Origin of the sequence: Paenibacillus sp. V4I7 (assembly GCF_030817275.1) — a bacterium.
Taxonomy (GTDB): Bacteria; Bacillota; Bacilli; order Paenibacillales; family NBRC-103111; genus Paenibacillus_E.
The window spans coordinates 5,706,592-5,937,277 of the sequence record NZ_JAUSZD010000002.1 but is presented as its reverse complement, the minus strand read 5'-3'; the positions used below and the strand labels follow the sequence as shown (position 1 = coordinate 5,937,277).

Here is a 230,686-nt window from a genome sequence, read left to right as displayed (position 1 = left end):
TATTCAATCATAAGTTAAAATAGAAAAAAAGTCATCTGATCACATGATCAATCGTGTTGAAATAAATGATTTGTCCCATGGGAGGTAGTTATGCTTGACAGCCGAGTAAGACAAAAACTGCAGGATATTGTAGGCGAGGCATTTTTCAAAGATGATATGGAATCTCTTGTTACGCATTCTTACGATGGAACACCTATGCTCCAAGCACTGCCTGAAGGTGTGATCTATCCCAAAGATACGGCGCAGGTATCTGCGATTATGAAGGTGTTAAATGAGCATCGCATTCCGCTGGTCAGCAGAGGTTCAGGCACAAATCTTTGCGGCGGAACGGTCCCCGTTCAAGGGGGCATCGTGATGGTCATGCATCGCATGAATGCGATACTCGACATTGATTTGCAAAACTTAACGGCAACGGTTCAGCCGGGTATCATTACGAAGCAATTCATAGAGCATATTGAAAATCTTGGCTTATTTTATCCACCAGATCCAAGCAGTATGTCGATCTCGACGATAGGTGGAAATATAGCAGAATGCTCCGGAGGTCTTCGCGGCTTAAAATACGGTACCACCAAAGATTATGTGATCGGATTAGAATGTGTCCTAGCCTCAGGCGAAATTATGCGTACTGGCGGGAAATTGATGAAGGACGTGGCCGGCTATGATTTAACGAAGCTGCTCATTGGCTCTGAGGGTACATTAGCCGTCATTACCGAAGCAACGCTTAAGCTAATACCGCCTCCCAAATATAAGAAAACGATGCTTGCCATGTACAAAGACTTATATGGAGCAGCTCGTACGGTATCCAAAATCATAGAAAATCGCATCATTCCGGCTACCTTAGAATTCATGGATAACCCAACGATTCGCGTAGTAGACGATTTCGCCAAATTGGGACTTCCGCTCGATATGGCAGCTATTTTGTTAATCGAACAGGATGGAGATATGGAAACCGTTGAGCGGGATATCGAACGGATCTCGGAAATTTGCCGCGAGGAGCTGGCGGATGAAGTCAGCATTGCGAGCAATCAAGAGGAAGCCCTTAGGCTGTTAACAGCAAGGAGAAGCGCCTTTACCGCACTCGCTCGTTTACGCCCAACAACGATATTAGAGGATGCGACGGTTCCACGCTCTAAGATTGCTGATATGGTCCTAGAAATCAATCGCATAGCCGAGAAGCATCGCGTCCAAATTTGTACCTTTGGACATGCAGGAGATGGCAACCTTCATCCAACCGCGACGACAGATGCTAGGGATCACGAAGAAATACATCGTGTTGAACTCGCTTTCGAAGAAATATTTGAAGCGGCCATCGGGATGGGAGGGACGATTACTGGTGAGCATGGCGTTGGTTTAGTGAAAGCACCTTTCTTGGAATGGAAGGTAGGAAGTGCCGGAATCGCCATGATGAAAGGGATTAAGGAAGTCTTCGATCCTCACCATCTTTTAAATCCAGGTAAAATGTTTGCTAAAGAGTCCAGACGCAGGGTGGTGATTGATCGTGGCTAAGCTTCCAGCAGCAACACTTCAAGAAACACTGATACAGAAGCTGGACTATGAACAGTTAACCAATTGTATGCGCTGTGGTTTTTGTCTGCCTGCTTGTCCCACATTCAAGGAGACCGGCGTGGAAGCCGAATCCCCTCGTGGACGAATTTCACTTATGAAAGCGGCCGTGGATGGCATTATGGAGCCAGGTATCAGTTTCGAAGACCAAATGAACCATTGCCTGGGATGCCGCGCTTGTGAACCAGCCTGTCCAGCAGATGTGAAATATGGACAGTTAATTGAGCAGGCACGTGATGCGATTGAGACGCACACGAAGCAGCACAGATGGTGGGTAAGCGGTGTACGCAAGATCGTATTCAAAGAGCTATTCCCTCATCAAAAAAGGATGAGTTTGTTGGGATCAGGCCTTCATTTCTATAAGAAATCAGGGTTGCAAACGATCGTTAGGAAAACGGGCGCTGTAAAGGCATTTTCCAAGCACTTGTCCGATATGGAAAAGATACTCCCTGACGCCTCCAGCAAAGGGATCGTAGAGCAATTGGGTACCTACATTCCGGCAAAAGGGGAAAAGATTGCTACGGCTGGCATGTTCCGCGGCTGTTTAATGGATGTTTTGTTTACCGAAACGAATATCAAAACGGTAAAACTGCTTTCCGAAGCGGGATTTGACGTTGTCATTCCAGAGACACAGAATTGCTGCGGGGCCCTTCATGCACACAGCGGTGAGAGTGATCAAGCCAAAGCTATGGCCAAGAATAACATTCGCGCTTTCCAAGAGGCCGGTGTCGATTATATCGTGTCCAATGCGGGTGGCTGCGGTGCCATTCTAGTGGAGTATGATCATTTGCTTCATGAAGAGCCGGAGTGGAAGGAATCCTCATCTTGGTTCGCTGCGAGAGTGAAGGACATCAGCACGATTCTTGTAGAGCAAGGACGTCCACTTCAGTTCGCAGAAACTATTGATGATGGAGCTTCCACTCGCATTACGTATCAGGACTCTTGTCATCTACGCAATGTCATGAAAGGCAGCAATCCTTCCAGACAGCTTCTGAAAGAGGTAGGCAACGTTGCCTTTATTGAAATGAAAGATGCAGGCTCCTGCTGTGGTTCAGCCGGTATCTATAATGTCACTCAGCCCGTTATGGCGAATCAAATTCTTGAACATAAAATGGAAAATGTGAACGCTACTGCCGCTCAGTATCTGGTTACAAGCAACCCTGGCTGCTTGCTGCAAATGAAGCTGGGTATTGAAAAGCACGGGCAAAAAGACCGCATGGAGGCCGTCCATATTGCCGACTTTTTATATGATAGAGTCGTGAAGAAGTAAGTGCAAGTTAAACACAAATTGAGCCATTAACTTGAGCTAGTTCATCTAGTTCGAAATAATGGCTCTTTTTATTTGTTATTGTTTCATTCTAACTACACGGAGGAGATCTATAATATAATAAAACTCAAGTCGAGTGATCTATCTTGCAGCTTTTTTACGTTATCATGATGGGGGCGTGCGCTTATGAATATTTTAGTTACTGGGGGAGCGGGTTTTATTGCTTCACATATTGTCGATCAACTGATCATTTCGGGGCATCACGTACATATTTTTGATAATTTATCTACAGGTCGTAAAGAGAATTTGAATCCCCTTGCTGTCTTCCATCAGGGAGATTTGTTAGATAACGGATTAACAGAGGCATTCACCGCTGCACGCCCAGAAGTCGTGATTCATCATGCTGCACAAATCGATGTTCAGACCTCGCTTTCTAATCCATTACTAGACGCTAAGATCAACATTCTCGGAACCCTTGCCGTCTTGGAACAATGCAGGGAGCATGGTGTTCGAAAGCTGATTTACGCTTCATCCGCAGCTGTATATGGAACCCCACAATATTTAGGTGTTGATGAGAATCATCCGATCAAGCCGCTATCCTTCTATGGCATTTCTAAACATACACCAGAACACTATATAGAGAGCTTTTCTTCTCTTTACGAGCTGGATTATACGATTTTGCGTTATGCGAACGTATATGGGATTAGACAGGATCCAAAAGGTGAGGGAGGCGTAGTCTCCATTTTCGTAGATAAGCTTCTAGCGGGTAAACAACCATTGATTTTTGGTGATGGGGAGCAAACCAGAGATTTTATTTATGTGAAAGATATCGTTCACGCAAATATGGCCGCACTGAGTAAGGGCAGCAGAGGGATATACAATATCAGTTGGAACGAGCAGACGAGTGTTAACGCCCTTCTTAAGGAAATGTGTGACATCAGCGGGATGAGCTTCAATCCCACCTACGCACCTTCTCGAGCAGGAGATATCGTTCACAGCCGATTGGATAATCGCGCTGCGCTTGCCGGTTTGGATTGGAGTCCGGTATATACATTAAGAAGTGGCTTGCAAGAGACCTTTGACTATTACAAAGAACAAAATTCGTTATAACTAGTTGACTATTTCCGTATAACCATTAGGTGCGTCTATATGTAAAAACTTTAGTTTACGGGCTTCTCTACCAGGGGAGCTCTCTTTATTTAAATGGATGGAAAATACGGTCAAGCCCTTCTTTTGTTCCTTTCGAAGACTGTCCACTCTTGTTTTCATCCACAAATCCTCTTTCCAATTCGCCCTCCAGTCCTCCCATAACAAACCATCAATATAAGGCAGCGCATAGTCGAGTGAATCAAAGCCGCGATTCTGAATCATGGAAAGCTCGGGGTATTGGTCGCTCACGTCTTGAAGGAAAGAACGGTAAGCTTCTCTTGTTAGGGTTTGAGTATTTGCATCTTGAATCCAGTCATCGATATCCCCAACTGTATCCAGGAACATTCCGTCCAAACCTTTGTCTGAGATAGAAGTTTTGATTTCTGACAATAGCAGTTGGCGGTAATGAGATTGCCGCAAGTCCATCAAATAAGAGTCCCATTGCTTGAAATAGATACGTTCGCCATGCTTCAATAAATAGTCCGAGGACAGAAGCTCTTTCACACGAAGCTTGTTCCAGGCAGGGGTTTCCATAACGCTTATATAACCTATAACGATAGTGCCCTTGGATTGAATGTCTTGTATCTGCACCTTTGAGAACAATTGAGGTTCAATAATAATAAGATCCTTGGTCTTTAAATGAATGATTGCTTGTTCAGTAGGTGCACCATAGTAGAGGGAGTAGTCTTTCACATTTTGAAAAGGACCAGAAGCTTGGACTTGCTTCTTGAATGGGAAAGAAAAAAAGACCATGGAGACGATAATGGCAGCTGTTACCTGAGATGTCTTCATCGCTTTTCACGGACCTTCCTGAAATTTGGATTAGCTTCATTATATGATAAAATACAACCTATAAACATTCAAACTTATCGTTTAACATACGTAGATTTATGAAAATCTGTAGCTAGATAAATGTAAGGAGTTGACAGCCATGAATCGCCTAGCTATCGTGGACGACGATAATGTCCTACTACACATTTTACAGGATTTATTCGAAGTGAGAGGTCTTCAGGTATCTGCCTTCAATGACCCTATTGCTGCTTTAAAATCGATAAAGGAATTAAAACCGGATGCTGTTCTGTCTGATGTTCTTATGCCGAATTTAACTGGATTTGAACTATGTCGAGAGCTTCGCTCGGACAAATCATTTGCAAAAACCCCCATCTTTCTAATGAGTGCGAAGCATTCCATCGGTGAATTATCGAAGTCAATGATGGCTGGAGCCGATGAGTATATTATTAAGCCTTTTCAAATAGATGATATCTATGAGCATTTGAAACAATTTTATAGGAAGAAAAATAACCCCATCATTATCAAACCTTTGGATAGTTAAAGTTTGGAGGATACGTATTGATTTTTCGACAAAAACCGAAGCTGGTTAGCCTGGTGTGAACTGGCTTTTTTTCTGGCCGTTCTATGTATTATCCATATGGTATACAACGTTGATTGGTTGAATTGGTCACCCAATCCATTTTTATTTGTTATTCTTTACTTTTCGCTCCGCTATGGAACACGCATAGGTGCAGCCTCGGCGGTTGGAGCAAGCTTGCTGCATATCTTAACGTACCACCAGATTAACGGTGATTTATATGGTCTGTTTGACCGATGGGATCAGGCGAAATGGTTCGTGTGTTATTGGGGAATCGCTTTATTCGTAGGTCACGTTTCCTCCGATTTACGTTTTCGATATGCCATTCTGGCGGATGAATTTGAGGACAATAAGCAGCAGCTAGCGAAAATGGATAGCAGTTATCATGATCTTCTCTTTGTTAAGAAAGCCTTGGAAACGAAGGTAGTCGGTGCTCAAGAAAGCATGTATACCCTCTATAAAATTGCCAAGGCATTAGATTCCGAAGATTCGGAAATTATTTTCACGGATGCTGTGCGCTTATGCAAAGATTTAATTCAGGCGGGATCCATCGTCATCTATCGAATGAGTCCAGGCGGCGATGTGCTGAGGCTGAAAGTCTATTACGGTGCAGAAACACATTATCCGTCCACCGTATTCCTAGATCAACCATCCTTGTATTACCAAGTATGTACGGAGAAAACGATTCAAATGAGACCGGAGGGAGAATCGGCAGATATCCCTATACTTGCAGGACCTCTTCTGGATGAGAACAAGCAAATTATAGGCATTATAGGTTTGAACGGGCTTGATTTTGTTGCCTTGAACAAGCATACGATAGACCTGTTTCGACTTATTCTCACTTGGATGGGCGAGAGCTGCGTGAAAGCGTTCCAGAAGGAACAGAAGTTGAATGAACAGCGTTATTTTCCCAATACCCGGGTAATGAAGCCGGATTATTTCTACGCCAAACTAAATGAAGAAACGATACGGGCAACTGATTTTGCCCAAAATTTCCTACTGCTGCAGATTCCAATCGAGTTTAGCCAAATGGATGAGACAGATGCGCTGATAGAAATCAATGGCTTGACACAGCAGATGCTGCGTGATGAAGATGCGATGGCCTACGACTCATTCCGCGGAGAGCTGTTATTTTTACTTCCCGCCACGTCTCCAGAGCTGGCATCACGTATTGAAGACAGGATTAGGGATCGTTTCAATAGGGGGGCCTCAGAATGAGAGTCTCTAGGAATGTCCGGCATTTTGATGTTTCTCCTCACGCATGGCTTGCCGTGGCAGTCAGTCTACTATTTGCTGTGATAGACGCACTGCAGATCATTGCGCTTTCTTTTCATTGGTTTAGCTTGCTGCTCCATCTCGTCCTTGTGCTCATTTATAATAGGCTGCTCCATATCATCTCCTTCCGAATTGAAGATCGACTAAGTGCCGGGTGGGTGCAAACCATTATTCTTTTCTTTCCTGGGGTTGGATTTCTGGTTGGATCATTTGTCTTCTTAGGATTGTTGCTTTTTCGCTTTCGGCACGACTTTTACGAGGAATATGAGAACTACGTCTATTATTCTCCGCAATCGATGGAAAGCTATAACATTAATGTGGAAGCAGAAGCGAACCGTTTGCCATTCCGGGAAATCCTGATGTCAGGCGAGCCTGTGGGCAAGAAGGAGGCTTTATTTTCTCTCCTCCAATATGAAGGCAACAATAAAGTGCAATTGTTTAACGAAGCCCTGCGCAATGATGATCCCGAAGTTGTTCATTATGCAGCGACTAGCTTGAACTATTTAAATGAGCAATATATACGAAGTATCAAGAAATGGACCTTACTTCTGCAGCAGGACGATAAAAGCTGGGAGACATGGAAAGAACTATTGGAAACCTACCGACTTTATTTGGGAAGCCATTTATTGACGGAAGAGCTCGCTCTGGAAGTAAGACAGACGTTCAAACAATGGATCGGACAGGGACTTTCTCAATTTCCCGATGAGCCCCGATTTATTGCAGAGCTATGTAATCTGGCACGAATGGAAAAGGATTACAAGACGGCCATTCGCCTCGCTGGGCAGCTTTCCCATATAGGAGATTATCGCTATATGATTTATTTAACTCAAGCAGAAAAAATGTATGCAGAAGGAAAACTAAGCGAACTTAGTCTATTTGCACAGCAATGGTTGGACAGCAGCATTGAGGTTCCAGACGAGCATCTGCCTGCGATCCAATTTTGGAAGGAGCTGAAGGAACAAGGTGTCCCGCAAGCTGATCATCTTTACGTGCGTTATCGTTAGTGTGCTGCTGCTCGGTGTCGGGCTGCAAACCGTACGAACCATCGACTTCTTTCCTTTATCTCCAGCAAGAAATGTGTATCAAGAGGCACAGTTCGCGGTGAAGAGCTCGGTCCAATCATCCGCAGCAGGTGATAAACTCAGTCTGTATATGTATACAAATCCTAAAGATTCAGAAGGCAATAAGGTCAAAGTCAACCTACAGACAGCACTGGGGCTTGCCAAATTGCAGGCGGATTCCATAACGGCCGACGAATTGAGGACAATTAAACCAAGACCGTGGACTGTCATTCTACTCACTGGTGAAGATATAAGCGAACTGGATCAGACCGTTATTCAGTCCTATTTGAATGAAGGCGGTCGGCTTCTTGCCTATACGCGTTTCTATGCTCCAGAATGGAATGACATGCTGGGGATAGAAAGTAATAACGGATTCATTGAAAGAACGATACATGGCATAGAAGTCAACCAAACCGTATTTCCCGGCTATCCTAATCTTCCGGCAAGCAATGCGCTATTTTCAAACAGTATGTTGGATATTAAGCTTAAGCCGCAGGTTAACATTTATTTATCGGCCGAAGGAACGCCTATGCTCTGGAAAAATAACTATGGACAGGGGAGCGTCGTGTTCTGGAACTCAACCAGCAGTATCCAGAAGGTAGGTCGAGGGCTTATGGTTCAATCCATTGGTCTGGCTCTAGACAGCCTGGTAACTTCACAAGTGGCAGTACGAAGTCTGAATATTGACGATTTCCCGTCCCCCGTTCCGCTTGTTGTTAATCCGCTTATTCATCAGGAATACGGACTAAGCACATCAGACTTCTATCAACGCATTTGGTGGGCAGATATGGCGCGTTTCGCTAAGATCTATAGGTGGAAGTATACGGGACATATGATTGGGGATTATCAAAATCAGACGAGTGCCCCCTTTCCTTCACTACTGGACAACTCCCCAAAGATTCTGCCATATTTTGGCTCTAAATTGTTAGGTCTAGGTGGTGAGATTGGTCTGCATGGCTATAATCACCAATCTCTTGTCACTGCCAAGGAGCCAATCGACCCTAATCTGGGCTATGTTCCTTGGCCTGATAAGGCTTCCATGGTTGAAAGTCTACAGCGTATGGTAGAGCTCTCGAAAGGCTTATTTCCTGGACATGAGTTTAAAACGTATGTGCCTCCTTCCAACGTGCTGAACAAGACGGGTAAGGAAGCGCTGGCTGAAGCCGTACCTTCCATTGAGATTATTGCGTCCCTTTACTACGTAGGAGAAGAAGAGGGCTTTCTCGAACAAGAATTTGGTGTGGATCGTGAATTTCCACGGTTTACGAATTTTCCTCGTATATCCTCAGGCTACCTACTAGATGATGGCGCTAAATTTTTTGCCAATGATGTCATTGCTAATTTTGGAATGGTGAATCATTTTGTTCATCCGGATGATGCGCTGGATATTCAACGTTCCGGGGGTAAAGGCTGGAAATACTTGAGCGAGCAATTTGAAGCCTGGCTAGCATCACTAAATAAAAACTATGGTTATCTGGAACCTTTAACTGTTAGGGACGCCGTGAAAAAACTTCGTATTTACTCGGCCGGAAAGGTCGACGTTCATTACAGTCAAGACGTAATTACAATTACGACCAAGGATGAACTGGTCCCTATGCATTACACCGTTCGCGTGCCAGATAACCGGATACCAGAGATTTCCAAGGAAGCTGGCGTACTGACACGTATGGAGCATGCGGACGGACTTTGGCATTTGGAGGCTCATCAACCTACTGTGACCCTACAATTGAAGGAAATGAAGCCATGAAAATCGCATTGTTAGTGGAAGGAAGTTACCCTTACGTGTCAGGTGGGGTAGCCAATTGGATTCAGATGTTGGTCTCAGCAATGCCAGAGCATGAATTTGAAATCATCGCGATTTCTTCATCTCGTAAAGAGGCCTCAAGCTATAAATACAAGCTTCCGCCCAATATTTCAGGCATTCATGATGTTTTCATGATGGATTACCTGAATCAAGAAGAGGGTAAGCCTCCACGATTAACCAAGAAAGAGGCTGCATCCTGTCTGGAGTGGTTTGCTTTTCAAAAAAATTCCGAGCAATCTATTCCCTGCATTGCTGATCCTAATAAGCTGGGAAATCCGATTAGCTTTATGAAAAGTGAAATATTTTGGGATTTCCTGGTTGCTTCCTATGAGCAAGAAATGCCGAATCATTCGTTTAATAGCTATTTCTGGACGTGGAGATCCATGTACCTCCCTGCCATTTATCTACTGCAGCAGTCCTATCCGGTAGCCGATGTGTATCATGCTGTTTCGACCGGATATGCTGGTTTGATCGCCACTTATCTGCGAATGAAGCATAAGAAGCCATTCCTGCTTACAGAGCATGGCGTTTACGCACGTGAACGGGAAGAAGAGATTTTGAAATCAGTGTGGGTAGATCCTCCTTTCAAAAAAAGATGGATCGCATATTTCTACCATATGTCCCAAGGTGCTTATCAGACGGCTAACCGAACCATTTCTCTTTATCAAGGTACGCAGCAAATTCAGCTTGAGCTCGGACTTCATGCTGAGAAAGCTATGATTATCCCCAATGGCATTGATTACCACAGATTGTCAGTGCTTCCAAGACATCCGAGTACCTCCGCTAAAGGGATAGTCTTCGGGGCCTTAGTACGTCTCGTACCCATTAAGGATATTAAGACGATGCTCTACGCTGTTCGGCTCGCCAGTCATGACATCCCTGACATGCGTCTTTGGATTATGGGGCCAACGGACGAAGATCCTGATTACTATCAAGAATGCGTAGCCTTAACCCGAAATCTCCATATGGAGGAGATTGTTACTTTTATGGGAAGGGTAGCGATTGACGACTATTTACCCAAGATTGATGCGCTCATACTGAGCTCGATTAGTGAAGGTCAGCCCCTGTCAGTTCTGGAAGGAATGGCCGCAGGAATACCGTGGATCTGTACGGAGGTAGGCAGCTGCCGCGAGCTGCTGGAGGGGAAGGATGAGCACGATGTCGGAATAGCCGGCTATGTCGTTCCTCCTGTTAATCCAAAAGCCATGTCTGAGGCTATGGTGAAAATGTATACACTCCCGGAAGAGCGAGCATATATGGGACAAGTAGGACGCAATCGTGTGGAGGCCTATTATCAGATTGATCATTTTATTGATGCTTATCGGCAGTTATATGATGAGGTGGTTACCTAATGGCGGGAATCGGATTTACCCTGCAGAAGTTGTTCCGCGATGACTATCTTTCACTAAGAGTTCGGGCTTATGCCTACGCTTCTTTCATCGCTGCTGGTCCTTGGATGCTATCTGTCGGTAGTATTGCTCTGATTAACTTTATGCTTGTTCAATTCGGGCATGTAGATGACGCTCAGCGTCAATTGTTTATTGTTACGGTATCGTATTGTTTCATTTTCTCGCAAATACTTTCCGGAGGCTGGCAGCTAAGTGTTACAAGGTATTTGGCAGATCATTTCTTTCAAAATCGACTAGAGGTCGTCACACCTACCTATGTTGGTATTAGTAGGATCATACTCGGTATTTCGCTCATTATTGCAGTGATTTTTTATTGGTCGTCCCCAGTATCAATGGTTTATAAAGTGACGAGCGTATTGTTATTTTTCATGATAGGACAAATTTGGCTGGCCATGGTCTTTTTAACAGCGGCTAAGGATTATAAGATTATATCCTATTCGTTTTTGGCAGGTGGACTGGTCTCGATCATCGGTGTGATTATTCTGATGAGGTACCCCATTGCTTTCGAGCAACATGAGCAGGCGACCAACATTTTAATAGGTTTTAGCTGTGGTATTCTACTTACCATGAGCATGCTAGTATTTGTGCTGCTGCGTTCGTTTCCGGCTAAAGAAGCGTCTAATCCATATGGTTTTTTACATTATGTCGATAAATATCCTTCGCTCCTTTGGGTCGGATTTCTTTATAACGCAGGCGTATGGATGCCTAACATTATCGTTTGGTTAGGACCATCCGGTGTCCGGATCGAGGAGACGTTTATGTATAGCCCCATCTACGATACCCCTGTCTTTCTGGCAAATCTTACAATTATTCCGTCACTCGTTCTGTTCGTCGTTTCCGTGGAGACGCAATTTTATGATAAATACAAAACGTTCTACGGCTATGTGACCCATGGCGGAACCCTGGAGATGATCACCAAGGCGAAGAAGCGAATGGTCGAGGTGCTCTGGCGTGAATTGTATCGTCTGACGAAGCTGCAAGGCATATTGACGCTATTTATCATTTTAATCAGTGATATGCTTTTAGAAAGGCTTGGTTTACAAGAAATCGTAATCGACATATTTAAGATGTGTGCGCTAGGAGCACTGATGAATGCCATTATGCTCATTAATATCTTAATCATGCTGTATTTCGAAGATCGCAAAGGGGCCGTCATTACCGGGGGAATCTATTTCACCTTAAATGTAATATTAACTTTCGCACTGCTGCCTCTGGGCTTCGATTATTATGGGTTTAGCTACTTTATGGCAGGGCTTGCTGCTTATAGCTGGAGCGGCTATCGATTACTGAACTTTTTGAAGCGGATCGAGGTTCATACCTTTATCTCGCAAAGCATTATTAATAAGGAAGTTCGAGGATTCTTCACCCGATTAAGTGAAAAAGCTTACTGGCGATTCTAAAAAATTGCTCGATTGAGCGCCTCCAAATAACTAGTACAGCTCAGCTATCTAGCCGACTTTCTGGCAGCCGCGGGAGTCATTCCCAGAACTCTTTTGAACATGGCATGAAAATGAGGTAAGCTCTCGAAGCCGCACATTTCTGCGATGATGCTAATGTTGAGATCGTTTTCGCTAAGCAGCTGCTTCGCTCGGATAATTCGTTTGGTCATGATATAGGCGGTAATATTCATCCCAATTAGCTGCTTAAATACTCGGCTAAAATGGGCAGGTGTGACGGAAGCTTGCTTCGAAAGCGTCTTAAGGCCAATGTCCTCACAGAAATGCTGATCGATATAGAGTAAAATTTCCCTCATCCAAATAGGGGGAGCGATAGAATCCCCAGTGCTAGGTTTCGTGCCGGAACTCAGATCACGATTCAAAAAAAGCAGGAGTTGAAGAAGCTGCAGCAAGATAGCTTGCCGGTGACCCAAATTCGGATGTTTGAATTCATATTGAATGGATTCCAACCATGAATCTAGGTGTTGACGCTGTGCGAGTAAAGTTTCAAACTTGTAATTGTGATGTCCTGCAGCTTGCTCGAAGCAATGCAAATAAGAGAAATAGTCACCCAAGTTAGGAGTCTGTACGATGTTGGGGCTGAAATAAATCGCTGTGGACGTTACAGGCGTCTCTTTATCCGGAGTTGCCCGGTGAATCGTATTGCCAGGGATGAGAAAGAGATCGCCTTGTTTCATTTCATAAAACGTGTGATCGATAAAGAAGGTTCCTTTTCCTCGATACACATATACAATTTCATACCAATCGTGGAAATGATCAGGAAGCTCGCTTTGCGAGCTCTTTGTGTTTTTATAGGCAAATGAAAACGGGAAGGCATCGTTCCCATTGAAAACTTTACGGACGGGATGCATAAGATTCCTCCTTCAAGATAACTCGTAATCTCATGATATCAAAAAACCGTATAAAGATGCTAGATATCGTTATTTCATATGATTTATTTGGTGATACAATAGAAGAAAGCGGTACCAAATATGGATGATGAAGAGGAGAATCTCTATGCGGATCGATGCACACCAGCATTATTGGAAGATGGATCGGGGTGACTATGGGTGGCTTACACCGGAGCTGTCGGTATTATATCGTGATTTTCTGCCGAACGACTTAATACCCCACCTGCACCAGCACAACTTGGATCAAACGATAGTGGTTCAAGCGGCGCCCACATTAGAAGAAACGGATTATCTATTATCACTATGTGAGGAATCAGATACGATTGCCGGTGTAGTAGGATGGCTCAATCTGAATGATCCTGACTATCAAGTCCATTACGAAAGGTTTAGCCAGCACCCCAAATATGTAGGCTTTAGGGTCATGATTCAAGAAATGCCGGATGCGAGTGTTATACTCGAGCATCATTTTATAGATGCGCTCCGATATTTTGCTGAAAAAGATGTACCCATTGATCTGCTTGTCGTTTCCCACCAATTAGAACCAGTGGTTCAACTCTTGAATTTGGTTCCGGGTTTACGCGCAGTTATTGATCATATAGCTAAACCGCGAATTGCGGATGGCGTTATGGAGCCTTGGAAAAGCCAAATGGCGGCTATTGCGAAGCATCCAAATATATATTGTAAGCTATCCGGTATGGTAACAGAAGCCAATCATACGGAGTGGAAGCGTGAGGATTTTACTGGTTATATCCAGCATGTACTAGATATATTCGGAACGGAACGCGTTTTATTTGGCAGTGATTGGCCGGTTTGTTTGCTCGCTGCAGACTACGATGATGTCGTCGAGGTGCTTACTCAAGCCTTGCCAGGAAATTGGTCGGAAGCCGATAAAGTTCGCTTATTCGGACTAAATGCAAAGGAATTTTATAAATTATGAGATATCGTAAATTAGGCAAAACCGGGCTTGACGTCTCAGTGCTGAGCTTTGGTGCATCCTCACTTGGATCTGTATTCCGTGAAACAAACGAAGAAGAAAGCATCCGAACCGTTCATACAGCGATTGATATGGGCATTAATCTGATTGATGTGTCACCTTTTTATGGGTTAACCAAAGCTGAGACAGTACTAGGTAAAGCGATAGCCCAATTGGAGCGGGATCGTTTCATCCTGACGACGAAGGCGGGACGGTACGGAGCGGAAGATTTCGATTTCTCGAAGCAGCGAATTCTGGAAAGTGTTGATGAGAGCTTACAACGGCTTCAAACGGATTATATCGATATCTTATATTTACACGATATTGAGTTTGCACCATTTAATGAGATTCTGGAAGGCGCTTTCCCTGCGCTAGATGCATTGAAGCAATCAGGCAAGATTCGTTATTTTGGGGTATCCGGTTTACCGGTAGCTATATTTGAAAAGGCATTGGCTCACAAAGAACTGGATTCCGTCTTGTCCTACTGTCACTATAGTTTGAACGATACTTCCTTGTTGGATATAGTTCCGCTTCTGGAAAAGCATGGGGTCGGTTTGGTGAATGCATCACCGCTGTCAATGGGGCTTCTGAGCACTAGACCAGCAGCAGAATGGCATCCAGCCTCAGGCGAAATTCAGCGTCTATGTAAACAGGCTGCTGAACACTGTGCAAGTAAGGGGACTGACATTGCCAAATTGGCTGTGCAGTATGCAACAGCGAATGAACGCATACCAACAACTCTGGTCAGTACAGCAAACCCGGAAAACATACGCAAAAATATCGAATGGACGGATGAGCCTACCGATATCGAGTTACTTCAAGAAGTGCTGGAGATTCTGACGCCCATTCACAATAAGTCTTGGATTAGTGGAAGAACGGAATATAACGAGAAGACCTATGTGTAATAAGAATGGGGGAAATCAGATATGAGAGCAATTGTATGTGAACAGATCGAGAAGTTTAAGCTTGCAGAAGTGCAGGAGCCTAGCCTAAGAGCTGGCGAAGCTATTGTTCGCATCAAAAGGATTGGCATATGCGGGACTGATTTGCACGCTTATAAGGGGAATCAGCCGTTTTTTAGCTATCCTCGTATTCTCGGGCATGAACTGGCTGGTTATATTGAACAGATCAGTGAGGGAGTCACAGGACTACAAGTCGGTGATCAAGTAAGCATCGTTCCTTACATGCACTGCGGGGCTTGTATTGCTTGCCGTAATGGCAAGACGAACTGCTGCACGGATATGAGGGTACTTGGCGTACATATCGACGGGGGTATGAGAGAGCTGATCTCCTTGCCGGCCAGCCATCTCATTAAGACCGATGGGCTGACGCTAGACCAAGCAGCTATGTTAGAGCCGCTCAGCATCGGAGCTCATGCAGTGAGAAGATCCGAAGTTCGAGCTGGTGAAAACGTACTCGTAATTGGGGCTGGTCCAATCGGACTCGGCGTCATGATTCTGGCTAGGCAGCGCGGAGCAAACGTTATTGCGATGGACGTTAACGATGAGCGGTTGGCCTTTTGCCGTGATTGGGCAGGCATCGACCATACAATAAATGCCCTGCAGCAGCCGAAGGAGCAGCTAGCCGCTCTTACGAACGGCGAATTCCCTACTGTCGTATTCGACGCAACAGGGAACGCTAGGTCGATGACCGAGTCGTTCGGATTAGTCGCACATGGCGGCAAACTCGTGTATGTCGGACTTGTTAAGGCCGATATTACCTTTCATGATCCCGACTTTCATAAACGGGAGCTGACTTTAATGAGCAGCCGCAATGCAACCATGGAGGATTTCGACAACGTACGTGCCACCATGCAAGACGGCATCATCGACATCGAGCGCTACATCACGCACCGTGCGACATTCGAGGACATGATTGATCAATTCGAGACTTGGCTGAAGCCAGAGTCGAAGGTCATTAAAGCGATCGTTAGTTTGTGAAAATGGCGCGCTCAGTGTTGCTGGGCGTGCTTTTTTTGCGTTCCGATGGGGTTTCCACGGCAGCCCCCTTCTCATAGGGAGAGGGAGGTCCATCAAGTTCTGGAGCGCCGAAAAGGCGCTTAAAGCAGTAGGTTTGGAGTTTTTGTGCATGACTCCAAGTTATTCCCACCTCGGCTCAACTTTCAGGACTCTCCAATTCTGCAACGAAAGCAGAGGCAGCGGTCGATAGCGGCATATTTTTCAAAGTGATAATGCCGATCTTAGTCGACGGAATGGTAGCGTCAATATTCACCTCAAACAAGCTACCGTCTACCAACTCCTTCGCTACAAATTCTTTGGTTACGAAGGAAACGCCAAAGCCGATCTTTGCGAATTCAATGAGTAAATCCACGCTGCCGAGCTCAATTTCCGGTTCCAGCAGCAGGCCATTTTCACTGAACAGTCGGGTAACGAATTTCCGTGATGAGCTATTACTCGAAAATAAGATGATCGGGTAGGTTAAAAGCTTAGCAAGGGAGACTTTTCCCAATGATAGCTCTCGGTATTTTGGTCCCGTTACGAAGCAATCCTGAATGGTAATGCCTTCTCGCACCTGCAATTGGTCATCAAGAATAGGCGTCCTGACAATTCCAATATCAATTTTGCCTTCCTTCAGATGCTTCACAATTTCCGGTGTCGTTCCGTGGACTAAGTTAATCTGCACATGCGGATATTGCACATGGAATGACTCCAAGAAAGGGAGCAGATAGTGTTTGCACAAGGAGTCGCTGCCGCCAATTTTGATTTCTCCGCTAGAGAAATTACGAAGCTCACTTAATTTCTCCTCCGCAAGTGAAATAAAGTTGTACGCCTGCTCGATGTAGGAAAAAAGCACAGCGCCTTCCTTTGTAAGCTCGACTCCTTTGGACGTCCTTGCAAACAGCTGCAGTCCCAGAGTATCCTCCAACAATTTGATCGAGTGGGAGACACTGGGCTGGGTAATGTACAGCTCTTTTGCTGCTTTAGATAAGCTGCCAGTTTTGGCAGTCAGATAAAATACTTTATAAAGCTCAAAATTCACCATATAGACACCTTCTATAGCGAGTATCGAAACTATCAATTATTTGAATGCTTCATCTATCCTTATAATAAAGAGTAGATGGAATTAATACAACCAAATTGATGGAGGCGAATCTCTTTTGAATCAGACAACTGTTGGCATTGAAGAGTTAAGCATCAATACAATTAGAACGCTTACAATCGATGCAGTAGAGAAAGCTGCTATGGGTCATCCTGGTATGCCGATGGGCGCGGCGCCTATGGCGTATGCACTATGGACGCGGCACTTGAAGCACAATCCTACGAATCCCAAATGGGTAGATCGTGATCGATTTGTTCTTTCGGCAGGACACGGTTCGATGCTGCTTTATAGCTTGCTGCACCTAAGTGGCTATGATGTAACCATTGATGACATCAAGGAATTCCGTCAATGGGGAAGCCGCACACCAGGGCATCCGGAATATGGTCATACGGCAGGTGTTGAAGCAACGACGGGACCTCTTGGCCAAGGAGTCGCTATGGCTGTCGGAATGGCGATGGCCGAAGCTCATCAGGCTTCTGTCTACAATAAACCGAACTTCCCAATCGTTGATCACTTCACGTATGCCATTTGCGGAGATGGCGATTTGATGGAAGGTGTCTCCTCCGAAGCTGCTTCATTGGCTGGTCATTTGAAATTGGGCAAGCTAATTGTGCTCTACGATTCAAATGATATTTCGCTCGACGGCGAGTTGAACATGTCGTTCTCTGAAAATATCCGGACGCGTATTGAATCCTATGGTTGGCAATACTTACGTGTGGAAGAACAAAACAACGTCGCAGCGATTTCCGCTGCGATCGAAGAAGGCAAGGCGGATCTGGGTCGTCCAACCCTGATTGAGATCAAAACAACGATCGGCTTCGGCAGTCCGAACAAAGCCGGCAAAGGCGGCCACGGCGGCACGCACGGTTCGCCGCTTGGCAAAGAAGAGCTGCTGCTGACGAAGCAGGCTCTGGGCTGGCCGCTTGAGCCGGACTTCTACGTCCCGGCCGAGGTCTACAAGCACTTCGCCCAGCACAAGGAACTGGGCGCACAAGCCCAAACAAGCTGGGAGCAGCTGTGGAACAGCTACCAGGCTGCGTACCCCGAGCTTGCTCAGCAATTCGAGCTCGCCAACAGCGGCGACCTTCCAGCGGACTGGAATGCCGATGTGCCGCGCTTTACCCCCGAGAGCGGCGCTATATCAACACGTACAGCTTCTGGCAAAGTGATTAACGGCTTGGCGAAGCGGGTACCTCAGCTAGTAGGAGGCTCCGCCGACCTAGCGAGCTCCAACTTCACCATGATTAACGACGCCGCGGCATTCAGCGCCGCCGATTACAGCGGCCGCAACTTCTGGTTCGGCGTCCGCGAGTTCGCCATGGGCGCAGCACTGAACGGCATGCTGCTGCACGGCGGATTGCGAGCTTTCGGCGGAACGTTCCTCGTGTTCAGCGACTATTTGCGCGGCGCGATTCGCTTGTCCGCGCTCATGAAGCTCCCTGTTGCGTACGTTTTCACGCATGACAGCATCGCTGTCGGCGAAGACGGTCCGACGCATCAGCCGATCGAACAGATCCCATCCTTGCGGATGATTCCGGATCTGACGCTGTTTCGTCCTGCGGACGCTAACGAAACTGCAGCAGCTTGGGAGTATGTTCTCCAAGCGAAGGAAGGTCCGTTTGTATTCGCGCTCTCGCGTCAGAATTTGCCAGTGCTTCTGGGCACGGATCAGCTTGCTTTTGCTCATATTCACCAAGGGGCTTATATTTTATCCGATGTTGACGCATCAGCAACCCCTGACGTTCAACTCATCGCAACGGGCTCTGAAGTAACCTTAGCACTTGACGTGAAGAAGCAGTTGGCGCAATATGGTATTGGGGCTCGTGTTATTTCCATGCCAAGCCGTGAATTGTTCGAGCAGCAGCCAGAAGAGGTGCGGAATGACATCCTTTTACCACAAGTAAAAGCGAATGTTGTTATTGAGATGGCTTATCCTGCTGGATGGGAAGAGATTACGGGAGGCGATGGCTTCGTTGTTGGCATCCGTAAATTTGGTGCATCAGCGAAGGCGGATCGAGTAATTCGTGAATACGGCTTTACAGCAGATGCAATCGTTCAACAAATCAGACAGAAGTATTTCCAATAAGAGCCCACAAAAGGGAGAAAAGGTAGGGATACAGGATGAAATTGTTTATCGACACAGCCAATGTAGACGAAATTCGCAAAGCTCACGCGTTAGGTGTTGTAGCAGGAGTAACAACCAACCCTTCACTGATTGCTAAAGAAGGTAGAGACTTCTTCGAAACAGTGAAAGAAATCATCTCCATCGTCGGCGATGTACCGATTAGTGCAGAAGTCGTTTCACTGAAAGCAGATGAAATGGTTGAGCAGGGCAAGAAGCTTGCTAAACTAAGCCCAAATGTTGTCATTAAGCTTCCAATGACGTTGGATGGACTTCAAGCGACTAGCGTGTTCAGATCACTTGACATCCCAACGAACGTAACCTTGATCTTCAGCTCGACGCAAGCTTTACTGGCTGCACGCGCAGGAGCAACTTACGTATCACCATTTATCGGACGTTTGGATGATATCAACCAAGTGGGTATGAATCTGATTAAAGAAATCAGCCAAATCTTCCAAGTACACGGTATCAAATCAGAAATCATCTCTGCCAGCGTTCGTCACTCCGCTCATGTGATTGAAGCTGCGCTTGCAGGGTCACATATTGCTACAGTGCCTTACAAAGTTATCGAGTCCATGAGCAAGCACCCGCTAACAGATGCGGGGATCGAGAAGTTTTTGGCCGATTGGGAAGGCGCTAAACAAGAAAAGTTTTAAGCGTAGGAAGACTCGCTGTAAGAAGCGGGTCTTTTTTCTGCTTTTTCTGTTTTAGGTAAGTTTTTATTCGTAGTCATAAAAGGAGCCATGACCTTGATTATTAGCGATGTTGAGCATTTTGAGCAGGAACGTCATCTCTGGCCGCAGGCTGTAGCGCGAGGGATCGATTACATTTTGAATCGCAAGTTAGGTGAGGCGGAAGTTGGGAGATATGACCTTGAAGGTGATAATGGCCATTTGATGTTTGCCAATGTGCAGGAAGTTGTAACCCGTCCCTTTGACGAGCAGATGCCTGAGTCCCATATGGTGTATACAGATATTCAGTTTCTAGTAAGCGGGGAGGAAAGGCTTAGTTTCTACAAGCTGCATCCAAACGCGAAAGTGGTCGATGATAAGTTCGATACCCATGATATCGCCTTCTATGAGTCAGATCCGGTACAGCAAGAAACAGAAATTCTTCTGAAGCCCGGCATGTTTGCGGTTTGCTTCCCATCTGACATCCACCGTCCGAACTGTTCCATTACTGAGGCTAAGAGCAACAAAAAGATCGTCATTAAAATTCATAAAGACCTTCTGGCGCTGTAGCTCCAGCATTACTCCGAACTTTCCCCAGCATTACGCATAGCTGCGGAAAGTTTTTTCAATTTAGACATGAAAAGCTGGCAAATTCATCATGTATACCTTTAGGTTGGAACTGTATTATAATGATCAGTACTATATTTTGTAGTCCAGAGTGGTGATAACAGTGCTCCAAACCTTGATAAAAAAGACGAACAATATTCGCATTAAAAATAAAATCATTCTGGCGTTTATTTTGGTTGGTATCATTCCGGTGCTGATTGTTAGTGTGTATTTAACCCGAGAGTTCAGACAAACGGTTCTGAATGATGCTATCGGCCAAACGTCTAACAACGTTGAGAAAATCAGCAACCGGGCTTCGGATATTCTCAGGGTACCGATTGAGATTTCCAATAAATTGGTCATCAATCAACGATTGGAACGTATTGTGAATACGGAATATCACTCTGTTTATGATGTTGTAAGCGCTTATAAAGATTTTTCGGATTTCGATGATTTTACCAAGTTGTATAAAGAGGTTACTAATATCCGATTTTATACGACCAATCCGACGACTTTAAACAACTGGAACTTTATTCAACCTACAGATACTATTATCCAATCTTTTTGGTATCAAGAAGCGATGAACAAGAAAATGGACAGGAACAGTTGGTACGCAATCGAGGATGAAACCAAAAATAACGTTACCTATTTAAGCCTCGTACGAAAAATTTATTTTCCTAACTACCGTTCAAGTGGGGTCTTGGTGGTCAATGTGAATCCGGGTGAACTTCAGTCCATTGTAAGCAAAGAACTGTTTGACACGATGATTTTTGACAGTAGAGGCAGCATTGTGGCAGCCAAGAACACGGATTGGGTAGGTAAAAACGTTAGTGAATTAGACTTTGCCAAAGATTTTTTGAATAAACCGGAAGGGACCTACCAGACGCGATTTAATGGACAGGATTCCAAAATGCTTATTCAAGACTTGATCCCTGCACTAAGTGATAGTGGATTACGTATTGTATCCGTTTTCACTGTGGCGAGTATTGTTGGTAAAGCAAACCAAATCAGTTATATGGGTTTGTCCATCACGTTAATAAGTCTGGTTATTGTATTCGTGCTCATCTTTTTCCTTTCGAAAATGTTGACATCACGGATGCTTCATTTGAATCGGCAGATCAATAAAGTGGCTTTAGGGGATCTTAACGCAACGTCGGAAATCGATGGTCAGGATGAGATTGGGATGTTATCCAGACAATTTAATAATATGGTCAGAAGCATTAACGAGCTTATGGACGAAGTTCACCATTCGAATCGGGTCAATAACCAGTTAGAGCTAAGGCAGAAAGAGATTAAGCTGAAAATGATGGCCAGCCAGATTAATCCCCATTTTTTATTTAATGCATTGGAATCCATTCGGATGAAAGCTCATCTTAAAGGAGAAACCGAAATCTCGGGGATTGTCAGAACACTTGGGAAGTTGATGAGGAAAAAGCTTGAGATTATGGGAAGCCTGATTCCCCTGAAGGACGAGTTGGAAATGGTACGCGGCTATTTGGACATTCAGAAATTCCGCTTTGGTGATCGGCTGAATTATGAAATCCATATGGCACCAGAGGCAAGCATGATCAAGATTACACCATTAATTATCCAACCGATTGTAGAAAATGCGGTGGTTCATGGTTTGGAGTCTATCGAGAATAACGGAGTTGTTCGAATCTATGCGAGCGTTAGGGAGGCTCACTTGCAAATCGAAGTCACCGATAATGGGATGGGGATGAGTAGCCAGAGACTGCTGGAAATAGAACAAACGATGCAAGATACGGAAGATAAAGAAGAGCATAGAATTGGCATGCGCAATGTACATCAAAGATTGAATTTAATGTACGGGGAGGCATATGGCCTATCGATCAACACCAACGAAGGCAAGGGAACGAGGATTACCTTCTCCATACCGATCAAGGAGTGAATAGGATGTTTTCTATATTAATTGTAGATGATGAACCAATGATTCGCGCCGGCCTGCAAACTTTAATTGATTGGGAGCAGTATGGTTTCAAAATTGTAGGCGCTGCTATGAATGGTAAAGAAGCGATGAGCAAGTACGCTGAATTGGCGCCAGACTTAATCATTATCGACATTCGCATGCCCGTGATGGATGGTCTGCAGGTTATTGAAGAAATTCGTAAAACGGATTCCTTGTGCCGATTTCTCATTTTGAGCGGTTACGCAGATTTCGAATATGCAAAGAGGGCGATCGTGGGGCAAGTGGATGGCTATATCCTCAAACCTGTGGACGAAGAAGAAATGATTATAGAGTTGACTCGCATCCGTTTCCATTTACAGAAACAAGCAGAAATGGTTCGGCTTACATCTGTGCAAGATACGAAACGAAGAGAAGATTGGATACAAGCCTTATTGGTAGAAAATGATGAAAAGCAAGAGATCCTGCCTCCGGACATAGCTTCTCGTATGGGGCCAAATTTAGACCGTTATCAAGTGCTGCTGCTTCAATTACCAAGCCTGCAAGTGACGGATTCGCATGGCCAACAGCTGGTAAAGGGAAAGCTGGCCCAACTCTTTGAGGAGAAAGGACGGGGATTTGTATTCACAGCAAATTCCTACGTTGGGGTCTTACTTGTAGATCCAGTCACGGATGAACGAAAACGGAAAATAATCTATGAAGACATCAAATCCATCCTGAACGATACACTCTTTTTTGCCGCCATTGGATCTATTGTTAAGCAGATTACAAATGTTAGCGCTTCCTATTCAGAAGCTGCCGATTTGTTGAAGGAGCATTTTCTTTTTAACAACGAACTTATTGTTAGGCAGTCTGAAGAAGAACCGCGTGAAAAGCTTGATTCGCTGGATATTGCCTCACTTGCTGAGAAGATGTACTATGCCATGGATATGGGAAATAAAGAAAGCTTGGAGCAGTGTCTTAAGCGGGCAAGCTATGTAATTCTCGCCTATGAACGCAGCGAACATGGGATCAAAACCCACTACGCTCAGCTTATTTCTATTGTACTGAATAAATTAGCTGGACTTAGCGATAAGACGTATACGGTCGTGCAAAATTCGATGCCGATGATCACTGACATTTTTGAACAGCCGAACTTTGAAACCATGCAACAGCGGATCAGCAGTCAATTGCACGAATTAACAACTCAAATCAGCGGCTCCAGCAATGAACCGGTGCTCAAACAGATCCTCGATTTCATCGAACGGCATTATAATGAGAATCTGAAGCTGGATACTTTGGCCGAGTTATTTAACTATACAAGCGGGTATTTGGGCAAAATTTTCAAAAATTACACAGGATCGCACTTTCATACCTACCTTGACCAAATTCGCATTCAAAAAGCGATCGAGCTGCTGGGAGAAGGCCTCAAAGTTCATCAAGTCGCACTCCGTGTCGGATACCCAAATGCGGACTATTTTCACAGCAAGTTTAAAAAGTATGTAGGGGAATCACCCTCCTCTTTTAAAGGAAAGTCGCTAAAAAGCTGAGAACTTAGAGGAACAGAAAAAAAATGAGGTGGCAGGGTTACTCTTGCCTTCTCATTTTTTTGTTTTCTGTTGATTGCAAGTGAAACCCATCATTGTGTAAGCGCTATTTTGACATGATTTAATGATGAATTTGCGTGGTTTTTTAAACAGCGCCCGTCCAGTATTATAAAAACATAGGCCAATGACTGGTGTTTACGAAACCAGTATGTTCCGCAAAACGCAGGTATCACTTATGCAGAAAGCTTTTCTCTGGAAAGCTCTTAGGAGGGATTTAATGAAAACGCTAGCTACTGACAAACACACCCTCCTGACGGAGAGAAAAGAGTCAAAGCGGTTTTGGAGAACGATGATTCAGCAGCGGTATCTCTACATGATGTCTATCCCTTTTGTCATATGGGTTATTATTTTCAGTTACCTTCCCGTCTGGGGTTGGCTCATGGCATTCCAGAAATTCAAACCAGGGAAATCGATACTGAACCAGCAGTGGGTGGGGCTTGATAATTTCAAACAATTGTTCATGGATGAGAGATTTTACCTTGTATTGCGCAATACGCTCGCTATGAGTATCTTGGGGCTTATTGTTAGTTTTACAGTGCCTATCGTATTTGCAGTTCTGATGAATGAGTTGAGAGGACAGTTATTCAAACGCTCCATCCAAACAATCTCTTATTTACCCCATTTCGTATCCTGGGTAGTCGTAGCCAGCTTGGTAACGAAGATGCTTTCAATTGATGGAGGAATTAATGAGCTTCTGCTGAAGCTGCATATTATCGATCAACCTATGCAGTTTATGGCCAAGGGCAGTTGGTTTTGGGGTATTGTAACCTTTTCCGATATGTGGAAGGAAACAGGCTGGAACTCGATCATTTTCTTGGCTGCTATGGCGGGCATCGATCAGGAGCAATACGAAGCGGCTACTGTGGATGGAGCAGGCCGATTTCGTCGCATTTGGTACATTACGCTGCCAGGTATTCGGACAACTTTCATGGTCGTATTCATTTTATCGATTGGTAGTTTAATCAGTATCGGCTTTGAAAAGCAGTTTCAGCTGCAAAACTCGCTGGTGACCGATTATTCGGAAGTTCTTGAATTGTACGCGCTCAAATACGGGATTCAATTAGGACGATTCTCATTTGGTACGGCAGTTGGCATTTTCAGTTCAGTTGTAAGCATTATGCTTGTGTTAACTGCAAATACCATTTATAAGAAAGTCACCAAAGAGACCATTATCTAGTAGAGCCCGTGATTATGATGCAAGTTTTCCTGAAGGGAAAATCATTAGAAAGCAAAACTCTTAGGAGGTGAAAACATGCAGACACAATTCAAGAGAAGTAATATCGACATTGGTTTCGACCTGTTTCTCTATATCGTCATGACTATCGCAGCGATTGCTACCTTATATCCCTTTCTGAACGTGTTAGCCATTTCTTTTAACGAATCTGTAGATACGGTAAGGGGCGGCATTCACATTTGGCCTCGCGCATTTACATTGGAAAATTATGAATCGATATTTCGTTTTCCCGGTCTGATCAAAGGTTTCCAAAATTCAGTTCTGCGTACAGTAATCGGTTCAATTTTAGGAGTAATTAGTGCTTCGATGGTTGCGTTTGTCTTGGCACGCAGAGATTTCCAAGCACGAAAACCGTTTTCCATGTTATTTGCGCTTACCCTATATTTCTCAGGCGGATTAATTCCCAGCTACATGCTGATGCGCGATCTGCACATGATCAATACATTCTGGGTCTATATTATTCCCGGCATGCTCGGAGTATGGAACGTATTCATTATTCGTTCTTATATTGACGGACTGCCCTACGCCTTGCAAGAATCGGCAAAAATCGATGGAGCCAGTGATTTTACGATTTATTGGAGGGTGATACTGCCGCTCTGCAAGCCAGTGTTGGCAACGATTGCCTTGTTCATTGCGGTTGGGCATTGGAACTCTTGGTTCGATACTTTTCTATATAATAGCTCGAATGAAAAGTTGACGACGCTGCAATATGAATTAATGAAGGTGCTGCAGAGTACACAAAGCGGCAACGAAGCGCACAATACCAATATTGTGCAAAATGTAGCAAAAGTATCGCCTGAGTCCATCAAAATGGCGATTACAATGGTTGTATCTGTACCGATTCTGCTTGTTTACCCATTTTTGCAAAAATATTTTGTTAAAGGGATTACGCTTGGTGCTGTGAAGAGTTAATTGTATTTAGTAATTACAGGTTTTTCTGTTTACAATAGCATGTACATGATAAGGGGAGGGCAACACCGCATGAAAAAGAAGACGGCAACAATGACGGCAGTCTTGCTTATTACAGCAATTGTTACAGCAACGGGCTGCACCAAAGACGCTGCACAACCATCGGCAACGCCAAACAGTACAAATGCAACAAGTTCTAACGATACAACGCCAATCACTTTCTCGATGTATAGCGCAGATCCGAACCAAGACTGGGACGATATGCAATCCGGAGTCGGCAAGAAAATTAAAGAAAAAACAGGTGTTACGCTTAAAATAGAATTCCCGGTCGGCCCATCCGATCAAAAAGTAGGGCTCATGGCCTCCAGCGGCGAGTACCCCGATCTAGTTATGGCGAAAGGCGATACACAAAAGCTGATTGATGCCGGTGCCATGCTGGATCTTACGCCACTCATCGATAAGTATGGTCCTAATATCAAAAAAGTATATGGCGATTATTTTAAAAGACTTCGTCTGAGTAATGAAGATCATGCTATTTATCAGCTTCCAACCGCACAGGTGAACCAAAAGTATTTTGATTCGGAAGGCGGCTTTGAACTTCAACATCAGGTTCTCAAGGAACTTGGCTATCCGAAAATCAAGACCTTGCAAGATTATGAGAACGCTATTAAAGCATACAAAGAGAAACACCCAACCATTGATGGGAAACCAACAATTGGACTTTCGCTGCTCGCAGACGACTGGCGTATCCTTATATCTGTGACGAATCCGGCTTTCTACACCACAGGAGCACCGGATGACGGAGAATTCTATATCGATCAGAATACGTATGAAAGCAAGTATCATTTCCTGCGTCCGGAAGAAAAAGAGTATTTCAGATGGCTCAATCATATGAATAGTATCGGACTACTTGATCCGGAAAGCTTTGTGCAAAAATACGATCAATATAAAGCCAAAATTGCCAGCGGTCGAGTGCTTGGTTTGATAGACCAAAAATGGGAGTATGGCGAAGGTGAAAACGTCTTGAAGAAAGATGGCAAATTTGATCAAACCTATGCTCATTTCCCGGTAACAATGAATGAGAATATCAAAGATCACGCCTTTCAAGATACAGGTTATTTAGCTGGTAATGGAATCGGTATAACAACAAAAGCCAAGGATCCCGTTCGTGCGATCAAGTTCTTGGATTGGCTTGCTTCAGATGAAGGCCAAGTATTGGTAAACTGGGGAATTGAAGGCGTCGATTATAAGGTGGAAAATGGAAAACGTGTCATTACACCTGAGGCGCAGGACAAGAAGACAAGCAATCCGAGCGCCTATAAGAAAGAAAATGGTATAGCAAACTACTGGTTGTCCGCGCGCTATGGAGATGGTGTTAAAGATCCGTCCGGAAACTATTATAATCCTGTTTTCCCTGAACAAATCCAAAAAAACTATACACAAGCAGACAAAGATACTTTAAAAGCTTACAATGCTACAACGTATTTGGATCTGTGGCCGAAGCCGGAAGAGTTTCCAGTTAGAAAATACGGCGCAGCCTGGACAATTAATCATCCAACAGGCTCCGATCTGCAAGTAACCTTTCAAAAATCCGAAGATATTATGAAAAAACGGATTCCAGAAGCGATTCTGGCGAAGCCTGAAAACTTTGATAAAGTGTGGGATGCTTTCATGGCAGACCTGGATAAAGTCGGCGTGAAGAAAATGGGTGAACAGTTTACCCAGATGGTTAAAGATAGAGTGAAGCTCTGGAACGAATAGACGTATGGCACGAATGAGTGAAAGGGTCCGTGTCTCACGGGCTCTTTTTCAAGAAAGGAGTCGGTACTCATGATCAGGCTGTTCCAAACGCATCGAATTCGCCGAATAGATGAGTTAGAGGGAATGTGGGAGTTCACAACCACTTCAGAAGATGTTGAGGACTCGGTTTTCCCAACGACATACGATTTCAGCTTACCCGTGCCAGGGTGTTGGGAAACGCATCCCCGATTTCAGACGTATCGTGGACACGGATGGTATCGACGGAAGGTTACGGTCTCGAGATCAGGACCTATACGATTCGAGTTTCACGGTGTAAGTCATACAGCTGATGTTTATTTCGACGGCCGACTTGTTGCGCATCATTACAATGCCTATACACCATTTTCTATTGTTATCCCTGATGCTCCGGAAGGCATGCATGAGTTGGTCATTAGGGTAGATAATTCGTTCTCTGAAGCATCGGCTTTACATGTTCCTAATGACTACTATACCTATGGGGGAATCATTCGTCCTGCTGTTTTTGAGGAGATTGCGGAAGTGTTTGTAGAGAGGGTACATGTTACCCCGATATATGAAGATGGGGAGTGGAGCGGGGCCATAAACGTTTTGGTGCGGAATGTTTCAAGTACAAAAAGAGTTATTGAAATTAAAGGACGACTCGCGGATGTCGATTTCGTTGTTGGCACTGTCGAAATTGAAGCAGAGTCATCGATAGAGATTTCCCGAACTTTGGCTTTTCCTGGTGTAACCCCTTGGTCGCATGAATCTCCCCAGCTGTATTTGCTGGAAACGCGGTTATATGATCAAGGTATCGCTGAACCCATTGATGACTTAATTGAACGTGTCGGCTTTCGTATTATAAGGACGGAAGATGGACAAATCCGTTTAAATGGGCAGGAGATCAAGTTAAAGGGAGTCTGCCGACATGAAGATCACCCTCTGGTTGGAGCTGCATTACCGCTGCAGCTGATGGTGGCTGATTTAGACCTGATCGAAGATATGGGTGCGAACGCAATTCGTACAACCCATTACCCGTACGATCAGCGGTTTCTTGATCTGTGTGATGAGCGCGGGATCTATGTGTGGGAGGAAAATCATGCACGCGGTTTGTCGCTGGAACAAATGCGCCACCCACTCTTTGCCGAGCAATGTGAGAACTGCAACCGTGAAATGGTTGAAAATCATTATAATCACCCTTCGATTATCATTTGGGGGATTCTTAACGAGTGCTCGAGCGATACGGATGAAGGGAGAGTGCACTATGAACGGCAGTTGAGACAACTTCGCCATATGGATGCGAGCAGACCTCTTAGCTACGCGTCGCATCATCACTTCAGCGACATATGCTTGGATTTGGCTGATATCGTCGCATTCAACGTATATCCGGGATGGTACGTAGATGATGAGCCAGGACACTTAAGTGACCGAATAAAGAAATGGGCGGATCAAGCAGGCGGAACAGATAAGCCATTCATTATGAGTGAGTTCGGCGCGGATGGCTACTATGGATTCCGCGCACCCCCACGAGTGAAAGGCACAGAAGAGCGCCAGGCAGATATTGTTGGTAAAGCATTGGAACACTTTCTGGAGCGTCCTTACATATCTGGCATGTTCATCTGGCAATTCTGCGATTGCCGGGTCACGGAAGGAACCGGATGGTTGCTGACAAGAGCGATGACACAGAACAGTAAAGGGATCGTGGATGCGTATCGCAGGCCCAAGCTAACGTATGAGACGGTGCGCGATTTTTACCGTAAAGATGGCTGATGAAATTAGAGGGGGGAGCTAGCAATGAACACAAATACTACTTTTCAGTTTCAAAACACGGAATTACCGCTCGAAGAGCGTGTTATTGATTTGGTTTCCCGTTTCACGCTAGAAGAAAAAATAAACCTAATGTGTCAGTATCAGGCGGAAATCCCCCGCCTTGGTGTAAAACCATATAAGCATGGGACGGAAGGGGCACATGGAATTGCATGGTTGGGCGAAGCGACAGTGTTCCCGCAAAATATCGGTCTAGCATGTACATGGAATCCGGAATTGCTCCGTGAAATTGGCTCAGCCATTGCTGATGAGGCAAGGGTATATTTTCAGAGAAATCCTGCAATTAATGGACTTACGATATGGGCGCCTACCGTTGATATGGAACGCGACCCTCGTTGGGGGCGTACGGAGGAGGCCTATGGAGAAGATCCTTATCTGACAGGGAGGATTTCTACGGAGCTGGTGAAAGGTATGCAAGGGCCGCATCCGTTCTATTTGAAGGCAGTTGCCACGTTAAAGCATTTCCTTGGGAATAACAATGAGGTTGACCGAGGTGAGTGTTCGGTCAGCATCGATCCGCGCAATATGCGGGAATATTATCTGAAAGCTTTTGAGGCAGCCTTCACAGAGGGTGGTGCTCTTTCGATGATGACGGCTTACAATGCCGTCAACGGCACGCTCTGCAATCTGAATCCAGATGTGAACGAGATTGTGAAGGGTGAATGGGGGATGAATGGTTTTGTTGTTAGCGATGCAGGCGATGTTATAGGCACGGTGCGCGAGCATAAACACATGCATTCTTACGCTGAAGCGGTTGCGGAATCGATAAAGAACGGTATTGACAGCATAACAGATGATCAGGAGATTTCGATTCGCGCCATTCACGACGCACTAGATCAAGGATTACTGAATGAAGAGGACTTGGACCAAGCGCTAAGGAACACGTTCCGTGTCCGCTTTAGACTAGGGGAATTTGATCCTGAGGAAGGTAACCCTTATGCCCATACACCAGAATCCAAACTGTGCGCACCCGAGCATGCGGAGTTATCCCTACGTGCTGCGCGCGAATCGATCGTATTGCTAAAGAACGATGGGGCTTTGCCTTTGAAAAGTGGGTTGGAGCGGATTGCTGTTATAGGTCCACTCGCGAATAACGTTTATACGGATTGGTACAGCGGTACACCTCCATATCGAATCACACCGCTGCAAGGGATTCAGGAGAAGATGGCTGGGAAGACGGTCCTCTTCGAAGAGGCTTGCGATCGGATAAGGCTTCGTAACAAAGCTACAGGCGCGTACGTTGGGCTTAGCGATGATGCGCAGCAGCTGCTCGCTGCCGATTGCACGGACGCGGCCGACGCGGTCCTGTTCGACCGCGATGACTGGGGTTGGGGCAGCGTAACGCTGCGCGCCGCCGACAGCGGCAAGTTCGTCACCGAGACGGACGACGGCTGTCTCGCGGCAACTGCCGACGAAGCCCGCGGCTGGTTCGTCAAGGAAGCCTTCGGCTTCGAGGCGCTGGAAGGCGCCGATGCCGTGATGAAGTCATGGGCCGGCCAGCAGGTGAGGGCCGGAGAGGGCGGGCTGCTGACCGTCAGCGGCGGAGCCGGTCAGCCAGGTGACGTCGATTGCTTCGAGATCGACGTCGTGAAGGACGGCATCCGCGCAGCGGTGGATGCCGCTAAATCTGCCGACGCCGCCGTCGTTTTCGTCGGCAACAACCCATTCATCAACGGTAAGGAATGCGTTGATCGCCAAGACCTGACGCTTCCGCCTGCGCAGGAAGCGCTCATTCGCGCCGTGTTCGAAGCAAATCCGAACACGGTTGTGGTTATCGTCGGCAGCTACCCGTTTGCCGTTAACTGGGAAGATGAGCATATCCCTGCTATGCTCTACAGCTCCCACGCCGGACAAGAACTTGGTCACGCCGTTGCAGATGTGTTGTTCGGCGATTATAATCCGGCGGGCCGACTGAACATGATCTGGTACCGTTCTACGGACCAGCTTCCGGATTTGATGGATTATGACATCATCAAAGGGAAACGAACCTATCAGTACTTTGATGGTGAAGTTCTTTACCCGTTCGGTCATGGGCGTTCTTTCACTGATTTTCAATATAGTGATCTGCGGCTTAGCTCTGTAGACCTCGATGCCGATGAACAGTTGAAGGTCTCCATCCGCATTGAAAACATCGGAAACCTGGCTGGAGATGAGGTTGTCCAGCTATATGTTCGTGCTAACGAGTCTCGCGTTCAACGTCCGCTTAAGACATTGAAAGGATTTCAGCGCGTGCATCTGGTGCCTAGTCAAAGCGAATCTGTGACATTTACGCTTCCAGTAACGGAGCTTGCTTTTTGGGATGTAACGCGTGACCGGTATTGTGTGGAAAGCGGTGCTTACACGATAATGGTTGGCTCTTCTTCAGGCAGTTTGCACGCGGAAGCATCTTTCTCCGTGCACGGAGAAACGATTCCGCCTCGTAAGTTGATTGGTCCTGTTCGCGCCGCTAACTATGACGACTATGAAGGCGTGTACTTAGACGCATGCCGCGAAGGCGGAGGAACGAGCCTACGCAATCAAGGTGCGGCAGGCTGGATTGCCTTTCGTGGCGCCGACCTGGGCAGTGGAGTGGATGCATTTGAAGCCCGCGTTGCCCAAGCGGAAGCGGGTGCGAAGATCGAAATTCGTCTCGACGCGGCGGATGGACTGCTTGTAGGTATCTGCACCGTGCCGCCTACGGGCGGTTGGCAGGCTTGGACGACGGTCAAGGCTGATCTGTCAGGTGCTGCTGGAATTCGTGATGTTTATCTGCGCTTTGACGGAACTGTGCAGATTAGTTGGTTCCGGTTGCACACAGACAGTTAAGCGCAAGCTACTGAAAAAAGATTGCATCTGGACCAGAGGTCCTGGGCAATCTTTTTTTTTCATTAGTTGCTGAAGGCGACGGAGCCGTTATCCTTGTATGGCAAAATCGCAAAAACCTTAATTATAGAATGATTTTTAACAGAAGAATGAGGGTATTTTTCAAAAAATGCAGCAGGTAAAATATGTACTAGGAGTAAGAATAAATGATTCGCACTTTAAGTTGATAGTATTCAGTATATTTTGTTAGCGCTTTCAAATAGGGGGAGATAAGTAATATGGATTTAAACCGAATTCCCGAGCCTTCACAGCATGTGGCCGCTTTCGAACGTATGGGCTTCGGCATGTTTATTCACTGGGGATTATATTCGCAGTTGGGTCGAGGGGAATGGGTCATGAACATTGATCGAATCGCCAAAGAAGAGTACCGGAAGCTGACAGATACGTTCTCAGCAGAGAATTTTGATGCAAAAATGATTGCGAGTCTAGCGAAAAAAGCCGGTATGAAGTATATCGTGCTCACGACTCGACATCATGACGGCTTCTCCTTGTACGATACAAGGGGGCTCTCTACCTATGATGCCCCTCACAGTCTGGCAGGACGCGATCTCATTGCTGAATTTGTGGACGGATGCCGAGAGGAAGGAATTGTTCCATTTTTCTACCATACGACAATCGACTGGTATCAGGAAAGTTATCAGGAAGATTTTAATGCCTATTTGGACTATTTAATAAAATCTGTAGAGGTTCTATGCAAGCATTATGGGAAAATTGGTGGATTTTGGTTTGATGGCAATTGGGACAAACCTTTGGCTGATTGGAGGGAGGATGAGCTGTACGGCATGATTCGCAAGTATCAGCCCTAGGCGATAATTGTCAATAATTCCGGGCTGCATCATCGTGGGGAATACGGTCATCCGGAGATTGACAGTGTGACTTTCGAACAAGGACGGCCAACCCCGCTCGATCGTCGCGGCAGAAGCAAGTACGTCGCTGCGGAAATGAGCCAAACCATTAATAATCATTGGGGGTATGGGTTAAAAGACTTTCAGACCAAGTCCGTAAAGCAGTTAATCGAAACCATTTGCGTTTGCAGGAAAGTAGGAGCAAATTATCTGCTGAACATTGGTCCTACCGGTTCGGGAATGGTAGATTCGTTGCAAAAATTTTTATTGGAAACCATGGGAATTTGGGTACACATGTATGAGGAAGCCATTTATAGCGTAACTCCGTCCGGCATCCAAGGTGTAGGTGCTGATTTTGCCTTGAAGGGAGATAACGGGAAGTTATACTTCTTTGTTCACGACTTGGGATCGAATGGACATTCTAATGTCACACTTGGCGGAGGCGGTATTGGCCCGAGGGCGTTTACGGGATTAAAGGTTCCGATTCGTTCCGTAAAGTGGTTGGACAATGGGGAATCTTTGCCGTTTGTTCAAAACCAGGAAGCGGACTTGTTCAGTTTTTATGCCTCCGGTTATCCCTACGGTATGGATTTTGTCGTGCGGGTAGCGGAAGCGGAATTAACTTAACACATACGTTGAGATAAAAAAATCTGCCCAGTCCTAATTACGGACTAAGCAGATTTTTTTCTACGTTTTACTTGGAATCATCCTAGCCTGCTTCCATTTCCCAAAGCGATAATAAAGCAAGTTCATCGCAGCTGCTACACTGAAACTAATAGGGAAACTCCACCAAATTACATCAAATCCATACTTGTTCGCTAATATAGTGGCAAGAGGAATACGTACAAGCAGCAAAGCAACAAAGGCAACAATAAGCGGGAACACAACAGCCCCAGCAGAACGAACTACGCCCGCAACGACGTTGAAAACGCCAAAAATAATAAACGACCATAGCGTTAAATTATTAATATGTACCCCAATTTCGATCGCTTTGCCCTCAGGAGGAAGGAAGAAACTGACGACCTCACGGTTGAACAAATGAAGAATAACGACAATAAGTCCCGTCATCATGATGTTAAACCCAACACCGGTCCACGTAATTCGATTCACCCTGTCCCATCTCCCAGCACCAATGTTCTGCGCGGCCATGGAAGTCACAGCACCGCCAATCGCCATTGCGGGCATTTGCACATAGCTGGATATTTGCATCGCAACGCCGAAGGCAGCGGTTGATTCAGAACCATAGGAGTTCACGAGATGGATGAGAATTAAGTTGCTTAGGGAAACCACGACCATATTCAATCCCATCGGCAGTCCTTTTTGAAGCAGAGTCCGTATGATCATCCAATTAATGCGAAGCAGGGGAATATCCTTTTTCGTAATCCGCAGAAAATACTTTTTCTGATACAAATACACGATCAACAGCACGAAGCTTATCAGCTGTGCCACAAAGGTTGCGACAGCCGAGCCGGCTATCCCCATTTTTGGAAAAGGTCCCATGCCTTGAATTAGCAATGGATTAAGCACAATGTCCAAAACGGCAGACAAAAGCAGGAAGTAGAAAGGAGTCTTGGCGTCGCCTGAACCCCGTAATATGGCCATGATGAGATTAAAACCGAACATAAATGGGACGCCAGCGAAAATGATTCGCGTGTACGTCACGGCAAGATCCTTAACATCCGCAGGTGTATTCATCCAGTCCAAAATGGTATGGGAGAAAAGCAGCCCGAATAAGGCAACGACGATGGAAAGAATGAGGAAAAAGACCGCACTGGTGCCGACAACTTTTTTAGCTTCTTCTACCTTTTGTCCACCCAGATTTTGGCCAATCATGATAACGGCGGCCATCGCAAAGCCGAAGATAGAGCTTATTAAGAAGAACATGATAATGTTGGCATTGGATGTCGCCGCAAGCCCACCTTCACCGAGGTACTTGCCAATCCATATGGCATTAATAGAACCATTAAGCGTCTGGAGCACATTACCTAGCAGAATAGGTAGAGAAAATAAGATCAACGTCTTGGCAATCGGGCCTTCCGTTAAAGACGGGCGTGGCTTCTTAGTGGTATTCTCGCTCATGTGGAATCTCCTTGTTCTTCATTCAGATAATTGCATTTAAAGTTCTTCATTCATTATACCTTTTTCCATCTCATTCCAAAAAAATGCGTAATTTACGAATGATCCCTCTATCAATTGGACACAAACTATTTTTTTTAGTAGAGTAGAGGGTAAGTCCGGTTGACTTATAGATTGTGGTTTTATAATTGTTGTTTTATATAGGTGGGGGGAATTCAGATGCTACGTCTTGGTGAGAAAATAATAGTAATTGCCGATAGTTTAGAACAGAATCTGCCTATAGGCGGGTATGGATATATTATTGCTTACGACCGCAATAACGATAATATTTTCGATTACGTTGTTCGTGTCCCCAAGGATAATAAACACTATTACGTTCCTGCGTCAGATATCGAGCTTGAAGAAGTTCTTCTCCATCAGCAGGCGGACCAAGTCGAGAGAGAAGCGTTAATTGATTTCGCGCTTGCAACGAAGAACGAAGAGCTGTTTCGTAAAATTATGAATGGTGAGCCAAGTGAACAACAGGAAGTAGAACGAGACAAAGATGTTCAATCAACCGAAGACTTCATTAAACAAATCGGCCTGAAGGCCTGGATTTAATACATGTATCATCAAACACCAAAACCCGCCTAGTGCTCACTAGTGCGGGTTTTGTTTTATTAGTGTGATTACGTATACAAAAGAGGCTCCTTGAGAATCATGGTTTTTGGGTTGCTAAAATCAAGAAATGGTGGTACATTAATATCCGAACATAAAACTGATTTAGTATTCTAGTTCTGAGGTGCGCGAATGGATGCCAAAAAATTGTTGATCATGGAAGCAGCGAAGAAATCTTTTTCACTTTTTGGGTACAAAGGTACAACGATGGATCAAATCGCCAAAATAGCCGGTGTCGGCAAAGCGACGATTTATACGTTTTTCGCAAATAAGGAAGATCTTTTGCATGAAATTGTACAGTCGTTAATTGCCGAGATGAAAGCAGTCGCCGAGAAAGCAATTGCAGAAGGGGCAACACCTTTCGAGAAAATTCATAGTGCGATTTATGGGGTTCTCGTCTTTCGCAAAGAGCATGAGCTGCTGATCCAATTGGCTCACGAGGTTCAACAATTTGGCAGTCCGGTAACGATCGAGGCGATGGCCAGTATCGAAACAGAAGTGATCCAGTTCATGAGTGAACATATGGAACGCGCGATGCATAACGGCACAATGAAGAGCTGTGACCCAAAGATGACGGCCTTTATTTTATTCAAGCTGTATGTCGCTTTAGTTTTTGATTGGGAAAAGCAGAAACAGAACGAGCCATTAACCGACGAGCGGATTTTGAACACGCTGCAGTTATATTTTGGTAATTTTCTGAATCAGTAATTTTTTTTAATTTTTTTTCATGGAGGGGTAATTATGCGTTTTATTAGACCATTGGTTTATTCCGTGATGGCGATTGTCATCGGAACGAGTACATTTCTTTTAACAACCAAACAGGCAACTAGCCAAACAGATACAGTTAACCAACTGCATCCTACGGCTTATATTGAATCGAACGAAGTAAGCGCCAGCTTCAAAGTGGGCGGTAGAGTCACAGAAATCCTCGTGAAGGAAGGGGATGATGTGAAAAAAGGGCAAGTACTAGCCCGCCTGCAAAGCACAGAGATTGAAGCTAAAGTCGAGCAGGCCAAAGCGGCTGTCGCGCTCGCACAAGGCAAGATCGCTGAGGCGCAAGGAGCTACCGCGACCGCTCAAGCGAAGAAGCAGCAGGGCATTGCCGGTGTCAACGTGACGGCTGGTACAGTCGAGCAGCAAGTGGCACAGGCCAAAGCGGCTGTTAGCGCGGCTCAAGCCAAAGTTGATGGGCTGCATAATGGGGCGCGTCCGGAAGAGAAGAAGCAAGCTGAGATTCAGTTCCAAGCGGCTTCCGAAGTATACACCATTGCTGAGCAAAACCTGAATCGGATGAAAGCGATGCTGGAGCAAGGGCTTGTTGCTCAAGCTGACGTGGATAAAGTGAAGGTTAGCTACGAAGAAGCGAAAACGAAACGCGATCTGGCACAGCAGCAGCTAAACATGGCGAATCAAGGACCACGTGAGGAAGAAATTCGCGGAGCGGAAGCTTTGCTAGCCCAAGCGCAAGCGTCCTTGAAGCTGGCTGAAGCCAATCGTGGAAACGTGCAGGTGAGACAGGGCGATGTAGCGGCGGCTGCAGCGGCTGTACAGCAAGCTCAAGGTGCCATTCAATCAGCGCAATCCGGTGAACAGCAAGCCAAAGCGGCTCAGTTGGAAGCGGAGACTTACTTGAGCTACACAGAATTGATCGCACCAATCGATGGGGTCATTCTTATGCAATCCGCACAGGTTGGCGAGCTTGTAGGGTCCGGATTCCCTATACTCTCGATCGAGTCGACGGAGAAACGTTGGGCTAAGTTTTATATGCCGGAGACATCTATAGCAGGACTGAAGGTAGGCAACAACATCAGTATGACATTATTGTCAACGGGCGAGAAAGTCGTTGGTACCGTTAAAACCGTAGCGGCTGCTCCTGATTTCGCAATCAAGAAAGCGACACAAACCTCAGGCGAAACGGACATTCGTTCGTTTGGGATCAAAATCGAACTGAATACATTGCCAGACGCAGCAACAACAGGGATGACCTTGCAATGGAACGGTAAAACGGAAGGATGATGAAGGAGATGGATCTTCAGATTGGCAAGCTAATTACAGAAGAATGGAAGCACATTCTGAAGGATCGACGTCTTTTTCTGATCTTGTTCTTCGTTCCGATCTTGTATACGGTGCTGTTCGGATCGATTTACTTACACCATAAAGTGACCGAAATGGCCACTGTTGTTATCGATGAAGACCAAAGTCCTCTAAGTCGTCAAATTATTCAAGCCTTCGAGCAAAGTGAAACGTTCCAGATCAAGAAGGAATATCACTCAGAGGATGATGTGAAGCGGGCGCTATCATCGGGAGAGGCCAAGGTTGGCCTCGTCATTCCCTCTAATTTCGAAGCGAAGCTGAAGCATGGCGAAACGCTGCCGCTGCTTACACTGATCGACGGCAGCAACATGATGATTTCGAACTCCGCTACCAAAGGGGCTAACGAAGTGATCACAACCTTCAGCATGGGGTACTCACAAAAAAAGCTCCAACTAAAGCAAGGACTTCAGAATGAAGAAGTGATGAACACACTTTCACCAATACCATTCCGGTATCGCATTATGTACAATTCAGCTTTCAATTACAGCGACTTTATGCTGTACGGGCTTGTTGGCGCGATTTTACAGCAAGTTCTGTTTCTTGGCATTGCCTTAACCATTACTCGCGAGAAAGATGCTGGGACGTGGCAGCGGTTCGAGGCATGGAGAAGAAATCCGTGGCGCATTGCTTACGCGAAGACAGCTCCGTACTTCTTAATCAATTTCTTTAATACATCCGTTACCTTTGTTATCGCTTTGTATGCCTTTGGTGCACCCATGAGCGGCAGTTTGCTTGTCGGCTTGGCCATCGTTGTGAGCTTTACCTTTGCGGTCAGCGGTATCGGTTATCTAATCAGCTTGTTCTCGAGCAATCAGCTCGGAGCGACGCAGACTGCCATGTTAATTGCGGTGCCTTCCTTCATGCTATCGGGGTTCACTTGGCCATTCGAAGCCATGCCTAAAGTGCTGCAGGTGCTCGGGCATATGCTTCCGCTCACTTATTTTTTAGATGGCGTGCGCAATGTATTTGTTAAAGGAAATGACTTTTCCGTCATTTGGCATGATTGCGTTTCTTTGATTTTGACCGGTGCACTCACTTATTTCATTGCTATGTTGTTAACTCGTTTCATTATCTTCTCTAAAAAGAAGTCGGATACCGCTGCAGGCACGCGAACTGCGCTGCGATCCGGATCGAATATCACGTTATAACCGAATGGGAAGGAAGCGATTTTTATGAAAAAAACGCTCATAAGTTTATCTACAGCCCTGTTACTCCTTTCAAGTACAACGCAAACTCTCGTATTCGCCGATAATGCCCAAGATCCAAATCAAAATGTATACGTCAATGCGGACGTTCTGGAAACCATATCTTCCGTGGATTTGACATACGTGCTGGACAAAGCGCTGAAAGATTCCCATAACCTTGCCCTGCTAACGCTAAAATACGCGGCTCAAGGCAGTAAAAAGGCCGATCTGGAACAGCAAATGAACGAAATGGGTTCAGCCTCGATGACGCCCGGACATTTACCGAGTACTCCGGTAGAGGTGACCAACACGGGAAATCCACAGCTCCCTAACCTAACCAACCCAACCGATATTGCCTGGACCGTCATGCAAAATAATGCGATGAACCAGATGATGCAGGGAATGGGGGCTCTCGCTGGCGGCATGAATAAAATCATATCCTCCCAACGCTCACAAATGAGTATAGCAGCACATCAGCTCGGGACGGATGGGCGGAATTCGCTGCTGCAGTCAGATGAAGCTAAGGCAGGTATCCGTCTGCAAACCATCGCGCAATATGTGCAGCTATTAGCCCAAATGAAGCAGCTTGATTTCATGAAGGAATACGAAGTTGTGATAGAGAAAGACCTGCTGAAAGCTACGCTTTTCGCGCAGCAAGGGTTAGCATCACCTGACGATGTGCAGACAGTTCAGAAAGCCATCAATAAGCATAAGGACGATATCGCAACGCTGCTTAATAACTATCGGTTGGGGCTAGTACAGCTTTCGACAGACATTGGGATTTCCTATGATCCTAACCTGATCGTCAAGGATATCGAGCCCATTTCAGTAGATCCTATCACGGAGACAGCCACAACAACGCTACTGAAAGCATCCTACCAAATGAAAGCCTCCGGCAATAACATCGACGAAGCTGTATGGGAAACGGGTCACACGGTTACCCAGAACACATATGGTGAAACGTATCAAGGCGTTAACCTGCCCATCAATGGGCAGAAAAATGAGCAAACCAAGCTTGAACTGACCAAGAAAATTCAAGCGACGTACAACGATGCCAAGAATGCGTATCAAGCCGTTCTCACGGAACAGCGGAACTTGAATGATGTACAGGCCGATTTGACTAAAATGAAGTTTCGCTTTAGCGTTGGCGTCATCTCCAAGCATGATCTGAATAAATTTGAAATCAAAGTCCGTCAGAACGAAACAGCCTTAGCCGCTTCTAAGTTCAAGTATTACGTGTTAAAAGAAAAAGCGAAAGCGATGGATACGGGTTTTATCCAATAATGATTAACCGCTAACTCAACCATAGCTTCTTTTTGGTGCTGGCTTTTAAGCCAAGCTAAGAAGAAAGCTGTGGTTTTTGATTTGTGGTTTTTTCTGGATTGAGTTCGTAAAATATCTGGGATATAATGAAAAGAATGACTAAATGCTGATTAATTAAAGGGGTGTAGAAAACTTGAGCATAACTAAAACAGATGTCGAGCACGTTGCGAAGTTGGCTAGACTCGACCTGAGTGATAATGAGAAGGAACTTTTTACCGAACAGCTAAATGCCATTTTAAAATATGCCGAGCAGCTGAATGAGCTGAATACCGAAGGTGTTATTCCGACAAGCCATGCCATGCCGTTAGTCAACGTCATGCGTGAAGATGTTACGAAGCCATCTCTCCCTATTGAGAAAGTGATGCTGAACGCACCCGATCACGAAGATGGGCAATTCAAAGTCCCAGCTGTTTTAGAATAAGAACCATTATGAAAGGAAGTGCCTGTCGTTGTCTTTGTTTGATTTAAACCTACAACAAATTCACGCGAAGCTTCAAGGCAAAGAACTTAAAGTTGCCGATCTCGTGGATCAATCCTATACAAGAATTCAGCAAGTAGAAAGCAAGGTTCGCGCCTTTCTTACATTAGATGAAGAGAACGCCAGACAAGCTGCCGCCAAGTTGGACGAGCAGCTCGCGAGCAGCAGTGAACGCGGCCATTTATTCGGCCTTCCGATCGGGATCAAAGATAACATGGTCACCGAAGGCTTGAAAACGACCTGTGCAAGCAAAATCTTATCCAATTTCACGCCGATCTATGATGCAACAGTGGTTAGCAAGCTCAAGGATGCTCAAACCGTTACGATCGGTAAGCTTAACATGGATGAATTCGCCATGGGCGGCTCCAACGAGAACTCCGCGTTCCATCCGTCCCACAATCCGTGGAACACGGATTACGTGCCAGGCGGCTCCAGCGGCGGCTCCGCTGCAGCAGTAGCTGCAGGCGAAGTGTACTTCGCGCTGGGCTCAGACACAGGCGGCTCAATTCGCCAGCCTGCCGCTTATTGCGGTATCGTCGGGCTGAAGCCGACGTACGGACTCGTGTCCCGCTATGGCTTAGTCGCGTTCGCGTCCTCACTCGACCAGATCGGGCCGCTGACGAAGAACGTTGAAGACTCTGCTTATCTGCTGCAAGCCATCGCCGGCTACGACCCGAAGGATTCCACGTCTGCGAAAGTGGATATCCCTGATTACCTCAGCGCATTGACCGGTGATATCAAAGGTCTGCGCATCGGCGTACCCAAAGAATACATGGGCAATGGTATCGACCCTGCCGTCAAAGAGAAAGTGCTTGAAGCGCTCAGAGTCCTGGAAGGCTTAGGTGCTGTATGGGAAGAAGTGACACTGCCTCATTCTGAGTATGCAGTAGCGGCTTACTACTTGCTCGCTTCTTCCGAAGCGTCCTCGAACCTTGCGCGCTTTGACGGCGTGCGCTACGGTGTGCGTTCGGACAACGCTCGCAATTTGCTGGACTTGTACCATATGTCGCGCAGCGAAGGCTTTGGCCCCGAGGTCAAACGCCGTATCATGCTTGGAACCTATGCGTTAAGCTCAGGCTACTATGATGCTTACTACTTGAAAGCACAACAAGTCCGCACCCTGATCAAGCAAGATTTTGATCAAGTGTTCGAGAAATTCGATATCATCATCGGACCAACGGCTCCGACACCTGCTTTCAAAATCGGTGAACAAAGCAGTGATCCACTCACGATGTATTTGAACGATATTATGACTATTCCGGTCAGTTTGGCGGGCATTCCTGCAATTAGCGTACCTTGCGGATTCGTGAACGAACTTCCCGTTGGCCTGCAAGTCATCGGCAAAGCGTTGGATGAAGCTACCCTTCTGCGTGTAGCCCACGCTTTCGAGCAGCATACAGATCATCATAAGCAGCGCCCGCAATTGTAGGTTAATAGTTCATGAGTAACGAAGGAGGCATTCATTTTGTCGGCAACAGATATCCAATTTGAAACTGTAGTCGGTCTTGAAGTTCACGTAGAACTTCATACCGCTTCCAAAATATTTTGTGGTTGTGCAACCTCATTCGGAGCACCTCCGAATACGAATACATGTCCGGTTTGTTTAGGTCACCCGGGCGTACTGCCGGTACTTAACCGTCAAGCGGTCGAATATGCGATGAAAGCCGCAATGGCGCTCAATTGTACGATTTCGACACATAGTAAATTTGACCGTAAAAACTATTTTTACCCGGATTCACCGGATGCCTATCAAACTTCGCAATATGATCAGCCGATCGGCTTGAACGGTTGGATCGATATCGAAGTGAATGGAGTAAGCAAGCGTATTGGTGTGACTCGCGTTCATCTTGAGGAAGATGCAGGCAAGCTGACACATGTTGATGGTGGTTACACCTCGCTTGTGGACTTGAACCGTGCGGGAACACCTCTGATTGAAATCGTATCCGAGCCTGATCTGCGTTCGCCGGAGGAAGCGCGGGCTTATTTAGAGAAGCTCAGAGCGATCATGATCTATTGTGATGTTTCCGATGTAAAAATGGAGGAAGGCTCGCTGCGCTGCGACGCCAACATCAGCTTGCGTCCTTTCGGGCAAGAGAAGTTCGGCACGAGAGCCGAACTGAAGAACATGAACTCGTTCCGCGGTGTCCAAAAAGGACTCGAGTACGAGGAATATCGCCAAGCGGAAATTCTTCGCAGTGGCGGTGAAGTCGAACAAGCAACCCGCCGCTGGGATGAAGCAAAAGGAATGACTTTGGCAATGCGCGGCAAAGAAGACGCGCATGACTACCGCTATTTCCCGGATCCGGATCTCGTTAGCTTATATATCGACGATGCTTGGAAAGCTAGTGTCAAAGCTGCTATCCCTGAATTGCCTGATGCGCGTAAAGCGAGATACAGCAGTGAGTACGGACTGCCAAGTTATGATGCTGATGTAATCACTTCATCCATGAAACTGGCGAATTTCTTCGAGGAGAGTTTACAATATACCCAAGATGCCAAAGCAGTCTCGAACTGGATCATGGGCGATCTGCTCGGGTATTTGAACGCGAATAGCCTGGAACTGGCCGATGTGAAAATCACAGGTAAGGGCTTAGGCGAGATGATTGGTCTGATTGAGAAAGGTACAATCTCCACCAAAATCGCCAAAACGGTGTTCAAGGAAATGATCGAATCCGGCAAAGAGCCGCAAAAGATCGTTGAAGAGCAGGGGCTTGTACAAATCAGCGATGAAGGTGCTATCAAGGCCATTGTTGAGCAGGTTGTGGAGAACAGCCCACAATCGGTAGCGGATTTCAAAGCCGGCAAGGAAAAAGCCGTGGGCTTCTTAGTCGGGCAAGTTATGAAAGAAACCAAAGGTAAAGCAAATCCAGGACTCGTCAACAAATTAATTGTGGAGTGCCTGAACAGTAAATGATGATGGTTGAAGTGGTGATCCGATGTTTTATGGACGCCACTTTTTTCAGTTAATTAGCGTGTAAGTTCTAGAGAGGAGGGATCAGATTGTCTATTCAACAACTTCTATTGGAAACTAACGAGGATATCTTGGTCCTGTTATCTCTACAGATGGCTTCCTATCGCGTGGAAGCAGACCTTATTGGCTTCGATGACATCCCGCCGCTGAAGGATGGCATCCACTCTATACGCGAAGCGGTGGAAACATTTTATGGCTTTTTCGTTCATGAGAATGATGAGCGCACACTAGCTGGGGCCATCTCCTACTCCCGAGAAGGCTGCATTGTCACGATCTGCCGTATGATGGTACATCCGAATTTTTTTCGCCGCGGGATTGCTAGGTCACTTTTACAACATATACTAATGGATCAACAGTTAAATGGGGCAACGCGTTTTATTGTATCCACCGGAACGGAGAATTTACCTGCTATTCAGTTATACGAGAGTTTTGGTTTTGCCGTACGCCGAGTATTCACAGTTCCTCCGGGAATAAGCTTAACCACTTTCGAACGGCCGGCCATCATCTCCTAAATATATGTTCAGTGGTTCTCACTATCATGTGTGATACAAGGCACTATCAGTATGAAAAAAGGGAGCGGTTACACGATGAGCAATCCTTGGGTTATTGATCAACTCCATATCACTATAAGGTTAGTTATGGCGCTTTTTCTAGGCGGCTTAATCGGTTTTGAGAGGGAGGTCAGCAGTCATGCAGCTGGCCTTCGTACGCATATTTTAGTTTGTGTTGGCTCTGCCCTAGTTATGTTGCTCTCTATGTATGGGTTTAGTGCCTTTGTGAACGAAGTGAATGTCCGTATTGATCCTTCGCGTTTAGCTGCGCAAGTGATCAGCGGTATCGGATTCTTAGGTGCTGGAACGATTATCTTTAATGGGAGATCCATTACGGGTCTTACGACAGCGGCTTCCCTTTGGGTAGTTGCGGGGATTGGCCTTGCCATTGGGGCTGGCTTCTATTATGCAGCTGTCCTTGCTTGTTTCATGGTACTCATCTCCCTATGGATTTTGAATAAAGTGGAGCATAAATATTTTAATGGGAAGAAAATTCGTATTCTCAAAATACTGGCGAATGATCAACCGGGGACGCTTGGACTTATTACGACCCTTCTCGGTAAACAGAAAGTTGACATCCGTAAGATCTCAATGGAAGAACAAGAGATCGACAGTAAACCGAATCATGTTCAAATTACATTCCACGTCACCATTCCTAAGCCGTCTATTATCGGGACGGTTCTTGAAGAAATCAATCAAATGAAAGGGGTTACCGGCGTTACTCTCGAAAAAAGTAAAAATTGAAGGGGTCTGACCATAGGGAGCGTCTAAGCTTTTGGACGAACAGAAAGGGGGAAGTCAGGCATGGACAAAATGACGGATGAGCAGCTGATCGACCGGGTCCGTCAAGGTCACTCCGATGCTTACCGTGTATTAGTAGAACGTCATAAAAGCTACATCTATACATTGGTATACCGCATGGTCGGGCATAAGGAAACTGCTGAAGACTTAACCCAAGAAGTGTTCGTTAAGCTGTTTCGTTCATTAGCTCATTTTCGCGGCGACGCGAAGTTCACAACTTGGCTTTATCGCATGACGACGAATCTCGTGACTGACTTTCGGCGTTCGCAGAAACGTAAGCCCTATGAAGCGCTTCTCGATAAAATGAAGGGTTGGTTTACGGATGCTCGTGAACAGCCTGAGGAAATGGCTATGCGCAAGGATGAGCAGGAGCGTATGCAGGCTCTGCTTTCCGAACTTCCAGACAAGTATAGATTAATTATGTATTTGTTTCATTATAAGCAGCTCTCGTACCAAGAAATGTCTGAGGTGACCGGGCTGCCCATGAAAACGTTGGAAACTAGACTCTATCGGGGAAAAGCGATGCTAAAAGAAAAATGGTTGGAGGTGAATTCACGTGATTCCCAAACATCAGGAAGACACTCGGCTCACGCAATACCTAAATAAGATGCTGGACGAGATGCCGCTAAGTGAACCAAACCCAATGCTGACGGAGCGTGTGATGCGCAGGGTACAATCTGCTGAAACTCCTGAAATTCCAAAGATTCATCAAGTTGGCAGAAGAAAACAATGGGTGAATAGTTTTGTTGCGATAGCCGCGACTGTACTCCTCATGCAATCAGGAATTATCAACAAAATAATGAATATTGATTCGGGGATCACTCAGATAACATCGTATATCCAACAATTATCCCGAATTTTGTAAATCATCTAGGAGGTATTTAAATGAATCTACCAAACGACAATCCGCACATTCCGGAGTATTCGGCCAATCCTTCTTTTCAACACTATGCTCCTTATTATCAAGCTCCAAGGAAGCGTAAATGGGTCGCAGGGGTTTTGTCGTTCATCGTCCCGGGAACTGGACACTTTTATTTAGGCCTTATGCAGCGCGGTCTATTTATTATGATGCTTCTCATTCTGGATATTTTTATTATCACGTCTTTATCGTCTCGTTCCGATACAAGTGTACCTATGGTTACGCTTTTTGCTTTGTTCATTCCGGTCATTTACTTCTATAATCTATTCGATGCTCTTCAAAGTACAGATAATGTGAATCGTCGCAATGAGCTTGGGGAATTTGGAGCTGAACTTTATACCAATGAAGATCCTTTACAGAAACTAATCAAAGGGACAAACTTAGGTGTTATTCTTGTTGCGGCTGGTGTATTATTTTTTCTTCTCAGCAACAAACCTCGTTGGTTTACTGGGCTCTTTGATCTCATGGGCTCGTATATTGGATCGGTTATCCTCGTCCTTGCCGGTTTGGCTATGTATGTACTAGATTCCCGTAAAAATAAATAACCAAATGGTGCTATATACGCAACCATCATTGACAAAAGTCAATTAACACACGTACAATATAATGTAAGGTTTTAATGACTAACATCAGGTGGTGAGTACCATGGCAGCACAATTAGAACAGGCTTTAGCTAAGTTGAAAACAACAGGTGTTCGGATGACGCCGCAGCGGCATGCTATTCTATCCTTTTTGCTGGACTCCATGACTCATCCGACAGCAGATGACATTTATAAATCTCTTGAATCGAAATTTCCTAACATGAGCGTTGCGACTGTTTACAATAATCTCAAAGTATTTATTGAATCGGGACTCGTTCGGGAACTGACTTATGGAGACAGCTCGAGTCGCTTTGATGCGGATATGACGGACCATTATCATGCTGTTTGTGAGTTGTGTGGGAAAATTTCGGATTTTGAGTATCCGCCACTTTCGGATATAGAGACTACCGCTGCTCAGCAAACAGGTTTCCGAGTTGGCGGTTATCGACTAGAGGTTTATGGTGTTTGCCCGGATTGTACAGGGATTACCAAGCATTAACTTAAGTAGAATTCCTCATTATCTGTTCCTATGATGTATAATGAAACGTGATCCTACCTTTCGGATGTAGAGAGGTAAGAGCACGTTTTTTCTTTTTATATATCGCATAAAGGAAGTGAAACCTTGCATTCAACACCTACAGATCAGCAACCGAAACGCAGAAGACCAACGAAGAGAATTTTCTTGTTATTTGGTCTTTTTATTGGAATGTTCGCCGCGGGTGCAGCTTCGTTCTTATGGCAGCAGTTAGCACCGAATCGTGAGAAAGTAGAACCTGAATATCACGAGTTAAGTAAGCCGGTTTTTTATCAAGGAAATTACTTTAAGACAAGTGCGATTGGGGAAAAAGAGGGATTGAAGCTACCACTGGAACTCATCCAGGAGTGGATGGACCCATCTATTATATATGAGAAAAGCACTGATTCCGTTATTATCACAACGAAAGATAAAGTATTGCAGTTAAAGACTACGGAGCTTACAGCACTAATGAACGAGAAACCAATCACCTTATCTTTTCCTGTTGAAAAGAAAGGGAATGACATTTATGTGCCCATTGAGCCCCTTCGGCAGCTGTATCCTTTTGAAATAAGAGAGTCCGAGCAGTCAGGTGCCATTCTTTTATTCAAAAAGGGTGACCTCGTCAAGTGGGGGAAGCATGTGGGTACCGAAGATGCCCAGCTGCGGACATTTGCTTCTATAAAAGCGCCGATAGTCTCCACGATCGCAAACAATGAACAAGTTATGATAGTAGCCGTAGAGGGAGAATGGTATCGCGTACAGCAGCAGAGTGGTCCTATAGGCTTTGTACGCAAAGCAGATATTATGGAGGATCATGAAGAAACTATACCAGCTCAGGAGAAGGCGTCAGCGTATGAAGCTTGGAAGCCTCTTAACGGCAAACTGAATCTGACATGGGAGCACGTCATTACGAAGAATCCCGATACTACCAAGCTTGGCGATATGCCCGGCTTACATGTTGTTAGCCCTACCTGGTTCTCTCTGGCTGACGGTGAGGGGCGCATTAAGAACTTGGCCGACGCTGCCTATGTAAAATGGGCGCAAACGCGCAATTATCAAGTCTGGGCGTTGTTTAGCAACGGCTTTGAACCCGATCGAACGTCTCAAGCGTTGTCGTCCTATGATCGTCGTATGAAAATGATTAAACAGTTGCTCGGCTTTGCACAAACGTACAATTTGCAGGGTATCAATATTGATTTTGAAAATGTGCATCTCAAAGATAAAGAAAATTTGGTCCAATTCGTCCGCGAAATGACACCTTTTATGCATGAACAAGGTCTAGCTGTTTCCATTGATGTTACACCGAAATCAACGAATGAGATGTGGTCCATGTTCTATGACAGACCCGCTCTTGCCGAAGTTGTTGATTACATGATGCTGATGGCTTATGACGAGTACTGGGCTACTAGCCCCAAATCTGGCTCCGTTTCATCGCTGCCATGGACAGAGCGTTCTATTACCCAGCTCTTGGGGAGCGAGAAGGTACCACCATCTAAGCTTGTCCTAGGTGTGCCATTCTATACGCGCCAGTGGACCGAAGAGACGAAAAATGGCAAAACGACAGCTACCTCCAAAACTTTAACAATGGAAGCTGCCCAGACGATTATTAAAGATAAGAAACTAACCCCTACTTTCTTAACGGAAACAGGTCAGAACTATGTGGAGTACAAAGAAGGAGAGAAACTCATACGTATTTGGTTAGAAGATGAAACATCAATGAAAGCAAGGCTCGAACTCGTTAAGAAGTACGATCTAGCTGGAGTGGCCTCATGGAGAAGAGGCTTTGAACAGCCGGCAACGTGGAAAGTCATTCAGGATGCTTTACAACAAGCTAAGCAATAACAAAACAAAAAGCCGAACCCAAGAGGGTTGCGGCTTTTTGTTTTGTTATTGGCGATAAAATTTAATATAGGGATCTTTGGTCGTAGACCAAAGCCTTTCCTCGTTAAACGCGGTCGCTTATCTTCGAAAGGCATCGATAGGTTTTCTCACAATCAATGAGGCTTATGCTCATGAGCTCTGTCCAATTCGACTTGAACTGTTTGTGTGGCGGCTGTTTCGTTTTCGGTCGTTGGCTCGTATTGTGGATCAACTGTTAAGATCGTTTTGCAAAACATGCAGCGATCCGTTTTCCCCAGCATCTTCGTTCTTCTTCCGCATTCCGGACAATCAATGACGGTCGCCGATGTGGAGAGCATACCTGCCCAGAAGTATATACCCATGCTAACCATCATACTTATCATACCAATGATCATGAAGACCACAGCGATGATTCGCCCTGCTTTCCCCCAATCAAAAACGATGCCAGCTAGTCCTATAATCATAAGCAGCATTCCACCCATGGTCATGGCGAGACCCCATAAGCGGAATTCATTTACTTTACTTGATCTGAAACGCACGCGTTGTTCCTCCCCATTCAATTGCTATCATGTTTGTATGAATTGTCACAGAAATCAGCAGGAAACTCCTTCTACGATGTAGAAATAGATATAAACAATTTGGAGACAGGAGCTTCGGATACCCATGGGAATCGATAAAGAGCAGTTTTTGCTTAAGTTCCGAAATGACGAGAGAGGATCATTAGTGTCATGGCGGTAGATAATCCTAAGCAACTTCCTTCACTGACAGATGGTTTTGATACGCTACTTCTAATAGTAACGAACGACCTGAGCCTGAACAATCATACGACTAATTATATAAGAGACGATTCGAGGATACAAGAAAGATGGGTAGATCCATCTTCCATAGAGCAATGGATACGTCATGGCGTCAACCGAAATATCCTTCACTGGCTGCTAAAAGGAGAGATACTTCTGGATCAGAACACTTATTTAGAAGGCTTGCGTCATCGAATACTCGAGTTTCCGGGGGACTTACGTGAGCACAAACTACTGGTTGAATTTTCCTTATTTTTACGTAAATACCTTCAGAGCAAGGAATACATTTTAGATGAGCATTTGCTGGATGCGTATAATAATATTCTAGAAGCGCTTCATCATTGGGCTCGCATTGTTATTATCGAAGATGGTTATCACCCGGAAATAACCGTTTGGAGGCAGATCCGTGCGATTAATCCTGGCGTGTATAAGTTATATGAGGAACTGACAATGAGTAAGGAAACGTTGAAACAGAGAGTTCAGCTTGTTTTACTCGCCTGTGAATTTTCGGTTATGTCGAAAATGGAGCGTTGCTGTGAGGCGTTTATTCAAGTACTTAGAGAAAATGAACAGCCATTAAGTACGGATGAACTGCAGCAGCATTCTCAGTTAGTTGAGCTTAGGGCTGAGCTTCCCTTACTGTTAAATAAGCTTGTCAAAAAAGGATTGATTAAAGAAGTGGCCGTTCTCATTGATGAAGAGAATTCAGAAATAGAATTAAGATATACGAGTATTTAACCGAGCCAAACCCATGAAGAATCAGATGTTATTCTGGTTCTTTTTTTATTCTTATTTTATTGCTTGACTTTGATTGCAATTCTATGATAAATTAACTCTCGCCGCTAAAAACGGTTCGCATTCGAAAGCCAACGCAGTACCAAGATGTAAGCGAAGTAAGAAAAAAGAAAAATAAAAAAAGCTTGCATTGAGTAGCCTAGATGTGATATATTATAAAAGTCGCCGCTAAACGGATGGTGAAGAAACGCGAAAGAAATTGATCTTTGAAAACTGAACAACGAGTGAGTAAGCACGAACGAGAAATCGTTCAAAAAAGAGATTGCAAAATCTCGCTAGCAAGTCAATGAGCATTTCAGCTTTCAGATATACGGACGAGCAATCGTCCACTATTATGGAGAGTTTGATCCTGGCTCAGGACGAACGCTGGCGGCGTGCCTAATACATGCAAGTCGAGCGGATTTATCCTTCGGGATAAGTTAGCGGCGGACGGGTGAGTAACACGTAGGTAACCTGCCTATAAGATCGGGATAACTATCGGAAACGATAGCTAAGACCGGATAACTGGTTTTCTCGCATGAGAGAATCATGAAACACGGAGCAATCTGTGGCTTATAGATGGGCCTGCGGCGCATTAGCTAGTTGGTAGGGTAACGGCCTACCAAGGCGACGATGCGTAGCCGACCTGAGAGGGTGAACGGCCACACTGGGACTGAGACACGGCCCAGACTCCTACGGGAGGCAGCAGTAGGGAATCTTCCGCAATGGACGCAAGTCTGACGGAGCAACGCCGCGTGAGTGATGAAGGTTTTCGGATCGTAAAGCTCTGTTGCCCTAGACGAATAGCATGAGGAGTAACTGCCTTTTGTGTGACGGTATAGGAGAAGAAAGCCCCGGCTAACTACGTGCCAGCAGCCGCGGTAATACGTAGGGGGCAAGCGTTGTCCGGAATTATTGGGCGTAAAGCGCGCGCAGGCGGTCAATTAAGTTGGGTGTTTAAGCCCGGGGCTCAACCCCGGTTCGCATCCAAAACTGGTTGACTTGAGTGTAGGAGAGGAAAGTGGAATTCCACGTGTAGCGGTGAAATGCGTAGAGATGTGGAGGAACACCAGTGGCGAAGGCGACTTTCTGGCCTATAACTGACGCTGAGGCGCGAAAGCGTGGGGAGCAAACAGGATTAGATACCCTGGTAGTCCACGCCGTAAACGATGCATACTAGGTGTTGGGGATTCGATTCCTCGGTGCCGAAGTTAACACAGTAAGTATGCCGCCTGGGGAGTACGCTCGCAAGAGTGAAACTCAAAGGAATTGACGGGGACCCGCACAAGCAGTGGAGTATGTGGTTTAATTCGAAGCAACGCGAAGAACCTTACCAGGTCTTGACATCCCGATGTAACACCTAGAGATAGGTGCCCTCTTCGGAGCATTGGAGACAGGTGGTGCATGGTTGTCGTCAGCTCGTGTCGTGAGATGTTGGGTTAAGTCCCGCAACGAGCGCAACCCTTGATCTTAGTTGCCAGCACTTCGGGTGGGCACTCTAAGATGACTGCCGGTGACAAACCGGAGGAAGGTGGGGATGACGTCAAATCATCATGCCCCTTATGACCTGGGCTACACACGTACTACAATGGTCGGTACAACGGGAAGCGAAGCCGCGAGGTGGAGCCAATCCTTATAAGCCGATCTCAGTTCGGATTGCAGGCTGCAACTCGCCTGCATGAAGTCGGAATTGCTAGTAATCGCGGATCAGCATGCCGCGGTGAATACGTTCCCGGGTCTTGTACACACCGCCCGTCACACCACGAGAGTTTACAACACCCGAAGTCGGTGGGGTAACCCGCAAGGGAGCCAGCCGCCGAAGGTGGGGTAGATGATTGGGGTGAAGTCGTAACAAGGTAGCCGTATCGGAAGGTGCGGCTGGATCACCTCCTTTCTATGGAGACTCGGATCTGATAGATCCAGTCAAGTGATATATAGGGATCTTTGATCGTAGATCAAAGTCTCTCATTGTTCACACAAATCGCTTACTCACTCGTGTTCAGTTTTGAAAGAGCAATCTTTCAAAAGCATTACAGTTGTTCCTTGAAAACTAGATAACGAAACAAAACGTAAAGTAAGAACTTAGGTTGTGTTAACCTTCGGGTTACACAAAAATCTTTAACTCTTTCAATAGGAGAGACTTTTGCTTAGCGCAAAAGATCCCTATAAATGGTTAAGCTAGAAAGAGCACACGGAGGATGCCTAGGCACTAGGAGCCGAAGAAGGACGTGGCGAACGACGAAATGCCTCGGGGAGCCGTAAGCAGGCTTTGATCCGGGGATGTCCGAATGGGGGAACCCAGCTGTGGTAATGCGCAGTTACTCTATTGTGAATACATAGCAATAGTAGAGGCATACCCAGGGAACTGAAACATCTAAGTACCTGGAGGAAAAGAAAACAAAAGTGATTCCGTCAGTAGCGGCGAGCGAAAGCGGAATAGCCCAAACCAAGGAGCTTGCTCCTTGGGGTTGTAGGACCTCGTTGTGGGGTTAGTTCGGTAGGCGAAGTGATCTGGAAAGGTCCGGCATAGAAGGTAAAAGCCCTGTAGCCAAAATCGAACGAAACCCCTAGAGGTATCCTGAGTACGGCGGGTCACGTGAAACCCCGTCGGAATCCGGCAGGACCATCTGCCAAGGCTAAATACTCCCTAGTGACCGATAGTGAAGCAGTACCGTGAGGGAAAGGTGAAAAGCACCGCGGAAGCGGAGTGAAAAAGAACCTGAAACCGTGTGCTTACAAGAAGTCAGAGCCCTCTATATGGGTGATGGCGTGCCTTTTGTAGAATGAACCGGCGAGTTACGTTCCCGTGCGAGGTTAAGTTGAAAAGACGGAGCCGCAGCGAAAGCGAGTCTGAATAGGGCGCTTTAGTACGTGGACGTAGACCCGAAACCGTGTGATCTACCCCTGTCCAGGGTGAAGGTGAGGTAACACTCACTGGAGGCCCGAACCCACGCATGTTGAAAAATGCGGGGATGAGGTGGGGGTAGCGGAGAAATTCCAATCGAACTCGGAGATAGCTGGTTCTCCCCGAAATAGCTTTAGGGCTAGCCTCGGATGTTGAGTTGTGGAGGTAAAGCACTGATTGGGTGCGGGGCCCGCCAAGGGTTACCAAGTCCAGTCAAACTCTGAATGCCACAAACTTAAATCCGGGAGTCAGACAGTGAGTGCTAAGATCCATTGTCAAAAGGGAAACAGCCCAGACCATCAGCTAAGGTCCCCAAGTGTGTGTTAAGTGGGAAAGGATGTGGAGTTGCACAGACAACCAGGATGTTGGCTTAGAAGCAGCCACCATTGAAAGAGTGCGTAATAGCTCACTGGTCGAGTGACTCTGCGCCGAAAATGTAACGGGGCTAAACACGCCACCGAAGCTATGGCTTGCACGTATGTGCATGGGTAGGGGAGCGTTGTATGTACGTAGAATTCTGACCGTAAGGACAGGTGGAGCGCATACAAGTGAGAATGCCGGTATAAGTAACGAAAAGATCAGTGAGAATCTGATCCGCCGAAAACCTAAGGGTTCCTGAGGAAGGCTCGTCCGCTCAGGGTAAGTCGGGACCTAAGGCGAGGCCGAAAGGCGTAGTCGATGGACAACAGGTGGAAATTCCTGTACCACCGTAGCCGTTATGAGCAATGGAGTGACGCAGAAGGATAGTGACGCGAGCTGATGGATGCTCGTCCAAGCAGTGAGGCTGATGTGTAGGCAAATCCGCACATCGTTAAGGCTGGGCTGTGATGGGGAGGGAAATTTAAGTACCGAAGGTCATGAGTTCACACTGCCAAGAAAAGCTTCTAGCCAGGCGAAGGTGCCCGTACCGCAAACCGACACAGGTGGGTGAGAAGAGAATTCTAAGGCGCGCGGAAGAACTCTCGTTAAGGAACTCGGCAAAATGACCCCGTAACTTCGGGAGAAGGGGTGCCTCGGTAGGGTGAATAGCCCGAGGGGGCCGCAGTGAAAAGGCCCAAGCGACTGTTTAGCAAAAACACAGGTCTGTGCGAAGCCGCAAGGCGAAGTATACGGGCTGACGCCTGCCCGGTGCTGGAAGGTTAAGAGGAGTGGTTAGGGACCTCGGTTCCGAAGCTATGAATTGAAGCCCCAGTAAACGGCGGCCGTAACTATAACGGTCCTAAGGTAGCGAAATTCCTTGTCAGGTAAATTCTGACCCGCACGAATGGCGTAACGACTTGGGCGCTGTCTCAACGAGAGATCCGGTGAAATTTTAATACCTGTGAAGATGCAGGTTACCCGCGACAAGACGGAAAGACCCCATGGAGCTTTACTGCAGCTTGATATTGGACTTTGGTACGATCTGTACAGGATAGGTGGGAGCCTTTGAAGCCTGAGCGCCAGCTTGGGTGGAGGCATCGTTGGGATACCACCCTGATCGTATCGGAGTTCTAACCTGGTACCGTGATCCGGTATGGGGACAGTGTCAGGTGGGCAGTTTGACTGGGGCGGTCGCCTCCTAAAATGTAACGGAGGCGTTTAAAGGTTCCCTCAGAATGGTTGGAAATCATTCGCAGAGTGCAAAGGCATAAGGGAGCTTGACTGCGAGACCTACAAGTCGAGCAGGGACGAAAGTCGGACTTAGTGATCCGGTGGTACCGAATGGAAGGGCCATCGCTCAACGGATAAAAGCTACCCTGGGGATAACAGGCTTATCTCCCCCAAGAGTCCACATCGACGGGGAGGTTTGGCACCTCGATGTCGGCTCATCGCATCCTGGGGCTGAAGTAGGTCCCAAGGGTTGGGCTGTTCGCCCATTAAAGCGGTACGCGAGCTGGGTTCAGAACGTCGTGAGACAGTTCGGTCCCTATCTGTCGCGGGCGTAGGAAATTTGAGAGGAGCTGTCCTTAGTACGAGAGGACCGGGATGGACGTACCGCTGGTGTACCAGTTGTCTCGCCAGAGGCATCGCTGGGTAGCTATGTACGGAGGGGATAAGCGCTGAAAGCATCTAAGCGCGAAGCCCCCCTCAAGATGAGATTTCCCAGTATGTAAGACCCCTTGTAGACGACGAGGTTGATAGGTTCGAGGTGGAAGTGCAGCAATGCATGCAGCTGACGAATACTAATCGGTCGAGGGCTTAACCAATAAACCTAAGATGAATTACTTTACGCAAGTTTCGTATCTAGTTTTCAAGGAATAAATCCTTGAAGTGAACATTGTTTCTATTCCCTGATAGCTCAGTTGGTAGAGCACTCGACTGTTAATCGAGTTGTCACAGGTTCGAGTCCTGTTCGGGGAGCCATATGGAGAGGTGTCCGAGCTGGCCGAAGGAGCACGATTGGAAATCGTGTAGGCGTCACAAGCGTCTCGAGGGTTCGAATCCCTCTCTCTCCGCCACTATCTTTCTAGCAAGGCCCGTTGGTCAAGTGGTTAAGACACCTCCCTTTCACGGAGGTAACAGGGGTTCGAGTCCCCTACGGGTCACCATTCTTACTTCCATGGAGGCTTAGCTCAGCTGGGAGAGCATCTGCCTTACAAGCAGAGGGTCGGCGGTTCGATCCCGTCAGCCTCCACCATGATTCCTTTAGTAAGACTTGCTTTACTAGGATTCATCATATATGCTTATTGACGCGGGGTGGAGCAGCCCGGTAGCTCGTCGGGCTCATAACCCGAAGGCCGCAGGTTCAAATCCTGCCCCCGCAACCAATCTTCTTATAGAAGAAGATATTGTACTTAGCATGGAGCTGTGGTGTAGTGGCCTAACATGCCTGCCTGTCACGCAGGAGACCGCGGGTTCGAATCCCGTCAGCTCCGCCATTTTTTCAAAATCAAGTAAGGCTCGGTAGCTCAGTCGGTAGAGCAGAGGACTGAAAATCCTCGTGTCGGCGGTTCGATTCCGTCCCGAGCCACCATTTTTACAAACTTAATATGCCGTTGTAGCTCAACTGGTAGAGCAACTGACTTGTAATCAGTAGGTTGGGGGTTCAAGTCCTCTCGACGGCACCATTGCTTTGTGGAGGCTTAGTGAAGTGGCTAAACACGGCAGACTGTAAATCTGCTCTCTTCGAGTTCGGTGGTTCGAATCCATCAGCCTCCATTTACTTTTTCTAGGGGCATAGTTTAAGGGTAGAACAAAGGTCTCCAAAACCTTTGGTGTGGGTTCAATTCCTGCTGCCCCTGCCAAAAAAGTAAGAAACTTAATATTGTGGCGGTCGTGGCGAAGGGGTTAACGCACTGGTTTGTGGATCCAGCATTCGCGGGTTCAAGTCCCGTCGTCCGCCCATTATTACCCAAGTAACATAATGGGGATTAGCCAAGCGGTAAGGCAACGGACTTTGACTCCGTCATGCCAAGGTTCAAATCCTTGATCCCCAGTTTTATATGCGGAAGTGGCTCAGCGGTAGAGCATCGCCTTGCCAAGGCGAGGGTCGCGGGTTCGATCCCCGTCTTCCGCTCCATTATTACTAAGGCGCCATAGCCAAGTGGTAAGGCAGAGCTCTGCAAAAGCTTTACCCCCAGTTCGAATCTGGGTGGCGCCTCCACATTTATTAGCCGGAGTGGCGGAATCGGCAGACGCACAGGACTTAAAATCCTGCGGTAGGTGACTACCGTACCAGTTCAAGTCTGGTCTTCGGCACCATTATCTTTACAACTTCATATGCCGGCATGGCGGAATGGCAGACGCGCTCGACTCAAAATCGAGTCCGAAAGGGTGGAGGTTCGAGTCCTCTTGCCGGTATGAAGCAAAAATAGGACATGAAATCATTTGATTTCATGTCCTATTTTTTATATTGTATGGATATAAAATTTAATGCGTTTGAATCATATACAAATGGCTGTGAAATCGAGAAAATACTTCATTTATTTTTCTGACTGAAAGGAGGATGGATATGAGAAATTCCTTGCGTTTCAAATTCATTACTGGCTTTCTAATCATTATTATTCCGCTTGTTTTTTTTCTATTATTTAATAATTTGTATGCAATAAATGTCGTACGAGAGCAAGTCTCCACAACAAATAGCAACTTACTTGCGCAGCATGTAAAGCAAATCAATCAGATATTTGCTGAAACTAACACCTATCTGTATGATTTATGGGATAACGAAATTGACATTAATCAGCTAAATGATCTCACATTTGGTACGGACGAGTATTTGCTAACTAAAAAAAGAATAGTCAATCGCTTTCAAACGAACCTCAATTATTTTTTTCTGCTGGATACCATATTTCTTTTTAATGACCGGACACAGGATGTGACCTTTGTAACTAAAAAGGATTATTATTTTCAGCAGCGGCTAATTACGGAATCAGTTCCAATAGAAATAACTGATCAGAAAAACATGGACTCGCCGGTATGGCAGTTAATTCAATTTGAAAATCGAACAGTCTTGATGAAAACTACGCGCCTGACGAACAATCTCATTGCGGGGGCAATCGTAAATACAGACAGCTTGGTCGCTTCGTTACAGTTTTTGGATATGGGGACAACCGGCGGTGCAGTCATACTTTCCAAAAATGGGGATGTCGCATCACATACGACGCTTGGAGCTTCGGAACTAAAGGAAGCCGTTGAAGCAGTACCTCGTCTTAATAATACGTACCAAATTGTAACTGATCCGAAGGATAATAATAAATATTTGTTGATTAGTGTTTTTTCTGAAATTGCAAACATTAATTACACCGTAATGATTCCCGAAGGGACTATGCTGAAACATCTTCCATTCTTTCAGATAGCGGTATATTTTATCCCTTTGTGTGGGATATTGATTCTGCTTTTTTACTTATACTTTCTGCGAAGTGTCTTATTGAAGCCAATGAATACATTGATGCTTGGGATGAAACGTATTATGCGAGGTGATTTAAACATTCGATTGAATGAAGATCACTCGAGTGAATTTTCTTTTTTGATAGGCACGTTTAACAATATGGTTACAGAGATTTCAAAGTTGAAAATAAATGTTTATGAGGAGAAAATTCGTACGCAGGAGGCTGAATTTGGACTTCTGCAAGTGCAAATCCGACCGCATTTTTATTTAAATTCATTGAATATTATTTATAGTTTAGCAGCTATTAAGGAATATGCTTTGATCCAAAAAATGACACAGCATTTGGCAGAATACTTTCGTTTTATTACGCAGACTAAACAAGGGACCGTGACACTAGAAGCTGAAATCAGACACACTCAAAATTATTTGGAGATCCAAAAGCTGCGGTTTCCTAACCAACTCGTTTATGAGATTGAACTGCCGGATCAATATCGGAAATGTGATATCCTACCTTTAACGATTCAAACATTTGTTGAAAATAGCATCATCCATGGATTTGCGGATCGAAGAGAACTCTTTACGGTTCAAATCATCGTGACAGCAGATGAACAAATGCCGGATGATTTCTTATGGATAGAAGTCAGTGATAGCGGAGTGGGATTTTCTGAGACTTTATTGAAAAATTTGAAAGAAGTCAGTTACGAAGATGAGTTATTTGCAGAAGGCCATCTAGGTATTCAAAATGTAATAAAAAGGCAGCGTATCAGATATAAAGGAAAAGCAAAATTGTTGTTTAACAATGGTAAAGTTAGAGGCGCTGAAGTTAAATTAGGTATTCCGATGAGTTATTCTGTAAGCGAGGAGGATGAAGATGTATAACTTGTTGGTTGTGGATGATGAGTTATATGCCGTCAAAGGTATCACTCAAGGCATTGATTGGTCGCAGATGGACATATCAGAAGTATTTGAGGCATTCAATGCGGAGGAGGCCAAAGAGCGGTTTGCTTTATCCGCAGTAGATATCGTAATTTGTGACATAGAAATGCCTTCATGTAATGGCTTAGAACTATTAGAATGGATAAAAGAAAATTATCCCCAAACAGAAACGATTTTTGTCACAGGTCATGCTGACTTTAGTTATGCACGCAGAGCGATTCACCTAGGCAGTTTTGATTATTTGTTGAAGCCTGTTAATTATGAAGAATTAAAGGCTGTTGTTAGCCGTGTCATACAAAAACTTATGATAGATCGAACTTACAAAAAATACTCTTCATTGTTTGAATCCCATAAACCTCTTATGGAGGAAAGATTTTGGCAGGAATTTTTTGCGAATCGAATATCCCCTTCGGAAACGCAATTAGAACAGCTTATTACAAAATATCAATTGAATATTTCATCCCAATGTTCAATACTGCCTATTTTAATAAGTGTAGAATTGTGGCAAAAGGAGTTGACAGTTCGTGAAGAAGAAATACTGGAATATGCGCTGCGAAATGCAGCTTCGGAATTAATTGTAAAAGGAGATCAGGGCTGCGTCATTCAAGATCGAAGAGGACATAATATCGTTATACTTTATGAAAAACATGGCGAGAGTATGGATATGGAGGAACTTACACGTCGGTGTGAAAGCTACTTATCGGCTTGCAATCAATACTTTTATTGTCATTTGTCCTGCTATGTCGGCACAGTCTCAAAGTTCCCTAATCTGCACAAAACGTATGTATCACTTTTGGAAATGGAACGCAGCAATGTTACCCAATCCAACAAAGTGTTAGCGCAATTTAATCAGTGGTCTCAACGCATTGTCACACTAGGAAAAGACATCCTACAAGTAGAGGATAGAGAACAAGCTTCCGTCATCCAAAAAATATACGATTATATAGATGAGCATTTGCAGGATGAACTTAGTAGAGAGCAAATTGCAGAATATGTACACTTTAATTCAGCGTATTTATCTCGGTTGTTTCGAAAAGAAACAAACACTTCGTTAACGGACTACATTCTGGAGAAAAGAATGAACAAAGCAAAGTTACTTTTGATCTCCACAAATATTAAAATAAGTGACGTTTCCTCTTTGGTTGGCTATGGTGATATCCCTCATTTTACTAAAATGTTTAAAAGATATGTCGGATTAACTCCACAGGAATTTCGAAAGAGTAAATCTTAAGTATAATTAATAAAAAGGAAGACTCTTGGTTTTATAGCCAAAGAGTTTTTTATTTATGTCACAATAACACAAGTTGATAAGTCACTGTTACCAGTAGAGTAGATAGATTCTGCACCTTATAATAAGCAATAGAAGATGCAAGATGTAAAGCTTGCCGGATAATAGGAGGGTTTTCAAATGAACCAGGAGGCTAGTATAACAGTACCTGCAAAACCTGTAAAACGAAGTATTCGTAAAAAGAACGATGGCCTTCGTCATATTTTGCAATATAAAGCGCTTTATCTTATGTTTATGCCAGGTGTTATATTTCTTCTCATTAACAATTACTTTCCGATGTTTGGTGTAATTATTGCTTTTAAAAACGTGAACTATACCGATGGAATTTTGCATAGTCCATGGGTGGGATGGACAAATTTCAAATTTTTATTCAGCACCTCAGATGCTTGGGTTATTACCCGCAATACACTGCTCTATAACGCATTGTTTATTTTGTTGAATCTTGTGTTCGGTGTCGGTCTTGCTATTTTGTTTAATGAAGTTAAAAGTCGAATTGCAGGAAAAATGTATCAGTCGATTATTTTCTTACCTTATTTCTTATCAATGGTCATTGTTAGTTATATCGTTCTTGCTTTCTTAGGGGTGGAAAATGGATTTATCAATAAATCGATCTTGACTCCACTAGGATTTGAAGCCATCGATTGGTACTCGGAAAACAAATACTGGCCGTATATACTTCCTCTTGTGAATACATGGAAAAGCATAGGTTATTTCTCACTCATTTATCTTGCTGCGATTATCGGTTTTGACAGTGATTACTATGAAGCTGCAACGATTGACGGGGCATCCAGGTGGCATCAAGTACGCTATATAACGATTCCGTTATTATATCCAATAATTATCATTACGACTTTGCTTGCTATCGGTAGAATTTTCTATTCGGATTTCGGGCTGTTCTTCCAAGTTCCATTAAATTCAGGATCGATTTTCCCAACGACTAACGTGATTGACACCTATGTGTATAGAACGTTCCAAACGAATGGTGATATCGGAATGTCTTCTGCTGCAGGGCTTTATCAAGCTGTTGTCGGGATGATTTTAGTATTAACGACTAACGTTCTCGTGAGAAAATTTAGCCGAGAGAACGCACTCTTTTAGAATAAGAAATCGGTAACTTTTAGGGGGATCAAAATGGCGAAATACAAAATATCGCAGTTATTGCTGCATCTGTTTTTTATCTGTTTATCCTTAGCTTGTCTACTTCCGGTACTTCTGGTCATTAGCATTTCTTTCTCGGATGAGAATACGGTGATTGCGAACGGTTTTAAATTCTACCCGGAGAAGTTCAGTCTGGATGCCTACAGTTTTCTTTATAATCAATTATCTCAAATTATTACGGCTTATGGGGTGACGATATTTGTAACCGTTGTAGGAACTTTGCTTAGCCTGCTGTTAATTGCACTTTATGCGTATCCCTTATCTAGAAGGGAACTCCGACATCGGAATAAATTTGCACTTTTCATATTTTTAACAATGATCTTTAACGGCGGTTTGGTTCCTTGGTATCTGGTATATGTGAATTTATTGCATCTTAAGGATTCGGTTTGGTCACTTATTATCCCTTTGTTTCTTCAGCCATTTTTTGTGATTATCATGCGGACATTTTTTCAAACGACCATTCCTGAATCTATCATTGAATCCGCAACCATTGACGGTGCGAGTGAAGTGAAGATATTTTATAAAATTATCCTTCCCTTATCACTACCGGTGCTCGCAACAATCGGATTATTTAATACTTTGAACTACTGGAATGACTGGTTTCTCAGCTTGATCTTTATCACGAAAGGCAACGGAATAAGTTTGCAATATTTAATGTATAAAACGCTGCTTAATATTCAATATTTAACTACGAATGAGAATGCTGCCAACCAATTATCGAAAATGGGTGCTGTAGTTAATCTCCCTTCGCAAACACTGCGGATGGCAATGGCAGTAGTGGGTATTGGACCTATCATATTCGCTTATCCTTTCTTCCAAAAATATTTTGTTAAAGGATTGACCATCGGTGCTGTGAAAGGCTAATTCCGGATAACTCCGGTTAGTATATATAAAAAAATTGGGAGGGTTTACTAGTGAAAAAGAATTTAGGTTCTATAAGTTTGGTTTCTTTGTTAGCACTTAGTATGGTAGCCGCGGGTTGTGGGAAGGAAAGCACGACTTCTACGCCAGCGCCGGCAGCATCTGCCGCTGCAACAGCAACAGCAAAAGCAAATGAACCAACGGCTGAAATACAGCTTATGTTTCCTGGAACCCCACAGAAAGATGTTGCATTGGTTGAAGCCGAGGCTAACAAATACTTAAAAGATAAACTGAACGTTACCCTCAAAATTAACGCAGTTGATTGGGGACAATGGGATAATAAATTAAACTTGATGATCGCCTCAGGTGAACCGTCCGATATTGTTTTCACAGCTGCATGGCAAAGATATGCAATCAATGTAGCAAAGGGCGCTTTCCTAGATCTTGGACCGCTAGTTGATAAAAATGCTCCTGAACTTAAGAAAGAGCTTGATCCTGCTTTCTTTGATGGTTCCAAAATTAATGGTAAAAACTACGGAATTCCAACAAACAAGGAACTGGCTGCAACACGCGGCGTTGTCTACCGTCAAGATTTGGTCGATAAATATCAATTAGATGTTTCTAAAGTAAAAACATGGGCTGATTTAGAACCGTTGTTAAAAGTGATTAAAGAAAAAGAGCCTGCGATTACTCCTTTCTTTATGACGGCTACAAGTAATGGTGTTTTTGACGGCTTGGATTGGGATGCTTTGGGCGATGGAGCTATTCCGGGCGTGATTAGTAAAACGGATAAGTCCACGAAAGTTCTGAATCAATTGGAGACTCCTCAATATGTAGACATTATGAAGCTTACTCGTTCGTGGTTTAAGGCGGGTTATGTGAATAAAGATGCGGCTACAAGTACGGTAACCGTTGCCGATCAAGCAAAAGCAGGAAAAGTATTTATGTGGGCTGAAGGTCTGAAGCCAGGTAAAGCTGCCGAAATGGAAGGTTATGTCGGCTTTAAGCTTGGACAAATCGATTTGACAGTACCTACGATTACGACAGGCGATGCTTCCGGCGCGATGTTGGCCATTTCAAAATCATCTAAAAATCCTGATAAAGCAATGAAAGTAATTGGACTTTTACACAGCGATAAATACTTGAACAACTTAATCAACTTTGGTATCGAAGGTAAACATTATGTCAAAAAATCAGACAATATCATTGATGCAGCGCCTGGAATAGATCCTAAAAATCATCCTTATAACCCAGGTGCGCAATGGGAACTTGGTAACCAATTCTTGAACTACCTAATGTCTAATGAAAATCCGAAGAAATGGGATTTATTTAAAGAGTTTAATGCCAAAGGCGTTAAATCTCCTGGTCTAGGATTCTCATTTGATGCGGAACCGGTAAAAACCGAAATCGCTGCTGTAACTAACGTAAGCAAGCAATACGAAGCAGCAATAAGAACAGGTTCAGTCGATCCAGATGAAAAAATTGCCGAGTATTTGGCGAAACAAAAAGCAGCCGGCGTCGATAAGATTATTGCAGAAAAACAAAAACAATTCGATGCTTTCTTGGCAACAAACAAAAAATAATTTGATAAAATGTAAAGACGGCTGGATTTAGCGGCCGTTCTTTTTCTATGTAGAAGGAGCTAGGTTTAAATGAACCTAAGCTCCTTATTTTTTGGTATTATGCCACATGTTTCATGATTACCAAGCGTAAGTCATAGTTACGATTACAAGCAAAATGAACAATACGAGAACAGCAGCAGCGGAAGTATATCCACCGCCATATCCAGCACCAGCACCAGCAGCAACACCCATTTATGTCACCCCCCATCTCAAGGAATGCTCTCTGTGAAGGAGAGACAATATTATCGTATGGGGAGAGCTTATAAATTGATTGGGTTTTTAGCCTAAAAGAAATTGAAACAAGCGCTTTTAGGCGAGCGCCTTTTTTTCCAAAAATACTTCAAGAATCTGAACATGAGGTGGCAGCCCTCCATATGGTAGAAAAGAGAATGATTTGCCATTGTGGAGGTGTAAGTGCTATCGAGTACTTAGATATGTTAGCCAAATTAGGAGTGGGCAATGCGCATCCCGGGGGTTTCGGAGAAACGATTGAGCAATTGAAGAAGTATCCCATTGAGAAAGGGAAGCGTGTGCTTGAGGTCGGATGCGGGACTGGAAGAACGGCATGTTTCCTGGCCGAGCAAGGATGCGAAGTAACAGCGATCGATATTCGTCCGGAAATGATTGCGAAAGCGAACATAAGAGCTGAGAAGCAGGGGGTACAGGTGGAATTCATGGTTGGGGATGTATGCCAATTACCCTTTGAAGATCATACTTTTGATGTTGTGTTAGTGGAGTCAGTGACGAATTTTGCAGATGCTCAGAAAGCAGTATCTGAGTATTATAGGGTGCTTAAATCTGAAGGTAAGCTTTATGATCGAGAAGTCATCCGAATCAAAGAGATGTCACCAGGAGTTCATAGGGCCTTGTGCAGCTTCTATGGGGTAAATAAAATATATAGTATGGATGAATGGCGGCAGCTGTTAGAAAAGAGCAGGTTTGACCCCGTGGACTTCTCAGGGGTACATCCTTTTCCGCTAACGATGTTCGAAGATCAAGTTCAACATCCAGATCCTGTTCACTTGTCTGATAAGCAATCGTTTATGGATCCACGCATTTGGCAAATCACTGCAAAATACGATGAGCTCGTCAATAAATATCATCCATATATGGGCTATACCCTCATGATTGGATCGAAGGAATAAGGGGAAGACAAGGAAGGATTTTGGCTTCCCAATGGCGAAATATATGAGAAAGATTATCATTGGGGGCTGCTTCTTTGAACGTAGATGTTATAACGGAACGAATTCCGAATCGTAAGGCCAAAGAAATCTATGAGCGAATTTGTCGTCAAACAACAGTTTCCAAAACGGAGTTGTTAGAGCAAAGTGGGATGACAGTATCTACGTTGACGCGGCTTTTGGAGGAACTGACGGTTCAAGGACTTATCCTTGAATCTGGTTTCGGTGCTTCAACAGGTGGGCGTAGGCCGATTCTGTATGAAAAGAATCCGGCCTATGCTTATGTATTTGGTTTGGAAATATCCAGAACATTGTCCAAGCTCGTTCTTGTTGATCTGGGAATGAAGAAATTGGACGCTAAGAGCTGGACGATGACGGCTGAGATGACGCCGGATGTGCTGATTCGTCTTATCGTGGAAGAAGTAAAAAGGATAATAGCCGCACACCACATAAATTCTTCATCAGTGCTGGGAATAGGGATTGGTGCCGTTGGTCCTGTAGATCGCTTGTCAGGTACCATCTTAGAGCCGTCTTATTTTCCAGCAAAAGGATGGAGAAATGTTGAGATCTGCAGGCAGCTAACAGGGGAGCTAGGTATTCCTGCACTGCTGGATAATGGAGCTAACACGGCCATCCTAGCGGAATCATGGCATCAACGTACGCAGAGCTTTAGGCATCTGCTCTATATTCATGCTGGAATTGGTTTGCGCTCCTCCATGGTTTCGGAAGGAAAGGTTATTTATGGTGCCGTCGATATGGAAGGCTCTGTAGGTCAAATGATTATTCAAACGGATGGTGTTCCCCATCGGAATACGTCAGGCAATTATGGAGCATTGGAGTCGTATGCTTCTTTGTATGCCATCGAGAAGGCGGCTCGATCTGCATTAAAGCAGGGGCGATCCACGGTGTTGTCCCATTTGGTTGATGACCCCGAGCAGGTCACATACCTGCATGTATTGGAGGCGCTCAAAAAAAATGATCCCCTTGTTGTGGAGATCATCACGGAGGCTGCCACCTATTTTGGCATTGGACTAGCTAACTTGCTAAATATATTACACCCCGAAAAGGTAATCTTAGGGGGGCCGTTAATTGCGGGAGGGGAGTTATTTTTCCAAACCGCTACGCAGGTAGCGATTCGGAAGACCTACTACTACCCCGCTTATCAAGTTGTCTTCAGCAAAGGGCAGCTTGGTGAGGAAGCTTTAGCGATTGGTGCAGCCGTGATGGTCATGGACCAGCTGGTTAGGCTTTAATGCCCTTCAGAAAATCAATCAGCAGCGCATTAAATGCTTCCGGTTTTTCCATTGGCGTCAAATGTGAGGCAGCTGGTATGACATGATAGCTGGCGCCTGTAATCTGGTCGGCCATTTTCTTCATGACATCCGGAGGTGCGATCGGGTCTTGTTCACCGGCGATAACTAGAGTTGGTACCGAGATAGACCTAAGCAGGTCGACGGAGTCCTCGCGGAATGCCATGGCAAGACAAGCATGGACAAGTCCCTCTGCTGGCATCGATTCCATCACCATACTCAAGGTATCGACGAGCTTAGGATGTTCTTGCTTTGATGGTTCGGTAATAAGTTTAGGCAGCATAGCATCTCTTGCCACCACGGACCCTTTTTCATATAGCGAGACGGCCATGTTTAAACGATTCTTACGAGCCTCTTGTCCATCTGCTTCAGGACGAGTATTAGCCAATATAAGACCTGTGAAACGTTTTGGAGCTTTGCGTAGAAGTGCAAACGCCACATAACCTCCCATGGAGAAGCCGCCAAGTGCGGCTTTTTCTATGCCCATTTTATCCATTAAAGTTAAAATGTCATTGGCATATTGGTTTATCGATATATTCGATACGGGTACATCAGACTTGCCCATGCCACGTAAATCTGGTGTAATGACGCGATAGTTCCCTGACAAAGCATCTATCTGCGATTGCCACATGCGATGATCCAATGGAAAGCCGTGCAATAAAATAACCGGTGCTCCATGCCCTTTTTCTTCGACGAACTGTTCGGCTCCGTTAATATGATGTTTCATAGTCCTTCACTCTCCATTAGATAAGTTTACCATGCATAAAGTCCTAATTTGTCACCCAATCGTAGTTCAAAGGGCATAAAATAGGGAAAATTATCGAAAAAGTTATGTCTTCATACTTTCATTATGGTTAACTCATACTTCTTTAACATTTCGTTGGTATTCTCTTATTATACCTTTTGTTAGTAACCATTAATAGGCAAAACGAAACATTCATTTTACGAAGTGGGGTTATTCTAATGACTAAAAAACCTTGGTCCACACAGGAATTGGACAAGTTGATTCGCCTTTCCTCTGAGTGTCCTCCAGTTGTAATTGCCAGAGAACTATCTCGTCCTGTAACTTCTGTACGCAAAAAAATGCGCGAAATTGGAGTAAGTTATGTAACCGGGGAGCAATGGAAAAAAAGTCAAATTCAGTACCTCATTTCGGATGAGGGCACGACGTATAAAAATAAACATAACCTTACACAAGCGACTAAAGAAAATGAATTCGAATCTCCTGTTCTAGATGAATTCTGGACAACACTCGTGAAAATGGCCAGAGTCGCGAAAAAGAGGGGGAAAAGAGTTGATGTCCTCTCGTTTATCGATACATACCGCAAAATTCGTATTGGCGGATAACTATATAGGTAATTATTCATAAAAGGTGAAATCCGATATAACGAGATTTTACCTTTTTCTTTTGTCCAAATACCCCTAAACTGAGAAGACCAATAACATCTAGGAGGTTATATGCACAGGATCCCTTTGTTTTCATTGATTAGCAAGTATGATACAGCGATATGGGTTCGAGTCGTTGGGACGATTCTAACTTCATTAGCTGGATTTATGATGAGACCCTATTTGGTTTATTATTTGTATGACAAGCTTGATGGTTCTATTTTCTTATCCATGTTGATTATCGGATTGCAGCCGTTATGCGGAATTTTCGTGAATCTGTATGCAGGCAGCTTGAGCGATCGTTATGGACGGAAGCCGATGATGCTGGCTGCTCTCATTATTCAAGCCTTTGCCATTGGCGGTTATATGTTTGCCAGTCACGTTTGGGAATTCGCTGTCATTTCGATCATTAACGGCATTGGCCATGCTATGTTTGGACCAGCTGCCAATGCACAGATTGCGGATGTTGTCCCACAGGAGAAACGAGCCGAAGTATTTGCTCTGCTCCACACAGCATTAAATATGGGTTCAGCATTTGGACCGCTGCTTGGACTGCTTTTATTCACCTGGAATCCAACAATTATATTCTTGACTTGCGCGATAGCTCTCTTTGCTTACGCAGGGTTGGTCGTCTTGAAGGTTCCAGAGACATTGCCTATGAAGAGCGCCGCGGAGCAGGAATTGTCTAAGACAAAGCCAAAAATCAGATGGCGGGATCATAAGCCGCTCCTTTGGATAACACTTCTAGCGATGCCGGTATCGTTGTTATATGCACAGGTGGAGTCAACGTTCCCACTGCATTTGCAGCAGAATTTTGAGAATTATAAGACTGTTTTTGCTGCGATTATTACCTTCAATGGCTGTATTGTTATTGCACTGCAAATATGGATCGCAAAGCGTACAGAGCACGTTTCGGCCTATTTGGTAGTCGCTGCATCCTATCTGTTGTTTGCCATTGTGTCACTAGGTTATGGATTTGTTCCTTTCTTCGCTATACTACTTGTTGTTGAATTTTTATTTACCATTGGTGAAATGTTGAATGGTCCCCACATTCAGAAGGTGATCTCCGTTATAGCGCCAGAGGAGCATAGAGGTTGGTATTTCTCCGTGTTCGGTATGAATTGGCAGCTATCGCGCGCCATTGGGCCTATTCTGGGTGGCTTGTTATTCAGTCACTATGGCGGGAAGATGATGTTCGCTGTTTTAGCTGCCATCATTCTCATAGCCGGTATTGCTCAGACGCGATATATTCGAAGGCTTAATCACAAAAAAGAGGAGCCTATTATAGAGGCTGCTTTGCAAACGTAAAGGAATGAAGCTCCCCGCAATTTGGGGAGCTTTAATACTTTTGTAATACATACGTAAGCTTCATTTCAATGCTCTGCGGTATAATAGAATGAATGCTTGAGGAGGTATGCCGTATGGGTTCACTCGTTCTCGTGGTGGATGATGAAACGAATATTATTGATGTGTGCACCGTCTATTTGCAAAGAGAGGGGTACCAGGTTGTTTCGGCGGTGAGTGGCGACGAAGCCATCCGCTTATGGCGGCTCCACAGCCCGCAGCTGATTGTTCTTGACCTCATGATGCCGGGTAAGAACGGCTGGCAAGTGTGCGAAGAAATTCGCAACGAGCAGGATGTGCCCATCATCATGTTGACGGCTCGAGGCGATGAAATGGATCGCCTTATGGGGTTAACAATGGGGGCAGACGACTACTTGACGAAGCCATTTTCGCCGCGCGAGCTGGTGCTGCGAGCGAAAGCGATTTTGCGTAGACAGCAGCGCGGCCAAGCGGAAGCGCTTAACGGGGCAGGCACTGTGCCACCTGCGCATATCATGAAGTTTCCGGGGCTCGAGGTTAATGTGCTGCACCGGAGTGTTAGGGTGAACGGGAAGGAAATCGAGCTTACCGTGAAGGAATTTGAGCTGCTGCACCTGTTTGCGGGACACCCGGAGCAAGTATTTTCACGCAATCAGCTGCTGAGTAAAGTGTGGGATATCGATTATTACGGCGATACAACAACAGTTACTGTCCACATTCGCCGACTGCGAGAGAAGATTGAGCCAAATCCTTCTCAGCCGCGATACATTAAGACCGTATGGGGTATTGGCTATAAATTTGAGGGTAGGGAGCCATCATGAAGCTTCGTGTTTATTTGCTCATTGCGAGTGGGGTGAGCACGAGTATTATTTTGCTATCCTTGTTTATATGCTATCAATATATGTTATTGAGATGGAAAGACGTCATCCTGTTGACGACGGTAACTCTTGGCGCAGCGGGTGTGTCGATGCTCATACATTACTTCATGACGCGACCCCTGGAGAAAGCCATCCATGCGATTACAGAGGAAACGACTCGCATTTCGGAAGGGCAATTTGAGGGACAAGTGCCTCAGATTGGACCTGCTGAGTTCCAAAGACTGGCAGACCAGTTCAATCGAATGACGGGCAAGCTGAATGAAAGCTTTCAGAAATTGCGAACAGCTGAGGCATCCCGTAAAGAACTCGTAGCGAATGTTTCACACGATTTGAGGACCCCAATGGCATCTATTCAAGCATTCGTTGAAGCTTTGCAGGATGATGTCATTCAAGATAAAGAAACGTTTGCGCGGTATCTACAAACCATCCGCCTTGAAACAGGACGATTAAACGGACTTATTCAAGAATTATTCAAGTTATCACAACTGGATGCGGGAGGAACAGAATTTGTTCCTGAACGGTATCATGTCGATCATTTGCTGCTAGACGGCTTGCAAAGCTTGGCTTTTCAGTTGGAGGATAAACAGCTGCAAGTCGACGTCGACTTGCCTGATCGATTGCCTCAGGTGGCTATCATGCCCCAGGAAATGAAGCGGGTCCTTTCCAATATTTTGGATAATGCCATACGGCATTCTCCTGTTGGTGGGACAATTGAAATTAAAGTTGAACAGATCTCTGAGCAGTATGTGCAGCTTTATATTCAGGATCATGGTCAAGGGATCGATGAAGAGGATAGAAGTAAGGTATTCGATCGCTTCTATCGTGCCGATCCGTCAAGAACTCGAGCAAGCGGCGGAGCGGGCCTCGGACTTGCGATTGCCAAATCGATTGTTCATCTGCATGGAGGAACGATTGGCGTTGATAGCCATGTAGGTGATAAAGGGAATGGCAGCCGATTCTGGTTTACGCTGCCGATATATTAGTGGGGTATGGTTGAAAGAGGATACAAGAGATAGAGCATTTTTGAAAAGGACCGCAAGTAGAGCGTTATTAGACCTCAAGTAGTCTATAAAACAGGAAAACCGCATATAAACCGCATATAAACCGCATATAGATGCAAGTGAAACGCATATGGACCGCAAGAGGGATTTTCCTTCCTTGTGGTTTTTTTCGCGGGTGGGGTATTCTTTTGGTTCTAGGCGAGAGGGAGAGGCGGGGAAGATTAGGATGCCTGTATGATTGCTTTTTTCTGCTTGTAAGCCGTTAAGTTGTACGGCGTACAACAATTTCCTTGGATACTAACTTCTTAGCCAGAGATGTTGTATGTTGTACAACAATTCTGGCTTAATTCATACTAACCGGCCACTTTGGCTTTATAGAATTGTTGTATTTTATCAACCTGTCGAAAAAGTACCTTATAGTATCATCATCAAATTAACGCGGTAATGTAGTATAATATAAGGAATAAAAAGAGAAAGCGGTGGTCGTATTGTTGCATAGCGATAAGGAAAATCCTCAGATGAGTTACGAAATGGTTTATCTGGATGAACTGGTACCAGATAACCATCTCGTTCGCTTGCTTCAGCGACATATTGACTTCTCTTTTATCACGGATAAAGTAAAGGATTACTATCATCCGACTCACGGGCGACCATCCATTGACCCAATTCGATTGTTTAAAATGATGCTGATCGGCTATCTATTTGGTGTTCGCTCGGAGCGGCAGCTAGAGCAGGATATCATAGTCAACAACGCCTATCGCTGGTTCCTCGGTCTTTCACTAAGAGATCCTGTTCCGCATCACAGCACCATTAGTTGGAACCGGCACCACCGCTTTCCGGGCAGTGTGTTTCAAGATGTGTTCGATGAAGTTGTTCGACTGGCAATTTCCCATCGTATGGTTGCAGGAAGACTGCTTGTAACAGACTCCACTCACATGCAGGCGAGTGCGAATATAAACAAGTACACGATGCAAGAACTCGCCAAAGCGCCCTCTGCTTATCTAGAAGAGCTGGAGCAGGCGGTAAATGAAGAACGCAAGAAACATGGGCAAAAAGAACTGGCACCGGACTCATCCGAACGGCCAAAGGAACGTCACATAGTAAGCAAAACGGATCCGGACAGTGGTTATATGAAACGTAAAGGAAAACCAGAAGGTTTCTTTTATTTGGAGCATCGGACGGTTGATGCTAAATTCAACATCATCACGGATTCGTTTGTCACCCCTGGAAATGTGAACGATTCTACGGTTTACATTGACCGATTACAGCGCCAGCAAGAAACGTTTGGCTGGCAGGAAAACATTGAAGCCGTCATACTAGATTCCGGATACAAGGGTGCGTACGTGTGCAAGAAATTAGAAGAGATGAGCATCATGGGTGTGATTGCGCCGCGTAAAATACCCGCTCGTAAAGGAATTTTTTCTAAAGAACAATTTACCTATGACGCTGACAAAGATGTCTATCGCTGTCCTGCAAACCAGGAGATGATCTATTACACGACGAAGCGAACAGGGGAGAAGATATATCACACAGAGGGGGAAACATGCAAGAACTGCCCACTCTTTGGCCAATGTACAGCTTCAGAAGAACGTCGCGAAATGGGACGACACGTATGGGAAGTGTACAAGGAACATGTGACCGCACACACACAAAGCGAGGTCGGCCGACAACTTTATGCTAAACGCAAGGAAACCATTGAGCGAAGTTTCGCAGAGTCCAAAGAACTCTACGGGCTTCGCCGTTGCCGGTTCCGGGGACGAAAAGGTGTGCAAGAGCAGACCTTGATGACAAGTGTCGCGCAGAACCTCAAACGAATAGCCAGGTACCTGGCTAGGCTAGGAGGGTGTATTTGTGCTGCCCCTTTTCGAACAAGATGCTCTGGATGAAACACCTTCGTTCCCTTTTGCAGCCAGTTCACATCTGATGAAAGCGCTTTTTTAGACGGTCTGATTTTATGCAACAATCGCAGAGATAACGCTTGATTTGATTGATTATTGTGGTACTTAATACAACTTTGCTTGTTAGTCCTGGGTACCGTTTGTAAGAGAGGGGATTTATCATCGTGACTTAGGTCACCAATGGGTCATGACCTTGCTCACCTTACAATCCTTTTGCGACAGGCTAGAATGAAGGTAAGAAGGAAGAAGAAGGATGGCAGAGCTGGAGGCAAGGAAGATGAGGGAACTGAGGGGCTAGAATGAGGCAAGGAGGATGAAGAAAGCGAGAGGGTAGAATTAAGCGAGAAGGAAGGCGGAGGTAGGAGGCTGGGATGTTGAAGGAAGATTAAGGTAATGAAGGGCTAGCATGAGTCAAGGAGGATGGAGGAAGTGAGAGGTGACCTAGAATTAGGCGAAACGGAAGAACAAGGGTACGATAGGCTGGAATGAAGACAAGAGCTAAGAAGAAGTAAAAGTAAGTAGAAGAAAATAAGAGTAAGGAAGAGTAAGGATGAGTAAGGAAGAGTAAGTAGAAGAAAGTAAGAGCAAGTAGAAGAAAGTAAGAGTAAAGAGAAGAAAGAAAGAAAGAAAGAAAAAAAAAGAGTATTAAATAGTGAGGAACGAACGAGAGGTTAGTATTATGTTAAATGGGAGATGAAGATGTGGGTGGGAATGTTGTTGTTCTTACAAGTTTTAGGGGCTGTATTGTTTCTGGGTAATATTGTCACCGCTGCTTTTTGGAAGGTTCGTGCTCATTATGGGAAGCAAGATCTAATGACCATTCATTTGACGGTTAAAAATATTATGTTAGCAGACTATGTGTTCACTGTGCCAGGAATTCTGCTGCTTCTGATTCCGGGGCATATGATGGCCTTTCAATTAGGTTATTCTCTTGGAGAATGGAATTGGGTGACGGCATCATTAGTTTTATTCTCGCTGTCAGGGGTATTGTGGTTGGCTATTTTACTGCCTCTGCAAAGAAGAATGATCCGTTATAGTGAAGAATCACTGCGGTTAGGGGAGCAAACGGCAGCGTATCGGCAGGTATCGAGGAAATGGGATATCTACGGGACAATAGGTACAATTTTGCCTCTGATTTCGCTAATTTTAATGATTTGGAAGCCTGGCATGTAATGGTGCAGGGCTTTTTTTGTTAGTCTATAAGTATTTAATTAGGTAGTCTATTATGTATAATTAGCCCCCATCGCCACGATGTAAGTGGAGTTTGTGGATTTCTTTAGGTTGATAACAATGAGAATATTAGCGAATTTGTAAGCTTTTTTTAATATTTATACGTTATGATAGGAATAACGTAAAGATCGTAAATGAATGAAGGTGGTGAGGGTATGGATTCAAAAAGAGGTTGGCTGAAGCAATCTTTTGGGAAGCGATTGAATGCTATTCATAGCTGGAATGCGTGGATTTTGTTACTGCTAACTGTGACGGGCATCATGCTGAGTATAGGTGCGATTAGGGGAGATCTAGGGAGCTTCCGTGTGACGATCAAGCAGCTTCACATTTACTTGGGTGTCGCATCGATTCTGCTCATCGCGCTTTACGCGCCGATGATTCGAAAGCATTGGCACCAGATTCGCGCGCGCCGCAATCAACGCGCGAATCTGGTGTTCGTCCTGGCGCTCCTGATCGGCTGGGCCGGATCAGGGGTGATCTTGTGGCAGTTCCGCAATCTGCCACCGGCTTTGAACAACTCGGCACTCTTCGTGCATGACCTGCTCACCTGGGTCGGAGTGCCGTATGCCTTGTATCACGCCATCTCGCGCAGCAGATGGCTCAAGCGCCAGCAGCGGCTCGATCAAGCCGCTACCACGGCAAGACCGCCCGCCGCGCAGGCGGTCCAAACCCCAGCCGCCGCCAGCGCTATCGCAGCGGCGCCGAACCCAGCCCCCGTGGCGGCAGAGGACGCCAAGGCTAGGCGCACAGCAGCGCAGGCGGTCATCGCCGCGCTGAAGGAGTCGCCGATCACACGCGCATCGTTCCTGCGGATAGCCGCAGGACTGCTGCTCGTGATCGCGATCGGTCCCGCCTTTTACCGCTGGGTGAAAGGCGCATTCGATACCGGCGGCTCTACGACCGCCGAATATATCGCAACCGACGGCAACCGGATGCTTCCGCCGCCGACGCCACTACCGGACTCCGCTGCTGTTGTAGGCGGAGGAGCACAAGGGAATTTCCGTATATACACGGTGACGGAAATTCCGGCTTTTTCCTCGGATACGTGGAAATTCGCGATATCCGGTCTGGTTGATAACCCCAGTGCATGGAGCTGGGAAGAGTTCTTGAAGCTGAAGCGGACTGTGCAGGTTAGTGATTTCCACTGTGTGACCGGCTGGTCCGTTTACAAATGTACATGGGAGGGCATCCCGCTTAAGCAGTTATTAGCTGCTGCTGGTGTTCAAGCCACAGGGAAATATGTGAAGTTTTATTCAGGCGACAAGGTATATACAGATGCGTTGTCCCTAAGCCAGGCAAACGGGGATGATATTATGGTCGCTGTGCTCATGGACGGTAAGCCCATTCCACAAAAATTAGGAGGCCCAGTACGACTAATCGTTCCTCAAATGTATGCCTACAAATCCGTCAAATGGCTTCAAGGGATCGAGCTCATCGAGAAGGAGCACATGGGCTACTGGGAAGTAAGAGGCTACGATAACGATGCATGGGTAGATAGATCAAAGGCGTGATTTACTTGTACCTACGTAAGCTGGCAACTGACTTTCCAGGAGGTTTTTGGTATAGTGAATACTAAGAAACTTGCTCGGAAATGAGGAGGATTGCGATGGAAATCGTATCGGTTAACATTGGTTTACCACAAACAATCGTTTATCAAGGGAAAGAGCTGGTCACGGGTATTTATAAATATCCGGTCAGCTCATCTTTGTATATATCGAAGACACAGTTGGATGGAGATGGGCAAGCGGATTTAACGGTGCATGGCGGAGCTGACAAAGCGCTATGTGTGTACCCGGAAGAGCATTACGCACACTGGGAGCAAGTGCTGGGTCAGAAGATGGAAGCAGGTGCGTTCGGTGAGAATCTAACGGTACGCGGTCTGCTCGAAGATCAGGTCTGCATTGGTGACACCTACGCCATTGGTGACGTAATCGTTCAGGTGTCGCAGCCTCGTCAACCTTGTCATAAACTAGCGAAACGTTTGGATTGGGTGGACGCCGTCCTCCAAGTCCAGGAAACCGGCTATACTGGTTATTATTTGAGGGTACTTACAGAAGGCGTGATTTCTAAGAACTCTCGAGTGAGACTTATCTCCAAAGATGAAGCGGGTGTGACTGTCGCCTATGCCAACCAAATCAAGTATCACGAAAAAACGAATATAGAAGCTGCACAGCATATTGCAGCCTTACAAGCATTATCGGCAAGTTGGAAACAATCCTTCCTTAAACGGTTAGCGGAGCTTGCAGTATGATCACTGGCGTTATTCTTGCCGGGGGGCTTAATCGCCGTATGGGAGGAAGGTTAAAGGCGCTTCTCCCCGTGCAAGGACAGCCCTTGCTTCATAAGCAGTTGAAGGAAATGTCGAGCATCTGCAAGCAAGTCATTGTCGTAACCAATGAACCTGAGGTTTTGCTGCCTCACTTGTCTTCGGTTCCCGATATTGACGTACAATGTATCACTGACGAATATGTACAAAAAGGGCCCTTAAGCGGCATCCATGCCGCCTCTCTGATCGCATCAGAGCAGCATCTGTGGATTGTGGGCTGTGATATGCCTTTTATTTCTGCCGAAGCGGCAAAGGCAATGGTGATTTTATGCCAAGAAGCTAATTTGGATGCTGTTATCCCTGTGTTGGACGGTCGCGTTCATCCACTCCATGGCATATATTCAAGATTGGTTGGTTCCGAAGCCGAGGTGTTATTGGAACAAAAGCAGTATCGTTTAATGGCGCTGCTCGATGATATGAATTGGAAGCCTGTAGAGAATGATTTCTTTGAACAGCAAAATATCCCTACCCATTTCGTAACTAATGTGAATACTCCGGAAGAATACGAGCAAATGTTAGCTAATCTACCATAGAAGTTGTTTTTCCAGATAGTTCTCGATAAGTAATCTAGGATTTTGTTATAATTTATGCCATAATGTACATAGAGAGAAGGTGAACTCCTATGCCGAAGCTGCTTATGGATCGATTCGGACGGATGCACGATTACTTGCGAATTTCTGTTACAGATCGTTGTAATCTGCGATGTGTATACTGCATGCCTGAAGAAGGAATGGAATTTGAACCGGATGAAAAGCTGTTAACTTTCGAGGAAATTACGGAAGTTGTCCGTGTGCTGGCAGGACTTGGTGTTCGTAAGCTGAGATTAACCGGTGGTGAGCCCCTTGTGCGCAAAAACTTGGAGCAATTGATCGGTATGCTTTCTCAAATTCCTGGCATTGAAGATATTGCCCTGACTACGAATGGGATTTACTTTGCCTCGAGGGCTGAAAAGCTTCGTGCAGCAGGGTTAACCCGTGTTAATATTAGCTTGGATTCTTTGAAAGCGGATCGGTTCTCTTTGATAACTAGAGGCGGGGATATTCATCGTGTACTGGCTAGCATTGAAGAAGCTTACCGCGTGGGCATCACCCCGATTAAGCTCAATGTGGTCTTGATGAAAGGCATTAATGATGACGAAATTGAAGACTTTTTGCAAATGACGATTGACCGTCCTATTCAGGTTAGGTTCATCGAATATATGCCAATTGGTCATCAAGACGAAGATTGGAAAAGCCGCTATTTATCCCTGACCACGGTTTTAGATCGCTGTAAATCGAAGGGGTGGAATGCGTCTGCCTCGGACGCGGTTTATGGAAATGGTCCCTCTCAGAACTTTCGAATTGATGGAGCGTTAGGCTCATTTGGCCTCATACATCCGATTAGCGATCACTTCTGTGAGACCTGCAATCGTCTGCGACTAACAGCGGATGGCAATGTGAAGCCATGTCTATACTGGTCGGATGAATTTAATGTGCGAAAATATATCGGAGATGACTCTGCGATGGAAGATTTGTTCTTCCGCGCTTTGGATATCAAACCACAAAATCATGAGATGGCCCAGGCACTAATGAATGAAGAGCAGTCCCATACACCAACACTTCGCCGGATGTCGCAAATTGGCGGTTAAGCTTAGGAGGAACAGACGCTAGTGAGCAGTGATAGTAAGCTTAAGTTTGGGCGCAAAGTGATTTCGGTTGAGGAAGCCCGAAGCCTACTTTTCGAATATGTTAAACACACACCAATAGAATCCGTTCCGCTATCTTCCGCTTTCGGTAGAAGGCTGGCCGTGGACATAGTTGCCGATCATCCGGTGCCCCATTTTCGCAGATCAGGTGTTGATGGGTATGCCGTATGTTCAAAAGATATTGAACAGGCCACACCAGATGCTCCTGTTGTTTTGCGGGTGATAGAGCGAATTCCTAGCGGAACGGTTCCTCAGCTAACCATCCAATCTGGTATGGCTGCTCGTATTATGACGGGAGCCCCTGTACCTGGTGGTGCGGATGCTGTCGTTATGCTGGAGATGACGGATTCCCTTGAAGATGCGGGAACAAGCTCCTATCATGTGAGTATCAAAAAAAACATAACCGCTGCAAGCAATATAACCCCAATAGCCGGTGAAATCGGTTTAGGGGATATATTACTTCAGCAAGGTACACGGATTGGGCCTGGCGAAGCGGCGATTTTGGCCACTTTCGGCTACTCGGATGTATCCGTATATCGACAGCCGAAGGTCGCCATTTTCTCAACAGGTTCTGAGTTGCTGAATGTGGCAGAAGCGCTAAAGCCGGGACGAATTCGCAACAGTAACAGCTACATGCTGGCGGCGCAGGTGGAAGCTGCTGGTGGATCTGCGGTTATCATGCAGGCGCTTTCGGATGATGTGACAGAGGTGGAAGCGGCGCTGCAGGAAACTTTCCCAAAAGTCGACTTAGTCCTCACATCCGGCGGTGTTTCCGTTGGTGATTACGACGTTCTTGTTGATGTCTTTGAACGATTTGAGGGCAAGCTGTTGTTCAACAAAGTAGCCATGCGGCCGGGCACTCCAACGAGTGCGGCTCTATGGAACAATAAATTGCTGTTAGCTTTGTCCGGTAATCCGGGCGCCTCATTCGTCGGGTTTGAGCTGTTTGCCAAACCGCTGATTAAAGCGATGGCAGGGTGTCACTCACCTTATCCGGAAGCGATCACGGCTCAGTTGGATGTTGATTATAATAAAGGCTCTGCTTATCCGCGTTATGTCAGAGGAACGACTCATGTGGACAACGGTTGTTTGAAGGTTAAGCCATCAGGTATTGATAAGTCCAGTATTATGGTTTCTATCAAAGATGCGGATTGTTTGATTTACTTACCTGCCGGAGGTAAGGGGTTCTTAAAAGACGAACGCGTAATTATTTATCCTATACAATAAAGATGGCCTACCTATCGCTGAACTTCCGGTAAGAAGTCATTGATGGTAGGCCATTTTATACTAGATCAATGTGTGAGGCAATTCACTCCATTAGTAGAACGTGGCAAGGATGATGACAAGTAAAACATACAGGACAAGAACGACTCCTACTGAACTTCCGTATCCTGGAGTTCCACAATCAGCTGCATATGACATAGTATCCCCTCCGGTGTATATTTTGTAGGATGTATCCCTATACAACAGCATATGACCGGGGGGCATTCGTTGATTGGACATTTGCCCTACACGCCACTACTTTGGTTAAAGTGATATACCAGTCAGCATCATTAACACGAAATATCGTCATCGACTTGCTGCGCAAAAAGCAAAATCGTACCTCGGGTCAAACAGCTGAGACTGAATAGTTAAACCGCATTCCAGATACAGGCAAGAGCACCGATAACGGTACAGGCGGGTTATATTACACATTTAATCCGAATAATTATGATACGATTGCCATTACGTTAGAGCCCGATGCTCATGGTGTTACGCCCCGAGGAAAGCCAGTTCTAACAGCAACTTTGTTAAAAGCTCATCTATTCTAAATGAGGTGATTTGAGATGAATGAAATTCGTACTTTACGACAAGAGGAGCTTCTGGAGAGCTTTTCTCTATCTGAATTTGCTTTTCAATATGAGCTTACCGCAGAGGAAAAGGCAGAGCGGATAGCCTCTACAGATCCTAATCAAGTGTGGGGCTATTTCGTTGACGGCGCTATGGCTGCAAAGCTCACGGTACTTAACTTCCGGACTTGGTTAAATGGGAAGAGCTTTGCGATGGGCGGTATAGCGGGCGTAGCAACATGGCCTGAGTACCGTCGTAATGGAATGGTTGGACAGCTTCTGGTTCAAGCGCTTAAAGCGATGAGAGAGCAGGGGCAGACCATTTCCTTTCTCGCGCCGTTTAAGTTTGAATTTTATCGTAAATATGGCTGGGAAACATACGTGGATTATTTGAAATATGAAATCCCTGTAGATAAGCTTCCCAAGTTCCAAGCCGCTGAGGGCAGTTCGATCTTACGTGTAGCCAAAAGCGGAGAAATCCTGAATCCAATCTACGCTAAGTTTGCAAAAGCATACAACGGCATGATGGAGCGAGATGAGGACTGGTGGAATAATCGCTATTTGAAATTTAAAAAGGGCACAGCTGCCGTCTACAAGAACGCTCAAGGGGAACAGCGGGGTTATGTATTTTACCAGGTAAAGGACACGGTAGCGACCATCCATGAGTTGGTTTTCCTTGACGAGGAAGCAAGACGTGGCATATGGAAGTTCATTGCTGATCATGATTCGATGATAACCAAGGTGGAAGTGAATGCACCAGTAGATGACCAACTTCCGTTTCTAGTGCATGATCCAAAGTTCAAACAAGAAAAGATTACTTATTTCTCGGCAAGAATTGTAGATGTAGAAGCTTTTCTGACGCAGTATGTGTATGAAGCTCGCGATGGGGCGGAATCCATATATCTACACATTACAGACAAGCATGCGGATTGGAACCAAGGCATTTATCGGTTACAGTTCACAGACAATGGGAAAGCGGCCACCGTAGCGAAGTTATCTGAAGATGAAATACCTTCAGGGGACCAACTACTTAGCTGTAACATACAGACGTTGACGGCTTTGTTCATGGGTTATCAGAAAGCCGGATTCATGGCCCGAATCGAGCGTCTTCAAGGGACTGATGAACTTATTAGCCGGTTGGAAGATGCCATTCCGCGACGGACTACTTATTTAGCGGATTTCTTTTAAAGATAAAAACAGACGGTACCTTTGGTAAAACCATAGGGCCGTTTTCAGTTATGGGACCATTTCGAGTATTTCTCTGTCCATTAACACCGAATAAAGTGACTTGATCAAGGGTACCTTAATGGAAATCATTAACAGGAGGGTGTGCCCTTGTATCATTTGTATACTCATAATGATCTGGATGGAGTAGGTTGCGGTATAATAGCTCGATTAACATTTGGTGAAAAGGTAGAAATTCGATATAACTCTGTCGGAGGGTTAAATTTACAAGTAAAACGCTTTTTAGAAAAATCAAGAAAAAAGAACTATTTGTTTATCACCGACTTATCCGTGGATGAAACGAATGAACTAGGACTAAACGAGTTTGCGAAATCGGGTGGAAAAGTAAAACTTATTGATCATCATAAAACCTCGCTTCATTTAAACAAATATTCGTGGGGAATGGTTCAGATTGCGTATGAAAATGGAAAACTTGCTTCTGCAACTTCTCTATTTTATGAGTATCTGATCCAGAACGGATTGTTGAAGCCAATGAAGGGATTAGATGAATTCGTCGAATTGGTCCGTCAGTATGATACCTGGGAATGGGAACAGAATGACTATATCAAGGCTAAGCGATTAAACGATCTCTTTTATTTAATTTCCATTGAAGAATTTGAGGAAAAAATGGTGGCTCGCATTCAGCAAAGCGAGAACTTTGCATTCGATCCCTTTGAAGAAAAAATTTTGGATATGGAAGAAGAAAAAATTGAACGCTATGTGCGCAGAAAAAAGAGGGAAATCATCCACTCCCGAATCGATGATCATCATGTAGGCATCGTTCATGCGGAATCCTATCATTCTGAACTTGGAAACGCTCTAGGCAAAGAAAATCCTCATCTGGATTACATCGCAATCATGAATATGGGCGGTAAAAAGATAAGCTTTCGAACGATTCACGATCACATCGATGTCTCGGAAATTGCGGGTCTTTATGGAGGAGGAGGCCATGCTAAAGCTTCCGGTTGCTCTATGACAGAAGAAGCCTATCAGTGGTACGTAGCGAAGCCATTCCCGATGGAACCCATTCGCGCGGATGCGAATAAAAATACATTTAACATGAAAAATTCTGTTTATGGATCACTTTATGAGAATAGAAATGAACAACAAGTGTTTATTTTTCCTTCGGGAGACAGATGGGAAGTCGATGTGGATGGGGTCGAATCCAACCAACATTTTTCTACTTTCGAAGAGGCAGAGCGTTATGTCAAAAGGGATTATGCCGCTTGGTTAGTTCGGGACGAAACGTATGTTGCATTCCTAATGGAGCATATGGCGGCAAGAAAAACAAAAAACCTCGAAGGTAGTTCAGTCATATAAAGAGCAACGCTAGTTTCAGATAACTGGGATAAAATGCAAGTCACCTTCTCATACTAACTATGAGACAATGGAGGTGAACGCTATGCCCAAAAATGACGCCGATCCCAAGCATGACCGCGAAGATAACAAAGCAGATAAGAAAAATAATCAGCAGAATAACGCTAATTTTATGGAAGAAGCTCAAACGCTATCGAGCAACGAGGCACCTGATTACGTCCCAAGTTTAAATGGTATCCCTAAAAATCAAGTTTAAGTAACTGCAGGCTGCTCTTCTCGTCACTATATGATGGGAGAGCAGCTTTTCTGATTTTTCCACCTTAAATAAAAAAAGCTGATTTCTTGAGAAGTAAATCTCAGAAACCAGCTTTTTTTTCAGCCGTTTTAATTGGATAATTTGTACACTTTAATGGTTTGGATACCAAACTTCTTCACAGATTGCTTGGATCCTGGGATAAAGATATCAAGACGCTTGCCTTTGATTGCACCGCCAGTATCTGTCGCGTAAGCATACATGCCGCCTACAGGTAAGCCGTTGAAATTATAACCTTCTATATAGAGCTTAGATCCTAGAGGAATCACGGTGGGATCTACAGCAACGGTTCCAATACTTAGTGGATTACCCATATAATCAAAAGCTCCGTAGCCGCCATTCTCAGATGGATCTGCTGAATAGGCAGTGGATTTAAACAATTCATAATCTGGCGCATACTTATTGCCATCTTTACTTAGAATAGCTAATTTGCTGCTAGCGTCCCACTGAACGGGAATATCGGATACTTTGCTTAGAAAACGAAGAGGCACGTATACGCGTCCATTTTGGAATTCCGCATGTGTGTCCATCTCGACACGGTGGCTATCGATTTCAGCTTCTTTTTGTCCAGATACTAAGGTGATTGAATGTTTGCTGTTATTTAGCGTGACCTTGATCTCATCGCCTTCTTTTTGCCACTTTACTTCATAACCAAGCTTCTCCGTTACGAAACGAATCGGTACTTGGGTAGCATGATTCTCATCCAAAAAAGGCTGAGCATCCGGAAATTGAACCAGTTTATCATTGACTTGCACTTTCACATCCATCTCTGCGGCATTCGCCGTAAATGGGGAAAGAAAGCCTCCTGCCAACACTGTTAAAGACACAGCAAGGCTAGTTAACCCTTTAGTAATTGTATGCAATTGGTAATCCTCCTTCATGAGCCTTCGAGGTTAGTTGACGGGTTCGGGAAGAAGGTTCTCCCTAGTCTGCTCCGATGAAGAGCAAATATTCACCCCATGTAAATCGTCCCCCGTACCGACACTTTGTCTGTGCACCGGACTCGGCTTCAAATAGTTTAGCACTTGAGGCCTTGTGGGACAACGGCCAAAATATGGATGGAGGTCTTAGAGGGTACTGGACTTAGGTCTAGGTACAAAAACAGTCGCGAGTCCGTTTTGACGTTTAGCTGTTTCAGGTACGATAGAAGCATGAAGAACACGTGAGGGGCGGTAAGCAGAATGAGTATGGATCGATCGAAAGGGTTGGCTTTGGTTTTAATCACAGCAGGTATACTTATTTGCCTGCATCAATTTGGCAGTCATATTCATTTTATGGGATTTTTATTCCCGGCAGCTATGCTTGGATTAGGCTATGTAGGCATTAAGAATGGGAAGAAAATTGGTTGGTTTTTCGCCGGCTTAGGCGGCTTGATACTGACCATTAAACTATCGGGCTTCATCGCCATTGCTTTCGCTGTATGTTTAGTGGTGTACGGTATTCATCTATTGAAGAAACGAAATGAATTTTAAAACATAAGAAAATGGGGGTGTAATTCATGAGCATATTGAATCGGATTGGCAAAATAGCAGAAGCTGCATGGCAAGAAACGGCCGGCAAGCTCGATCATCATGAACAGGGTAGCAGCGTGATAGAAAAGCTGGAACAGCGCTATCAGGAGGCGCTGCAGCGAACTATTGAGCTGCGACGCCACAGTGTGAACGCAGAGGAGATGGCGCAGCTGCGCGGCGAGCAAGCCGAGCTGGCAATGCGCGCCGGCGATGAAGAGCTCGCGCGGCTCGCGCTGCAAGAGAAGCAGCGCGAGGAAGCCGCTTGCGAGCACTACCGCGCGCAGTACGCGAGCAGCCAGGACGTGTGCCTGGCGCTCGCGGATGAACTGCGCGGGCTGCGTGCGGGGCACGCAGCCGAGGGGGTGCAGCCGCCGAGCAGCGGTCTGCACGAGAAAGAGGCTCGCGACACTTGGCGCGAGCTGGAAGTGACCGGCCGCGAGCTCGGCCGGGAAGCGCTGCAGGGGCTCCGCGAAGCGGGCCGCCTGTCGCAAGAGACGCTGAAGGAAGCCGGCGGCAACCTTCAGCAGGAGCTGCGCACGCTGCGCGGCAAGTTCCAGCAGGATTGGCAGCAGCATCGCTCCAGCGGTGACACCGACCCACGCGACAAGAAATAGTCGCGTGTTATCCCTCAAGCGCCTAATAACTAGGCGCAGGAGCTCTTGACCTCCATGATTCATGCGGAAGCCTTGCCGCGCAAGGATTTGCATCTTGGAGGTCGTCCATTCTTATGGTATGCTAGGAATCTATATGAACTAATTTAAAAGTCAGCCAGAGGAGGTGCAGCGATGGGAGAAGAAACTAAAAGCAACCGTAACCGCAATACAGCACTAGTGCTGATTGGAGCCGGTCTTTTTTTGCTTCTAGATCATACGATAGGCTTTTTCCCCATTCTTGCCATTATCCTCATCTTGCTAGGCATTCATCGGGTCCGTTCACGCAAAGAGCGCAAAGGTTATGTACTGATCGGCATAGGGGCAGTGATTTTATTCGGAGATCACATTACCATTGTGTTCTCTATTGTTTTAATTTCGCTAGGTTTGTTTTTCATACGATCGAAGCAAGTACACAAAGACGACACGTATATGCAGAAGCAGAAATTGGTGGATAGCGTCCGTTTAGGCCGTGAGCCTTGGATTTTACGCAACAGTTCAACTTGGTACATTATTGGAGAAACCTACATTGATCTTTCACTTGCGATTTTGGAGCAAAAGGAAACCACGGTCATCCTGCAAGGCGTAGTAGGAGATGTAGATATCAAAGTGCCGGAGGATATCGGTGTCGCTGTGACGGCTTCCATCTCGTTTGGGCAGATTCAAGTTGCGAATGAGCGTGAGTCCGGGGTTATGAATAAGCTGATTTGGCAGTCCCCTAACTATGAACATTGCGATCACCGCGTGAAACTTGTGCTTTCTTACATCGTAGGAGATATCAAGATTAAAGTATTGTGAGAATGTGCGCTTGGGCACGCGTAAAGATCTCGAGGAGGTTCATTACCAATTGGACGGCTATAAACGACGATTAACGAATATGATATGGCGCAGCATGAGTGAATCGATCATCTTTAGTTTCGTTGTGTTTGGCGCGATCATTTATTTTTTGAATTCGCGCAATCTGATTGTGCCATTTACGAGCTGGCAAGAGGGCGTTAAATTTACATTTATGGCGATTTTGGTTATAGGCGGCATTGGCGCTGTGTATGGCTTCTGGAATAGCAACCGAATTACTCGGAGGCTTGAACCGATGATGGAAACGATGATTTTGCTGGAAAAAGGAACGTTTGCCCGCGGTGGCTTCCAACACGGTGAAGATGAAATCGGGCGACTGGGTGATCAGTTAGGCCGTATTATGAAGCGGTGGGAAGAGCAGGTTACTTCCCTACAGCGCTTATCTAATGATAATGCGGAGCTTGCGGAGAAAGCAAAGCTGTCTGCGGTTATTGAAGAAAGACAGCGATTAGCGCGAGAGCTTCATGATGCGGTGAGCCAGCAATTATTCGCGATATCGATGACGGCAACAGCAGTAGGGCGGACTTTGGATAAGGATTTCGAGAAGGCTAAACGGCAAATTCATCTCATCGAGGAGATGGCATCTGTTGCCCAATCGGAAATGAGAGCCTTGCTGCTGCATCTAAGACCTATTCATCTGGAAGGGAAACGACTGTCCGAAGGACTTGTTGAGCTTCTGAAGGAGCTTGCGGCAAAAGTGCCCATGGCGATTACTTGGGATATGGACGAAGATATCCGCTTGAATAAGGGGATTGAGGATCATTTGTTCCGTATCGTACAAGAGGCGCTTTCTAATGCTCTGCGCCATTCTAAGGCGAACAAGCTGGAAGTGAAGCTGCTGCACCGTCATGACGGTGTTCGTCTTGCGATACGCGATGACGGAGTCGGTTTTGAATTAGATGCTAAAAAGCTTACATCGTATGGTATAGTGTCCATGAAGGAGCGGGTTAATGAAATCGGCGGCTCTGTGGATATCATTACGGCGCCTGATCGAGGTACACGCATTGAGATTCGTGTGCCTATCCTCGCTACCACTGAATATGTTGTGGAAAATTAACTTTTAACCATAGATGGCAGGGCAAAAATAGTTTTCTAACGAGAGGAGTAGCAAATGGAAGACGCGTTGATTAAGGTTTTACTTGTCGATGACCACGAAATGGTCAGGATCGGACTAGCAGCTGTTCTAGGCACAGAGGATGGTATTGAAGTGGTCGGGGAAGCCAGCAATGGTCAAGATGGCATTCGGCTTGCACAGGAATATCGACCGGATGTCGTACTCATGGATTTGGTCATGGAAGGCATGGACGGTATCGAAACGACAAGGAAGCTGCTGCAACTTTACCCGGATTGCAAAGTCATTGTGTTGACGAGCTTCTTAGATGATGAGAAAATGTATCCAGTGATTGAAGCTGGGGCTTTCAGCTATTTGCTCAAAACGTCCCGCGCCTCCGAGATCGCTCAAGCGATAAGAGCGGCCGCTAAAGGGCAGTCCATTCTGGAGTCTCAGGTCGCCTCCAAGATCATGAATCGCTTTCGTCAGCCTAAGCCGGCAGCAGAGCCGCATGAGGAGTTAACCGATCGTGAAATGGAAGTGCTACGCTTGATTGCTAAAGGTAAATCCAATCAAGAGCTAGCCGATGATTTGTTTATCGGTGTGAAGACGGTAAAGTTTCACGTCACCAATGTTCTGGCCAAGCTAGGTGTGGAAGATCGAACACAAGCCGCCATCTATGCCTTTAAACATGGTTTGGCTGAATAGCATTTAGTCACAAGGGAGCGATAGGAATGAATCTATTAAAGCAAATTTGGAGTTGGTTTGGCTCCATTGCCATTTCGTTTATTTTAGTCGTATTTCTTGGTGTTTTCGTGTTCCAATCAACGAAGGTTATGGGACATTCCATGGATCCGACGCTGCATGACAGTCAACGCGTGTATGTATCAAAGCTTTCTCATACGTTTAATTATGAACCGAAATATGAGGATATTGTTATTATCGACTCCAGAGTCGATCTTAAGAGAACATTCAAGAACGATCTATTAGACAGCCCATTGATCAGTTTATTTACCAAGGGCGATGATAGACATGTCTGGATCAAACGGGTAATTGGTAAGCCGGGAGATCAATTGGAGCTCAAGGACGACAAGATGTACCGTAACGGCGCGCTTCTTGACGAGCCTTACATTAACGAGGCAATGAAAGCTAATGGAAACAAGAAATGGACGGTACCTGCCGATCATATTTTCGTGATGGGAGATAACCGAAATAATAGTATGGATAGTAGAGTGATCGGATATATCCCACTTGATCATGTATTAGGTAAGAAGCTATTCTAAAGAAAGCGACCCTCTGGGTGGGCATGCATGTGCATGAGCTCACTCGAGGGTCGTTTTTTGTATTCACGATGCAAATGTAGACATGTTGAATTTTCAATCACATCTGAACATCTAGCAGAAGTCCACTCATCGGAACCGGCAGATAAGATTGGAGATGAGATCGATATTGGCCGTAAGGCTTAAGCTGTGAACGTGACATTTGGAACAACGATTCCGAAGGCAATTGCTGTAATTGTCCAATTGAATTCGAAAGTGTGACGGCGAAGTTTGTTAGGCTGCCAAGACTTTTTAACGTAGAACTAGAATGGTTCTTAATCTGATCTTGAAGTTCATCTTCTTGGAGCTTTAAACTTCCGTTATCCAGCTTTGTTATCCCAATCTCTTTCAGAGAATAGGGCTTAGCGGCTTGCTCTAGTCCTATGAGAAGTGAGCGATTCAAATACTCGGGAGAATCCCGCAAACTGTCCTGAAATTCATTATATGTATGTACGAATTGACGTATAGGTTCAATGATGGACTCGCTATCGTTTTCTGACGAAAGGGTTGTTGCCTTGTAGGCAATAGCAGGAAGTCTAGACTCCACCAAGGATTGTGCCGATTGTTTAACGTTCTGCGAAGATTGAACAAATTCGGCTACGCCTTTCGCGGCAGACTGAGCGTGTTGTTTGTAGGCTAATTCTTCAAAGGGCATGTCAAGTTGTCGACGAATGGTATTTGATTTACCGCCGGTAATACCGCTTACCGCGCTTACTCGGTAGTAGTCTTTATGGGTTTGATAGCTGTTCAAAGCCATGATTGGGGGATACGCATAAATCATGGAGATCACCTCATTTTCGCTTAATTATAGTATAGCATTCGTAGGGACTGGGGTAAATTGGTACTTGCTTTGTTAGAACAGTAAAAAAGCTGCCAAATCAAGCTGAGTCATTTGCTGCCTTGCCAACATAAGATAGCATTATTGCTTCTTGTGGAGGCGGTGCCATGTGATACGCAAACGATTGGCTTCCATTGACGATCGAGCTATTCATCGATTAGTCGTTGAACAGTTAGTACCCTTTTCTAGACTGTATGACACAGGTAGTTCTGTAACATTATCAGAAATACGGAAGAGACTGAATCAGAATAAAACGTTTGTTACTGCCAAAGGGTACAAACAGCCGTTCGGATTCATCACAATGATTCGCAAATCGCGTGTGCTGTTCATTGATATGTTAGCCATCGATTCTCGTGAGCAAGGGAGAGGTTGGGGGCATGAACTTATGAAGGTCGCTGAGGAGTACGGGAAAAGTGAACGCTGTTTGACGGCTGAACTTTTTGTTGATGAAAGCAACCCTAAAGCGATTCGATTTTACTTAGGCAAAGGTTACGAAATCCAGTCGTTTATTCCTGAGCTTAGCTGCTATAAAATGAGTAAGAAATTGAGAAGATAAGACTAAGGGCTGCAGATGATGGTTTCATCCACAGCCCTTTCATCATTCACTGAACATAGCTGCAATGTTTTCCAGTTGAATATCGATCGCACCTTGATAGCCAGGGGCAACGCCACCGAAACTTAAGAGAGGAAGGCCAAAGGAAGAATACCCCTCATCTACTGTACCCGAGAATGAAGTTTGATCTAGTGGCTTTGCTTGTTTCGTCTTCGTTTTAACTGTTTTTGATTTGGAAATGGTTTTTTTTGTTTTCTTTGTAGACGAATTTAGCTTTGATGTAGCATCATCGTTCAGGATCAGCTTGTTTTTTTCAATACGACTTAATACGCCATAGACTTCGGAGCCATCGTTTAAAAAAATAAGAACAGGCTTTCCGTATAAGCTTCGACAGGTTTTATCAGTAATCGGATGAATAGGCTGCATTGTATCTTAGCACCTCCGTGTTATTGTGTACTTTCAGCCTATTCATAGCCGGGCGGTTCGGTATAGACGAATGTCTATTTACTCATAAGAAAAAGTTATGACAGAAAGTTCTCAGAAAAGTTGAATAGCTTGACTATTTTAGGTATGCTAAGCATATTAACTAATCCTAATAGAGAAAGAATGATGCATAGATGAGTGGAGCTGTGTTTTATATTTTCGGAGCAACGGGCGATTTGGCGAAAAGAAAGCTGTTTCCTGCTTTTTATAGCTTATATCGTGAAGGAAAGTTAGGGGAAAATTTTGCGGTAGTTGGTTTGGCTAGAAGACCTCGTACGAATGAACAATTTCGTGATGATGTAAAGCATTCGATTGAGGATTTTGCCCGTTATAAAGTGGCGGATGAGGCTGAATGGGATCGATTCGCACAGCGTTTTGAATACATGTCACTGGATATCAATAATGTCGATGGTTTCCATGAACTTAATACACTGACAGCCAAACTGGATGAGAAATATCAGACCGGCGGGAACCGATTGTTCTACCTGGCGCTGGCTCCAGAGCTTTTCGGTAACGTATCGTATAACTTAAGTGAAGGCGGATTGCTCAAAACCAAAGGCTGGCACCGTCTTGTGATTGAGAAGCCGTTCGGTTACGACCTGCCTTCAGCAGAGCGATTGAATGGACAACTTCGTCAAGTATTTGAAGAGCAAGATATTTACCGCATTGATCACTATTTAGGCAAAGAAATGGTGCAAAATATTGAGTTCGTTCGTTTCGCGAATGCTTTCTTTGAACCACTTTGGAATAACAAATACATAGCAAACATTCAAATTACGTTAAGCGAAACTGTCGGCGTTGAAGAACGCGGCGGTTATTATGATCACTCTGGCGCCCTGCGCGACATGGGTCAAAATCATATGCTGCAAATGCTGATGATGATGGCAATGGAACCGCCTAGCCGTCTGCATCCTGAAGATATCCGAGATGAGAAGGTGAAGGTCCTGCGTTCCCTTCGCTTATTCGAATCCGGCGACGATGTTCGTGCGAATGTGGTTCGTGGTCAATATGCGAGTGGTTCGTCCAAAGGCAAAGCATTGCCAGCTTACCGTGAAGAAGATTCGGTGAATCCGCAATCAACAACAGAGACTTATTTCGCGGCCAGAGTTCACGTGGATAATTTCCGCTGGGCAGGTGTACCTTTCTACATTCGTACAGGTAAAAGGCTGCCAGTCAAAACGACGGAGGTTGTTGTAGAATTTAAGAATATTCCGAATAATGTGTATTTGGCCAAAAAGCATGAGTTGGAGCCGAATTTGCTTGTCTTCCGTGTGAATCCGATGGAAGGCATCTATCTGAAAATGAATGCAAAGCAGCCGGGATCGGAAGGCGTCATCGTGCCAGTAGCGATGGATTTCTGTCAAAGCTGCCAGATCGGTATCAATACGCCGGAAGCTTACGAACGCTTGCTGTATGATGCAACGCGTGGAGATTCCACGTACTTTACCCGTTGGGATGAAGTGGCGCTTGCTTGGTCCTATGTGGATCGTATTGCAGCAGCATGGAATGAGAAGACGGAAGATCTGAAACACTATCCAGCCGGATCTTGGGGGCCTGAAGAAGCAACGAAGCTTCTAAGCGATGACGGCTTCAAGTGGTGGCCGATTAACGGTCAAAATGAAGGTGAAGTTGATTGGGAAGCCGTTCAAAAAACAACGGTTTTAACATAGTTGATAAGCATAAGTTTAGGTATTAACCTAGCTTCCCATCAACCTTGTCAAACGCGCTCGTTATGGACGGCGTAAGCCGTTTATCCTTGAGGTAACAAGCGTAACATCCAACTGGCGACTCTGCCTGTTGGATTTTTTTTGTGGTATAATAAATATTACGGAGTAAATCTTATTATTCATTACATGAGGTGTTTATATGTCACGAAGAGCTTTTATCAGATGGCTGCTGGCAATAGGGGCTGCGCTCGTTGGATTAAGTGCGATTTTTAGTCAAATGGTTAAGAAAAAGTTTATTCCAGATGCTCAGCCCTCCTTAACATCTGTGAAACCAGAGCCTTCTCAATCCGTGACACCATCTTCGGCAGAACCCTTGCCTTCAGGTCCCCTTATGTCCTATTTTATATTAAGCGACCTTCATATCAGTATAGGTGATGCACTTACGGGTAAGAAATTAAGGCAAGCGCTTGATGATATTACACACTTCGACGGTCCTGTTGATGCTATCATGTTAACAGGCGATCTGACGGACACAGGAACGGAACGAGATTATAAGGAGCTGCGTACCATTGTAAGTGAATACAAAAAACTTCCACCCGTTCATGCGAACATGGGAAATCACGATTATTACTCGATCTGGATTAATAAGGCGAATAACTGGGATCAAGCAACCGTTCCCAATGGCAAAAGTGATGCGATGAGCCGAGAGTCATTCAAGAAGTTTTTTGGCTACAAATCACTTTATAATGATTTTACGACCAAGGGTCACTCCATCTTGCTGCTTTCACAAGAAGCTTATGTGCAAGAGAAGCCGGAGGTCGGTGAAGGAGCCTGGTATTCCGATGAACAGCTGGAATGGTTCAAAGAACGGGTGAAAAGCCTCTATCAACCAGGAAGACCACTATTCGTGATGACGCATCAACCGCTTCCGCCGAATGGCACAGACGGTAAATCGCATCAATTAATCCGTGCGATTCAATTCCGCGAGACGCTAAAGCCTTATAAGAATGTATTCGTGTTTTGCGGGCATCGCCACCAAGATTTCCAGAATGGGACGCCGCATTATGTGCAGGAGACATTCCATTATTTCCACAATGCTTCTGTTGGAAGAACGCTTAACCGCGCCTACCAGCAAGAAGCCAAGCATAAAGTACAGGGCATCTATGTGCAAGTATTTGCCGATAAGGTCGTCGTACGCGGCCGAGAGTTTAGCAATCGAACTTTCCTAGATGAAGCGAATTGGAGTATTGATTTGCAGAAAGTTCAAGCCTGATTCATAGTAAGCCTATATGTAAAATAAGAAGGGAATAATCTAACAGATGACAACGCAACTCAATAAACTTCTCGCAACGGAAGTCGCTAAGCGACGTACGTTCGCGATTATTTCTCACCCGGATGCGGGTAAAACAACATTAACCGAGAAACTGCTGTTATTCGGAGGCGCGATTCGCTTAGCCGGAACGGTCAAAGGGCGTAAGGCTAGCAAGCACGCGACATCCGACTGGATGGAAATTGAGAAGCAGCGTGGTATTTCAGTAACGTCCAGCGTTATGCAGTTCGATTACGAAGGGCATCGCGTGAACATTCTAGATACACCTGGTCACCAAGACTTCAGTGAGGATACGTACCGAACACTTACCGCTGCAGATAGCGCGGTGATGCTGATCGACGTAGCCAAAGGGGTCGAGATGCAGACGAAGAAGCTATTTCAGGTGTGCAGAATGCGCGGAATACCGATCTTTACGTTTATTAACAAAATGGACCGCGAGGGTCGCGACCCATTTGAACTCCTAGAAGAGTTAGAAGAAGTTCTCGGCATTCGTTCCTATCCAATGAACTGGCCGATTGGCTCGGGTAAGCAGTTCTGTGGGGTTTACGATCGCGGGAAATCACAATTGGAGCTGTACCAAGGTGAAGATCACAAAGATATTCAAGTGCGCAAAGTGGATGGTGTTGATGATCCATTAGTGAAGCAAATTGCAGGTGAATTCTTGCACAAACAATTAAGCCAGGATATCGAGCTTCTTGATATAGCCGGTGATCCGTTTGATATGGAGAAAGTGCTGCAAGGCGAGCTCACACCTGTTTTCTTCGGCAGTGCTGTGAACAACTTCGGTGTTCAAACGTTTCTAGAGAACTTCCTACAGCTTGCGCCACCTCCTGAGCCGCGCAACAGCACAGCAGGCGTCATAGAGCCTACTAAAGAGAAATTCTCAGGCTATGTATTCAAGATTCAAGCGAACATGAATCCAGCTCACCGCGACCGTGTGGCTTTCCTGCGTATCGTTTCTGGAAAGTTTGAGCGTGGTATGTCCGTGAAACATGTGCGACTCGGCAAAGACATTAAGTTAGCTCAGCCGCAGCAATTTTTGGCGCAAGACCGTGACATCGTCGAAGAGGCATTTCCAGGCGATATCATTGGCTTGTTTGATCCCGGTATTTTCCGTATCGGCGATTCCCTAAGCGAAGGGGAAGAGGTCATCTTTGACGAGCTGCCTACTTTCTCTCCGGAGCTGTTCAGCAAAGTGTCGATCAAGAATGCTTTGAAGCAAAAGCAGTTCCTCAAAGGGATTGATCAATTGACTGAAGAAGGTATGATTCAAGTATTTACTACGATTGGTTTCGAGGACATGATTCTTGGCGTGGTCGGTCAACTGCAATTCGAAGTGCTTGAACATCGGATGAAATCCGAATATGGCGTAGATATTTTATTACAGCGCCAGAACTACCAGTTCGCGCGTTGGATTGTAGACGAGAAACTGGATCCAAGTAAATTCCGCATTAATTCACAGCTGGTAAAAGATAAAAAAGGGAATTACGTAGGCTTGTTCGAGAGTGAGTATGCGCTGCGATCTTCGATCGAGAAAAACCCAAATGCTAATTTTTTAACTAGCGCTCCATAAGTGTTGTAATGGAAGAAGAGGCTGTCTCCGGATCTTAATCTGGGAACAGCCTCTTCTTTTAATTTTGTCGCCAATGAACGGTTTGCTTCATACAATAGGTACGGGTTAATAAGTAGTCATTAAGCTAGCCCTAAGGAAGTGAATTAGAGACGTGCACCTCTTAATCATTGCTCCTGAACAAATTCCAGTACCGCCAATCCTAGGTGGTTCCGTCGAAATTTGCATTTATTCCATTGCACGCGAGCTTGCCAAAAAGCATCAAGTTACCGTTGTTTCGAGGCATCATCCTAGGTACAGCAATATTTCACACCGAGGTCAACTTACGATAATAAGAGTACCAACGGGCAGCTCTCGTACGTACTTGAAGGAAGTGCTTAAGGCAACCAAAGGAAAGAAATTTGATTGGATTCAAGTCGATAACAGACCCCATTATGCTGCCGTCATCAAACGCCATTTTCCGAAAACACCAGTATCTCTATTCTTACATTCCTTAACGTTCGTGAAGCCGCCCTATGCATCTATTCGCAGATGCTCCGAGCATTTGAACAAAGTGGACTGGATTGTAGTTAATAGCAGCTCACTCGAACAGGAGCTCACAAGACTGTATCCTAAACAGAGAAATCAGCTTCACAAGATTTACCTCGGGACCGATGTGGCTAGATTTAGCCCTATGTCGGAGAAAGCGAGGAGACGTTTAAGAAGAAAGTATCGGGTTAGCAGTAAAGGTTTTCAAGTCCTTTATGTCGGCCGACTTATCAAACGCAAAGGCATCCCTATTTTAATTCGTGCTGTTCATCTGGCCAGAAAATCGATCCCTGGGATGAAGTTGTTGATTGCTGGGGGCGAGCAAGGTAAAGGGTTTAAGGCGCTGCTTAAAAGGAAGGCTAATACACGTGGAGTGCCAACGAAATTTCTAGGCAATATACCGCATCGTAAGATACATGAAGTATACGGACTTGCGAATTGCTTCGTATGTCCTTCACAAAAGCATGAGGCATTCGGATTGGTGAATGTGGAAGCGATGGCTTCTGGACTTCCGGTTATCGCATCGAATATTGGGGGAATTAAAGAGGTTATTCAGCATGAACATAACGGGGTTCTGATCGAAGAATTCCGAGATCCTCGCGCATTCGCGCGAAGTATTGTGGCAGTGGCCGAACGGAAAGAATGGGCAGAGGGTTTAGCTAAACAGGCGCGGCAAGATGTCATAAAGCAATTCAGCTGGCAGGCCACAGCACAATCTTTGGCCGACTTCTATAGAATGAAGCTGGAGGCAAAACATGAAAAATACTTCAAAGAAACCGGTCCGTCTTAGTAGAGCTAGGTACGTCACTAGCAAAATTGGCAAAACGAAAGCAATTGAATCTAAGCACAAGCTGCGTAAGTATGTTCCGACCACCAAACGAATGAATCAAGAAATTCTAAGGGAAATGCTTAACCAATATAAGATGGTGTATGTTAAGCCGAATGTAGGCATGTTTGGAAACGGTGTTATCCGAGTGGAACTAGCGGAGGAGGGGGCTGAACTGCCTTATTCGTACCAGTCTGGTGTTCGATTGAGACAGTTTAAAACATTTGATGAGATGTATGCATCCATCAGTAAAAAGACGAAAAAACGGAATTATTTAGTACAGAAAGGGATTCATCTGCTCAAATACAAAGGAAACCGGTTCGATCTTCGTATCATGGTTCAACAAACGCCTCTTCAGAAGTGGGAGACAACAGGTGTCATTGGCAGAGTAGCCCATCCGAAAAAAGTGGTTACTAATTTCCACAATGGGGGAACATTGAAGCCGGTGGATACGCTGCTCCACACGTATTTGCCTGCAAGTAAACGGAAGAGGTATGTCAAGAAGCTGCATGTTCTGGGGTTACGGGTTGCGAAGGCAATCAATAAACGATATAGAGGGGTTAAGGAGATCGGTGTCGATGTCGCCTTGGACGATAAGCTGCATCCATGGATTCTCGAGGTAAATACGAGTCCTGATCCCTATATTTTTCGAAGATTGAGCGATAAACGTATTTTTGCCAAAATGAGACGCTATGCCAAAGCTTACGGCCGGTTATGAAATCATAACCGGCCTGTTGTTATTCCTATGAAAGGTTTGCTCAATGTCGAAAGCGGAAACAGGAGGACTTAATAAATAGCCTTGTATCGTCGTACAGGTTGTTTCTTTCAATATTTCAAGTTGGCTCCATTCTTCTACGCCTTCTGCAACCACTTGTACCTCAAGTGCATGGCCAAGATGGATAATGGCATTCGTAATGGCCCGATCATCTTTATTGCTATGTATATTTTTCACGAAAGAACGGTCTATTTTCAGACAATGGATAGGGAATTGTTTCAAATAATTAAGTGATGAGTAGCCAATACCGAAGTCATCGATCGAGATCGAAATCCCTTTATTACATAACTTATCCAGCACCGCGACGGTTATATCCATATTTTGCATAATGGAACTTTCCGTAATTTCAAATTCCAAAAAGGCAGGGTCGATACCGGTTTGCTCAATAATCTGAATGGCCTTATCGGAAAAAGACTCATCTTGAAATTGACAAGGTGAAATATTAACAGCAATTTGATAGTTTAAAATGCCGGCTTCCAGCCATCTCGCTTTTTGGAGACAAGCCTCGCGGAGCACCCATTCACCAAGTAACAAAATCAAACCGCTCTCTTCAGCAAGCGGAATAAACTCGTTAGGAGCAATTAGGCCGTGCTTCGGGTGATTCCAGCGCACTAACGCTTCCAGACAAATAATGTTTCCGGTGGAGAGTTCAAGACGTGGCTGATAGTATAGGATGAGTTGATTTTCAAGTATAGCCTTCCGCAGTTCAGTTTCCATCTGAACTTGATTAGAAAACCGCTGCACGTGTGAGGAATTATAGGTGACAAGCTTGTTCTTACCTGAACGCTTAGCGGCTAGGAGAGCTTGATCAGCTTGATGCAAGGCTTGTTCTATCGTAGCTAGCGATATGTCGACAGCACTCACACCCATACTCGCTGTAATAAAACATTCTTGATCCATTACAATGAAGGACGTAACAAAGACGTGCTGGATACTTTGAATGGTTTGGGAAAGCTGATCATGGGTATTAGCATATATAAGGAGAACAAATTCATCATCTCCTGATTGAACAACAAGGTCACAGCCATGTATGGCCCGCAAACGATTGGCCAATTCTACCAAAATGAGATCGCCAGACATGTACCCGAGCGAGAAATTAACTTGGCGAAACCGGTCAATATCAAGGATGAGAAGGGAACGTAATAGGGTCGTGCGCTTATCATGAGTTTGATTTCCAATAGCCTGCTTTAACAAAGATAGAAGCTGCTGTCGATGGTGAATGCGAGTGATTATTTTCTTACTCCTAGGAGTACCTAATGTTGTCGATGCGGCGAAGTGAAAAAGGCGCCGGACTGCTTTCATTGCTATCACTCATTCCCACATCATAGTTGTCCACTGTACCCCCTATCATAAGTCGAAAGGCGAACTGTAGACAAGATTATAAATTAGTAATTTATACAAATAATGGAAATTTTCTCGTTTGACTTTATGTAACCTTGATGAAAATGTCGAATAATGTTGAATAAAATATTCAATAATTTTGTATTGACATGAATGGCTTTTGGATGAGAAAATGTACGCGTGTACATTGTTAGTTTAATGAATGAATTATCGGAGGCTTATGCATGGTGACGAGAAAAGAGGTTGCTGAACTAGCAGGGGTTTCAGAGGCGACCGTATCCCGTGTATTCAATGGGCTAGGCCCCATGAAGCCTGCTACGAAAGAGCGTGTACTTGAATCTGCCAAACAGCTCAACTATCATCCAAATGCTATTGCGCAAAGCTTCGCTCGGAGACGCAGTGGTAATCTTGGCGTCGTGCTGCCCTATATGCCCAAAGTGCATCTCTTCTCTGCCTTTTATTTCGCGGAAATATTAAGCGGCATAGGGGAACAAGTAAGGGAGCAAGGCTACGATATGCTGCTGTCGCTATTAACACCGGATGAAAGTTTGGATTACACCCGACTTTATCGCTCTCAGAAGGTGGATGCTTGTGTCATCCTGGGTTCAAGGGATACTCCGCAGCAGCGGGAATCACTAATGCAGCTGCAGGCTCAGGGACTGCCTTTTTGCTTGGTCAATCAAAGCTTCGAGGGGTTATCCTTTCATGAGGTAGATGCGGATCATGTAAAGGGCAGTTATCAGGCTGTTCGGCATTTACAGGAAGAAGGCTATCGCAAGATTGCTTTTCTGAACGGTTCGCCGCAGTATTCGAACTCTGGCGATAGACTTCAAGGTTATATGAAAGCAATGAGTGAAGCCGATTTAGAAGTTCCGCCTGAGTTGCTGCTTGAAGGTAATTACAGCCGTAAAAGCGGTTATGAAGCGTCATCAGGGCTATGGGAACATCGGGATCAGGTGGAAGCGGTATTTGCGGCTAATGATCGCATGGCGATCGGTTTGATGCAAGGGCTCCGTGAGCGAGGATGGATCGCCGGGCGTGATTTCGCTATTATTGGCTGCGATGATTCGGATGCTGCTAAGCTCAGCGATCCACCGCTAAGCAGCATCAATGTGCCTTTCTATGAGATGGGCAAAGAAGCAGCACGTAGTGTGCTGGCGGGTTTACTGCGTGGGGAAGGCACGAAGGATACGCGAATCAAGCTGCCGACCAGATTGGTTGTGCGACAATCATCGAAGAGCAGTCATCATAAATGAGTAATGGTTATATGGATGAAAGAACTCAAGTAAATGCTAACGAAGCTAGTTTTGCCAAGGTAAAACTCTAGGGAGGCGCACTTTTATGAAATCTTTCAATATTGGTATGGTTGGCTATAAGTTTATGGGCAAAGCACATAGTCATGCGTATAAGGATTTGCATATGTTTTTCCCGCAGACAGCGGTACCGAAGATGAAGCTCATCTGCGGTAGAGATGAAAGCGGTGTCAGCAGCGCAGCCGAACAATTCGGCTGGGACGGGTATGTCACCGACTGGCGCGACCTGGTTACGCATCGCGATGTCGACATCGTCGATATCAATGCGCCCAGCGATGCGCACAAGGAAATCGCGCTTGCTGCGGCGAAGGCCGGCAAGCATCTGTTCTGCGAGAAGCCGCTGGCATTAACCCTTGCTGATGCAAGGGAAATGCTGGAGGCGGCTGAAACAGCCGGGGTGAAGCACATGGTAGGCTTCAACTATAGGTTTGCTCCTGCGGTTCAGCTCGCGAAGAAGCTAGTCGAGAGCGGCCGACTCGGAGACATCTATCACTTCCGCGCCTGGTTCCTGCAGGACTGGATCGTAGATCCAACGTTCCCGCTGGTCTGGCGCTTACAGAAGGAGATTGCTGGTTCCGGGTCGCACGGCGACTTAGGTGCGCATCTGATCGATTTGGCGCACTTCTTAGTCGGTGACATGACGGAGGTTATCGGCATGAGTGAGACGTTCATTAAGGAGCGGCCACTGCCGTCTTCGATGACAGGGCTTAGCGCCAAAGGCAGCAAGGATGCACCGCACGGACCGGTAACGGTTGATGATGCGACGCTGTTCATGGCACGCTTCGCGAACGGGGCGCTCGGCAGCTTTGAGGCCACTCGTTTTGCACCAGGGCACCGGTGCACGAATTCTTTTGAAATTAACGGTAGTAAGGGCAGTGTGAAGTTTGATTTTGAGCGTTTAAATGAATTGCAGGTTTATTTTACAAGCGATGATGAGGATGTACAAGGTTTCAGACGTGTTCTGGCGACAGATTCGTCACATGCTTACATGGATGCTTGGTGGCCTGCAGGACATACGATTGGCTATGAGCACACATTTGTACACGAGGTCGTTGAGCTGATGAACGCACTTTCGGAAGACCGTCTGCCGGTCCCAAATTTCCTAGATGGTGTGAAGTGTCAAGAGGTGCTGGAAGCGGTGGATCAATCCATTGCGCAGCGTCGTTGGGTGAGTATTAGTGAAGTCTAAGGATAGATAAGCATGGAGAGGGGCTTTTGGCAATGAGTAAACAAGCATTAATTGTGTGGGGTGGCTGGGACGGTCATCAACCTGAAGAGGTGGCTGGCATTTTCGCAGGGTTATTGCGTGAGGAAGGCTTTGGCGTGGAAGTATCGGATACATTGGATAGCTTCAAAGATGCGGAGCGCTTGGCGGGCGTTGATCTTATCGTTCCAGTATGGACCATGGGTAAAATCGAAAGTGAGCAGTTGAAACCGTTAATCACAGCGGTCAAAGAAGGCGGAACTGGAATCGCCGGTTGTCACGGCGGTATGGGAGATTCCTTCCGTAATGAAGTGGAATATCAATACATGGTTGGCGGTCAGTGGGTAGCCCATCCTGGAAATGACGGCGTGACGTATACGGTTCGAATCAAGGATCGGGGGCATCAATTGACGGAGGGCATGGATGATTTCGTTGTTGTCTCGGAAAAGTATTACATGCATGTGGATCCAGCCATTCACGTACATGCGGTTACAGACTTTGGCGATGTGGAGATGCCGGTTGTTTGGACCAAAACGTATGGAGCGGGCAAGGTGTATTATAACTCGTTGGGTCATCAAGCTAACATCGTTCGTATGCCAGAAACACTTGAATTAATGCGCCGCGGCTTGCTGTGGGCAACACGATAACGATTAGGGGGAAGTAAGCGATGAGTAAGAAGAAAGTTGGTATTATCGGTTGCGGGAATATTAGTGCGGCCTATATGAAAAATATCCCTAACTTTGAGCATTTGGAGCTGCTCGCGTGTGCCGATATCGACTTGGATAGAGCAAAGGCTCGGGCGGGGGAATTCAGCATTCCTCATGCGTATACGGTTCAAGAGCTATTGAATGATCCGAATATTGATATTGTGATTAATTTGACGATTCCGGCAGCGCATGCCGAAGTCTGTATTCAAGTGTTGGAAGCGGGCAAACACGTGTATGTGGAGAAGCCGCTAGCTGTAACCCGTGAAGAAGGTTTGCAGATCCTAGAAGTTGCGCGCCGCAAGGGATTACTGGTTGGCAGTGCACCGGATACGTTCCTTGGAGGAGGTATTCAAACGTGTTTGAAGCTGATTAATGACGGCTGGATTGGCACCCCGATCGCTGCAACGGCATTCATGATGGGTAAAGGTCATGAGCACTGGCATCCGGATCCTGAGTTTTATTACGCAAAAGGTGGCGGCCCTATGTTCGATATGGGTCCATACTACCTAACAGCGCTTGTGGCTTTACTTGGCCCAATTCGCCGAGTAACCGGTTCGGCTGCCGCTAGTTTCCCAGAGCGCACCATTTCTAGTGAGAAGAAACGTGGACAAAAAATTACAGTAGATACCCCAACTCATATTGCAGGTGTGCTGGATTTCCACAGCGGTGCGATTGCTACGCTTGTAACAAGCTTTGATATTATGGGTGGAACTCAGCTGCCGAACATTGAAATCTACGGCAGTCAAGGTTCTTTACGTGTTCCGGATCCGAATACATTCGGAGGTCAGGTGCTTATTCGCAGAGGCGGTTCAGATTGGGAGCCGATTCCTTTGTCACATGGCTACAAAGAAAACCACCGCGGTTTAGGTGTTGCGGCCATGGCTGAGGCTCTGATAAGCGGCCAAAGTGATGCACACCGCGCGAATGGTGAGCTGGCGTACCACGTGCTAGAGGCGATGCATGGCTTCCATGATGCGTCCGACTCAGGGAAGCATTATGTGATGCAAAGCAGCTGTGAGAAACCAGCCCCTCTGTCACCTTACTCCGTGCTATAATAAGAGTTAACTGCATCCTCCTCTTAAGTAAGAGGGGGATTTTTTTGATTGGACTGATTCAAAGCTATTGGAGGTTAGTAAGACATGCAAAAGATTGCGGTCGTAACAGACTTTGACGGAACACTGATGGAACAGGATGTTGGCGATGTTTTGATGGAAGGATTAGATGTGCTAAAAGAACCTAAGGTTATTGAAGCATCGAGACTTTTTCGAGAGAAAAAGGTGGGTTCTTTGGCTTGGATTGAAGCGGCGTATCCATTGCTTGCTGATCGGCAGGAGCACGTGGACCGATTGCTAGAGAGTGTAAATTTGCGGGACGGAGCGCGGGATTTTATTGGTTTTTGTGGGCAGAAGGATGTGCCGGTTACGGTTTTAAGTGACGGTATGCTTTACTATATCGAGCAAATATTAAATCGACAACAAGTGAAAGTGAACCATGTTATCGGGAATCCGATTACCTATTTGGAGGATGGTGAATTTCAGTTCGGGGTTCAGAATACGAATCCAGCATGCAAATGGTGCGGGTGCTGCAAGGCAAGTGTTGTTAAGCAGCTAAAAGAGGAAGGATGGCTTGTCATTTATATCGGTGATGGCAGCAGTGACTATTATGGCTCCGGCTTTGCCGATTGGATTTTTGCGCGAGCGAGTCTTGCTAGGTATTTGAAAGAGGAAGGAACGGCCTATTATCCATTCGAGACGTTTCATGATATTTTAAACATACTGAGACCAGCTTGGGATTCTTTTAGGAGTGGCACTGCGATTCGCCGTCTTCAAGGAAGATTTCCGACTGCCTGTAAGTTCCCTGATTAGGATAAAACCAGCTAAGGGAATGCCACAGGCAACCCGCTAGCTGGCCAGATATTGTAGAGTTATTCGAGATGTTCTTTGAGTGTTTCTACGAGTTGGTTTTGGATATTTGCTTCACTATGCTGCCATATGATTTCGAAAAGCACACCAAGTCCGGGCAGAACCCGTTCTTCTCCGCCGATGGAATCCTCAATCACTTCCTGAAGCTCATTATTCGATTTATTCTGGACTCTCTGGACAATGGCCTGTCTTAGGGTGATGTTCATTTGTGGACCTCGCTTCCATGTCGTTATCGTTATTAATATGCGCAAGTATCAAGCCGTTCATCCTTCCATACTTCGCCACCTTTCATAGTGAGATACGGGCTATGAGTATGTTATAATCTTTATTATCTTAGGAGTTTGGAGGACACGCCAACAGTGAGAAAACAATTTGCGATTATTGGGATGGGAAGATTCGGGTCTAGCGTCGCTAAAACATTGTCACAATTAGGGTTTGAGGTCCTTGCTATTGATCATCGTGAAGAGACGGTTCAAGAGGTTTCCGCTTTCGTCACACATGCCGTTCAAGCAGATTCTACGGATGAAGAAGCGCTGCGAGCTCTAGGTATTCGTAATTTTGACGTTGTGGTTGTGGCTATTGGAGAGGATATTCAAGCGAGTATTCTGACTACATTAATCCTCAAAGAAATGGGCATACCTACGACTGTAGTGAAAGCTGTAAATGATCTGCATGGAAAAGTGTTAAAAAAGATTGGAGCAGACAAAGTCGTTTATCCAGAAAGAGATATGGGACAACGTGTGGCGCACCATCTTATTTCATCCAATATTATCGATTACATAGAGCTATCTGCCGATTACAGTATCGTTGAGATTAAGGTGTCTCCACAAATAATTGGTAAAAGCCTCAGACAGCTCGATATCCGGGCTAAATATGGCTGTAATGTCATTGCGATCAAACAAAATGAACAGCTGGTCATTCCGCCAAGTGGGGAAGAGCCGCTTAAACAAGATGATATTCTGGTTATTGTAGGTAAAAATTCAAATCTTCAAACTTTTGAAGTGACTTTTGCAGAGTAGGTAATGATAAATGACAAGTTCACATACGGAAATTATGTCTGTTCAGAATGCCAGAGCCAAAGAATGGGCCCAGCTTTTAGATCGCCGGGGCAGGGACAAACAAGGGAAATATATCATTGAGGGTTACCATCTCGTAGAGGAAGCATTGCGTGCGGGAGCTCCGGTGGAGACCATTATCTATAGCTTGGAAAAAGGGGTTCCTGCTGGATTACCTGAGCAGGTCGTAGGGTCTGTGGAGTGGGTTGGCGTCAGCCAGGCTGTGCTGGAAAAATGCTCAGATACGCAGACGCCACAGGGGGTTTTGGCCGTTGTGGCTCGGCCGCAGCTTGGCATGGAAGAGCTGCTCGCCGGCGAGCATGATCTTGTGGTGGTCCTGGACGGCGTTCAGGATCCGGGCAACCTTGGCACGATCATTCGCAGCGCGGATGCCGTCGGGGCTAAGGCTGTTGTGCTCGGCCGCGGCACGGTCGATCTGTACAATCCCAAAACGATCCGCTCAACGATGGGATCGATGTATCATCTGCCGATTGTGGAGGCAGATCTTCTTGAGCTGCTGCCGCGAGCGCGCGAGCGCGGCGTGCGGCTTGTGACCACGAGCCTGCAGGCGCAGCGCTCGTGTTACGATACGGACCTGCGGCAGCCGACGTGGCTGATCCTCGGCAACGAAGCCAAGGGCGTGTCGCCAGAGGTCGCTGCACAGTCGGATGTTCAGGTGATTATTCCGATGCAGGGCAAAGCGGAATCACTGAACGTCGCGATGGCCGCGACGGTGCTGCTGTTTGAAGCATCGCGGCAGCGGTTGGTTCCACTGCAATAGAGAAAAGGTTATGTGAGTTGTTTTTCACTTTGTCATCGTTTGTAATATAGTTTGTCATCGATTTGGAACGTACATTTGTCACAACTAAGTCAGTCCCGATGTGGCTCAAAGCCTTGATACATCGGGATTTTTTATAACCATTTGTGGAGTGAGTTTTTTGAATGTCATTGGAGACAACGTAAGACGATTTCAGAAAAATACATAACCTTAATCAAATTGAATTTGCTAAGTTAATAGGAGTTTCCCAAGGGAGTTTAAGTGATATAGAGTCCGGAAAAAGTAAGCCTTCCGTAGAAACGGTCGTTTCTATTCATTTAAAATTCGGATGTTCACTTGAATGGTTGTTGAATGGAACTGAGAGTAAAAAGCCTTTGAAATAGTAAAAATTAAACTATAGAACACGAGTATTTAATGGCTGATGGTTCCTGAAGGTTGATATAAAACGGAAGCATAAAGGAACCAAAATGTTTGGTGAATACGGACAAACGAAGAATCCTTCGTTAAACCGAGCTGAATCATCGTGTACTGCATTATAAAGAATAAAATCGAGCGCCACGCTTGATTTTATTTTTGTTTTTTTCACATCCAGTTTGCTGATTGTTCACTTAAATGTATAATGATTGTCTGAGGTGATAACAATGGCAAGATCCAAAGAATTTGAAATTAATGAAGTATTGGATAAAGCAATACAACTGTTTTGGACACAAGGATATGAGAAAACTTCAATGCAGGAATTAGTTGATTTTATGGGCATTCATCGGAGAAGTATCTATGATACGTTTGGGGATAAGCATGCCTTGTTTATGAAAGCTCTCGAACGGTATGAAGCTAAGCAAACCCAAAAAATGAGATTTCTCGTTGAAAAGCAAAAGTCGGTCAAGGAATTAATCCGGGAAATGTTCCAATTGACATTGAGAAATGAAGGAGAGCCTCTGGGATGTTTACTTGTGAATTCGGGTGTGGAATTGGGCGTATTGGATCCGGAAGTTGCCTCCTTGGTTGAGGAAAGTTATTCCAAGACTGAAGCGTTTTTGACTCAACTTCTTCAGGAAGGGCAGCAAACCGGTGAAATCAGGGCTAACCTTGAAGCTAAAGTTATGTCTCGCTTTTTAATGAATGCCTGGTTGGGACTACGCACATTGGTTAAGACCACGACGGATCAACAAAAGCTAAAGGATATTGTTGATACGACGCTGGCTGTATTAGATTGAACGTGACTACAACCAGTGTCATTTTTGAATAGCATAACAATACGGGCGAATAGCAGATAGAGCTGAAGGGGCAACTGAACACCCTTATTTGTTGCAATGATACAAGTTCTTGTCTTTCTCCGAGAAAAGAACTAGTATCCTGACCGTAAAAGAGAAGAACTTTGGGTATAATGACCAACGGGATCACTTTCTAGGCATAGGTAGGATTTAATCCTTCAAAAAATATTCTTTACCGTTCGTTCTAGAAATGATATAGTAAAAGTAAGTTAGATTTATAACTAACTTTTTTTTATTCTAATTAGAATGATCATTCTTAAATTATATTACACACATGAATCTGGAGGAGAGATTAATATGAAGTACACCGTGATCACAGGAGCAAGCTCCGGCATTGGATATGAGACAGCATTGGCGTTCGCTGCACGTGGCAAAAACTTGATTTTGGTAGCCAGAAGATTGGACAAATTAGAAGAGCTTAAATCGACGATCCAAAATAACCATCCTGACGTGGATGTTGTGATTCGTACAAGCGACCTGTCGGTTACGGATCAAGCCTATACACTGTATAACGATTTAAAGGAATATCAAATCGAGACATGGATTAATAATGCAGGGCTTGGTGAAGGCTCCTTCGTAGCCGAGCAGAAACTACAAAAAGTCGAAACCATGTTACGCGTTAACATCGAATCCTTGACCATCCTTTCAACACTATATGTGCGAGATTATGCTGACGTAGAAGGTACTCAGTTAATTAACGTGTCATCAGCACTCGGATATATCATTGCTGTCGGTAGTGTTGCTTACTCTGCATCTAAATATTATGTGAGTGCCTTCACAGAAGGGCTTGCAAAAGAACTCGAACTGAAAGGCGCGAAAACAAAGGCAAAAATTCTAGCACCAGCCATAACGGAAACGGAATTCGTGAAAAAATCAATCGATATCGAAGATTTTGATTACAAAGCCAACTTGCCTAAGTACCATACTGCCAAGCAAATGGCGAGCTTCATGCTGGATCTTTTTGATAGCAACGAAGTGGTAGGGATCGTAGACCAGAATTATGATTTCAATTTGAGAGGGCCAATCTATCCGATCTTTGAAGGGCTGTAATATTTATTCGATTGATGGGATACATCATTTGAAAAGGGGAATATGGAAGAATGGAAAAGTTGTGGAGTAAAACGAAAATCGGAAAAATGGAATTGCCTCATCGGTTAGCGATGGCACCAATGACACGTAGTAGAGCTCAACAAGACGGTACGCCTGGAGAGGAGGCTTCCCTTTATTACGCCCAGCGCGCATCCATGGGACTTATTATTACAGAAGGTGCGCAACCTTCAGATGATGGTCAAGGTTACTTGTGGACTCCCGGGATCTATACGGAAAAGCATATTGAAGGGTGGAGAAAAGTTACAGATGCAGTGCATGGAGCAGGTGGGTATATGTATATCCAATTGATGCATGCCGGTCGTATGTCGCACCCCGACAATACACCCCATCATCGACAACCCGTTGCACCTTCCCCCATCGCGCCAGGTGTAGAAATGTTTACTGTTACAGGCATGCAGGATATCCCCGTACCACGTGAGTTAAGTAAAGAAGATATTCAAACGACCATTAAAGACTTCCGCAAAGCGGCTGCGGCAGCTATTGCAGCAGGAGCTGATGGTGTTGAAATTCATGGAGCTAACGGTTATCTGATTAATCAATTTATCGCGGAAAGTTCGAATACGCGGACGGATGAATATGGCGGATCTATAGAAAATCGTGCTCGCTTCGCCATTGAAGTAGCAAGAGCCATCGTCGATGAGATTGGAGCCGAAAGAACTGGCTTCCGCATATCGCCTGGGACCCCTCTTGGGGGAATTCAAGATGGTGAACAAGGTCCTGAACTTTACCGTTACCTGGTGCAAGAATTAGCTCAATTGGATTTAGCTTACCTTCATATTATGCACCTCGGAAATGAAGAACTGCTCCGAGACATTCGTTCCCTCTGGACGAATCCATTGTTAGTTAATCGGGCTGGACGGGCACTGGTAGATCTTAGCGCTGACATAGATAGTGGTCTTGCTGATCTCGTACCCGTCGGTATATGGTCATTAGCTAATCCAGATTTAGTGGAACGACTTCAAAAAGGTGCGCCATTGAATGAAGCGGATCCGGCAACATTCTTTGGTCACGGAAGCAAGGGATATACGGATTACCCTACGATGACTGAATTAGCTTCTAAAGAAAGGTAACAATAGGTATAGGTAAAAATGGCGTACAACTGAAAATTGTTCGCCATACATCTTCCGCGAGCACTGATTATGCATAGAAAGAGGATAAGACATGAGAGCAGCGCAAATGCACAAGTATTCAAAAAAAATTCAACTGGAACTGAATGAGGTGGAAATACCGGTAATCAATAGCGATGAGGTTCTCATTAACGTAAAAGCTGCGGGGGTAAATCCATTAGATATTCTAATTATAAATGGCAGTGTTCGGATGATTTCTGATTATGAGTTCCCATTAACTTTAGGAAATGAACTATCCGGCATTATTGAAGCCGTAGGAAAAGAGGTTGTGAATTTCCGTGTGGGTGATCATGTTTATACGCGATTGCCGATAAACCAAATTGGAGCTTTTGCGGAATACGCAGCGGTGAAGGAAGAGGCTATAGCCATCATGCCTGAAAATCTTTCGTTTACTGAAGCAGCGGCTGTACCCCTGACTGCTTTGACGGCATATCAAGCATTACATGATATACTTCATGCTCAGCCCAATAAAAAGCTGTTTATTCCTGGAGGAACCGGAGGCTTTGGTGCAATGGCAATTCCTATCGCCAAATCCATGGGTTTGTATGTCATTACAAGCGGCAGTGAAAGAGGCAGATCACGTACCCTGTCGATTGGCGCAGACCAATTCATCAATTATAAAGAAGAGAACTATGCAGACGTTCTATCCGACATTGATTATGTGATCGACACCTTGGGAACCAAAGAGATCAAAGCCGAAATGGGGATTTTAAAACCCCAAGGAAAATTGGTATCCTTGAAAGCTGCGCCAAATTATCACTTTGCGGCTGATCGGAATTTTCCATTATGGAAAAGACTATTGTTTGGCTTAGTTGGGTCCCGCATCGATTCTTTGGCACGCAAGCATCAAATTGAATATCGTTTTATATTCGTGCAGGCCAATGGCAGTCAGTTACAAGAGGTCACTAATCTTGTTGAACAAGAAAACATCAAGCCCTCAATAGACTCCGTTTATCATTTTAATGACATTAACAAGGCATTGGTTAAAGTCTCTACTGGCCATTCGCAAGGCAAAGTAATTGTAACGTTCTAAGCCGAGCTCTCGTAGCTGGATTTCCGATGACAGAGACATATACCTTTTAGAAAAGCGACATATTTTTTTTGTTTTATTAGAATGATCATTCCCGAATTTTCAGTCTCTCCGTGCGTGCCCTGGCCCAAGAAAACAAGAAACGGCTATATCAAGCAATTACAACTTAGCTCGAAGTCTTCGCAGCTGAGCACGTGTAAATGAACTCGTTTCGTTTAGTTTACAAATCCAGGTAGCTGGAAACGTTACAATATGATTTAAACATAACATTTAAATATGAGGTGGGATACCAGAATGAGAAAGACGGTTCTTATCACAGGGGTTTCCGGAGGGATCGGTAAAGAATTAGCTGATCGGTTTGCCAAGGGCGGACATAATATAGTGCTGGTGGCTCGCAGCGAGAGTAAAATAGTGGAACTCGCACAGGAATATCGAAAAAAATACGGCATTCAGGCAACGGTCATCGCCAAGGATGTGGCGGCACCAGGGGTACCCGAGGAAATCTTCACGGAGCTCAAGGAGAAGGGGATTACCGTTGACTATTTGGTCAACAATGCCGGCTTCGGTTTGTTTGGGACATTTATGGAAACAGATATGGAGCAAGAAGTGAATATGATTGACGTTAATATCAAGGCTCTGACGGTTATGACGAAGCTATTCTTACCGGATATGATCAAACGCGGGCAAGGTGGAGTGATGAATGTAGCTTCCTTGGTGGGTTTCTTCCCAGGACCGATGATGTCTGTTTACTATGCGACGAAGGCGTACGTGTTGTCGTTCACCGAAGCTTTGGCGAACGAAGTGAGCGGAACAGGCGTGACTGTAACCGCATTATGCCCGGGGCTGACGTCAACCGGATTTGTTGATCGTTCGGGAATGGGCGCCTCGAAAATGTTGAAGGGCGCGATCATGGAAGCTGGACAGGTGGCTGAAGAAGGGTATCGAGGCTTCTTGCGTGGCAAGACATTAATAATGCCCGGTGCCCGCAACCGTTTCATTGCGTTTATGCCGCGGTTGCTGCCTCGTATGATGATGACCCGTTTAATTAGAAGCTCACAGGACAGGACGGAGCATTGATTCGAACGGGAAACGTTAAACAATGAACGAGTAAATCGATATTGATTCTCTGTTATACGATTTAGATATCCTAAAGGAGCTGAATCAACGTATGATTCCCCTCTAGCAACCGTTTCATGGAATGAGGAAAAAAAAGTAATTGTTTTAAAATGGAAGGGCTTTGCCCGTGACATTTGCAGAGAAATTTTTAAAAGGAATTTTCGTAAAGTAGATATAAAAGTATTAATTTTATGTCTACTTCAATCAGTACACAAAACAGTCCAGATCATCAAAGGTAAAGGAGCATACCCAATGAGGGCTGTACAAATCTCTCGGTATTCCAAAAAATTAACTGCACAGATCAATACAATTTCTATTCCAACAATCAAATCAACGCAGATTTTGATTAAGACTAAGGTAGCTGGGGTTGATCCACACCTTATCTTGGCGATTACCGGCAAAGTTAAGTTGTTTGATCGTTATGCCTTTCCGTTGACGCTGGGCAACGAGTTGGCCGGCGTTGTGGTTGAAGTTGGTTCCGATGTCATGGATTTGAGAGTTGGTGATAAGGTTTACACCATGCCACCGCTAGATACGATGGGAGCTTTTGCTGAATATGTAGCCGTAGATGCTGCGATCGTGGCTAAAATGCCAGCCAATCTCTCCTTTAAAGAAGCGGCGGCCGTGCCACTGTCTGTGCTAACGATCGTTCAGTCTCTAGCTATTCTAGATGTTAAACAAGGGGGGAAATTATTTATCTCTGGTGGTACGGGAGGCTTTGGTCAGATTGCCGTTCCTTATGCAAAGTAACAAGGGCTGTTCGTCACCATTAGTGGTAGCGGGTCCGCACGTGCCTTGGCTCAAAGACTCGGGGCAGATGAGTTTGTCGACTATACAACACAAGACTATGTTTACATGCTGACAGATTATGATTACGTTATTGATACCCGAGGAGCCAGCGAAATTCATAAACAAATGAAGATACTGAAGCCTGGTGGAAAATTAGTGTCGTTAAACGCAGGCCCCAACGCTCGCTATGCTAATCAAATCCCAGAACTAGCAACGACGAAAAAAATTCTATTCAGTCTACTGGGAGCACCTTTTGATGGTATCGCTAAATGGCAAAGGAAAAGTTATGACTTCATATACGTGCAGCCGAATGGACAACAACTAGCTGCAATCACACAGTATTTTGAAAAAACCAACATTAATCCAGTGATTGATTCCGAGTACTCCTTTAACGAAGTGAATGCCGCGATTGCTAAGATTGCGACGGGGCATAGCCTAGGGAAAGTTATATTGATAGTAGATGATGAAGAATGAATAACATTTTTTTGAACACTGGGACGAATATTATCTTATTAATCGCCGCGTAAATCGCGGCTTTTTTGTATTATCCCATTCCCGATATTGATATGAACATTATCCCATTCCCGACAGCAACAGCGCGGAGCGGACTGCATGACGGCTGTTAACCAGAAGGACAACAACTGATAACACTGCCAAACCGATTCGCTCAACTACCATGAAAGAACGGGTTAACTTTCATGCTTTGTGGTGCATTGCAGGGGATGCACGGACGGCTAACGGGCAGATTTGCTTAATCTAATAATTCATAATAGACGGCATTTTTTACAACAACAGCCATTGAATATGTAAAAGGAAAATCTGTAAAGTTGATTGATATAGATAGCTTATTGAAGTTTTCGCCTCTAACAACTCTCTTTAGCTTTTTTACTTCTGTTCTTGTTAAAAAATTTATTTCGTTAAACTTATACGCTTTGCTCTTTGATTGACCTAGATATAACATTTTTAAAGCTATAGACTTGTCTAGGCTTAGATCACCAATTTTTTTCTTTGTTTCTATCGGAGCCAGCTAGCAAAATCCCATCCCAGCTTTCTGACTTTCCACCCCAGCTTTCCTGCGATTATCAAATCAAGTCCCCATTGACGTGCCCATACCAACCCACGATCTTCTCCCAAGCCGATGCAGAAGGTTCGTTCCTCCTATCAAATCACAAAACAGATCGTTGGATGCCAACCGAAGAAAAGTGCTGTTATTCGCGTCGAAAAGATCCGCCCATTTGAGTGGAGATCATCACATCCATTTTTCCTCCAAGTTCCATTAGGCAGATGAATAACGGTGCAGTATCATTTAGCTTAGGGTGATAAAAAAATGTTCGTTTCTCCTATGCTAGCGCACGATGCAAAAGATAATAAACCATTTTATAGTAAAAATCATATAGCGGAAATAAAATTAGACGGTCTAAGGTGTATTATTTCTAATATGGATAAACTCTATATTTATACGAGGTATAATCAGCTGATTACAAATAAATTCCCCGAATTGTATAATTGCCCCTTGCCTGAAGGAACCATACTTGATGGTGAATTAATGGTTATTGATGATCAAGGGAAATCAGACTTTGAAGCCATGTCGGCCAGGTTTTTATCAAGTAAAAACAAAACACCTGTGATATTCTGCGCATTTGACATCTTGAGATACAAAGGAATTGACGTCACGGGTCTAACTTTACTGCGGCGTAAAGAACTGTTGGACAAGGCTTTCATTGAAAATGAGAATTATAAAAAGGTTAAAGTGTTTGAGGGAAATGCAGTTGAATATTTTGAGCAGGTTCGCGGGAGGGGACTTGAGGGTATCATGATTAAATCTAAAAAAGCGAATTCCAGATATGAAGTAGAAAAACGCTCCAAACAGTGGCAAAAGGTGATTAATTGGACTTATGCGGATGTATACATATCCGGTTACAGAAAAAATAATTTTGCCTTATTGGCGTCTATTGATGCAGCTGATGGCTCTAAGTTCCCAGTCGGGGTTATAGAGTCAGGTGTAACACCAATTCACCAGAAAGCCTTAGTCAGTGTGAAGAATCGCTTAGTATTCAAGGAAGACAAGAATTTTGCCTATATGGAACCACGCATTATGGCGAGGATTAAGACGAGAAATTGGACCCGAAACGGAAAACTTCGGTCCCCAGTATTCATGGAATTCGTTACCTGAGCATAAAAAAAGACTGAAATCACCAAAGGAGGAAGTGGTGGTTACAGTCTTTTCGTTTTGCTTGCACATCGCCAAAGGAATTAACGTCTAATTCCGCCGGTTAGTTGTTGTTCGGCAAGTTGAACTAATCTTCTTGTTATGTTACCACCGATTGCGCCAGTATCACGAGTAGCCATGTAGCCGTAATAACCATCTTGCGGAATTTGAATACCTAATTCTTGCGCGACTTCATATTTCATTTGGTCAAGAGCTGCTCTTGCTTGTTGCACGACTAATGTATTGCTGTTTCTTCTAGCCATTTGATTCACTCCTTTTTTGTGGTGTAGGAGTATTTTGTGGATTAAATGGATTTTTATTCATCTTACTAAAATTATTTTCGCGAAACTCAGAAAATCATCCCCTCGTATTCTTGACTTCATAGTCAATTGAATCAGTCGATGGAAGTTTTTTGGGCAAAAGGTTACAAAGCAACCTCATTCGAAGATCTCACCACGAAGACTCAGGTCAAAAAACAAAGTCTGTATGGCGTCTTTGAAGACAAACGCTCACTCTTTCTAAAAGCACTTGCCCTGTATCGAGCGCAAAATCTCGATTCACTTCAAGAAATGGTCGATCAAGGCAGTTCGCCAACGGAAATTCTAGACGCCGTTAAATCCGCTTCACTTTGTTCGAAAAAAGAGGATAGCCGCAACGGATGTCTGATGGTCAACACAGCGTTGGAATTTGGAATGAGCGATGAGGAAGTAACCAATGAAGTTGAAAGAATGTTTAGTGACGTCCAGCTTGTGCTTGAGGAAGTGATTAGTAGAGGGCAAGCCACTGGAGAGATTACGACTCATTTCACAAGCAAAGAATTAGGAGCCTTCTTGGCGAATGCCTTGCGTGGTACCCGTATTCTTGAGAAAACAGGGGTACCTGTGGAACAAATCGAAACCATTCTAAATACCTCGTTTGGTTTAATAAAAAAATAATACCGTGCACTTTTCGGTATCATTTACGGCGTTCTCTCCATGGGGGAACGTCGTTTTTCTATGTGGTACCTCAAGCAGCGCATATCACCAGCAAAGATTTCTTGTTGACACAACCTCTGGAAAAAGATATATTCTTCAGTGTAATAAGTAATTATTACGATTTATCAGCCGTGACCTAATAAATGACTTATAGCTTGGGCTTCGACATATAAATGAAGGATAGTCATCATGTGAAATCGTAATTATTACATATAAAGTCGGAAAGGATTTGTTCTTATGCTGGTAGCCTCCATGGATGAGGTAGAATTCGGTTACAATGACGTCCCATGTATTCAAGACGCAAGTGTAGAGATCCAATCGGGTGAATTTGTAGCAATAACGGGCCCCAATGGTGCAGCCAAGTCGACCTTGCTGAAATTGCTTCTTGGCTTGCTTGATCCTTGGAAAGGGACCATTTTCTTGTCTTCTATTAATAAAGAAGGAAAGAAGCTGAAAGTGGGCTACGTGTCTCAGCAAATCTCCGCCTTCAACAGTGGATTCCCTAGCACGATATTGGAGTTTGTCCAATCAGGCAGGTATGCAAGCCGCTCATGGTTTCGTAAACTCGACAAAGAAGATGAGGTGCAGACGGAGAAAGCACTTCGTCAGGTTGGGATGTGGGATTTGCGCAAGCGCAAGATCGGTGAACTCTCTGGCGGCCAAAAGCAGCGTATTTGCATCGCCAGAGCGCTTGCACAGGAGCCCGATATGCTTGTTCTCGATGAACCGACGACAGGGATGGATCAGGATAGCCGCTTTGGCTTCTATGAGATGATGCACCATCAAGTGAAAGCTCTCGGGCGAACCGTTGTTATAGTGACCCATGGCTTATCCGAGGTCGCTCCCTATCTGGATCGTATTATTGAGCTGGAGAGGAAGGAGGATGGCGGATGGAAATGCTGCACTACGACTTCATGCAACGGGCATTTTGTGCCGGTGGGTTAATTGCGATCCTAGCTTCGATTCTGGGTGTCTATCTCATGCTTCGCAGACAAGCTCTGATGGCTGACATGCTCTCCCATGTTTCTTTGGCAGGGGTTGCAGGAGGTGCGTATTTAAACATTAATCCAACCTTGACTGGATTCGTCGTAGCTACGCTGGGAGCCATAGTTGTTGAATATGTAAGGAGGTCATATAAAACCTATAGTGAAATTTCGGTTGCCATCATCATGGTGGGTGGATTATCTACAGCAGTGATCATTATGAGTCTTAATCAAAGTCTTAATAAAGGCTTCTCCGCTTATTTATTCGGCTCTATAGTTGCTGTGAATGAAACCGAGCTTCTGCTAATGTTTGCGGTAGCGGTGATGGGGGGTATCTTTTTCTATATATTCCGTCGTCCGCTTTATCAGATAACATTCGACGAAGATACGGCTAAGACGAATGGGCTCCCTGTGAAATGGATCTCACTTGGATTTAGCGTTATAACAGGAATGATAGTTTCCGCGGCTATGCCTATCGTGGGCGTTCTTCTCGTTTCGGCACTAATTGTACTGCCCGCGGCACTTGCCATTCGGATTGCACCTAGTTTTACATCCGCACTTTTTATAGCTATGAGCATTGGTTTACTTGGTGTCATTTCCGGACTTACCGCTTCTTATCAGCTTAGTACACCTCCGGGAGGAACGATAGCACTGCTTCTCTTAGTTATTCTTATTGCTGGCATGGGTTTGAAAAAGGTCGTTCTGACATTTAGCAAAATCAAATCAAGAAATTCAGTTGACACCATCCGTATGTCCAAAGAAACGACAATTTCATCATTTAACAAATATCAGGAGGAATAACCAATGAAAAAAATATGGGTAACAAAATCACTTGCTTTTACCGTACTATCAGCTGCTCTCTTATCGGGCTGTGCATCCAACACCGCTTCAAGCGATGGCAAATTAAATGTCGTTACAAGCTTCTATCCCATGTATGAATTCACGAAACAGGTTGCAGGTGATCATGCCAATGTTATCTCTCTAGTCCCGTCGGGGTCTGAACCCCATGATTGGGAGCCTAGTGCGAAAGATATGACACAATTGAAGAACGCCAATCTGTTCGTTTACAACGGTATCGTAGAAGGATGGGCGGAGCAGGCACTTAAGAGCACTGAAAATAAGAATCGTGTTGTTGTTGAAGCTATTAAAGGAATTGAATTGATGGAAGGCTTGCCAGAAGACGAGCATGCAGAAGATCACAAGGAAGAAGATAAAGATCATAAAGAAGAAGCGCATGGGGACGAAATCCTAGATCCTCATGTTTGGTTAACACCGGTTCTTGCTCAAAAAGAGATTGAGGCCATTGTAATTGGATTAACGCAAGCTGATCCTGCTCACAAAGAAGATTATCGTAAAAATGCGGATGCCTATATCGGAAAGCTTAAAGCCTTGGATGAGTCATTCAAAACGGGCCTTAAAAATGTAAAGCGTAAAGAATTCGTTACGCAGCATGCTGCTTTTGGTTATTTGGCCAAAGAATATGGGCTGACACAGGTTCCTATTGCCGGACTTTCCCCTGAGGAAGAGCCAGCTCCAGATAAAATGGCAGAAATTATTAAATTTGCGAAAGATAATAACGTACAAACGATTTTCTTTGAAACGCTTGTAGATCCAAAGGTGGCGAATACAATTGCAAAAGAAGTCGGTGCGAAAACGGATGTGCTGAATCCATTAGAGGGATTAACGGATGATGAAAAAAAGAAAAACCTTGATTACATCGGTGTTATGACGAATAACCTAGAAGCATTGAAAAAAGCGTTAAATGAATAAATAGAAGTTGAAGTTGAAATTGTTTTATTTGATTTAAATACGTAAATATTACGAATAAAAGAGGTTATGACATTGGTGGATCATAAAATACCTGTGACCGTTTTAAGCGGTTATTTGGGAGCAGGCAAAACAACGCTATTAAACCACGTGCTGCATAATCGCGATGGCTTAAAAGTTGCGGTTATTGTGAACGATTTAAGTGAGGTCAACATCGATGCTGATCTGATTAGAGAAGGCAACGGACTTTCCCGCACGAATGAGAGCCTGGTAGAAATGTCGAATGGCTGCATCTGCTGTACACTACGTGACGACCTTTTGAAGGAAGTAGAGCGGCTTGCTAAAGTGAATAAATTTAACTATATCCTTATTGAATCTACGGGTGTAGGTGAACCTTTACCGGTTGCGCAAACATTCACTTATATGGATGAAGAGCAGGGGATTGATCTTACGCAATTTTGCCGTCTCGACACGATGGTAACTGTCGTAGACGCCTACCGTTTCTGGACGGATTATTCCTCTGGAGAAACGCTCCTTGAACGCAGTCAAGCTGTGGGTGAAGACGATACACGCGAAGTTGTAGATCTTCTGATTGATCAAATTGAGTTTTGTGATGTCCTGATCTTGAACAAATGTGACATGCTGGAAGAAGATGAGCTGATTGAGCTAGAGGAAGTACTACGCGCATTACAACCTAGAGCCAAATTCATTCGCTCAGTTCACGGGAAGGTTGCTCCAACAGATATTTTGAACACCCATTTATTTAATTTTGATGAAGCAAGTACGTCCGCAGGTTGGATGCGGGAGATGGAGAAGGAAACACATACACCAGAAACCGAAGAATATGGCATTTCCTCTTTCGTCTATGAAAGAATTCGTCCGTTCGAACCTTCGCGGCTAATGAGTTGGATGGAAGATTGGCCAGCGGAGATCATCCGAGCTAAAGGGATCATGTGGCTTGCAACGCGCAACGATCACGCTCAGAACTTAAGTCAAGCGGGTCCTTCTATTCGCTTCGGTCCAGCTGGGTATTGGGTGTCGGCGCTGCCAGATGGTGAAAGAGAAGCTGTTCTTGAAGAAGACGCGGATCAAATCAAGCATTGGGATGATACCTATGGAGATCGCATTAACAAGGTTGTATTTATCGGCATGGAGATAGACCGAGTTAATATCGTCGCTTCTTTGGATGCCTGCTTGTTAACAGATGCTGAAATGCTTAGCGATTGGAATCGTTTCGAGGATGAGCTGCCGAATTCCATGATGGAGTTGGAAGAATCCTGCCCTTTGCCACAATAAATTCAGCAATGATGTATGATAGGAGGTGAACAGCATGAGAGTCATTATTACATTGGCGTGTACGGAAACAGGTGACAGAAACTATACAACGACGAAGAATAAAAGAACACAAACCTCTCGTTTGGAGCTGAAAAAGTATTGTCCACGTCTGAAGCGTCACACTCTTCATCGCGAAACACGTTAATAAACCAAGAAAGTCCGGGCTTACTTGTCCGGGTTTTCTGCTTTGTGAAGGGGATTATCCAAGAGGAGGCTGATGGGCTTGATGAGTTTGAATACCAATGAGGAAAAAGAAGTCATTCTAAGTCATCACACGAATGCTCAGTGGCGTCGCCGCGAGCAAGAATTATTGCAATGGGCGGCACGTGAGAAACAGCGCAAGCATGCTAAGAAGACTACACTTCTCGGACATATCCACGTGGATACGGAATTGTTTCCAGCCTTGATATTACTTCAGCAGAAGCAAATAGCGACTGAATTCTCTTGTGCAGGTGTAAGCCCGCTTGACGAACCAGAAGACCATTCCCTGTATGCTTATCTCACGATCATAGCCTCTGAGCGAGCTGAGAAATTTGTCCAATTGACCATGAAGCGCATGAGACATCGCTTGTTGATTTCCTTTGAACCCGCGAGGAACCGATACGATCTTTCATCCTTTTACATAGGCCACAACCGTTCCTTTTGTCAGATGATCCAGCAATGCGCTGAATCCTTTGAGAATGAGGTTTAGGCAGCGAATACGTACAAAATGAGGAGCAATTAAAGATATGACCACTAAAAAGAATATCAGGCTGCCCAAATCCAAAGGGATTGAAACGGCAACTGTTTATACACCTGATGAGTGTCTGAAGAAAATCAAACATATCGTCCTGCAAGAAAATAATCAGCAAATCGTGGAAGAATTTATAACCATTCAGAATATGAAACAAAAGTTCGAAGAAGCCGAAGTGTCTGTTCCGAATAAAATCGTTATGTTTGGCCCGCCGGGAACGGGGAAAACATTAACGGCCTATTATCTGGCGTCTCGTTTGGAGCTTCCACTCATTGTCGTTCGATTGGATGCGATTATTCATAGTCATCTCGGTGAAACGGGATCGAATATTCGAAAAATATTCGAATTCGCCAAGCTTGCACCATGTGTGCTGTTTCTCGATGAATTCGATGCTATTGCAAGGGCTAGAGATTCTATTGATGAAGTGAAAGAGATGGCGCGAGTGGTCAATACTTTGCTGCAATGTCTAGATGAATTCCATAGTAATAGCACATTTATTGCCGCGACGAATTTGGAAGAAGAATTGGATACGGCCGTGTGGCGTCGGTTTGATACGCGAATGACGTATGAATTGCCTGGCAAAGCGGAGCTTGATGTGTTTTTGACTAAATTACTTGGGGATTCGCAGGAAAATAGGAAGCTCATCGAGCAGTCGAAGGAACTGCTGCAAGGCTGCAGCTTTGCTGACATTGAACAAATTATTTTGAAGGCCAAGCGCAAAATGATCATTGAAGATAGTGAAATGAGTTACGAGAAAATCGCTCACGGTTATGCAGCTTACAATCCAAGAACCTTACCTAGAGATGCAGCACCAGCTGGAGCTGTATCATAGCTGAAGTAGAAGGAGAGCACTTCGAATGAAGGGACAGCATCCAATAGATGACCATCATGACTTGCAGGAACAGTTTAAGAAATTAGCTAGCAAGGGCATGCGATTAACTGAACAGCGCAAAGCCATGATAGATCTTATTCTAAATTCCGCAAAGCCATTATCTGCCATCGATATCTATCAGAAGATGGAAAAATAATTTATAGGACTGAGTTACGGCACGATTTCTTGATTTAGTGACGGAGCGTTTCGGGCTCCCCACACTAACCAACAGTTTCAAGCCCATTAGCTACAAGCTTGATGTCTATGGTTATTGTACCGAGTGCATTCTAATGAACCATCCAGATCATGCCCTGGAAAGGAAATTAGGTTTTCTCCTACATGTCGGAGCAAGCCTTTTTTGTTTTTCATAAATGGTCTGAACTTGATAAAAACGAGTTGGAGGGGGAACTATCTAGTAGTAAAAAGACGTGGAGGATTGAAGAATGGAGCATCCATTACTCTCAGAATTGAAGCAGCTTATTACCGATCTCGAACAAAAAAAGGCTGAGACCATTTATACAATTCCTAGTGAAATTATGGGGGCCACGAAAAAGGCAAAAAACATGGAAAGGTTTTTACACGATATATTTGCTGTAGTAAACGGCAGTGGCGGGATTAACCTGCTGAGCATTATCCGTAGGGAGTTTGGCATGAGCGTGGAACTTACCGATCATATCGATCAGTGGGCACCGTACAGCAAAGATCAATTTGAAGATGCGATCCATGATGCGATTGACCGGGCTGAAATTCGTGCGGGAAAGCAAGGGTTGTTTTTTCAAGGTTCGCCTGATAAAAAGGAAGCCGCAGAAGCTCTAAGTTTGCTTAAGAGCATCGCCCATGCCGCGGTTAAGTGTCAATTTAATCCGAAACAGGCTGGACCACAAGCCTATATGGAGATTTTGGACTCTGTCATCCAGTTTTATGCACTTCCCAATTCGTTCCCGGATGACAACATGATCAAGTACAGAAACCTAATTTCTTCTGATAGACTCTACGCAATGTCGGGGAACGATGTTACCATTACAACTGTATTGAAAAGTCATGTAAAAGAGTGGTACGAACGTTCATCCTTTACTTTCTTGGAAAATAGCGAATGGTACCATACCTACGAATCAGTCGTAGATTATTCGTACGTCTTAACAGGGGAGCAGCTAGAACACTTACGGATTGATTTCATCCAGCATATAAGGGATGAATTTAATATAGTAAAAGCAAAACCTGAGCTGCACCGAGTGAAACATCTGAAATCCATGCTGGAAACCGTATTGAACTGGAAGGTTTAGTTACCACGAAACCTTTTAATTTACTAATTGGCGGAAGGCCGCATTCACGAATTTCGTGCTTTTCATTGTTTAGGTTTTGACAAACCCCCTATTTAATTCAACAGGCCAGTATCTGGGTTCTTTATGCGCGGTATATACCGAAAAGAGTATGAATCTGACACATTGCGGGGAAACCTAGGTACCGAATCCTGCAAATCGCTACACGAAAGTAGAGGCTGCTATCTAAAAGTCAGTTTATGTTGGTACTCATTTCTATTTCATTTACTTAGTCTAATTAACCGTCCGCTTTGGGCGGTTTTATGACGTTTAGGTTGAATTATTCCCCATAGCCGCTTCGAAATTCCAATATTTGAAAACAAATGTGTAATCGTATAAACTGTGAACATAGACTATTGTGGAGAAAAATGTAGCCTATAGTCAAAATGTGTTACTAAATCATATAGGTGGTGCTGAAATGAGTACGTTTAAATCATGGTTTTCAAGCGCGAAAACGGGCTTGTCAGAGCAAGTCAAAAAATTTCAGAACAAAGATTTTCTGGATGCCGTTGTAGCAGGTTGTGCGATTGTAGCAGCCGCGGATGGCAGCATTGGTAATTCAGAAAAAGAAAAGATGATTGGTTACATCAGCCGCAGCGAAGAACTTAAAGTATTTGATGTCAGTAATGTCATCGCTCGCTTTAACCACTTTGCTGGCAACTTTGAGTTCTCAGGCATTGTAGGCAAGCAAGAGGCGCTTAAAGTTATTTCCAAGTTTAACAATAAGCCGGAAGTTGGACGAATCATCATTGCGGTATGCTGCGCAATTGGTGCTGCAGACGGAGATTTTGATGATCAAGAGAAGAAGGTTGTCAAAGATATTTGTACAGCGCTGAACCTCAATCCTAGCGAATTTAGTCTGTGATCGTCAATTTACAAATAATTTAATTGAAAAAATGAAACGTGTTTGAACTTTATCCGTATCAAATGAAAGAGTGTACTAATACAGGATATGAAGGGAGGTGACCTCGTTGACAATTAGTTTGGTCAAAGGTCAGAAAATTGATTTAACAAAAGGTAATGCGGGTCTTTCCAAAGTTGTAGTTGGACTAGGTTGGGATCCTGCGGTTGTGGAGAAGAAAGGTTTCTTCGGATCCAAGAAAACAGCTGTTGAAATTGATTGCGACGCTTCCGTCATCTTATTAGATGAGAATGGGAAATTAACTAAAGAGAAGAATGTTGTTTTCTTCGCTAACTTGCAAAGCCCTGATGGTTCAGTTGTTCACTCCGGTGATAACCGCACAGGGGAAGGTGATGGCGATGATGAGCAAGTATCTGTTAATTTAGGACAAGTTCCTGCGGATGTTAGTAAGATCGTTTTCGTTGTTAATATCTACGACTGCGTGAATAGAAAGCAAGATTTCGGTCTCGTTCAATCCGCCTACATCCGGTTGGTGAATGATTCGAATAAACAAGAATTGATCAAGTTTAATCTGACCGAAGATTATTCAGGTAAAACATCCCTGATTGTTGGTGAAATTTATCGTCATAGCGGCGAATGGAAATTCAACGCGATTGGTGAAGGAAGCACGGATACAACGGTTGGACAATTAGTTAAACGTTATCAATAATAGCAACACCAAATCCCCTATAAAGCGAGGTCATATTCAATGGCAATTTCACTATCCAAAGGTCAAAAAGTAGATTTAACGAAAACAAACCCAGGTCTAACTAAAGTTGTTGTTGGTTTAGGTTGGGACACGAACAAATATGATGGCGGTAAAGACTTCGATCTAGACGCTTCCATTTTCGCTGTAAATGCTTCCGGTAAAGTAGGATCTGATTCAGATTTCATCTTCTACAACAACCCGAAGAATTCGAATGGGTCCATCGTACATAACGGCGACAACCGTACAGGTGCTGGCGATGGCGACGATGAGCAAGTAAGTGTTGATCTAAGCGCAGTACCAGCTGAAACTGAGAAGATTGCTTTCTGCATCACAATTCATGATGCTGAAGCAAGAGCGCAAAACTTTGGACAAGTTTCCAATGCTTACGTTCGTATTCTTAACGAAGGTTCAGGCGCAGAATTGATTCGTTTTGATCTAGGAGAAGACTTCTCCATTGAAACAGGCGTAGTTATCGGTGAATTGTACCGTAACGCTGGCGAATGGAAATTCAGCGCAATCGGTAGTGGCTACAAAGACGGTCTTGCAGGTTTAGCTCGCGATTACGGCTTGCAAACTTCCTAAGATTTTACTTATCATGCTAGTTTTCTTGCGAAAACTCTATAGGTAATGCTTACGATGCTAGTTTTCTTGCGAAAACTCTAAGGAGATGCAGCAATGACAATCAGCTTGTCCAAAGGTCAAAGAATTGACTTAACCAAGACGAACCCTGGCCTGAGTAAGGCGATTATCGGATTAGGTTGGGATACGAACAAATATAGTGGTGGGCATTCATTCGATTTGGATGCGTCAGCCTTTCTGCTTCATGCTGAAGGTAAAGCCAAAGGGCTTGAGGACTTCATTTTTTACAACAACTTGGTTGGTGTCAATGGCTGCGTTGAGCACACCGGCGATAATCGTACAGGTGATGGTGATGGGGATGACGAGCAAATCCGAGTTGATTTCTCCAAAATCCCTGCGCATATTCACCGAGTAGGAATAGCTGTTACGATTCATGATGGATCGAATCGCAACCAAAATTTCGGACAAGTATCGAATGCGTTCGTTCGTCTTGTTGATGAGGTAACGAATCGGGAGATTTTACGTTATGACTTGGGCGAGGACTTTTCAGTAGAAACTGCCGTTGTCATTTGTGAATTGTACCGAGACAGCCAAGGTCAAGAATGGAAGTTCCAAGCAGTAGGAAGTGGCTTTCAAGGTGGTCTTCAAGCCCTTTGTAAAAACTACGGACTTGATGCCCAGTAAATTCAGAAACAGGTGGGGTGGTGCGAGCAAGGCATCACCCTTCAATTATTGAGTACGGAAGGGACAGCCCTTATGCATATATCTCTTGTCAAAGGCCAAAAGACGGATGTTACAAAAACAAATCCGGGGCTCTCACAGATTGGTATTGGACTCGGATGGAACTCTCCTGCGAACATAGATCTGGATACCTCAGCATTCTTGTTAGGCGCTAATGGGAAGGTAGACAATGACGAACAGCTGGTATTCTACAACAATCCAACAAAAAGCGGTGTGAATTTTATCGATCGGCCCTCTCAAGGGACCGATAAGAAGCAATTTTCTATTCAATTTTCCAACGTTCCAGCCAATGTTGAGAAAGTTGCTATCACACTAACCATTCATGAGGGTGAGAAATTAAAGCAGCAATTCAGCCAAGTAACTCAAGCTTATTTACGGATTTTTCATCCTAGCACAGGGCAAGATATGTTGCGATATGAATTAGGAAATCAATTCTCCGTTGAGACAGCTATTGTTGTAGGGGAACTATATAGATATGGAACGGAATGGAAATTCAGTGCGATTGGATCTGGCTTTTCCGGTGGGCTGAAAGCGCTGTGTGGTAATTTCGGAATCGAGGTTAAGGATGAACCTACACCTAACCCAGTACCTAATCCAACACCGACGCCTCCCCCAGTCTCAACTCCAGCTCCAACAAATAAACCACCTCTTATCCCTCCGGCTCCAATTAATCTGAATAAGATTGAATTGAAGAAGAAGGGCGATCGCATTAGTCTTGAGAAGAAGACAACAGGCAATCTCGGGGAAATTGTCATTAATTTAAACTGGAATCAGAAGAAGAAACCCAGTGGATTTTTCGGTAAAACCAAAGGGATCGATCTGGATCTAGCTTGTTTATATGAATTAAAGAATGGTGAGAAGGGCGTTATTCAAGCGCTTGGTAACCGGTTTGGTTCACTTCATAGAGAACCATATATCGCCTTAGACGGTGATGATCGTACAGGATCCGTAACGACAGGTGAGAACATTCGAATCAATGGAAATAAGCTCTCTGAATTTGAACGCATCCTTATTTTCACTTTTATCTACGAGGGTGCAACAACTTGGTCTGAAGCTGATGGCGTAGTCTCCATTAAGCAGGATGGCGGACCCGATATCGAAGTGAAATTGAACGAGCATGATAATCGTCAGGGCATGTGTGCCATTGCATTAATTCGTAACCAAAATAATGAAACATTTAGCATTGAGCGGCTTGTTCAATATTTCTCCGGTCATAAGGCGCTAGATGAAGCCTTTGGATGGGGAATGAGATGGGTTGCAGGAAATAAGTAAACAATTAGCGAAATATACAGGAGGGTCAAGGGATGTCAGATTTTTTTCAAAGCTTTGTTAACAATTTTCTTAACTTTTTTAGTTGGGAAGTGCTCTCAGAAACACTTACCGATCCCGTTAACTGGGGAATTATCGGTACACTTGTTCTTCTAGAGGGTTTACTATCTGCTGATAACGCATTAGTACTCGCTGTTATGGTTAAGCATTTACCTAAGGAACAGCAGAAAAGAGCCTTATTCTATGGGCTTCTAGGTGCCTACGTTTTCAGATTTATAGCTATTGGGGTAGGTACTTTCCTAGTTCAAATTACGTGGATTAAAGTGCTTGGCGGTGCGTATCTTCTCTGGATTGCCATCAGTAATCTCTTCTTCAAGAAACATGAAGTGGATGGTGAAGGTGAAGTTAAGAATAAAGGACTTTCCTTCTGGCGTACGGTATTAGCAGTAGAAGTTATGGATATTGCTTTTAGTGTCGATAGTGTTCTAGCTGCATTTGGCGTCAGTGAAAAGGTATGGGTGTTATTCCTTGGAGGCATCTTGGGAGTTCTTATGATGAGAGGTGTAGCTCAAGTCTTCTTAAAGCTCATTGACAAGATACCGGAATTGGAGAAAACAGCGTTCATACTTATTATCGTTATCGGTATTAAGATGATTGCAGGTGCATTTGGTTACCATATCTCACATATTCTCTTCTTCTCAGTCATCATTGCTCTATTTGGAGGCACGATTGTTCTTAGCTTGCTTCGCAAAAAGGACAAGCAGGAATCAGCTAGCTAATATACCGACTATACAATGACAATCCCTCCTTTACGGGGGGATTGTTTCTTAAACGAAAGAGGGAGGAATCGGGATTGAGATATTTTAATTATTTAACAGCGGATGAAGAGAAAGCTCTATTTTATTTACCTCCGACTTCCTTCCATAATCATTCGCGCAAAGAAATCCTAGCTTATTCCATTGGTGCTGCACTTTATATGCCTGCTACACGTCCCACGTTCGCGGAAGATATCGCTTTTGGTAAAATTGAAGGTCTTGTTTCTGTTATTCTTGATTTGGAAGATGCCGTTGGTGAAAATGAGGTTCATGCCGCAGAAGAATCATTGGTGAATCAAATGAATCAGCTAGCCACCTTCATTGAAGTCGGAATTCTTCATACGGACAATCTTCCGCTTTTATTCGTACGTGTAAGAAGTGTGAATCAGTTAAACTATTTGATCGAAAGATTAGAAGAGAACGTAGCCCTTTTAACGGGATTTGTATTCCCGAAATTTACTGCAGATAATGGCGAGGCTTATTTTCAAATACTAGAAAATTATAATGACGAGAAACCGTCTTCTGCACCTATACTATATGGTCTGCCAATTCTAGAGTCTGGACCTGTGATTTATAAGGAAAGCCGTACCTATACGCTTCAAACGATTAAAGAGATCCTAGAGAAGTATAAGGATTTGGTCCTTAATGTAAGAATTGGCGCTACGGATTTCTCCAGCTTATTTGGTTTGAGACGCAGTCCAGAGATGACCATTTATGACATAACGCCGATTCGAGATTGTGTAGCTGACATTATTAATATATTTGGACGTGTTGATGCCTCTTACGTTATTTCCGGACCTGTATGGGAATATTTCCCTCAAAAGGGTTTGGTTCGCGAAGTGATTATGGATAAAGAGAACGGCATGATTGGTAAGACGATTATTCATCCTACTCATATCAAACCCGTTCAATCGCTATACGCGGTGACTCATGAAGAGTATACGGATGCTACAAGTATTATTAAGAACAATAATGGCGATCATGGCGTTATTAAGAGCGCATATGCCAATAAAATGAATGAAATCAAACCTCATTTAAGCTGGGCTAGACGTATTCTCTTACGATCACAAATTTATGGGGTGCTGCATGAACAACAACAATATGAAGGATTATTGCTCAAGCATGATCGAGCATACGTATAAGATCGCAGGTGATTTAGAGCTTCAAGTGACATTGACCTCTAATCCATTTGAGATTCCCCTCGACTCTCTGTTCGCCATGGCGGCAAGAATCAATAAGAAACGATCGTTCCTGTTTGTTAGCAAAGTGCTGGGGAAACATATCCCTGTGAATCCGTATTCCTCCTTATTAAGCGGGGCTTCATTGGCACTACTTTTACAACAAGCCTTAAAAGGTACTTTGCCACAGAAGTTAATCCCTCAAGCCATTCAGGGCATTATAGATCCTTCTCAGGCCGAAACGGCCTATAAAGAAATTATGTCCTATCGTTTAAGCTTGCCGCAATCAGTTGCTTTTATAGGGTTTGCTGAAACTGCCACAGCCATCGGACATGCTGTTTATGAAACCTTTGGTCAGGGGGGCAGCTATATTCATACCACGCGAGAAGTGATCGAAGGATCGGCATCCATCATTAATTTCAGTGAGGAGCATTCCCATGCGGTGGCACATTATTGTTACGCGAAGGATCCTCAAATGCTTACAAATCCTGAGATTGTTGTCCTTGTTGATGATGAAATTACGACAGGTAAGACCTCGTTGAACATTATTCGAGATATGCAGGGGAAATTTCCAAAGAAAACCTACTACATCCTTGCTCTGCTTGATTGGAGAACCCCAGAGGATCAGCAGCAGTTTTTGAAGCTAGAACTGGAGTTAGGTATCTCCATCCACGTGCTTTCCTTAGTCAAAGGTGAGGTAAAAGTAACTGGTTCATCTGAAAGCTTGACCCCCCAAGTGCCTGTCCTTCCTATTCCAAATCAAATGGGACCCATTCACTTCACGTATATAGATCATCTATTCGCTCATGCTCCTTATGTGAGCCAACATCCTTATTTACAGCATAGTGGAAGATTTGGTCTTACGCCGGAGGAAAGCGAACAATCTGGTCATTCGATATCTCAAGCCGCCAAGCTGTTGAAACTTACTCGTATAGGTAAGAAGACGTTGTGCATAGGCACAGGTGAGTTTATGTATATCCCCATGCGAATTGCCGCTGAAATGGGAGAAGGTTTGTCTTACCAATCGACGACAAGGAGTCCAATTCATACCATTGATAAAGAGGATTACGCCGTCAAGGTAGGTTATCCGTACTCATCTCCGGAGGATCCAGATGTCACTCATTTCTTATATAATGTACCGGTAGGCGTGTATGACGATCTCTATTTATTTATGGAACGAGAAGCAGATCCAGCTTCGATGCAGCCATTACTTCAAATTCTTCAAACGCGAGAGCTGAAAAGGATTCATATTGTCATTTTCTCTCCTCAAACGGTTGAATGGAAGGAGAATGCAGTATGGAAGATTGGCGAGTCAAACCAATAGAGGAGCCTGTGCACTTGGGCAGCTATCCAGCTTCCGATGTGACATTCCTGCTTAAAGATTTGAGCGAGGTTAAGCTGGAAAAGTCGATGGATGCGAGAGAACTAGCCATTCAATCGGGAACTCATTATTCAGAAATGCTACCGCAAGAGCATCTACCAACGTCTGATTATTTAAAATTGTACCGAGAGACACTGCAGATGTCAGCCAAGAAGGTTGCATTAGCAGTCGGTACTACGGCAGAGCTTATTCGAAATAAAAAAGGACCGAACACGGTGCTGGTCTCTCTTGCGAGAGCGGGCACGCCGGTCGGTATACTAATAAGACGTTACCTGCAAGACGTGCATCAGTTGGACATACCCCATTACAGCATCTCGATAATTCGAGGTAAAGGGATTGACGAGAACGCTTTGTTTTATATCAAGCAAAAGCATCCAGAAGCGAATCTACAATTTGTCGACGGGTGGACCGGCAAGGGAGCAATCCGTAAAGTGCTTATAGAGGCTTGCAGCAAGCTGGAACGAGATTACGGGATCAAGCTGGACGACGATCTAGCTGTACTTGCTGATCCTGGCCATTGTACGGATATGTTTGGAACAAGGGAAGACTTCTTGATTCCGAGTGCCTGCTTGAATGCGGTGGTATCCGGTTTAATGAGTCGAACGGTGCTGCGCGAGGATCTCATTAGGCCGCATGACTTTCATGGTTCCAAATATTATAAGAAGTGGTTGGACCAGGATCTCTCCAATCATTTTATTGCGGAGATTGTGCCCTTTTTTGGTGAGGTAGTGAAAGAAGCACAGCATAGTGCCCGGGAATTACTCCAACATCCTCCGACGATTTCATGGAAAGGTTTGCGAGATATCCAGGCGATTCAGAGTGAGTATCAGATTACGGATATTAACTTGATTAAACCCGGTGTTGGAGAAACGACCCGTGTACTGCTCCGTAGAGTGCCATGGCGGATATTAGTAGACCGATTAGATAATCCAAATATTCGTCATATCCTCCTTTTAGCTAAAGCTAGGGAAGTACCAATAGAAGTGTACCCAGGTCTCACTTATTCCTGTTGTGGTATTATAAAATCCATGAAAGGAGATGCCGAATGATATTTGCAAGCGATTTAGATCAAACGTTAATCTACTCCCAGCCTTTAGAGCGTGCCGAAGAATTAGGCGATCGGATTATTACAGCAGAGCTCATTGACGGTAAAGTGAGATCATATATGTCCTCTAGTTCCTACCAGCTGCTTCAGAAGTTGATGACGAAGCTCATTTTCATCCCAGTAACGACACGAACCATGCAGCAGTACAATCGTATCCATTTAATTAGTCAAATGTTGAAGCCCGCCTATGCCGTTACGAGCAACGGCGGGAATATTCTGATAGATGGACATCCCGACTTGGAATGGCAAGCCTCTGTAGTTGCTCGCGTTAGTGAAACAAGTGAGCATGTGCAGGATGTCAGGATACTGCTAGATCGTGTCCTTAGTCCGGAATGGGTCCTCAGTTCCAGCTACTGCGACGAGCTATTTTTTTCACATATCATTGACCGGGCAAAGATACCGCTTGAGGAAGTTGCTCAGATGAGTGCAGAACTTCAGCGCATGGGTTGGAGCACTTCCATTCAGGGAAGAAAAGTCTATGTCGTTCCCCAAGTGGTTAATAAAAGAGATGCCGTTCAGCATCTCAAACAGTTAACAGAGGAGCGCCAAGTTGTGGCATCTGGAGATTCCCTCTTGGATCAGATTTTAATTGATTTCGCTGATTTCTCGATCGCTCCTAGGCACGGAGAATTATTTCGACAAGAGCAGCTTCAATCGACGGGGAACTACTCATTTACCGAGGAATCCGGGATTTTCGCTTCGGATGAAATACTTAAGTATGTTGAATCCGTAAACATCGAGCAAACGAATCTATGTATCATAAAGGAGTCCTCATGAAAAAAGTATGGTTTAACCGCTGGTTTTCAGTAGCCTTTCATTACATGAATAGCATTCGCAATAATGAGGATGGCGTCCAATTCAAAATGTACGCCACACATCCGGACCGTACCCATATGGCTCTACAGGCGGCTGATTACGCGGATACCGAACCTGTTTTAGGTGATGATGATTATGTGGAGTTTGCCTTGGATTTCTGTAAAAAGCATGGCATTGATGTCTTCATTCCCAGATTACATATGTACGCGATAGCGAAGCATATTGATTCGTTCGAAAAGGTAGGTACGAAAGTAACGGTTTGTCGTGACCTTGAGCTATTAGAGAACTTACTGGAGAAACAAAAGTTTTATGAAGCCATCAGAGGAACGAACATTATTTCAATTCCTGATTATCATGTGGTCAATACGGCAGATGAATTTATGACGGCCTATGAGGCGCTCGTAAGTGCAGGTCATCAGGTTTGTATGAAGCCAACGAATGCCGAGGGCGGTATGGGCTTCAGAATCATCAGCAATGAGCGGGATACATTAAGTGACCTGTTCGGCACAGTTACTCCATATCTCTCTACGGAACAGGTATACAAGACCTTATCATCCGTAGATCGTTTCGAGGACTTGATGGTGATGGAATTATTAAACGGCTTTGAGTACAGCATCGATTGCTTAGCATCGGCTTCTGGGGAATTACTTGCCGCTGTGCCGCGTCGTAAAGCGGACGGACGGCTAAGACTGCTTGAGGAAGTGCCTGAGCTAATCGAAATCGCACATCAGGTGGCTGCCACCTACAAAATCCCGTTTAATTACAACATTCAAGTGAAGTACAATCAAGGTGTGCCTAAATTACTTGAGATTAATCCGAGAATGTCTGGCGGACTGCATGTGACTTGTCTATCTGGCATTAATTTCCCTTATTTAGCAGTGAAATCAATTTTGGGTAAACATGTGGACAACCAAAAGCCTAATTATGGCATTCTGGCCAGTCATATTGAGAAATACATTATTATGGATTTAGGTGAATAAAAGAAACCGTGCATCATATCTTTGAATATAGATGAACAAATCTGTCAAAGAAGGTGCACAGGATGATAATAAGCGGGATTATACTTTCAGGAATAATCATTGTGCTCATTGTCGTAGCTAGCGCTGAAAAAGCAGAATATGTGTCCAAATTCATTGAAAAATAGTCATCTATGAAACCTGAAAAGGTTTCTTTTTTTTGCTATGATTTGGTAGAATATAAGAAAAGATCTGTGAGGCTGGGGAGGGGGCTGTACGTTGCTGGATTTTACATTTGAGATTGTTGACGAGTCTACAATTAATACCAGAATTTTGTATGCCAACGAATGGTTCACTTTCAACATATATGAGAAAGATCATGTTTGGACACTTCATCCCTTTGATGGTATGTTAATACGGAATAAAGATATGTGTCAGCTTGTGATTAATGAGCTGCTCAAAAATAAATATTTTCATGTCATGTGCGCGAAAGAGAATATCCAATTGTCAGAGCTGCGGACGACTGTTGATTTAAGTAATAGAACGAGCATGTCTACATCTAGACCTACTCCTTCACCTAGAGAAGAACTGGATGAAGAGCTTTCCGACGATATGAAGTCATTTATGGATTATCATACCTTGGATGAAATTATTGATATGGAGAAACAAATTATTCATAAACGAATGACTTTTTACAAACAAATGTTAGAGGCCATGTTCATGCAAGGAGCGGGACCGAAGGACCAGGAATTTATCCAGATTCAATCCATCTATGTGATGTGGAAAGAATCGAATGAGAAATTGAACGGGTTAAGCGATCAAGATTTGTCCGGTGGGAAGAAGAGATGGTAGTATAAAGGGAGATTTAAATACCAAAGAGTAAATGTTCAAAAAGCCGTAAGGCTTATTTTTTTGCCTATCATTTGATTATAAAGGAGTACCAGATGAGCATTCCCAAAATTGAAACACCGAAAATCCCCAAAGAAATACCAGCCATTACACTGCCCAACGAGGAAATGCAGCCAGAAGATAGCTTTCATACGGGTATTATAAGTGATTGTATCATTGACAATCAGTCCGCATATAAAGTCGCGTTTGATAAAGTGATATTTCGTAATGTCACCTTCACTCGGATATCGATGAAAGACATAGAGCTAACAGATGTTATTTTCGAGAAATGCGATCTATCCAACGTTGATTTTGGTCAAGCTACAATCCATCGGACTGAATTTAGAAATTGCAAAATCATTGGCATTGACCTGACAGAAGCAACCGTCCGAAATGTCTTATTTCATACATGCTTAGCCGATTATACGACCTTTCGAATGGCTAATTTCAAGCAGACTGTTTTTCAGGAGTGCTCGCTTTTAAATGCCGATTTCTACGAATCCATGCTGCAAAAAGTGTATTTCGATAATTGTCAGCTGGACAGGGCACAATTCACGGGTGTTAAGCTTGCGGGTATTGATATCAGCAGCTGTGAATTTACAAGTTTAGGTGTGAGTATAGAGGATTTGCGCGGCTGCATCATTTCGAGGGGACAAGCCTCTGTTTTTGCAAGTCTTTTCGGACTTATATTGAAGGAATAAGGGGGAAATATAAAAAGGAAAATGCTCCGGCAGCCTAGTATATCCGTGAAATGAGGAGTTAACCTTGAAATTCGGCTTTGATATCGATGATACACTTATTAATTTAAGAGAACATGCCTTTCATATTTATAACCAGAAGCTAAAGCAAAATATTGGGTTGGATGCGTTCCATGCCTTAACGACGATGGAAATTCACAGTGCCTTCGGTTTGACGAAAGAAGAAGGAGGCAAGCTCTGGTTTAGCCTCCGCGACGACATTTATTATTCGCAGTGTCCTTCTTTTCCTTATGCCGTAGATATCTTGCAGGAATTAGTACAACAAGGTCATGAGGTCTACTATATTACGGCAAGAGCCCAAGAGCATACAGAACGAACAAAAAACTGGTTAATTGCCAACGGTTTCCCGGTAGTTGAGGGACATTTTTATTGTGGGATGAGTGATTCCGAGAAAGTACATATTATTGAAAAACTGAACTTGGATTATTATTTCGATGATAAACCGGCCGTTCTGGAAACCTTGACCCACCTCCCATTGAACTTATATGTGAAAGATAGATCGTATAATCAGCACTTGAACCTACCTAGGATTGTATCTTGGGACGAACTCCGAGAAATTATAAAATGAAACAAAGCTGAACTCCTAGATGTTAAGGGGTTCAGCTTTTTTACTCCATTTAAGAACCCAGAACCCAGAACCAAGAATCAAGAACCGAGAACCGAGAACCAAGAACCAAGAACCAAGAACCAAGAACCAAGCACCCAACTCCAAACTCCAAACTATGAATCCAATACTTGACCAAGCTTTCAACAAAGATGGTCTTTCACTTCCAATCCCCTATGTCCACTATCCCTTTAACTCAGAATGAAAGAATTCATTAAGAATGAACGAATGAATATACGAACGAAAGAATGAATGTATACGAACGAAAGAATGAATGAATGTATGAATGTATGTATGTATACGTGATCAAGTTTTTCGTCAATTGATCATTAGTTTTATTTCTATAATTACAGAAATTGAAAATTGAATGACCAAATTTAATACTACTATTTGTCTTATTAGTAGCTAGCGGGTTTGAAGCAGAGTTGAACTAAATGGGCAAAAATAGGTTTGTTTTTTGAAGAAAGGTTTAGTCGATAACTAAATTCGTCTAAATACTTTTGTAAATGTTTGGGTCCGAGGCCATGGAAGGTGTTATTTATCCATTTACTAGCTTGTTTAGCGAATACGAGCAATGGTCGAAGTCGTGTGTGGGTATAAAAACCTGTAACTATCTCAATATTTTGGATATCTGATTCTATGTGCAGTTGTTGAAAGGCTTTTGTTTCAAATCGAGGAATATGTCTTTCTTTTGGATTCGTAAGAAGAACATGCTTGATTTTGAGGTAGGTAGATTCATTCCATTCATTAACTGATTTGCCTATAAGAAGAAGATGCTCTTGCTGGTGTTTGTGAACAGAAGGATTATAAGGTCGTCCGTAGATAGCCGAATTAATACAAACTGAGCCCGAAAGCGGAGTTTGATCATCGGAGCTATGAATCATAGAACGGATTTTATACAAGATTAGCCAAGCAGTTTTATAAGTAACCTTGATAAATTTAGAAAGTTCGATTGCGGTCGTACCTTTATTTGTACGGGAGAAAAGAAAAAGAGCCAGCATCCATTTACTCAGTCCAGTTCGACTTCCCTCCATAATTGTCCCGGATATAAGAGACGTTTGATGGCGACAGTGACTGCATTCGTAAAGCGGAAGACGACGGGTAGTTGTCACATAAGCATGGCTGTGTTTACAACGCGGGCAGCTAAAACCTTCAGGCCACTTAGTATGAAAAATATACTCAATGCAAGCACTGTCAGTGGAAAAATGATTTTGAAATTGCTCAAGTGACATACTTGCAAAATTCATATGCATCTCTCCGTTTGTCCAGAAATGAGAATATATGTTCCTATTAATAATATACCAAACATATGATCTTATTTCAAGGGAAAATGGAAAAATTTAATTAGAAATCGAATGGTTTTCTAATTTCTGAGTGATGGGGATAGTGTCCATAGAGGTGGTGAAAAGTTGGGTTGGACGCAAAGTGAGGTGACGTTGGATGGAAGATGTCAATGAGATGAGATACAGGTACGTGGACAGGACAGGACAGGATAGGATAGGACAAATTGTGTCGGCTGAAGGATGTGGTGGCATAGTCAAGGTAATGCGGGGTCGATATGGTGCTGACATGAGTTGCCCTGAATGGATGAGACTCACGTAGGAAGTTGCATTGATGATGGGTCGCAGAAGCGAGAAGATACGGATGTACGGATGGGTTGTGTCTCAGTGAGAAGAACGTATACGTAGGAACCCAGACGAGAGAGGTTACAGAAGGGATGGGGAAATCTGCAGGCGTAATCCAGTTAGACCCATTGGGTTCAGACTCGATAACGAATAAGACGGGATACAAATGGAATGGGAATGGGGAAAGTTAGAATAACAATGGAGATGAATGTATGACCGGTTGAGTGGACTTGCTGTGGGGAACGTGTCTTCTTTTTCACTCCATGTCCGCATAAGGTAGTACTAATTGATTTGAGTGGCTAGGGGAGGGAATGGGATGCTGCTAAGGCGACGCTGGAGAAGCAGACCTACAGGTAAAACAAACCGCAAAAAGGTGCTGTTGATCGGTCTTCTCATCTTTGTCTTATTTAGCGTGCAGTTTTTTATTTTCGTAGAACGTAATCTTAGACCTCCACTGATGAATTTGGCAAAAGTACGCATAAAGCAGATAGCAACACAAGCGATTAATAGTGCCATTGCGGATCATGTGGCTGGAAGTACGAGTGCGGAGCAATTAATTGATTGGAAGATGGATAAAAACGGTAAAATAACAGGATTTATGCTTAATTATAATGAACATATGCGTATAACTGCAGATACGATTAAAACAGTGCAAGGTGAACTGAAGGATTTGCAAAGTATATCAGAGCATATTCCGGTAGGGCAAGCGATGAATAGTGCGATTCTCTCCTCATTTGGCCCTGATATTCCGATTCGTCTGCTGCCAGTAGGTAATGTGAAGGTTGATCTAAATACACGTTCTCAAAATGCGGGAATCAATATGGTTATGTTTGAAGTGTATGTCCGTATTATTGCAGAAGTATCTGTGATTATTCCCTTTGATTCCGATACTGAAATTGTGGAAACCGAAATTCCTATTTCCTATTCACTCGTTGTTGGGGATGTCCCTACGTATTATTATGATAACAAGGGTAAACCTGTGGGCAGTAATAAGGATGCGAGTCCACCGAGTTTATCGCTGCCTAGTATACCGAATGCCGGAACTACAACAACACCAAAGTCTGAGGGAGTTTCAACGCAAGAAAGCAATACACAAAAAGAACCGCCCCAATAATGGAGCGGTTTTATTTTTTCTTTTTCATCCGATCTTCACGTTCCCATTTGCGAAGGGAGGGGTAAGGATCGAAGCTCCATTCGGTCAGCCCATTATCACGATAAAGTCCAAAATGGAGATGCGGTGGAAATTTACCTGATGTTCCCGGCTTACCATAACCTGAACTACCCACCCAGCCGATGGTTTGTCCAGGTTTTACAATATCGTTTTCTTTGATTCCTTTTTGAAAACCAGAAAGGTGCGCGTAGTAGTGATATATATTGTTCACATCTCGAATACCAATCCGCCAGCCTCCGTAGGGATTCCAGCCTTTAATTTCCACAATGCCATAGCAAGTGCTTCGTACAGGAACACCATAACCCGCAAATAAGTCTGTTCCTTCATGGGAACGATGCCCGCCCCATCCGCGACTGTCCCCCCATGTGCTGCGATAGGAGTAGTCCGCGTGCACCGGCAGTGGAAAGGCATGCTCGTAAGCGTCGAGGGTACCTAATGTGGCGTAGATTGTAGCGAATTGTTTGATACGTTCAACACTGCGCGAGTTTTGATAATAATTCCATAAGCTAATTTGTAAATTTTCTTCTTGGTTGCCATTACTGCTCATTAGTGTGGCCATAGCTGCCAGTACGTCTAAATCGTTGTTTCGATCGGCAATGCCGTCACCTGAACCATCTCGCCCGTAACCATGAAAGAAGGAGATGCTTCTTGGATTCGTATCTTGCTGGTCTGGATTCAATAAGCCGACCCAATCTGTTTCAGGGAAGTAAATGCTGGTAATTCCTTGATGTTCGGGTCTTTTTTTCGCGATATTCATTGTTCTTTCGTACTGATCAACTGCGGCAAGGTATGCCCATGGAATGCCTGACAAGATGCTTGTTTTTTCAAATAGCTCTTTCCGCTCAGCGTTCAAGTTCGGGTTAACTTTAGACGGAGCTGCGGCAAACAATTGGTCAGATGCAGCGGCGTGGGATTCAGCATTGCTTGAAAGAGTCCCGGATTCGGTTGCTGATAGGAGGAGGCTAAGAACAAGAACCCGCGACCAAAACGGTCTGCTTTTCATCTCTATCATCCTTCCTGAAATGTTAGTTCTTAGGATGTACTCTTCTACGAATGTTTATCCCTGCATCTTTCGTTGTTATCCGATTTTTGCTATGATGCCTGTATGAGGTGAGGATCGTGAGTTTTAATCATAGGGATGAGCATGTGGACGATAGTATGCTGTTAATTCAGGCAAATTTAGACGATATGAACCCGGAGTGGGTTTCTTATATAATGGATAAGCTTTTTGAAGTAGGTGCGAACGATGTATTTGTAGTACCGATAATTATGAAGAAAGGCAGACCTGGGATTATGCTGAATGTGCTGGTTGAAGATGAACGGCTCTCTGTTGTAGAGGAAGTTATTTTTAGCGAGACAACGACACTCGGCATCAGGTACATGCACGCTTCCTGCCATAGATTGGCTAGAGAATTCGAGCAAGTGCTAACACGATGGGGACTTTTAACGGTAAAAGTCGGTTATCACCAGGGAAAATTGGTACAGTATGCACCAGAGTTCAAAGAATGCGAACAAATTGCTAAGGAGCATCAAGTACCTTTGAAGCAGGTATACGAGGAAGTTAGGATGCAGTTTATCCAGCAAAAACAAAAAAACGTCTCCTCCTGATTTGAAGGAAGAGGCGTTTTTGGTAATTTATAAATGGTCTCCGTGGAGACTCATGTATGGTGAGGGTGTGTATGTGAATGCTCATGTTGGTGGTGATGATGATCATCATGTGTATGTCCATGTCCATGCTCATGTGCAAGGTGCTCGTGGCTTACTTGCCATTTTCCAATATAAGGATCAACTTTACCGACTACGACGCGAAGCACATTGGGTTGATTAGGTAAATCTCTTGTACCTGCACCGTAACCGATGGTGTCAACGATCATAGGAGGAAAGCTTTTAGAGAACTCGTCCACGATTCCGGAAATAATTCCGGCACCAGTTGGCGTGGTCATCTCTATATTATAGTTGGTTGAAGCAATGGGTAACCCACGCATCATTTCCAGTGTTGCCGGAGCTGGTACGGGATATATACCATGATCGATATGTATAGTCCCTGAACCTAGAGGTACTGGAGAGGCAAAGATGCGCTCGACTTGTAGGGAGTCAATGGCTAAGGCCACACCTACGATATCGACAATGGAGTCTATGGCTCCGACTTCGTGGAAGTGTACTTTTTCAACGGGAATGCCATGGATTTTTGCTTCAGCAATACCGATCTTTTCAAAAATAGCTAAGCTGATAGCTGTTACACGCTCATTGAAGCCTGCCTGTTGAATGACTTGTACGATTTCTGAGTAATGACGATGATGTTTCGGTGGATGCTGTGGGTCTAGAATGACATCTAGCTTTAAGGCGGAAATACCGCGCTTAACGACGCGCTTCCATTCCAACATGTACGGCTCTAGTTTGATTTTGGTAAGCTCTTCTTCAATGTAAGCTCGATCTGCTCCCGCATCTACTAAAGCACCCAGGGTCATATCGCCGCTGATTCCGGAGAAGCAGTCTAAATATAAAATGCGCATTGTAGGATCTCACGCTCGTTTCGACATATTTTTGTTAATGAGCCCTGCATAGTAACCGGCTCCGAAGCCGTTGTCGATGTTCACTACTGAGATTCCTGGTGAGCAGCTATTTAGCATCGACAACAAGGGAGCGATACCTGCAAGGTTCGCGCCATAACCGATGCTTGTCGGCACAGCCACGATCGGTTTGGCTACTAGCCCGCCGACGACGCTGGCGAGCGCGCCTTCCATGCCGGCAACGACCACAATCGCGTTTGCACCGCGAATGAGCTCCAGCCGGCGGAAGAGCCGGTGAATGCCAGCTACACCCACGTCGAACACGCGTTCAACGTGGCTGCCCAGGCATTCTGCCGTAAGAGCCGCCTCCTCCGCCACGGGGAGGTCGGAGGTGCCTGCGCACACGACGGCGATATAGCCGTCGTGGACTTTAAGCATGGGCCGCTTGAACCAGGTCAGCGACCTTGCCGTTTCGTGGTAGGTGACACCTTCCACGGCAGCGGTAACATGGGCGGCTTTGGCCGCGTCTACGCGCGTAGCGAGCACGCGGTCGGTGTGCTCCATCAGCCGCCGGAAAATCGCCTCGATCTGCTCAGCGGTCTTGCCTTCCCCGAAAATGACCTCGGGGAAGCCCGTACGCTTCTCGCGATCGATGTCGAGCTGAGCAAATCCAAGATCAAGGTTAGCTGGGCCTGCGGCGCTGCCTTCCTTGATGATTTGCTTTTTGGCTTCTTCTACGTCCAGATCGCCCGCCTGGACGAGCTTTAAGATCTTCTCTAAGTCCATCATAAGGATGCTTCTTTCACCTTGTCTTTGGTCTCCTTGGACAGCACTTCGTTCATGCTGCCCGTTCGGTAACCTTGTAAATCGAGGGTTACGTAAGTGAACCCGAGCTTGCTGAACTTTTCATAGATCGCATCACGGTGTTCAACGACTTTATGAATCTCATCCGGCATAACCTCGATCCGGGCAATTTTTTCATGGTGACGCACGCGCACCTGATACAATCCAAGCTGGGACAAGAAGTATTCGCCTTCGTCCAGTTGGTCGATTTTCCACTTCTCAATTTGTGTCCCGTAAGGGATACGAGAAGACAAGCAAGCAAAAGACGGTTTATTCCAAGTACGCAGTCCTAGCTCTTTGGAAAGCTGTCTGATCTCGTCCTTGGTCATGCCAGACTCCTGTAAAGTACTACGGACGCCTTGCTCGTTCTTGGCTTGTAGACCCGGTCTATAGTCACCGAGATCGTCCATGTTCGATCCATCCAGAATGTAGGGGTACCCTAACTCTTTGGCTAGTTGCTTCAAATGTGAATAAAGTCCCGTCTTACAATGGTAACAGCGATCTGGATTGTTAGCGACGAAATTCGCATTTTCCAATTCTTTGACCTCTGTTTTGTACAGTGGGACACCGATTTGTTCTGCTAGTTCAACGGCTGCATCGAATTCCCGAGAAGGGAACGTTTCGGATGCTGCAGTGACGGCTAAGACTTGATCTCCTAGCTCCTGCTGCGCACGTTTAAGGACGAATGTACTGTCAACCCCTCCGGAGAAGGCGATTAATACTCGGCCCATACCTCTTATAATTTCTCCAAGCTTGCGGTCTTTCTCTCGTGTTACTTCTTGTATGCTCATGTTTCTTCCCTCCCATACAGCCTTTACATGATAGGTTAAGCTGTTTTGGCCATCTTGATAAGTGTATCACAACTGACTGGCAAAGTGGATTGTTTTGTCAGTCATTCATGTTATAATAACAAGAACGAGAAACCAAATAAAAGGCGGGAATTATAGTGCCTCCAAAGCCATTAGAGAGAAAACCAGACTGGTTAAAAATCAATCTCAAGACAGATGAGAATTTCAAAGAAATAAAGTCAATGATGCGTTCCAAGACGCTGCATACGGTTTGCGAAGAAGCCAAATGTCCAAACATTCATGAGTGCTGGGCGAATCGTACAGCCACTTTTATGATTTTGGGCGATATTTGTACCCGAGCATGCCGTTTCTGTGCAGTCAAAACAGGGCTGCCTACCGAGCTGGATCTTGAAGAACCAGAACGTGTAGCTGATGCCGCTTTACAAATGGGACTGCGCCACTGTGTCGTCACTTCCGTTGCTCGCGATGATTTGGCAGATGGCGGCGCGATGATATTCGCTGAGACCATCAAAGCGATTCGCCGCAAAATGCCAATGTGCACAGTCGAAGTGCTGATCCCGGATTTCTTGGGCAGGGAAGAGTCACTGGCCATAGTTCTAGAGGCTAAGCCTGATATCTTGAACCATAATATGGAGACTGTTGAACGCATGTCAGACCGCGTCCGCTCGAAGGCGAAATATCGCCGTTCTCTAGAACTGCTGGAGCGTTCGAAGCGTATTGCTCCGAACATCCCAACCAAATCCAGCGTCATGATTGGCGTAGGCGAGGAGTGGGACGAGCTGCTGCAAACGATGGAGGATTTACGTGCAGTTGGCTGCGACATTATGACGATTGGGCAGTACCTGCAGCCGTCTACAACGCATTTGGCTGTAGCCAAGTACTATACGCCTGAGCAGTTTGCTATGCTCAAAGAAGAGGGCATGAAACGTGGCTTTAAGCACGTTGAGTCGGGACCATTGGTACGCAGCTCGTACCATGCCCATGAACAGGTTCAAGCCGCATCAAACGTTTAAATTAACGAACGGATCATAGAAAGGAGAGCTTCCTACCATCATGATTCATATTGCAAATAAAACATACGAGCTCGTTACAGACCATAAGAATGGCTGGAATTTTGAAGTGTTTAAAGAACGTTTTAGCGAAGTATTGGAACGATACGACTATATTGTCGGCGATTGGGGTTACAGCCAGCTAAGGTTGAGAGGATTTTTTAAAGAAATCCATCCTAAAGCAACAAAGGAATCATCCATTGCCGCTCTTCAAGATTACTTGAATGAGTACTGCAACTTCGGCTGCGCGTATTTCATTATCGAAAAAGTGAATGGCACAAAGCAGCAAGTGCCTTCTGAAGTGATTACAACTACTCCTTAATGTAGTGAAACCAAAAGACGCCTCTCATTCTCCAACGGAGTGAGAGGCGTCTTTACTGTTTATTTTACTTCTAACCCAACGAAAGCTTCGCGAACTCTATTCCAGAAAGGAAATGGGCGGAACCTGGCAAACTTAACTTTCACGTTGGCAGCTACACGGCAGCGGATAGAAATAACGTCGTTTCGCTGCAAGTATAAGTGATCAAGTGATAAAAGCATATTCTGCTGCGCTTTAGGATAAATGTCACAGTGATGATGCTTCGGTAAAATCATGGAAGAGCCGAGTGTGCGGTAGACCCTATTGTTAATCGAAGCAATCTCTGCAATTTGAATCGCTTCGAGCGAAGGGTGGACCATTGCTCCGCCTAAGCTTTTGTTGTAAGCAGTGCTGCCAGCAGGCGAGGAAATGCAGATTCCGTCTCCACGGAACATCTCGAACATTTCATCGTTAACGTGAAGCCGAGCGACTAGCGATACTTCGATTCCTCGTATTGTAAATTCGTTGAGAGCCAGATGCGTCTCTGAGCCCTTTTCTGTCGTAATTTCAATCTCGACGACGGGGTACTGCACAACACGCAGCTCCTCGGGGGTGGTGACGCTGAACATCAATGAAGCCAGATGGTCCAGCTCATCTGGTTTCCAATCTGCGAAGAAACCTAAGTGACCTGTATGGATACCAACGAAAGCGATGTGATCAAGCTGATGCACATATTTATGAAAAGCTTGCAGCATCGTGCCATCTCCGCCAATAGAAAGGACAATGTCAGGATTTTCTTCATCCCTCGGCATGCCTTGCTGTGCGGCGAGTTGATGGAACCGCTCTGTCAGCCCCTTGGAGATGTCATCGCCTCGTTCAATGACGTTGTATTTCAATTGGTTTCCTCCTAAAAGTTTTCGTAAGAAAACTTGCATCGTAAGCATAAGCTGAGTTTTGCTTTAGCAAAACTTTCTTCGTAAAGATTAGCTAGTAATCGAGCAATATTTATCAATGTCCTGAAGTATTGATTCAGGTGTATGTCGGAACTCGGCGGCGACCCGATAAGAATCATTACTGAAATTCGTCACCCTAATAATTTCACCATAGGCGGTAATGGGATGGGGATACCCGGGGAGAATGAAGCTGAATTCCAGAAATAAGGGAAAGAAAAGCCGATTCGTCGTAACGAAAGAAAGACCGCTCGCACTAATATCAAGCAGTTGTCCGGAAAAGGCGACTCCCTTGCTTGCGGATAAGCCGCGAATGCCTACAATACGCAGTGTGATCGGTGTTCGAAGGGAGAGCTTGGCTCTACTGTACCTTCTGTTCTGATGATGATGAATCTCTTCGGGAATGGATAACGAAAGGTAACATATCGTCTTCTTTAATTCAAGTTGAATTAAATCGACATAGGCGTAATATAAAATTCCACGGTCTTTAAAAGAAAACTCAATAAAAGAAATATGCTCTAATTTGTCGAATGGGAAAATTCCGGATAGCTCTAAACAAACGGTGAATGAAGCTTCACCTATTTTATCAATGGAGAAATTTTCTTCATAGCAAAAAGGCTGCCCATCTTTACATTCTCCGACAATGATCAAATGACAATCCGTATTCGGTCCGATATATGCCAATTCCAGTGCCTTATTCCAATCCATAGCATCACCAAGTGGTTAGATTTGCATTCATGAACGCATGCACATACCGTAAGTTCTCTATTCATAATAATTTATAAAAGAAAATAAGAAAAGCCCCAAACGGGGCTTTATCTAGGAATTCACGTATTTACTGCCACGATAATGTGCTGGTGACTAAGGAAAGTTCAAAGGAATGTGCGAAGTTAGATGAGATGGGGCGCACACGAATAGAGAAGTGGGGCCCATGAATGAGATGCGATGGAATGGTCGCTTTATAGCTCTGCATCTGTTCAATCAGTTCGCCAATTGGTTCCATTGGAATAATTTTTTGCTCCCATGTTTCGCCATTTTCCTCGTAATAAATGACTTCTACTGCCGTATCTTGCGGCCAAATGGGGCCGAAGTGAATTTGTGTCGTAATTTCCTTTGTTGATGGTTTTATCTCGTTTAACGGCACTTCCGTAGATAATTTGGCAGAGCGGTCATCGATCCCAATGATTTTCACGTGATACCAGTTCGAACGGATGAACTGTTTGTAATCGGCAACCTTCGTTGCAACATCATAGTGATTAGAAACAAAGAGCAGGGCTCGCTGAGCTGTCGGCAAATAGGTAAGCTCTGTGTAGTCCTGCACCATGCGATGCGTGTTATAAACCGGGCTTAGCGATTGAATAGAACGCTTCATGCGGCTGATCCATTGATGCGGGAGTGCTCCTTGATTGTAGTACAGTGGAATAATTTCTTTCTCTAAAATGTGATAGATGGCTTGTGTATTTTCTTTCTCTTGTGCAGCCCAGTCGGCCGCTCCTGTGGAACCGATAGCCCAGCCGTTCGAACCGTTATAGCCTTCCTCCCACCAGCCATCGAGTACACTAAAATTAAGCACCCCGTTCATGGCGGCCTTTTGACCGCTCGTTCCACTGGCCTCAAGAGGTCTACGGGGGTTATTTAACCAGACGTCTACGCCTTGTACGAGGTAACGGGCCATATTCATGTCATAGTTCTCGAGAATAACGATTTTGCCTACGAATTCTTTCATCTGCGAAACGCGGTAAATTTCACGGATAAGCTCTTGACCTGGGTAATCAGCAGGGTGAGCTTTGCCGGCAAAAATAAATTGGACGGGTCTCTCGGGATCATTGATTAACTTCTTAAGCCGGTATAAATCATTAAAAATGAGATTAGCTCGCTTGTAGGTCGCAAATCTTCTGGCAAATCCAATGGTTAATGCCTTGGGATTCAAATACTGTCTGACTTCCTCGATCCGCTCTTCTGTTTCTCCGTTGCGCTTGCGCTGCTCGAACAAATTTCGCCTGGCGTAGCGAACTAAATCTTCTTTCAGTTGTTGATGCACTTTCCAGATGGATTCGTCTGGAATGACCTCGATTTGCGCCCACTGGTGCTTATTGGCTTGTTCTTCCCGCCATGAACCGGGCAGGAAACGATCAAGAAGTTCTTTCCATTGCGGCGCTGTCCACGTATCTAGATGTACGCCATTCGTAATGGAGCTAATGGGAACTTCGCTCGCATCGATATGACCGTGAAATTCTTTGAACATTTCTCGGGATACTTGACCGTGCAGCTTACTGACCCCATTACGCAGTCCGGCTGTATTCATAGCCAAATGGGTCATATTGAATTGACCCGTATGGTGATCGAGCCCTAGTGCTACAATGTCCTGTTTGTGCCGCGATAGATCACTTAGGAGAGGCCCGAGATAGTGTTCCACCATCTCGATGGAGAACGTGTCATGCCCCGCAGGTACAGGTGTATGGGTAGTAAATACAGTGGCTGACCGAACGGTTTCAACTGCCACATGAAAGGGAAGACCTAGATGCAGAAGCTCCTTCAGTCGCTCTAGCGTGAGGAAAGCCGCATGACCTTCGTTGATATGGTACACGTTGGGATAGATGTTAAGCCGTCGAAGCGCCTTAACGCCCCCAATGCCAAGAACCATTTCCTGAGCAATCCGCGTATCTTGATTGCCCCCATACAGCTGAGCGGTCAGCTCTTTGTCCGCTGAATTGTTGGCTTCATGATCGGCATCCAGCAAATAGATCGAATTACGGCCGACACGCACACGCCAAACCTGTAAGGTGATGGCGCGACCAGGCATATCAATGGAAACGACGAGCTGCTGGCCATTCTGCAGTACACGTTCGATCGGAAGTTTGGTGAAGTCATAGGGGTATAATTCACTCTGCTGACCGCCGGAGGCATCGATTTTCTGCGTGAAATAGCCTTTTTTATAAAGAAGTCCAACACCGATTAAAGGGATACCCAAATCACTTGCAGATTTCGTATGGTCACCAGCTAAGATTCCCAGTCCTCCTGAATAAATCGGCAATGATTCATGAAAGCCGAACTCCGCGGAGAAGTAAGCAATTTGTACATAACCCTTGTCCGTATGCTGCTCTTGAAACCAAGTCGTGCCGTTCATATAAGCATCGAACTTGGCCATTACTTGTTGATAGTTTGCTACAAAATCTTGGTTTCCGCTGAGGGCCTCGATCTGTGAATTGTCCAATAGGTGAAGTAAACGAACAGGATTATGGCCGGATTGATCCCATTTTACAGGATCCATTTGTGTAAAAAGCTGCAAGGCGTCATGGTTCCAACTGAACCATAAGTTAAATGATAGCTCAGTCAAACGCTCAATTGCAGGAGGCAAATGTTTAGCTTCTTGGGGGAAGGCTGCTTGCATATCTGGATGTTCTCTCCCTTTATGATCATGATCGTGATTACCCATATTATCTTGTTCCACCAACCTTTTCATACACGAGTTTAAATAAGGAATATGCAGCAAAGAGTCCGGCAATGACACAAAAAGCACCAAGGAAGACCGTTCCGCTAATTGGCAGCATTAGCCTTAGATAGCTGAGAACAGGAGAAGCCGAATCATATTGTGGTAAGAAAACGGCTTTGGATTCTCGAAAAATTTGCATAGGCTCCCAAAAAAAGAGAACAATAGCAGCGGAGAGCAAGGCATGGATGAAGCGAGCGGTGACAAATGGCAAGTAACGCAGATTCGTATGGCTTAATAGGCTAACAATTTGAGCATGAACGGACATGCCGCCCCATGACAAAATGAAAGCACCGATAGCCACTTTGCTGGAGAGCGCTAACGATACGGGAGCATTCCCGGCAGCCTTCGCCCCGAGTGTTACTTCAAACAAACCATTCATTACTGCTTGTGATAACTCATGGGGGAGTCCTGTGATTTGCAGGAGGGAGGCAATGAGTAGGTAGATCGCATTCATGACCTTAGCTGCTGTTAAGACTTCTAAAACAACAGAGAAGAACACAACTAGTCCACCTACTACGAAAATTAAGCTGAGCGACTGTAGGATGGATTGACTCAGTAGTGTGCCTATGGGTCTGCCGTCGTTGATTCGAGCGCTGTGCATCGCTTCAAAAGCACGCTTCAAGACCCCGCCCTTGCTCTTAATCTCCTGCTCTGTGGGCAGGCTCTTCCTGCCATGAAATCGCATCATTAAACCTATAAGCACGGAGCCTCCGTAATGAGCAACAGCTAAGATCATAGCCAAAGAAGCATCGTGAAAGAAGCCTATCGAAACGGCTCCGATTAAGAATATCGGATCGGAGCTTGTTGTGAATGCAACGAGTCGTTCACCTTCCTCACGATTGACGAGCTTCTGCTCCCACAGCTGGGAGGTCAACTTAGCTCCGACCGGGTAACCTGCAGCGAAGCCCATAGCCATTACGAACCCACCGATGCCAGGGATACGGAAGACGGGACGCATCATCGGATCGAGCAGCATACCGAAGAAATGAACGATACCAAAGCCAAGCATAATTTCGGAGATGACGAAGAAAGGGAAAAGTGCGGGAAAGAGCACATCCCACCAAATGGAAACGCCGCGTAAGGCTGCTTGAAGGCCGTCATGAGGGAACGCAAATAAGCATAGAATAATAGCAGTAACAGAAAAAGCCATGAGTAACGCAGCTGTGAAATTTCGTTTCTGCATGAGATTGGATACCTCCTCCTACTCAACTATATGAACAGGATGGGACATACATGCCGTCCCAAAATACTTAGACTTTGGTACTGTTCAGAGCTCGGTTTTATGGTAAAATAGAACTAGTAAAGTCTTATATCCTAGGCAGCGGGAGTGATTCAAATGACAGGTGTCATTGCTGGTTTGGTTGTATGTATGTTCGTATTTGTCATTCGAGAAACGCTCATGCATGCAGGGGATGAGGATTTAGAAAACTATTAAAGTGATTATGAATAGCGAGGTTTACCCTAATGTCAGAAAGTGATCGCAGCACGTTGTACGAATTGATGGGGGGAGCGGAGACGGTACGCCGACTCGTGGAAGCCTTTTATCCAAAAGTTCAGCAGAATCCATTGTTATCGCCTCTGTTCCCTTCCGATATAGGACCGGTTATAGATAAACAGTTTATGTTTTTAAGTCAGTTTTTTGGTGGACCAACCTTGTATTCAGATACGCATGGACATCCAATGATGAGAGCAAGACACATGGCATTTCCAATTACAGTAGAACGTGCAGATGCCTGGTTAAGCTGTATGTCGGAAGCTATGGTGGAAGTAGGACTACCATCTGATTTGCGGGATTTTTTACTTGAACGCCTGAAAGGCTCTGCCTATCATTTTATTAACACATCAAAAGAAGAATAGTTCTTCTTTCCTACATACAACTTAAGTGAAGGCGGGGTTTCAATGATGGTCGAACCTTTATATGAAATTTCAGTGAAGTGCACATATTGCGAGAATTCTTACAAAACGATGAAGGTTCGTCCGAGTTTCAAGAAAGCTAGCAAAACAGATACGGATTTCTGTGTTCATTATAAAGACATCAACCCCGACTTCTATGTAGTGAGGGTCTGTCCATTTTGTGGATATGCGCATACAGAAAACTTTTCGGATAAATGGAAACCAGCGCAGAGGGAAGTCTTTTACGAGAGAGTGGCTCAAAACTGGTCAATGCGCAATTATTGCGGAGAAAGAACTTGGGAAGATACACTTCTTAGTTACAAATTGGCCCTTCTCAGTGCGCAGATTAGAGATGAGAAATCACGTGTTGTAGCAGGTCTTCTACACCATTTGGCATGGTTGTACCGTTCCAAAGGAGACTGGGAGCAGGAGGAGCGTTTCCTAACGTTTGCCTTGGACGCTTATGTCAGTGTGTATGAAACAGAAGGTTTGGACCTCAATAATGCACGACTCATGTATTTAATAGGAGAGCTCAATCGCAGATTAAGCCGCTTCAATAAGGCGGTCAAATGGTTTTCACGCATTATCAATGACCGCAAGATTATGGATGCTGGTATGATTAGAGCAAGTCGTGAACAATGGATAGCAACCCGTGAAGATATGCTTGCGATTCGTATGGAGCTGCCAGACGAAATGAAACAAGCTACATAATGAATATTGCCGTATAAATCAAATGAACGCTTATCTATTCAAGGAGTTGACTTCAATCCCTTGAATGGCTAAGCGTTCATTTTTTGATTTTTTAGTTGTATATGCTTGTAAAGGGTAGAACGGTTTTTGCCGCGGTGCTTGGATTCATAAAGCGCATGATCTGCTTCAGAGATAACTCGTTTCAGTTCCACCTGAGGTTCTTCCGCGGTTGAAATTCCTATTGAGATTGTTATTGGTACAGAATCTGTAGGGTTCTTATGGAGAAACGTATCCGCAACAATGGCGCATAGCAACTCAGCATATTTGCTAAGCCGCAGGGGATCAATCTCTGAGCTGAGAAGAATAAATTCTTCTCCCCCGTATCTAGCCAAATAATCCTGTTCATGGATATGCTGTCGTAGAACACTGCTGATTTCGCGAAGCAGCTGATCACCTTCCAAATGTCCAAACTGATCATTGTATTGCTTGAAATTATCTAAATCAATCATCATGATGGATACTCTGCGTTTGTGTAGCGCATTGATGGCAATCGGCATAAAGCTGCGCAAATTCGGTAATTTGGTTAAGCCGTCTTGATTGGCTTGCAGCTCTAATTGGCGCTGCAGCCGCCAACTTTTATTCTCATCATTGACCATGACGATAATGATGATGAAAGTAGCTGACATGATAGCCAGCATAAACAACTGATCTAGGGCGTATGGCCATGATAAGTTGCTCTCTAGAAGCTCTTGTATTAGTAACCGTAGGAGGAAGACAAATGAGCATATTTGCAGCCCATGTCGAATAGGAATGTCCAAGAAACCACTGCGGTATTCTTTGTTGTGAAATAAGGGGCTAATCAATGCTGGGGCAATTAGTTCTTGTACAATGATGAACCATGCTTGGTTTTCTTGTGTGAAGAAAGTAAATCCCGAAGGTAATATTGTTGATAATAAGGCAACAGGCAGTCCATAACGCAAACCGGCCATAAAGATGGGGACTGAACGTAAATCAACCAGGCCAAATAGCTCTGGTAGGGGTACCAGCATCATGATGATGCTGGCTAGTCCAGTGAGCAATGGTGCAAGCAAGTGCTCATATGAATCGATAAGCATCTTGCTGCGAAGTTTCATTGCCATGTAATTTAACGTAACTAACGTACATGCGCTTGTCAAAGGAACGAGGTACTCATTCATAGGGACTCTTTCTACTCCTTGCGCTTTGAAGCTACGATTCATTTGCGTATTGCGGTGTCCGCCAATAAATAATCGCGATCTGTGTCGACGAGCGTTAGCTTATTATGGCAGCAAGGAAACACAAGCAGCTTTTTTTTACCTTCGTGAATGGATGTCAGTTCGTGGATTTTCAATGGCAGCAGCACATTGGGGCTATGGCAAAAGGGACATTGGGCCACATAAATGTCCTTCATAATAATGTCATAAGGCCAAGTGTTAGCGAAAGGGATCAACGCTTACTTCGATTCTGGATCACTATTTTCCGGTGAGGAAGCTTTAGCGAGCTCCGCTAATTTTTGCAGTAAAATATGTTGTGGCATATGCATGAGATGTTCTAAAGGCACCTTAAGTTGTTCAGCTAGCTTAACGGCTGTTTCTGGAGAAATTTGTAACGGTTTCATAATTGAAAATCACCCATCCTGTTCCGAATATATGATGTGGGAACTATCTATAATTGAATCATACTTTTTACCTATAAGCAATGATCAAGATGAGTATTATTGGCGATCAGGTGGCGATTATGATTTAATAAAAGATGGAAAGGAAAGGTGATAGCTTTGCTTAATTTACCTCTTAATCAAACATGGAATTTAGAAACCTTTTTTCCTGGGGGAAGCGAGTCTCCTGCATTCGCAGCGCACCTAAAGGAGCTTCAAGCATCGATTGCTGCTTTTCAAGAACAAGTACGAAATACCCCCTCACCACAACAGGCAGAAGATACAGCTTCGCTAGAAAGACTGATAGAACTGTTTCAGCATAATTTGAAGCATATCCATGAGGCGGATTCTTTCGTAGGCTGCTTGCTAGCGGATAATCAGAAGGATAAGAAAGCGCCTGTACTTAGCGGAAAGGTCAAAAGCTTGTTTGCAGAGCATTTGTCTTCGCTCACCCATTTTGATCAAGTTCTGACGGGGATTCCAGATGATGTATGGTCAGCTCTACTGCAGAAAGAGCCGTTCAAAGCTATAGCTTTTCCGCTCCATGAGCGACGTGCTTTGGCCCAAGAGAAGCTGCCGCCTGAGCAGGAAGCCTTAATTAATGATTTGGCTGTAGATGGCTATCATGGGTGGGGAGATCTGTATAATACGACCGTTGGTCAATTCCGCATGGCTGTAGAGGTTGACGGTGAACAGGTGGAGCTATCCGCCGGTCAAGCGTTTAATAAACTACATACAGAGAATCGTGAAGAACGACTGGACCTGTTTGAAAAATGGGAACAAGCATGGACGGATAAAGAGGAATATTGTGCCGAAGCATTAAACCATTTGGCAGGTTTCCGTCTTCAGGTTTATAAATACAGAGGTTGGAAAAACATACATAAAGAGCCGCTTGCTATCAATCGTATGGAAGAGAAAACGTTGAATGTCATGTGGGAAGTGATCGACCGCAATAAAGACATTTTCGTTGCGTATTTGAACCGAAAAGCGAAACTGCTTGGCGTTGATAAGTTGGCTTGGGTTGACGTGGATGCGCCACTGGGCGATTCCTCGAAGAAAATTTCTTATGACGATGGTGCTAGTCTGATTGTCGATCAATTTAAACAGTTCAGTCCGAAGCTGGCAGCCTTTTCGGAAGAAGCCTTTGAGAAGCGCTGGATCGAAGCTGAGGATCGAGCAGGGAAGCGGCCTGGGGGCTTCTGTACATCTTTCCCGATAGCGGGTGAGACGCGTATCTTCATGACCTACGGCGGAACGTTAAATAACGTTTCTACATTAGCTCATGAGTTAGGTCACGGCTACCATCAGCATGTCATGACGGATATGCCTGCGTTAGCGCAGGAGTACGCGATGAACGTCGCAGAGACAGCCTCTACCTTCGCTGAAATGATTGTAGCGGACGCCGTTGTAAAGAGTGCCTCAACAGATGAAGAACGCATCGTTTTACTCGAGGATAAGATCCAACGGGCAATCGCTTTCTTCATGAACATCCATGCGAGATTCATCTTCGAAACGAACTTTTACGAAGCACGAAGTCAAGGTTTAGTTAGCGTTGAACGTTTGAATGAACTCATGGTGGATGCACAGAAGCTAGCTTACAAAGATGCTTTAAGCAGCTATCATCCGCATTTCTGGGCGGCTAAGCTGCATTTCTATGCGACGGATGTTCCTTTTTATAATTTCCCATACACGTTCGGTTACCTCTTTAGTGCAGGTATTTACGCAAGAGCGGTGCAGGAGGGTGCTGCCTTTGAAGAAAAGTATATCTCTTTGCTTAGAGACACAGGCAGCATGAACGTGGAGGAGCTTGCTCAGAAGCATCTCGGCGTTGATCTTACAGAACCGGATTTCTGGCAAAGCGCTGTCGATATGGCAGTTCAAGATGTGAAGCAGTTCATGGAACTGACAGAAGCTAAAGTCCAAGCGTGAACAAAAAAGGCTTTCCCATGACCGAAGTGGGAAAGCCTTTTTTGTACGAATAAAGCTTATAACTTGAAGACCTGAATCGTCTGTTGTAATTGTGTGACAACACGCGTCATCTCTTCGGCTTGTGTAACGATCCCTTGTACCGTAGTGATCTGCTCATTCATAGAAGCGGAAACCTCTTGTGTGCCAGCCGCTGATTCCTCCGTGATCGCCGATATGTTCTCCATCGCCGCGGCGATTTGTTCGGAGCTTGTCAGCATTTGCTCGCTTTCTTCCGCGAAGCGGGTAATTTCTTCCGAAATAAAGCCTACGCTTCCGACAATCTCAGCAAAAACAATTTCGGTTTGCTCGATTAACACGGTTTGTTTCTTCACGACATCTTCATTCACTTGAATGCTGCGAATGGCTTCTTGAATACCTTGCTCGATGCTTTTCACGAAACCGAATACTTCACGTGTAAGAGAGGTTGACTCTTCAGCTAGCTTGCGCACTTCCTGAGCGACGACTGCAAAGCCCCGGCCATGTTCGCCAGCTCTAGCAGCTTCGATGGAAGCGTTGAGGGACAAAAGGTTCGTTTGCTCAGCAATCTCGGAAATGGAACGAGTAACGCTGCTGATGCCTTCAGCTTGACGAGCCAGCATATCGATTGTATCAGATACCTGCTGTGTAACTTCTACATTTCGTTTCATACCGATGCCTTGGCTTTCAACGGACGTGCGTCCTTTTTCTACAAGGGTCATCATCTGATCCGAGCGATCTTTCATTTCTTTCGCAGACCCGGCATAATTGACGATTCTCACTTCAATGTCTTTGGAGGTAATCGAAACACCAGAAACTTCTTCTGAAATTTGCCCGGCACCCGAGGCCAGCTCGTGGGCCGAAATACTCACTTGTTCTAGGACTGTACGGAAGCTTTCATTTTTAACATAAATATCACGGCTTGTTTGAAAAACCTGCTTCGAAATTGTTCCTGTGTCGCGAAGAATTTCGCGTAGTTTATCTATCATTTTGTTAAAGGATTGGCCAAGCTGCCCAAGTGTATCATCTGAGGTTACGGTTACTTTTTGAGAGAAGTCCCCTTTGGAAATGTTGAGCGCTATTCGGGATAAATCGGCAATGGGTTCCGTTAGCTGATTCTCGAACCATCGAATGAACGGGTAGCCGCCTCCAAGAATAATAAGTAGGAATATGATACCAAGTAAGCGATTCCAATCTGAAGCAAATGTCACAATCAACATGAAGATTGAATTCAAACCAATAAGTGCATAACAACCAAGTTGTAGTTTCTTTCTGAACGATAAGGTTGATACTTTATCCAATCCGACCGACTCCTCTGCGAAATTTGTTTATTTGTGTTGGAATCCATGATGTATGCTTGCAAATTATAACATTGAATCTGGAAATATTCTACATCATTTCGACAAAAATCGTTCGTTTCTTACATTTGAAATGGGAATTTTATTAACATTACATAAAAAATAGTAAGAATTGTTTGAATAATGTAAATAAACTGTTGAATAATGTAAATAGTGTGAGTATAATAGGTCTACAGTCACATAAATTACATAATAAGTAAAAAAAATAAAACTTAAGGAGGAAAGTAATGAATTTGGATCAGATACCACTCGCTAGACAAATCGATTTGGTGTTTAGAAAGATCAAAGAAGAATTATCACATGTGAATTCCGGTACTGTGTTTGTTCACATTCGCAACAATGAAATTGGTAAATTCGGCATTAAGCACCTTCCATTTGAGAGCAAAGACGGGGTATTGCCTGCAACTACGACCAAAGGTTTGACGGAGCTGCAGTATCAATCCTTTCGGCAGATGGCCATTGAATCATTGAAACGGAAGAAAAGCTGGACCCATGGTGAAATTTTGTTCGATTTCACAATTAGGCAAAACCTGGTATCTGCAAGTATTATGTTCGAGAGCAATTATAATATGGCTAATTTTGCAAGAACGATTTAGCACTTATACCTTTAATCGTAAACAGCCCCGGTCACTTAGATGACCGGGGTTGTCATTATTTATGGGGAAGAACGCGACCCTTTCCGTAAGGGATACACATAGGTGTTCGGAAGATAGGATCGGGCGCAACGCTGCATTTCATATCGAACACATCTAGAAGCAGCTGCTCGTTCACAATGTCTTCCGGCTTACCTTCTGCATACACAGAACTATCCTTAATGGCGACGATGTGATGGGCATAACGGCAGGCCAGATTGATGTCATGCAGCACCATCACGATCGTGCGTTGTTCGTTCTCATTCAGCTCAAACAATAAATCCAATACCTCAATCTGATGGGTTAAGTCCAGATAAGTAGTAGGCTCATCAAGGAGCAGTGTAGGGGTGTCCTGAGCCAGTGTCATAGCGATCCATGCTCGTTGGCGCTGCCCGCCAGATAAGGAATCCACACTGCGATCCGCGTAAGTGAGCATATTCGTAAGCTGGAGAGCATGCATGACTTTGCTCTCATCTTCAGATGACCACTGCTGCAGCCAACTTTGATAAGGGTAGCGTCCTTGCTTCACGAGCTGTCGTACGGTAAGCCCTTCGGGCGCGGAAGGTCCTTGTGGGAGAATGGCCATTTTCCGGGCTACCTCTTTTGTGGAGAGTTTGGCGATTTCCGTGCTATCCAGGAGGATTGCACCTGATTTCGGCTTCAGCAGTCTAGCAAGCGATCGTAGAAGTGTTGATTTCCCACAGCCATTGCTGCCAATAAACACGGTAATTTTGCCTTTAGGTATTTGTAAATTCAAGCTGTGAAAGATGGTCGTCTCTCCGTATGTCAACTGAAGCGATTGTGCTTCTAGTGCTTTTTCTTTTTCAAGGGTGGGCATAGGTCGATTCTCCTTTAAGTAAAACCGCTGTTGTTAACCGCGATTTCTACTGCGATATAGCACATAGATGAAGATAGGGGCGCCGATAGCTGCTGTGAATACACCTGCCGGAATATCGAGCGGTTTGAACAAGAAGCGTCCAGCTAAATCAGCCAACAGCAAAAGCAGGGAACCAGTCAATGCGGACACAGGGATAAGCGCACCGAAGCTAGCACCTACGAGCTTGCGGGAAATGTGCGGAGCCATGAGACCAATGAAATTGATCGCACCTCCGAAGGCAACTGCAGCCCCTGATAGTGCAACGCTTAGGATGATCAATAGGAAGCGTTGACGTTGAACGTTGCTTCCAACACTACGGGCGATATCTTCGCCTAAGGATTGTATGGTAATGTGCCGCGCATACAAGAAAATGATGGGAATTAACAGCACGACCCATGGTAAGAGCGGGTAAACCGCTTTTTTCCAGGAAACTCCATAAATACTGCCTGTCATAAAGGTCAGAGATTGATTAGCCAGAATAATCGGACCGGAAAGCAGCATGAGATAGGAGAGTGCGCTCATCGCAGCTGTAAGTCCCGTCCCAATCAGAACAAGCCGCAGAGGTGTGATTCCATTTTTCCATGAGAGTGAATAGACCAGTAAGGTAGCGACGAAAGCACCAATAATAGCTGCAACTGGCAGCCAGTGAATACTGACTTTATCTGAGAAAAAAAAGAAAAAAGAAACTGCTCCAAGTGTAGCCCCGCCCGTTGTGCCAATCGTATCCGGCGAGGTTAGCGGATTTCGTACAATGCCTTGCAGGATGGCTCCGGCTACACCTAGCGATGCACCAATCAAGACAGCAACAATGACTCTAGGTAGACGCAAAGTTCTAACGATCATCGTGCTTGGATCAGTCCCGTAACCAAAAACAGCGCGAACGACTTCAGCAGGTTTAATATAGATGCTTCCTATTCCTGTACTCAGAATCATCACGACGATGACAGCTAGGAGTAGAAAAAGAGAAACAATCAGAGATTTCTTACTGATCAGATAAGAGAAGCCTCTTTTTCGAATGGTAACATAACGATGGGAATGGCTCATTTCAGAAGTCCCCCTTTGCGAGCGATGTAGATGAAGAAGGGTACTCCGAGAATGGCTGTCGCTACACCGACATGTACTTCCTTAGGCATAACAATGAAACGAGCTATAATGTCAGCTCCAACTAAAAGAATGCCGCCTAGAACCGCACAATACGGAATGACCCAGCGATAATCGATTCCAACAAGAAAGCGAACGATATGCGGAATGATAATTCCTATGAAAACAATCGGACCCGCAACAGCAACAGAGCCCCCGGCAAGAATGACAATCACTACTGCGGTAATGAATTTCACGTATACGGTGCGTTGTCCAAGCCCTTTGGCTACATCATCCCCCATTGATAATATGTTGATGTGCGGCGATAGAAATATCGCACTAATCCAAGCGATTAATATATAAGGGTAAACGGATTGGAGCATGGCCATAGTCCGTCCTTCAACAGATCCGACAAGCCAGTATAAGACCTGGTCAAACGCTTTACCGTTTCCAAGCAAAATGCCTTGAGTTAGTGAAGCGAAAAATGCCGTCATTGCTGAACCAGCGAGTGTAATTTTCATAGGCGTTAAACCGTCGCGGCCTAGGGAACCGAGTCCATAGACAAGGGCAGAGCTGAATGCAGCACCGAGAAATGCAATCCAAGTAAATTGCGTAAGGCTGGAAACATTAAAAAATCCAACGGATAACACAATGGCAAAGGCTGCGCCTGAATTAATGCCGAATATGCTTGGAGAAGCGAGCGGATTCCGTGTAATAGCTTGCATAAGAGCTCCTGCAACAGCCAAGCTTCCTCCTACGAGAGCAGCTATCAAGGCTCTTGGGATGCGTACGGTTTGGATGATAATAGCCTCGTTTGTTGGTTTGGCGGCTTGATCAAAGGAGGTCATAATGTGATCCCATGAATACGTATGTAGGCCGAACATGACGCTGCTGAGCATCATTGCAGCCAACAAGCAGCAAGCTGCGAGTAATCCAATACTTTTATAGAAATGGTGGAGACGTACTTTGCTTGAATAACTTGAATTGTTCATGAATGAGTGCCTGCTTCCTTAAATGCTGCTTCATTTATTTTAATGAGTATGACTAGCGAAGTCAACGAATATGATAATCATTATCAATATATATTGACAGGCAGGTGATAAATTAGTAATATATGATAGATAATGATAATCGTTATCATCAAATGACAGCGTGGAGGGAACTCATTTATATGTTTGGAAAAAGAAATCATCAACAAGGAAGAGCTTGGGCTCTTATTGCACTTATGTTTATTCTGTCGGTTGTTTTAACAGCTTGTGGAGATAAGCCAAGTACACAATCTTCGGCATCTGCAGCACCTCAAGAATCAGCGAAGGCGGATAGTCCTCGAACCATTAAACATGCCATGGGGGAATCGGCTGTACCAGCGAATCCAAAGCGTGTTGTCATTTTGACCAATGAAGGAACGGAAGCACTTATAGCGTTAGGCATTAAACCGGTAGGTGCCGTTGAATCTTACTATGGTAGCCCATGGTTTGATCATATTAAAGCTGATATGCAGGGTGTGACGACAATCGGCGGTGAATCACAGCCGAATTTGGAGTTGATTGCATCGCTTAAACCCGATTTAATCATTGGCAATAAGATGCGTCATGAGAAAGTCTACGATCAATTAAAAGCCATAGCTCCAACGGTCTATTCGGAGACGCTGCGTGGTGAGTGGAAAAGTAACTTCAGCTTATATGCCGATACGTTAAATAAGAAAGCCGAAGGCGATAAAATCATCGCAGCTTTCGATAAACGCATTGAGGATTTCAAAAGCAAAGCAGGTGATAAGCTGAAAGAGAAAGTGGCTGTCGTCCGTTTTATGGGTGGCAAAACTAGATACTATTACGGCAACATGTTCACGGGTGTTATTTTTAAACAAATCGGCATGGTTCGTTCGGATGCTAAGAGTGATGAGAAATCATTTGAAGACATTACCAAGGAGCGTCTAACGGAGCTTGATGCTGCGGATAAAGTGTTTTATTTTACCTATGAGACCGGAGATGGCAAAGGGACCAAGCAAGAACAGGAATGGATGAATGACCCGCTCTGGAAAAATCTTAAAGTGGTCAAAGAAAATAAGCTTATCAAAGTGAATGATGCGACATGGAATACAGCCGGCGGTGTCAAAGCGGCTAACATTATGCTGGATGATTTGTATAACCTATATCAAGTGAAGCCTTAAATCTAAGGGGCTGTCCTAAAAGTAGATAAAATCTATTTGAGGACAGCCCCTTTTCTTAGGTTAGGGAGGGAATGATTAAGCCTATTCTTACTTAAGATAGTTAGCTAAGAGAGAGTGGATATGGATAATCATTCGGTAAGTAAATGTGTTTGCCTAACTTTTTGTTTGCTGGTTTTTTGAAGAAATGGAGAATTAGAAAGGCAAGTTGTACAGCATACAACAATTTCCTTGATTTCTACTTGAAAAGCTATGAATGTTGTATGGTGTACTACAATTTAGCTTTTTTTTAGGCTTTAGAGCTACTTTAGGCTGAAATTGTTGTATTTTTTGCAACATTGTCGTGGATAACACGGATTAGCTTACCTATTGTTGTACAAAGTACAACTTTACACGGATAAGAAAGCAAAAGCTTTACGTCTTCTCTTGTGGCGTAGCTTGCTTTGTAGACAATCATACAATCACTCTCCCAAGGACTGCGTAAGCCGTTCATTTTGTGCTCCCGAAACAGTACGAATTTAAACGTTCAAAGGTGAAAACTTCGTTCGTTTGGCTTGACAACTGCATAGAATTCATACTATGATTCACCTGTCTGATAGGTACACAGGTTCGAAGATAAGGGGAAAAATCGATGCCGAAAATTCAGAAATACAATGTTCATGAACTAGTAGCACAAGAAATTCAACGATATATTGAGGAAAATGCTTTGAAAGAGGGAGACAAGCTGCCTTCCGCCGGAGAACTGACCGCGATGTTTGGTGTTGGCCGTTCGTCCTTGCGGGAAGCTCTGCGTTATTTGGAAGCCGTTGATATTGTTCGTGTAGAGAACGGTAAGGGTATTTTTGTGCGTGATGTTGATACGTTTCGTTTCACCGGCAAAGTGAAGGTGGAAAACGAGAAGAAGTTCTTACTTTCAATTCTTGATGTGCGTCGTGCACTCGAGGGCAAAGCGGTGGAGCTATCCGCACGGAATATCAATGCGAATCAATTGAAACGAGTTGGAAAAAATTTTACATGAATATAAAAGGCTAAAAGAAAGCGGGAAAGATACCTCGCAAATCGACCTTGCTTTTCACCAACACATTATTAAATCTTCAGGTAATCCGATCTTGGAAAGCGTCATTAACTCTATGAGCGGCCTTTATCAAAAGTTTTTCAACGATCCGCTTGGAGAGAAGCGCTTATTTGATGAGACCTATCCTTTCCATCATACGATTTACGAGGGGATTTCCCAGCATGATCCAGAAAGAGCGACAGGCGAGTTTCATCAAATGATGGATTGTATCGAGAAACTGATCAAAACCTACTAAAAAAAATGTCGATTTTTTTACTTGACGGAGAAAGCGGTATCAATTATGATCAACCTATCAGACAGGATGACTGGATGATACATCATAATCTAATCGCAACCGAGGAGGGGTATCTTCTTATGTGGGAAAAGAAAAAGCGTAAAGTATGGCCAACAGTAGTTGCATCTACGATGCTAATGGGGTTGCTCGCAGCTTGCGGCAGCAATACAGACACTGCAAAAAGTGATGCGAAAGGCAATAGCGATCAAGCAGGTGCCGGAGCAAGTTCTGGAAAAGTGGTTACCGTTCATATGATCGAGAGCTTGACGAGCCCGAAACGGACCGACATTCTCAAAGCGATGATTTCCCAATTCGAGAAAGAGAATCCGAACATTAAGGTCGATCTCATCTCGCCTCCGTTCGATCAAGCGGATAACAAGATTAGAACTATGCTTGCAGCTAAACAAGAACTAGATGTTCTAGAAGTAAGAGATTTGAACATCGCGGAGTACGTGAACAACGGGTACATTGATCCGCTCGATACTTACACAGGTACTTGGAAAGACTTCAGTACAGTAACAGCTGTGGCCAAGTCAATTGCAACGAATAACAATAAACTCTATTTCATTCCGAACGGCTTGTACCAGCGTCAATTGTTCTATCGTAAAGACTGGTTCGAGGAGAAAGGCTTGAAACCGCCGGTTTCCTACCAAGAACTATATGAAACGGGCAAGAAGCTAACTGATTCTGCTAAGAACCGGTACGGGTTCTCATTCCGAGGCGGTATGGGGTCTGCAGGCATCACCGATCAGATGGTACTCGCTTATAACGGGGATCAGGTGAATTTGGAAGATGCGCAGTTCTTAAAGAGCGGCAATACGATTTACTCTTCACCAGAAGCTAAGGAAGCCATTGAATTGTATATGAAAATTTATAAAGAAGCTTCACCTTCGGATGCTGTCAACTGGGGCTTCCAAGAGCAGGTACAAGCGTTCACTTCTGGTGTAACCGGCATGTTGCTGCAAGATCCGGACGTCATTCAAACCATACAAGAGAAAATGAAGCCGGAGCAATGGGCAACGGCACCGATGCCAACGGGACCAAACGGCAAGGCCCTCATTCAAGCAGGTGGAGCTGGTTGGGGTATCGCATCCCAATCCAAGAACAAAGAAGCGGCCTTCAAGTTGATCGCCTTCTTGTCTAATCCCGAGCAGAATACTGAGTTTGGTAAAAAGTACGGCTTAGTACCAATTCACACCACAGCGGCAAACGATGAGTACTTCAAAACAGGTCCTTACAAAACGTTGCTGGATATGTCCAACAAGCCGGACGTATTCATGAACTACAAGCCGCCGTTCCAATATCCAGGCACGGGACAATGGAATCAAGCGAGCATGGAGTCTGGCCAAGCGTATTTGCTCGGTAAGTTCACTGTCGTCGACGTTCTGAAGAAATGGGACGCTTATTGGATGGATCAAAAGTCGAAGAAAAAATAGCGTTTAACCTTCGTAATGGGTGGCGATTCGCTGCCCATTACCATTTTTCTATATGAGGTGGTGCATCTAATGAAGAGTCGGCAGCCGTTCATCTTATTTGGTTTGCTCCCCGCTCTATTACTGGTCCTTATTTTCACGTATTATCCGTTCCTAAAGGGCGGCATCATGGCGTTTCAAGAATACAAGCTGTTCGATCTTAGAAATGTCCATTTTGTCGGTCTGCAAAATTTTCGGGATGCATTCAAGGATCCAAAGTTTTTGACTGCTTTGCAGAACAGTGCGTACTGGGTGTTTTTTTCCTTAGTATTTCAATTTCTCATCGGGCTTACGCTTGCGCTGTTAATGAACAAAAAATTCCGGGGTAGAGGGATTTACCAAGGTTTAGTGTTTTACTCATGGGCGCTCTCAGGGTTTCTGATTGGGATGATTTGGAAGTGGATGTTCAACTCACAAATCGGCGTCATCAACGATCTTTTGCTCAAAACCGGAATAATCGAAACGCGAATCGGATTCTTGTCGGATCCAAAATGGGCGATGATCTCTGTCATTATCGCGAACGTATGGTATGGTATCGCATTTTTCGCAATTATGCTGCTCGCAGCGCTGCAATCAGTACCATCCGAGCTGTACGAAGCTGCCGAGATGGATGGAGCGAGCGAGGCACGCAAGCTGATTAGCGTTACGCTGCCCTACATTTTGCCGACGATCATTACGACTACTCTCCTTCGGGTCATCTGGATCTTTAATGATCCTACGATCATCTACGGCATGACGAACGGTGGACCAGCAGGAAGTACGCACATTTTATCATCATTAATGCTGGATAAAATCATTTACGCCGGTGATTACGGCGCGGCATCCGCAATCGGGGTTGTCATGATCGTGCTTCTATTGCTTTACACGTTGTTTTACTTATCCGTAACCAAATCTGAAAAGATGGGGGATTTCTAACCATGAAGACGCGCTTACAATTCATAGGTCCATTCAAGGTGTTTTTTCTAGCGCTTCATCTAGTGATCATGGTGTTCCCGCTATATTGGATTTTGATTACTTCATTAAAACCTCAGAATGAAATTTTCACATATCCGCTTAAATATTGGCCGACGAATATTACATTCGACAATTATATCAACATTTTTAAAATATCCAAATTTCATGTCTACATCGGTAATAGCTTGTTGGTAGCTATCTCATCAGCACTGATTGTTATTGTGATCTCCGTTTTGAGCGCTTATGTCCTTGCCCGTTTTCAATTTCGCGGACATCGGCAAATTATGTTGGCGTTTTTCGCGACACAGATGCTGCCAGGATTCATTTCGCTCGGGCCACTTTACCTCATGATGACGCAATTGGATTTAATTAATTCCAGAATCGCTCTCGTACTCATGTACACGGTGGGGTTGATACCATTCTCGACCATTATTTTACGGGGCTTCTTTCAACGCATTCCTGCCAGTCTGGAAGAGGCGGCAATGATCGACGGTTGCTCACGGCTAGTTGCCCTAATCCGGATTATCGTGCCAATCATGATGCCAGGGATCGCATCGACTTTTATTTTCGCATTCGTGCAGAACTGGAACGAGTTGTTTATGGCGGTCATGTTCATCGATCACGACCTACTTAAGACGATGCCTGTGGCATTGAACTCACTTATTCTCAAATATGACGTCGATTGGGGCGCCATGTCGGCAGGCACCGTCTTGTCCGTCATTCCAACCGTCTTTCTGTTCGCGTTCGCGCAGCGTTTTATCGTAGAAGGCCTCACGCAAGGCGCAGTGAAGGGCTAAGCAGCAAATTTCGGATTGGAGAGAAACATCTATGAATAAAGATCAATCGGGGGATTCGCTTTACACCAAGGCGGCGCATGACCCGTACGATACTCGACACCATGGGGCGATTAACGTCCCCGTCTATCAAAACAGTTTATTCGCCTTCGAAACTCACGAACAATTCGATTTGGCCATGCAAAATGTGTTAGGGCATCATGTCTATTCGCGCGGCAACAATCCGACCGTTCGCAATCTGGAGGAGAAGCTTGCCCAAATGGAGGGTGGCGAGGACGCGAAGTGCTTCGCTTCGGGGATGGCTGCCATTACAGCGGCAGTTCTTTCTGTTGTCCAGCAAGGCGATCATATTGTCTGCGTGAATCACGCTTACGGTCCGACACGCGAGTTTCTCGGATTATACCTGGTCAAGTTTGGTATAGAGACGACTTTCGTTGACGGGACCGAACTCAGTAATTGGGAAGAAGCCATCAAGCCAAATACGAAGTTGATGTATTTGGAAAGTCCGACAACGATGACGTTCGAGCTTCAAGACTTGCGTGCGTGTGCTCAGCTTGCCGCGAGCAAGGGAATCAAGACCATCATCGACAACACATGGGCTACACCATGTCACCTAATGCCAATTACGTTAGGTATCGATCTGGTTGTCCATTCTATAACGAAATATATATCCGGACATAGTGATTGCTTGGGTGGGGTTGTCATCGGTTCACTGGAACTCATGACTCGACTTAGCAATTTGGAGTATATGCTATTCGGTGGGATCATGACGCCACAAACAGCGGCGCTAGTGATGCGTGGATTGCGGACACTTCCTCTTAGAATGGAACGCCATCAGCGTAGTGGGATGCTCATAGCCGAGCATATTAGCAAACAACCTTACGCCGTTCACGTCCACCATCCAGGACTCTCTACGCATCCTCAACATGACTTGGCCCTTCAGCAGCTAATAGGGTTCAGCAGCTTATTCTCGTTCGAATCGTTCGAATCGTTGGAGAAGCTGAAGGCTTGGGCAACAAAGCTCCAGTATTTCAAAATTGGCGTTAGCTGGGGCGGTTTTGAAAGTCTAGTCAACGTAAATGTGGTGCGGAGCGGAAATACTGAGCGGCACATTGTCCGCCTTTACGTGGGCCTTGAGGATCCGCAGGATCTGATTCGGGATATAGACGAAGCGGCTGCGGCTACATTAGTATGAACATCATCCCCCGAGGGGATAAGCTCGGAGAAGCGTATGCGGCAACTCGCAAATACGGTTCTGTAAGAGGCCTATGCAGCACTTGTGCATGGGCTTCCTTTATTTATTCGTCAGCATAAAAATAGAAGAGCTTTCTTCCAAGTAGTTTGCTACTTAAAAGAAAGCCCTTTTTAAACGTAAGTATAGGGGGAACTGTTATCTGCTGAATTTACCGGCTGCGCCGCCAGCAAGTTGCTGTTCAGCAATTTGAACGAGACGACGAGTGATGTTACCACCGATTGCTCCTGTATCACGAGAAGCCATATAGCCGTAGTAGCCGTCTTGAGGAATTTGGATGCCTAATTCTTGAGCAACTTCAAACTTCAATTGGTCTAGAGCTTGTGTAGCTTGTGGAACAACTAGTTGGTTGCTGCTACGAGATTGTCCTGATGCCATCTGATATCACCTCCAGTAATGGTAGTATAATCTTTTTTAGGAATTATACTCATAACTTAAATTGGAAATTTTCACCACAAAAAAACCTTAAAAGCAGGAATGCACAGTCTTTGCTATAATGAGAAAACCGAATAAAGGGGAGAGCGGAGGCAGGAGTTATGTTTGATATATCCATAAAGGGCTGGTCCCTAGATAAGGATTTGCAAATTATTCAGGCAGATGTCCTCATGGCGGTGGACGATAGTATTATTATTGAAGAGCCTCTCTGTGTAGATGTGGGGCTTCCAGCGTTCTTGTACAGTACCCTGCATGATACCGCGCCGAATCGTTTTGCGCCAGCGGATGAATGGGAGCGTATGCCGTTCTTTGTATGCGGCTGCGGAGATCCGGAATGCAGAGGTTTTTCGTTCGTTGTCCGTCATTTGGCGGATGAACAAGTGGAACTCGCATCTGTTGAGGAACGCTCTAATGGAACGTACCGCGAGCTTGAAACGCATATAATCCCTAGCTTGGAGTACAGCAAGAAGGTTTTGGCGGTAGGAGAATCTTATCTTGCGTTTATTAAAGATTTGGACTATCGGCCTTATTTCGGTGACACAGTGAAAGTTGTCGAAGATCTTGTACATCAAATACATCAACAATTACGGAGTGAATAAGATGGCAGCAGTGAAATATTATGTGGTTTGGGTGGGGCATCAACCAGGGATCTACCGTACGTGGGCTGATTGTCAGGCTCAGACCAAAGGTTATCCGCAAGCTAGATTTAAATCGTATGAATCGGAGCTGGAAGCACGTCAAGCACTAGAGAAGGGGTGGCAGAAGTCGCTCAATTTCTCTGGAAAAGGGGGGACAACTGTGACTTCCACGGGCAAGTCAGCAACCCCTGAGACGGCTCCTGAAGTTGACTATAATAGTATCTCTGTGGATGTTGGCTGTTCCGGGAATCCAGGAATTGTTGAATACAAAGGTGTCGACACGAAGACGGGCGAGATTATTTTCTATCAAGGCCCTATCTCCAAAGGCACGAATAATTTAGGTGAGTTTCTTGCAATCGTTCACGGGCTTGCTTATTTGCAGAAGCAAGGCAGTAATAAAACCATTTATACCGACTCAGTCACAGCTTTGAGCTGGATACGTAAAAAAGAGGTTTCCACTAATCTAGTTAGGGATGCTTCCACAGAAGAAATTTGGACATTAGTTGATCGGGCGTTGAAATGGCTCAAAACGAACACCTATACCAATAAAATTATGAAGTGGGATACGCGGAAATGGGGAGAAATCAAGGCTGATTTCGGAAGAAAATAAAAAAAGTCGAAATGTAAGAGAAAATATCTTCAAACATATTGACGGGAAATCCTCCCAATGCTAATATACAGTAATTCCTATTAAATTACTCGGCATAATTTTCGATAGAGTTGATAGGAAATAGAGTAAAGCATTAGATCGGGAGGGTAACTCATGAAAAGAACGAAATTAGGCGGTTTATTTATCATCTTGGCTTTAATAGGAAGCTTGCTTGCGGCCTGCGGACAAAAAGAGAGCAGCAGCGCTTCGGCAACACCTGCAGCAAGCGCGAGTTCGACTGACGCAGCTAAAGCAGCAGATTTAAGCGGAAAGAAAATTGCACTCGTGATGCAATTCAATACAGGTACATTTTCATCTCAGTATGTAGAAGGTGTGAAGGAACAAGTAGAGAAGCTTGGCGGTAAGGTAACGGTATTCGTTGCTGATACGGACCTGGCGAAAATGTCATCCAATCTGGATGCAGCGATTAATCAGAAATTCGATGGTATTCTCATTGATCACGGAACAGCTGAAGCGTTGGAAGCAGGCGTGAAGAAAGCACTAGAAAAGAAAATTCCAGTTGTAAGTTTCGATTCGATTCTTTCAGTTCCGGGCGTTACGTCCTTAGAGCAGGGCGATGAGAAGATGGCTGAAGCCACGCTAGAACAGCTTGCGAAGGATGCCGGCGGTAAAGGGAACATCGTGAAAGTATGGGTAGCCGGCTTTGCCCCGATGGAACGCAGACAATTGGCTTACCAAGCTTTCCAAAAGAAATATCCAGACATTAAAGAAGTGGCTGCATTCGGGACAGCCAAAGATCCAGCGTTAGATACACAAACGCAAATGGAAGCGATTCTGAAGAAATACCCGAACAAAGGTGACATCACAGCGGTATGGGCAGCATGGGATGAGTTTGCGAAGGGCGCTTCCCGTGCGATTCAACAAGCAGGTCGTACAGAAATTAAAGTATACGGGATCGACCTTAGTGATGAAGACTTGCAATTGCTGCAAGATCCGAAAAGCCCTTGGGTGGCATCAGCAGCGGTAGATCCGAAGGATATCGGTCGCGTGCAGGTGCGTTACCTGTATCAAAAGCTGCATGGTGATCAAACGCCTGAGAAAGTGGTATTGGAGCCTGTTTATGTATCCAGAGATCAACTGCCGAAGGACAAGCAAATAAATACAACACAGCTTAGCGAATACGTCAAAGGCTGGGGCGGAAGCCAACAAGGCTATACGGACTGGTTGAAAGCTGCAGAAAAAAAATAATGTAATCCAAATAGGGTCCCATCGTCATTATGCGATGGGACTTTCAGATTGAGATGAGAGGTGAATGATGATGTCGGTAAACAATGGATCTTTGCTGCATATGAGAGGCATCACCAAATCGTTCCCCGGCGTGAAGGCGCTGCAGGAGGTTGATTTTGACCTGCAAAATAGAGAAATTCATGCCTTGCTCGGGGCTAACGGTGCTGGAAAGAGTACCTTGATGAAGATTTTATCAGGCGCTTATACCCCTGATAAGGGGCAAATTTCTATAAACGGCCAGTCTCTCAACATACAGACGCCTAAGGAAGCAATGAACCAAGGCATCTATTGCGTCTATCAAGAAGTGGACACAGCCTTAGTAGCTGGGCTTACGGTAACCGAAAATGTCATGATGGATAAAATGGTTCAAGGCGGGGCTTGGGTCAGTTGGAGAAAGCTGCATCGCGAAGCCGAAGCGATTCTAGCAAAGATCGGGGCTGCGTTCTCTGTTCGCAGCAAGGTGGACGAGCTGAGCATCTCCCAGAAGCAGCTCGTACTTATCGCTAGAGCGATGGCGCACAAGGCCAAGATCATCATTTTCGACGAGCCGACAGCGCCGCTCAGTCTGGAGGAGTCAGAGCGGCTGTTCCAGATCATGGACAGCCTGAAACGTGAAGGGGTGGGGATTATCTTCATCTCCCACCGCTTGCAGGAAGTGTTCCGCGTCGCTGACCGGATCACGATCATGCGCGACGGCCGCCACGTGCTCACGCAGGCGGCTGCAGACATGGACATCGCCGGTGTCATTGAGGCGATGCTGGGCAAGACCTTCACCGAGGAGTTCCCCAAAGCCGATGTTCCAATCGGCGATACCCTCCTCGAGGTGAAAGGGCTGCGCCGCGGCACCAAGGTACGCGGCGTTAGCTTTGCCCTCCGCCGAGGTGAAATCCTCGGCGTCGTGGGGTTGGTCGGCGCCGGGAAGACGGAGCTGAGCCGACTGATCTTCGGCGCCGACGCCGCGGACGGCGGCGAGGTGTGGCTCGCCGGGCGCAAGCTCGCGCTGCGCCATCCGGAGGATGCCGTGCGCGCCGGCATCGCGCTCGTGCCCGAGGAGCGCCGCAAGCAGGGCGTCCTCGTGGAGGAGACTGTGAAGCACAATCTGTCGCTTCCGATATTGCGCAAGCTGAGCTCGCTCGGCTTCGTGCAGCGCGGCGCAGAGAGTGCACACGCTGCGAAGATGGTGGAGCAGCTGGGCGTGCAGCCTAGTGATCCGAATCGCGCCCTGAAGCATCTAAGCGGCGGGAATCAACAGAAGGTGGCCGTGGGCAAATGGCTGCCGACGGGTGCTGATGTCTATTTGTTTGACGAGCCGACCAAAGGGGTCGATGTTGGCGCGAAAAGCGATATTTTCCGCTTGATCGGTCAGTTGGCCTCGGAAGGTAAAGGCATTATTTATTTATCCTGTGAGCTGAATGAAATTATAGGAATTGCCGATCGCATTTTAGTAATGAGCTATGGTTCTGTAGTGAAGGAGCTCTCCCGCGCGGAAGCGACGCAGGATCTCATTTTAACGTATGCGAGTGCGGGGGAGGCTGAATAGCATGAAGGAAAGAAGTTTGGATTTTACGTTTAAATACGGCGCTTTGTTCATCATAGCATTGGTGGTTCTCGTCTTTTCGATCATCAATGAGAATTTTATGACTTATGACAATATCGCGGACATTTTAAGGTCCATATCTATAGTGATGTTTGTCGCTATTGGGGTCACGTTATCGCAGATTGTAGACGGCTTTGATTTATCCGTGGGGTCAACGGTTTCATTATCCACTGTGGCTGCGGCGGCTTTGATGGTGTGGTACCAACAGCCACTCATTGTGGTCATCATTGTTCCTCTTATTATTGGAGCTATCATCGGTCTCATAAATTCTTGGCTTATCGTAAAAATTCGCATTCCGGATCTACTTGCTACTTTAGCGGTAATGTACATCATCGGTGGCGTGCAAAAAACGTATACGAAAGGCTTTTCCATCTATAATAATATGAGATTCCAAGACGGCACAGTGGCCAAAGGGAAGTTTACGCCGGAATTTCTCTGGATCGGACAAGGCAAGCTTCTTGGCGTTCCTGTGCCTGTTATACTTATGATTGTAGCTGTTATTGCTGTGCATGTCTTTCTGACGTATACTCGCTGGGGGCGCCAGCTCTATATTACGGGAGGCAATCGGGAGGCAGCACGTCTCTCTGGGATTTCGGTTAACAAGATCCGCTTAGCGGCCTATGTGCTGTCCGGCATTTTCGCAGCGTTCGGAGGTATTCTGTATGCTTCTCGTGTCGGTTCAGGACAAATTGATGCCGGTGCTCCACTTCTGATGGAAGCTGTTGCCTCGGTATTCGTCGGGTATTCCGTGCTTGGTGCAGGGAAACCTAATGTCATTGGGACTTTCTTTGGCGCTGTATTGATTGGCGTATTGCTCAATGGACTTACGATGCTAAATGTGCCTTATTTCGGATTTGATATTGTAAAAGGTGGGGTTTTGGTGCTGGCACTAGCCATTACTTTCGTCCATTTGAATCGACGCAAAGCCTAAGGTGGAATGTTTGGTGTTACTTTGACGCGTTATCATACTAAAGGCAGAAATTTTACGAGAAGTGTGGTATGATAGATTCATTGTTTTTCTCAAAAGAAAAGAAATTTAGGAGGAATTGAGAATGGCTCATCCAAAACAGCGCAGCGATATGATTAAAAAAGGATTCGACCGCGCTCCGCATCGCAGTTTGCTGCGTGCAGCCGGTGTTAAAGAGGAAGATTTCGGCAAGCCGTTTATTGCGGTTTGTAACTCTTATATAGACATTATTCCTGGACACGTTCATTTGCAAGAGTTCGGTAAACTCGTGAAGGAAGCGATCCGTGAAGCAGGCGGTGTTCCTTTCGAATTCAACACAATTGGTGTTGACGACGGTATTGCAATGGGGCATATTGGAATGCGTTATTCCTTGCCAAGCCGTGAGATTATTGCCGATTCCTTGGAAACGGTTGTTAATGCCCACTGGTTCGATGGCCTTATCTGTATTCCTAACTGTGATAAAATTACACCCGGTATGATCATGGGTGCTCTCCGCGTTAACATCCCAACGATGTTAGTGAGTGGCGGTCCTATGAAAGCCGGTAAAGATAAAAACGGGAAATCCATTTCCTTGTCTTCGGTATTCGAAGGCGTGGGCGCTTTCCAAGCGGGTAACATTAATGAAGCTGATCTTGAAGAATTAGAGCAATACGGTTGTCCGACATGCGGATCATGTTCCGGTATGTTTACAGCAAACTCCATGAACTGCTTAGCTGAGGGTCTTGGTCTGGCAATGCCAGGTAATGGTACAATTCTTGCCGTTGCGGATGAGCGTAAGCAATTTGTTAAAGATTGTGCGAAACAATTGATGGTCTTGATTGAAAAAGACATCAAGCCTCGTGATATCGTTACGATCGAAGCGATCGATAATGCATTTGCACTCGATATGGCTATGGGTGGTTCCACGAACACGGTTCTTCACACATTAGCTATTGCGGCTGAAGCAGGAATCGAGTATCCGATTTCTCGTATTAACGAAGTGGCAGAGCGTGTTCCTCACCTTGCGAAAATCGCTCCGGCATCCGATTACCACATTGAAGATGTGCATCTAGCCGGTGGTGTTAGTGCGATTATCAATGAGCTGCTCAAAAAGCCGGGTGCATTTGACGGTGACCGCATGACAGTAACTGCCAAAACGTTGCGTGAAAATGTGGCGGGCTGTGAAATTGTGAACCATGATGTGCTGCGTCCAATTACGAACCCGCACAGTGAAAGAGGCGGACTAGCTGTATTGTTCGGTAACCTTGCTCCTGAGGGTAGTATCGTTAAAGTCGGTGCCGTTGATAAATCCGTTGGCGGTCGTCACGTTGGTCCAGCCATTTGCTTCAACTCGCAAGACGAAGCTTTGTACGGTATTGCGAACGGTCATGTTAAAGAAGGCCATGTCGTTGTTATCCGCTACGAAGGACCGAAGGGTGGACCTGGTATGCCGGAAATGCTGGCTCCTACTTCCCAAATCGTAGGTATGGGTCTTGGCGCGAAGGTTGCATTGATTACTGATGGACGTTTCTCCGGGGCATCCCGTGGTATCTCCATCGGTCATATTTCTCCTGAAGCGGCTGAAGGCGGACCACTAGCTTTCGTACACGACGGTGACATCATTGATGTGGACATGGACGGCCGTAAAATCGAATTGCAAATCAGCGATGAAGAATTCGCGAAACGCCGCGAGAGCTGGACAGAGTTCCAACCGAAAATCCAAACCGGATATCTGGCGCGTTATACAAAAATGGTGACAAATGCTAGTGCAGGCGCCATTCTGAAGTTTTAATTATTTATATAAAAAAGGAGTCTCGCGATTGATGCGAACTCCTTTTTTATATGCTAGAATTTATATGTTTTGGGGTTTGGGGTAAGCAAGCTTACTTCTTTTTTATTCGTGCGTGCAGATAAGCTCGTTTTCCGAGCTTAATCTGCACGGGCTCGCGAGACCGGCTTAGAAGCCGATTTCCGGCTTCTCAGACTCTGTCAACGAGCTTCGGCTCGGAGAGCTCTCGCTATAAGCGCGGTTTCGCGCTTATTTGTTCTGGCGCTCTGGAATAAGCGCGTTTTCCGCGCTTATTCAGAACGAACGCGCAGGATGGTCTGTGTCTCGCCTGAGAACGTCGATTTGGCAGGAATTTGCTGTACTTTTTACATCCAACAAAAAATCCTACTACTGTCGAGGGGCTCCAACATCTCCTTTTAAGCAAAAAAGAAATTCATAACAAGCAATGAGCCCCCCAATACCGTAACAGCGACGACGATGGAGAGAGTCAGCACGAAGCGGGCTTTAAAGATGGAGAGCATCATCAGCGTGCTTTTGACGTCGATCATCGGGCCGAACACAAGGAAAGCCAATAAGGAGCCTGGAGAGAAGGAATTGGCGAAGGAGGCAGCCACGAAAGCATCTGTAGTGGAGCACAGGGAGAGCAGGTAGGCAAAGCCCATCATGAACACATGTGAAATGAAAGGTCCCTGACCGATCGCAGATAAGCTGTCTTGGGCAACGAATGTTTGGATAAGAGCGGTCAAAAAGGCGCCTAGCATCAAGTACTTACTCATTTCGAACAGCTCGGTCGTACCGTGGCTGAACATAGTCATCGCGCGACCACCGCCGTGCGAGTGGTTGTGACCGTGGTGATGATCATGATTGTGTTCATGTTCATGATGATTATGATGGTTATGGTTATGGTGATGGTCATGGTCGTGATCATGATCGTGAATGTGATCAGCGTGATGTTCAAGGCTGGAACCCCCGTGGTGGTGCAGCGTATTTGCCTCATTGTCGATAGGATGACGCAAAGGACTGCTTTTCAGGAAACGAGTCAGCAGCAATCCTACGGTGAGCGCAACGCCAAATGTAAGCCCCATTCGCGAATATGCCATTGAAGGCTCCCCACGAAAAGCCATGAACGTCGAGGCGAAGACAATAGGATTCAGAATCGGACCGACGAGAATGAAGATGACGGCTATGTACACAGGCATTCCTTTCCGCATGAGCCGACGAACGAAAGGAATCATTCCGCATTCACAGAGCGGGAACATGATGCCAAGAACGCAGGCAAATAAGATACCTCCTAGCGGGTGCCGCGGTGTCATGCGTCTGATGAACGCTTCAGGAATGAAGTTTTCAACAACCGTGGATAGAAGGACGCCTAGTAACATAAAAGGCAAAGCGTCGAGAAAAATATCCATGAAGGCTGTAAAGACGTGCTTGATTTCATAAATGACCAAACCCATAGGAGGAAGCTCTCTCGTTGTCACGATTAAGATTAGGAGAAACGCGCAAATCATCGTGGAGATAGGAAGGCTCCAGCGATATAGAGTCGATGGCAATTCAATGACACCCCTTTGTCCGTTGATGCGTCCCCGAAGGACGCGGAGTTATTTTATCCATGGAAAGGCTAGTATGATCTATCCTATGTACATGCAGGTCCAGATAGGACAACGTCCTTGATTGACAATCGATTGTTAGGGTGTATAATTATATAAAATCAATTCGCGATGATAGGAACAAGTAAGTTTGTTTTCCGTTTCTCAGAGAGCCGGTGGTTGGTGTGAACCGGTGAAACAAGCAAACTGAATGGATCCTTGAGCATGAGGCTGAACACAGCATGCAGGTTGCCGGAACCTAGGCCGGAGAACATCCTCATCTGTCTAAGTATGCCAAACGGCAGCTCCCCGTTATCAGAGCCTGAAGGTCTTATTGAACAATTGTTCAAGGACAAATTAGGGTGGTACCACGGTCTCTCGTCCCTTGCGGGGAGAGGCCTTTTTGTTGTTTTTTAAACCATAAATAGTTAAGAATTCTGGAGGGATTATCCAATGAAACGAGTATTATCCGGTATGCAATCCAGCGGACAGCTGACGATTGGCAACTATATTGGCGCACTTCGCAATTATGTGAAGCTGCAGCATCTGCATCGCTGTTATTTTATGGTCGTAGATATGCACGCCATCACGGTTCCGCAGGATCCGGCAGCTCTGAAGGAGCAAACAGAGTCTATAGCTTCGCTTTATGTTGCTTCGGGGCTAGATCCAAGTAAGGCATCCATTTTCCTGCAATCCCATGTCCATGCGCACGCAGAGCTCGGCTGGATCATGACGACGCTGACGCATATGGGAGAGCTGGAGCGTATGACACAGTTTAAGGACAAATCCGAAGGCAAGGATTCCGTCGGTGCTGGCCTATTTACGTATCCATCCCTGATGGCAGCAGACATCTTGTTATACAATGCGGACCTTATTCCAGTTGGAGATGATCAGAAGCAGCATTTGGAGCTGACGCGCGATTTGGCGAACCGCTTCAATAACCGGTTTGGTGAAATGTTCGTCATGCCGCAGCCTTATATGCCTGAGATTGGTGCGAGAATCATGTCTTTGGATGATGCAACCAAAAAGATGAGCAAAAGCAGTCCGAATGCAGGTAGTTACATCGCCATGCTGGATGAGCCGGATGTAATCCGGAAGAAGCTGAGCCGTGCGGTCACTGATTCAGGCCGTGAGGTGAAGTATGATCCACAGAACAAGCCTGAGGTCAGTAATTTGATGTCGATCTACTCACACTTTGCTGAGATGAGTGTAGCTGAGATTGAAGCCAAATACGATGGGCAAGGCTATGGTCCTTTCAAAAAGGATCTAGCTGAGCACCTCGTAGCTGTTCTCGAGCCGATCCAACAACGCTATCGTGAAATTCGCAGCTCAGGTGAAATTTTCGACATCTTGAAAAAAGGTGCGCAGGAAGCCGCTGAAGTGGCTGATCAAACCCTGCTCGAAGTGAAGAAGCGGATGGGTTTCGTTGTTATATAAAAAGCAAAAAGAGCTCAAACAGCTAATATAGCTGTTTGGGCTCTTTCTCTTTTTGACAATAGTTGTAGATTCCTTCGTTAAGACCGCGTATTTTTCTTGCGAATCTTAGCTTTAACCGCAAATCCATATCCAATAAAGCCTAACGAGATGATGGAACAGGCAAGGATCATCCAAGGCTGCCTGAGGGCAATGAATAAGCTGATGGAGGCGAGCAGCAGGGTGCCAACAACAGCGAAAAGAAGAGCTAGTGGTTTGCTCATGAACGTGACCTACTTTCTAGAAGATTGAACAGTGTCTTCTTATTTTAAACTTTTTTGATCGCTGTGCATATAAATTCATTTCCTCCACATACTATCTTTGCAAGCTTGCAAATACATCAAAGATTATAGCTGACTGAAAGGAGTCTGAATCCTTATGGCACAAAATCGTAGCAGTAACACATTGGTAGTTCCACAAGCCAACCAAGCTTTAGATCAATTGAAATATGAGGTAGCTCAAGAGCTGGGCATCCAAATTCCTCAAGATGGTTACATGGGTTATATGGCTACTCGCGATGCTGGTGCAATCGGGGGTAACATTACTCGTCGCTTGGTGCAAATTGCTGAGCAAACGCTAGCAGGACAATCTGGCTTCCGTAGCTAGAACCTAACTTCGTTCATAGCTTTCCCGTTTTGTGTAACAATAAAGCTCAGGGGCCTAAAACCCTCTGGGCTTTTTGTTTGTCTTTTTTTAAATGTAAAAAAAGACGCGTTTGGTTAACGCGCCTCTTTTCTAATAAAGCTCAACTTTCAGCTTCTTTTCAAGCCTAGTTTCACTTACCCAGCCCACATAAGAATCGAGTGTTTGGAAATTGTGATCCATCCGGATAACACCTACGAAAGGATACTGCTTGCGGTGACGATAACGCACATCAGCCCATCTTACTTCGTAGCCCCAACGATGTTCTTTCACTTCAGCACATGTGAAGGATGAGAAGTAGAGTAAGGCTTGGATGTCTTCGTGACTTTTGGACACCTCGATGGCTGGATGGTCCTCACATTTGACGGTGTCGATCCACCTAAGCTTCGAATTCTTCAGTTCACCCAACTGGAAGGTACCGTCTGTTCTTCGTTTCACTACGTTCCACACATAGAGGTTGAATGTTACAATAAGTGTGTATTTATCCCCGGGCATATGGGTTGGGTCTTTGCGATAAAGCCCTTTTTCTACGATGTAATGGTCAAGAGAGCGCCAGATGTAATATAGGGCGATAACCCCGTACAAAGTCGGGAATACCAGTTTTGGACTAGCGACGTTGAAAGACCACATGAAAATAGCTGCGATGTGGCTTGAAAAGATAAAGGGATCAAAGATGTGTATAATGTTCCATGACACCCACTTTTCAGAGAATGGCCGGAACGCTTGTGTACCATATGTGTTGAAACAATCTGTGAAGACGTGAAAGCAAACGGCGATTCCTACCCACATACCAAGGTGCAATAAGGGGATTCCATGGAAGAAAAGAGCAAGAGCTCCAGTGATCAGCAGCGTCCATAAAAGTAAAGCTGGCAGAGAGTGAGAACGACCGCGGTGATTTCGAATGTAAGTGGCGTTCCCTTTAAAACGGAGCAGCCCGTCCACATCCGGAATCTGTGAGCCAATAACAGTTCCTATGAAGACCGCAGTGGTTGCCGCTGTGTCCGCAGAAACGCTAGGGTCAATTTGAGACAGTCCCGCTAACCCTAAACCAATTACGAGATGAGTGCCTGTGTCCAAATGGGTTTCCTCCTAAGAATTTTCCGTAGAAAATTTTCTTCGTAAGCATGGGCCGAGTTTTCCTTAGGAAAACTTACTTCATAAGCATGGTCATTTATCCGTCTTTTTATTAGTTTACCATTTTGGAGCAAAAAATAAATCAGAGGGAGATCTAAAAATGTCCAAAGTTTTTGTAGAGTATGCCATAAAACCCGCTTTTCGGGACTCTTTTCTCATCTATATGCAGGAATGGCAGCGGCGGGAAGGGCGGTTTGAGCTCCTGGAGGGAACGGATCAAGAAGGGCTTTTTGTGGAAATTTGGAAGGAAGTTAGCTATGAGGAGTATCTTTCTTTGAAACAAGAACGTTTGCATGAAACCGAAAATGCTTCACAGCAAGCCAAATGGGAAGAGTGGATTGAAGGCGGCCTGCGCAAACTGCATATGTGGCATTTCACAGAATCGACTTCTTCATAAGAAAAAGCCGCTGCTCAATAAAAGAGCAGGCGGCTTTATTTTATACGTGATCTTGTTATTATCTCTGTTGGCCAGGTACGCCGCCAGAGTATGGATAGAGATACTGAAGTTCCTCGTCGAATGTAATGTAATCTAGATTCACCATGAGCAATAAGAAACGCATACCGGTAGCTGGATCGCTGATGATAATATGATCGCGGCCAGCTGCCTCCAGTTTGCCTTTGAAAATTTTGGCATTCCATTGCGAGTTATTTTCGTATGTCATGTAGATTGTAGCCATCTTGCCAAGGTTCAAACGAAGAATATTTTCGATATAGGATTCTTCCATGGGGAGTTGACCAGGCACATTTACACCAGTTTGCAAACCGCCAGTTTGCAGGCCAGCAGGTGGAAAAGCAGTGCCTGCAGGTGGAAAAGCAGTTCCGGCAGGTGGAAAAGCAGTTCCGGCAGGTGGAAAAGCAGTTCCAGCAGGTGGAAATCCAGCTCCAGCAGGTTTATTCGCACTCGTTGTTGGAACGGGATAGGCCGGATATGGATATCCGTAAGGGACTTGCGTGGTCATGGCAGGGTTTCCTAGGTTACCGATTCTGTAAGGGCTGTTCAACATGATCGTATTTCCTCCTTGAGCTTTCCTTGAGAAAGCTTTCTTCATAATTGAAATGTAAAACAAATTCTTAGTACGTGTCATTATCCATAATCATCATATTGTGCATCTGCCTATTTGGTGACTGGCTTTTTGCTTAATTATCCCAAACAAAAAAAGCCCCATAGGGAGCTCACGTAAGTAGAAATTTATAACCGACACCCCAAACCGTCTTAATATATTTTGGTTCTTTCGGGTCAGCTTCTATTTTTTTGCGAAGGTTTGCGATATGTACATCGATTGCACGTTCAGTTACATAGGAATCGAATCCACGGACCCGGTTTAAAAGCTCCTCCCGGCTGTATACTCGTCCTTGATTCTGCCAAAAAAGTTTCATAATTTCAAATTCAGAGAAAGTGGTCTCTATTATTTTTCTATGTACAAAAAGGGAACGCTTCTCTAGATCCAAATGAACGACTTGCTCAGTCGAATCGGTAAATTGAACTAGCGGAGGAAAGGCATTTGAACGTCGCAGTAAAGCTTGTATTCTTGCTGATAGTTCCCTCATTGAGAATGGTTTACATAGGTAATCATCAGCGCCGGTCTGCAAGCCTTTAACGCGATCGGAGACTTCATTTTTGGCGGATACCATAAGAATGGGGATTGTTGACGAATTTCGGAAGTCTGTGCATAGCTGAATCCCGTCAACATCAGGCAGCATAATATCAAGCACGATGACATCAGGTTCGAAATCTCGGAATAACAATTCGCCTTGACGTCCTGTTTCCGCACGCATGACTTGATAACCTTCTTCGTACAAATAAATTGACATCATTTCACCGATGCTTAAATCATCTTCAATAATTAAAATTTTAGACATAAACGTTCCCCCCCTCCTTTTCCTTCAAAAGGTTCGGTACTCGATATGCCGGGACGCAACATTCGATCCTCTATATGCATGTTATCATTATACATTTTGTGACGTCCAGCTTATCTTTATAATTAGTTCCTTCGTATGAAAAAAAAGAAGCTGGACGGTACTTGACGCCTAATTGCATAGGTCAAGTAATCCAGCTTCCTTCTGTAGGGTGGGTCCATGTAAGCAGAATCATACCGTTAAGTGCTTTCGGACTTGTTCTTCGGTCAAATGCTCGGTATAACCTTCGGCAGCTATTGTCCCTCGGTCCAATACATAATAGTAATCGGCAATGCTCGTAGCGAACTCTAAGCTTTGTTCGACCAGCAATACGGCAATTTCTCGATTGCGTTTGATAGATTCAATGATGGCTTCAATCTCCATGACAATAGAAGGCTGGATACCCTCCATCGGCTCATCTAGAAGCAGCAGCTTGGGGCCAGGGGCTAAGGCGCGAGCTATCGCTAATTGCTGCTGCTGCCCTCCACTGAGGTCGCCTCCTTTGCGGTGAAGCATTTGACGAAGCACGGGGAAGGTGTCGAAGAGAGAATCAGGGAGCTTTTTACTTCCATCTATCGCAGCTTCAAGACCAAGCAGCAGATTCTCCTCGACAGTAAGCTGTGGGAAAATCTCACGGCCTTGCGGCACGTAGCCGATCCCTAATTTGGCTCGTCGATCCGGTGGGAATGATGTTATGTTCCGTTTATTATAATGGATCGTGCCGAACTTCGGCTGAATGAGTCCCATAATGCTCTTCATTAGTGTGGATTTCCCTACACCGTTGCGTCCCATTAGACAAACGATTTGTCCTGGTTTTACCTGAAGGTTCACACTGCGTACAACCATACTCTCGCCGTAACCGGCTTCTATATTCTGAAGGTTAAGCACCGCGCTCCACTCTCCTTCCTAGATAAACCTCAGCAACCTTATCATCATTCTGAATATCCTGCATCGTGCCTTCTCGAAGTACGGTCCCTTCATGAAGTACCGTGACCGTTCTAGCGAATTGGCGAACAAACTCCATATCGTGCTCAACTACGATGATCGTCTGATTAGCTGCTATTTCGTGTAGAAGCTCGCCAGTTTTCTCGGTTTCGCTATCTGTCATGCCGGCGGCAGGCTCGTCAAGCAGCAGTAGATCGGGCTCCTGCATGAGGAGCATCCCGATTTCAAGCCATTGTTTTTCACCGTGAGAGAGTGATCCCGCGCGCTCTTTGACTTTGCTTTGCAGGCCAATCATCTCGAGTCGGAGATACAAGCGGTCTCGCTGATCACTCGTCGTCTTGGTCCATAGTGCGCTAAGGAGGCCGCGCTGCTGTTTCATAGAAAGAGCCAAATTTTCAAAAACGGTTAATGTTGAGAAGACGGAAGGTGCTTGGAACTTACGTCCAATGCCGAGCTGTGCAATTTGGTGTTCTTGGTGCTTGGTGAGATCAATCGATTCTTTGAAATAAACATGACCTTGCGAAGGCTTCACTTTCCCGCAAATGACATCCAAGAGCGTTGTTTTACCTGCTCCGTTCGGCCCAATGAGAAACCGAAGCTCGCCATATTGCAAGGAAAAGTCCAGATTGCGTAAGGCTTTAAATCCGTCAAAACTCACTTCCAGCCCTTTAACACTAAGGATTTTCTCTCCGGTTACAGGTTGTTGGTTCGCTAATTGTCCTAGCATTGGGATGTTCCCCCTTCAAATTTCATAACTATAAGGATTTGGTGTATGGTCAGCTTGCTTCTTGCGATGAAGAAATCGGCTTAGGAAGCACGGGTTTTTTCCAATTGGAAGTGTAATGTGTAATCGTACCAACGATACCTTTGGGCAGCAGCAGTACAACAATAATGAACATGGCTCCGAGCATAATAGGCCACCAAGCGGGGTAAGCTTCGCTAAAGGTTGTTTTGGCTGCGTTGGTGATTAACGCGCCAAGAACGGCGCCTCCGATCGTTGCACGCCCTCCGATAGCCACCCATAGAACCATCTCAATCGAAGGGACAATGCCCATTTGTGCAGGTGAGATAATGCCTTCCTGAAGGACGAAGAGCACACCGGCAAGTCCGGCCAATCCTGCTGAAACGCAATAAATGAACACTTTAAAAGTGACTGGATTATAGCCAATAAAGCGAACCCGATTTTCCCCATCACGAATGGCTGTGAGAATGTTCCCCATACGACTTTTGACGAGCAGACTGCATAGAATAAGAACAATAACAACAACAGTTAAAGTGAGATAAAAAAATAATAATTTCGTAGATTGTGATTGCAGGTTTAAGCCAAGAAAGGTGGTGAAATTAGTTAGTCCGTTAGTTCCACCTGTATAGCCTTGTTGGCCAACGAATAAGGTGACGGTAATAATGACCAACGCCTGAGACAAAATGGAGAAGAAGGCACCTTTAATGCGGTTTCGGAATGTAAAATATCCTAAGATGAATGCGACGATCATTGGAACGATAAGGGCGAGTAGGAATGCAGCTCCTGCATGGTGGAAAGGAACCCAGAACCAGGGTAAGCTTTCAACACCGCTCCACGACATGAAATCAGGCAGATGTTCAGGTGTCGCGGCGAGCTTAAGATGCATGGCCATACAATAAGCGCCAAGTCCAAAGTAGACGCCATGGCCGAGGCTAAGAATGCCCGTATAGCCCCAAATCAGATCAATTCCCATGGCAATGATGGCATAAGCGAGAAACTTGCCAAGAAGCGAAAGTCGGAAGTCTGACATGAACAGAGGAGTCAAAGCGATAGCGACCAAAAAAACGGAATAGATGATCAGTTTGATCTTGGATTGTCCCGTTAAGAGCATGGAAGATGTCACATCCTTTCTTCAATCTAAGGATCTTGAACGGATCGTCACAAGTCCCATCGGTTTCCATTGTAAGAAGGCGATTATGAGCGTAAAGACAAGCACTTTACCGAGCGTAGCACTTGTTGTGTATTCCAAAGCTGTATTGAAAACTCCAATACCTAATGCTCCTGCTACGGTTCCAATCAGCTTGCCAATTCCACCAAGTACAACAACCATGAAAGCATCCACAATATAATAAGTGCCTATGGTTGGTCCAATGGGTCCAAGCAGCGTTAAGGCGCATCCGGCAATTCCTGCCATAGCGGAGCCAAACGCGAAGGACTGAGCATCTACTCTACGTGTGGAAATACCAAGACAAGCAGCCATTTCACGATTTTGCATAACAGCTCTCATACGTCTTCCGCCGGCAGAGTGATACAGATACATATAAATCACCAAGATACATAGCGCAACCAAAGCAATAATAAAGAGGCGTTTGTAGGGTAGAATGAGGTCAGCCGATAGATGGAGTCCGCCTTCCAGCCATTCGGGGGCTTTAACAGCCACATTAGGAGCACCGAAAATGGTACGTGCAAGCTGTTGCAAGACAAGGCTTACTCCCCATGTAGCAAGTAGGCTGTCTAACGGTCTGCCGTACATGAAGCGAATGAGAAAAACTTCGAGCAGCCAGCCGACTAAGAAGGCTACTGCAAAGGCAACACCTAACGACACGATGAAATACCACCCGAAAGCGGAGGCCGGTAGAAACTTCTGGAACCACTGCTGGACTAGATAAGCCATGTAGGCGCCAATCATGATGAATTCGCCATGTGCCATATTCATCACATTCATAAGACCGAATGTAATTGCGAGACCGATGGCAATCAAGAGTAGAATGGAGCTTAGGCTTAAGCCGTTAAACAATTGAAGAAGCAGTAGACTCATGACAATTCCCCCTAGTAATCCCCAAGTAAATGATGAAATCCAGGACCGCTATTAGGCAGTCCTGGTTCCAAAATAACTAATGGTTTAGTCATCCTTATTTTTTCGTTACTTCTCCGCCCCATGGGTATGTTTTGAGGAATGGGTCGGGTTTGAGAGGTTGGCCAGAGTTCCATATTTCTTTGATCTGCCCATCCGCTTGGATTTGGCCGATACGAGCCGTTTTGGAAATATGCTGATTCTCGCCATCAATTGTTACTTTACCTTCCGGTGCGTTCCATTCGATACCCTTGGCAGCAGCTTTCACTTTCTCTACGTCAAAGGAGCCTGCTTTCTTCACAGCTTCAGCCCATAGATAAACAGCTGTGTAACCAGCTTCGATTGGATCATCGGTAACGCGGTCTTTGCCGTATTTAGCTTTATAAGCTTCAACGAATTTTTTATTCTCAGGCGTATCTGTTGTTTGGTAGTAATTCCAAGCCGTATAGTGACCATCTAGGACAGATGCTCCAATACCGCGGACCTCCTCCTCAGCGATACTGACGGACATAGTTGTTAGATCTTTGGACGAAATGCCTGCATCTTTCAATTGCTTGAAAAAGGCTACGTTACTGTCGCCGTTCAGAGTATTGAAAATGACATCCGGCTTCTCTTTTTTGATTTTACTAATGATTGTGTTGTAGTCTGTGTGTCCAAGTGGCGTGTACTCTTCGGCCACGAGTGAGCCGCCTTCAGCTTTCAACTGCTCTTTAATAATTTTGTTGGCTGTTCTTGGGAATACATAGTCGGAACCGAGGAGGTAGAATTTCTTGCCTTTGTTTTGCAAAAGCCATGTTACCGCGGGAATAATTTGTTGGTTCGTTGTTGCACCAATGTAGAAGATATTAGGTGATGATTCCACGCCTTCGTACTGTACCGGATACCATAGTAATCCTTTGTTTTGTTCAACGACTGGAAGTACCGCTTTGCGGCTGGCAGATGTCCAGCACCCAAAGATCGTTACGACGCTGTCTTTTTGCAGTAACTTCTTAGTTTTCTCTGCAAAAGTCGGCCAGTCGGATGCTCCGTCTTCAATCACGGGCTTAATTTTTTTACCTAAGAGTCCCCCAGCTGCATTAATTTCGTCAATCGCCATAAGTTCAGCATCTCTTACAGACACCTCGCTAATGGACATCGTGCCTGTTAGTGAGTGAAGAATCCCAACAGGTACAGTTTCATCCTTCGCCTCGGCCTTTGCTTCAGCGGCTTTTGTCGCCATAGGTGTAGTTGTCGTGGATGTAGTTGACTCTGTCTTTGCACAGCCAGCCGCGACCATCATCAAAGCCATACTTAATGCAACTGTGAGCTTACCTTTGTTTCTTATCTCTCTCATTCACGTCCCACTCCCTTTGCTTACAAGATTTGGATTACAAGGCTTATGATAAAGTGGGAAACAAGTTGATGTCAATATAGATGACATGTATCAAAATTTTTTTGTTAACTGCGCACAAGAATTAGCTATTTTTTTGTGGAAATCACATAAAATACGAAAAAAGACTTCAGGAATCGTTGTTTACATGTCATGATATCTAACATTGATGATTTACAATCCTAGAATACACGAATATAATAAGGACAAAGGATTACCATTATTCGGATTTTTAATGAGGTGAAGATGTGCATTTAACGGAGAGAGAAAAAGAAAAGCTGCTCATTACTGTAGCTGCTGATCTAGCACGCCGAAGACTTGCCAGAGGCTTGAAACTGAATTATCCCGAAAGCATAGCGCTGCTAACATCCGAGATTATGGAAGGAGCCAGGGATGGATTGACCGTTGCTCAATTGATGGCATTCGGCACAACGATTCTAAGAGCGGAGCAAGTTATGGAAGGTGTACCTCAAATGATTCATGAGGTACAGGTAGAGGCTACGTTTCCCGATGGGACTAAATTAGTTACCGTACACGAACCAATAACCTAACTATACAAATGAATAATCGAAAGGGGCGAGAAGATGGTTCCAGGAGAATATCGAACAGGTAAGGGATATATTGAAATGAATATAGGCAGACAAACGATTGAACTTATCGTTACCAATACAGGAGATCGTCCCATTCAGGTGGGCTCGCATTTTCATTTTTTTGAAGTGAACAGAGCGTTGGACTTCACGAGAGAAAAAGCCTATGGCATGCGATTGGACATCCCAGCGGGAACGGCTGTCCGTTTCGAGCCGGGAGAACAGAAACCTATTCAGCTCGTTGAACTGGGTGGAGCCAAACTTTCTTATGGGCTAAATAACTTGAGTAAAGGCTTAGCAGCTAATGGGAATATGTCAAGTGCTGCGAGAGAAAGATGGCAAGCATGGGAGGGGAAGCTCGGTGAATCGAATAGATCGTAAAAGTTATGCCCTAATGTTTGGGCCTACAACGGGAGATGCCATTCGTTTGGCTGATACGGAACTTTGGGCGCAAATCGAGCATGATTACACCGTTTACGGTGATGAATGTAAATTTGGCGGCGGCAAGGTCATTCGCGACGGGATGGGGCAATCCAGTGGAGCTACTCGCGATCAAGGTGTTCTGGATACCCTGATTACGAATGCGGTTGTTATCGACCACTGGGGTATTGTCAAAGGTGACATCGGCATCAAGGATGGTCATATCGTGGGTATCGGTAAAGCGGGGAACCCAGACATTATGGATGGCGTGCATCCCAATATGATCGTGGGTGCGAGCACGGAAGTCATTGCGGGTGAAGGTAAAATTGTAACCGCGGGCGGGATCGATGCTCACATTCATTTTATTTGCCCGGGGCAAATTGAAACGGCACTTTCCTCTGGGGTGACGACAATGATAGGTGGAGGGACGGGGCCAGCCACAGGGACGAATGCCACAACTTGTACACCAGGTGCATGGCACATGCAGCGTATGCTGGAGGCAGCTGAAGCTTTTCCTATGAACTTGGGCTTTACGGGTAAAGGTAATGCATCTTTTCTAGCCCCGTTGACGGAACAAATTGAAGCGGGAGCTATTGGATTGAAGCTTCATGAAGATTGGGGAACGACGCCGGCAGCAATCGACACTTGTCTCGAAGCAGCAGACCAATATGATGTTCAAGTAGCCATTCATACCGATACATTAAATGAAGCGGGATTTCTCGAGGATACACTGGCTGCCATTAAGGGCCGTACGATTCATACGTATCATACCGAAGGAGCAGGAGGGGGGCATGCGCCGGATATTATCCGTGCAGCTGCAGAGCTTAACGTACTGCCGTCTTCGACAAACCCGACACGTCCGTATACGATCAATACCATTGAAGAACATTTGGATATGCTCATGGTGTGTCATCATTTGGATAGCCGTATTCCTGAGGATGTTGCTTTCGCAGATTCCCGGATTCGTCCGGAAACGATTGCTGCGGAAGATATTCTTCATGATCTAGGTGTGTTCAGTATGCTAAGCTCGGATTCTCAGGCAATGGGCCGGGTCGGCGAGGTTATTATTCGTACATGGCAAACTGCTGATAAGATGAAGAAGCAGCGTGGACCGCTGGCTCCCGATACGGAAGATGGCGACAATTTCCGAATTAAACGTTACATCGCCAAATATACGATAAATCCAGCGATAACGCATGGTGTTTCGCACCTCGTCGGTTCCATTGAGCCTGGGAAATTCGCGGATCTTGTCATTTGGAGCCCGATGTTCTTCGGAGTTAAGCCTGATCTAGTACTCAAAGGCGGCAGCATTGCCTATGCGCAGATGGGAGATCCGAATGCTTCAATTCCAACACCGCAGCCTGTATTTGGGCGACCGATGTTTGCTGCTTTTGGTAAAGCTTTGACACAAAGCTCGATTACTTTCGTCTCTCAGGCAGCCTATGATCGTGGCATCGCTCAGAAATTAGGGCTGCAAAAGCGCATCGAGCCCGTGAAAGGTTGTCGCCATATATCGAAAAAAGACATGATTCATAATAACGGTACGCCTTCAATAGAAGTAAACCCAGAGACCTATGAAGTGAAAGTTGATGGGGAAGCCATTACTTGTGAGCCGGCAACCGAGCTGCCGATGGCGCAGTTATATTTCTTATTTTAAAAGAGTGGGAAGTCCCTGATCGAGGTGACGAAATAACAGCGATGACAACAAAGACAACGACATTCATTGAAGAGATGACTCCGAAGTTTCACTGGCTTGCTTATCAGCAGCTTCTGGACTCAGCATTGCCCATTGGCGGATTCTCTCATTCCTTTGGTTTGGAAACACTCGTACAGCAAGAGCGATTAACAACGATGGAAGAGCTCGAAGCTTATATTCGCACGATGCTCGCCAATAGCTGGGCAACATCGGATGCCATGGTTATCAAAGCTGCCTATATCCATATTCCAAGACAGGAATGGGATCAGCTTTGGGAGATCGACCACATGCTGCATGTGCAGCGTGTATCGAGTGAAGCGAGGAGCGGCGTTCAAAAGATGGGCCGCAGGCTGCTCCAACTATCGCAGTCCATGTATCCCGAGTTGAACTGGCTGCCTCTGGACGAAGCTGTGAAAGCCGGGCGCTGCAGCTCCAATCATCCGATTGTCCACGGATGGGTGAGCTATCACCTCGGTGTACCCTTACATCAAGCGGCGGAAGGTTATCTTTACAGCTGTATCATGACTTGCATCAACAGTGCGCTCAGACTCATGTCCATGGGTCAAACCCAGGGACAAATTCTTCTTGCGAAGCTGCTCCCATTGACCGGAAGTGAGTGGCAGCGTGTAGCGCATTTGGATCCCTTGGATGCGTATACGAATACACCAACCGCAGATCTGGCCATGATGCAGCACGAAACGCTGTATTCGCGATTATTCATGTCTTAATGAGGCAATTATGCCCTAATTATCATTTTAGGAGGAATGACTATGTGTCAAGGTCAAGGTCATCATCACCACCAATGGGAAAAAACCAGCTGTGGATCGGAGCCGCCCAATGCGTATTGGAATTGGTGGACCTGTAGGCTCTGGTAAAACAGCGCTAGTGGAGCGTCTGGCTCGGAAACTCAACAACCGCTACAGTATCGCGGTGATTACGAATGATATCTACACAAAGGAAGATGCCCGTATGTTGATAAGCTCCGAGGCACTGCCTGAGGACCGCATTATTGGGGTGGAAACAGGCGGATGCCCGCATACAGCGATCCGTGAGGATGCCTCGATGAATTTCGAAGCCATCGAAGAGCTGGAGAAGCGTTTCGATAATCTCGATATTATTTTCATCGAGAGCGGTGGCGATAACTTGGCTGCAGCGTTCAGCCCAGAGCTAGTAGATCGTTTCATCTACATTATAGATGTCGCCCAAGGGGAGAAAATACCACGCAAAGGCGGTCCAGGCATTATGCGTTCCGATATGCTTATTATTAACAAAATCGATCTAGCCCCGTATGTAGGCGCCAGCCTGGAAGTGATGGATTCGGATACGAAGAAGATGCGCGGCGACCGACCGTATATTTTCTCAAACCTGATGGGCGGTACAGGGTTGGACGATATTGTCACATGGGTGGAACAGGAGTTCAGCCATGCCTAGTGTGACCGGGGAGATTAAGGCGGAATTTGCGGTACGCAGCGGCTTGACGCAGCTTGTCCGCAAATACCACGCCTCCCCGCTCAAAATCGCCAAAACGTTTCGTTACGAGAACGAAACGCTGCTCCAGGACGCTCATCCTGTGGATCAATTGGGCGTCTACATGATGGACTGCTCCCCAGGACTCATGTCGGGGGATCATTACGAAATCAACGTGCGCCTTGGAGAGGGCGCACGTGTTTTTCTAACGAACCAATCGTTCACGAAGGTTCATCCGTCTGAGGAGGGGCACGGAAGTACGCAGCGTCAGACGCTGCATTTGGAAGCTGACGCACTGCTGGAATACATGCCAGAGCCCTTGATGCTCTATAAGGATGCAAGCCTTGTCGCAGAAATGGATGTTCATTTATCACCGGGGTCTGCATTGATTTTCTCGGATGTGTGTTGTCCGGGACGTACCCAGCGAGGCGAAATATTTCAGTACACCCGTTATATGAATCGTATGAAAGTTTGGCACGACAAGGAATTGATTTTTTATCAGAACCAAAGAATTGAACCACAGAACATGCAGCTATCAGCGCCAGGTTGCTGGGAGCGGGAAACACATCTCGGTAATCTGTACATTTTCTCGAATCGCCTTAAACAGCAGCATCTCGAGAAAGTACTGGAGAGTCTTGAGAAGCTTGAGGGTATAGAGGTCCGCATTGGAGCCAGTCTTACGTATAAATACGGTTTAATTGTCACCGTCATGGGAAGACATGCTTGGGAATTACAGCTAGCTTTGACGAAGGCATGGCATGATATTCGCCACAGCTTATTAGCATTAACGCCACTTATGATTAATAAATAATAGGATTAAACGTTTGAGGGAGCCCTAGGGGCTCCTTTTTGCATGTAATCGAATGCACAGATCATTTTTCACGCATACTGGAAGGAGAATCGACAATATGATGACAACTGGCTGCACTTCATTGTCAAACGATGTAAGGGTTGGTATGATGAGAATGTTCATTATTCAGTTTGCTCGGAAATTCGACATAGAGGAGGACGTTTACGTGGGAAATCAAGTTAGCTACGAAAGCGTTGCGAACGGTTCGTCACAAGGGTCTATTGGGACAGAATCCATAGAAGCTAGCAATACTCAGGCATCGGCTGAGCCTGTGACCTTGAAAGATTTTTATCGCTTGGTTAAGCCAGGCATTATTTATTCCAATCTAATGACAGCTTTTGCTGGCTATTGGATGGCGGCTCATTGGGAAGTAAGCTGGGTGCACCTGATTATGACCATGCTAGGAACAGCCCTTGTAATGGCAGGAGGCACGGTGCTTAACAATTATTTGGACCGTGAAATGGATGCGAAGATGGAGCGGACGCAGAATAGAGCTCTTCCAAGTGGAAGAATGAGTGCTAATCTCGTTCTATGGTACGGTATTATTTTAGGAACGATTGGTCTGGCAGTCCTATATTTTGGAGCGCAATCGCCGCTTGCAACATTAATTGGACTGATTGGACTGTTCTTATATGTTTGGCTCTATACAGCATGGTTTAAGAGAACTTCGGTATGGAGTACATTCGTTGGGGCTTTCTCTGGTGCTACACCTCCCGTTATTGGTTACTGTGCTGTAAGTGGTACGGTTGATCTAGGTGCTATTCTCCTTTTTGCTTTCTTGTTCCTCTGGCAGCCTCCGCATTTCTGGGCTCTTGGGATTCGCCGTATGGAAGAATATCGCGCTGCAGGATTCCCGCTTTTACCCGTCGTGAAGGGGACATACGTGACCAAGATCAGTATGGTGCGTTATGTGGTTTTACTTGTTCCTGTAACCGTGATGTTGACGGCTTATGGATATGTGGGTTATATGTTCTTGTTCGCATCAACCACCTTAGGATTGGTTTGGGCTTTCATGAGTATCAAAGGCTTTAAGGCAACAGGTGAGGCCGAAGTGGTATGGGCTAAGCGTATGTTCCTGTTCTCACTGTTGTATTTAACTCTCTTATCGTTCCTCATGGTCATTGATACCGTGAAAATTAGTTAGAATTGAGGGCTGAAGTAATGAGTACGTTTTTGGGGAAAAATTGGTTTAAACTAGCGCTGGGCGCGATATTAATTGCCATGATTGCATCATTTGCCTATAAATTATGGGCAAACGGCAGTGAACCTGACCAACGATTAACAGCAATGAAACAAGCTCCTTCGTTTCAACTGCAGGACTTAGACGGTAAACCTGTCGCCTCTCAGGATATGGATGGTAAGGTCAGACTTGTATACTTCTTTTATTCCTTTTGCCCGGATGTTTGCATGCCGACGACTTTCTTGCTTTCTCAGGTTCAGGAATCTTTGAAGAAAAAAGATCTGCTGGGTACTAAAGCGGAAATTGTATCCATAACAGTCGATCCAAAACGCGATACACCGGAAGTGCTTAAAGAATTCGGTAACCGATTTGAATCGAAGCCAGTTCCGGGTGGGTGGACATTCCTCCGTGGTGAGGAATCGAAAATTCACAAGCTTGCAGAAGATTTCGGCATTATGGTGATCAAAGAGAAGGATGGTAATTTCTCGCATTCGAATGCGATTTTGCTGGTTGACCCAAAAGGAAAACTCCGGAATTATTATGATGCGAGCAACCCAGAGTTGGATGTTGACCATATTGTCAAAGATGTCATAACCTTATCAAAAGGTAAATAAGTTAATCTTTCATCGTATTAACTATTCAAAAGCAGGGTCTGGAGCAGGGTATTTGATATACTCTTCCAACCCTGCTTTTTCTAATTGCTGAATGAGGTATTCCTCAGGTGTTCCTTCCACGCCAGCATACCCTCTGCGTGTATATATGTGTTCTGCGTCTGGAAACGTTTCTCGCAATAGAAAACGTATTTTTTTACCGGAAGCATCATTATCCGTCAATATGAAAACATGATTATCATCCGCTTTTTTTCTTAGTTCTTCGAGAGTTAATGAGCTGGGGGTACCGAATGTACAGAGGATGATGACACTTTCATCAACCACGCGTTTTAACCGGCTTTTATCATTTTTACCTTCTACAATGATGACAATCGACATGGGATTTCCTCGCTTTAGGTTTTTTTGTAGTATAACCCGTTTTCGCAAGTGATCCAAGGATTTCATTCGACGATTTGGCAAAAATGAGTGTGCCATTTCCCGGGAAATGACAGGGATTGACAGCGCGAAAAACGGCTTGATAAGCTCAAGCCGCCATTTTATCGGGAAATTATGTCGTGATCGGCGTTTTAAATGTGCGCAGCGGTAAGAGGGAAAGTGCCAGCATTAAGATGAAGAACGCGATGAAGTAAGAGGAAATGTGGTCACGAAGCTGCCCGGCCATCATGGGACCGATAAAGGCGCCAACGGAATAGGAGATGGAAAGAAGGGAAAAGACGCGTCCATATCGGTTGCTGCTAGTTATACCGGCAAGAAGGGCAGCGAGAGCGGGATAAATGATACCTTTCGCCATTCCGATTAGGAAAAGGGAAGCAGTGAGCGGTATCGGCCATTGAATAGCTAAACCGAAGAACACGATCGCAAGCGAGATACTTCCACAGACCGTTCGGATAAACGGGGGGATCTTATTTAAGAACCAGAAGCTGATGCTTAACAGGGCGCCTAAACTGACTAAGGTGAAAAAGACGCCGGACGTTAGGATAGAGTCTCTGGCCGACTGCATAAGTGGCAGCTCAAAGAAAAGAATGCCTTGCGAGCAGGAGAGTGCCATCGGAATGAGAAAGAATAACCATGGAATCGTTACGCTGCCGGGTAGATCTGATTCATCACCAAGCATGCCATGACCATGATGATCTAAAATGGGGGATTTGCTCTCTGTTTGCGTTAAAAGTTGCTTTTCTTTCACACCAAAGATGGCAAGTATGCCTGTGATAATAAGAATCCAACCTAAGACAGAGAAGGCTGTTGTAAATCCGATTTTGGCAACTAAAACAGCACCTGCTGCTGGAGATACCACGGAAGCAAGGGTATGTATGAGACCGTTGCCAGCCATCAGTTTACTTTGATGGATACGATCCTTAGCTATACGTGCAAGCAGCGATAAGCAAGCAGGGGATAAGAAGGCGAGTACGAATCCGCTAATCGAACGAATGTATAGCAAGTGCCAAGGATCTTTCACATTGGATTGAAAAAGTAAGATGATCCCTGCTACAATCAGGCTAAAGACAATAAAGATTTTACTTCCGTATTTGTCTACGCCATAGCCAGCGATTAGATTCCCAGGCAAGTGTGTAATCGAGTATACGCCCATAATTAGCCCTATAAATGAAGGAGCTGCTCCTAAAGATAAGGCAAAAGGAGAAAGAATCGGGTACTGCGCGTGTAAATCAAAAAAAGCAACAAACATAAATAAGTACAACCAAATAGCTGTTCGCATGTTCTCACCACCTCAATCATTTAGACTTGTCTCTTCTTAAGATGTACGCCGCTCGTCCCATAGATATGACCTTTCCATACAAATGACACAATTCTGTTTTTAGGAGGCTTTATGGACGCATATGTCATTGTGTTACTCGCTGGCGCAGCTATTTTCCTGATTTTTCGCTTGAGACAGTCTTTTCGCAAGACGAGAAGTAGAGTCGATAAAACAGAAGAGATAGAACGAAAGTTAGCCCTGTTAAGGAAAAAAAGAGATGAAGATTAAGGATTCCCTGTAGTATGATAGGAAGGGACTTTTGGATAATTAGGAGGGGTTAGTTTGGATCAGTGGATTTCCTTTGCGCAGGATCGTTGGTACTTAATTGTGGCCGCTATTATTGTGCTTTTTATCGTGATCGGAATTGTGAAAACCGTGGTGAAATGGATTGTGGTCATCGCGATTGTTGGGGCTCTCATTGTTTATGGAGCAAGTTATAAGGATAAAATAAAGGATATTGGGGCAAGCGTGGTTTCGCAAGTCGGTGATGAAATCAAAGATAAGGCTGTCAGCACGTTGACTTCGGAAGCCAAAGAGGCACAATTTAAAGCGAATCCCGACGGTTCCTTTCTCATTACGACGAAGAGCTTAAAAGTCGAAGGCAAAGCTGGGACGGATGAAGTACAAGTTACCTTTTTTGGTAAAACGTTTAAGATGAACGCGAACGCAGCCGTTAATGCTTTCATCGAGCAAGCAAAGAATAACGCTAAGCAATAAGATGAGTCATTTTTTATTAAAAATAGGATGGTGAGAAATCATGACGGATATGACGTGGTTACAATCAACTTCGATAAATTTAATATCCATCGTGATCGTTCTCACATTTGTAGGCTCTGTCGTTCAAGGGTTTTTCCGGGGAGGGTCAGGTTCAGCCAAACATCTTCTGTCTATGCTCGTGGAGGCGGTTATCGTCATTCTATCCATGTTTATCGCGTGGAAAGGGGTTCAGTGGGTATCGCCTGTGATTCAAATCTGGTTGAAAGAGCAGAATTTGCAAATTCCATCCGTAGAGATAAGCATGCTTAAACAAATTTATTATACGGCCATGACGAGTATCCGCGATTTCCCGCTGCTGCGTTTCGGTGTATTGTTTTTACTTGGCTATATGATCGTGAAGCAATTGCTGAACCTATTGGTTGATCCCTTGTTAGGAAGTTGGTTGGCTAATCGTGATCCTTACAGGGAGCGCAGCAACTCTTTTATTAGTTCTGTCTCTGGTGGAGCCATTGGTTCTGTCGCCGGAATCGCGAGGGCGCTCATTCTTATTGCTGTGCTTTTCATTTATGTAACGTTATTCCCGCACTCTTTGGTCACACCCTACATTGAATCATCACAGATGTATCAGAAAGGTGCCAAAGAGGTTATTTCACCCTTCACAGGTGACTTCATTGCTGACAAAGTGCCCGTGTTCACACGTGCTGTGGAACAGGAATTTACGAATATCCTGCAGCGTAAGTATGAAGTTCTAGACGCAAAAGTTCCAGGCAATATTGCCGATGCCGCCAAAGAAGTAACCGCCAGTGGAAAGACGGATGAAGAGAAGGCCAAGCTGTTGTATAAATGGGTAGGCAGCCGCATCCAATATGATTGGGATAAGGTAACTCTATATGAAGAGAAACGGATCTGGAAGGAACAGACGCCAGAGGATACCTTCAACACCAAAGAAGGGGTTTGTATAGACTACTCTAGGTTGTATGCCCAGATGGCCAGATCCATTGGCCTTGATGTGAAAGTTGTGACAGGGCTAGGCTATGACGGGCAGGGCAGCTACGGGCCTCACGCTTGGAATGAGGTTTACCTGAAGGAGTCTGATCGCTGGGTTCCTCTAGATTCCACCTGGGTAGCAAGCGGAGGCAACTGGTTCAATCCGCCTAATTTCGATCAAACTCATATCAAGGACGCTTAGACAGTATCGGCAAGAAGCCTTTCCTTTGGAGATCAAAGGAGGGCTTCTTTTCGTTTAAGTCGACCGATCTTTTAAGGGAAATCATGGATAGATCCGGTGGGTTTTCTCATATGATGATTAAATGTGGTACACTAATAAGATAGGATTGTTTATAAGTAATGAGGGAGATTGTATGAGGAAACCACTTCAGGAATATAAGATGATTTACTTAGATGCTGGGGATACTTTACTTACGATTCCAGCAGCCCAGACGATACTCAAACAGTATTTACAATTGCGATCTGTGGATCGTGATGAAGCTCATATTAGTGAACTATTTACGGAAGCTTTTCGTCTTTTTTATTATGTGAATAAGCAGGACAATTTCGTGGCTTGCAGTCCAGATTCAGACCGTGAGTTCTGGGTTAATCTATATAAATATGTGCTTCATAAATTGGGCATTCACGAGGAGTGGTCAGAGGAAGAGATTTATACCTGCTGCCACGAGCTCTACGACATTTACACGGCACCCGAGTATTATGAATTGTTTGATGATGTTAAGCCATTCTTAGATGGTTTGAAGGCCCAAGGTTTTCGAATTGGGATTATCAGCAATTTTGCTCCTACCTTGAAAGCCATATTGGAGGATAAGGGGATTTTGCATGATTTTGACCCGGTCATTGTTTCAACAGAAGTTGGTCTAGAGAAGCCAGATCCGGCGATTTTCCAGCTTGCTCTGGATAAGGCGGGGTTAGAAGCTAAGGATATTCTTTATATCGGCGACCATGAAACGAATGATATCTGGGCGCCAAATCAAGTCGGTATCGATGCTGTGCGAATTATCCGTTATTCCTATCATACAGGGGAGGGTATTCATTCCCTACTTGAGCTGTTTCATGAACAAGCTATAGCGTAAGAAAGGATCTGAGAAGCGATGAAGTCATCCATTATGGATGATCCGAAGAAAAAAGAAATTACCAAAAAGCGGCACTTTTCGTTTCGGATCAATATATTTTTCTTTATAACATTTTTATTATTTTCAATATTAATCGTACGATTGGCTATCTTACAATTCGTTCAAGCCAAAGATCTGAAAGCGGCGGAAAATACGAATACGAATCAGACCACAAGTATCGCTCCCATTCGAGGCAATATCTATGACTCTACAAAATCTCCTCTGGCTTATACAATTCCTGTTCAGTCCTTGTTTTTCCGTATTGAGCCAGGTCAACAAAACAAAGATGAAGTGATTGCGCTTGCTCAGCGGCTAAAGGATGATGTTTTTGATAAATATGCCAAACCGAATTCGGTCAGCCCAACTCCAGAAGAGATCGTTTTAGCGATGGATTTAGGTTACGATATTAATAAAAATAAGGTGAAAGACCCAAGTTACTATTGGGTTCCGCGGCGAATTAAAGCAGATTTGTCCAAGGAGGAAATGGCCTATTTACTAGAGCACCGAGACGAATTTAAGTGGCTTGAAGTGACGGAGGAGAGTATCCGTACTTATGAATTGGATGATGACAACAACAAGACCACGATTGCCACACATTTGGTTGGATATTTAAAATCATTTTCTACGCAGACAGCCAAAGATATCTATAAAGATAGCCCTAATAGCGAAGAATACCTGAACACAGAAAATGTAGGATTTGACGGCATTGAACGTTTGTATCAGGATGAGCTGCGCGGTAAAAACGGGAGTAGGAAATACCCAGTAAATGCGGCTATGAAAATTATCGGCAGAGCCGAAGTGACAGCGCCTATCAAAGGGAATAATCTATATCTTTCGATTAATAAAGATATCCAGAAGGCAACAGAGAGAATGCTGGAGGAACATATCAAATATTTACGCAGCCCCTCTCATGCCAATGATCTGTATATGAAAACGGGGATGAAGGCCTCCTCTGGCTTTGCTGTTGCGATGGAAGTGGATACGGGGCGCGTTGTCACTATGGCAAACTATCCGGATTACGATGCTAATGCTTGGACAGGAGGTATTTCGCCAAACATATACAAAGAAATTGGTACTTATATATCCAATGGCTCTATTATGACAGCTAAAGCCAAATATCCGGACGAAAAAGAGAATGCAAAGCATCCATCTTCCATTGTTTTTATGGGTTCAACGATTAAACCGTTGTCTGTACTAATCGGTCTGAAGGAAAAGTTGTTTGGACCCTATGAGACCTATTACGATTCTGGATCATTTAGCTTTGGTAAGGGTGGCAGCAGCACAATCTCGAACTCTGGTAAAGCTGCTTACGGACCGATTAATGCTTCGTCTTCTATTGAACACTCTTCTAACACGTATATGTCAGCAAAAGTGGGCATTCCCTTTTATTTGAAATATGGGGGAGAAACACCAAAGGTCACAGCGAAATGGGCAGAATACCTTGCGAAATTCGGTATGGGAGTTAAAACGGGAAGCGGACTTCCGGGTGAATTTGCAGGTTCCAACGATTTTATTAAAAATGCTCAAAAAGACAGTTACCAATCTGCAATGGTCTATGCGTCATGGGGACAAAATGAAAAAACGACTACGCTGCAGCTCGCTCAATATACAGCAACGTTGGCCAGTCGAGGGAAACGTATGAAGCCTCTTTTCGTAGATGAAATTCGAGACTACCAAGGTGAATTAGTTAAAAAAGTTGAGCCTGAGGTTATTCAGGATTCTTCCTCTGAATTTTCTAAAGAAGATTGGAATGTCATTATTCATGGGATGAAAAGTGGCGCCGAGGGCATTGAGGAATTACCTTTTAACGTAGCACGTAAAACAGGTACATCTACGCAAGCAGTATCGGGAGGCACGGTAGAAAATGCCGTATTTATCGCCTTTGCTCCTGTAGAGAATCCAAAGCTTGCGGTAGCTGTTGTTGTACCTGAAGGTGGATTCGGACGTTACGGGGCATCCCCGATAGCAGCCAAAATCTTTGAGGCTTATGACGCGGCAAACGACGGTATTCTGACGAAGTTAGGCGGCGGGAAAAGGCCTTGGTAATAGACTAGGATTACTGAAAATAGCTTGACGCGGCAAGATTAAACGAAACCGCAAAGACATGACAAACAAGCTAAAGGAAGGTAACTATGCTAATCAACTTGTTCTTAATTGCAATTCTTATCCTACTCACCGCTTTTTTTGTCGCTACTGAATTCGCTGTGATTCGAATTCGTCCCAGTAGAGTGGATCAAATGGTATTGGAAGGTAAGAAAAATGCCCTTGCTGTACAAACGGTTACCTCTAATTTAGATGGGTACTTGTCTGCTTGTCAGCTAGGCATCACGATTACGGCCTTGGGACTTGGTTGGCTAGGGGAACCAACGGTTGAGAAACTTCTTAACCCATTGTTCCACATGATGGGGGTAGGAGAAAGCCTATCTCATATTTTATCATTCGGCATTGCATTCCTATCCATTACGTATCTACATGTTGTACTTGGTGAACTAGCGCCCAAAACATTAGCTATTCAAAAAGCGGAAGCTATTTCTGTACTAACTGCACCATTAATTATCTTTTTTTATAAAATCATGTATCCATTCATTTGGATGTTAAATGGGTCGGCGAATAAGCTCGTAAGAATCTTTGGAATTAAGTCTGCGGGCGAGCATGAAGAAGCACACTCGGAAGAGGAGATTCGTATTATTTTATCGGATAGTTATTTGAGCGGTAAAATAAATAAGACGGAGTTTGGTTATGTGAATCGGGTCTTTTCATTCGATGATCTGCTAGCACGCGAAATTATGGTGCCGCGTACGGATATGATTTGCCTTTATGCGGATAAATCATTGGAAGAAAACATGGGTATTATTACAAAAGAACAATACACCCGTTTTCCAGTTGCTAAGGAAAGCAAGGATCATATTATTGGATTCGTCAACACCAAGCAGTTTTTTTTGAGCTATCTCAGTAGCCCAGATTTTAATTTTAAATCCTTGCTTCAACCGATGATGACAGTTCCAGAAGTCATGCCAGTCAAAGCCCTTCTCAAGAAAATGCAGAAAGAAAATGTTCATATTGCTCTGCTTTTAGATGAGTATGGGGGAACTTCAGGTCTGATCACGATTGAGGATATTCTGGAGGAAATTGTTGGTGAAATTCGTGACGAATTTGATAAAGATGAAAAGAAGGAAATAGAGACCTTAGGAGAAAATCATTATGTAGTCGAAGGTATTGCTTTGTTAAATGAGATCAATGATGTATTAGGAACTGACATTATTGATGAGAATGTGGACTCGATTGGTGGTTGGTTATATGGCAAGCAGCCGGAGCTACAAATAGGTGTAGAGTGGCAATACGGTTCATTGACATTCATTGTCCGTGAAAGAGACGCCAATCGAATCCGTAAAATTGAAATTATCAAACGGTAATCGCAAATGGTGAGTAATAAAGGGGATCTGCAGAAGCAGGTCCTTTTTCTATGCTTAATCAAGCCTTACACAAGTGTAAGGAACCGTTTCCCATCCTTGCGCATATCCTAGAGTAGGGGAAAGGACATTTTCCACCCCAAAAGTTGCACGAGGCAAACTTTTATGCACAGAGGAAAGGTGGGGGAATGTATGAAAAAAACCAGGTTATCAGCTTCATTAAAGCGACTTCTGATTTCCATCATTTTTCTATAGGATACAACGCTTTCACGTACTTTCATCGCATTTCCAGAATGACGGACAGATATGGTATACTAATATATCGGTTGTCGAATAGAAGATTGATGAATGGTACGGAGGAGTGAGTTTCACCATGTGTGGTATTACGGGTGTCATGTATTTTGAAGATAGAGAACCAACCACTGCAATGCTGCAGCAAATGACAGATGTAATTGTTCATCGGGGTCCGAACGATTCCGGTTTTTGGACGGATAATCGGATTGGTCTTGGCTTTCGCCGATTGTCTGTTATTGACCTGAAAGAAGGGCATCAGCCTTTGGCTAATGAGGATGATTCTGTGTGGATCATTTTCAACGGGGAAATTTATAATTATAAAGCCCTGCGCAGTATGCTGCAGGAGCGTGGGCATCAATTCCGCACGCAAAGTGATACGGAGGTTATCGTTCACCTCTATGAGGAGTATGGAGAGGAATGCGTCAAATACATGCGCGGCATGTTTGGCTTCGTTATTTGGGACAAGAAAAAGAAGCAGCTGTTCGGTGCGAGAGACCACTTCGGCATTAAGCCATTTTACTATCATGTCAATGACCGTCAGTTCTTGTTCGGCTCCGAAATCAAGAGCTTGCTTGCTGCGGAAGGCATGAACCGGTTGATCCATACGGACAGCTTGCTGAACTATCTGACCTTTCAATACGTGCCGGAGCCTAACACTATGTTCCATGGCATACATAAGCTTCCCCCAGGGCATACGGTCAAAATAACGTTCGACGGAGAAATGTCGATACATAAATATTGGGATCCTATGTTTGAGCCGGAGGAGCGCCCGTTTGACGAGTATGTGGAACAAATTCGTGAAACATTGAAGGAATCGGTCAAGCTCCATATGGTGAGTGATGTGGATCGCGGCTGCTTCTTGTCGAGCGGTATTGACTCGACGGCGATTGCTACACATATGCGGAATATCGAGCCAATCCGCACGTTCTCCGTTGGCTTCGAAGGTGCCAACAATGAAACGCCGATTGCCGCCCAAACGGCTGCGACACTCGGCACAGAGCATTACGACAAAATCATCACGCAGGATGATTTCTTCGGCACGATGCCGAAGGCGATCTGGCACCAGGACGAGCCTGTCGCCGATCCTTCGGCCATTGCCCTATATCACGTGGCGAAGCTTGCGCGCGAGCACGTGACGGTTGTGCTGTCCGGCGAAGGCGCGGACGAGCTGTTCGGCGGCTACCGGATTTATCGCGAGCCGCAATCATTGCGTCCGATCGACCAGCTGCCGCCACCCTTGAAGCGCATGCTGAACCGCTTTGCCCGGATGCTGCCAAGCAGTGTGAAGGGCCGCAACTATTTACTGCGCGGCACGACACCGCTTGAGGAGCGCTTCCTCGGCAACGCCAAAATTTTCTCCGAGGATATGAAAGCGGAGGTGCTGCGCCTTGATAGTGAGATGCTGCGCGCCTATAAGAATCCCGTGCAAATTGCTGGCGATTATTACAGCAAGACGAAGCATCTTGATCCAGTGAGCCGGATGCAGTATATCGACATGAATCTGTGGATGCCTGGCGATATTCTAATGAAGGCTGATAAGATGACAATGGCACACTCACTCGAGCTGCGTGTTCCTTTCCTTGATAAGGAACTGTTCGAAGTGGCACGCCGCATTCCGGCAAAGTACCGAATCGCGAATGGCACGACGAAGTACATTTTCCGTAAGGCCATGGAAGGTATCATACCTGATCCTATCCTGAACCGTCCGAAGCTGGGCTTCCCGGTACCGCTGCGCGATTGGATGAAAGGTTCGATGGGCGATATGGTCCTGGAGCAAATTAAGTCCAGCGGGATTGAAGATTATATTGATATCAATGCTGTGGAGCGCATGCTGCATAAGCATCGTAATGGTCATGGCGACTATGCTCGCCGCATTTGGACCATCTATATTTTTGCCCTCTGGCATGTGACATTCATGGAAGAACTGCCTAAGAAAGTGCTCGCTGCTTACTAGGTCTACTAATGACGTAGAGACAGGGGATGGGAAGACGTGGGATCTTATAAATTAATTGCCCTTGATATGGATGGCACCTTGCTGGACGATGACAAAAAAATATCAGTTGAAAACCGAGAAGCGATTCAGAAAGCCACTAAAGCGGGTAAGATCGTTATTATGTCCACAGGACGCGGAGCTGTAAGCGCCATGCCTTATATTGAGGAGCTAGGGCTTACCTCACCGCTTGTTGTGGTCAATGGGAGTGAAGTATGGGAGTCTCCATCTAAATTACTAAAGCGGACCCTGCTTCCTGCCGAGACGGTACGTAATTTGCATAATCTAGCACAAAAGTATGATTGTTGGTGGTGGGCTTATTCGGTGCAAGGTGTGTTCAATCGTGAGAGCGAAGACATGGACATTGACGGCCAAGAATGGCTAAAGTTCGGTTATTTCACCGAAAATATGGAGAAACTTCAGCAAATCCGGGAAATCGTAGAGGGATGGGGAACACTTGAAATAACGAATTCTCATCCATCTAATCTTGAACTTAACCCATTAGGTATTAGTAAGGCGAGCGGCGTGGAGACTGTATGTCAGCTTCTAGGCATTAGCATGTCCGAGGTCATTGCGATGGGGGATAGTGAAAACGACATCGCGATGATTCGTGAAGTAGGTCTTGGTGTAGCTATGGGCAATGCACAGGATGAAGTAAAGCGTATTGCGGATATTACCACTGTTACCAACAATGAACATGCGATTGCCAAAGTGATTCACACTTATATGCTGTAAAAGTAGAAGTGATAAATCGCTAGGATTGGAGGAAATGCGATCTATGATCACCTTAGGCTGGACATTAGTTATCCTTTTATTTGTAGTGGGTATGATTGGTGCTGTTTATCCGGTACTGCCCGGTGTGTTAGCGATTTATGGAGCTTTCTTCATCTATGGTTGGTTGATTAGCTTCGAGCCGTTCGGCGTCTGGTTCTGGCTTATCCAATCCTTGATTGTTATCATCATTTTGGTGGCCGATTACGCAGTAGGGGCGTTAGGGGTTAAGAAGTTTGGAGGCTCTAAGGCGGCTATCATCGGTAGTACAATTGGTCTTATCATTGGGCCTTTTGTTATTCCAGCTTTCGGCTTACTCATTGGCCCCTTCCTAGGCGCAGTGATTGGTGAAATCATCATCGGTACGTCGTGGAAAAAGGCGATAAGTGCCGGTGTCGGCTCTGTACTCGGTTTCTTTGCAAGCAGTGCTGTGAAAATTGCGCTTCAGCTGGCGATGATTATTATCTTTTTTATCTGGGTTTTCTAATGGAATGAATACTGTAAGAGAGTAGGAACGGACTTGACGAAGGAAACGAAAGATTCTCTAGTAAAAGGGACGCTCATTCTCACCGTGGCCGCGCTTATAGCGCGGTTTCTCGGCGTTTTTCAGCGAATTCCGCTAGTACACTTGCTTCATGAAGAAGGAATGGGCAGTTATTCCATTGCTTTTAATCTATACTCGATCTTACTTGTTGTAGCAACAGCCGGTATCCCCAGTGCACTTAGCAAAATGGTGTCAGAGAAATATGCGATCGGAAGACCTGCTGAAGCGCAGCGGATTTATCGCGCGGCAATTTGGTTTGCGATCGTAGCGGGAGTCGTGATGACGGCTCTGTTATATGTTTTTGCACCGATCTATGCCGAGCACATTTCACAGGGTGGACCGGATGCCACACTAGCTACTCGCGCTATAGCGCCAGCCATGCTGTTCTTCCCGCTTATTGCCATTATGCGAGGCTATTTCCAAGGTAGACAAAACATGATGCCTAACGGGATTTCACAGGTTGTGGAACAAATATTCAGACTCGTAACCTCAATTGGACTGGCATTTATATTATTGAACATCAGCCTAGGTTGGGGAGTTGCGGGCGCATCATTCGGAGGGGTTATGGGAGGGATTGCGGCACTTGCCGTTATGCTTTACTATGCCTTGAAGCTGAAGCGTAGAGATGCGCAGTCGAACATAGCGGCCGAACAGATAGCTGCGGGAAGCGCGCTATCGCCGCAATCACATACGCCAGTTCGTTATCGAGAAATCTATCGCAGCTTATTGAAGCTGTCGATTCCGATCGTTATTTTCTCAGTGACGGTTACACTTGTGTATGCGATCGATACTTCTATCATTATCCCGCTCTTAGAAGGGACAATCGGCAGAAGAGAAGCGCTTGGGCTTGTTGGTATTATAGGAGGACGCGCTCAGTCCTTGGCGGGGATTCCGATTATTTTGGCCATCGCGCTGAGTCAATCCGTCGTTCCCATCATCTCAGCAGCCTATTCACGGAAAGATATGAAACAGGTTGGTCACCACACAACCAGGGTGCTTCAACTCTCGATACTTTCTGGGTTACCGGCTGTATTGGTAATTGCCATTGCTGCCCGTCCGTTAGACTTTTTTATGTTCGGGCATGAGGATACTGCTTTTGGTATGAGTCATGGACCTCACATGATTTCACTGCTCACATTAGGAGCTATGTTTCAAATTGTCATGCAGACATCGGGCGCTGTCCTTATGGGCATGGGCCGAATGAAACCGCTGATGATGCATGTTGCTGTTGGTATTGCGGTCAAGCTAGCTGGCAGCTTCTTACTTGCGCAGTGGTTTGGCATCTATGGAATCATCGGCTCCACGGGTCTTTGTTTTATTGTCATGTCTTGGCTTAATTTACGATCGCTTCGTAAAGAAGTCGACTTTACGATCCTCGGACGTCGTTTCATCGGATTACTGTTTTCCATTGTTGTCATAGTTATCCTTGGTCTAGGGGCGGAATGGCTCACACATACGTATGTGCATCCAACTAACTGGTATCGACTAAATGAAGGAATAAATGCTGTACTTGTTTGTGGCTTCTCGGCTGCCTTGTATCCATTGATGCTGATGGTAACTCGTGTTGTAACGAAGGACGATGTGAAAAACTTCACATCGCCAGTACAAAAGCTAATCGGCAAAGTGAGTCGTCTTATCAAACGTTCCTAGCCAAGCCAAGCGGAGTCACCGAATCACTTTCTTAATCGCTTGGGCAGCTACAATGCCTAACTCAATCTTGCTTAAACCAAAGTACACTTCTTTCGTTAAATCATAAGGAATCGGTACAGGAATGGAGCGCATATGCACCAGTGGCTCCTTCACATTCGTAAACCAGTCACCGGGCTCTACGGGTGCCATGCTCCTGTCAGGCCATACCGATGTAAGCTTAGGACTATAAAACGGTTGTGTACCTTTCTTAAGGGTGCTGCCATTCAGCCTCTCCTGATATTTCACTTCGGGAGGGGTTTTTCTTATTTGGGCAAACAAGTGAGGCCAGTAATCGGAACGTGATCCAGTATGGGGAGTTGTGGCTGCAAATTTAAGTACTCCTTGAAGTACCTCCGGTGCTCCGAAAAGTATCGCATACAAGCTTTTTCCGAATTCGATGCGTTCTGTTAAGCTAGCGAAATTCTCAAGTATAAGTCCAGCCAGATGAGGCTGAGGTGCTTGCGTTTCGATGGAAGTGGGAAAGAAGGGAAACCCGATTTGATTCAATTGCAGCCATGCTTGTGTTTTGAACAAAGGTGTATTCAATACGTTTTGTTGAATCTGTTTATTTTTTACGATGCGTTTTTCGATGTAGTTTTGCTCATTAACAATAAGTGCAATGGTTAGCGCGGCCGATTCTTGATACGTCCAAAAGTCGCTCCAAACAGGGACCATCCAGGATGAGATGTCCATATGCGGCAGGAGATGAAACAAACTCATCTTTCGTCTCTTGCTTTCGCCATAGAGAAGTAGTTGAGGATAAGCATCTTGAAAAATAAGACCGTTCGCTCGTTCCAGAAAAGCAAATAAATGCTGGGCTAGTTCATTGCTTATCAAATGTGGCAAAAGCTCCCCGCGAAGATCGGTCATGCACCAGCCCCCGTTGCGTGAAACCATATGGGCAAGAAGTGCCCAGTGAAGCTCCGGATTATCTTGATAACAAGACCAATACGCGTTAGTTCGTGTCACATTATTTCGGTTTTCCCGCTGGGTTCGTTCCTTGATTCGATGCACAATCGCCCATTCATCTGTGGAGAGAGGAGAACTTACGACACCGCTTTGCAGCAGATCTAATTGATGTTTTAAGCCCTTTTCCAGCCGTCCTTTGAATGCTGTCGTGACAGGAATTTCCTCCAAAGGGCCAACTATTTTAGCAGAGGAATGCAAAAGCACCGATGCTTGCTGTTTGAACAGCTGTGCGACAGCGTTCGGGAGTCCTCTCATTTTGCTGAGAACACCCCTAACATTCTTATCTTTTGGTTTGACTACTCCTCCCAATACCATTTACCTCCCCGACCTTCACTGAATCCTTGCCTCTAGTGTTTGCTTATTCACTTACAGGTATGTGGGAAAGCGGCCAATTATGGCTAGGGCTCCCATCATATTATTATCTAGTGGGATTAGGGGAATTACGCCGTGAACATCGTTCTTTCGTGAGCTCTCTCAAGGATGAGTTTATCAGTATGACAGATGTGCACGTAAAAGAGCAGATGATGAAAAATCCAGAAGTATTGTTGCATACTTAAGACAGGGAAATTGATTTTCCAAGGGGAATCGAGCGCAAAGTTTAGGGGGAGTGTGCAACTTACCTTATTTAAGATAGTTAGTTACTGATTTATGCAGGCTAAGTGAGATTGTGGATATATGCATAATCATTCAGTAAATGACTATGTTTTCCTTGCGTTTTGTTTCCTTGTTCTTGTTGTATTTATTACAACATTCGGGTGGAAAAAGAGGATTAGCTTGCCTAATGTTGTACAAAATACAACCTTACACAGATAAGCAAACATAATTTTATGCTTTACGTTTTCCGTTGCAACTTACTTTGCATCAACCTTTACAAACGCTCTAACCCAAGGACGGCGTAAGCCGTTTATTTTGTCGTTACAACGATTCCGGTTTGCTGTTGATATTCTGGTATTCCGGTAAATCCCCCAGATTCATAGCTTCAATATGCTTCTTGGTTTCAGTCGTCCCCAATTGGTACACAAGAAAATAAATATCCTTAAGCCGCTCATCATAAGCGCGGTTTTTCATGTCCTGGTCTTTTTCCGGGAACGCCTCATACGGTGTACTTGCCCGTTTCACCAATTGTTTATCTACCAGATTGATTTCTCGGAATTGTTCAACGAGCGGGAGCAGCTCAGCCTCATCGGCATGGATCTCAAACTCATAATGGTCTCGAATGACCCCCTCACTAGCTGGCACGACTTCTTGCCTTCCAACGCTAACCCAGTATGTTGTTCTTGGCATGCTGTATCACTCCTCCTTATCTCATCTTTATTTCTATATACCCTGAATCCGATGGCTAGAAACTTTAATAAATAGAAAATAACCTTGCGAAGGTTAATCGCAAGGTCATTAATAGAAATTACTCATCCGTCTTTTCCGAATTGGTTTGCTCTGTTCCGGGTTTAATTACACGTCCGGTTCGATGGAGCGCTTCACGCAGCAAATACTCAATATGACCGTTAACACTGCGAAATTCATCCTCCGCCCAACGCTCCAAAGCCTCGTACAGCTTAGGATCAAGTCGGAGCGGGAAATTTTTCTTAGGAGCCATAGCCCTGGTCCCGTTAGTACAACGAACCGGTATTAATGACCGGGCTCGCTGAGCGGTCCGATACAATCGCAACAAGCAAATTGTTAATCATGGCCGCTTTTCTTTCCTCGTCTAGATGCAAGCCCTCGGACTCCAACCGAGCGATAGCCATCTGAACCATCCCCACAGCGCCCTCGACAATAATTTGACGAGCGGACAGAATAGCAGAAGCCTGCTGCCGTTGAAGCATGGCACTAGCAATTTCAGTCGAATAAGCGAGGTGGGTCAAGCGGGACTCGATGACCTCTACACCTGCTACAGATAGACGCTGCTGCAGTTCTAGACTAAGCTCAGCGGCAACTTCATCTGCATTGCCTCTAAGTGAGTAGCCTTCGCTTTCAAACCGGTCATAGGGATACTTGCTGGCGACATGACGCAGTGCCGTTTCACTTTGAATTTCGACGAACTTTTCGTAGCTGTCCACATCAAAAAGGGCCTTGTAGGTATCGACTACTTTAAACACGATAACGGCCGCGATCTCGATAGGATTTCCTTCAATATCGTTTACTTTCAGCTTCACACTGTTAAAATTGCGCACCCGCAATGAAATTTTCTTTCTGCTAGAAAAAGGGACAATTAACCATAGGCCGCTCTTTCGAATTGTACCTAAGTAGCTGCCGAAGAAAGTGACGACAGAAGCCTCATTCGGATTAACTGCAGTGATCGTCGAGACGAATATCAGCCCCAGTATAATTAAAATGATACCCGGAATAATTCGTTCCTGTGTTAGAAGGAGAACGCCAACCCCACCGCCGATAATAAATAATAATAAACCAAGAAAACCGTTTAACGACCACGCATTCGTTTCTTTCATTTATAGCACCCCTTCAAAGAATATCTATTTGATATTCATATGATATCACTTCTTACTTTTATTGTAAATGTATATCAGGCGCAACACTGCCTATTATTTAATCTTGACACAAATGTTAGGGCATGCTATAAGTTAATAAATTCTAAGCAGCGAGGTGCTCGTCATGATTAAAGTATCCAATGAACAAGCTTTTCAGGAACAAATCTCGCAGTCCACGTTGACCATTGCTGTATTCAAAGCAAGTTGGTGCAAAGACTGCCACTATATCGAACCCTTCATGCCAGCAGTGGAACAAGCTTATGCTGGGCGTATCACGTTCATCGAGTTAGACCGCGACGAAGTACCTGATCTATGTGAGCAATTGAACATCCTTGGTATACCAAGCTTTATTGCTTTCCGTGGAGGCCAAGAGCTGGTTCGTTTCGTCAGTAAACTACGCAAAACACGCGAAGAAATTGAAGAGTTCCTAAACCGCGCTATCGAAGTGTCCGATGCACTAAAGTCGTAAGCACAAAAAAATCTCTCTTTGGTAAAATGGTCAAACTTGACCCCATTTACTCAAAAGAGAGATTTTTTATAAACAAATATATTTATGAGCGATAGCCATACTCAGGACTATAGGTATTAGCATTCAACGATTGGTTCTTGCTAAATGTTTCATAAGCCTTATGATCGCGGGTCGAATCTGATTCGACAAGGACCAGGATTTTACCATCCTTAACGTAATTGTCATAATCTTTGGCCTCGTTCTCGGGTATACCTAAGCCGATCAAACTACCTACAAGCCCGCCTGCACCTGCACCAATGGCTGCGCCGGTTAAAGTCGCGACAATGGGGCCAGCGGCTATGATGGGGCCAACGCCTGGAATGGCAAGTGCACCAATACCCAGCAGTAGTCCTGTAACACCACCCAGTACACCGCCAGCAGCAGCACCGGTTGCTAGTCCTTCTTCTGCTTTGGATTCTGTTTCATCCTCGATTTGACTTAAACCCTCGTTATTCCTGCCGATAACTGAGATATCATCTGCTCTGTAGCCTTCTGCTTTGAGTTGGTTAATCACGCGAATGGCTTCTTCTTCCGAATTGAATACTCCAATAATGTGCTTACCCATAGATAAAACCTCCTGCGATCGATTTTGTTGAACAGCAATAATTTGGTGCTCATCTTTTATTTACCCTTGTCCCAAAAAATGAAACATTGAATGACTTATGAACTTCAGGACAGCCTTCGGTGTGGTTTCGGAGCTTTGTAACAATTGCGAATGGATTTGCCTACTTATTAAAGCTATAATTGAAAGCGGAACAACATCATTCGACATGATTAACAGAAGTCACGACATAAAAGTAGGTGCAATCATGCAAAAATTGATTCAAAGATTAGCGAATCTTTCGGCCATTGGCATGTTTCTTATTCTTGCAATGGGTGCCTTAGTTACGAAGGCTGACGCAGGTAGAGGCTGCGGAGATGAGTGGCCGCTGTGTCATGGGAAATTCATCCCGGCACATACGATTTCATCGCTTATTGAGTACAGCCATCGATTAGTTGTCGGCATTGTGACGTTAATCCTGGTTGCTACATTCATCCTCGTATTTCGTTATGTGAAACGTAAAGATGCCAAATTTTTCATCTCTGCTACGGTATTTATGACGCTAATTCAAGCAGCTATGGGTGCTATGGCTGTCGTATGGCCCCAATCTTCACTCGTTTTGGCCTTACATTTCGGATTATCCCTACTGGCCTTTGCTTTTTCTTTGCTATTAGCCATTGTATTTACGCCATGGGGGCAATTCCAACGTGATACGGCCATTCGCAGCAGTTTTAAAGCCCTTGTATGGATAACGACGATTTACAGCTATGTGGTTGTTTATCTGGGGGCATTTGTCCGTCACACCGTTTCATCAGGTGGATGTTCGGGATGGCCTTTATGTAATAGGGAAGTAGTCCCTGAACTAAGCGGGGCAACGGGTATTGTCTTTACCCACCGTGTAGCGGCATTACTGCTTTTTATATGTATTTTATTTCTTTATTTGCAAGCCAAACGCTATTATCATGGCTCAGACAAGCTGAGGTTTGGCAGCAAATGGGCGCTAATTTTAGTGTTTCTTCAAGTGATTAGCGGTGCCGTTGTGACCTGGTCAATGGGGAATGAAGTCGCCTATTTATTTACTGGCATGATTCATGCGGTTATTGTTTCTTGCATGTTTGGATTCTTATGTTATCTATGCGTACTTACGCTATACGACCGCAAAGCTTAATACCTGACGGACGAGCTCCTTGGAAGCACGGCAGGGCTACCTTTGCGGTAGAGGAGGCCTTCTGATGCGGAAGGCTATTTCCTTTTTACTCACAAATACGCATTTACAATCTCACAGTTAAAGGTGGAACATACATGGTACCAACGAATTTACGAGCTTTTCTTGACATTTTACGCCGCGAAAATCAACTGATTGAAATCTCCGCTCCAGTAGACCCAAATTTAGAACTCGCCGAGATTCATCGCAGAGTCATCGACGAGCAGGGCCTAGCTTTGCTGTTCACAAATGTCAAAGGAAGTTCATTCCCGGTCGTCTCGAATTTGTTCGGGACAACAAGACGCGTTGATCTTGCTTTCGGTCCCAAACCGGAACAATTCATGAAAGCGGTTATTAACGCTACAAGTACGTTAATGCCCCCAACGCCGCAAGCGCTCTGGGGTGAACGGGCCCTCATTATGGACCTGCTGAAGGTTGGAACGAAGAAAGTACAGCAGAACCAAGCGCCGATTCTTGGCGGCTTGAAGCAGGACAACCCACTCGCAGGACTGCCTGTCCTGACGAGCTGGCAAGAAGACGGCGGTCCGTTCGTCACACTGCCGCTCGTCTACACCGAGCATCCGGACGGAGGTCATCATAACCTCGGCATGTACCGCATGCAGGTTTATGATGACTTCACTACCGGGATGCACTGGCAAATACATAAAGGCGGCGGCTTCCACTACCACGAAGCCGAGAAACGTAACAAGCCGCTGCCCGTTACCGTGTTTCTGGGCGGCCCGCCTGCGCTCATCGCCTCTGCGATTGCGCCAGTGCCCGAGCACCTGCCCGAGCTGATGCTCGCTTCGCTTATCCTCGGGCAGAAGCTCCCCATGGTGGAGAACCCTCATGGGGGGCACCGCCTCGTGGCCGAGGCGGAGTTCGCGATATGCGGAAGCGTTCCGCCGCATACGAGACGTCCCGAAGGGCCATTCGGCGACCACTTCGGGTATTACTCACTCATCCATGATTTCCCGGTTTTCAACGTGAATCATGTATGGCACCGCAAAGACGCGATCTATCCGGCGACGATCGTGGGTAAACCGCGCCAAGAGGATTACTTCCTTGGCGAATTCTTGCAAAGATTGCTCGAGCCCGCGTTTCCGATGGCGATGCCGGGGGTTAAAGACCTCTGGACGTATGCAGAGACCGGGTTCCACCCGCTCGCAGCTGCCGTCGTCCGTGAAAGCTATAGCCGTGAGGCGCTTGGCACGGCATTCCGCATTCTAGGTGAGGGTCAGCTGTCACTCACCAAGTTCTTGATCGTCACGGATAAGCCGACGGTCCTAGCCAACTTCACAGAGCTGCTTGAAACTGTGCTGGAGCGTTTTGATCCGGGTCGTGACCTATTCATCTTCAACAAAACATCGCATGATACGCTTGATTATACAGGTGGCCAGCTTAATCACGGCAGCAAAGCAGTCCTTCTCGGTACAGGCGACCCTGTACGCGAGCTGCCAAGAGCCTACACCGCCGGAGAGCTGCCTGAGATCCATGACATTGCCGTTTACTGTGGCGGATGTCTGCTCGTCTCAGGAGCGTCTTACGCGGCGGAACCGGAGCTGCCACAGCGTCTGCTGGCGAATGCAGCCAGCCGCTTAACGGAGTGGCCGTTAGTCATCTTAGTGGATGACGCCAGCGGCATCGCGAACGACCAAACCAAGTTCTTATGGACCGTGTTCACCCGTTTCAATCCGGCAAGTGATATGTACGCGCAGTCCAGTGTTAACCGTCATCACATCGCTTATGAGGTTCCGATTGTGATTGATGCTCGTATGAAACCGGGATACCCAGATGAGCTGTTTCCGCGGGAAGATATCGTGGAACTCGTGGATCGCCGCTGGAAGGAATATTTCGCATGAATGCGGATCGGCTCCGTTTCTTTTATCCACATGCCGGGTTTGTTCTGGTGTATATCCTTTGGGGCATTAATTTAGCCTCTCTAAAAATTGGGGGAAGAGAATGGGATTCCCTTGTTTTTAACGGGTTACGCTTCGCGAGTATGATTCCGATGCTGTGGGTCTATACTTACTTTTATTATCGATCGCGTTCGCTGAAGATGCAGATTGCAGGTAAAGATCTCCTTCTTATATGTGGGTTAGGCATTCTCAATGCTATTGGCATGGAAGCCCTTCTGCAGTATGCCTTGCAGTTTTCTAACTCCGCGAATGGCGCTGTACTAGGGCGCGGCTTCATGCCCGTCATAACGGTTCTGTTCGCTGTAATAGCCGGTCAAGTAAGGCTCACATGGCGTATCCTTATAGGAATTCCATTAGCTTTATGTAGTGTAATCATCATTGTCTCAGGTGGGGTTGATGGATTCCATCTTGGAGGAGAGACGTTTAGAGGAGATATCCTATTAGTAATGCGAAGTTTTATGGGAGCCATTTATCTCATCGGTATGAATCGACTTGTATTGCGCTATCCGCTGCCGCTGCTGATCTCGCTCGAAATGACAGCAGGGGCGCTTTCGTTATTGCCCTTCGTACTCTTGCGTGCGGACGCCGCCTATTATGCGGCTATCTCTTCGACAGGATGGATCAGCTTAATTTATACCTCCTTGTTGGCTACTGCCCTAGGATTTTCTTTACACAACTGGAGCTTAGCTAAGCTAGGGCCGTTCAAATCCTCTGCTTATGGGTACTTACTTCCTGTAACAGCAGCTATTGCAGGCTACATCTTTTTGCATGAGTCAATTTCTCTGTATCAATGTTTAGGTGGTGTTGGTGTTTTGGCAGCTATGTATTTGGTACAGCGGGATCGTTCACAGAAGGCGAAACAGACCCTGCTAAGCGAACAAACAGCAAAGCTATAACCGAACAAATTTGCTAGGATGAAAAAGGGGTGTGCCCGTGCTGCGAGTATTGTTCAATGAACCGAAACGAATCGATAGCGGACTTCTTCTAGACGCCGGCAACGCGGTGAGAACGTATATTGAGCTGTTGGAATCTAAGGAGCATAGCCACCTAGCATCAGAGTATCCCAAGTACCATAGACGGGCGATCTGGAGCAAGGGGTTTATCGATGCTTTGGATGAGCTGGAACAGAGCAAATATTGCTGTGAGCGTTACGCTGAGCATATCAGTAAGGCATTCTTGGAGGAAATGAATCCGCAAGAGATCGAGGAATATCATCGATTTGTTTATTTTTATAAAAATGCCTTCATTCGCTTGTTTTCGATTTTGGACAAATTGGGCACGTTTATGAATGATCTATTTGAGCTGAAAACAGAGACGCTTAAGTCTCGTTTCTCTTACTTTACCGTACTGCGCCGCATGCATGAAAAACATATTCACGGTTCACTGGAGCTCCAGCTTTATAATCTCAAAATGGATTATAAATCGACATTAGATCGACTGCGCAATCAGCGCAATATGGAGATTCATTATATTAATGCTGAAATGCTGGATGATCTTATGCAAAAAGAACCGATTCCAGGAGAACGAATTCATGTTGAAAATGTGAAATCAAATGTAGCCGATCTTCAGCAGGGATTTGAAATGGTTTGCCGAACCTTAACAATAGCTTTCTCTTATATTACGGCAAGTATTGCAAAGGGGTAAGAGGACCATGGAATTAAGAGGCCGAACGGTTCTTATTACAGGCAGCGCCAAGGGCTTGGGCAAAATGACCGCGATCACCCTAGCACAGCGCGGTTGCCAGGTAGCTGTCAATTATGTTAATAGTGAAAAAGAAGCCGCTGAGCTCGTCCTTCAATTGGAAGATCTGGGGGTTCGCAGCGTGGCCGTTCAAGGCGATGTCGCCAAACGAGAAGATATTATACGTATGGTGGATCAAACAACATCTACACTCGGTCCGATTGATATTCTCGTGAATAATGCTGGACCTTTCTTCAGAGAGCGGCGCTTTTTCGCTGATTATAACATTGATGAGATTGAATATCTGATGCGCGGCAATTTGCTCGGTGTTATGGAGCTCGATCATTTGGTTCTGCCTATGATGAGAGAGAGACGCTGGGGACGAATTATCCACTTTGGATTCGGCAAGGCGGCTGAAGCTAGGGGTTGGACCCATCGCGCCGTATACGCCGCGGCTAAGGTAGGCTTAGTTTCCTTCACGAAGACATTGGCTGAAGAAGAAGCGAGTCATGGGATCACAGTCAATATGATATGCCCTGGCGATATTCGAGGTAAGAACAAAGAACGGACGATGCAAGAAGCGCGTCTGGAGATTGATGGGGAAACACCGGTAGGGAGACCCGGGACTGGCGAAGATGTAGCTAGAGTCATTGATTTCCTATGTTTACCTGCATCTGATTTCATAACTGGAAATATCATGGATATTTCTGGGGGTCTAGATCCGATCCAACCATTACCGGTGCTTAATCAGCGGAAAAACTAGTCCTTATCATATATGCAAAAAGAGCTTACCATAGAGGTAAGCTCTTTCTTATGATATAGTCGTAATTAGAATACCTGTACGACTTCTGTTATGCCTTCTACCTCTTCAACCAATGCGCGTTCAATACCAGCTTTCAACGTGATTGTTGAGCTTGGGCAACTGCCGCAGGCACCCATAAGTTTCAGCTTCACGATACCGTCTTCTACATCAACGAGATCTACGTCACCGCCATCGCGTTGTAGAAAAGGACGGAGTTTATCTAAAACCTCAAGGACTTCATCATAAATTACTTCTTTTGTTTTTTCAGTCATTTGATTCATCTCCTTTCTTCTATTATTATATTACAATAATGTTTAAATGAAAATGGTTTTCAACTTGAATATCAACATAAGGTGGAATTTATATAATGAGACCAATCATTGAGTTTTGTGCCAGTAATATGCACCATGGAACCGATAAAGTCATGAAAGCTTTGGAACAAAACCCTGACTTCGACGTCATGGAATACGGCTGTCTAGGCAATTGCGGGCAGTGCTACATGGAACCTTATGCGCTTGTGAATGGCGAAATCATTGCAGCTGAAAGTGCCGATGCTCTTCACGAGCGCATTTTAGACCGTATAAAAGAAATTGAAGCGATGTACGAACTTCTCGGAGATTGATCTTACCCGAAGTGACGCTTGGACTTCCACAGTACACCGCTTTTGAGAATACGAGCGATTTTACCCGTCATTAACGTACGTTTACCCATGATGCCGAAGCCGGCCTTTTTACCAAGTGAACCCAGCGTACCTCGGAGTTTAATTTTACCAAGTCGAGGCGTATCACCTTTCCAAATCGTCAGCATGGCTTCGGCAATCTGCTTGCCTTGCGCTTGCGCCGCTTGCGCACTTGGAGAGAACGGCAGGGAAGCGCAGTCGCCTACGACGAACACTTCTTGGTAATCTGGAATTTGATGATACTCGTTAAGCAGGATCCGGCCTTGGTGGTCTTTGGGCACATTCAAAGCCTCTACGATTGGATTGGGCTGTATGCCTGCTGTCCAGATCGTAGCATCGGTTTTAATAATTTCATCCTGGTTATACAAATCTCCACCATCTAGTCGGACTAACGTTACCTTCGGACGGAGCTCAATATGATGTTCCGTCATCCATTCCCGGACGTACTGCTGCAGATTGCTTGGGAAAGCCGAAAGTAAGCTTGGACCTCGATCAATTAATCGAATGTTCAAATCAGCCCGGCTTTCACGAAGCTCCGCTGCCATCTCAACACCGCTTAGACCTCCTCCAATAATGGAGACTTGTCCGTATGGCGCAATATCGTTAATACGCTGGTAAGTGGCACGTGTTTGGCAAAGAGTCTGGATGCTGGAAGAGTACTCTTTAGCACCGACTATTCCGTGATAACTATCCACACAGCCCAGACCGATAACTAACCAGTCATACGATAGCGGTTCTTGGTCTGCAAAAAGAATTTGCTTGTTGTTCAAATCGACGCTAGAAACCTCCCCGAATGTTAGAAGCAACCGAGGGTCATTCGGATAGGCAACACGAATATGTGTTTCAGCAATCGTACCTGAAGCCAGTGCATAATATTCTGTTTTTAATCCTTGAAAAGGGCTTCGGTCAATCAGTACTAGTAATGTATCTTCTGGTAAATCCTTCTCCAGCATGTTTAAGGCTATGGTCAAACCGCCATAACCTCCTCCGAGAATCACAAACTTTTTCATTCCATCCAATATCCCTTCTGAACAATATCTCTTCTCTAGTATGACTAATATACTCTGATTTCATTATAAAAGGTGTCACGTTCAACAGGAACGCGTCCTGCGCCTTTAATGAGATAAACAAGCTCATCACGTGTAAGGCCTTCTGGTGACAATGCACCAGCAGCATGGGAAATCTTCTCTTTCACGATCGTACCATGTGCGTCCGAAGCACCGAAAGTGAAGGATAGCTGGGTCAATTTCGTACCAATGTTGATGAAATAAGCCTTAATATGTGGGAAATTATCCAGCATCAAACGGCTAATCGCAATGGTTTTCAATTCATCCCAAGCTGCTACTCGATGTTTGAGTCCTGCGTTTTTGCTTGCTGGTTGAATGGAATTAGGAATGAATACTAAGAAGCCGCCTGTTTCATCTTGAAGCTCACGAAGCAGCAACATATGACGAATGCGTTCCTCTTTGGTTTCAATGGAGCCATACAGCATCGTTGCATGAGTTTTCATTCCGAGCATATGAGCGTTACGATGTACGTCAATCCATTCCTCCGAGGACGCTTTTTCTACTTTCATTTTAGTCCGGTAGCGCTCAGTCAGAATTTCGGCTCCTCCGCCTGGAAGAGTGGATAAACCTGCATCCATTAGCGTTTTGAGGACATCCCGGAAGCTGAGACCACTGATACGCGAGAAAAATTCAATTTCAGCCGCTGTATGTGCTTTAATCGTAACGTCAGGGTAAGCTTGCTTCAGTTGGCGGATACAGTCCACGTAATATTCAAAAGGCAAATGCGGGTTATGCCCTTGGCTAATATGGAATTCTTTAATTTCGGGAGTAAAATGTTCAGCGACATAATCTAACATTTGACTAGGTGTAAGTGTGTATGAGCCTTCTTCACCTTCGTCGCGGCGGAAATGACAAAAAGCACAATGCTCCTCGCACACATTCGTAAAATACAAACTCATATTTTGGACAAAATAAACCTTGTTTCCGTTCATTCGCGTATTTACTTTGTTTGCTAATTGACCGATGGTTAGCAAATCGTCTGATTCATACAAAAATAGCCCATCTTCCATAGATAGACGTTGACCGTTCTCAACTTTGTCAGCAATTTCGGCCATCCGTTTGACCGGGTCTGTAGTCACAACACTCATTATTATTCCTCCTCTGAATAGTAAATAAAGTCCATACTGAATCGACGCATTCAGCTTGATAAGGACCAAATGCGTTAGGCGGTGTGAGACGCTCGCGTACCTGTTCATCCAGTTCGGTTCAGGCATTCACACCCTTAATAATATAGGGGTCTTTGAGCGTAGCTCAAAGTTTCTCCCCTTTGTTTCTTCTATACGTGCAATCCATCCATCCCATTATAAACCTACGTGTTGGGAGGGGCAATATCATTTAGATGGAGATAAATTGACAATATACAAATATGACATGTTTATTCCTATTATATTAGGAAATGTTATTCCCAATATTAACAAATTCCTGTATACTATTGCAATGTGATTACGTAGGGCAAAAGGTGATTATATCCGTGATACCAGTATTCGTGACCGAACCACAGGAACGATTAAATATAGAAATAGAACAGCTTCGAGGCCAAATGGTTTCCTTAGGTACCGCATACGGCTTCCTTCATCCTGAAGTGCAGCAATGCAGTCGAGAGCTCGATCAATTGCTGTTGCAATATTACGCGATACGACGTAACCGTAAAGTTTATGGCTGAAATGGCTATGAATGACTGCGCAGCTGCCCTTGAGCAATGCGCCGGATAGGAGTATACTTGATAGTAAGCATTACGAAAACTTAGAATAATGCCAGTTTTCCATAAGGAGAACTTTAGGGAGGGATTTCCGTTATGATTAACATTAGTGAATCAGCGTCTGATAAGATTAAAGAGCTTCTATCTTCTGAAGAATCACCGAACCTGTTCTTGCGTCTAGGTGTCAAGGCTGGAGGCTGCAGCGGTTTCTCTTACGGCATGGGCTTCGATGATGAGCAGAAAGACGACGATAAAGTATTCACCATTCATGGCCTCAAGGTCGTTGTGGACGAAGATAGCTCCAAATATTTATACGGTGTTGAAATTGACTACACGGACGCAGGCATGGGCGGCGGGTTCTCCATCAACAACCCAAATGCCGTAGCATCGTGTGGTTGTGGCTCTTCCTTCAAAGTGAAGGATGAAGAAGGCGCACCTGAGAAGTGTGACGATAAAGTCGAGGCTTAATGAATAATTAGAACCAGTCCTTCCAAGGTGTGTATGTTTAAATACACTGACTTGGGAGGTTTTTTTATTTTCATCTTAGTAAGGACAAACCATCAAGTGATACAATATATAAAAAGGAAAACCTGCAGTTGGTGAGAGGAGTTGAATCCTATACGTGAATTGGAATTTTAATGTTTCAATCATCTCTGCCATTGTTGTTGTTTTCGTATTAATACTGTTTTACAGAAATAGGGAAGAGGACGAAGGATATTTAGGGTTAAAATTAGTTGGATACTACATTTTAGGTACATTCAATTTAAAGGTTGGTATTTTAATTCCTATTGGATTTATTATTTGGCTGCTTTTGTTTCACCCGAAGACGAACCGAACGATAAAGCGATATTCGGCTATATTTGGATTACTTATGATGTTGATTGGTCATTGGATTCAGTAGCTCCCCGAGTGCAGGATAGTCGCACTTGTGGGAGCCTTTTTTACATTATTTTTAAAAAATAAAAAATAGCCGAACCCTTTTAAGCATGGAAAGAATAGAATAGATTGAAAGGTTTAGTTTACTAGAGATATAAGAGGAGGTGTATCGATGGCAATTAGACAGGAATTTATTGAGATGATTGCACCTATTGCAGTAAAGCTTCGATTAGAGAACTCACCGATCTATCCTTCCGTGAGAATCGCGCAAGCCATTCAGGAGACTGGGGGCAATTTGAACGCGTGGAACAATCTAGTCGGATATAAGGTTGGTAATGGGGTGTTGACGCCTTATTGGCAGGGAGATCGCGTTTCCGCAACGACATGGGAAGTCATTGGAGGTATACGTTATGATAACGTACCAGGAGATTTTCGCGCATATCCTACTCTTGAGGCAGGATTTCGTGATCAGGATTTACTTTTTGGATCCCCTCGTTATGCTAGTGTCAGAATGGCAAGAAGTCCTGGTGAGCAAGTGAAAGCATTACAAAGCAGTGGATATGCAACGGATCCCTCTTATGCTAGTAAACTGAATACGATTATTCAAACCTATGCTTTAACTCACTTTGATGAGGAGGTCATTCGTATGTTAGAGAAACTGCAGGAACAAATCGTAGTCTTACAAAATAGAGTTAGTTCCCTAGAGGAGCAAGCGGCAATGGAGGTCGTACCGCAATGGGCCAAAGCTGCTGTAGAAGCTGCGGTAAAAGCCTCATTAATCGATACTCCGGAGAAAGGAAGCTATGATTTCTATCGATTATTAACGGTTCTTCATCGCAAAGGGATCATCTAATGGCATGGAAGAAAAAAGGCCGCGAGTGTATTCAGGGTTACTAATCCCTAATACACCATGCGGCCTTTAATTTTAACATTATCACCATACTTGGCTTTCATGAGCTTACTTTGCTCTAGCATAAATGCGTAAATTTCTTTCAAACGGTTCTTACGAGGTTTAATCGTTTCTTTAATTTCGCCATTTAGTACAATATCGTAGACGATCATATCTTTCACTCCTTTATTTTTGTCTTTCTATTATCATTGTAGGCTATGAATATTAAATGACGATTAAAATTTCTTTTCAATTGTGTGAACAAGCTTAAGGATTTGTTAAGTGTAAGTAAAATATTTCTGATATTTCGATCAATTTTTTTTATCGGCAGAGTGACAGATTAGCGTGTGCATAACTTTATACACAGTATCCCCTATTAATACAGTACGTTTCTGGGACATATTAACAATCTACCCACAGGATATGCACAGGTATCTGTGGATAACGGAACGCTTGTTCTAATTTTGCCCCCATGATAATATAATTACAAATTATAGAATAAAGGTGATTTCAGTGAGACAAATTAGTGACGAAACATTGATCGACTCTTATTACAAAGCATTGGATTTGAGATTGGAATCAGATTTTGTTGACCTATTGCTCGCAGAAATACAGAGACGTAATTTAAAACTTCACGTCTATATCAAGGATGAAACCCCGTTAAACTAGAGCGTTTTTTTATAAAGTTATTTGGATGGTAAAATTCTGGTGGCAGTCGGTACAGTTTACCAGATGAAGGCATTGATTAAGTGGCCCATCTGACATGGCGATATCATCAATCTCTCGATAAGGGGAGTAGGGGCCAAGATAGTCACTCCATTTCCCGCAATCATTCATCTGTTTTGAACAAACAGGACACTCAATATTCAGCTCTTGTAGGCCGTTGCAAACCGGACATATATATGACAAAGGGGTATTCCTCCTAATCCGTAGATTAGGTTTAGAATACCCCATTTTATTTAAGAAGATTAAAATTTTAAGTTACTGCTGTGTCCTGGTGAAAGCTTGGCATTAGGGTCGATATAGACTTTAGCGTTATTAATCGCAGTAGGTGCTTCACCAAAGCCAACAGCAATTAGTTTTAATTTCCCTGGATAAGTTGTGATATCCCCGGCAGCGAAGATGCCTGGAATGTTTGTTTCCATTCTGGAGTCAACAACGATTGAGCCGTTTTCAATCTCAAGTCCCCACTCGGAGATCGGACCAAGGGAAGAAACGAAACCGAAGTTGATGATAACAGCGTCGACTTCATGTACGGTTTCTTCGCCCGATTTGATATTTTTAAGTGTTACTTGCTCAATGCGGTCACTACCGTGAAGTTTGGTGATTTCCGTAGGAGTAACAATGTTTACTTTGGAGTTCATCAGGTTTTCTACACTGTGCTCATGTGCACGGAATTTATCTCTACGGTGGATAAGTGTGACTTTCTCCGCGATAGGCTCAAGCATTAAGGCCCAGTCAACAGCTGAATCACCGCCACCGCTGATTAACACTTTTTGGCCAGCGAATGCATTCAAATCGTTAACGAAGTAATGCAAGTTTTTCTTCTCGAATTGCGCGGCTTCCGGTAACTCAAGACGACGCGGCTCGAATGCGCCAACCCCACCTGAAATAATAACAGCGCGGCTATAGTGTGTGCCTTTGTCAGTTGTTATTTCGAAGAGACGCTCTTCTTTTTTGATCACTTGGTGTACTTTCTCTTCCAAGCAAGTGTTGATCTGAAAGTGTTTCATTTGAGCTAACAAGTTGTCCACTAATTCTTGTGCCGTTACTTTTGGGAAGCCAGCTACATCGTAAATATATTTCTCCGGATATAAAGCTGCAAGCTGACCACCAAGCTGCGGCATACTTTCGATAATTTTTACAGATGCTTGGCGCATACCCGCATAGAAAGATGCGAACATTCCAGCAGGGCCTCCACCAATTACAATGATATCTACGATATCTTGATTTGTTTCTCTCTCGTTCATTCTTAGACTCCTCCGATTCAATTCTTTTGGTGTGGTAATTATTTGGTATTGCCATAATCATTATCTCATTATAAACGTCTCTTCTATTGAAGGAAACAGGAAAGTGCGATTTCTTTATATAAATCGCTTATATATATGATAAATAATGCTTACACAGGATGGTCAGGCTAGACGGGCCTTTAAGCCTTATTTTAAAGCAAAATAGCACTTGATATTTACTTATGAAAATTATATTATATCATGAGAATCGGTTTACGCATGTTGTGACTAATTTCATCCTGTTTCATCATAATTCGCTGCTGCTGAGTGCAAACTAGAAGCAGTATACTACTTTTGGAGCCGTTTGTGTAATTTTTCACAAGATAGAGAAACCATAGAACTATAAATACGGATATGGAAGTGAGAGAGAAATGAGTAGAATACCAAGAATCGTTATTTTAGGAGCAGGCTATGGCGGGATCCTATCCGCAATTCGTTTGCAAAAAGAATTAAATTACAACGAAGCTGATGTAACACTTGTAAACAAACATGACTACCATTACATTACTACCCATCTTCACATGCCTGCTGCAGGGACAGATAATCCTGAAAATGCACGTGTGAACATTTTGAAATTGATTGATGAATTTAAAGTTGATTTCGTGAAATCGACTGTTACACAAATCCGTCCGCATGAGAAAAAGGTTATTCTCGAAGATGGTACGCTTTCCTACGACTACCTGGTTATTGGTCTTGGTGGCGAAGCTGAAACTTTCGGTATTCCAGGGCTTAAAGAAAACGCATTGAACATTCGCAGTATCAACAGCGTTCGTTTCATTCGTGAACATATTGAGTATCAATTCGCGAAGTACAAGCGTGAGCCGGATCGCAAAGATTACCTGACATTTGTTATCGGTGGAGCAGGATTTACTGGAATCGAGTTCATTGGTGAGCTTGCTGACCGTATTCCACAGCTTTGCAAAGAATTCGACGTGGATCCTTCCCTAGTGAAGATTTATAATATTGAAGCAGCTCCAACGGCACTGCCAGGATTCGATCCTGAGCTTGTTGAGTATGCGATGAAAGTTTTGACTGACAAAGGCATTACTTTCAAAATCGGAACAGCAATTAAAGAATGTACACCTGAAGGTGTTTTGATCGCTGGCGATGAGTTCATCAAAGCAGCAACAGTTGTTTGGACAGGCGGTATCCGCGGTAACCATATGCTTGATGAAGCCGGCTTCGAAACGATGCGCGGCAGAATTAAAGTTGATGAGCACCTGCATGCGCCTGGTTTCGATAACATCTATGTTGTTGGTGACTGTTCCATCGTGATGAACGATGAAGGCAGACCATACCCTCCAACAGCTCAAATCGCTATGCAGCAAGGTGAAGCTGTTGCACACAACCTGATTGCTTCCATTCGCGGTTCGCAAATGAAAACTTTCAAATTCTCCAACAAAGGTACAGTTGCTTCCTTAGGTAAAGGTCAAGCCATCGGTATCGTTGGTTCCCGTAAGCTTAAAGGTAACGTTGCAGCCATGATGAAAAAAGTGGTTGATATGAGATACCTCTACATTATCGGCGGTATTCCACTTGTTATACGTAAAGGACGTTTCTAATCATCATTAGTTAACGGGGGGATCGCCATGCGGCACTGCAGTGTCCAAGTAAGAGGACTTCTTACCCGGGATGAACTGGATCGTTACAATGCCTTGATCGAGGTCGGTCACTTCTTAGAGACTGAGAAACGTTATGATCATGTAGCTGTTGTGCAAAAGGAAATTGATATCCTCATTCTTCCTGCTATTGAACGTTTGAAGGAAAAAGGTCGTCAGCGTGACCGTGATACGGAAGTGTATCTAGCTCGCAAAGCGCAGATGGAAGCTGAATTAGAAGCTGCCCTGCGTGACGATGATGATGAGGAATAATTCATAGAAAAGAAAGCTTCGCTCTTCATTGAGCGAGCTTTCTTTTTTGCTTTATTCATCTGCAATAGCTGTTTACCCTCTTCCAAAAATGTGTACAATGTTGATTGTACAGTGATGCAAAAAGAGTGAAGGACACGGAGTCCTTCACTCTTGAGTTATCTCTTAAATTTGAATTAATTTAGCAAATTTATCAGGTGTCAGCAAGTTGCCGACGTAGAAGTCGCCGAACTCACCGAAACGTGCGCTCACTTCGTCGAAACGCATTTCATAAACGAGCTTTTTGAAATGAAGAGGATCATCGGAGAACAGGGTTACGCCCCACTCCCAATCATCCAGTCCTACGGAGCCTGTAATGATTTGTTTGACTTTACCTGCGTATGTGCGTCCAATCATGCCGTGGCTGCGCATCATCGTTTTGCGATCTTCCGCAGGGAGCATGTACCAGTTGTCATTGCCATCGCGACGCTTATTCATCGGATAGAAGCAGATGTGCTTCGATTTAGGCAGGATAGGCTTCAAGCGGGCTTGAATTTCCGGATCTTCCGAAGGATCCACGCCTGGCTTAGCTAGATAACTGCTTAATTCTACAATGGATACGTAGGAATAGACCGGGATTGTAAATGCGGCGAAGCTTGATTTATTAAACGTATTTTCCAGTTCATTCAATTCTTCCAGCGTTTCGCGCATTTGCATGAATACAAAGTCGGCTTTCTGACCAACGATGCTATAAACGGCAGTACTGCCTAGTTTATCGTTTTCGAATTGCTGCCACTGAGACAGAAATGTATTCAGCTCGTCCGTTGCGTGCTTACGCTCCTGAGGGGTTGCGGCATGCCATGCGTTCCAATCGATCAGACGGAAATCATGGAGCGCATACCAGCCTTCCAGCGTTTGTACGGCTTCACTCATTGGTTTTCCTCCATTCAAGGGCTAATATCCCCTACATTGTATCCAATTCATGGGGAAAGGGCAAATGAACAAAGGGTGAAGAGGGAAATGTTCAATTTGTGTACACTTTACCTGTGCCAATTCGTCGATTACAATTAGTAAGGAAGTCAGATAGATGAACGGGCTTCTTACATTGTTAAGGGGGAACATACATTGTTACAAATGATCATTGCCACTGTCTTAATGATAGTGTTATTTTTTGGGATCGGGTTTATTTTGAATATGCTAATGAAAACAACATGGTTTCCACTTTATGCTTTTATTGCTTTGATTATCGGTGTTGTTATTTATGGTTCAATTGGAGAGGCGTCTTTTCTCTCCAGCGGAGAGAACTTCACAATAGTTGATATTATTCCTGCTATCGGTGGTTTGGTTGGCGCTATTTTAAGTGGATCGGCCATTAAAGCGCTGCGGATTAGAGGCTTCAAAATGTTTTAAGGTTCTCATAAAAAAAGACAGAACTGGTCACCCTAAGGTTGAGTTGCCTAAATTGACCTTACGGAGGAAACTATTTTGCCTTTCGCCCACGTGAACGGAACGAAATTGAATTATGAGATTACGGGGACTGGCACCCCAATCGTCTTTTTTCATCCACCTTTATTAACCTCGCAGAATTTTGCTTATCAAAGAGAACAGCTGTCGGGTCAATTCCAAGTCATTACCTTTGATTTCAGGGGGCACGGAGCCAGCAAGTCGTCAGAACGTCCATTTAGCTATGCTCTTATTGTTGAGGATTTAAGGCAGCTGCTGGATTACCTAGGTATCGAAAAAGTATTCCTGTGCGGTTATTCAACAGGTGGCGCGTTAGTGCTGGAAGCGCTGCTTACGTACCCTAAACGTTTCCTTGGGGGAATCGTGGTTAGTGGGATGTCTGAATTAACGGATATTTATAACAAAAGCAGGCTGTGGCTCGCTTCGTGGATGGCGGGTTCAGGGCCACTCATGAAGTTACTGAAAAAAGCAATTACTTTTGGAAATGCGGATAATGAAAACACCTATCATAGTCTATATGAGAGCTCATTAAGCGATGCTGCGAATGATGTAAAATCCTATTACGAGCAATCCCTTACGTATACATGTACACGCCGTCTCAGAAGTATCCAGCATCCTATCCTATTGATTTATGGTCAGAAGGACCACACCTTTCATCGGTATGCGAACTTACTTCATGCAGAGCTGCCGCATAGCTCACTCTATTTCATTAAGGATGCTAAACATCAAATTCCGACTAAGAACCCTTCTCGGATGAATGACCTGATTCGCCTGTGGGTAGACAGCCTGGAAGATATTCAGACACAGCGTGTACTTTTGGACTTAGCGATTGCAAAGAAGCTGAATCCAGACATGTATGGCGAGGATATCCAGGAAAGTCAAGCGCCACTCCATTAAACCAGCTGATAGATGGAAGAGCCTGTTGAGAAAACTCAACAGGCTCTATTTTTTCTACATAAGAATTAAAAATGTTCCAAAACAATTTTCCCAACGGTGTTGCCTGCCTCAATTATAGCGTGGGCCTTCCGCAAATTTGTTGCATCGATGGGTTCCAACTTTACAGCCAAAGTGGTACGGATGATGCCAGAATCGATTAATTGTGCTACTTCATTCAGCAGTTTATGTTGTTCGACCATATCGGCCGTTTGGAACATCGAGCGGGTGAACATTAATTCCCATACAAACGTTACGCTTTTATTCTTAAGCAAAGTCAAATTGAGTGGCTGGTCCGTCTCAACGATGGAGCAAATTTTGCCTTGCGGCGCAATCGCTTCGGCCATGTTCTGCCAGTGCTGCTCCGTACTGTTTAAACACAGGATATAGTCAGCATTCTGTAAGCCGATAGCGTTCAATTGAGGAACGAAAGAACTGTAGTGGTTGATGATATGATCTGCTCCCATTGATTTCACCCAATCGATCGATGCGGGACGAGAAGCCGTACCGATTACCGTAAGGCCGGCATACTTCGCTAGTTGTGTTGCAATGGATCCTACACCTCCAGCAGCACCTATGATCAAAATAACCTTACCTGCGTTCCTATCTTTATTTTGGGACACACCTAGACGGTCAAAAAGTGCCTCCCAAGCTGTGATGGTTGTTAACGGGAGTGCTGCCGATTGAGCGAAATCAAGCGTTGAAGGTTTTGTTCCGACGATACGTTCATCGACAAGATGAAACTCGCTGTTTCCGCCTGGTCGCGTAATGCTGCCTGCATAATACACCTCATCGCCTGGTTGAAATAATGTGCATTCCGGTCCTGTTTGTTCCACTACTCCCGCGACGTCCCATCCCAGAATTCTTGGTGATACTTCAGTCTTATCTTTCGGTGCCCTAACCTTGGTGTCGACTGGATTTACTGAAATAGCCTTAACTTTGACAAGTAGATCTTTACCTACAGGAACCGGTTTTTCAATTTCCACATCAATCAAGCTTTCTGAATGTGCAATATTTAAATACTTATAAAGACCTACCGCTTTCATTGTTTCTTTTGTAGACATAATTCCATCTCCTCATTTATAGTAAATGTTTCTATGTTGTTAGTTTATTCGATCCGTCATAAAATAGTAAGTACGCACAATCGTGTTATGTAGTATCAATTTGTATACTATTAAGGAGTTGAATCGTATTGCGTGATCGTAAAAGCGAGTACGGCAACCTTCATAATGATGAAGGCTGCCCGGTTGAATATACATTGGATGTTATCGGGGGCAAATGGAAAGGTGTTCTGTTATATCACCTGATTGGAGGGACTAAAAGATTTAATGAATTCAGAAAAATCTGTCCATCCATTACGCAGAGAATGCTGACTCTACAACTAAGGGAACTCGAAGAGGACGGCATTGTCCACCGCGAGGTGTATCATCAAGTGCCTCCAAAGGTCGAATATTCGTTGACAGAATTCGGACAAACATTGGTCCCTATTATTTTACTTATGAAAGATTGGGGCAATGCTTACAAAAAGAAGTCGGAGTGCCGCGTCTAACGGCTAAGTTGTCAGAATTTTACCGTCCGAAAGGTTGGTTTTTTCATATTAGGTAATATTATCTTTCTCTCGTAGATACCAAGCGTGTCGATTTTTGTGGTAGACTAATAGAGAGAAACCGATAAGCTTTCATAGCTGCAATCGGTTGAGGCAGGATGGTGCTGTAACGGAATGAGAATGACGAATATGCTGCATTTCACCGAGAACCACAGGTTTTGTGTGAACCGTGAGTTTTCTTTGAGCAGTCTGGATTATAAAATGTTAGCTATTATGTATCAGCCTATGATCGGCGGATTGGCTATTAGTCTCTATCAAGCACTTTATCTGCAGATGAGTGCAGAAAAAGTCGGATATTCGCCTCTAGAACAACAGCGAAAGCTGTTTCTGCTGCTCGAGCTTGAGCAGGGGGAGCGAGGGCGTAAATATCTAATTGAGCAATCTTCGAAGCTAGAAGCCATAGGGCTCCTGCAGACAACTCGCAAGTTTCTACCAGGTGAAGAAGACTATGTCTTCGTATACACCTTGTTCCCTCCGCTTGGGCCCAATGAGTTTTTCCGCAATCAGCATTTGACGCTGCTGCTCCGTGATAAGGTCGGGAAGTTCATGCTCCTGTCCCTTCGGGAAGAGCTGCTCTCGCCGGAGCCGGAAGAGTGCCGCGACGCGAGTGAAGAGAACCTGTCTGTTCCGTTCTATGATCTATTCCGCCTCAATACCCAGGTGGTTGATTACGAACTGGAGCAAGCCCTGTATGAGGCCTCAGCCAGTAAACAGGGAGACGCTCGCATGGACGTGACAACCAAAGGCTTCCAGTATGCGGATATCATTATGAGGTTTCCGCGAGGAGCGAGTAATCGCGTTTACGTTGAAGCTCTCAAGCATAAACCGGATCAGATGGCTGCGATTAATATTGTGGCGAAGAAGTACAACCTATCACTTCAGGAAACATGCCGTTTGCTGGATGAGGATGGCGCATTCACCGAAGAGGGCGAGCTGCAGATGGATCTTATGCAGTATAATGCGAATCTGTTCTACAGACAGAGCAAGAAGCGGGATGAGGAACGAGAGCGCACGTTGTCCAGGTCAGAAGAGAAGTCGCAAAGCGATACAAATGAGGATATGCTAGATACGTCTGGAGACAAGTCAGTTGAAATGGCTTATTACCTAGAAGTGCCGCAGCAGCTGCGCGGCGAATGTACAGATCATCAATACAATTACATTATGCGAAATGAGCCGTACACGGCAGTTCTGAAAATGTTCTTTACTCAGGGCTCCATTCCGGACGGTGTACTTAATATATTTGAGAAGATTGATTTGAATTATAGATTGAAAGAGGAAGTCATTAATGTCTTGATCCATTTCCTACATATCGACCGCCGCTCGTGGGCCAAGTCTTCGATTGAAGCGGTCGCATCGGATATGCTGGGCAAGCAAATTGTTACTTACGAACAAGCGGTGGAATATGTGCGTGAGAAAATCAGCTACAAACAGAAGGCAGCCTCCAAGGTGGAGGCCGCTAAAGCTGGCGGTGGCTCTGTAACTAGAGGCCGGCAAGGCAAAACACAGAAGCCTCACATTCCGATCGTTGTGCCGGATGCCGGCACAGCGGCTGCTTCGAGGCTGACAGATGAAGAGCTGGAAGCCGCGAGAAGGATGGCGAAGAAGCTGGACGAGCGCTTTAATCGGAAGAGCTGAGGTAGCGGTAAGGTGACAACGTACAAGAGAATTATAAGGAGGTGCAGGAAGCATGGATTCCCTGTCTCACTTACTCAAATCAATGCCGCAATCCGAATGGAGACGAAAGGCAGAAGCGAAAATTAAAGTCGTCATGGATGACGCCTTAGTTCACAAATTTCGCCAAAAGTATCCATTTGTCGATGACTATACCATTAAGATTAATATGAACAAGCTGTATCAATATGTGACAGAGTTCAAAAACTGTTCGAACTGCCCAGGTTTAGAAAACTGTCCAAATGATATGACAGGGCATTATACAATGTTAACAGCCGACTCCGTCAATGAAAAGTCGTTTGTTCATGAGGAAAAGGTAGCTTGCAAGAAGTTCAACGCGAAGCAGCTGCAGGATGCCATAAGCAGCCGAATCCGCACCTTTCATGTGGATCCGCGGAT

226 protein-coding genes, 16 tRNA genes, 2 rRNA genes, 2 pseudogenes, 1 riboswitch and 1 other annotated feature (1 of these 248 cut by a window edge) are annotated in these 230,686 nt (G+C 44.9%); of the genes and pseudogenes, 191 read left to right on the top strand and 55 right to left on the bottom strand.

Annotation, left to right across the window (positions count from 1 at the left end; translation table 11 throughout):
• Positions 1 to 90: 90 nt before the first annotated feature.
• The 3 genes from QFZ80_RS27830 (at position 91) to QFZ80_RS27820 (ending at position 3,940) form a co-directional block, all read left to right on the top strand.
• Positions 91 to 1,506, top strand: coding sequence for an FAD-linked oxidase C-terminal domain-containing protein (locus QFZ80_RS27830; RefSeq protein ID WP_307562064.1), 1,416 nt, complete (start codon positions 91 to 93; stop codon positions 1,504 to 1,506).
• Positions 1,499 to 2,833, top strand: coding sequence for a (Fe-S)-binding protein (locus QFZ80_RS27825; protein ID WP_373460178.1), 1,335 nt, complete (start codon positions 1,499 to 1,501; stop codon positions 2,831 to 2,833). The genes QFZ80_RS27830 and QFZ80_RS27825 overlap by 8 nt, the downstream gene beginning before the upstream one ends.
• A 183-nt stretch (positions 2,834 to 3,016) precedes the next feature.
• A complete protein-coding gene (locus QFZ80_RS27820; RefSeq protein WP_307562062.1) occupies positions 3,017 to 3,940 on the top strand; it encodes an NAD-dependent epimerase/dehydratase family protein in 924 nt (307 codons plus the stop codon).
• Here the strand turns inward: QFZ80_RS27820 and QFZ80_RS27815 are convergent, their stop codons facing one another.
• Positions 3,941 to 4,771, bottom strand: coding sequence for a glycoside hydrolase family 191 protein (locus tag QFZ80_RS27815; RefSeq protein ID WP_307562060.1), 831 nt, complete (start codon positions 4,769 to 4,771; stop codon positions 3,941 to 3,943).
• A 139-nt stretch (positions 4,772 to 4,910) separates the two neighbouring features.
• Here QFZ80_RS27815 and QFZ80_RS27810 point away from each other — a divergent pair, with 139 nt between their 5' ends.
• From QFZ80_RS27810 to pelG, 6 genes are all read left to right on the top strand, one after another.
• Positions 4,911 to 5,312 (top strand): response regulator, encoded by a 402-nt coding sequence (locus QFZ80_RS27810; RefSeq protein WP_307552673.1) that lies wholly within the window; start codon positions 4,911 to 4,913, stop codon positions 5,310 to 5,312.
• 96 nt (positions 5,313 to 5,408) lie between these two features.
• Positions 5,409 to 6,566 (top strand): hypothetical protein, encoded by a 1,158-nt coding sequence (locus QFZ80_RS27805; protein ID WP_307562058.1) that lies wholly within the window; start codon positions 5,409 to 5,411, stop codon positions 6,564 to 6,566.
• Complete coding sequence (locus QFZ80_RS27800) at positions 6,563 to 7,627, top strand: tetratricopeptide repeat protein (protein WP_307562057.1); 1,065 nt, start codon at positions 6,563 to 6,565, stop codon at positions 7,625 to 7,627. Before QFZ80_RS27805 ends, QFZ80_RS27800 begins: the two co-directional genes overlap by 4 nt.
• On the top strand, positions 7,587 to 9,431 hold the full coding sequence (locus QFZ80_RS27795) for a DUF2194 domain-containing protein (RefSeq protein WP_307562055.1): 1,845 nt from the start codon (positions 7,587 to 7,589) through the stop codon (positions 9,429 to 9,431). Before QFZ80_RS27800 ends, QFZ80_RS27795 begins: the two co-directional genes overlap by 41 nt.
• On the top strand, positions 9,428 to 10,840 hold the full coding sequence (gene pelF / locus QFZ80_RS27790) for a GT4 family glycosyltransferase PelF (RefSeq protein ID WP_307552681.1): 1,413 nt from the start codon (positions 9,428 to 9,430) through the stop codon (positions 10,838 to 10,840). Before QFZ80_RS27795 ends, pelF begins: the two co-directional genes overlap by 4 nt.
• Positions 10,840 to 12,297, top strand: a complete 1,458-nt coding sequence (gene pelG, locus QFZ80_RS27785) for an exopolysaccharide Pel transporter PelG (protein WP_307552682.1) — start codon at positions 10,840 to 10,842, stop codon at positions 12,295 to 12,297. The genes pelF and pelG overlap by 1 nt, the downstream gene beginning before the upstream one ends.
• Before the next feature lie 44 nt (positions 12,298 to 12,341).
• Here pelG and QFZ80_RS27780 read toward each other — a convergent pair whose 3' ends face one another.
• A complete protein-coding gene (locus tag QFZ80_RS27780) occupies positions 12,342 to 13,205 on the bottom strand; it encodes an AraC family transcriptional regulator (RefSeq protein ID WP_307552684.1) in 864 nt (287 codons plus the stop codon).
• 145 nt (positions 13,206 to 13,350) lie between these two features.
• Between QFZ80_RS27780 and QFZ80_RS27775 the strand changes: the two genes are divergently transcribed.
• From QFZ80_RS27775 to QFZ80_RS27765, 3 genes are read left to right on the top strand one after another with little or no spacing between them, the layout of a single operon-like run.
• Entirely contained in the window at positions 13,351 to 14,181 is an 831-nt protein-coding gene (locus QFZ80_RS27775; RefSeq protein ID WP_307562053.1) for an amidohydrolase family protein, read from the top strand.
• Entirely contained in the window at positions 14,178 to 15,122 is a 945-nt protein-coding gene (locus QFZ80_RS27770; protein WP_307552688.1) for an aldo/keto reductase, read from the top strand. The genes QFZ80_RS27775 and QFZ80_RS27770 overlap by 4 nt, the downstream gene beginning before the upstream one ends.
• A gap of 21 nt (positions 15,123 to 15,143) precedes the next feature.
• Positions 15,144 to 16,157, top strand: coding sequence for a zinc-binding alcohol dehydrogenase family protein (locus tag QFZ80_RS27765; RefSeq protein ID WP_307562051.1), 1,014 nt, complete (start codon positions 15,144 to 15,146; stop codon positions 16,155 to 16,157).
• 175 nt (positions 16,158 to 16,332) lie between these two features.
• Here the strand turns inward: QFZ80_RS27765 and QFZ80_RS27760 are convergent, their stop codons facing one another.
• Complete coding sequence (locus QFZ80_RS27760) at positions 16,333 to 17,220, bottom strand: LysR family transcriptional regulator (RefSeq protein ID WP_307552692.1); 888 nt, start codon at positions 17,218 to 17,220, stop codon at positions 16,333 to 16,335.
• A gap of 115 nt (positions 17,221 to 17,335) precedes the next feature.
• Here QFZ80_RS27760 and tkt point away from each other — a divergent pair, with 115 nt between their 5' ends.
• The 11 genes and pseudogenes from tkt to QFZ80_RS27705 all read left to right on the top strand — a co-directional run bounded on the left by tkt (position 17,336) and on the right by QFZ80_RS27705 (position 34,248).
• The gene (gene tkt, locus QFZ80_RS27755; RefSeq protein WP_307562049.1) at positions 17,336 to 19,363 is read left to right on the top strand and encodes a transketolase; all 2,028 of its coding nucleotides are present in this window, start codon (positions 17,336 to 17,338) and stop codon (positions 19,361 to 19,363) included.
• A gap of 35 nt (positions 19,364 to 19,398) precedes the next feature.
• A complete protein-coding gene (gene fsa / locus QFZ80_RS27750) occupies positions 19,399 to 20,055 on the top strand; it encodes a fructose-6-phosphate aldolase (protein ID WP_307552695.1) in 657 nt (218 codons plus the stop codon).
• Between the two features lie 93 nt (positions 20,056 to 20,148).
• Positions 20,149 to 20,640, top strand: coding sequence for a NanQ anomerase/TabA/YiaL family protein (locus tag QFZ80_RS27745; RefSeq protein WP_307552696.1), 492 nt, complete (start codon positions 20,149 to 20,151; stop codon positions 20,638 to 20,640).
• Between the two features lie 160 nt (positions 20,641 to 20,800).
• Positions 20,801 to 22,585, top strand: coding sequence for a sensor histidine kinase (locus QFZ80_RS27740; RefSeq protein ID WP_307552698.1), 1,785 nt, complete (start codon positions 20,801 to 20,803; stop codon positions 22,583 to 22,585).
• A gap of 5 nt (positions 22,586 to 22,590) precedes the next feature.
• Positions 22,591 to 24,129: a response regulator gene (locus tag QFZ80_RS27735; protein ID WP_307562047.1), complete on the top strand. Its 1,539-nt coding sequence runs from the start codon at positions 22,591 to 22,593 to the stop codon at positions 24,127 to 24,129.
• A 346-nt stretch (positions 24,130 to 24,475) separates the two neighbouring features.
• A complete protein-coding gene (locus QFZ80_RS27730; RefSeq protein ID WP_307555947.1) occupies positions 24,476 to 25,363 on the top strand; it encodes an ABC transporter permease in 888 nt (295 codons plus the stop codon).
• Positions 25,364 to 25,438: 75 nt separating this feature from the next.
• Positions 25,439 to 26,332, top strand: coding sequence for a carbohydrate ABC transporter permease (locus QFZ80_RS27725; protein ID WP_307562045.1), 894 nt, complete (start codon positions 25,439 to 25,441; stop codon positions 26,330 to 26,332).
• A 69-nt stretch (positions 26,333 to 26,401) separates the two neighbouring features.
• A complete protein-coding gene (locus tag QFZ80_RS27720) occupies positions 26,402 to 28,090 on the top strand; it encodes an ABC transporter substrate-binding protein (RefSeq protein WP_307562043.1) in 1,689 nt (562 codons plus the stop codon).
• A 69-nt stretch (positions 28,091 to 28,159) separates the two neighbouring features.
• Entirely contained in the window at positions 28,160 to 29,857 is a 1,698-nt protein-coding gene (locus QFZ80_RS27715) for a glycoside hydrolase family 2 protein (RefSeq protein ID WP_307562041.1), read from the top strand.
• 24 nt (positions 29,858 to 29,881) lie between these two features.
• A complete protein-coding gene (locus tag QFZ80_RS27710) occupies positions 29,882 to 32,719 on the top strand; it encodes a glycoside hydrolase family 3 protein (RefSeq protein WP_307562039.1) in 2,838 nt (945 codons plus the stop codon).
• A gap of 275 nt (positions 32,720 to 32,994) precedes the next feature.
• Positions 32,995 to 34,248 (top strand): annotated as a pseudogene (locus QFZ80_RS27705) (alpha-L-fucosidase).
• A 60-nt stretch (positions 34,249 to 34,308) separates the two neighbouring features.
• Here QFZ80_RS27705 and QFZ80_RS27700 read toward each other — a convergent pair.
• Positions 34,309 to 35,700, bottom strand: a complete 1,392-nt coding sequence (locus tag QFZ80_RS27700; RefSeq protein WP_307562037.1) for an MATE family efflux transporter — start codon at positions 35,698 to 35,700, stop codon at positions 34,309 to 34,311.
• A 216-nt stretch (positions 35,701 to 35,916) separates the two neighbouring features.
• Between QFZ80_RS27700 and QFZ80_RS27695 the strand changes: the two genes are divergently transcribed.
• The 15 genes from QFZ80_RS27695 (at position 35,917) to QFZ80_RS27625 (ending at position 49,615) form a co-directional block, all read left to right on the top strand.
• On the top strand, positions 35,917 to 36,297 hold the full coding sequence (locus QFZ80_RS27695) for an ATPase (RefSeq protein WP_307552713.1): 381 nt from the start codon (positions 35,917 to 35,919) through the stop codon (positions 36,295 to 36,297).
• A 189-nt stretch (positions 36,298 to 36,486) separates the two neighbouring features.
• Positions 36,487 to 37,062 carry a TetR/AcrR family transcriptional regulator gene (locus QFZ80_RS27690; RefSeq protein ID WP_307552715.1) on the top strand — a complete coding sequence of 192 codons (576 nt, stop codon included), beginning with the start codon at positions 36,487 to 36,489 and terminating at the stop codon, positions 37,060 to 37,062.
• 33 nt (positions 37,063 to 37,095) lie between these two features.
• A complete protein-coding gene (locus tag QFZ80_RS27685) occupies positions 37,096 to 38,370 on the top strand; it encodes an HlyD family secretion protein (RefSeq protein WP_307562034.1) in 1,275 nt (424 codons plus the stop codon).
• Between the two features lie 8 nt (positions 38,371 to 38,378).
• Positions 38,379 to 39,596, top strand: coding sequence for an ABC transporter permease (locus QFZ80_RS27680; RefSeq protein WP_307552719.1), 1,218 nt, complete (start codon positions 38,379 to 38,381; stop codon positions 39,594 to 39,596).
• 24 nt (positions 39,597 to 39,620) lie between these two features.
• Complete coding sequence (locus QFZ80_RS27675) at positions 39,621 to 40,916, top strand: TolC family protein (protein WP_307562033.1); 1,296 nt, start codon at positions 39,621 to 39,623, stop codon at positions 40,914 to 40,916.
• 172 nt (positions 40,917 to 41,088) lie between these two features.
• On the top strand, positions 41,089 to 41,376 hold the full coding sequence (gatC, locus tag QFZ80_RS27670) for an Asp-tRNA(Asn)/Glu-tRNA(Gln) amidotransferase subunit GatC (RefSeq protein ID WP_057305138.1): 288 nt from the start codon (positions 41,089 to 41,091) through the stop codon (positions 41,374 to 41,376).
• A gap of 28 nt (positions 41,377 to 41,404) precedes the next feature.
• On the top strand, positions 41,405 to 42,862 hold the full coding sequence (gatA, locus tag QFZ80_RS27665; protein WP_307552726.1) for an Asp-tRNA(Asn)/Glu-tRNA(Gln) amidotransferase subunit GatA: 1,458 nt from the start codon (positions 41,405 to 41,407) through the stop codon (positions 42,860 to 42,862).
• Positions 42,863 to 42,895: 33 nt separating this feature from the next.
• Positions 42,896 to 44,347, top strand: a complete 1,452-nt coding sequence (gene gatB, locus QFZ80_RS27660) for an Asp-tRNA(Asn)/Glu-tRNA(Gln) amidotransferase subunit GatB (protein ID WP_307555948.1) — start codon at positions 42,896 to 42,898, stop codon at positions 44,345 to 44,347.
• An 86-nt stretch (positions 44,348 to 44,433) separates the two neighbouring features.
• Entirely contained in the window at positions 44,434 to 44,916 is a 483-nt protein-coding gene (locus tag QFZ80_RS27655) for a GNAT family N-acetyltransferase (protein ID WP_307552728.1), read from the top strand.
• 75 nt (positions 44,917 to 44,991) lie between these two features.
• Positions 44,992 to 45,699 (top strand): MgtC/SapB family protein, encoded by a 708-nt coding sequence (locus QFZ80_RS27650; RefSeq protein ID WP_307552730.1) that lies wholly within the window; start codon positions 44,992 to 44,994, stop codon positions 45,697 to 45,699.
• A 60-nt stretch (positions 45,700 to 45,759) separates the two neighbouring features.
• On the top strand, positions 45,760 to 46,362 hold the full coding sequence (locus tag QFZ80_RS27645) for an RNA polymerase sigma factor (RefSeq protein ID WP_307562030.1): 603 nt from the start codon (positions 45,760 to 45,762) through the stop codon (positions 46,360 to 46,362).
• Positions 46,313 to 46,621 carry a hypothetical protein gene (locus tag QFZ80_RS27640; protein ID WP_307562028.1) on the top strand — a complete coding sequence of 103 codons (309 nt, stop codon included), beginning with the start codon at positions 46,313 to 46,315 and terminating at the stop codon, positions 46,619 to 46,621. Before QFZ80_RS27645 ends, QFZ80_RS27640 begins: the two co-directional genes overlap by 50 nt.
• Before the next feature lie 20 nt (positions 46,622 to 46,641).
• Positions 46,642 to 47,220 carry a DUF6677 family protein gene (locus QFZ80_RS27635; RefSeq protein ID WP_307562025.1) on the top strand — a complete coding sequence of 193 codons (579 nt, stop codon included), beginning with the start codon at positions 46,642 to 46,644 and terminating at the stop codon, positions 47,218 to 47,220.
• A 100-nt stretch (positions 47,221 to 47,320) separates the two neighbouring features.
• Positions 47,321 to 47,755, top strand: a complete 435-nt coding sequence (perR, locus tag QFZ80_RS27630; RefSeq protein WP_307552739.1) for a peroxide-responsive transcriptional repressor PerR — start codon at positions 47,321 to 47,323, stop codon at positions 47,753 to 47,755.
• Positions 47,756 to 47,878: 123 nt separating this feature from the next.
• Entirely contained in the window at positions 47,879 to 49,615 is a 1,737-nt protein-coding gene (locus QFZ80_RS27625; RefSeq protein ID WP_307562023.1) for a glycosyl hydrolase family 18 protein, read from the top strand.
• A 152-nt stretch (positions 49,616 to 49,767) separates the two neighbouring features.
• On the opposite strand, the gene QFZ80_RS27620 is transcribed toward QFZ80_RS27625, so the two are convergent.
• Positions 49,768 to 50,172 carry a DUF2614 family zinc ribbon-containing protein gene (locus QFZ80_RS27620; RefSeq protein ID WP_307552743.1) on the bottom strand — a complete coding sequence of 135 codons (405 nt, stop codon included), beginning with the start codon at positions 50,170 to 50,172 and terminating at the stop codon, positions 49,768 to 49,770.
• Positions 50,173 to 50,361: 189 nt separating this feature from the next.
• On the opposite strand from QFZ80_RS27620, the gene QFZ80_RS27615 reads away from it, so the two are divergent.
• The 24 genes from QFZ80_RS27615 (at position 50,362) to QFZ80_RS27500 (ending at position 64,742) form a co-directional block, all read left to right on the top strand.
• Complete coding sequence (locus QFZ80_RS27615) at positions 50,362 to 51,168, top strand: nucleotidyltransferase-like protein (RefSeq protein WP_307562021.1); 807 nt, start codon at positions 50,362 to 50,364, stop codon at positions 51,166 to 51,168.
• A gap of 388 nt (positions 51,169 to 51,556) precedes the next feature.
• Positions 51,557 to 53,098 (top strand): 16S ribosomal RNA (locus QFZ80_RS27610).
• A gap of 277 nt (positions 53,099 to 53,375) precedes the next feature.
• A 23S ribosomal RNA gene (locus QFZ80_RS27605) occupies positions 53,376 to 56,295 on the top strand.
• The 16S and 23S rRNA genes sit together here with 16 tRNA genes alongside, the layout of an rRNA operon.
• 81 nt (positions 56,296 to 56,376) lie before the next feature.
• Positions 56,377 to 56,452, top strand: a tRNA-Asn gene (locus tag QFZ80_RS27600).
• Between the two features lie 3 nt (positions 56,453 to 56,455).
• Positions 56,456 to 56,547 (top strand) — tRNA-Ser (locus tag QFZ80_RS27595).
• Positions 56,548 to 56,562: 15 nt separating this feature from the next.
• Positions 56,563 to 56,637: transfer RNA gene (locus QFZ80_RS27590), tRNA-Glu, on the top strand.
• 13 nt (positions 56,638 to 56,650) lie between these two features.
• Positions 56,651 to 56,726 (top strand) — tRNA-Val (locus tag QFZ80_RS27585).
• Positions 56,727 to 56,779: 53 nt separating this feature from the next.
• Positions 56,780 to 56,856: transfer RNA gene (locus QFZ80_RS27580), tRNA-Met, on the top strand.
• Positions 56,857 to 56,890: 34 nt separating this feature from the next.
• Positions 56,891 to 56,967: transfer RNA gene (locus QFZ80_RS27575), tRNA-Asp, on the top strand.
• Between the two features lie 19 nt (positions 56,968 to 56,986).
• Positions 56,987 to 57,062, top strand: a tRNA-Phe gene (locus QFZ80_RS27570).
• Between the two features lie 18 nt (positions 57,063 to 57,080).
• Positions 57,081 to 57,156 (top strand) — tRNA-Thr (locus QFZ80_RS27565).
• Positions 57,157 to 57,165: 9 nt separating this feature from the next.
• Positions 57,166 to 57,247: transfer RNA gene (locus QFZ80_RS27560), tRNA-Tyr, on the top strand.
• A 12-nt stretch (positions 57,248 to 57,259) separates the two neighbouring features.
• Positions 57,260 to 57,333: transfer RNA gene (locus tag QFZ80_RS27555), tRNA-Trp, on the top strand.
• A gap of 25 nt (positions 57,334 to 57,358) precedes the next feature.
• Positions 57,359 to 57,431, top strand: a tRNA-His gene (locus QFZ80_RS27550).
• Positions 57,432 to 57,453: 22 nt separating this feature from the next.
• Positions 57,454 to 57,525: transfer RNA gene (locus tag QFZ80_RS27545), tRNA-Gln, on the top strand.
• An 8-nt stretch (positions 57,526 to 57,533) separates the two neighbouring features.
• Positions 57,534 to 57,608: transfer RNA gene (locus tag QFZ80_RS27540), tRNA-Gly, on the top strand.
• A gap of 10 nt (positions 57,609 to 57,618) precedes the next feature.
• Positions 57,619 to 57,692 (top strand) — tRNA-Cys (locus QFZ80_RS27535).
• 9 nt (positions 57,693 to 57,701) lie between these two features.
• Positions 57,702 to 57,790 (top strand) — tRNA-Leu (locus QFZ80_RS27530).
• A 20-nt stretch (positions 57,791 to 57,810) separates the two neighbouring features.
• Positions 57,811 to 57,889 (top strand) — tRNA-Leu (locus tag QFZ80_RS27525).
• 151 nt (positions 57,890 to 58,040) lie between these two features.
• Complete coding sequence (locus QFZ80_RS27520; RefSeq protein ID WP_307562019.1) at positions 58,041 to 59,795, top strand: sensor histidine kinase; 1,755 nt, start codon at positions 58,041 to 58,043, stop codon at positions 59,793 to 59,795.
• Positions 59,788 to 61,083, top strand: coding sequence for a response regulator transcription factor (locus tag QFZ80_RS27515; RefSeq protein ID WP_307552748.1), 1,296 nt, complete (start codon positions 59,788 to 59,790; stop codon positions 61,081 to 61,083). Before QFZ80_RS27520 ends, QFZ80_RS27515 begins: the two co-directional genes overlap by 8 nt.
• Before the next feature lie 177 nt (positions 61,084 to 61,260).
• The gene (locus QFZ80_RS27510; RefSeq protein WP_307552751.1) at positions 61,261 to 62,238 is read left to right on the top strand and encodes an ABC transporter permease; all 978 of its coding nucleotides are present in this window, start codon (positions 61,261 to 61,263) and stop codon (positions 62,236 to 62,238) included.
• A 33-nt stretch (positions 62,239 to 62,271) separates the two neighbouring features.
• The gene (locus tag QFZ80_RS27505) at positions 62,272 to 63,162 is read left to right on the top strand and encodes a carbohydrate ABC transporter permease (RefSeq protein WP_307552752.1); all 891 of its coding nucleotides are present in this window, start codon (positions 62,272 to 62,274) and stop codon (positions 63,160 to 63,162) included.
• A gap of 50 nt (positions 63,163 to 63,212) precedes the next feature.
• Positions 63,213 to 64,742, top strand: coding sequence for an ABC transporter substrate-binding protein (locus QFZ80_RS27500; RefSeq protein WP_307562017.1), 1,530 nt, complete (start codon positions 63,213 to 63,215; stop codon positions 64,740 to 64,742).
• Positions 64,743 to 64,859: 117 nt separating this feature from the next.
• On the opposite strand, the gene QFZ80_RS27495 is transcribed toward QFZ80_RS27500, so the two are convergent.
• On the bottom strand, positions 64,860 to 64,973 hold the full coding sequence (locus QFZ80_RS27495) for a YjcZ family sporulation protein (RefSeq protein WP_307552756.1): 114 nt from the start codon (positions 64,971 to 64,973) through the stop codon (positions 64,860 to 64,862).
• Positions 64,974 to 65,155: 182 nt separating this feature from the next.
• On the opposite strand from QFZ80_RS27495, the gene QFZ80_RS27490 reads away from it, so the two are divergent.
• Complete coding sequence (locus QFZ80_RS27490) at positions 65,156 to 65,926, top strand: class I SAM-dependent methyltransferase (RefSeq protein WP_307552757.1); 771 nt, start codon at positions 65,156 to 65,158, stop codon at positions 65,924 to 65,926.
• A gap of 74 nt (positions 65,927 to 66,000) precedes the next feature.
• Positions 66,001 to 67,215 (top strand): ROK family protein, encoded by a 1,215-nt coding sequence (locus tag QFZ80_RS27485; protein WP_307552758.1) that lies wholly within the window; start codon positions 66,001 to 66,003, stop codon positions 67,213 to 67,215.
• On the opposite strand, the gene QFZ80_RS27480 is transcribed toward QFZ80_RS27485, so the two are convergent.
• Positions 67,205 to 67,999, bottom strand: a complete 795-nt coding sequence (locus QFZ80_RS27480) for an alpha/beta fold hydrolase (protein ID WP_307552759.1) — start codon at positions 67,997 to 67,999, stop codon at positions 67,205 to 67,207. The two genes, QFZ80_RS27485 and QFZ80_RS27480, sit on opposite strands and share 11 nt — an antisense overlap.
• A 236-nt stretch (positions 68,000 to 68,235) precedes the next feature.
• Here QFZ80_RS27480 and QFZ80_RS27475 point away from each other — a divergent pair, with 236 nt between their 5' ends.
• The 11 genes from QFZ80_RS27475 to QFZ80_RS27425 all read left to right on the top strand — a co-directional run bounded on the left by QFZ80_RS27475 (position 68,236) and on the right by QFZ80_RS27425 (position 80,225).
• On the top strand, positions 68,236 to 68,619 hold the full coding sequence (locus tag QFZ80_RS27475; RefSeq protein WP_307552760.1) for a hypothetical protein: 384 nt from the start codon (positions 68,236 to 68,238) through the stop codon (positions 68,617 to 68,619).
• 111 nt (positions 68,620 to 68,730) lie between these two features.
• Entirely contained in the window at positions 68,731 to 69,966 is a 1,236-nt protein-coding gene (locus QFZ80_RS27470) for an MDR family MFS transporter (RefSeq protein WP_307552762.1), read from the top strand.
• 113 nt (positions 69,967 to 70,079) lie between these two features.
• The gene (locus QFZ80_RS27465; RefSeq protein ID WP_307562015.1) at positions 70,080 to 70,802 is read left to right on the top strand and encodes a response regulator transcription factor; all 723 of its coding nucleotides are present in this window, start codon (positions 70,080 to 70,082) and stop codon (positions 70,800 to 70,802) included.
• Positions 70,799 to 71,842 carry a sensor histidine kinase gene (locus tag QFZ80_RS27460; RefSeq protein WP_307562013.1) on the top strand — a complete coding sequence of 348 codons (1,044 nt, stop codon included), beginning with the start codon at positions 70,799 to 70,801 and terminating at the stop codon, positions 71,840 to 71,842. Before QFZ80_RS27465 ends, QFZ80_RS27460 begins: the two co-directional genes overlap by 4 nt.
• 506 nt (positions 71,843 to 72,348) lie before the next feature.
• Positions 72,349 to 73,746 carry an IS1182 family transposase gene (locus QFZ80_RS27455; protein ID WP_307564255.1) on the top strand — a complete coding sequence of 466 codons (1,398 nt, stop codon included), beginning with the start codon at positions 72,349 to 72,351 and terminating at the stop codon, positions 73,744 to 73,746.
• 723 nt (positions 73,747 to 74,469) lie between these two features.
• A complete protein-coding gene (locus QFZ80_RS27450; protein WP_307564252.1) occupies positions 74,470 to 74,931 on the top strand; it encodes a DUF2269 family protein in 462 nt (153 codons plus the stop codon).
• A gap of 212 nt (positions 74,932 to 75,143) precedes the next feature.
• Positions 75,144 to 76,499 (top strand): molybdopterin-dependent oxidoreductase, encoded by a 1,356-nt coding sequence (locus QFZ80_RS27445; protein WP_307562011.1) that lies wholly within the window; start codon positions 75,144 to 75,146, stop codon positions 76,497 to 76,499.
• 95 nt (positions 76,500 to 76,594) lie between these two features.
• Positions 76,595 to 77,239, top strand: coding sequence for an MOSC domain-containing protein (locus tag QFZ80_RS27440; protein ID WP_307562008.1), 645 nt, complete (start codon positions 76,595 to 76,597; stop codon positions 77,237 to 77,239).
• Positions 77,236 to 77,847 carry a molybdenum cofactor guanylyltransferase gene (gene mobA / locus QFZ80_RS27435; RefSeq protein WP_307552769.1) on the top strand — a complete coding sequence of 204 codons (612 nt, stop codon included), beginning with the start codon at positions 77,236 to 77,238 and terminating at the stop codon, positions 77,845 to 77,847. The genes QFZ80_RS27440 and mobA overlap by 4 nt, the downstream gene beginning before the upstream one ends.
• Positions 77,848 to 77,936: 89 nt before the next feature.
• On the top strand, positions 77,937 to 78,941 hold the full coding sequence (gene moaA / locus QFZ80_RS27430) for a GTP 3',8-cyclase MoaA (protein WP_307552770.1): 1,005 nt from the start codon (positions 77,937 to 77,939) through the stop codon (positions 78,939 to 78,941).
• A 21-nt stretch (positions 78,942 to 78,962) separates the two neighbouring features.
• Positions 78,963 to 80,225: a molybdopterin molybdotransferase MoeA gene (locus QFZ80_RS27425; protein ID WP_307552771.1), complete on the top strand. Its 1,263-nt coding sequence runs from the start codon at positions 78,963 to 78,965 to the stop codon at positions 80,223 to 80,225.
• Between the two features lie 90 nt (positions 80,226 to 80,315).
• Here QFZ80_RS27425 and QFZ80_RS27420 read toward each other — a convergent pair whose 3' ends face one another.
• Positions 80,316 to 80,420 carry a YjcZ family sporulation protein gene (locus tag QFZ80_RS27420; RefSeq protein WP_307552772.1) on the bottom strand — a complete coding sequence of 35 codons (105 nt, stop codon included), beginning with the start codon at positions 80,418 to 80,420 and terminating at the stop codon, positions 80,316 to 80,318.
• Positions 80,421 to 80,824: 404 nt separating this feature from the next.
• Between QFZ80_RS27420 and QFZ80_RS27415 the strand changes: the two genes are divergently transcribed.
• The 3 genes from QFZ80_RS27415 to QFZ80_RS27405 all read left to right on the top strand — a co-directional run bounded on the left by QFZ80_RS27415 (position 80,825) and on the right by QFZ80_RS27405 (position 83,624).
• On the top strand, positions 80,825 to 82,015 hold the full coding sequence (locus tag QFZ80_RS27415; protein WP_307552773.1) for a GNAT family N-acetyltransferase: 1,191 nt from the start codon (positions 80,825 to 80,827) through the stop codon (positions 82,013 to 82,015).
• Positions 82,016 to 82,162: 147 nt separating this feature from the next.
• Positions 82,163 to 83,371 (top strand): DHH family phosphoesterase, encoded by a 1,209-nt coding sequence (locus tag QFZ80_RS27410; RefSeq protein ID WP_307552774.1) that lies wholly within the window; start codon positions 82,163 to 82,165, stop codon positions 83,369 to 83,371.
• An 82-nt stretch (positions 83,372 to 83,453) separates the two neighbouring features.
• Positions 83,454 to 83,624 (top strand): hypothetical protein, encoded by a 171-nt coding sequence (locus QFZ80_RS27405; protein ID WP_164826793.1) that lies wholly within the window; start codon positions 83,454 to 83,456, stop codon positions 83,622 to 83,624.
• A 128-nt stretch (positions 83,625 to 83,752) separates the two neighbouring features.
• Here QFZ80_RS27405 and QFZ80_RS27400 read toward each other — a convergent pair whose 3' ends face one another.
• Positions 83,753 to 84,544 (bottom strand): stalk domain-containing protein, encoded by a 792-nt coding sequence (locus QFZ80_RS27400; protein ID WP_307552775.1) that lies wholly within the window; start codon positions 84,542 to 84,544, stop codon positions 83,753 to 83,755.
• Positions 84,545 to 84,548: 4 nt separating this feature from the next.
• Positions 84,549 to 84,700, bottom strand: a riboswitch (cyclic di-AMP (ydaO/yuaA leader).
• Between the two features lie 162 nt (positions 84,701 to 84,862).
• Between QFZ80_RS27400 and QFZ80_RS27395 the strand changes: the two genes are divergently transcribed.
• The 6 genes from QFZ80_RS27395 to lepB all read left to right on the top strand — a co-directional run bounded on the left by QFZ80_RS27395 (position 84,863) and on the right by lepB (position 89,031).
• Positions 84,863 to 85,153, top strand: a complete 291-nt coding sequence (locus QFZ80_RS27395; RefSeq protein WP_307552777.1) for a LiaF transmembrane domain-containing protein — start codon at positions 84,863 to 84,865, stop codon at positions 85,151 to 85,153.
• Between the two features lie 26 nt (positions 85,154 to 85,179).
• Positions 85,180 to 85,806, top strand: a complete 627-nt coding sequence (locus QFZ80_RS27390) for a PspA/IM30 family protein (RefSeq protein WP_307552779.1) — start codon at positions 85,180 to 85,182, stop codon at positions 85,804 to 85,806.
• Positions 85,807 to 85,977: 171 nt separating this feature from the next.
• Positions 85,978 to 86,640 carry a cell wall-active antibiotics response protein LiaF gene (gene liaF / locus QFZ80_RS27385; RefSeq protein WP_307552781.1) on the top strand — a complete coding sequence of 221 codons (663 nt, stop codon included), beginning with the start codon at positions 85,978 to 85,980 and terminating at the stop codon, positions 86,638 to 86,640.
• A 49-nt stretch (positions 86,641 to 86,689) separates the two neighbouring features.
• Entirely contained in the window at positions 86,690 to 87,754 is a 1,065-nt protein-coding gene (locus QFZ80_RS27380; RefSeq protein WP_307552783.1) for a sensor histidine kinase, read from the top strand.
• A 54-nt stretch (positions 87,755 to 87,808) separates the two neighbouring features.
• Positions 87,809 to 88,456 (top strand): response regulator, encoded by a 648-nt coding sequence (locus tag QFZ80_RS27375; protein WP_307552785.1) that lies wholly within the window; start codon positions 87,809 to 87,811, stop codon positions 88,454 to 88,456.
• Positions 88,457 to 88,482: 26 nt separating this feature from the next.
• The gene (gene lepB / locus QFZ80_RS27370) at positions 88,483 to 89,031 is read left to right on the top strand and encodes a signal peptidase I (RefSeq protein ID WP_307562006.1); all 549 of its coding nucleotides are present in this window, start codon (positions 88,483 to 88,485) and stop codon (positions 89,029 to 89,031) included.
• Positions 89,032 to 89,128: 97 nt separating this feature from the next.
• On the opposite strand, the gene QFZ80_RS27365 is transcribed toward lepB, so the two are convergent.
• A complete protein-coding gene (locus tag QFZ80_RS27365; protein ID WP_307552789.1) occupies positions 89,129 to 89,848 on the bottom strand; it encodes a hypothetical protein in 720 nt (239 codons plus the stop codon).
• Between the two features lie 166 nt (positions 89,849 to 90,014).
• Between QFZ80_RS27365 and QFZ80_RS27360 the strand changes: the two genes are divergently transcribed.
• On the top strand, positions 90,015 to 90,461 hold the full coding sequence (locus tag QFZ80_RS27360; protein ID WP_307562004.1) for a GNAT family N-acetyltransferase: 447 nt from the start codon (positions 90,015 to 90,017) through the stop codon (positions 90,459 to 90,461).
• A 42-nt stretch (positions 90,462 to 90,503) separates the two neighbouring features.
• Here QFZ80_RS27360 and QFZ80_RS27355 read toward each other — a convergent pair whose 3' ends face one another.
• Complete coding sequence (locus QFZ80_RS27355; protein WP_307552791.1) at positions 90,504 to 90,884, bottom strand: hypothetical protein; 381 nt, start codon at positions 90,882 to 90,884, stop codon at positions 90,504 to 90,506.
• A gap of 191 nt (positions 90,885 to 91,075) precedes the next feature.
• On the opposite strand from QFZ80_RS27355, the gene zwf reads away from it, so the two are divergent.
• The 5 genes from zwf to QFZ80_RS27330 all read left to right on the top strand — a co-directional run bounded on the left by zwf (position 91,076) and on the right by QFZ80_RS27330 (position 97,580).
• Entirely contained in the window at positions 91,076 to 92,611 is a 1,536-nt protein-coding gene (zwf, locus tag QFZ80_RS27350) for a glucose-6-phosphate dehydrogenase (RefSeq protein WP_307562002.1), read from the top strand.
• A gap of 196 nt (positions 92,612 to 92,807) precedes the next feature.
• Complete coding sequence (locus QFZ80_RS27345) at positions 92,808 to 93,881, top strand: metallophosphoesterase family protein (protein ID WP_307562000.1); 1,074 nt, start codon at positions 92,808 to 92,810, stop codon at positions 93,879 to 93,881.
• Between the two features lie 46 nt (positions 93,882 to 93,927).
• Positions 93,928 to 95,511 (top strand): peptide chain release factor 3, encoded by a 1,584-nt coding sequence (locus QFZ80_RS27340; protein WP_307561998.1) that lies wholly within the window; start codon positions 93,928 to 93,930, stop codon positions 95,509 to 95,511.
• A 151-nt stretch (positions 95,512 to 95,662) separates the two neighbouring features.
• A complete protein-coding gene (locus QFZ80_RS27335) occupies positions 95,663 to 96,826 on the top strand; it encodes a glycosyltransferase family 4 protein (RefSeq protein WP_307561996.1) in 1,164 nt (387 codons plus the stop codon).
• Complete coding sequence (locus QFZ80_RS27330; protein WP_307561994.1) at positions 96,792 to 97,580, top strand: YheC/YheD family protein; 789 nt, start codon at positions 96,792 to 96,794, stop codon at positions 97,578 to 97,580. The genes QFZ80_RS27335 and QFZ80_RS27330 overlap by 35 nt, the downstream gene beginning before the upstream one ends.
• On the opposite strand, the gene QFZ80_RS27325 is transcribed toward QFZ80_RS27330, so the two are convergent.
• Complete coding sequence (locus QFZ80_RS27325) at positions 97,575 to 98,939, bottom strand: putative bifunctional diguanylate cyclase/phosphodiesterase (RefSeq protein ID WP_307561992.1); 1,365 nt, start codon at positions 98,937 to 98,939, stop codon at positions 97,575 to 97,577. The two genes, QFZ80_RS27330 and QFZ80_RS27325, sit on opposite strands and share 6 nt — an antisense overlap.
• Positions 98,940 to 99,202: 263 nt before the next feature.
• Here QFZ80_RS27325 and QFZ80_RS27320 point away from each other — a divergent pair, with 263 nt between their 5' ends.
• The 5 genes from QFZ80_RS27320 to QFZ80_RS27300 all read left to right on the top strand — a co-directional run bounded on the left by QFZ80_RS27320 (position 99,203) and on the right by QFZ80_RS27300 (position 104,067).
• Positions 99,203 to 100,234: a LacI family DNA-binding transcriptional regulator gene (locus QFZ80_RS27320; RefSeq protein ID WP_307561990.1), complete on the top strand. Its 1,032-nt coding sequence runs from the start codon at positions 99,203 to 99,205 to the stop codon at positions 100,232 to 100,234.
• Between the two features lie 85 nt (positions 100,235 to 100,319).
• On the top strand, positions 100,320 to 101,480 hold the full coding sequence (locus QFZ80_RS27315; protein WP_307552808.1) for a Gfo/Idh/MocA family protein: 1,161 nt from the start codon (positions 100,320 to 100,322) through the stop codon (positions 101,478 to 101,480).
• A gap of 32 nt (positions 101,481 to 101,512) precedes the next feature.
• On the top strand, positions 101,513 to 102,142 hold the full coding sequence (locus QFZ80_RS27310) for a ThuA domain-containing protein (protein WP_307552810.1): 630 nt from the start codon (positions 101,513 to 101,515) through the stop codon (positions 102,140 to 102,142).
• A gap of 20 nt (positions 102,143 to 102,162) precedes the next feature.
• Positions 102,163 to 103,257: a Gfo/Idh/MocA family protein gene (locus QFZ80_RS27305; protein ID WP_307552812.1), complete on the top strand. Its 1,095-nt coding sequence runs from the start codon at positions 102,163 to 102,165 to the stop codon at positions 103,255 to 103,257.
• Positions 103,258 to 103,341: 84 nt separating this feature from the next.
• Positions 103,342 to 104,067 (top strand): MtnX-like HAD-IB family phosphatase, encoded by a 726-nt coding sequence (locus tag QFZ80_RS27300; protein WP_307552814.1) that lies wholly within the window; start codon positions 103,342 to 103,344, stop codon positions 104,065 to 104,067.
• 59 nt (positions 104,068 to 104,126) lie between these two features.
• On the opposite strand, the gene sspI is transcribed toward QFZ80_RS27300, so the two are convergent.
• Complete coding sequence (gene sspI, locus QFZ80_RS27295; RefSeq protein WP_057307674.1) at positions 104,127 to 104,330, bottom strand: small acid-soluble spore protein SspI; 204 nt, start codon at positions 104,328 to 104,330, stop codon at positions 104,127 to 104,129.
• A 153-nt stretch (positions 104,331 to 104,483) separates the two neighbouring features.
• On the opposite strand from sspI, the gene QFZ80_RS27290 reads away from it, so the two are divergent.
• The 11 genes from QFZ80_RS27290 (at position 104,484) to QFZ80_RS27245 (ending at position 114,573) form a co-directional block, all read left to right on the top strand.
• A complete protein-coding gene (locus tag QFZ80_RS27290) occupies positions 104,484 to 105,143 on the top strand; it encodes a potassium channel family protein (RefSeq protein ID WP_307552818.1) in 660 nt (219 codons plus the stop codon).
• 10 nt (positions 105,144 to 105,153) lie between these two features.
• Positions 105,154 to 105,960, top strand: coding sequence for a TrmH family RNA methyltransferase (locus QFZ80_RS27285; RefSeq protein ID WP_307561988.1), 807 nt, complete (start codon positions 105,154 to 105,156; stop codon positions 105,958 to 105,960).
• Between the two features lie 197 nt (positions 105,961 to 106,157).
• Positions 106,158 to 106,340 carry a helix-turn-helix domain-containing protein gene (locus tag QFZ80_RS39195; protein WP_373460438.1) on the top strand — a complete coding sequence of 61 codons (183 nt, stop codon included), beginning with the start codon at positions 106,158 to 106,160 and terminating at the stop codon, positions 106,338 to 106,340.
• A gap of 258 nt (positions 106,341 to 106,598) precedes the next feature.
• Positions 106,599 to 107,171, top strand: a complete 573-nt coding sequence (locus QFZ80_RS27280; RefSeq protein ID WP_307552822.1) for a TetR/AcrR family transcriptional regulator — start codon at positions 106,599 to 106,601, stop codon at positions 107,169 to 107,171.
• Positions 107,172 to 107,525: 354 nt separating this feature from the next.
• Complete coding sequence (locus QFZ80_RS27275; protein WP_307561987.1) at positions 107,526 to 108,278, top strand: SDR family NAD(P)-dependent oxidoreductase; 753 nt, start codon at positions 107,526 to 107,528, stop codon at positions 108,276 to 108,278.
• Positions 108,279 to 108,328: 50 nt separating this feature from the next.
• Positions 108,329 to 109,408, top strand: a complete 1,080-nt coding sequence (locus tag QFZ80_RS27270; protein WP_307552827.1) for an alkene reductase — start codon at positions 108,329 to 108,331, stop codon at positions 109,406 to 109,408.
• 91 nt (positions 109,409 to 109,499) lie between these two features.
• On the top strand, positions 109,500 to 110,498 hold the full coding sequence (locus QFZ80_RS27265) for an NADP-dependent oxidoreductase (RefSeq protein WP_307552829.1): 999 nt from the start codon (positions 109,500 to 109,502) through the stop codon (positions 110,496 to 110,498).
• 291 nt (positions 110,499 to 110,789) lie between these two features.
• Positions 110,790 to 111,572, top strand: a complete 783-nt coding sequence (locus QFZ80_RS27260) for an SDR family NAD(P)-dependent oxidoreductase (protein WP_307552831.1) — start codon at positions 110,790 to 110,792, stop codon at positions 111,570 to 111,572.
• A gap of 291 nt (positions 111,573 to 111,863) precedes the next feature.
• Positions 111,864 to 112,361 carry an alcohol dehydrogenase catalytic domain-containing protein gene (locus QFZ80_RS27255; protein WP_307561986.1) on the top strand — a complete coding sequence of 166 codons (498 nt, stop codon included), beginning with the start codon at positions 111,864 to 111,866 and terminating at the stop codon, positions 112,359 to 112,361.
• Positions 112,362 to 112,367: 6 nt separating this feature from the next.
• A complete protein-coding gene (locus tag QFZ80_RS27250; protein ID WP_307564250.1) occupies positions 112,368 to 112,874 on the top strand; it encodes a zinc-binding dehydrogenase in 507 nt (168 codons plus the stop codon).
• An 853-nt stretch (positions 112,875 to 113,727) separates the two neighbouring features.
• Positions 113,728 to 114,573 carry an ATP-dependent DNA ligase gene (locus tag QFZ80_RS27245; RefSeq protein ID WP_307561985.1) on the top strand — a complete coding sequence of 282 codons (846 nt, stop codon included), beginning with the start codon at positions 113,728 to 113,730 and terminating at the stop codon, positions 114,571 to 114,573.
• 80 nt (positions 114,574 to 114,653) lie between these two features.
• Here the strand turns inward: QFZ80_RS27245 and QFZ80_RS27240 are convergent, their stop codons facing one another.
• Positions 114,654 to 114,872, bottom strand: coding sequence for an alpha/beta-type small acid-soluble spore protein (locus tag QFZ80_RS27240; protein ID WP_029195127.1), 219 nt, complete (start codon positions 114,870 to 114,872; stop codon positions 114,654 to 114,656).
• 138 nt (positions 114,873 to 115,010) lie between these two features.
• Between QFZ80_RS27240 and QFZ80_RS27235 the strand changes: the two genes are divergently transcribed.
• From QFZ80_RS27235 to QFZ80_RS27120, 24 genes are all read left to right on the top strand, one after another.
• The gene (locus tag QFZ80_RS27235; protein WP_307561983.1) at positions 115,011 to 115,544 is read left to right on the top strand and encodes a TetR/AcrR family transcriptional regulator; all 534 of its coding nucleotides are present in this window, start codon (positions 115,011 to 115,013) and stop codon (positions 115,542 to 115,544) included.
• A 276-nt stretch (positions 115,545 to 115,820) separates the two neighbouring features.
• The gene (locus QFZ80_RS27230; protein WP_307561981.1) at positions 115,821 to 116,528 is read left to right on the top strand and encodes a metal ABC transporter ATP-binding protein; all 708 of its coding nucleotides are present in this window, start codon (positions 115,821 to 115,823) and stop codon (positions 116,526 to 116,528) included.
• Positions 116,474 to 117,367, top strand: coding sequence for a metal ABC transporter permease (locus tag QFZ80_RS27225; RefSeq protein ID WP_307561979.1), 894 nt, complete (start codon positions 116,474 to 116,476; stop codon positions 117,365 to 117,367). The genes QFZ80_RS27230 and QFZ80_RS27225 overlap by 55 nt, the downstream gene beginning before the upstream one ends.
• 3 nt (positions 117,368 to 117,370) lie before the next feature.
• Positions 117,371 to 118,336, top strand: coding sequence for a metal ABC transporter substrate-binding protein (locus tag QFZ80_RS27220; protein WP_307561977.1), 966 nt, complete (start codon positions 117,371 to 117,373; stop codon positions 118,334 to 118,336).
• 66 nt (positions 118,337 to 118,402) lie between these two features.
• Positions 118,403 to 119,629 carry a GTP-binding protein gene (locus tag QFZ80_RS27215; protein ID WP_307561975.1) on the top strand — a complete coding sequence of 409 codons (1,227 nt, stop codon included), beginning with the start codon at positions 118,403 to 118,405 and terminating at the stop codon, positions 119,627 to 119,629.
• A 34-nt stretch (positions 119,630 to 119,663) separates the two neighbouring features.
• Positions 119,664 to 119,813, top strand: a complete 150-nt coding sequence (gene rpmG, locus QFZ80_RS27210; protein ID WP_029195131.1) for a 50S ribosomal protein L33 — start codon at positions 119,664 to 119,666, stop codon at positions 119,811 to 119,813.
• Between the two features lie 81 nt (positions 119,814 to 119,894).
• Positions 119,895 to 120,359 (top strand): hypothetical protein, encoded by a 465-nt coding sequence (locus QFZ80_RS27205; RefSeq protein WP_307555949.1) that lies wholly within the window; start codon positions 119,895 to 119,897, stop codon positions 120,357 to 120,359.
• Between the two features lie 37 nt (positions 120,360 to 120,396).
• Positions 120,397 to 121,233: an AAA family ATPase gene (locus QFZ80_RS27200; RefSeq protein ID WP_307552847.1), complete on the top strand. Its 837-nt coding sequence runs from the start codon at positions 120,397 to 120,399 to the stop codon at positions 121,231 to 121,233.
• A gap of 25 nt (positions 121,234 to 121,258) precedes the next feature.
• The gene (locus tag QFZ80_RS27195; RefSeq protein ID WP_307552849.1) at positions 121,259 to 121,429 is read left to right on the top strand and encodes a hypothetical protein; all 171 of its coding nucleotides are present in this window, start codon (positions 121,259 to 121,261) and stop codon (positions 121,427 to 121,429) included.
• Positions 121,430 to 121,715: 286 nt separating this feature from the next.
• Positions 121,716 to 122,555, top strand: coding sequence for a hypothetical protein (locus tag QFZ80_RS27190; protein ID WP_307561973.1), 840 nt, complete (start codon positions 121,716 to 121,718; stop codon positions 122,553 to 122,555).
• A gap of 454 nt (positions 122,556 to 123,009) precedes the next feature.
• Complete coding sequence (locus QFZ80_RS27185) at positions 123,010 to 123,456, top strand: tellurite resistance TerB family protein (RefSeq protein ID WP_307552853.1); 447 nt, start codon at positions 123,010 to 123,012, stop codon at positions 123,454 to 123,456.
• A gap of 106 nt (positions 123,457 to 123,562) precedes the next feature.
• Positions 123,563 to 124,162, top strand: coding sequence for a TerD family protein (locus QFZ80_RS27180; RefSeq protein ID WP_307552855.1), 600 nt, complete (start codon positions 123,563 to 123,565; stop codon positions 124,160 to 124,162).
• Between the two features lie 39 nt (positions 124,163 to 124,201).
• Positions 124,202 to 124,783: a TerD family protein gene (locus QFZ80_RS27175; RefSeq protein ID WP_307552857.1), complete on the top strand. Its 582-nt coding sequence runs from the start codon at positions 124,202 to 124,204 to the stop codon at positions 124,781 to 124,783.
• A gap of 93 nt (positions 124,784 to 124,876) precedes the next feature.
• Complete coding sequence (locus QFZ80_RS27170) at positions 124,877 to 125,464, top strand: TerD family protein (RefSeq protein WP_307447598.1); 588 nt, start codon at positions 124,877 to 124,879, stop codon at positions 125,462 to 125,464.
• Between the two features lie 72 nt (positions 125,465 to 125,536).
• Positions 125,537 to 126,793 (top strand): TerD family protein, encoded by a 1,257-nt coding sequence (locus QFZ80_RS27165; protein ID WP_307561971.1) that lies wholly within the window; start codon positions 125,537 to 125,539, stop codon positions 126,791 to 126,793.
• 32 nt (positions 126,794 to 126,825) lie between these two features.
• Entirely contained in the window at positions 126,826 to 127,569 is a 744-nt protein-coding gene (locus QFZ80_RS27160; protein WP_307552860.1) for a TerC family protein, read from the top strand.
• A 74-nt stretch (positions 127,570 to 127,643) separates the two neighbouring features.
• Complete coding sequence (locus QFZ80_RS27155; protein ID WP_307561969.1) at positions 127,644 to 128,747, top strand: HpcH/HpaI aldolase/citrate lyase family protein; 1,104 nt, start codon at positions 127,644 to 127,646, stop codon at positions 128,745 to 128,747.
• Positions 128,692 to 130,107 (top strand): phosphoribosyltransferase family protein, encoded by a 1,416-nt coding sequence (locus QFZ80_RS27150; RefSeq protein WP_307561967.1) that lies wholly within the window; start codon positions 128,692 to 128,694, stop codon positions 130,105 to 130,107. The genes QFZ80_RS27155 and QFZ80_RS27150 overlap by 56 nt, the downstream gene beginning before the upstream one ends.
• Positions 130,080 to 131,213 carry a cysteine protease StiP family protein gene (locus tag QFZ80_RS27145; RefSeq protein WP_307561965.1) on the top strand — a complete coding sequence of 378 codons (1,134 nt, stop codon included), beginning with the start codon at positions 130,080 to 130,082 and terminating at the stop codon, positions 131,211 to 131,213. Before QFZ80_RS27150 ends, QFZ80_RS27145 begins: the two co-directional genes overlap by 28 nt.
• Entirely contained in the window at positions 131,210 to 132,046 is an 837-nt protein-coding gene (locus tag QFZ80_RS27140) for an HAD family hydrolase (protein WP_307561963.1), read from the top strand. Before QFZ80_RS27145 ends, QFZ80_RS27140 begins: the two co-directional genes overlap by 4 nt.
• Positions 132,043 to 133,065, top strand: coding sequence for an ATP-grasp domain-containing protein (locus tag QFZ80_RS27135; protein ID WP_307561962.1), 1,023 nt, complete (start codon positions 132,043 to 132,045; stop codon positions 133,063 to 133,065). The genes QFZ80_RS27140 and QFZ80_RS27135 overlap by 4 nt, the downstream gene beginning before the upstream one ends.
• Positions 133,066 to 133,320: 255 nt before the next feature.
• Positions 133,321 to 133,893: a hypothetical protein gene (locus QFZ80_RS27130; protein WP_307561960.1), complete on the top strand. Its 573-nt coding sequence runs from the start codon at positions 133,321 to 133,323 to the stop codon at positions 133,891 to 133,893.
• Between the two features lie 92 nt (positions 133,894 to 133,985).
• A complete protein-coding gene (locus QFZ80_RS27125; RefSeq protein WP_307552873.1) occupies positions 133,986 to 134,630 on the top strand; it encodes a pentapeptide repeat-containing protein in 645 nt (214 codons plus the stop codon).
• A gap of 64 nt (positions 134,631 to 134,694) precedes the next feature.
• A complete protein-coding gene (locus QFZ80_RS27120; RefSeq protein WP_307552875.1) occupies positions 134,695 to 135,255 on the top strand; it encodes a 5' nucleotidase, NT5C type in 561 nt (186 codons plus the stop codon).
• A 434-nt stretch (positions 135,256 to 135,689) separates the two neighbouring features.
• Here the strand turns inward: QFZ80_RS27120 and QFZ80_RS27115 are convergent, their stop codons facing one another.
• Positions 135,690 to 136,538, bottom strand: coding sequence for a transposase (locus tag QFZ80_RS27115; RefSeq protein WP_307561958.1), 849 nt, complete (start codon positions 136,536 to 136,538; stop codon positions 135,690 to 135,692).
• A 694-nt stretch (positions 136,539 to 137,232) separates the two neighbouring features.
• Between QFZ80_RS27115 and yunB the strand changes: the two genes are divergently transcribed.
• Positions 137,233 to 138,030 carry a sporulation protein YunB gene (gene yunB, locus QFZ80_RS27110; protein WP_307552879.1) on the top strand — a complete coding sequence of 266 codons (798 nt, stop codon included), beginning with the start codon at positions 137,233 to 137,235 and terminating at the stop codon, positions 138,028 to 138,030.
• Between the two features lie 10 nt (positions 138,031 to 138,040).
• Here yunB and QFZ80_RS27105 read toward each other — a convergent pair whose 3' ends face one another.
• Positions 138,041 to 139,090 carry a M23 family metallopeptidase gene (locus QFZ80_RS27105; RefSeq protein WP_373460172.1) on the bottom strand — a complete coding sequence of 350 codons (1,050 nt, stop codon included), beginning with the start codon at positions 139,088 to 139,090 and terminating at the stop codon, positions 138,041 to 138,043.
• A gap of 116 nt (positions 139,091 to 139,206) precedes the next feature.
• Between QFZ80_RS27105 and larC2 the strand changes: the two genes are divergently transcribed.
• The gene (gene larC2 / locus QFZ80_RS27100; protein ID WP_307552883.1) at positions 139,207 to 139,695 is read left to right on the top strand and encodes a nickel pincer cofactor biosynthesis protein LarC2; all 489 of its coding nucleotides are present in this window, start codon (positions 139,207 to 139,209) and stop codon (positions 139,693 to 139,695) included.
• Between the two features lie 50 nt (positions 139,696 to 139,745).
• On the opposite strand, the gene larC is transcribed toward larC2, so the two are convergent.
• Genes larC through larE form a run of 3 tightly spaced genes read right to left on the bottom strand, consistent with a single transcriptional unit; the run spans position 139,746 to position 142,231 of the window.
• Positions 139,746 to 140,600, bottom strand: coding sequence for a nickel pincer cofactor biosynthesis protein LarC (larC, locus tag QFZ80_RS27095; RefSeq protein WP_307561954.1), 855 nt, complete (start codon positions 140,598 to 140,600; stop codon positions 139,746 to 139,748).
• Positions 140,601 to 140,609: 9 nt separating this feature from the next.
• Positions 140,610 to 141,386 (bottom strand): nickel pincer cofactor biosynthesis protein LarB, encoded by a 777-nt coding sequence (gene larB / locus QFZ80_RS27090; protein WP_307552886.1) that lies wholly within the window; start codon positions 141,384 to 141,386, stop codon positions 140,610 to 140,612.
• Entirely contained in the window at positions 141,383 to 142,231 is an 849-nt protein-coding gene (gene larE / locus QFZ80_RS27085; RefSeq protein WP_307552888.1) for an ATP-dependent sacrificial sulfur transferase LarE, read from the bottom strand. The genes larB and larE overlap by 4 nt, the downstream gene beginning before the upstream one ends.
• A 155-nt stretch (positions 142,232 to 142,386) precedes the next feature.
• Here larE and lipA point away from each other — a divergent pair, with 155 nt between their 5' ends.
• Positions 142,387 to 143,262, top strand: a complete 876-nt coding sequence (lipA, locus tag QFZ80_RS27080) for a lipoyl synthase (RefSeq protein WP_307561951.1) — start codon at positions 142,387 to 142,389, stop codon at positions 143,260 to 143,262.
• A gap of 40 nt (positions 143,263 to 143,302) precedes the next feature.
• Complete coding sequence (locus tag QFZ80_RS27075) at positions 143,303 to 143,620, top strand: YutD family protein (RefSeq protein WP_307552890.1); 318 nt, start codon at positions 143,303 to 143,305, stop codon at positions 143,618 to 143,620.
• A 59-nt stretch (positions 143,621 to 143,679) separates the two neighbouring features.
• On the opposite strand, the gene QFZ80_RS27070 is transcribed toward QFZ80_RS27075, so the two are convergent.
• From QFZ80_RS27070 to ylbJ, 4 genes are all read right to left on the bottom strand, one after another.
• Positions 143,680 to 144,492 (bottom strand): NAD kinase, encoded by an 813-nt coding sequence (locus QFZ80_RS27070; RefSeq protein WP_307561949.1) that lies wholly within the window; start codon positions 144,490 to 144,492, stop codon positions 143,680 to 143,682.
• Positions 144,493 to 144,579: 87 nt separating this feature from the next.
• Positions 144,580 to 145,254 carry a flagellar brake protein gene (locus QFZ80_RS27065; RefSeq protein ID WP_307552894.1) on the bottom strand — a complete coding sequence of 225 codons (675 nt, stop codon included), beginning with the start codon at positions 145,252 to 145,254 and terminating at the stop codon, positions 144,580 to 144,582.
• A gap of 127 nt (positions 145,255 to 145,381) precedes the next feature.
• Positions 145,382 to 147,982 (bottom strand): alpha-glucan family phosphorylase, encoded by a 2,601-nt coding sequence (gene glgP / locus QFZ80_RS27060; protein ID WP_307561947.1) that lies wholly within the window; start codon positions 147,980 to 147,982, stop codon positions 145,382 to 145,384.
• Position 147,983: 1 nt separating this feature from the next.
• Positions 147,984 to 149,222, bottom strand: a complete 1,239-nt coding sequence (gene ylbJ / locus QFZ80_RS27055; RefSeq protein WP_307552898.1) for a sporulation integral membrane protein YlbJ — start codon at positions 149,220 to 149,222, stop codon at positions 147,984 to 147,986.
• A 281-nt stretch (positions 149,223 to 149,503) separates the two neighbouring features.
• Between ylbJ and QFZ80_RS27050 the strand changes: the two genes are divergently transcribed.
• On the top strand, positions 149,504 to 149,896 hold the full coding sequence (locus tag QFZ80_RS27050; RefSeq protein ID WP_307552900.1) for a globin domain-containing protein: 393 nt from the start codon (positions 149,504 to 149,506) through the stop codon (positions 149,894 to 149,896).
• A gap of 42 nt (positions 149,897 to 149,938) precedes the next feature.
• Complete coding sequence (locus QFZ80_RS27045) at positions 149,939 to 150,643, top strand: DUF2225 domain-containing protein (RefSeq protein WP_307561945.1); 705 nt, start codon at positions 149,939 to 149,941, stop codon at positions 150,641 to 150,643.
• A gap of 68 nt (positions 150,644 to 150,711) precedes the next feature.
• Here the strand turns inward: QFZ80_RS27045 and QFZ80_RS27040 are convergent, their stop codons facing one another.
• The 3 genes from QFZ80_RS27040 to QFZ80_RS27030 are packed head-to-tail and all read right to left on the bottom strand — an operon-like array spanning position 150,712 to position 152,258.
• The gene (locus QFZ80_RS27040) at positions 150,712 to 151,818 is read right to left on the bottom strand and encodes a diguanylate cyclase (protein WP_307561943.1); all 1,107 of its coding nucleotides are present in this window, start codon (positions 151,816 to 151,818) and stop codon (positions 150,712 to 150,714) included.
• A gap of 38 nt (positions 151,819 to 151,856) precedes the next feature.
• Positions 151,857 to 152,090, bottom strand: coding sequence for a hypothetical protein (locus QFZ80_RS27035; protein ID WP_082562640.1), 234 nt, complete (start codon positions 152,088 to 152,090; stop codon positions 151,857 to 151,859).
• A gap of 3 nt (positions 152,091 to 152,093) precedes the next feature.
• Positions 152,094 to 152,258: a YycC family protein gene (locus tag QFZ80_RS27030; protein WP_307552906.1), complete on the bottom strand. Its 165-nt coding sequence runs from the start codon at positions 152,256 to 152,258 to the stop codon at positions 152,094 to 152,096.
• Between the two features lie 156 nt (positions 152,259 to 152,414).
• On the opposite strand from QFZ80_RS27030, the gene QFZ80_RS27025 reads away from it, so the two are divergent.
• A complete protein-coding gene (locus tag QFZ80_RS27025) occupies positions 152,415 to 154,223 on the top strand; it encodes a M3 family oligoendopeptidase (RefSeq protein WP_307561941.1) in 1,809 nt (602 codons plus the stop codon).
• A gap of 56 nt (positions 154,224 to 154,279) precedes the next feature.
• On the opposite strand, the gene QFZ80_RS27020 is transcribed toward QFZ80_RS27025, so the two are convergent.
• Positions 154,280 to 155,539 carry a methyl-accepting chemotaxis protein gene (locus QFZ80_RS27020; protein ID WP_307552910.1) on the bottom strand — a complete coding sequence of 420 codons (1,260 nt, stop codon included), beginning with the start codon at positions 155,537 to 155,539 and terminating at the stop codon, positions 154,280 to 154,282.
• Between the two features lie 284 nt (positions 155,540 to 155,823).
• Between QFZ80_RS27020 and QFZ80_RS27015 the strand changes: the two genes are divergently transcribed.
• Positions 155,824 to 156,192: a hypothetical protein gene (locus tag QFZ80_RS27015; RefSeq protein WP_047681433.1), complete on the top strand. Its 369-nt coding sequence runs from the start codon at positions 155,824 to 155,826 to the stop codon at positions 156,190 to 156,192.
• 55 nt (positions 156,193 to 156,247) lie between these two features.
• On the opposite strand, the gene QFZ80_RS27010 is transcribed toward QFZ80_RS27015, so the two are convergent.
• The 3 genes from QFZ80_RS27010 to QFZ80_RS27000 are packed head-to-tail and all read right to left on the bottom strand — an operon-like array spanning position 156,248 to position 159,177.
• Complete coding sequence (locus QFZ80_RS27010) at positions 156,248 to 157,066, bottom strand: ABC transporter ATP-binding protein (RefSeq protein ID WP_307552914.1); 819 nt, start codon at positions 157,064 to 157,066, stop codon at positions 156,248 to 156,250.
• Positions 157,067 to 157,099: 33 nt separating this feature from the next.
• On the bottom strand, positions 157,100 to 158,149 hold the full coding sequence (locus QFZ80_RS27005; protein ID WP_307552915.1) for a FecCD family ABC transporter permease: 1,050 nt from the start codon (positions 158,147 to 158,149) through the stop codon (positions 157,100 to 157,102).
• Positions 158,146 to 159,177, bottom strand: coding sequence for a FecCD family ABC transporter permease (locus QFZ80_RS27000; protein ID WP_307561939.1), 1,032 nt, complete (start codon positions 159,175 to 159,177; stop codon positions 158,146 to 158,148). The genes QFZ80_RS27005 and QFZ80_RS27000 overlap by 4 nt, the downstream gene beginning before the upstream one ends.
• A 179-nt stretch (positions 159,178 to 159,356) precedes the next feature.
• Between QFZ80_RS27000 and QFZ80_RS26995 the strand changes: the two genes are divergently transcribed.
• The 7 genes from QFZ80_RS26995 to QFZ80_RS26965 all read left to right on the top strand — a co-directional run bounded on the left by QFZ80_RS26995 (position 159,357) and on the right by QFZ80_RS26965 (position 166,116).
• Entirely contained in the window at positions 159,357 to 160,355 is a 999-nt protein-coding gene (locus tag QFZ80_RS26995) for an ABC transporter substrate-binding protein (protein WP_307561937.1), read from the top strand.
• A 628-nt stretch (positions 160,356 to 160,983) separates the two neighbouring features.
• Positions 160,984 to 161,370, top strand: a complete 387-nt coding sequence (locus tag QFZ80_RS26990; protein WP_307561935.1) for a FadR/GntR family transcriptional regulator — start codon at positions 160,984 to 160,986, stop codon at positions 161,368 to 161,370.
• Positions 161,351 to 161,662, top strand: coding sequence for a FadR/GntR family transcriptional regulator (locus QFZ80_RS26985; protein ID WP_307561933.1), 312 nt, complete (start codon positions 161,351 to 161,353; stop codon positions 161,660 to 161,662). The genes QFZ80_RS26990 and QFZ80_RS26985 overlap by 20 nt, the downstream gene beginning before the upstream one ends.
• Positions 161,663 to 161,781: 119 nt before the next feature.
• The gene (locus tag QFZ80_RS26980; protein WP_307552922.1) at positions 161,782 to 163,137 is read left to right on the top strand and encodes an ABC transporter substrate-binding protein; all 1,356 of its coding nucleotides are present in this window, start codon (positions 161,782 to 161,784) and stop codon (positions 163,135 to 163,137) included.
• 69 nt (positions 163,138 to 163,206) lie between these two features.
• Positions 163,207 to 164,088, top strand: a complete 882-nt coding sequence (locus QFZ80_RS26975) for a carbohydrate ABC transporter permease (protein WP_307552924.1) — start codon at positions 163,207 to 163,209, stop codon at positions 164,086 to 164,088.
• 2 nt (positions 164,089 to 164,090) lie between these two features.
• Positions 164,091 to 164,924 carry a carbohydrate ABC transporter permease gene (locus tag QFZ80_RS26970; protein ID WP_307552926.1) on the top strand — a complete coding sequence of 278 codons (834 nt, stop codon included), beginning with the start codon at positions 164,091 to 164,093 and terminating at the stop codon, positions 164,922 to 164,924.
• Between the two features lie 31 nt (positions 164,925 to 164,955).
• Positions 164,956 to 166,116: a trans-sulfuration enzyme family protein gene (locus QFZ80_RS26965; protein ID WP_307561931.1), complete on the top strand. Its 1,161-nt coding sequence runs from the start codon at positions 164,956 to 164,958 to the stop codon at positions 166,114 to 166,116.
• Between the two features lie 195 nt (positions 166,117 to 166,311).
• Here QFZ80_RS26965 and QFZ80_RS26960 read toward each other — a convergent pair whose 3' ends face one another.
• On the bottom strand, positions 166,312 to 166,551 hold the full coding sequence (locus tag QFZ80_RS26960; RefSeq protein WP_307447511.1) for an alpha/beta-type small acid-soluble spore protein: 240 nt from the start codon (positions 166,549 to 166,551) through the stop codon (positions 166,312 to 166,314).
• 158 nt (positions 166,552 to 166,709) lie between these two features.
• Between QFZ80_RS26960 and QFZ80_RS26955 the strand changes: the two genes are divergently transcribed.
• From QFZ80_RS26955 to ilvD, 6 genes are all read left to right on the top strand, one after another.
• Positions 166,710 to 167,207, top strand: a complete 498-nt coding sequence (locus QFZ80_RS26955; RefSeq protein ID WP_307552930.1) for a hypothetical protein — start codon at positions 166,710 to 166,712, stop codon at positions 167,205 to 167,207.
• A 1-nt stretch (position 167,208) separates the two neighbouring features.
• Positions 167,209 to 167,856 carry a ribonuclease H gene (gene rnhA, locus QFZ80_RS26950; protein ID WP_307552932.1) on the top strand — a complete coding sequence of 216 codons (648 nt, stop codon included), beginning with the start codon at positions 167,209 to 167,211 and terminating at the stop codon, positions 167,854 to 167,856.
• A gap of 153 nt (positions 167,857 to 168,009) precedes the next feature.
• Entirely contained in the window at positions 168,010 to 169,104 is a 1,095-nt protein-coding gene (locus tag QFZ80_RS26945) for a sugar ABC transporter substrate-binding protein (RefSeq protein WP_307561929.1), read from the top strand.
• Between the two features lie 70 nt (positions 169,105 to 169,174).
• Entirely contained in the window at positions 169,175 to 170,683 is a 1,509-nt protein-coding gene (locus QFZ80_RS26940) for a sugar ABC transporter ATP-binding protein (RefSeq protein ID WP_307564248.1), read from the top strand.
• Position 170,684: 1 nt separating this feature from the next.
• On the top strand, positions 170,685 to 171,671 hold the full coding sequence (locus QFZ80_RS26935; RefSeq protein WP_307552935.1) for an ABC transporter permease: 987 nt from the start codon (positions 170,685 to 170,687) through the stop codon (positions 171,669 to 171,671).
• A 121-nt stretch (positions 171,672 to 171,792) separates the two neighbouring features.
• Complete coding sequence (gene ilvD, locus QFZ80_RS26930; protein ID WP_307561928.1) at positions 171,793 to 173,478, top strand: dihydroxy-acid dehydratase; 1,686 nt, start codon at positions 171,793 to 171,795, stop codon at positions 173,476 to 173,478.
• Positions 173,479 to 173,891: 413 nt separating this feature from the next.
• On the opposite strand, the gene QFZ80_RS26925 is transcribed toward ilvD, so the two are convergent.
• The gene (locus tag QFZ80_RS26925; protein ID WP_307561927.1) at positions 173,892 to 175,025 is read right to left on the bottom strand and encodes a permease; all 1,134 of its coding nucleotides are present in this window, start codon (positions 175,023 to 175,025) and stop codon (positions 173,892 to 173,894) included.
• A gap of 159 nt (positions 175,026 to 175,184) precedes the next feature.
• Positions 175,185 to 175,450: a binding site (T-box leader), on the top strand.
• A 64-nt stretch (positions 175,451 to 175,514) separates the two neighbouring features.
• Here QFZ80_RS26925 and trpS point away from each other — a divergent pair.
• The gene (gene trpS, locus QFZ80_RS26920; protein ID WP_307552941.1) at positions 175,515 to 176,498 is read left to right on the top strand and encodes a tryptophan--tRNA ligase; all 984 of its coding nucleotides are present in this window, start codon (positions 175,515 to 175,517) and stop codon (positions 176,496 to 176,498) included.
• 77 nt (positions 176,499 to 176,575) lie between these two features.
• Here trpS and QFZ80_RS26915 read toward each other — a convergent pair whose 3' ends face one another.
• On the bottom strand, positions 176,576 to 176,758 hold the full coding sequence (locus tag QFZ80_RS26915; RefSeq protein WP_029194821.1) for a DUF5325 family protein: 183 nt from the start codon (positions 176,756 to 176,758) through the stop codon (positions 176,576 to 176,578).
• Between the two features lie 154 nt (positions 176,759 to 176,912).
• Here QFZ80_RS26915 and QFZ80_RS26910 point away from each other — a divergent pair, with 154 nt between their 5' ends.
• On the top strand, positions 176,913 to 177,140 hold the full coding sequence (locus QFZ80_RS26910; RefSeq protein WP_056829533.1) for an alpha/beta-type small acid-soluble spore protein: 228 nt from the start codon (positions 176,913 to 176,915) through the stop codon (positions 177,138 to 177,140).
• A 129-nt stretch (positions 177,141 to 177,269) separates the two neighbouring features.
• Here QFZ80_RS26910 and QFZ80_RS26905 read toward each other — a convergent pair whose 3' ends face one another.
• The gene (locus QFZ80_RS26905) at positions 177,270 to 178,253 is read right to left on the bottom strand and encodes a metal-dependent hydrolase (protein ID WP_307552944.1); all 984 of its coding nucleotides are present in this window, start codon (positions 178,251 to 178,253) and stop codon (positions 177,270 to 177,272) included.
• A 157-nt stretch (positions 178,254 to 178,410) separates the two neighbouring features.
• Here QFZ80_RS26905 and QFZ80_RS26900 point away from each other — a divergent pair, with 157 nt between their 5' ends.
• A complete protein-coding gene (locus QFZ80_RS26900; RefSeq protein WP_307552946.1) occupies positions 178,411 to 178,707 on the top strand; it encodes a hypothetical protein in 297 nt (98 codons plus the stop codon).
• A 58-nt stretch (positions 178,708 to 178,765) separates the two neighbouring features.
• Here QFZ80_RS26900 and gerQ read toward each other — a convergent pair whose 3' ends face one another.
• The 7 genes from gerQ to urtA form a co-directional block, all read right to left on the bottom strand.
• Positions 178,766 to 179,314, bottom strand: coding sequence for a spore coat protein GerQ (gene gerQ, locus QFZ80_RS26895; RefSeq protein ID WP_307552948.1), 549 nt, complete (start codon positions 179,312 to 179,314; stop codon positions 178,766 to 178,768).
• Positions 179,315 to 179,483: 169 nt separating this feature from the next.
• Positions 179,484 to 180,170 (bottom strand): response regulator transcription factor, encoded by a 687-nt coding sequence (locus tag QFZ80_RS26890; RefSeq protein ID WP_307561925.1) that lies wholly within the window; start codon positions 180,168 to 180,170, stop codon positions 179,484 to 179,486.
• 228 nt (positions 180,171 to 180,398) lie between these two features.
• Positions 180,399 to 181,094 (bottom strand): urea ABC transporter ATP-binding subunit UrtE, encoded by a 696-nt coding sequence (gene urtE / locus QFZ80_RS26885; protein ID WP_307561923.1) that lies wholly within the window; start codon positions 181,092 to 181,094, stop codon positions 180,399 to 180,401.
• Positions 181,087 to 181,878, bottom strand: coding sequence for an urea ABC transporter ATP-binding protein UrtD (urtD, locus tag QFZ80_RS26880; RefSeq protein ID WP_307552954.1), 792 nt, complete (start codon positions 181,876 to 181,878; stop codon positions 181,087 to 181,089). Before urtD ends, urtE begins: the two co-directional genes overlap by 8 nt.
• Positions 181,879 to 181,927: 49 nt before the next feature.
• Positions 181,928 to 183,004, bottom strand: coding sequence for an urea ABC transporter permease subunit UrtC (gene urtC, locus QFZ80_RS26875; RefSeq protein WP_307552956.1), 1,077 nt, complete (start codon positions 183,002 to 183,004; stop codon positions 181,928 to 181,930).
• Positions 183,005 to 183,025: 21 nt separating this feature from the next.
• A complete protein-coding gene (gene urtB, locus QFZ80_RS26870; protein ID WP_307552958.1) occupies positions 183,026 to 183,931 on the bottom strand; it encodes an urea ABC transporter permease subunit UrtB in 906 nt (301 codons plus the stop codon).
• Between the two features lie 94 nt (positions 183,932 to 184,025).
• The gene (urtA, locus tag QFZ80_RS26865) at positions 184,026 to 185,300 is read right to left on the bottom strand and encodes an urea ABC transporter substrate-binding protein (RefSeq protein ID WP_307552960.1); all 1,275 of its coding nucleotides are present in this window, start codon (positions 185,298 to 185,300) and stop codon (positions 184,026 to 184,028) included.
• A 284-nt stretch (positions 185,301 to 185,584) separates the two neighbouring features.
• Here urtA and QFZ80_RS26860 point away from each other — a divergent pair, with 284 nt between their 5' ends.
• From QFZ80_RS26860 to QFZ80_RS26825, 8 genes and pseudogenes are all read left to right on the top strand, one after another.
• Positions 185,585 to 185,887, top strand: coding sequence for an urease subunit gamma (locus tag QFZ80_RS26860; protein ID WP_029194808.1), 303 nt, complete (start codon positions 185,585 to 185,587; stop codon positions 185,885 to 185,887).
• Positions 185,888 to 185,920: 33 nt separating this feature from the next.
• The gene (locus tag QFZ80_RS26855) at positions 185,921 to 186,304 is read left to right on the top strand and encodes an urease subunit beta (RefSeq protein WP_307552962.1); all 384 of its coding nucleotides are present in this window, start codon (positions 185,921 to 185,923) and stop codon (positions 186,302 to 186,304) included.
• A gap of 13 nt (positions 186,305 to 186,317) precedes the next feature.
• Entirely contained in the window at positions 186,318 to 188,000 is a 1,683-nt protein-coding gene (gene ureC, locus QFZ80_RS26850) for an urease subunit alpha (RefSeq protein WP_373460437.1), read from the top strand.
• A 41-nt stretch (positions 188,001 to 188,041) separates the two neighbouring features.
• The gene (locus tag QFZ80_RS26845; protein WP_307552965.1) at positions 188,042 to 188,767 is read left to right on the top strand and encodes an urease accessory protein UreF; all 726 of its coding nucleotides are present in this window, start codon (positions 188,042 to 188,044) and stop codon (positions 188,765 to 188,767) included.
• Between the two features lie 42 nt (positions 188,768 to 188,809).
• Positions 188,810 to 189,470: pseudogene (gene ureG / locus QFZ80_RS26840) on the top strand (urease accessory protein UreG).
• Positions 189,463 to 190,317, top strand: a complete 855-nt coding sequence (locus tag QFZ80_RS26835; RefSeq protein WP_307561921.1) for an urease accessory protein UreD — start codon at positions 189,463 to 189,465, stop codon at positions 190,315 to 190,317. Before ureG ends, QFZ80_RS26835 begins: the two are co-directional and overlap by 8 nt.
• A 205-nt stretch (positions 190,318 to 190,522) precedes the next feature.
• Positions 190,523 to 191,500, top strand: a complete 978-nt coding sequence (gene cyoE / locus QFZ80_RS26830) for a heme o synthase (RefSeq protein ID WP_307561919.1) — start codon at positions 190,523 to 190,525, stop codon at positions 191,498 to 191,500.
• 17 nt (positions 191,501 to 191,517) lie between these two features.
• A complete protein-coding gene (locus QFZ80_RS26825) occupies positions 191,518 to 192,150 on the top strand; it encodes an SCO family protein (RefSeq protein ID WP_307552973.1) in 633 nt (210 codons plus the stop codon).
• Between the two features lie 21 nt (positions 192,151 to 192,171).
• On the opposite strand, the gene QFZ80_RS26820 is transcribed toward QFZ80_RS26825, so the two are convergent.
• Both QFZ80_RS26820 and QFZ80_RS26815 read right to left on the bottom strand, forming a co-directional pair.
• Positions 192,172 to 192,525: a ribonuclease M5 gene (locus QFZ80_RS26820; protein ID WP_307552975.1), complete on the bottom strand. Its 354-nt coding sequence runs from the start codon at positions 192,523 to 192,525 to the stop codon at positions 192,172 to 192,174.
• Between the two features lie 169 nt (positions 192,526 to 192,694).
• A complete protein-coding gene (locus tag QFZ80_RS26815; protein WP_307552977.1) occupies positions 192,695 to 193,861 on the bottom strand; it encodes an MFS transporter in 1,167 nt (388 codons plus the stop codon).
• Positions 193,862 to 193,972: 111 nt separating this feature from the next.
• Between QFZ80_RS26815 and QFZ80_RS26810 the strand changes: the two genes are divergently transcribed.
• From QFZ80_RS26810 to QFZ80_RS26765, 10 genes are all read left to right on the top strand, one after another.
• Entirely contained in the window at positions 193,973 to 194,128 is a 156-nt protein-coding gene (locus tag QFZ80_RS26810) for a hypothetical protein (RefSeq protein ID WP_307552979.1), read from the top strand.
• A gap of 54 nt (positions 194,129 to 194,182) precedes the next feature.
• Complete coding sequence (locus QFZ80_RS26805) at positions 194,183 to 194,617, top strand: hypothetical protein (protein ID WP_307561917.1); 435 nt, start codon at positions 194,183 to 194,185, stop codon at positions 194,615 to 194,617.
• A 40-nt stretch (positions 194,618 to 194,657) separates the two neighbouring features.
• Positions 194,658 to 195,806, top strand: a complete 1,149-nt coding sequence (locus QFZ80_RS26800; RefSeq protein ID WP_307561915.1) for a transglutaminase domain-containing protein — start codon at positions 194,658 to 194,660, stop codon at positions 195,804 to 195,806.
• A gap of 172 nt (positions 195,807 to 195,978) precedes the next feature.
• Positions 195,979 to 196,701: an HAD-IA family hydrolase gene (locus tag QFZ80_RS26795; protein WP_307552984.1), complete on the top strand. Its 723-nt coding sequence runs from the start codon at positions 195,979 to 195,981 to the stop codon at positions 196,699 to 196,701.
• A gap of 18 nt (positions 196,702 to 196,719) precedes the next feature.
• A complete protein-coding gene (locus QFZ80_RS26790) occupies positions 196,720 to 198,786 on the top strand; it encodes a peptidoglycan D,D-transpeptidase FtsI family protein (protein ID WP_307561914.1) in 2,067 nt (688 codons plus the stop codon).
• Between the two features lie 86 nt (positions 198,787 to 198,872).
• Positions 198,873 to 200,153, top strand: coding sequence for a hemolysin family protein (locus QFZ80_RS26785; RefSeq protein ID WP_307552988.1), 1,281 nt, complete (start codon positions 198,873 to 198,875; stop codon positions 200,151 to 200,153).
• A gap of 370 nt (positions 200,154 to 200,523) precedes the next feature.
• On the top strand, positions 200,524 to 202,398 hold the full coding sequence (gene asnB, locus QFZ80_RS26780; protein WP_307552990.1) for an asparagine synthase (glutamine-hydrolyzing): 1,875 nt from the start codon (positions 200,524 to 200,526) through the stop codon (positions 202,396 to 202,398).
• Between the two features lie 36 nt (positions 202,399 to 202,434).
• Entirely contained in the window at positions 202,435 to 203,169 is a 735-nt protein-coding gene (locus tag QFZ80_RS26775) for a Cof-type HAD-IIB family hydrolase (RefSeq protein WP_307552992.1), read from the top strand.
• Positions 203,170 to 203,212: 43 nt separating this feature from the next.
• Entirely contained in the window at positions 203,213 to 203,692 is a 480-nt protein-coding gene (locus QFZ80_RS26770; protein ID WP_307552994.1) for a DUF456 domain-containing protein, read from the top strand.
• 33 nt (positions 203,693 to 203,725) lie between these two features.
• Positions 203,726 to 205,399: a putative polysaccharide biosynthesis protein gene (locus QFZ80_RS26765; RefSeq protein WP_307561911.1), complete on the top strand. Its 1,674-nt coding sequence runs from the start codon at positions 203,726 to 203,728 to the stop codon at positions 205,397 to 205,399.
• Between the two features lie 15 nt (positions 205,400 to 205,414).
• Here the strand turns inward: QFZ80_RS26765 and QFZ80_RS26760 are convergent, their stop codons facing one another.
• The 4 genes from QFZ80_RS26760 to QFZ80_RS26745 form a co-directional block, all read right to left on the bottom strand.
• Positions 205,415 to 206,716: a DUF2515 family protein gene (locus QFZ80_RS26760; RefSeq protein ID WP_307552998.1), complete on the bottom strand. Its 1,302-nt coding sequence runs from the start codon at positions 206,714 to 206,716 to the stop codon at positions 205,415 to 205,417.
• A 606-nt stretch (positions 206,717 to 207,322) separates the two neighbouring features.
• A complete protein-coding gene (locus QFZ80_RS26755; RefSeq protein ID WP_307553000.1) occupies positions 207,323 to 207,691 on the bottom strand; it encodes a hypothetical protein in 369 nt (122 codons plus the stop codon).
• A gap of 118 nt (positions 207,692 to 207,809) precedes the next feature.
• Positions 207,810 to 208,001 (bottom strand): type II toxin-antitoxin system antitoxin, encoded by a 192-nt coding sequence (locus QFZ80_RS26750; RefSeq protein WP_171692761.1) that lies wholly within the window; start codon positions 207,999 to 208,001, stop codon positions 207,810 to 207,812.
• A gap of 13 nt (positions 208,002 to 208,014) precedes the next feature.
• Entirely contained in the window at positions 208,015 to 208,854 is an 840-nt protein-coding gene (locus QFZ80_RS26745; RefSeq protein ID WP_307553002.1) for an SPFH domain-containing protein, read from the bottom strand.
• Positions 208,855 to 209,017: 163 nt separating this feature from the next.
• Here QFZ80_RS26745 and QFZ80_RS26740 point away from each other — a divergent pair, with 163 nt between their 5' ends.
• On the top strand, positions 209,018 to 209,362 hold the full coding sequence (locus tag QFZ80_RS26740; protein ID WP_307553004.1) for a thioredoxin family protein: 345 nt from the start codon (positions 209,018 to 209,020) through the stop codon (positions 209,360 to 209,362).
• 82 nt (positions 209,363 to 209,444) lie between these two features.
• Here the strand turns inward: QFZ80_RS26740 and QFZ80_RS26735 are convergent, their stop codons facing one another.
• Positions 209,445 to 209,966 carry a general stress protein gene (locus QFZ80_RS26735; protein ID WP_307553005.1) on the bottom strand — a complete coding sequence of 174 codons (522 nt, stop codon included), beginning with the start codon at positions 209,964 to 209,966 and terminating at the stop codon, positions 209,445 to 209,447.
• A gap of 244 nt (positions 209,967 to 210,210) precedes the next feature.
• Between QFZ80_RS26735 and QFZ80_RS26730 the strand changes: the two genes are divergently transcribed.
• The 5 genes from QFZ80_RS26730 (at position 210,211) to QFZ80_RS26710 (ending at position 215,508) form a co-directional block, all read left to right on the top strand.
• Positions 210,211 to 211,110 carry a COX15/CtaA family protein gene (locus QFZ80_RS26730; RefSeq protein WP_307561909.1) on the top strand — a complete coding sequence of 300 codons (900 nt, stop codon included), beginning with the start codon at positions 210,211 to 210,213 and terminating at the stop codon, positions 211,108 to 211,110.
• 134 nt (positions 211,111 to 211,244) lie between these two features.
• Positions 211,245 to 213,008 (top strand): UbiD family decarboxylase, encoded by a 1,764-nt coding sequence (locus QFZ80_RS26725; protein WP_307561907.1) that lies wholly within the window; start codon positions 211,245 to 211,247, stop codon positions 213,006 to 213,008.
• On the top strand, positions 213,005 to 213,961 hold the full coding sequence (locus tag QFZ80_RS26720; protein WP_307561904.1) for a DMT family transporter: 957 nt from the start codon (positions 213,005 to 213,007) through the stop codon (positions 213,959 to 213,961). Before QFZ80_RS26725 ends, QFZ80_RS26720 begins: the two co-directional genes overlap by 4 nt.
• Positions 213,962 to 213,998: 37 nt before the next feature.
• Complete coding sequence (locus QFZ80_RS26715) at positions 213,999 to 214,709, top strand: Cthe_2314 family HEPN domain-containing protein (RefSeq protein ID WP_307561902.1); 711 nt, start codon at positions 213,999 to 214,001, stop codon at positions 214,707 to 214,709.
• A gap of 7 nt (positions 214,710 to 214,716) precedes the next feature.
• Entirely contained in the window at positions 214,717 to 215,508 is a 792-nt protein-coding gene (locus QFZ80_RS26710) for an SDR family oxidoreductase (RefSeq protein WP_307553013.1), read from the top strand.
• Between the two features lie 65 nt (positions 215,509 to 215,573).
• On the opposite strand, the gene QFZ80_RS26705 is transcribed toward QFZ80_RS26710, so the two are convergent.
• A complete protein-coding gene (locus tag QFZ80_RS26705; protein WP_056829608.1) occupies positions 215,574 to 215,819 on the bottom strand; it encodes a NifU family protein in 246 nt (81 codons plus the stop codon).
• A gap of 95 nt (positions 215,820 to 215,914) precedes the next feature.
• Here QFZ80_RS26705 and QFZ80_RS26700 point away from each other — a divergent pair, with 95 nt between their 5' ends.
• The gene (locus QFZ80_RS26700) at positions 215,915 to 216,169 is read left to right on the top strand and encodes a YuzB family protein (protein WP_047681593.1); all 255 of its coding nucleotides are present in this window, start codon (positions 215,915 to 215,917) and stop codon (positions 216,167 to 216,169) included.
• A 2-nt stretch (positions 216,170 to 216,171) separates the two neighbouring features.
• Here the strand turns inward: QFZ80_RS26700 and QFZ80_RS26695 are convergent, their stop codons facing one another.
• Positions 216,172 to 217,236 (bottom strand): NAD(P)/FAD-dependent oxidoreductase, encoded by a 1,065-nt coding sequence (locus QFZ80_RS26695; protein ID WP_307561900.1) that lies wholly within the window; start codon positions 217,234 to 217,236, stop codon positions 216,172 to 216,174.
• A gap of 44 nt (positions 217,237 to 217,280) precedes the next feature.
• Complete coding sequence (gene mqnE / locus QFZ80_RS26690) at positions 217,281 to 218,381, bottom strand: aminofutalosine synthase MqnE (protein ID WP_307561898.1); 1,101 nt, start codon at positions 218,379 to 218,381, stop codon at positions 217,281 to 217,283.
• A 383-nt stretch (positions 218,382 to 218,764) separates the two neighbouring features.
• Here mqnE and QFZ80_RS26685 point away from each other — a divergent pair, with 383 nt between their 5' ends.
• From QFZ80_RS26685 to QFZ80_RS26670, 4 genes are all read left to right on the top strand, one after another.
• On the top strand, positions 218,765 to 218,956 hold the full coding sequence (locus QFZ80_RS26685) for an aspartyl-phosphate phosphatase Spo0E family protein (RefSeq protein WP_307553018.1): 192 nt from the start codon (positions 218,765 to 218,767) through the stop codon (positions 218,954 to 218,956).
• Between the two features lie 132 nt (positions 218,957 to 219,088).
• Positions 219,089 to 219,460 (top strand): iron-sulfur cluster insertion protein ErpA, encoded by a 372-nt coding sequence (erpA, locus tag QFZ80_RS26680; protein ID WP_307553020.1) that lies wholly within the window; start codon positions 219,089 to 219,091, stop codon positions 219,458 to 219,460.
• A 154-nt stretch (positions 219,461 to 219,614) separates the two neighbouring features.
• On the top strand, positions 219,615 to 219,893 hold the full coding sequence (locus QFZ80_RS26675; protein ID WP_307553021.1) for a hypothetical protein: 279 nt from the start codon (positions 219,615 to 219,617) through the stop codon (positions 219,891 to 219,893).
• A 147-nt stretch (positions 219,894 to 220,040) separates the two neighbouring features.
• Positions 220,041 to 220,721 (top strand): glycoside hydrolase family 73 protein, encoded by a 681-nt coding sequence (locus QFZ80_RS26670; protein ID WP_307553023.1) that lies wholly within the window; start codon positions 220,041 to 220,043, stop codon positions 220,719 to 220,721.
• A gap of 47 nt (positions 220,722 to 220,768) precedes the next feature.
• Here QFZ80_RS26670 and QFZ80_RS26665 read toward each other — a convergent pair whose 3' ends face one another.
• Positions 220,769 to 220,930 (bottom strand): hypothetical protein, encoded by a 162-nt coding sequence (locus QFZ80_RS26665; RefSeq protein ID WP_029194774.1) that lies wholly within the window; start codon positions 220,928 to 220,930, stop codon positions 220,769 to 220,771.
• Between the two features lie 331 nt (positions 220,931 to 221,261).
• On the opposite strand from QFZ80_RS26665, the gene sda reads away from it, so the two are divergent.
• Positions 221,262 to 221,426, top strand: a complete 165-nt coding sequence (gene sda / locus QFZ80_RS26660) for a sporulation histidine kinase inhibitor Sda (RefSeq protein ID WP_373460170.1) — start codon at positions 221,262 to 221,264, stop codon at positions 221,424 to 221,426.
• Between the two features lie 299 nt (positions 221,427 to 221,725).
• Here sda and QFZ80_RS26655 read toward each other — a convergent pair whose 3' ends face one another.
• Positions 221,726 to 222,727, bottom strand: coding sequence for an NAD(P)/FAD-dependent oxidoreductase (locus QFZ80_RS26655; RefSeq protein WP_307553025.1), 1,002 nt, complete (start codon positions 222,725 to 222,727; stop codon positions 221,726 to 221,728).
• 410 nt (positions 222,728 to 223,137) lie between these two features.
• Here QFZ80_RS26655 and QFZ80_RS26650 point away from each other — a divergent pair, with 410 nt between their 5' ends.
• A complete protein-coding gene (locus QFZ80_RS26650; RefSeq protein ID WP_307553026.1) occupies positions 223,138 to 224,328 on the top strand; it encodes an NAD(P)/FAD-dependent oxidoreductase in 1,191 nt (396 codons plus the stop codon).
• Between the two features lie 27 nt (positions 224,329 to 224,355).
• The gene (locus QFZ80_RS26645) at positions 224,356 to 224,637 is read left to right on the top strand and encodes a hypothetical protein (protein WP_307553028.1); all 282 of its coding nucleotides are present in this window, start codon (positions 224,356 to 224,358) and stop codon (positions 224,635 to 224,637) included.
• A 162-nt stretch (positions 224,638 to 224,799) separates the two neighbouring features.
• Here the strand turns inward: QFZ80_RS26645 and hemQ are convergent, their stop codons facing one another.
• Positions 224,800 to 225,546 (bottom strand): hydrogen peroxide-dependent heme synthase, encoded by a 747-nt coding sequence (hemQ, locus tag QFZ80_RS26640; protein ID WP_029194770.1) that lies wholly within the window; start codon positions 225,544 to 225,546, stop codon positions 224,800 to 224,802.
• 192 nt (positions 225,547 to 225,738) lie between these two features.
• Between hemQ and QFZ80_RS26635 the strand changes: the two genes are divergently transcribed.
• Positions 225,739 to 226,023 (top strand): YuiB family protein, encoded by a 285-nt coding sequence (locus QFZ80_RS26635; RefSeq protein ID WP_307561894.1) that lies wholly within the window; start codon positions 225,739 to 225,741, stop codon positions 226,021 to 226,023.
• 75 nt (positions 226,024 to 226,098) lie between these two features.
• Positions 226,099 to 226,974 (top strand): alpha/beta fold hydrolase, encoded by an 876-nt coding sequence (locus QFZ80_RS26630; RefSeq protein WP_307553032.1) that lies wholly within the window; start codon positions 226,099 to 226,101, stop codon positions 226,972 to 226,974.
• Between the two features lie 65 nt (positions 226,975 to 227,039).
• Here QFZ80_RS26630 and QFZ80_RS26625 read toward each other — a convergent pair whose 3' ends face one another.
• The gene (locus QFZ80_RS26625; protein ID WP_307561892.1) at positions 227,040 to 228,074 is read right to left on the bottom strand and encodes a zinc-binding alcohol dehydrogenase family protein; all 1,035 of its coding nucleotides are present in this window, start codon (positions 228,072 to 228,074) and stop codon (positions 227,040 to 227,042) included.
• A 128-nt stretch (positions 228,075 to 228,202) separates the two neighbouring features.
• On the opposite strand from QFZ80_RS26625, the gene QFZ80_RS26620 reads away from it, so the two are divergent.
• The 3 genes from QFZ80_RS26620 to dnaI form a co-directional block, all read left to right on the top strand.
• Positions 228,203 to 228,559: a winged helix-turn-helix transcriptional regulator gene (locus QFZ80_RS26620; protein WP_307561890.1), complete on the top strand. Its 357-nt coding sequence runs from the start codon at positions 228,203 to 228,205 to the stop codon at positions 228,557 to 228,559.
• A 171-nt stretch (positions 228,560 to 228,730) separates the two neighbouring features.
• The gene (locus tag QFZ80_RS26615) at positions 228,731 to 230,251 is read left to right on the top strand and encodes a replication initiation and membrane attachment family protein (RefSeq protein WP_307561888.1); all 1,521 of its coding nucleotides are present in this window, start codon (positions 228,731 to 228,733) and stop codon (positions 230,249 to 230,251) included.
• Positions 230,252 to 230,303: 52 nt separating this feature from the next.
• Positions 230,304 to 230,686 carry the 5' end (the start) of a primosomal protein DnaI gene (gene dnaI, locus QFZ80_RS26610; protein ID WP_307553037.1) on the top strand. The gene runs 568 nt beyond the window's last position, so the window shows 383 of its 951 coding nt (coding positions 1-383); its start codon is at positions 230,304 to 230,306; the stop codon falls past the right edge of the window.

What these genes read in the sequence shown, in the direction of transcription:
- QFZ80_RS27830 (WP_307562064.1), top strand. Translation starts at nt 91, where the DNA reads ATGCTTGACAGCCGAGTAAGACAAAAACTGCAGGATATTGTAGGCGAG.
- QFZ80_RS27820 (WP_307562062.1), top strand. Translation starts at nt 3,017, where the DNA reads ATGAATATTTTAGTTACTGGGGGAGCGGGTTTTATTGCTTCACATATT.
- QFZ80_RS27815 (WP_307562060.1), bottom strand. Translation starts at nt 4,771, where the DNA reads ATGAAGACATCTCAGGTAACAGCTGCCATTATCGTCTCCATGGTCTTT.
- QFZ80_RS27810 (WP_307552673.1), top strand. Translation starts at nt 4,911, where the DNA reads ATGAATCGCCTAGCTATCGTGGACGACGATAATGTCCTACTACACATT.
- QFZ80_RS27805 (WP_307562058.1), top strand. Translation starts at nt 5,409, where the DNA reads ATGGTATACAACGTTGATTGGTTGAATTGGTCACCCAATCCATTTTTA.
- QFZ80_RS27800 (WP_307562057.1), top strand. Translation starts at nt 6,563, where the DNA reads ATGAGAGTCTCTAGGAATGTCCGGCATTTTGATGTTTCTCCTCACGCA.
- pelF (WP_307552681.1), top strand. Translation starts at nt 9,428, where the DNA reads ATGAAAATCGCATTGTTAGTGGAAGGAAGTTACCCTTACGTGTCAGGT.
- pelG (WP_307552682.1), top strand. Translation starts at nt 10,840, where the DNA reads ATGGCGGGAATCGGATTTACCCTGCAGAAGTTGTTCCGCGATGACTAT.
- QFZ80_RS27780 (WP_307552684.1), bottom strand. Translation starts at nt 13,205, where the DNA reads ATGCATCCCGTCCGTAAAGTTTTCAATGGGAACGATGCCTTCCCGTTT.
- QFZ80_RS27775 (WP_307562053.1), top strand. Translation starts at nt 13,351, where the DNA reads ATGCGGATCGATGCACACCAGCATTATTGGAAGATGGATCGGGGTGAC.
- QFZ80_RS27770 (WP_307552688.1), top strand. Translation starts at nt 14,178, where the DNA reads ATGAGATATCGTAAATTAGGCAAAACCGGGCTTGACGTCTCAGTGCTG.
- QFZ80_RS27765 (WP_307562051.1), top strand. Translation starts at nt 15,144, where the DNA reads ATGAGAGCAATTGTATGTGAACAGATCGAGAAGTTTAAGCTTGCAGAA.
- QFZ80_RS27760 (WP_307552692.1), bottom strand. Translation starts at nt 17,220, where the DNA reads ATGGTGAATTTTGAGCTTTATAAAGTATTTTATCTGACTGCCAAAACT.
- fsa (WP_307552695.1), top strand. Translation starts at nt 19,399, where the DNA reads ATGAAATTGTTTATCGACACAGCCAATGTAGACGAAATTCGCAAAGCT.
- QFZ80_RS27735 (WP_307562047.1), top strand. Translation starts at nt 22,591, where the DNA reads ATGTTTTCTATATTAATTGTAGATGATGAACCAATGATTCGCGCCGGC.
- QFZ80_RS27730 (WP_307555947.1), top strand. Translation starts at nt 24,476, where the DNA reads ATGATTCAGCAGCGGTATCTCTACATGATGTCTATCCCTTTTGTCATA.
- QFZ80_RS27725 (WP_307562045.1), top strand. Translation starts at nt 25,439, where the DNA reads ATGCAGACACAATTCAAGAGAAGTAATATCGACATTGGTTTCGACCTG.
- QFZ80_RS27720 (WP_307562043.1), top strand. Translation starts at nt 26,402, where the DNA reads ATGAAAAAGAAGACGGCAACAATGACGGCAGTCTTGCTTATTACAGCA.
- QFZ80_RS27715 (WP_307562041.1), top strand. Translation starts at nt 28,160, where the DNA reads ATGATCAGGCTGTTCCAAACGCATCGAATTCGCCGAATAGATGAGTTA.
- QFZ80_RS27710 (WP_307562039.1), top strand. Translation starts at nt 29,882, where the DNA reads ATGAACACAAATACTACTTTTCAGTTTCAAAACACGGAATTACCGCTC.
- QFZ80_RS27700 (WP_307562037.1), bottom strand. Translation starts at nt 35,700, where the DNA reads ATGAGCGAGAATACCACTAAGAAGCCACGCCCGTCTTTAACGGAAGGC.
- QFZ80_RS27695 (WP_307552713.1), top strand. Translation starts at nt 35,917, where the DNA reads ATGCTACGTCTTGGTGAGAAAATAATAGTAATTGCCGATAGTTTAGAA.
- QFZ80_RS27690 (WP_307552715.1), top strand. Translation starts at nt 36,487, where the DNA reads ATGGATGCCAAAAAATTGTTGATCATGGAAGCAGCGAAGAAATCTTTT.
- QFZ80_RS27685 (WP_307562034.1), top strand. Translation starts at nt 37,096, where the DNA reads ATGCGTTTTATTAGACCATTGGTTTATTCCGTGATGGCGATTGTCATC.
- QFZ80_RS27680 (WP_307552719.1), top strand. Translation starts at nt 38,379, where the DNA reads ATGGATCTTCAGATTGGCAAGCTAATTACAGAAGAATGGAAGCACATT.
- QFZ80_RS27675 (WP_307562033.1), top strand. Translation starts at nt 39,621, where the DNA reads ATGAAAAAAACGCTCATAAGTTTATCTACAGCCCTGTTACTCCTTTCA.
- QFZ80_RS27650 (WP_307552730.1), top strand. Translation starts at nt 44,992, where the DNA reads ATGAGCAATCCTTGGGTTATTGATCAACTCCATATCACTATAAGGTTA.
- QFZ80_RS27645 (WP_307562030.1), top strand. Translation starts at nt 45,760, where the DNA reads ATGGACAAAATGACGGATGAGCAGCTGATCGACCGGGTCCGTCAAGGT.
- QFZ80_RS27635 (WP_307562025.1), top strand. Translation starts at nt 46,642, where the DNA reads ATGAATCTACCAAACGACAATCCGCACATTCCGGAGTATTCGGCCAAT.
- perR (WP_307552739.1), top strand. Translation starts at nt 47,321, where the DNA reads ATGGCAGCACAATTAGAACAGGCTTTAGCTAAGTTGAAAACAACAGGT.
- QFZ80_RS27615 (WP_307562021.1), top strand. Translation starts at nt 50,362, where the DNA reads ATGGCGGTAGATAATCCTAAGCAACTTCCTTCACTGACAGATGGTTTT.
- QFZ80_RS27520 (WP_307562019.1), top strand. Translation starts at nt 58,041, where the DNA reads ATGAGAAATTCCTTGCGTTTCAAATTCATTACTGGCTTTCTAATCATT.
- QFZ80_RS27515 (WP_307552748.1), top strand. Translation starts at nt 59,788, where the DNA reads ATGTATAACTTGTTGGTTGTGGATGATGAGTTATATGCCGTCAAAGGT.
- QFZ80_RS27510 (WP_307552751.1), top strand. Translation starts at nt 61,261, where the DNA reads ATGAACCAGGAGGCTAGTATAACAGTACCTGCAAAACCTGTAAAACGA.
- QFZ80_RS27505 (WP_307552752.1), top strand. Translation starts at nt 62,272, where the DNA reads ATGGCGAAATACAAAATATCGCAGTTATTGCTGCATCTGTTTTTTATC.
- QFZ80_RS27495 (WP_307552756.1), bottom strand. Translation starts at nt 64,973, where the DNA reads ATGGGTGTTGCTGCTGGTGCTGGTGCTGGATATGGCGGTGGATATACT.
- QFZ80_RS27490 (WP_307552757.1), top strand. Translation starts at nt 65,156, where the DNA reads ATGGTAGAAAAGAGAATGATTTGCCATTGTGGAGGTGTAAGTGCTATC.
- QFZ80_RS27480 (WP_307552759.1), bottom strand. Translation starts at nt 67,999, where the DNA reads ATGAAACATCATATTAACGGAGCCGAACAGTTCGTCGAAGAAAAAGGG.
- QFZ80_RS27475 (WP_307552760.1), top strand. Translation starts at nt 68,236, where the DNA reads ATGACTAAAAAACCTTGGTCCACACAGGAATTGGACAAGTTGATTCGC.
- QFZ80_RS27470 (WP_307552762.1), top strand. Translation starts at nt 68,731, where the DNA reads ATGCACAGGATCCCTTTGTTTTCATTGATTAGCAAGTATGATACAGCG.
- QFZ80_RS27465 (WP_307562015.1), top strand. Translation starts at nt 70,080, where the DNA reads ATGGGTTCACTCGTTCTCGTGGTGGATGATGAAACGAATATTATTGAT.
- QFZ80_RS27460 (WP_307562013.1), top strand. Translation starts at nt 70,799, where the DNA reads ATGAAGCTTCGTGTTTATTTGCTCATTGCGAGTGGGGTGAGCACGAGT.
- QFZ80_RS27450 (WP_307564252.1), top strand. Translation starts at nt 74,470, where the DNA reads ATGTTGTTGTTCTTACAAGTTTTAGGGGCTGTATTGTTTCTGGGTAAT.
- QFZ80_RS27445 (WP_307562011.1), top strand. Translation starts at nt 75,144, where the DNA reads ATGGATTCAAAAAGAGGTTGGCTGAAGCAATCTTTTGGGAAGCGATTG.
- QFZ80_RS27440 (WP_307562008.1), top strand. Translation starts at nt 76,595, where the DNA reads ATGGAAATCGTATCGGTTAACATTGGTTTACCACAAACAATCGTTTAT.
- mobA (WP_307552769.1), top strand. Translation starts at nt 77,236, where the DNA reads ATGATCACTGGCGTTATTCTTGCCGGGGGGCTTAATCGCCGTATGGGA.
- moaA (WP_307552770.1), top strand. Translation starts at nt 77,937, where the DNA reads ATGCCGAAGCTGCTTATGGATCGATTCGGACGGATGCACGATTACTTG.
- QFZ80_RS27420 (WP_307552772.1), bottom strand. Translation starts at nt 80,420, where the DNA reads ATGTCATATGCAGCTGATTGTGGAACTCCAGGATACGGAAGTTCAGTA.
- QFZ80_RS27415 (WP_307552773.1), top strand. Translation starts at nt 80,825, where the DNA reads ATGAATGAAATTCGTACTTTACGACAAGAGGAGCTTCTGGAGAGCTTT.
- QFZ80_RS27405 (WP_164826793.1), top strand. Translation starts at nt 83,454, where the DNA reads ATGCCCAAAAATGACGCCGATCCCAAGCATGACCGCGAAGATAACAAA.
- QFZ80_RS27395 (WP_307552777.1), top strand. Translation starts at nt 84,863, where the DNA reads ATGAGTATGGATCGATCGAAAGGGTTGGCTTTGGTTTTAATCACAGCA.
- QFZ80_RS27390 (WP_307552779.1), top strand. Translation starts at nt 85,180, where the DNA reads ATGAGCATATTGAATCGGATTGGCAAAATAGCAGAAGCTGCATGGCAA.
- liaF (WP_307552781.1), top strand. Translation starts at nt 85,978, where the DNA reads ATGGGAGAAGAAACTAAAAGCAACCGTAACCGCAATACAGCACTAGTG.
- QFZ80_RS27375 (WP_307552785.1), top strand. Translation starts at nt 87,809, where the DNA reads ATGGAAGACGCGTTGATTAAGGTTTTACTTGTCGATGACCACGAAATG.
- lepB (WP_307562006.1), top strand. Translation starts at nt 88,483, where the DNA reads ATGAATCTATTAAAGCAAATTTGGAGTTGGTTTGGCTCCATTGCCATT.
- QFZ80_RS27365 (WP_307552789.1), bottom strand. Translation starts at nt 89,848, where the DNA reads ATGATTTATGCGTATCCCCCAATCATGGCTTTGAACAGCTATCAAACC.
- QFZ80_RS27355 (WP_307552791.1), bottom strand. Translation starts at nt 90,884, where the DNA reads ATGCAGCCTATTCATCCGATTACTGATAAAACCTGTCGAAGCTTATAC.
- zwf (WP_307562002.1), top strand. Translation starts at nt 91,076, where the DNA reads ATGAGTGGAGCTGTGTTTTATATTTTCGGAGCAACGGGCGATTTGGCG.
- QFZ80_RS27345 (WP_307562000.1), top strand. Translation starts at nt 92,808, where the DNA reads ATGTCACGAAGAGCTTTTATCAGATGGCTGCTGGCAATAGGGGCTGCG.
- QFZ80_RS27340 (WP_307561998.1), top strand. Translation starts at nt 93,928, where the DNA reads ATGACAACGCAACTCAATAAACTTCTCGCAACGGAAGTCGCTAAGCGA.
- QFZ80_RS27330 (WP_307561994.1), top strand. Translation starts at nt 96,792, where the DNA reads ATGAAAAATACTTCAAAGAAACCGGTCCGTCTTAGTAGAGCTAGGTAC.
- QFZ80_RS27325 (WP_307561992.1), bottom strand. Translation starts at nt 98,939, where the DNA reads ATGAAAGCAGTCCGGCGCCTTTTTCACTTCGCCGCATCGACAACATTA.
- QFZ80_RS27320 (WP_307561990.1), top strand. Translation starts at nt 99,203, where the DNA reads ATGGTGACGAGAAAAGAGGTTGCTGAACTAGCAGGGGTTTCAGAGGCG.
- QFZ80_RS27315 (WP_307552808.1), top strand. Translation starts at nt 100,320, where the DNA reads ATGAAATCTTTCAATATTGGTATGGTTGGCTATAAGTTTATGGGCAAA.
- QFZ80_RS27310 (WP_307552810.1), top strand. Translation starts at nt 101,513, where the DNA reads ATGAGTAAACAAGCATTAATTGTGTGGGGTGGCTGGGACGGTCATCAA.
- QFZ80_RS27305 (WP_307552812.1), top strand. Translation starts at nt 102,163, where the DNA reads ATGAGTAAGAAGAAAGTTGGTATTATCGGTTGCGGGAATATTAGTGCG.
- QFZ80_RS27300 (WP_307552814.1), top strand. Translation starts at nt 103,342, where the DNA reads ATGCAAAAGATTGCGGTCGTAACAGACTTTGACGGAACACTGATGGAA.
- sspI (WP_057307674.1), bottom strand. Translation starts at nt 104,330, where the DNA reads ATGAACATCACCCTAAGACAGGCCATTGTCCAGAGAGTCCAGAATAAA.
- QFZ80_RS27285 (WP_307561988.1), top strand. Translation starts at nt 105,154, where the DNA reads ATGACAAGTTCACATACGGAAATTATGTCTGTTCAGAATGCCAGAGCC.
- QFZ80_RS27280 (WP_307552822.1), top strand. Translation starts at nt 106,599, where the DNA reads ATGGCAAGATCCAAAGAATTTGAAATTAATGAAGTATTGGATAAAGCA.
- QFZ80_RS27275 (WP_307561987.1), top strand. Translation starts at nt 107,526, where the DNA reads ATGAAGTACACCGTGATCACAGGAGCAAGCTCCGGCATTGGATATGAG.
- QFZ80_RS27270 (WP_307552827.1), top strand. Translation starts at nt 108,329, where the DNA reads ATGGAAAAGTTGTGGAGTAAAACGAAAATCGGAAAAATGGAATTGCCT.
- QFZ80_RS27265 (WP_307552829.1), top strand. Translation starts at nt 109,500, where the DNA reads ATGAGAGCAGCGCAAATGCACAAGTATTCAAAAAAAATTCAACTGGAA.
- QFZ80_RS27260 (WP_307552831.1), top strand. Translation starts at nt 110,790, where the DNA reads ATGAGAAAGACGGTTCTTATCACAGGGGTTTCCGGAGGGATCGGTAAA.
- QFZ80_RS27255 (WP_307561986.1), top strand. Translation starts at nt 111,864, where the DNA reads ATGAGGGCTGTACAAATCTCTCGGTATTCCAAAAAATTAACTGCACAG.
- QFZ80_RS27245 (WP_307561985.1), top strand. Translation starts at nt 113,728, where the DNA reads ATGTTCGTTTCTCCTATGCTAGCGCACGATGCAAAAGATAATAAACCA.
- QFZ80_RS27240 (WP_029195127.1), bottom strand. Translation starts at nt 114,872, where the DNA reads ATGGCTAGAAGAAACAGCAATACATTAGTCGTGCAACAAGCAAGAGCA.
- QFZ80_RS27235 (WP_307561983.1), top strand. Translation starts at nt 115,011, where the DNA reads ATGGAAGTTTTTTGGGCAAAAGGTTACAAAGCAACCTCATTCGAAGAT.
- QFZ80_RS27230 (WP_307561981.1), top strand. Translation starts at nt 115,821, where the DNA reads ATGCTGGTAGCCTCCATGGATGAGGTAGAATTCGGTTACAATGACGTC.
- QFZ80_RS27225 (WP_307561979.1), top strand. Translation starts at nt 116,474, where the DNA reads ATGGAAATGCTGCACTACGACTTCATGCAACGGGCATTTTGTGCCGGT.
- QFZ80_RS27220 (WP_307561977.1), top strand. Translation starts at nt 117,371, where the DNA reads ATGAAAAAAATATGGGTAACAAAATCACTTGCTTTTACCGTACTATCA.
- QFZ80_RS27215 (WP_307561975.1), top strand. Translation starts at nt 118,403, where the DNA reads ATGACATTGGTGGATCATAAAATACCTGTGACCGTTTTAAGCGGTTAT.
- rpmG (WP_029195131.1), top strand. Translation starts at nt 119,664, where the DNA reads ATGAGAGTCATTATTACATTGGCGTGTACGGAAACAGGTGACAGAAAC.
- QFZ80_RS27205 (WP_307555949.1), top strand. Translation starts at nt 119,895, where the DNA reads ATGAGTTTGAATACCAATGAGGAAAAAGAAGTCATTCTAAGTCATCAC.
- QFZ80_RS27200 (WP_307552847.1), top strand. Translation starts at nt 120,397, where the DNA reads ATGACCACTAAAAAGAATATCAGGCTGCCCAAATCCAAAGGGATTGAA.
- QFZ80_RS27195 (WP_307552849.1), top strand. Translation starts at nt 121,259, where the DNA reads ATGAAGGGACAGCATCCAATAGATGACCATCATGACTTGCAGGAACAG.
- QFZ80_RS27190 (WP_307561973.1), top strand. Translation starts at nt 121,716, where the DNA reads ATGGAGCATCCATTACTCTCAGAATTGAAGCAGCTTATTACCGATCTC.
- QFZ80_RS27185 (WP_307552853.1), top strand. Translation starts at nt 123,010, where the DNA reads ATGAGTACGTTTAAATCATGGTTTTCAAGCGCGAAAACGGGCTTGTCA.
- QFZ80_RS27175 (WP_307552857.1), top strand. Translation starts at nt 124,202, where the DNA reads ATGGCAATTTCACTATCCAAAGGTCAAAAAGTAGATTTAACGAAAACA.
- QFZ80_RS27170 (WP_307447598.1), top strand. Translation starts at nt 124,877, where the DNA reads ATGACAATCAGCTTGTCCAAAGGTCAAAGAATTGACTTAACCAAGACG.
- QFZ80_RS27165 (WP_307561971.1), top strand. Translation starts at nt 125,537, where the DNA reads ATGCATATATCTCTTGTCAAAGGCCAAAAGACGGATGTTACAAAAACA.
- QFZ80_RS27160 (WP_307552860.1), top strand. Translation starts at nt 126,826, where the DNA reads ATGTCAGATTTTTTTCAAAGCTTTGTTAACAATTTTCTTAACTTTTTT.
- QFZ80_RS27150 (WP_307561967.1), top strand. Translation starts at nt 128,692, where the DNA reads ATGAACAACAACAATATGAAGGATTATTGCTCAAGCATGATCGAGCAT.
- QFZ80_RS27145 (WP_307561965.1), top strand. Translation starts at nt 130,080, where the DNA reads ATGGAAGATTGGCGAGTCAAACCAATAGAGGAGCCTGTGCACTTGGGC.
- QFZ80_RS27140 (WP_307561963.1), top strand. Translation starts at nt 131,210, where the DNA reads ATGATATTTGCAAGCGATTTAGATCAAACGTTAATCTACTCCCAGCCT.
- QFZ80_RS27135 (WP_307561962.1), top strand. Translation starts at nt 132,043, where the DNA reads ATGAAAAAAGTATGGTTTAACCGCTGGTTTTCAGTAGCCTTTCATTAC.
- QFZ80_RS27125 (WP_307552873.1), top strand. Translation starts at nt 133,986, where the DNA reads ATGAGCATTCCCAAAATTGAAACACCGAAAATCCCCAAAGAAATACCA.
- QFZ80_RS27115 (WP_307561958.1), bottom strand. Translation starts at nt 136,538, where the DNA reads ATGAATTTTGCAAGTATGTCACTTGAGCAATTTCAAAATCATTTTTCC.
- yunB (WP_307552879.1), top strand. Translation starts at nt 137,233, where the DNA reads ATGCTGCTAAGGCGACGCTGGAGAAGCAGACCTACAGGTAAAACAAAC.
- QFZ80_RS27105 (WP_373460172.1), bottom strand. Translation starts at nt 139,090, where the DNA reads ATGAAAAGCAGACCGTTTTGGTCGCGGGTTCTTGTTCTTAGCCTCCTC.
- larC (WP_307561954.1), bottom strand. Translation starts at nt 140,600, where the DNA reads ATGCGCATTTTATATTTAGACTGCTTCTCCGGAATCAGCGGCGATATG.
- larB (WP_307552886.1), bottom strand. Translation starts at nt 141,386, where the DNA reads ATGATGGACTTAGAGAAGATCTTAAAGCTCGTCCAGGCGGGCGATCTG.
- larE (WP_307552888.1), bottom strand. Translation starts at nt 142,231, where the DNA reads ATGAGCATACAAGAAGTAACACGAGAGAAAGACCGCAAGCTTGGAGAA.
- QFZ80_RS27075 (WP_307552890.1), top strand. Translation starts at nt 143,303, where the DNA reads ATGATTCATATTGCAAATAAAACATACGAGCTCGTTACAGACCATAAG.
- QFZ80_RS27065 (WP_307552894.1), bottom strand. Translation starts at nt 145,254, where the DNA reads ATGGATTGGAATAAGGCACTGGAATTGGCATATATCGGACCGAATACG.
- glgP (WP_307561947.1), bottom strand. Translation starts at nt 147,982, where the DNA reads ATGGGTAATCACGATCATGATCATAAAGGGAGAGAACATCCAGATATG.
- ylbJ (WP_307552898.1), bottom strand. Translation starts at nt 149,222, where the DNA reads ATGCAGAAACGAAATTTCACAGCTGCGTTACTCATGGCTTTTTCTGTT.
- QFZ80_RS27050 (WP_307552900.1), top strand. Translation starts at nt 149,504, where the DNA reads ATGTCAGAAAGTGATCGCAGCACGTTGTACGAATTGATGGGGGGAGCG.
- QFZ80_RS27045 (WP_307561945.1), top strand. Translation starts at nt 149,939, where the DNA reads ATGATGGTCGAACCTTTATATGAAATTTCAGTGAAGTGCACATATTGC.
- QFZ80_RS27040 (WP_307561943.1), bottom strand. Translation starts at nt 151,818, where the DNA reads ATGAATGAGTACCTCGTTCCTTTGACAAGCGCATGTACGTTAGTTACG.
- QFZ80_RS27030 (WP_307552906.1), bottom strand. Translation starts at nt 152,258, where the DNA reads ATGAAACCGTTACAAATTTCTCCAGAAACAGCCGTTAAGCTAGCTGAA.
- QFZ80_RS27015 (WP_047681433.1), top strand. Translation starts at nt 155,824, where the DNA reads ATGAATTTGGATCAGATACCACTCGCTAGACAAATCGATTTGGTGTTT.
- QFZ80_RS27010 (WP_307552914.1), bottom strand. Translation starts at nt 157,066, where the DNA reads ATGCCCACCCTTGAAAAAGAAAAAGCACTAGAAGCACAATCGCTTCAG.
- QFZ80_RS27005 (WP_307552915.1), bottom strand. Translation starts at nt 158,149, where the DNA reads ATGAGCCATTCCCATCGTTATGTTACCATTCGAAAAAGAGGCTTCTCT.
- QFZ80_RS27000 (WP_307561939.1), bottom strand. Translation starts at nt 159,177, where the DNA reads ATGAACAATTCAAGTTATTCAAGCAAAGTACGTCTCCACCATTTCTAT.
- QFZ80_RS26995 (WP_307561937.1), top strand. Translation starts at nt 159,357, where the DNA reads ATGTTTGGAAAAAGAAATCATCAACAAGGAAGAGCTTGGGCTCTTATT.
- QFZ80_RS26990 (WP_307561935.1), top strand. Translation starts at nt 160,984, where the DNA reads ATGCCGAAAATTCAGAAATACAATGTTCATGAACTAGTAGCACAAGAA.
- QFZ80_RS26980 (WP_307552922.1), top strand. Translation starts at nt 161,782, where the DNA reads ATGTGGGAAAAGAAAAAGCGTAAAGTATGGCCAACAGTAGTTGCATCT.
- QFZ80_RS26975 (WP_307552924.1), top strand. Translation starts at nt 163,207, where the DNA reads ATGAAGAGTCGGCAGCCGTTCATCTTATTTGGTTTGCTCCCCGCTCTA.
- QFZ80_RS26970 (WP_307552926.1), top strand. Translation starts at nt 164,091, where the DNA reads ATGAAGACGCGCTTACAATTCATAGGTCCATTCAAGGTGTTTTTTCTA.
- QFZ80_RS26965 (WP_307561931.1), top strand. Translation starts at nt 164,956, where the DNA reads ATGAATAAAGATCAATCGGGGGATTCGCTTTACACCAAGGCGGCGCAT.
- QFZ80_RS26960 (WP_307447511.1), bottom strand. Translation starts at nt 166,551, where the DNA reads ATGGCATCAGGACAATCTCGTAGCAGCAACCAACTAGTTGTTCCACAA.
- QFZ80_RS26955 (WP_307552930.1), top strand. Translation starts at nt 166,710, where the DNA reads ATGTTTGATATATCCATAAAGGGCTGGTCCCTAGATAAGGATTTGCAA.
- rnhA (WP_307552932.1), top strand. Translation starts at nt 167,209, where the DNA reads ATGGCAGCAGTGAAATATTATGTGGTTTGGGTGGGGCATCAACCAGGG.
- QFZ80_RS26945 (WP_307561929.1), top strand. Translation starts at nt 168,010, where the DNA reads ATGAAAAGAACGAAATTAGGCGGTTTATTTATCATCTTGGCTTTAATA.
- QFZ80_RS26940 (WP_307564248.1), top strand. Translation starts at nt 169,175, where the DNA reads ATGTCGGTAAACAATGGATCTTTGCTGCATATGAGAGGCATCACCAAA.
- QFZ80_RS26935 (WP_307552935.1), top strand. Translation starts at nt 170,685, where the DNA reads ATGAAGGAAAGAAGTTTGGATTTTACGTTTAAATACGGCGCTTTGTTC.
- ilvD (WP_307561928.1), top strand. Translation starts at nt 171,793, where the DNA reads ATGGCTCATCCAAAACAGCGCAGCGATATGATTAAAAAAGGATTCGAC.
- trpS (WP_307552941.1), top strand. Translation starts at nt 175,515, where the DNA reads ATGAAACGAGTATTATCCGGTATGCAATCCAGCGGACAGCTGACGATT.
- QFZ80_RS26915 (WP_029194821.1), bottom strand. Translation starts at nt 176,758, where the DNA reads ATGAGCAAACCACTAGCTCTTCTTTTCGCTGTTGTTGGCACCCTGCTG.
- QFZ80_RS26910 (WP_056829533.1), top strand. Translation starts at nt 176,913, where the DNA reads ATGGCACAAAATCGTAGCAGTAACACATTGGTAGTTCCACAAGCCAAC.
- QFZ80_RS26900 (WP_307552946.1), top strand. Translation starts at nt 178,411, where the DNA reads ATGTCCAAAGTTTTTGTAGAGTATGCCATAAAACCCGCTTTTCGGGAC.
- gerQ (WP_307552948.1), bottom strand. Translation starts at nt 179,314, where the DNA reads ATGTTGAACAGCCCTTACAGAATCGGTAACCTAGGAAACCCTGCCATG.
- QFZ80_RS26890 (WP_307561925.1), bottom strand. Translation starts at nt 180,170, where the DNA reads ATGTCTAAAATTTTAATTATTGAAGATGATTTAAGCATCGGTGAAATG.
- urtD (WP_307552954.1), bottom strand. Translation starts at nt 181,878, where the DNA reads ATGCTAGGACAATTAGCGAACCAACAACCTGTAACCGGAGAGAAAATC.
- urtC (WP_307552956.1), bottom strand. Translation starts at nt 183,004, where the DNA reads ATGCTCTTAACGGGACAATCCAAGATCAAACTGATCATCTATTCCGTT.
- urtB (WP_307552958.1), bottom strand. Translation starts at nt 183,931, where the DNA reads ATGAGTCTACTGCTTCTTCAATTGTTTAACGGCTTAAGCCTAAGCTCC.
- urtA (WP_307552960.1), bottom strand. Translation starts at nt 185,300, where the DNA reads ATGAGAGAGATAAGAAACAAAGGTAAGCTCACAGTTGCATTAAGTATG.
- QFZ80_RS26855 (WP_307552962.1), top strand. Translation starts at nt 185,921, where the DNA reads ATGGTTCCAGGAGAATATCGAACAGGTAAGGGATATATTGAAATGAAT.
- ureC (WP_373460437.1), top strand. Translation starts at nt 186,318, where the DNA reads ATGTTTGGGCCTACAACGGGAGATGCCATTCGTTTGGCTGATACGGAA.
- QFZ80_RS26845 (WP_307552965.1), top strand. Translation starts at nt 188,042, where the DNA reads ATGACAACAAAGACAACGACATTCATTGAAGAGATGACTCCGAAGTTT.
- QFZ80_RS26835 (WP_307561921.1), top strand. Translation starts at nt 189,463, where the DNA reads ATGCCTAGTGTGACCGGGGAGATTAAGGCGGAATTTGCGGTACGCAGC.
- QFZ80_RS26825 (WP_307552973.1), top strand. Translation starts at nt 191,518, where the DNA reads ATGAGTACGTTTTTGGGGAAAAATTGGTTTAAACTAGCGCTGGGCGCG.
- QFZ80_RS26820 (WP_307552975.1), bottom strand. Translation starts at nt 192,525, where the DNA reads ATGTCGATTGTCATCATTGTAGAAGGTAAAAATGATAAAAGCCGGTTA.
- QFZ80_RS26815 (WP_307552977.1), bottom strand. Translation starts at nt 193,861, where the DNA reads ATGCGAACAGCTATTTGGTTGTACTTATTTATGTTTGTTGCTTTTTTT.
- QFZ80_RS26810 (WP_307552979.1), top strand. Translation starts at nt 193,973, where the DNA reads ATGGACGCATATGTCATTGTGTTACTCGCTGGCGCAGCTATTTTCCTG.
- QFZ80_RS26800 (WP_307561915.1), top strand. Translation starts at nt 194,658, where the DNA reads ATGACGGATATGACGTGGTTACAATCAACTTCGATAAATTTAATATCC.
- QFZ80_RS26795 (WP_307552984.1), top strand. Translation starts at nt 195,979, where the DNA reads ATGAGGAAACCACTTCAGGAATATAAGATGATTTACTTAGATGCTGGG.
- QFZ80_RS26790 (WP_307561914.1), top strand. Translation starts at nt 196,720, where the DNA reads ATGAAGTCATCCATTATGGATGATCCGAAGAAAAAAGAAATTACCAAA.
- QFZ80_RS26785 (WP_307552988.1), top strand. Translation starts at nt 198,873, where the DNA reads ATGCTAATCAACTTGTTCTTAATTGCAATTCTTATCCTACTCACCGCT.
- asnB (WP_307552990.1), top strand. Translation starts at nt 200,524, where the DNA reads ATGTGTGGTATTACGGGTGTCATGTATTTTGAAGATAGAGAACCAACC.
- QFZ80_RS26770 (WP_307552994.1), top strand. Translation starts at nt 203,213, where the DNA reads ATGATCACCTTAGGCTGGACATTAGTTATCCTTTTATTTGTAGTGGGT.
- QFZ80_RS26755 (WP_307553000.1), bottom strand. Translation starts at nt 207,691, where the DNA reads ATGCCAAGAACAACATACTGGGTTAGCGTTGGAAGGCAAGAAGTCGTG.
- QFZ80_RS26750 (WP_171692761.1), bottom strand. Translation starts at nt 208,001, where the DNA reads ATGGCTCCTAAGAAAAATTTCCCGCTCCGACTTGATCCTAAGCTGTAC.
- QFZ80_RS26745 (WP_307553002.1), bottom strand. Translation starts at nt 208,854, where the DNA reads ATGAAAGAAACGAATGCGTGGTCGTTAAACGGTTTTCTTGGTTTATTA.
- QFZ80_RS26740 (WP_307553004.1), top strand. Translation starts at nt 209,018, where the DNA reads ATGATTAAAGTATCCAATGAACAAGCTTTTCAGGAACAAATCTCGCAG.
- QFZ80_RS26735 (WP_307553005.1), bottom strand. Translation starts at nt 209,966, where the DNA reads ATGGGTAAGCACATTATTGGAGTATTCAATTCGGAAGAAGAAGCCATT.
- QFZ80_RS26730 (WP_307561909.1), top strand. Translation starts at nt 210,211, where the DNA reads ATGCAAAAATTGATTCAAAGATTAGCGAATCTTTCGGCCATTGGCATG.
- QFZ80_RS26725 (WP_307561907.1), top strand. Translation starts at nt 211,245, where the DNA reads ATGGTACCAACGAATTTACGAGCTTTTCTTGACATTTTACGCCGCGAA.
- QFZ80_RS26720 (WP_307561904.1), top strand. Translation starts at nt 213,005, where the DNA reads ATGAATGCGGATCGGCTCCGTTTCTTTTATCCACATGCCGGGTTTGTT.
- QFZ80_RS26710 (WP_307553013.1), top strand. Translation starts at nt 214,717, where the DNA reads ATGGAATTAAGAGGCCGAACGGTTCTTATTACAGGCAGCGCCAAGGGC.
- QFZ80_RS26705 (WP_056829608.1), bottom strand. Translation starts at nt 215,819, where the DNA reads ATGACTGAAAAAACAAAAGAAGTAATTTATGATGAAGTCCTTGAGGTT.
- QFZ80_RS26700 (WP_047681593.1), top strand. Translation starts at nt 215,915, where the DNA reads ATGAGACCAATCATTGAGTTTTGTGCCAGTAATATGCACCATGGAACC.
- QFZ80_RS26695 (WP_307561900.1), bottom strand. Translation starts at nt 217,236, where the DNA reads ATGAAAAAGTTTGTGATTCTCGGAGGAGGTTATGGCGGTTTGACCATA.
- mqnE (WP_307561898.1), bottom strand. Translation starts at nt 218,381, where the DNA reads ATGAGTGTTGTGACTACAGACCCGGTCAAACGGATGGCCGAAATTGCT.
- erpA (WP_307553020.1), top strand. Translation starts at nt 219,089, where the DNA reads ATGATTAACATTAGTGAATCAGCGTCTGATAAGATTAAAGAGCTTCTA.
- QFZ80_RS26670 (WP_307553023.1), top strand. Translation starts at nt 220,041, where the DNA reads ATGGCAATTAGACAGGAATTTATTGAGATGATTGCACCTATTGCAGTA.
- QFZ80_RS26665 (WP_029194774.1), bottom strand. Translation starts at nt 220,930, where the DNA reads ATGATCGTCTACGATATTGTACTAAATGGCGAAATTAAAGAAACGATT.
- QFZ80_RS26655 (WP_307553025.1), bottom strand. Translation starts at nt 222,727, where the DNA reads ATGAACGAGAGAGAAACAAATCAAGATATCGTAGATATCATTGTAATT.
- QFZ80_RS26650 (WP_307553026.1), top strand. Translation starts at nt 223,138, where the DNA reads ATGAGTAGAATACCAAGAATCGTTATTTTAGGAGCAGGCTATGGCGGG.
- QFZ80_RS26645 (WP_307553028.1), top strand. Translation starts at nt 224,356, where the DNA reads ATGCGGCACTGCAGTGTCCAAGTAAGAGGACTTCTTACCCGGGATGAA.
- hemQ (WP_029194770.1), bottom strand. Translation starts at nt 225,546, where the DNA reads ATGAGTGAAGCCGTACAAACGCTGGAAGGCTGGTATGCGCTCCATGAT.
- QFZ80_RS26625 (WP_307561892.1), bottom strand. Translation starts at nt 228,074, where the DNA reads ATGTCTACAAAAGAAACAATGAAAGCGGTAGGTCTTTATAAGTATTTA.
- QFZ80_RS26615 (WP_307561888.1), top strand. Translation starts at nt 228,731, where the DNA reads ATGAGAATGACGAATATGCTGCATTTCACCGAGAACCACAGGTTTTGT.